The sequence below is a fragment of the Kosakonia sp. LAM2021 genome, from assembly GCF_016620385.1.
Classification (GTDB): Bacteria; Pseudomonadota; Gammaproteobacteria; order Enterobacterales; family Enterobacteriaceae; genus Kosakonia; species Kosakonia sacchari.
The window spans coordinates 1-230,686 of sequence record NZ_JAENHT010000006.1; the positions used below are offsets into that span (position 1 = coordinate 1).

Genomic DNA, 230,686 nt, shown 5'->3' on the forward strand with positions numbered 1-230,686 from the left:
AACTGCCATGATAATGCGGTTGCAGAAAGTTTTTTCCAGTTGTTGAAACGTGAACGGATAAAGAAAAAGATCTACGGAACGCGGGAAGAAGCCCGCAGTGATATTTTTGATTACATCGAGATGTTTTATAACAGTAAGCGTCGGCATGGTTCTAGCGAACAGATGTCACCGACAGAATATGAAAACCAGTATTATCAACGGCTCGGAAGTGTCTAGATTATCCGTGGCGATTCAAATCTGCATATTTTTCTGACGCGTAACCATTGTGCAGCTCCCCTCTGCCAGAGTCATACTGACATACAGAGGCGCATTGCTGGTATAGAGTTCAGAAAGCCCGGAGATGGAAGCACTGTCATCTGCAAGCACCTTGTCATAAAACTTCGTCTGCGGTGGCAGATAAAAATGGATATCGCCGTAAACCGCATCGGTGCGGCCATTTTTCGAAATATCCAGCTCTCCTGTTTTTCTGCCCGTCAGCTTGCTGATGTTGTTGTCATCACAGAAAATCTGGAAATGGAAAGCATTTACTCCATCCACCATACCCGGAAGGCCTACAGGATCCTTACGGTAAACTTTCTCACCGGTTTTAACGGTTTCAGCGAGCGACTTCAGGTGCATGTAAAGGGAGTAGAAAACCACTTTTGCTTCATCACCGCTGCCGATCTCGGTTTCATGCTTTATCAGTACATAACCATCATCGCTGCCTTTGGCATCGGATTTACCGGCGTTGATGTTCAGCGGTGCCAGGTCGCGTCTGTCGGAGCTGTTGCGCAGTGAAACGACGGTACCATCCGCGATCGCCCGCACGCTTTCAGCAGGTCTTCCTTCGTCAGTCTGACGGATGTGGATCCCGCCATGCCACGATCCATAGCCGTTCACCGGGAAATCACGATGTTCAACCACGGCCATGACTCTTTCAATCCAGGCAGCATCAGTTTCATGGGCTTTTTTCGCTTTCAGAAGCGGTGGACTGATAATCATAAACTGACTCCTTGTCAGGAAAAGCTGAATTTACTGGAAGGTTCTGTGGTTTCAGGCGCCACATTCGGGAATTCCTCTGGCTTGCTGGCCTTTTCTTTTCGTCCGTAGTGTCCGGCTTTAGTCCGGTACTCACCCTGGGTGGCAGATTCAATGCCATTGGCATCAAGGGTGATATAGCTTCCCCCGCCGTTAATCGTGACCTGTTTTCTGGCAAGGATTTCAATACGATCTTCGGTGCTGACGACGCTGATTTCTCCACGAGCGATCAGCTCCATCAAATCATTCTGTGCCTGGATCCTCACCGGCCCCTGGTTCGCGATGAGCTTCATCCCCAGCTTACGGACGAACACGTTCAGGGCACTGCCAACGCCGATGAACAGATTTTTCACCACGCTGATGTCTGCATTTTTACCAGCCGTGGCAATCAGGTTCTGGCTGGCCGACACCTGCAAGTGCTGTCCACTGGTCAAAGCAATACCATCCGGCGCACTGAGCAGCAGCACCGATTTTTTGAGATCCGTCAGTTGCTGTTCCAGCAGTTTGATTTGCGCCTGGAGATCGGCCGGATTCGCTGTCGCCTTCTGCGCGTCATCGGAGATGGATGTCATTTGCTCCCGGGCATCGCCCAGATTGCTGACCGCCGACTGCATCTCCAGTTGCTGGCCCTGTGCTTTTGTCTGGCCATCAGCGCTGATAAACATCCCTTTCTGTGCGCGGATGGCTCCCCAGCTGTCGGTTCTGAGTTCAAAACCCTCTCCGCGTTTCTGTTTCTCGCTATCAACAAGGTGACCGAGATTCAGTTGACTCTTACCGCCGAACTCCGTGCTGACCTTGATGTGCTCTTTCCCGCGCTCATCATCAAGGCGAATTTTGTTATTTGCCGGTGTGCGCAGGACATTGCGTTTGTAATTGCGGATAGTGACGTGGTCCGGATGTGCGGAGTCGTGCAGCGCACCTGCAATGTACGGTCTGTCCGGGTTACCGCCCTCAAAACCAATTGCGACTTCGGTGCCAGCCAGTAGGGGCAGGTGTAGACCATAGTTATCCCCGGCATACGGACGGGCCTGACGTACCCATAAGCTCTCGAACCCAGTTTCCCAGTTGTCACGGTCAAACAGCATGTTGACACGGTAGCGACCATCTTTATCGATATGGCTGTAAGTATCATTTTCAGTGGTACTGGTAATGCGTGCCGGCAACGTGCCGGCCATTAACGGACGATCACCGGGCTCAGGGCGGAAGCCAAAATCGGTGTTAGCCGGGATGCCGCTGAAGTGGATACAAAAATCTTTATCACGACGGGCATGGCTGTGCATTGCCGTCACGACCACGCCCAGGCTGAATACCTCTGCCACTTCATAGCCCCCGGTGACTTTCAGCACCTGCCCCGGAGAAAGCGTCGGACAACTGGTGATAGCATGGGTCTGTGTCTGGCCATTCAGGTAGCGCTCATGGCGCAGATGGGCATAGAAGGTGCCGGACTCCGGTGCCGGGTTGCGGTCATAATTATCGCCGGGCGTCAGATAGTTATCGGCATAATGGTAAGCATCGCCGTAGGTAGTGGAATCCCCGCGGGTCGCATCGACTTGTGTGTTCATCTCCTGCGTAGCCTGACGGTAGTTGTAGTCATGGGTACTGACCTGCTTTTGCACTACGTTGTGATGACTCTCCATCCCCCAGATCGAGTCCACGCCTTTCGAATGCTGCCCTGACGGCGGAACCGATGGCAGAGACAGGCCTTTTTCATACCCCTGCTGGCTGTCGTAAAACTCCACCACATCAATATTTAGGCGGGTGTCGGTGGTGAAACGAAACCAGATGCCAACCTCGCCCAGCAGGCGGCTGATAAAATGCAGATCATCCTCACCGTACTGCATCACCTGCTCACGACGTGGGTACTCCTGGCTCAGTGAGAACAGAAAATCCTGCCCACGCATGTTGTGGCGCTCTCGCAGAATTCTCTCGACGATTTGCGGAACGGACATGTCCTGATAGATGGCATTCTGGTGTGAGCGATCAAGCAGCGCCAGGCGCGGCCGGAGTGTCACGGCATAGTGGGTTTCATCTTTAGAGGAGCTGAGGCGTTCAAAGCCACTGATCACCCCCTGAATCACCCGCACCGGCTGCTGCATTTTAATACCATAGCCCTGGTCAACCGGCGCCTGCAGCGTCAAAGAACTGGCTTTCATCAGCATTGTCTCTTTGCTGATGGCGTGGTCAGTGCAGGTGAACTCAATGCGGTAACTGAACGGTTTGCTCAAGGCTTCGTCGCCCTCAAAAGCCAGTACGTCGAGCTCAGATTCACATCCTTTCACCACCAACAGGTGGTGGTTATGACTGAATCTTAACGGGAAGTTAGCACTCATACGTTCACTCCTTGTGGTCGGTCAAATTCCAGTCCAACCCCCTCTTCTTCACTCCAGCTAAGGCGTAACGACTGCGGCTTCTGCTTCGCGGCTATATGAATAAGTAACTGTTGACTCAGCACCGGCAGAATTTGTTGGTTGAGTAAGCTGTCGACGTTTCGTGCGCCGGTATCCGGCAACAAGCAGGCGGAGGTCAGAGCGTCATAAAGGCTCTCGTCGATATGTGTGGTCAGGCCGTAATGGCGGTGCAGGCGTTTGCTCACCTGGATGAGTTTCATTTCGACAATGGTGCGCATCGCGGCTGGCGCCAGAGGACGGTAAATCACCGTCTGGAAGCGAGCGAGCAGCGCAGGCTGGAAATGGTCGCGTAGGGTCGGGCGCAACAACTCATGCAGATCGCCTTCGCTGGCCTCCGGCTGTTCATCAAGCCGTTGCATCAGGTTGTCGCTGCCGAGGTTCGAGGTCATCAGAATGACGGTGTTGCGAAAGTCGATTTCGCGACCTTCGCCGTCGCGCATAAACCCGCGGTCGAAAACCTGATAGAACAGGTTCATCACGTCTCGGTGAGCTTTCTCCACTTCATCCAGCAGCACCACGCTATATGGGCGCTTACGCACCGCTTCGGTCAGAATGCCGCCCTGACCGTAACCGACGTAGCCCGGAGGCGAGCCTTTCAGTTGGGAGACCGTGTGTGGCTCCTGATATTCGGACAGGTTAATGGTAATCAGCGATTTTTCGCCGCCGTAAAGTACATCGGCGAGCGCCAGCGCCGTTTCAGTTTTCCCCACGCCGCTCGGACCAACCAGCAGGAACACGCCCTGCGGACCGTTTTCGGAAGTGAGACCTGTTTTCGCCGCGCGCAGGCGTTGCGCGATGGCGGTAAGCGCGACATCCTGCCCGACCACTCTTTTGCCGATTTCATCTTCCAGGTTCAGCAGTTCGGTCTGCTCGTCTTTCATCAGCGAAGAGAGCGGCACACCTGTCCAGTCGGCAATCACGTTAGCGACGGTGCGCACATCCACATCAACCGAGAGCAGCGGGTTGCTGTACTGCATGCAGTTCAGTTCCTGTTGCAGCATGTGAGTTTCACACTGGCGGGCGATGTCCTTGCGGCTCGCCAGCAGTTGTTCGGTGAGTTTCAGCGCCTTACCGTACCGGGCTTCCAGTTCGTCGAGTTCAGCAGTCAGATGTACGTCTTCCTGCTCAATCGCCGTCAGGCGCTCACCGAGGTTCTGATTCCCGATGGCAATGTCTTCCAGCAGCGCCTGCTTCTCCATTTCCAGCGCTGTAATTTGCGAGCGGAGGTGAGTCAGTTGTTCCGGCACAGTGTCGAGGCTCATGCGTACGCGGGCGCTAGCGGTATCGAGCAGATCAACGGCTTTGTCCGGCAGTTGACGGCCCGTCAAATAGCGACGCGACAGCGTGACGGCGGCACGCACGGCATCGTCAGTGATATGCACGTTATGGTGTTCGGCGTAGCGGGATTTCAGGCCGCGCAACATCAGACAGGCGGTATCGTCGTCCGGTTCGTCCACTTTCACCATCTGGAAACGGCGTTCCAGCGCGGCATCGCGCTCGAAGTATTGTTTGTATTCAGACCAGGTAGTGGCGGCGATGGTACGCAATTCGCCACGCGCCAGTGCCGGTTTCAACAGATTTGCCGCATCCGCGCCACCCGCCTGGTTGCCTGCGCCAATGATGGTGTGTGCTTCGTCGATAAACAGCAGAATCGGCACCGTCGACTGCTGCACGGCGTCGATAACATTTTTCAGGCGCTGTTCAAATTCACCCTTCACGCCTGCGCCCGCCTGCAACAATCCAAGATCGAGGGTACGCAGAACAACAGGTCTGAGCGATTCAGGCACGTTGCCTTCGGCAATGCGCAGCGCAAGGCCTTCGACCAGTGCGGTTTTTCCGACACCCGGCTCACCGACCAGAATCGGGTTGTTTTTACGGCGACGGGAGAGAATGTCCACCATCTGGCGGATTTCAGTATCGCGACCAAACACCGGGTCGATTTTGCCCGCTTTCGCTTTGGCGGTGACGTCGAGGGTGAATTTATCCAGCGCGTTCTGCAACGTCGCGCTCAGTTCACCCTCTTTTGCCTCTGCGCCGACAGGACGCCCGACAAACTCCACATCGCCGCCATGGCGCTGGGCCAGCGCTGCTTCCTGCTGTACTTCCGGGCGCTCGTCAGACTGCGCATCCAGCAGCGGGCGAAGGCGATGCAGTTGGCTCTGACCCAGCGTTAGCATCGGCCACAGGCTATCGCAATGAATCAGCGTCGGGCTTTCAACCAACGCAATCAGCAGGTGCAAGCTGCGGATTTTTTCTTCGCCCTGCAACGACGCTATCAACCATGCCTGTTTCAGCAACGCGTTGAGAGAGTTCGCCAGTTGCGGCCGGCTGCGTATCGAGCGCGGAAGCCTGTCCAGCCAGCCCAACAGCGCCTGCCACATGCTGTCCATATCCCACTCGTAGCGACGCGCCAGTACTGTGAGATCACCTTCGCCCTGCTCCAGCAGTTTCAGCAACCAGTGTTCCGGCAAAATTTCCGCATGGGCACGGGTCTGACACAGGGAGGCAGCCCCTTCCAGCGCACGGGCGCAGTAAGGATTAAGGCGACGTAACAGGGCGGCTGAGTTTTCCATTTTTTCTCTCTTAGGTTGTGCCGGGTACGCTACCGCCCATCGCTTTCCCTTTTGACAAGGAACCCAAAGCGCATCAGGTCAGGCAGGCAAATTGTGTGATTCTTTGATGAAAGCCCGAGGCGGCAGACATTCAGCAAAAAAGAAAAAGCGGACAGGGGGGAACTGTCCGCTTGCGACTTACGCGGTGGCGCGTTCGTTCCAGGAATCGGAATGAATGATGTTGCCGTCTTTGTAGGTCCAGGTGATTTTTTCGTAGCGCAGTTCGATCTGCTCGAGGTGGTTGTGCTTCTCGTAAGAAGGGTCTTTGATGTCGTGCATTACCGGATTCACTTTCACCACTTTCACGTTTTCCAGTTTGGTGTTGAAGTACTCCACTTCCTGGCCCGCGTCGTTGATTTTGTACCACTTGAATTCCGCAGACTTCAGGGTCTGGCCGGTCGTCACCGCCTTGTACAGGTACGGGCTGGAAGAATCGATTTCCTTAGTGAACAGAAATGGGGTGTGGATACGGGTACCGGTCAGCTTGCCGGTGTTGTTGTCAGTCGGGATGTACAGGTTGTGCTGCTGTGCAACGACTTCGATGCTGCCTTCGCGATCCTGAACGTCCACAGACCCTTTGATGTCCGCACCGCCGTCGTCTTTCAGCCAAAGATAAACAGGAATTGCCATGGAATTACTCTCCATTGTGTTGTGATGCGCCATCATCCTGTGATGACGCTGAGGGTTTGCCCGGTAACTGGCAGGCATCGACCTGCGGTACCAGACTGATTTCGACACGGCGGTTGAGCGCGCGGCCTTCCGGGGTGTCGTTGGTTGCGATCGGGCGACTTGCGCCATAACCCTGCACCGCAAAACAGCTTTCCGGTACGTCACCGGTGTCACGCATCCAGTCACGTACTGCTTCGGCACGTTTCATCGAGAGCGTTTGGTTAAGCCCAGAATCGCCGGTGTTATCGGTATGCCCTGCCACGACAATCAGCCAGCCCGGTTTGGCCTTGATTCCGACCAGGGAGTTGACCAGCAGTTTGGTAGAGCCAGGCTTGAGGTCAGACTGACCCGAGTCGAATAGCGACATGCTGTCGAGGCGGATAATTTTCGGTACCGGTTCTGCTTTCGGTTGAGATTCAGGGGGTGATGGCGGCGGGACATACGAACGAATTGCTTCCAGCACCGTAATGCGCAGTCGCTCTCCCTGATACAAACCAAGGCTCATTCGGGCTGGTACGCCATTACGCGCCCAGCCATCCAGTTGGGCCGCGTCGTCACGCAGGACCGCAACGGCATCCGCTTTCGGGCCGTAATCAACCATGGAGAGTTGGTTGTAATGGGCTATATCGAAGCTCACACGGTGGAGCAACTGGCAATTATTCCAGCCGCTGCTGAGCAGGGCGGCAATAGCCGCAAGAGTGAAAAGGTTCAGCGCGCACCGCAAGGCCTTATCCCGCGGGGTTAATCCCTTCCCTTCCGGCAACAGCGGCAGAACGAAATCCGGCAATGGCGATGCCACCGTACTGTCAGCATCCACCGGCTGCCAGCCAGTCACTTGCTGCATGGCGGTGTGACGAGATAACCACACGGTCCAGGCTGAAGAGGCCAGGTTCCCGGTAAGAATGGGCCCCATGCCCCATAAAACAGCAGTGGGCGAAATGGGCGAGACATCAGGGTTCTCATCCATAAATACTGCAGTAACGTGCTGATGAAACCAGCTCATCAGGCTGTTCACCAGCACCTGCTGCTGCATTGCAGGCGCGCCGCAGGTGCTGACCCATGCGGCAATCGAACGGGGCCCGGAGGACTCGTGCCAGACTCTCACCTCTTCCCCCGCAATCGCCATCTGCCACAGCGTGTCACTCATCATCGCGCTACCAATCTGACCATTCAGCACCAGCGGCACGGAATGCCCGGTCTCCTTACGCAATTGGCTGATTTGCAAGCGTAAGGCAAGCAGACGACTGGTCAGCGCTTCGCTGTCAGCGTGTTTCTGCGGGCAGACACAGACCATCACCGACAGTTGACGCCCCCAGGTCGGGCGCAGCAATAGTACCTGGCGGGCCATCTGTCCCAGTTCCTGATCATCCTCCACGCGGATCCAGCAGCCCTGCGTTACGGTTAGTACCTGTGACTGCTGTGGCCAGGCCAGCGGTAGATCGCCACAAACCAGTACCACAGGCTGGCGGTATGTAACGTCCGGCAGGTTATCCAGATACGAGGTGACGTCATATTCAGCACGACGACTGGCGACGCACCAGAACGCCGCGATACCCCCCAGAATCGCCAGCAGAGCGAGTACAGCAACCATCCTGGACATCGGTAAAAAAACCAGGCAGACCACGGCGCTTAGCAGGGCGGCCCACAGTACGAGCCCGCACCGTTGAGCAGGACTCATTTATCGCCCCCCGGCAACAGGGAGATCAGCAGTTGATCGAGCCAGTGGTTCAGCCCCCACCACATGGCCACGACCACAATCACACTCAGGCAAATGTACACAGGCCACGAAGCCAGCCAGCCGCCCCTCCTCCAGCCAGCAAAACTTTCCGCCAATACAGGATGGGTTTGTGGATTGCTGAAGGGCGTGACAAGTTTGCTGAGTGCGCTGACGAGCTTCTGACGCTCCGGATCGTTTAGTGAGCGAAAACTGCCGAGGAATCCCAGCATCATTACCCGCTGGAAGCAGGTTACGACGGCACTGTTGGGTGTCTGTTCACGCAGCACATCGCGCATCCGGTCACACAGCGTGTCGCCAGCGTCCATGGTGCCGAGAAAATACCCCTGCAGAGGAATGTCATACCACTGCACGCAAGCGTCATCGTCCACACCGCGGCTTTTGACTGCCTCATCAAGCAGCGCACATTGCGCGGTGAGAATATGCAGACAGTTGGCCTCATCGAGTTCGCTCGCTTTAAGCTGACGCTGTACGCGCTCCACATCAGCGATACAGCGCTCCCACAGCATCCGGCCTTCGCCTTCCTGAAACTGCGGGCCGTGACGCAGGCTAATGACTTGCAGCCAGGTGTCCTGAAATAAGGCGTCAATATCAATGGACGCGGCGCTACCGCGTTTACGCTCATTCATGTTCTCAGTACCGCAAAGAGTTCAAGTTCAGGTTCGCCAAGCATTCCCGGGACGTAAAACATGCAGCAGCCACTCTGGAGCATTTCCACAGCCAGAGGATGAGAGATATCAAGGCTGAAATATTGATTTTCCAGGCGCAACGGAATGGCAGCAGGAACATGACGCAAAGGTGTCAGAGGAACCCCTATCCGGGATGAATTAACGATACCCCGGACATGATCCGGGCTGCCCACTTTGCACTGGCGCGGGAACTGCTCCTGCAATTGCGCCACCGGCATCGGTGAACGCACAGAGAGGTAGTAATCAGCACCTTCGCGCAGACGTGGATCATGCAGACGAGCCTGCCAGACGCGCAGACGCGCGTCATACTCAAGCTTAAGAGAGACCACCCGCGAGGGCAGACTGGCTTCCAGCAGATCACTTAGTAAGTCAAACAGCGGCGGGAAAACAGCATTCAATTGCTCGTGCTGCCAGACAGGAATAGCACTCGCCTGATGCTCCAGGGAGAACGTCAACAGGCTTCCGGCTAGGCGGGCAAGCTCCGGATACAGACGCTCAGGTGGGCTTTGCGGGTTGCTCTGAAACTGTCCCAGCACGGGCTCGGCACTGTTCAGTGCATTGAGTAACCAGAATAGAGATACGTCGGCCACCGCGAAATCAGCCATCCGTTCATTACTTTCACGACGCATGGCCATCAGACGGCTCAGACGAGCACGCAACTGGGTTATCAACTGTTCCAGTTGTTTCACCAGCCAGCGGCTGCCCTGAATGGTCAGGAGTGGAGGGAGAAAGGTTTCGTCCAGTACCCAGACGCCCTGTGAATCCAGCCGAAGACGCGCAACCGGGCAGGTTAGGTAATCGCTATTGTTCTGATGGTCAAAACGCAGCGTCAGTTCTGGTTGCATCACCGCAATCTGACGCGTGTCGTCCCCGAAGGTATTGCGGACATCTCGCCAACGCTGGCGATAGCGCACCGGGCGCTCTGCCACACCATCAGGTTTCAGGCAATTGCCGCCATTGGCCCGCAACAACGGGAGTGCCAGCACCACCACCACCTCATGTGGTTCGCCCTCAAGCGACAGCGCAGGTGGCAGAGCGTCAGCATTGTCTGTATCAATCAGCGTACCGTCCTGAAAGCGGACATGCAGGTGGCGGCTCTGCAGCCGACCCAGCTTTAGTGCTTCCAGTTCAAAAGTGGCATCAATCACCCCCCAGGGGTGAGCGAGGCCGAGTTGGGCGATACATTCCGCAGCCCAGGCCGTATACGCGGCCTGTTGCTGGAAGTGCTGGGGCGAAACCATAATGCCCCTGCCCCATAACGGTTGTTCCGTTTTCATCAGCTTCCTGGCTTACCTTATGATTTCGCTTTCGGCATCTGGGAAACCAGTGACAGGTTGACGTCCATGCCTTCGACCTGGAAATGAGGGATGGCATAGAGTTTGACGCGGAAGAATCCCGGGTTGTCGTCAATATCTTCCACCACGACTTTGGCATCACGCAGCGGGTGGGAAGCCTGTAACTCGTCGCCCGGATCGGTCATTTCGGTGACCAGGCTACGCACCCAGGTGTTCAACTCAAGTTCGAGTAATCGGCGATCTTTAGTGGTGCCGATGTTTTCGCGCTGAATAAGCTTCAGGTAATGCGCAATACGCGAGAGCAGGAAGATATACGGCAGGCGCGCATTGATACGGCTATTGGCGGTTGCGTCAGCGGTATCGTACAGCGCCGGTTTCTGCGTGGAGTTTGCGGAGAAGAAACAGGCGTAATCGCGGTTTTTGTAATACGACAGCGGAATAAAGCCGAGATTTGCGAACTCAAATTCACGCGTTTCCGGGATCATCACTTCAGAGGGGATTTTTACCTGGTTGCCCGTGCCGAGATCATAAAGGTGAATAGGCAGATCCTGAACCGCACCGCCCGCCTGCGGACCGCGAATTTGTACGCACCAACCGTTATTGATAAAGCTGCGTACCATATTGGCGGCAAAAGCAAACGAGGCGTTGGTCCACAGGTATTTATCGTGATCCGGCCCTTTCACTTCTTCCACATAGTTGAAGCTTCGTACCGGCACGGTGTCCGGGCCATATGGCAGGCGCCCAAGTACGCGTGGCATCACCAGACCGATATAGCGGGCGTCGTCCGTCTCGCGAAAGGATTTCCACTTGATATATTCCGCGCGGTCAAAGTAGTTGCCAATATCTTTAATCGCCGCCACGTCCTCCATCGCATCCTTGAGGAAAAACTTCGGACCCGCAGAGCCGATAAACGGCATATGGGCTGCGGCAGACACTTTCGAAATGTTGCGCAGCAAAGCAACATCCTGCGCCGAAGCATCAAACTCGTAAGCGGAAATCAGCGCGGCGATGGGCTCACCACCCGGCGTGTCATATTCATCGATATAAGTATGTTTGTATAAACCGCTCTGGATAATTTCGGGGCTGTCTTCAAAATCCTGGCGCAGATGGTCTTTGGAGAGATCGAGCAGTTCGATTTTGACGTTCTGGCGAAAATCGGTTTTATCCACCAGTGATTTCAGCCCACACCACAGACTTTCTACTGCCTGAAACGCCTCATGATGCATCACCGCATCCAGTTGACGGCTAATCTGGTAATCCAGCTCCGCGATATGGTGGTCAATCAAATTGCGGTCAAGTTTTTCGACTTTCGAACCGGACTTTGTCAAACACTCCAGGAATACCTGCATCCCTGCGGTCAGGCGCTCATCGGCAGTTGCATCGGACATCGCCTGCGCATCCTGCCAGATATCAAGCGCGCTTAACGCCGTTACCGGGTTCAAATTGATTTTTTCAAATAAAGAGGCATAAACACCTCCCGTTTGCGTGCCTTGTAAAACCACGCTTTCGCCTGTGGCGACACTTTCATTTTGTACAGACATCAACATTCCTTATTTATCTGTTAAAACTTCGCCAGCATTTATGGCTGTTTGGGCGCAAGGGAGGAGAGCTCATCACGCAGTTCTGCGCTGAGAGAGGGGTTAAGAAGAATTTTTTCTAATTCCTTCCGGAAAGTCTGATTATCGAGTAAGTTCGCCTTCAGATCGCGAAGCAAATTGCGCATTGCCAGCATGGCTTTGAGCTGTGGAATTTGGCGGGCGACCTCTTCTGGCGTGAAATCTTTCATATCGCGGAACGTCAAGCTGATATTCTCTTCGCTACCATTACCCACAAGTGTATTTTCGACCACAAGGTTAACTTTTGGGGAATAATCAGAAAGAACACTATTAAAGTTATTCTTATTAATATTGACCTTAACGCGTTCGCTTAAAGATGCAGTTTCCTTCCCGTTACTGAAATCACCCGTAACCAGTAATTTCAAAGGTAATTCTGTTTTTTTCTGTGCTCCGCCCGTATGCAGGTCGAGTTTCAGGTTGATACGCGCTTTCGGTATCTCCCGCTGGAAGCTATCGCTCATCGTTCCCTCTCTGTTTATTGCTCTGTGATATTTGCGCGTAATTTTCCCTGCGCATAACACGGAAACAATAAACCAAAACGTTTCACTTTTTACATCAAATATTAAAGATTAGGAATAAATAAAGGATTTTGATTAATCATTAATACGCAAAGTTATTAATTGATGAGCTAATTAGCGCATAACACTTTCCAGATAATATTATTACCGATAATAAAGACGCGTAATATTTTCAGAAAGCATTCCTGAATGTATTTTAATTTATCGCTAAAGTTTCTTTAACGCCGTTCAAGTTGATAGTACGGTACCCGCCGCGCTGTGCCCGTCAGGCTATCGAATGCATCCGTTTCTGCGGTGCTGATCCTCATCCCTTTCTTTCTGAGTCTCGCCACATCGGCGGCCAGCCGCTGAATGCCAAACCAGAATAACGCATCAAGCGCCGTGACCTGGAGACCCGTCTCCAGCGCCAGCTTCAGGCGTTCGCGCGGGGCTTTAACCTCTTTGGCAATTTGCTGGTACGGCGCAGCCGTAACGTTGGTGGGATCAAGGCGACGAATACGATTGGAAAAGCGGTAGCTAAAGGCATCCGGGATAGCGCTTAAATCGCTTTTCAGACTGTAAGTACATCCCCAGCGGCTGCCGCTGATAACGGCGGGTTTGCGGCTGATTTGCAGCTCGTCGCGCAGGCTGTCGATTAGCTGCGGCGCGCGAACCAGCAATAAACGAAAGGGCAACTCCAGGCTGGTAACGTAATCCACATTCAACAATGCAATGCGTAAACGCTCCTGCGCCCCGGCCTGAGTCTGGCGGCACTCTTCCATGACATCGGCCCACTGGCGCGCCAGACGCGGCGTTTCATCAACCGCGGTGAAACTATATTTTTCAATGTGATAGTCGATGCGCCCACTCATCTTCGTCTGCCTCTGTTCCCTCGCCTTTACCCGCGAATCACTTTACCAGCGAGCCAATATAACCGGAAGCAGGAGGCAGCCCCGATCTGTGCTTTTATACACACAAAAAAAACCACCTCATCAGAGGTGGTTCAGGTGTGTTATGAGAAACGGACTCGGCTAAGGCTGACTCATCACGGTCGTAATATGACTGGCAAGCGCGCCCACATGGGGTATGGTCAGCATAGTCATATGATTTCCCGGGCTCAGCAGGGTGGTGAATTGTGTCGCGTATTCACGCCAAACTGCTTCGCGCTGTTCCCGCTCTTCGCCATTAGCCTCTTGTGCATTAATGCTATGCAACACGCCCAGGTAACGCTCACGGGGAATATAGGAGGTATTGAGGTTTGCGTACAACACATGGAAAACCCCGGCCAGCAACGAAAGCGGCGTGTTACGGGTGTAAACCCCCGCCTCAATCAAAAGTTGGTGCAAACAGATAAGCCGCTGGTGTGGCTCCATTCCCAATAGCGCGTCCTCCGTAATGGGCAGTTCCCGGTTCAGCATCAAATTATAAATGCTGATTAATTTCATCACTGCCTCGAGATGGCTGACCGGCGGTTTAACCCCGGGTGAGCGGCTATCAATGATAATCAGCCTGGCAACCGTCTCCCCTTGCGCCTGTAATTGCAGCGCAATTTCAAAGGCTACCCAGCCGCCAAAGGAGTGCCCAATCAGATGATAGGGCCCAAAAGGCTGACGTTCACGCATTGCGCAGATGTAATCACGGGCCGTTTCTTCAATTGTCAGATGCGGCATTGTTTTCACATCGGTGAGCCCGCGTGCCTGTAGTGCATAAACAGGAAGTTTCGCAGGTAAAAGCCCCACAAGTTCGAGAAAACTGAATGCGGATGCACCAGCGCCAGGGATGCAAAAGAGTGGCGTTTCGCAATCTGCCCCCTCCTGCATAACAACCACCGGGTGATAAGAAGATCGAGGAAGCAGATCTGCCGTCATTTGCCTCCCCAGTTGCGCCAGGAACGGCGGTTGCATAATCGATAAATGCGTCCCACCAATAACATGCAGCGACGAATCACTGCTTACAGTGCCGTGCCAGCCGCGCCAGATGTCGTCGCTTTCATCCGGCTTTGCCGTATAAAGATTAATGGTGAGATCAGCAGGTGTCGGCTGATACCGAAGCCCCAGCGGCCTGATATACAACACCGTTTCCAGACGTAGCAACAGATCCTCATAGCCAATATCCTTCGGCAACCAGTTATGTTCGCGACAAAGATCAAAAACGGCTTGTATATCAATGGGGCTTTGCAGTTGTGCCAGCATCTTTCTTTCGCTCTCCGGCACATGCAGGGATAAGAAATTTACGATCATTTCGTCACGCAGTGCCCGTTCGCTGCTCGCGCTGAAATCACGCTTTTGATGCGCAGCCGGATGATAACTATCAATCATGCCGATAAAGGCGATCTCTTCCCCGCTTTGTTGCAACTGCAACGCAATTTCGTAACTGATAACGCCACCCAAAGACCAGCCAGCAAGATGGTAAGGCCCATGCGGCTGTACGCGACGGATGGCTTCAACATGACGGGCGGCCAGCTCTTCCAGCGATGTCGGCGGATTGCCGGTGGTATGCAGACCAAGTGCTGAAAGTGCATAGACGGGGCGATCAACCCGCAACATCGTAGCCAGAGGCGAATAAACCAGCGGATCGCCGGAAGGCTCGTGCACCAGAAAGAGTGGCGGCTGCTCACCTTCGCCCCGCAGCACAACGGGATTATCGGCAAAAGGTGAAGCGAGTGATTTTTCCCTGTCCTGAATGACGCCAGCAAGCTGCGCCAGGGATGGATTAGCAAAGAGTGTCGCCAGCGAGATAGCGAATCCTGTTTTTGCCATGCGGTTTAACAGCTGAACCGCCAGTAAGGAGTGGCCGCCGAGCTCAAAAAAGTTGTCATGCCGCCCGACCTGCGACAGCCCCAGCAGCTCACACCAGATAGCAGCAAGCGTTTTTTCCACCTCACCAGCCGGGGCGTCATCCCCACGGGTGACCAGCGCAGCGCGACCCGGTGCAGGCAGCGCCCGCCTGTCCAGCTTGCCGTTCGGCGTAAGCGGAAAGCTTTCCAGCGTGACGAAGGCGGCGGGCAGCATGTACTCCGCCATTGACTGCGCCAGTTGCTGGCGTAGCCGTGCAGGCTCCGGCGTGTGACCGGCTTCTGCCAGCAGGTAGGCAACCAGCCGTTTGTCGCCCGGCGTCTCTTCCCGCGCAATCACCACCGCGTCGCGCACACCAGTGCACGCCGTCAGGCAGGCCTCGATTTCCCCGAGTTCGATGCGGAAGCCGCGCAGTTTGACCTGAAAATCATTGCGCCCGAGGAACTCAATGTTGCCGTCCGGCAGCCAGCGGCCGAGGTCACCGGTTCTGTACATCCGTTGGCCGGGCGTGAAAGGATCCGGCAGAAAACGCTCTGCCGTCAGTTCCGGGCGGTTCAGGTAACCGCGCGCTACGCCGTTGCCAGCGATATAAAGCTCGCCGCAGATCCCCAGCGGTACTGGCTGACCATGATTATCCAGCAGATAAATCTGCGTGTTGGCGATCGGTTTGCCAATGCCCGGCATCGCCAGCGTTTTATCAATCACGCACATACTGGCATCTACGGTACACTCCGTCGGCCCATAGGCATTAACAAAACGTATCTGCTCAATGTTTTGCATGGTCGACCATGCCGATAAAGGGATCGCATCGCCACCGATAATGACAGTACAGGGATACCCCTCATACGCTTTCTGTAACCCTGCGGCAATCAGCCCCTGCAACTGAAGGGGCGTGCAGTCAATCACATCAACGCGTTGACGGCGTAAGAATGCTAACAGCGCTCCCCCCTCTTTACGGACCTCTTCCGGGACGATGACCAGCGTATGCCCCAGCAGTAAGTGCGCCCAGCTCTGCACCGACGCATCGAACACGATGCTGGCATTCATGCTCACGCGCGAGGGCTGTTGTATATCTAGCTTCGCCTGTATGGCTCTCTGCATGTTGACAACATTGCGGTGCTCAACCATCACCCCCTTGGGTTTCCCGGTGGAGCCCGAGGTGTAAATCAAATACGCCAGATGCTGCGGCGTCAGCCCCTGCGGCTCCGGGTTGTGCTCTGCCGCACCGGCCTCCGGCTCCGCATCCGTCAGCACCACCGGCAGTGTGGCATTCAGCGTCTGCGCCAGCGCACGCTGCGTCACCAGCGCCACCGGGGCGGCATCCCCCAGCATATAGCTCAGCCGTTCCGCCGGGTACGCCGGGTCCAGCGGCATATACGCGCCACCCGCTTTCAGAATACCCAGTATCGCCACTATTGCATCGACGCTGCGCGCCAGGCACACCGCCACCCGGTCGTCCGGGCGCACGCCCAGCGCCATCAGCCGGTGCGCCAGCCGGTTGGCCCGGCGGTTCAGCGCATCGTAGCTCAGCGTGCTATCCCCGCAGACCACCGCCTCCGCCTCCGGGGTGCGCGCCACCTGCGCCTCAAACAGGCGGTGTATCAGCCCCTCAGCCGGGACGTCCGCCCGCGTGGCGTTAAACGCCACCAGCAGCTGGTGCCGCTCCCCTTCAGGCAGCACGGGGAGGCTCAGCACCGGGCGCTGCGGCTCATGCGCCAGCGCCGTGCCCAGTGCCGCCAGCGTGGTCTGCAGGTAACCGAGCTGGCGCTGCGGGTCGATGCCCGCCGCCGTCTGCGCCGTCAGGATGAACCCCTCCCCGGTGTCATCCACCGAGAACGCTATCGGGTAGTTGGTCCGCTCTTCCGCGTCCAGCAGCCGGATACCTTCACGCACAAGATTGCTGCGCGCCGGGCTGTGGCGGTAATTCAGCAGCGTGCTGAACAGCGGCTGCGGCTGCGGCACCCCGCTGCAGCGCAGCGCCAGCGCCAGCGGCGCCTGTTCATGCTCAATGCGACAGGCTGACCAGCGGCAGCATGCCGGGCGTGATGGCCTGACAGTGCGCCGGGATACGCGGCGGCGGAACCGGCGTATCCCCACCTGCATCGCGGACGGTAATACGCTGCGCCATTTCAGCCAGCACCGGGGCGGAGAACGCCCCGCGGATATCCAGCGTCATCCCCTGCCCGCGCAGCCGCTCCAGCAGGCTGACCACCATCAGCGAATGGCCGCCAAGCTCGAAAAAGTTGTCCTGCCGCCCGACCTGCGACAGCCCCAGCAGCTCACACCAGATGGCGGCCAGCGCGGTTTCCACTTCACCGGCCGGGGGCTCATCCCCGCGGGTGACCGCTGCCGCGCGATCCGGGGCGGGCAGCGCCTGCCTGTCCAGCTTGCCGTTCGGCGTGAGCGGAAAGCTCTCCAGCGTGACGAACGCGGCGGGCAGCATGTACTCCGCCAGCGACTGCGACAGTTGCTGACGCAGCCGGGCAGGCTCCGGCGTGTGACCGGGCTGCGCCAGCAGGTAAGCGACAAGCCGTTTGTCGCCCGGCGAGTCTTCCCGCGCCATCACCACCGCGTCGCGCACACCGTCGCACTCTGTCAGGCAGGCCGCTATTTCCCCCAGCTCAATGCGGAAGCCGCGCAGTTTGACCTGGAAATCGTTGCGCCCGAGGAACGCAATGTTGCCGTCCGGCAGCCAGCGACCGAGATCACCTGTTCGGTACATCCGCTGGCCGGGCGTGAAGGGATCCGGCAGAAAACGCTCTGCCGTCAGTTCCGGGCGGTTCAGGTAACCGCGCGCCACGCCATTGCCAGCGACATAGAGTTCTCCGGTCACGCCAAACGGTACCAACTGGCGGTTACTGTCCAGAATGTAGATCCGCAGATCGGAGAGCGGACCGCCAATTAAACTGGCGCCATGTGAGGTGATATCTGAAGGCGCTATTTCATACCAGCTGGCATGCACGGTGATTTCCGTGATGCCATACATATTGATAAGACGCGTATTACGGTTTGAGGCGTTGTTAATCCACGGCACCAGAGAGCGCATTTCAAGCGCTTCGCCGCCAAAGATAATGCAACGCAGGGTGTGTGGAGTTGAGTTCTGGGCAGCAATTAACTGGCGGAATGCGCTGGGGGTTTGATTGAGTACCGTAACCTGCTCACGACATAGCAGCGCATAAAGCGTCTGGGGTGAGCGAGCGCATGCGGTTGATACCACAATCAACCGCCCGCCTGAGCATAACGCGCCGAATAACTCCCAGACGGAAAAATCAAAAGAGAAAGAGTGGCATAGCGACCAGGTATCTTTACTACTAAAGCTAAAAACAGGCTGGCAGACGGTTAAAAGGCGGGTGATATTGCGGTGTTCAACCATCACGCCTTTCGGCTGACCAGTGGAACCGGACGTATAAATAACGTAGGCCAGATGGTGCGCCGCCAGGCCGAGTGATAATGGCACAGGGTTGTTCTCATCATCTCCGTCCGCGACGGCTGGTAACGACGCATCCATTAACACGGCAGGAGTAGCGCTATTCAGCGTCTGCGCAAGAGCAGAATAGGTTACCAGTGCGGTGGGGGCGGAATCTTCCAGCATGTAATTCAGTCGTTCGCCCGGATAGACCGGATCCAGAGGAACATAGGCTCCGCCCGCCTTCAGAATTCCGAGGATGCCGATCACCATGTCGAGGCCGCGTTCCAGGCAAATAGCCACGCGATCATTCGGATGAACATCCATTCTGATGAGCTGATGAGCCAGCGTGTTTGCCCTGCGGTTCAGCGCGTCATAGGTTAATGAACTCCCCTCGAAAACGGCAGCGACAGCCTGTGGCGAGCGACGGACCTGGGCTTCAAACATTTCGTGGATTAATAGGTTAGAAACGTCACTTTCTGTAGCGTAAACAGGCTGGAGCAGTTGCTGGCATTCATGTGGCGATAAAATCGGTAACTGAGACACTGGGGTATCAATATTCTGCAACGCACCTTCCAGTAACACAGCAAGGCGAGATTGCATAACCTGAATACCTTCAGGAGTGAAATAGTCGAGGGAATAATTAAATTCAACGCAGACCGATTGGCTCTGTTTATTATTGCTGGTGATGGCGTACTGATTAATCGTTATCGCTAAAGGATATTGCGCCCGGTGATGAGGTTCGATGGTATGAATTGCCGCCCCTTCCAGATGAATGTTAACGTCGTAAGGTTCATAGGATAGCGACATATCAAATAAATTGGCTCTGTTGGTATTTTGCTGTTTTTTTATTCTCCGGTTGATTTCCGTAATGGGTAACCGCTGGTGTTTGTAGCAAATACGTAATTCATCGGCGGCTTTTTGCATCACATCAGAAAAGGAATCTTCATCCGTTAATATAATGCGAACCGGGATAACCGAAGCATACATTCCCACCGCCGCTTTTTGTTGTGCATTTCTTCGATTATGGAGTGGTATACCGAAACAAATATCATCAACGTTTTTTATTCTTTTAAAATAAGAGGCGAAAAGGGCATACATAAAATGCAATACAGACAACCCATATAAAGAAGCCGTCTGTTCAATACGCTGAAAAAGGGTTTCCGCAAGCATCCAGGTAACAGGCTCAGGTAGAGATGATGCTGGCGCAGAGGTTGTCACCAAAGGAAGAAATAATTGCGGCGGTAATGTCGTATATCGCGCAAGCCAAAAAGCCTGATCTTTGGTGCACTGCTTCGCACTCAGATAAGCCGCATCACTGGCAACAAAATCGGCATAGGATAGCGATGCGCCTGCAGATAAATTCTCTCCGCGGATAAGATGACTGTAATTTTCGCTCAACTCAGCATTAAGCAGGCTCAGACTCGTTCCGTCGGCGATAATATGATGGCAGCACAGTTGCCAATACCAGCGATGATTACCTGCATAGATTAACGCGCTGCGCCATAACCTTTCAGCCAAATTAAATGGCTGTGTAAAGTTTAACTTCACATACTGTTCAGCTTCATTTATTGGATTATCCGTGGCTGAAAAATCCTTAAATTCCATTAATGGCAACGTGGAAGGTTCAAAATATTGTGCTGGCGACGTACCAGCAACCATTCGCAAACGAAATGCATCATGCCGCTTAATGACGAAATCAAACGCTTTAACCATGATATCGGGAACGATATCCCCATCAATGATCATAACGCTTCCAATATTGTAGTTTGTTAATTCCGGATTGAGCGTCTGAGCGAACCAAATCGCCTGCTGATCTGAACTCAATGGAAACCGGGACGTTGAAAGCGTTGTATATTCTTTCGTCACTAATGCACTGTCTAAAAATCGATTATTGGGAGATATGTCCATATATTCCAACCTAATTAATGAAAACCAAATCGTTGTAATTAATTGAGTGCACGCTTATTTCCAGAAAGCATGGCACCATCAAATAATATTCTTGATGAATGTTTTTATCCTTTAAATGAACGACTAATTATCCTCTACACTTTCTGGATGCTTTGTTGTCAACCATATGAGGTAAAACTGAACATGTATTAACGATAAATCTATCAATTAGCGCAACCGACCTCTCTCTACACTGGATATATCCATTTTAAAAAAACACGTAATAATACCGGGAGAAATCATTACGTAAGTTTCACATCATATAAAGCACAGCGCAAATCAGTTCATCTGGTCACTCATGGAGTTATTCAATGAAAATTAAACGGTCTGTAGTAAGTAATAACCCTTACAAGTTAACAATAATAAATACTTTTTGCGTCTTTATAGCAAGAAAATATATTACCCCGACAACATTTCAGTGATATATGAAGCACCATGCGCTTGATAATAAAGATGTTATTATTTTTAATTTGACAAAAAAAGATCCTTACATTTATCGCTGCAACGAAAAACTCCGATAGGCGTTTATTTTATTATTCTGCGAAATTATTCATGCAATGGATAGATATACGACAACATAAAAGAAAAACTTCGCATTGATGGATGACAACAGCGTGATTTCCACAAGATGATTCACCACCGCACTCGGATTGAGAAAGAAATGCGTGATGACGACACCGCCTGCGGTACACTGATTGCATTTGCTGATTTCACGTTTACCGATGCATTTACCCATTAACTTGATGATAGATAAACATGTTTACGTCACAACTAAGCCATTCCTCCTCTGACTTCGTGGTGCGGTCGGAAACGGGATTCATCACGCCATTCCCTGCAATAGCCTATTGCCAGCTCGCATTCAACACAGCCTCTTACCGGGATGCACTTTTTAGCGAATATGCCATCCCTTTTCCCTCCGCACTCGATAAAGCAGTAGTAAAACGGCGTGCGGAGTACCTGGCGGCTCGCTATGCCGCCAGACAATTATTACAAAACGCGGGGTGCGATGGTCACGTGGGTACGTCTCCCGGCCGGGAACCCGTCTGGCCTGCGGGCTGGTGCGGCAGCCTTTCTCATACCAGTGGACACGCTATTGCGATTATTGCGCCGTGTAACGCAAGGTTAACGCCAGGCATTGATATTGAAATGTTCGACGCCAGTGCCATGAGAGAGACAGCGGAGATGTTCACCAGCCCTGAGGAGCGGCGATTACTTGCCGCCTGCGGCTTAGCGTATGAAACGGCGTTATTGATAGTATTTTCCGCCAAAGAGAGTCTGTTCAAAGCGCTCTATCCCGAGGTGAAATGTTTTTTCGGTTTTGAAGCGGCGCGGATTTGTAGCATCGATACTTCGGCACATAGCATTACTCTTGAGCTAACGCAGTTACTGACGCCTGAGCGCAAACAAGGATGCCAGTTCACTGGTCTGTATCTTATCGGGGAAAATCGTGTGATTACGCTGATCGCGTAAGGCAGTGGGCGGGTATCAAATCAGGAAAGGCAGCAGCGATTGCCGCTGCCTTTTATTGCGATTTACAGACCTACAATGGTGCCGGTATTTGTGATCGCATTTGATTCAAGGTCAAGGCCGTAAAAACCGCCCAAAACCGCGTCCTTGCCGCTATTTGTGACTTTATTCGCGGTTACTTTTGCGGTGCCATAACTCAGCATATTGAGGTAGTTATACACGTTACCGTCTGTTTTCACGGTTAATGCATAATCGCTGACAATATTGCCTCGGTTATTAATATCGTTTACCGCATTAATTCCAATGCTTTGCCCAAGCATATTACTGTTGCTGTTGTTGGTAACGTGCCGTTGGGTAGTAAGGGTAAGGCTGGTTCCCGCCAGGATATCTTTAAAGTTCTCGATACCGTTCAGGGCATTAATCGCCAGCGCGTTATTAGCGGCGATGGTGTTGCGGTTATACAGCACACCTTTTAACACGCTGAAATTCACATCGCCCTTACCGCTGATCCAGCCGTAGTTGGTGGTGCTGTTATCTACAGTCAGGTTCAGGTTCTTATCCGAAGCGATAACGCCTGTTGCTGTTCCATCTTCCAGCTTACCGTTGCTGTAGTTCTCAAGGTAAGCAGAAGTGATGTCGAGGTTACCTGCGCTATATGTCATCGCATAGTTATTATAGAAAACACCGGCCGCTTTAATAATGGCGTTGGCACCGCTCATCAGCATGCTGCGGGTGTTATCGAATACGCCCCGAGACAGCACGTTAAGTGGGCCGTTTTCTGCCAGAATACGGCTGTTTGTGCTGTAGATATTCTGTGCGGAAAGCGAGACGCCCGCTTTACCCACCATACCACCGACATCGCCTTCGACACCAAAATACTCGCCATTGTAATAACTGAAGTTATTACCGTCTCTGTTCTCAATATTGCCGACAGCATTTACGGTAAGTGTTTTATTCGCGGCAATCAGCGCCGTGTTGTTATAGACACCTGATTTGGAATCAATAGAGATGTTTTCACCTGCGATTAACCCGTTGTTATTGTCCACCGAGTTAGCGACCAGCTTAATATCGCCCATTTGAGAGGTCACAGAACCTTTGTAACTGTCGAAGTTGCCCGCCATGATAAGGTCAATATCTGTACCGCCAGCAATCTGTCCATAATCATTACGTAACCAGTTTCCGCTAATTCCGATATCGCCAGCAGAGGTGATCTTACCGTTATAGTTATCAACCGTTCCCTTTGCCGCCACATTTACATCGCCCGTCAGGGAGCGCAGCGTGCCACGGTTATTACCGACATTGCCAGTAGAGGTAATTGTCAGATCACCACCTGCCTCAATAAGTGAATTATTGTTGGTGACGTTGTTTGCGGTAATAGCGACATCCCCAGCGCCCAGCATATAGAGGTAGTTATACAGATTACCTTTGGTCACAACACTCATATCGCCATCACTGACAAGATTGCCGCGGTTATTAATGTCGTTTACCGCGTTAATAGTAATCCCGTTACCGACCATATTGCTGTTGCCGTTGTTAGTCACATGACGTTGCGTATCCAGCGTCAGGCTGCCGCCTGCAGAGATATCTTTAAAGTTCTCGATACCGTTCAGGGCATTGATCGCAAGCGCCTTATCAGCTGCGATGGTATTACGGTTATAAAACGCCCCTTTCGCAACATTCAGCGCTACAGCGCCTTTACCACTGATCCAGCCGTAGTTCGTGAAATTGTTGTCCACATTCAGCGTTATATCTTTCTCTGAGTTGATGAAACCTGTGGCGTTATTGTCGATAAGCGTGCCGCTGCTGTAGTTTTGCAGGGAAACGGTATCGAGCGTGAGGTTGCCTCCGCTGGAAATCGTTGCGTAGTTATTGTAGAAAGCCCCGCCAGTTTTGATTGCGGTATCGGCCCCGCTGACCATCAGCGCACGCGTGTTATCAATGTTCCCTTTCGCTTGCAGGCTCATTGGCCCATTTTCTGCAATGATGCGGCTGTTGTTGTTGTAAATATTCTGCCCGGAAATCTCAACGCCACCTTTACCGATCAAGCCACCGGTCTGTTGCGGCATGCCGAAATAGAGGCCAAAGTCATTGCCAAAGCGGTTACCATCACGGTTATCAACATTTCCGCCTGCATGGATAGTCAGCTTTTCACTGGCTAATACCAGTGACCTGCTGGTATTTACTCCATCTTTCGCGTCTATGGTAATATTTTGCCCTATCATAAAACCGCCGTGAGTATCTACCGCATTCGCACTCAGTGAGATATCACCTTCTTCCGCACTCACAACGCCAATATAGTTGCTCAGGTTGCCGTTAACCGACACCTCTACGCCCTTCTTGCCGCCGATGCCGCCGGAGTCATTACGATAGGAGTCGCCCTTCACAATCACTTTGCTATTGGAAAGAAGATTGCCGGAATTGTTATTGACCAGGCCCTTACTGTTTAGCGACACATCGCCGTTCGATGCGATCTGACCACCGCTGTTATTGATGCTGTTTGCGTTGATTACTACACCGGTATCGGCTGCGATGCCTAAGGAGTCGGAACTGACGGTATCCGCTGTTTTGGTACTACCGTTGTTGATAGTCCCCCCGGAAAGAATGTCGATATGGCCGCTGGCAGATCGGATCAGGCCTTTGTTATTGTCGACATTGCCAAGGCTGACAATGTCCATGTCGCCTGACGTTTCCAGAATACCGCTGTTATTGTTAATCGCGCCGGATTCAAGCCCCAGATAGCCGCCGTGGATCTGGCCGTTACTATTATTTAGCGTACCGGTTTTTAAGGTGACAATACCCGCTTCGATACCGACATTGTTTCCTTTACCGGTGTTGGTAAAGGTATTGTTATTGGTATCGACGGCCAGCATACCGCTGGCGGCAATTTTGCCGTTGGTGTTATCAAATGCGCCGCTATTAACGTAGATATCTGCCGTCGTCGAAATCGTACCTGAACGGGCATTAACAATAGCGTTCTTATTGGTATCGAGATAAATAGCACCAGCAGAAGTAATAACGCCCGTAGTGTTATCCAACTTGCCATTGGTATTAATCTTTGTCGAACCGATCGATTGAATCTGTGCATTACTGTTCAGTAGCTGGCCATTGGCATCAATACTGATCCCGCCTGTACCACCGGCAATTACGCCCTGGTTACGCACGCCCACGCCGCTTTCGGTACTGATAAGATTAATTTTATTCGCGTACATGCCGCCAACTTGCGCAACGTCAACGCTATAGCTGTTACGCGAGCCTGACGCCGTGACAGTTCCGGTCACCTGGCCGTCTGTATTAACGTAGTTATTGCCCGCAACAATATTTAGTTCGTCAGCGGTAACTTTCCCGCTGAGCACTATATTGCGTGACAGAATTTCAGTTGGGCTGGCGTTATCCAGTTTGCTGATAGTAATTGTGCCGCCATTTACGGAATAACCAGCGAGTGTGTCGTTCTGAATATCCGGTGTGCCGGTGGTCAGAGTGAGTTTATCGGTATTAATCGTACCGCCACCATTTACCGTAATGCCGTTTGGGTTGGCGATAATCAACGCGGCTTTATCACCCGCAACTTCCATCATGCCGTTGATCGTCGACGCATTTTTAGAGGTAACTTCGTTGAGAATAACTTTTGCCGACCCGGATGTCAGATTGCTGTTACCCTGGATGGTGCCGCCCAATACCGTATCGGATGCTGAGCCGCTGTTATTAAAAATAACACCGTTTTTATCGACGTTCAGGTTGTCCCAGACGTTATGTGACAAGCCATTGCTGTTAGGTTTATTAATATCCACGACCGGCACGCCATTCGCATTATATAGCGTGCCATTTTTCATACTTAAACCAGCGGAATGCGCAACAGCAGGTAATGCGAATATCATTGCTACCGTCAACGGAGCCAGCTGAGTTCTCACAAGGCGTTGGACTTTCTTTTCCGAATTAATCACGCTTTTGCTTCCCTTTAATTAACCTTCAGAACCAATTTGAAATAAAACGTTCTCAGTCTTGTTTCCTGAGCCTGGAATCAATTTTGTTTATTCGCATGAATTTATCGGTAAACTTCACCAGGCATACCGGATCAGAATAAAAAATGAAACCTGGCACCTCGCGAGACGGCTGATTTTTTTACAAAGCCTGTGAAGAATTAACATCAGGATTGAATATCGCAGTATCCCGCGAGCGGGGAATAAATCAAGACCGGGCTAAAAAGTAACAGGGGTTCAGGAATAGAACAATATGCCATACTTCAAAATCAGATGATTCATTTGGCCTGGCGAGTGAAAAACAGGCAATTAAAGTGCATCATTTAAAATATAACTTAGAAGTATTAAGAAAATAAAAATATCGTTGCAGAATGATATTTCAAAGCAATATAACAAGCCTCAATGTTATTAATCTGGTAAATATGATTATTCACCACTCAACGTAATAAAATAAAAATACGTTGCGTAGGAAATTAGCTTTGGGCTAATAACAAAAAACCCGGTAGCGCACCGGGTTTATTTTTTAGAAAATAAGCGAGATTAGAACAGCGGCTTACCAGAAGCGTCCTGTACGTTGGCTTTCCATGCAGCGCGAACCTGAGCGGTAACGGAATCCGGCAGCGGCGCGTAATCCAGATCGCTGGCGATGGTGCTGCCATTTTTGTAAGACCAGTCGAAGAACTTAAGCACTTCGGCGCCTTTCGCCGCGTCATCCTGTTTTTTATACACCAGGATAAAGGTAGTGGACGAAATCGGCCATGCATCTTTGCCTTTCTGGAAAGTGAGATCCTGAGCGAAAGATTTGCTCCAGTCAGCCCCTTTAGCGCTGTTGCTGAAGCTCTGCTGTGACGGCTCAACCACTTTGCCATCGGCGTCAAACAGTTTTGTCCAGGTCAGGTTGTTCTGTTTAGCGTAGGCGTATTCAACATAGCCGATGGAGCCCGGCAGACGCTGTACAAACGCGGCAACGCCATCGTTGCCTTTACCGCCTAAGCCAACCGGCCAGTTCACCGTTGAGCCTTTACCCACTTTGCTTGCCCAGTCAGCATTCACTTTGGATAAGTAGCTGGTGAAAACAAAAGAGGTGCCGGAGCCATCTGCGCGACGCACCACGTTGATATTCGTGTCCGGAAGTTTGACTTTCGGGTTCAGTTTGGTGATTTCCGGATCGTTCCACTTTTTAACCGTGCCCAGATAGATATCACCCAGCGTTTTACCGTCCAGCGTCAGTTCGCCGGATTTTACGCCAGGGATATTAACCGCCAGCACCACACCGCCAATGACGGTAGGGAACTGAAACAGGCCGTTTTTCGCCAAATCATCATCACTCATCGGGGCATCGGATGCGCCGAAATCCACGGTTTTCGCAATAATCTGTTTGATGCCGCCAGAAGAACCAATTCCCTGGTAGTTCACCTGAGATCCCGTCTGTTTCTGGTATTCGGCCGCCCATTTTGCATACACAGGCGCCGGAAAAGTACCACCAGCACCCGTCACATTCGTTGCCGCGAAAACAGTAGTCGTCGAAAGTGCAAGAGCAGCAGCCATCAGGCGAACTGACGCATTAAGCATTGCCATAGTCTCTCCGAATCGAAATAGTGATTAAATTTTTGAATAATATTAAGAGCGAGGGCAGCATAGAGCGAATTTATGACAATTTTGTGTCAGTCGCGAAAAATAAAAACAAGGTGGCACGACAAGCAAAAAAAGACCTCCGGATCGCAATCGGGAGGTCTAAACAAGTCTTAAAAAAGATGAATTAACCTAACGGTTAAAATTTGCAACTCTGCACGCTTTGAAGGCGCGCACTGAGTTACAGTAGCCGCAGCTATTAAACACGAAAACCGCAGCCCTCACATGACAGATATGCAACATTATGTAAGTTATTTTTTCCGCCCACTAAAATCACCCGCACAAAGAATATTCCACTGATGCAACATGATATTGATTCATCAATGAATGCCCTTAAAAATAGCGGAACCCTTTTTTTAAAGATATCATCTAAATATATAGCGAGCGATTAATCCTATTTCGGCATATAACTTTTACTTAATCCGGTGGTTGATATCACTGCACCGTCTACCGTTGCATCAGACCAAAGCGTGTCGTAACGATAACCTGTCAAATCTTCGACAACTTTACGCGCTTCAGGCGTCACACTTTGTTTATTTCCGTTGGCTTTCAGACGGTCAAGTTCATCGACAAAAATACGGTGCGTGCGCTTATTGAGATGGAAAGTCAGCGCTTGCCACATTGCCACCAGCAAAAGCCCGGCGGTGCCGATAAATAGCAGCATCACAATGGTCGTGATCGCTTCCTGAGGCTGTTGCAGGCTGCCTTTTACAAAACCACCGCTCTGCAATAGCAAACCCACTGCAAAGGTCGCAATGGCTACCGTGGTCTTACGTGAAAATGTCATTACGGCGGCAAACAGCCCTTCGCGGCGCTGGCGCGTAACCATTTCGTCAATGTCCGGAATAAACGGAAACACGTTCCACGGCGTGAATTCCAGAACGCAGCGCCCAACCTGATAAAACCCGGCGAGGATCACCAGCAGCACCACTTTGTTTTCCGTGGGGAACTGGTACACCAGAAAGAAACCGCCCAGGCACAGCAGCATCATACTGTAGGCAAAAACATAAAGCCGGGACGGGCCATACTTGATAATGGCGAAGCCCGCAACAAGCGTTACCGGCAGCCCGACGATGCTCATCGACAGCAAAGTTCCTGCCAGCGAAGACGAGACATGCAAGCAATAAACACAGAAAAAGACAAACACCGTGTTATAAATATCTTTGGCCGTGAAAGAGAAAAGATAAATAGCCAGATGCTTGCGAAATGCACGAATTTTCAGCGTCGAGGCATAATCTTTAAATAACTTAATCACCCCGGTAAGTGTTTGCGCTGCATTGCCAGTTTGACGTTTTTTCTCCATCTCCTGCATCATTTCTGGTGTAATTTCACGCTCCCAGCTTACTTTCCAGGAAATAAATACACAGACCATAAACAACACGGCAAAAACAACGCCGTTAATCAAATAAGCATCGGCGTTTTTTTCACCCAGCCAGCCAATTAGCACACCGGGGATAAAGGTCGCTAGAAACGTACCGGAAGCAGAAAGAAACATGCGGCACGTGGAAAGCTTGGTGCGGTCGTTAAAATCTTTGGTCATTTCCGATGGCAATGTTTCCCACGGGATTAAGACCATGGCAGCAATAATTTCAAACGCCAGGTAAACGGCAAGGTAAAACCAAAAATTCATGCCATTCAGCCATAACAGAATATAAACCAGCATCAGCGGCGCGCCGATAAGTAAAAAGAAACGACGCCGACCAAATTTCTTGCCTAAAAAATTCTTATAAAAGTGATCGGTAAAACTGCCCATAAACAGGCTCACGATAGCATCAACAATCCTTGCGATCGCGACAATGGACGCGGCCTGAATCGGCGATAAACCGACAAACGTGGTGTAATAAAACAGTAGCCAGGCGCCAATTACCGTAAAAGCACCACCGCCCATTATGTCTGTCATGCCGTAACCAATGCTAACAGGAATCGTCACTTTTCGGTTTTTACGGGTCATAGCCAGCCCCCACAATTGTTCAGCTTCACAAATCGCTCAAGCTGTAACTGTTCTTTATTTATCATGGACATAAAAACTCCATAAGAGAATTATTTGTGCCAGAACGGCGCCGTTAATAACGAACGCCTGTTGCCACCGGAAAACATCACAGTCTTCACGTTATCTCCCTTCGGGATTTTATGTCTACTACCATACAAGTTAAGTTGTCGAAAATGTGACCTCAGGCATAAGCCAGAAAAAATCGCCTTCGTAAATTCAAAAAAAGTGAGAAATGGGATCGAAAGAACAGTTAAAAGGCGGCAGTTGTGAAGTAACGAAAACCCTGCGTAGCACAAACAAAAAAACCGCCTGATATCAGACGGGTTTTACTTTTCAGCGCACAGTTCATTCCAGTAGCTATAGCGCATCACCAGGTGAAAGCGCTCATTTTTCATCGTAAATCCATACAGAAGGATGATAATCAAGACCATAAAGCAGGCCGAACGGGATCAGCAGCGCAACATGGCGCCCCGAATCATATTCCCCCGCGTCCGTCTGTAATGGCAGCGTCGGGGTAAGGCGATTAAGCCACTGTTGCAGCAATGTCTTCATCAGCACGTTCTCCAGCAAAGGTTGACGCGCTCAGTTAAACGCAAAGCGCGCTATAACCAAAACGATCATTTTTGCACTGGTTTGCCGAAATAAGCATATGGCTTGCGCTGCCTATTATCATGTAATATTTTAAGTTACATGAATGACACCCATCCCGGAGATAACGTGGCACAGAATACGAACGATATTTTTAACAGCGAATTCTCCCGCCAGTACGATGCTTACAACGAACGGCTGGGCGAAATTGCCAATAATCTGCACCTGCTTATCTCTCTGTTGCTGAAAAAAATGCCGCAACAGGCGCGAATTCTCTGTGTTGGCGTCGGCACCGGCAGCGAAATCATTCGCCTTGCGCAGCACCATCTGCAATGGCATTTTACCGGCGTTGATCCCTCGCCAGATATGCTGGCAGTTTGCCAGCAAAAGCTCGACCAGGTGAGCATTGCCAACCGCTGCACATTGCATGAAGGCTATCTTAGTGAGCTTCCCGCCAGCGGCGATTTTGATGCGGTGCTCTGCCTGCTGGTAACTCACTTCATTCAGCATCCGCAGCGCGATGGCATCTATTCACAAATGGCGAGCCAGTTAAAATGCGGCGGACGTGTGATCACGGCGGAGATCGCCGGGGACATGCACAGCCCGGCGTTTGATGAACAGCTCGAAGTGTGGACAACCATGCATGAAACCGCCAGCCAGGCACCGCGCGATATGGCGGAAATCAAAGCGCAACTGTCGCAGCGCCTGCTGCTGTTGCCCGCAGAAACCACGGAAGAACTGATTGAACAGGCTGGTTTTACCCCGCCGCAGCGCTTTTTCCAGTCACTGCTGATTCACGGCTGGACAGCACGCAAAATCTGAGGTGTTACGCCTTGCGTGAACAGCAGGCAATGTAGTTTAACTGGCGGCGATTTGCGCGGAAAAAGCGGAACATGCCGAGAAAACGCGTCCGCTTATCACGGGTGCGCAAGCCATTAAAAACAATGCGCAGCGCACGCGCGAAACCTTCATCACGGATCAGCCCAACGGGCGACATCAGCGACATTGCCCCGTGGCGCGTTTCTACTTCGGCAAAGCCATTGTCGATAAACAATGTTCTCCACGCTGCTTCTGTCATCGGGCTGACATTTGATCTCACCACCTGCTCCAGTTTTGACTGGTTATCTGTCGCCAGCCCGCTGCGCATAAACATAATGTCGTGCGTCAGTAAACGACCGCCGGGTTTCAGCACGCGGTAATATTCGCTGATAAGCTTCGCTTTCGCTTTGTCCACATACATGGTCAGCATCGCTTCGTTAATCACCACATCAAAAGTGTTATCGTCGAACGGCAGCTTATTCGCATTGGCTTCGCTAAGATGAATGTGGCTGTCGAGACCGACAGAAATCACATTCTGTCGCGCCTGCGCGAGCGCATTTTTATCCATGTCGATGGCATCCACCGTACAGCCAAAACGCTGCACCAGTTCAATCGAGGTGGTGCCCATATTGCAGGCGACTTCCAGCACCCGGCTCTGCTCATTTAGCGGTACCTGGCTAAATAACCATTCGGTCGCTTCCACCCCGCCGGGGCGCAAACGCGTTTTCCCGAGGCTCGCCAAAAAGGTATGCCCTGCTTTATCACTGTCAGCCATCGGACTCTCCTTTCCATAACATGCATTCTATATGCAACTTAACACAACAGTGTGGAGATGAGAATGGCTTTCATCAACAAAAAAGCCCCTGCGTTTTCGCAAGGGCAAGGCTGTGTCCGAGCCATATAAATTAGTTAAAGACCATCCCACCATCGATCAGCAATGATTGGCCGGTCATATAGTCGGAATCCGGCCCTGCGAGGTAAGAGACGCAGGCAGCAACGTCTTCTGGTTCCGAAAGACGCCCGAGCGTAATGCGTTTAGCAAACTGCTCCGTGCCATACCCCAGCGGTTTACCGGCCGCTTCCGAGACCTGGCGGTCTATTTCTGCCCACATTGGTGTTTTCACAATCCCCGGGCAGTAGCCATTAACGGTAATGCCAAGCGGTGCGAGATCCCGCGCGGCTGTTTGCGTTAATCCCCGCACAGCGAACTTGCTGGAACTATACACGGCCAGTTCCGGGTTACCGACATGTCCGGCTTGTGAACAGGCGTTGATAATTTTTCCGCCGTGTTTTTCCGCTTTGAAGGCTTTTACCGCCGCCTGGATACCCCAAATAACGCCTTTTACGTTAATGTTATAAACCTTATCCACCACTTCCGGCGTGATGGACTCAATCGGCGTCGAAGGTGCAACACCGGCGTTATTCACAATCACGTCGAAACCGTTCAGTTTGGTTCTGGCCTCCTCTACCGCGGCAAACACCTTGTCGCGGTCAGAAACATCCACCGTCACCGCAATCGCGCTGCCATTGTTGTTATTAATTTCGTCAGCCACTGCTTTTGCCGTTGCGGCGTTGTAATCGGCAACAGCGACGGCAAAGCCATCTTTCGCCAGACGCAACGCAATGGCTTTACCAATGCCCTGACCCGCACCGGTCACGAATGCAACTTTTTTCATCATATCTCCTTGCTTTTCAAAGAATCTGGTTAAGGTTGAGCTGGCCCATCAGCAAAGGGTTATCGCTGTAATCGACCGGAATGGCGACTACCGCCGGACCGTCCGTGTCCATTGCTGCACGCAGCGTGGGCTCCAGTTCTGCCGTACTTTCAACAGCGAAACCTTTAGCCCCAAATGCCTCGGCATAAGCTTTAAAATCGACCGGGCCAAAATTGACGCCGGAAAGACGCTGGTATTTTTTCTCTTCCTGAATGGCCACCATGTTGTAGGCGTTGTCCACCCAGATGATATGCAACACATTTGCCCCGAGGCGCACGGCGGTTTCCAGTTCCATGCTCGATTGTAAAAAACCGCCATCGCCGGAAACCGACACTACTTTGCGGCCAGGGTTGACCAGCCAGGCACCAATCGCCCACGGCAACGCAACGCCCATGGTTTGCTGACCGTTGGAAATCATCACCTGGCGGGCGCGGAAGCTATAGAGATAGCGGGCAATCCAGATATGGAAACTGCCCATATCAACCGTCAGCGTGACATCGTTATTCACGATATCCTGCATCGCCCGCACGATGCGCAGCGGGTGAATGGCGAACTGACTGAGTTGCGCCCCTTTACGGCTGAGCAGTTCCCGCTGGTTGCGGCGTTCAATCAGGATCTCTGAGGCGCGCGGCGTGAGGATCAGTGGTTTTTCGATTTTCGCGGCCAGTTTGTCGAGCGTGCTGGCAATGTCGCCAACCAGTTCGCAATCCGGCACGTAATTGCGTTCTTCATAAGCGGGAAGCACGTCGATATGGACCAGTTTCGCGTCACCGGTGTTCCACATCGATGGTTCATATTCCACCGGGCTGTAACCAATACAGATAATCAAATCTGCCAGGTGCAACAGCCGATCCCCGGCCTGGTTATTAAATAACCCCACACGCCCGGCAAAGCGGGTGAAATGCTGCTGATTAACCGCGCCCGCCGCCTGATACGTGCTGGTGACCGGAATATGGCTTTTTTCCAGCAACTGATGCAGCGCCGAAATATTCTCCTCACGGCTTGCCATCAGCCCGAGTAAAAACACCGGGTTTTGCGCCTGCGCGATAAGTTTCGCCACCTCGTCAATCGCCGCATCCGGTGCGGCACCTAACTGCGGAACACCGCTGGCGGGCAAGATATTGCCGCTCGCGGGTTGATCGGCAATATCCTGCGGCAGGCTGACAAACGCGCTGCCCGGCCGACCCTGCTCGGCGGCGCGAAAAGCATTGGATACCACCTCGGCAATCGCGTCGGATGAGGTTATCTCTACTGCGTATTTCGTGACCGGGTTGAACATCGCCACCGTGTCCATGCTCTGGTGCACCAGCTTGGCTTTATCCGCCCGTTTCACCGCGCCGCCCAGCGCCACCACCGGGTCACCTTCGCTGTTGGCGGTCGCCATACCGGTAATCAAATTGGAACAGCCGGGACCGGACGTGACCAGCGCGACGCCAGCTTTACCGGTGATACGCCCGACTGCCGCCGCCATAAATGCCGCGTTCGCTTCGTGGCGCACCGGAATAGTTTGAATGGTTGAATCAATAAGCGAATCAAACACTTTGTCGATTTTGGCACCGGGAATGCCAAACACATGTTTCACGCCCTGCGCTTCCAGTTGTGCAACCACCATGTCGGCGCCATGCGCCCACTGGTGTGTACGGCTCTCTTTACTCATCATTTACTCCTTTAAATGTTTATCAGTTCTCGACGGAACGAATGGCGGCGTCCAGGTTGTCCGGGTGTAAATCGGCGTTGAGAAACGCCGCATCCGCAGGCAGGTCAATCAGCAAATGGTGGATTTCGCCAAACGTCAGCGTGCCGCTTTCAAGCTGGTAATCCAGCAAATGTCCGCCGCCATGACGGTCATCCGTAATAAAGTGCTCGTGGTAGCCCGCCACGTTAATCCCCTGCATATGCTGGGGTGTGCGGAACCCAACGAGCACGCCATCACGCCCGTTGAAACGAAACACGGGTTGATCGTCAAGCACGTCAGTCATGGCGCGATAAGGTGGCGTCTGGCGAGGTACGGTGCGGGTGTGTGCATGGCGAAAATGACCATCAATACGCAAGGCGCAAAAGACATTATCAGAGGGGATCGTCTTATCGATAATGTCGTGCAGTTGCTGGCGACTGGCCGGTTTATCCAGGTAAAATTCATGCTCTGGTTTAAACCAGGTCATTACCGCGAAAGGTGTTTTTTGCTGTCGGCTGGCTTCCCGTGCGCTACCGTCAGCACGCAACTGGTAAACCTCACTGTTGAACGCAATTAATTCGCCATCCAGTTCGTTAAATGTGCCGAGCCCAAAGTCGCCGTGATTGAGTAAATCCTCAATCGTGGTATTTCCTTCGTAAACACCGCTTAATAGCGCACTCATTAGCGATGTTTGATATATCACACATTCTGGACGCGTTTGTGAAAAAGCACGAAATGTTTCCCGTAGACTTTCCTCGCAAGAACAACCGGTTACATGACTCATTATCCTTTACCTCGCTGAGCAGTCGTTTAGAAAAGCTGATAAATTATTGACTCGTTTCAGCGAGAGATTCCAATATACAAAGCATCAGGGTTTGAGATGTTTTTAATATGGAACTCCGTTATCTACGCTATTTTGTCGCCGTTGCGCAGACGCAACATTTCACCCGTGCCGCAGAAATGCTGGGCATGTCGCAACCGCCGTTAAGCCAGCAAATTCGCCGTCTTGAGCAAGAAGTGGGTACGCCGCTTTTTTACCGGCAAACTCGCGGTGTTGAGCTCACCGAAGCGGGTGAAGCGTTTTATGAAGATGCGTGCCAAATCATCGCGTTGAGCGATGCGGCAATGGAAAAAGCGAAAGGGATTGCGCGAGGGATTAATGGAAAATTGTACCTTGGCGTGACCAGTTCCAATGCGTTTCACACGCAAATTTTTTCAGCGCTTCGCCAGTTTCAGCAAAGCTATCCGCAGGTGGCGCTGTATCAAAAAGAGGACAATATGGCGACACTGATGCAGGAACTGGAAGAGGGGCTGATTGACGTGGCCTTTGTGCGCCTGCCGTGTGAAAACAGCAAAATGTTCAACCTGAAATTGATCGACGAAGAGCCGATGGTACTGGCGTTACACCGCTCACATCCCCTTTCCGCGAAAACGGATATCTCGCTTAACGAATTGCAACAAACACCGCTGATTATCTTCCCTCAGCAGGTCGCGCCGGGGCTGTATGAACTGGTTTACAACGCTTGCCTGCGCGCGGGTATTGATATGGAAAACCAGCAACAAGCGTCGCAGTTTTCCTCTTCGCTGAGTATGGTGGCCGCCGGTTTCGGCTTCGCCATCGTTCCGCAATCCATGGCCTGTTTCAGCCACCCGCAAGTGACATTTCACCGGATGCCGGAACAGACATTAAAAACGGATGTAGCGCTGGCGTGGCGCAAGTTCGAGCGTTCGCCCGCCGTAAAACGGTTTATTGAGAACTTTTAAAAACGCCCGCTGCGAAGCGGGCGTGAAGTGTTTAGCTACGGTGGGTATTCACAACCTGACCAATTCCCTTCCCTTCCAGCGCTTCATTGGGGTCGGCAAAGAAATCGATATTGAAGTAGGTGTCATCGGTTAACAGTTCAATATGGTGCCAGTATTGCGGCGGGCTAATGCCAAAATGCCCGGCTTCAATCACCACTTCCACTTCCGGCGTGGTGTCGTGCTCACTGGCAAAACCAATGTATTTCACCGCCCCCTGCATCACCGACAAACGGCCATAGACACCTTTTTTGGTGTTGTGATGGGTGAGCAGCGCCTGTGGAACCGTCTCTTTCGTCCAGAAAGGCGTTGAGCGGGTATGACGGAAATGAACGGGAATTTGATGCGCCATAAAACCTCCTCCGACCGCTTCGATTACCAGCCGCACACGTTAGTTTCTTCGTCCGATTCATAGCCCCGGACGATATTAATCAACTCTTTCACCGCGTCTGCGGCATTAAGCGGATCTTTCAGTTCATTAAGAGTGGAAAACTCTTTATCCACGGAAACACCGTTATTATTGTTGGTCACCGTCAGGATAAACTCACTGGAATTATCTTTCGCGCCCGCAAGGCCAGCAATCAGTTCCGAAACCGCTTGTACGGCAACATCAGGGACATATAACGACATTGGCTTGAGATAGACCTTTTCCTGCGTTTCATTGTTCGCACGGTTAGAAACTGCTAAAGAATAACCTTTGTTTTCAGTTGTCATCAGAATTACCTCAGCCTTCAATCAAAATTTTCGGGTCAACATAGAAATCGACGCTAAATATCGTATCGTTGCTTAATGCCTCAATGTTGTGCCATTTTTCCGGCGGAAAAACGCCAAATTCACCGGCATTAATCGTTAAAGTCTCTACCGGTTGCGGGCTAGTTTCATCGGCGTAACCGTAATAGCGGATTGCCCCTTGCAGCACACTCAAACGGGGGTAAACACCCTGCCGTGTCCCGGCGTCAAGATGGCGCTTCCAGATGGACGCGGGGGCAGTTTCTTTGGTCCAGAACGGCGTTGAGCGGGTGTGGACATAGTTCGCGGGTATCGCAATACGTTGCATGTTTCATCCTCTTTGTGTCTCAGCAAAGCGGGTCTGCCGGGAGGGGGAAAAGCATTTGTTGCATATGATATACCTGTTTTATAATTTGTGGACTACTTTTTTTAGTGAATATTTCCCGGCGGTTTTTATTACTCAAAAAGAGTTATTGTAAAACGCATATCGAAGGGGGAAAAATGGGTAATAAATTACTTATAACTTAGGGTTAATGCGCAATGAAAAACAAATCCAAACTCAATTCTTTTTATTATGGCTTTCCTGTTTTTTTAGTCACCACGCAAGATAAAGACGGTAACACAAATATTTCAGCGGCATCCTCCTCTATTTCTCTGGGTGAGAAACTGATTATTGGCATCAGTAAAGGCGGTAAAACCTACAATAATTTATTGGCTGGTTCAGACGCCGTGATCAATATTCCCGATCACACGCTTTGGGAAAAAGTGGAGCAAATAGGCAAACTTACCGGCGGCAATAGCTTGTCGGAAAACCAGACCAAATGGGGCGTAGAAATCTGCCACGATAAATTCGCCAAAGCCGGGTTACACACTGAAGCCTCTGTCGATGTTGCACCGCCGCGTGTTGCAGAGTGCCCAATCCAGGCGGAATGCCGTTTAGTCTCTACCAGCGATAAAGGCCGTTTTATGCTGGCTGAGCTGGATATCGTGAACTTATGGGTTGAAAACGCGCTGTTAAATGAAAATGGCATTGTTGATTCAGGCAAATGGAAACCGCTGATTTTCAATTTCCGTGAATACACGACCGTTGGCGATACGCTCGGATTTAACGTGAAATACGGTAACTAATCCTCATAAATTGCCCCCGCTCACGGGGGCATAATCCTTTACTCCAGCAACGCTTTATCCCAGCCGCTGAAAATCGCCGCCGGATTGTATTGCGCGGCGTCCGCCTTGCTTAATTGATATTTTGCACCGCCTTGCCCTGCGCCCGGCCCACGGTTATCAAACTCATAAAAACGGCTGTCTTCCGGATAAAACCAGATTTTCTCCCCGGCTTTATCTTTGCCGGACATTTTATCCCAGCCGTAAATATGGTCGTCGATTTCACAATTAATAAACGCCGCAAGACCAATGGCGTTTGGATCGGCATAGCGCCCGTCGCTGAACTGTGTTGTCGGATGCCACGGGCGACCCAGCGCGAAACTTTTCGCCGGAACGCCCGCTTCTTTGCTGAGCTTGCTGTTGATGATCAACAAGCCAAACTTCTCATCCGCCTGCGTCGCCGGTGCGGTGATGTAGCCATACGGCGGGGCAATATCATTGCGGTTACGGGCGATAATCTCGCAGCGATCAAACACCGCAATGCCGGGGCCAAAAATAAAATCAACGTGCCCGCTCACTTCACAATCGGTGAAATAGCTGCGGCTCCCGCTCTTGCTGTAAAAGGTGTCCTGGTAACCTTCGAGCCGGACATGGCGGAAACGCGCTTTATCGACGTTTTCCGACACCATCAGCGCCACCGCCTGCGTGTCTTTCAGTTTCTTCGCATCGCCATCCGGTAGCGCGGCATTGGCCGGAAAGTCAAAGCTATTGCGAATGGTCAGATTCTCAATGGTCACGCCCGATGCGCGCACTTCCACCGTGCTGGTGCGCCCGGTGCCGAGCTTCTGTCCGTCGCTGCCTAATGCACCGGCAGGCGTATTTGCCTCAATCTGCGTTTGCTCTTTGGATTGCCCCACCAGCATGACCGGTTTTTCAATCACCAGCCGTTCGTTCCAGCGCCCCTCTTTGACCAGGATCCGCCACGGCGTGCCGCTGTCAGGAGCGGCGGCCAGCGCCTGGCTGATGGTGGCGAACTCACCGGCTTGCGGTGCGGTGGAGACAACGGCATTCCACTCGCTCGCCTGAGCGGAAACGCTGATACAAGCCAGCAACAGCGCGGAATAGCGCAGTGAATAGTGCAGTGTTTTCATCGGTCTCTCCTTAAGGTTTTAATGTGTCGGCAAGCGAGCTCAATTCAGGGGTGGTTCGGATGAGATCAGCCACCATCGATGCCACAGCTTCTGCACCTTGTTGCTGAAAATGGGTGGTATCAGGATTGCTGCGAATGCCGGAAGTTTGCGTTTTATACCAAGGGTAGCGCGGGTCGTTCACATCCACAGCCAGCCAGTAATCCATCCAGTCACTGGCGTGCGCATTAGCGAAATCAATAGTCGCTTTTTCCAGATCAATAAGCGGCACGTGGTTGCGTTGGGCGGTCTGTTTGATGGTGTCAATGTAATTCCCGGCAAAGCGGTAACCGGGCTTTTTCACCGTGTAATGACTGCTGACCACCACATCGTCGGCACCCTGCTGGAAGGCCGTTTTCCCGGCGCGGTTTTTTACCCGCGTGGTTGGTGTAAACAGCACCGGCGTCGCGCCCGCTGCACGCGCCAGCGTGATATAGCGCTCCAGCGAGTGCTGGAACGACAACAATGGTTCCCCTGGCGGAAACTGCGGATTGCCGCTGGCATCATTGGGATAGGTGCAGAGGTTTTTCACGTCAGCCGCGCCGCGCACTGCTTTATCGCTATCGCAGTTTTGATCGTTATGACCGTGGGCGATAAAGACATAGTCGCCGGGGCGCAAATCGCGCGCCATTTGCTGGTACCAGCCTTCGTTGTAGAAATCGCGGCTGGAGCGCCCGGAACGCGCACCGTTAAGCACCACAACGCCGCTGTCGGCGCGAAACGCGTGCTGGAAAACTTGCCCCCAGCCCATGCGCGGTAAACGGGCGACTTCATACGTGGCGGCGGTGGAGTCACTGACCAGCAAAATACGCGTTTTCGCGCTACTGATAGCCTGCCGGTCGCGTAGCGCACGCGGCAAATCTAACGGTTCCCACGGCCCGTTGTTCTGTAAACCGACAATCGGGCGAAAGGCGCTGTCGGTCAGCACTGCACCTCCCGCCTCGCCGCTGTTGTTGTCATAGTTGCGATTGTGGTTAATCACCGACAAAATCCGCGCCATACCGTTGCCGGTGCGAATCGGCGTCTGCACCGGATCGGCGGTTTGCGCATTCAGGCCAGATAAACGCAACGCGTCGGCCATACCTTGACGAAAGTTAGCCAGTGGTTCGGTCAGCAAACCGGCATTCAGCTTGCTGTTATCACCGCGCTCAACCCATTGCTGTGGGCCGATAAAGCCCAGCGCACCGGCCACTTCGGAAACCAGTCTGTCGGTAAAGGGCGTGATATTAGCGGTATTGCGGCGCTCTTTTTGCAGCGTAATCAGCAGCGAGGCCATACAGCGCGCACGCGGCTCATCGCTTCGCAAACACGACTGTGCGGTTCCCGTGCTTTGAATGGTGGAAAGGGTTAACGGCGGCGTGAGCGCATCAACGATTAGCGAATAGCGTCCGTCGCTGCGCGTTTTGGTGGTAAGGCGCTTGCCTGAACTGTCGGTCACCGTCACCGATGCCCCCGCCAGCGGCGCGTCGGCAAAAACCGCGCCTTCAAGTATCGTTGCCGCATTCGCCATCACTGGCAGGCAACAAAACAACACACTAAGTCCCAGAGGGTATTGCATGAGTCATTCTCCTGAAACAGGTTCTCCCGGCAGGCTGCACCGGTGTAATCGCGAGTTTCTGTTTCTGGAAAATGTGGCCAAGAGTGAATGCCAGCAGGCATTATGGGTAACAAAGGCTTTTATTTTTATGGTGATACAAAACGAAACGAAGTTTTACACATGTAAAAACATTGTTTTGAGATCGGACTCAAGAATATGACAATTGATAAACCGGCCCGGCGTTAACCGGGCATTGTATTCAGTGGGGAAATACGCGGGCGCTTCCGTTAACCTGCAGATTCACTTTCATGCCGGGTCGCCAGTCCGGGCGGGTGATGGCTTGTAATGTCAGGCGTTCGCCGGTTTGCGAAAACAGCAGCGTCAATGACGAAAGGTATCCGGCAAAATCCATATCGATAATGTGTGCCTGCGGGTAGGTTTGATGCTCATCGCACGGCACCACGCTCACCTGCTCCGGGCGCAACATAATGCGATGAGCGCCAGAAAGCGCCGGGTTATCCGCCGCCACATCGCCAAGCAGGCAGTGCGCACGCCCTTGCGCCACATCGGCAGATAAAATCAGCGCATCGCCCAAAAACAGCGCCGTCTCCTCATCAACCGGTTGCGAATAGACCGCGAACGGCGATCCCACCTGCGCAAAGCGACCGTGGCGGATCACCACAATCTGGCTGGCGAAGGAGAGCGCCTCTTTCTGATCGTGAGTAACCAGAATGGAGGCGACGCCCGCGTCGGTCAGCAAATCCGCCGTGGCTTTACGCGTGGCGGCGCGCAAGCCGGTGTCCAGCGCCGAAAACGGTTCGTCGAGTAACATCAGCGCCGGTTTCTGCGCCAACGCTCTGGCCAGCGCCACACGCTGTTGCTGCCCACCGGAGATCTCATGCGGCCAGCGCGCCGCCAGTTTGCTGTCCAGCGACACCATCGCCATTAACTCGGCAACACGGCGTTGCTTCTCATGGCGCGAACCTTTAAGCCCCCAGGCAATGTTTTCTCCCACGCGAAGATGCGGAAACAACGCGCCCTCTTGCGGCACAAAGCCAATGTTGCGTTGGTGAGCCGGGACAAACTGACCATCGCCAAACAAGGTTTTTCCCTGCAACTCAATGCGCCCGCTGTCCGGCATTTCAAACCCGGCGATCAAACGCAGCAACGTGGTTTTCCCCGACCCGGACGGGCCGACAATCGCCGTGCGGCTACCGGCAGGGATCACCAGATTCACATCATCCAGCACGCGCGCGGCGGCAAAGCTTTTCGAAATTGTTGCCAGTTCTAACATCTTAAAGACCCGAAAGTTTTTGTGATTGCTTATACAGCAGGCCGGTCAACGGCAAGGAAATCAAAATCATCAGCAACGCATAAGGCGCAGCCGCCACATAATCGATCTCGCTGGTCAGCGCCCAGAACCCCGTCGCCAGCGTGCGCGTGCCGAGCGGGGAAAGCAGCAGCGTGGCGGTCAGTTCGGTGCTCACGCCCAGAAAGACTAATGCCGCAGCGGTAGAGGCGCCCGGTGCAGCCAGCCGCAGCGTGACGCTCACCAGCGCTCTGCCAGGCGATGTGCCAAGGCTTTGCGCCACCTGCTCAAGCTCGACCGGCGCTTGCGCAATCCCGGCGCGTAAGTTGATTAACGCTCTGGGCATAAACATCAGCAACCAGGCGAGAAACAGCGTCACTTCAGTCTGGTAAATCGGGCGCGCGTAATGAATGGTCACGGTAACCAACGCCAGCGCCACCACAATACCCGGCAATGCGCTGGTGATGTAATTACAGCCTTCAAGCAAGCGGAATACGCGGCGCGGATGGCGCACCGAGAGCCACGCCGTCGGAATGGCGAACGCGGTGGTGATCAGCGCCCCGCAAACCGCCAGAAAAAGAGTCTGGCGCAGTGAAAGCCAGAGATCGGCGCGGTGCCAGTTATCGAACCCGCCAAGCCACAACCAGCGGCCAAGCACCGCAATCGGCGTACCGAATGACAGCGCCACCGTGCACGCCGCCAGCAATAACCCCAACCCGCAGCTCCAGCGACCAAGCGCGCGGCGCTGTTGCTTGCGCGCTGTACCTGAGCCCACTCGCGCATAGCGCGCTTTGCCGCGCGCCGCCGTCTCCAGCAGCAGCAACGCCAGGCAGCAGAGCGCCAGCACACCGGCGAGCATATTGGCGGCCGGGCCGCTGAACGTTGACTGAAACTGATCGTAAATCGCGGTGGTGAAGGTATCGAAGCGGATCATTACAAACAGGCCATATTCCGCCAGTAAGTGCAGCGCGACCAGCAGCGCACCGCCGCAAAGCGCCAGCCGAAGCTGGGGTAAGATCACGCGAAAGAAGATCCGCCACGGCGGAGTGCCAAGCGATGCCGCAACATCCTCAAGGCTGGGGTCGAGGCGGCGCAACACCGCAGCGACCGGCATATAAATAAACGGAAAATAGGCCAGCACAGCGATAAACACCGCTGCAGGTAATCCGTTAAACGCGGGCAAAACGCTCACCCAGGCATAGCTTTGCACAAATGCCGGGATCGCCAGCGGCGCAACCGCCAGCACGGCCCATATGCGCCGGCCGGGCAGCGACGTCCGTTCAGTGAGCCACGCCAGCGACGTGCCAAGCGCGACGCTTGCGGGTACAGCAAGTGCAATGAGCCAGAAGGTGTTGACGAGCAACTCACTCACACGCGGGCGAAAAATGAGCGCCTGCACCGTCGCCCAGCCGGTATCAATACCGACACCGATGACAAAACCAACGGGCAGTAAGGCCAGTGCCGCGACAAAAAGGGCAAATACCACCAGCACCCGCGAAGGGCGGTGCCGGGCGGCCTGGCTGGCCGCATTGCTAGCCGCCGGGAGACTTAAACTGGACATCAGGCACTCTTTCCTGCGTGATTACAAAAGACCGGCTTCGGTCATTAACTCGCTGACTTTTTTGCTGTTAAGCGCAGAGGGTTCCACTTTCGGTGCGTCTAATTGCGCCAGCGGAACCAGTTTTTCATTGGAAGCCGCGCCTTCTCCTACTGCGTATTCAAATGCGGTGTTGGTGCGCAGCATCTCCTGACCCTGCTTGCCGGTTACCCATTTGATAAACGCCTGCGCCTGTTTCTGGTGTTTGCTGGACGCTAAAACGCCGCCGCCAGAGATGCTGACGAACGCACCCGGATCCTGATGTTTAAAGTAGTGAAGCTGGGTATTTTTGCTGTTCTCGCCGGTTTTCGCCTGATCCACAAAGTAGTAGTAGTGATAAATCACGCCACCGTCGATTTGCCCGGCATTGACCGCTTTCATCACCGTGCTGTTGCCTTTGTAAGGCACAAAGTTAGTTTTCATCGCTTTCAGCCAGTCCAGCGTGGCTTTTTCGCCTTTCAGTGTCAGCATCGCGCTGACAATCGCCTGGAAATCAGCGCCTGAAGGCGACGCCGCCCAGCGGCCTTTCCATTCCGGTTTGGCTAAATCCATGATCGATGCAGGTAACTGCGAAGCAGAAATTTTCGTCGGGTTATAGACAAAAACGGTGCTGCGCGCGGCAATGCCAACCCAGCGGCCATGCGCCGGGCGGAACTGAGCCGGGACCTGTTTCAGCGTATCCGCATTGAGCGGCGCAAAAAGTCCGGCGTTATCAACCAGCGTCATTGCCGGGGAGTTTTCCGTCAGAAACACATCCGCTGGCGAAACGTTGCCTTCCTGCACCAGTTGGTTACCCAGCTCCGTGTCGCCGCCGTTACGCAGCGTGACTTTGATGCCGGTTTCTTTGGTGAATTCGTCGACCCAGGATTTTGTCAGGTTTTCGTGCTGCGCGTTATAGACGACGATACCGTCGTTGTTGTCGGCGGCGAACGCCACGGGAGCGGCAAAAACTGAAGAGATGACCAGTGCAAGTGAACAGAGCGGCAAAAAGCGATTATTCATCATCATTCCTTTTAAATTATGTGTAATAGTCAGCACATACGAGCCGGGCTGGATTTTAATCGTAGTGGAAATGAAATGAGAATCAAAATTATTATCAAAAGATTGAGTTTGAAATTAAATATCATCAAAAATTAAAAAATAAATTAATTCACCAGTCCACAATGGCGAGATACCCTAAAGATTAAGACAACCTTAACATGAGGTTAAATGTTTCATATATTATCAATCCAGCGAATCAGACAACCGTGGCTATCTTTTCCGTGAATAACAAATTAACATCAGATTGAGTGGGTTTAATACCAAACATCGCAAAACAACCTACACAGGTAAGACAAATAATTATGAAAAATAAAAAGATAGATACAATGGCAAAAGTGGCTATGCGCAGCAGGGGATTGTCTGTAAAAGAAAAGCGCGTGCGTTACCAGGGTAAAATATTTACCTTTAAATATGTTTCTGGCCACTATGAAGTCTTTTTCGAAGGCGAAAAAGTGGATGCTATCGAAACAGATAACATCAATCAGGCGATTGTGGATTTTAAAGAAAAACATAACAAAACGAAGCGCTAAACCACGCTAAAATACCTTTTCACTTACCGCTCACGCATCAACCAATAAATACCAGCAACCTTATTATACCGGGCGGTATTATTATCGAACCCGGTGCCCTCCCCGACCTTTGTCTGCCCCAGTACACACTCAAAAGCCCTAAAAACCTTATGGAAATCACACGCTTATTTCCACATTTTTTTACACAAAACGTTTACATGGTAACGATAATTCATATCATCTTGAGAATCGCTATCAACAAATGGCGATATCGCTTGCGGCTCGGGAGGATCAGCGCCGCCATACTTCTGTTAAATCAGGATCACCATAACAATGAAATCTCGTTATCTTTGGGCATTAAATCCTTGTTTATTGATGATGTTTTCCACTCACGCTTCGGCGGAAGGTCAAAAAGAAGAGACGCTGGTGGTGGCCGCCAGCCGCGCAAACCACAGCGTTACGGATATGGCGCAAACCACCTGGGTCATTGAACAGGCTGAAATTGAGCAGCAGGTTCAGGGCGGAAAAGAGTTAAAAGAGGTGCTGGCGCAGTTAATTCCCGGCATGGACGTCAGCAGCCAGGGACGCACTAATTACGGCATGAATTTGCGCGGTCGCTCAATGATGGTGATGGTGGACGGTGTACGTCTGAACTCGTCCCGCAGCGACAGCCGCCAGCTCGATGCTATCGATCCGTTTAACATTGAACGTATCGAAGTGATTTCCGGCGCAACATCGCTGTACGGCGGCGGCAGCACCGGCGGTTTAATCAATATCGTCACCAAAAAAGGCCATCCGGAAACCCAGGTTGAGTTCCAGACCGGCACGAAAAGCGGTTTTAACAGCCATAACGATCACGACGAGAACATCGCGGCTGCCGTCAGCGGCGGTAACGATAACGCTTCAGGGCGTCTTTCCGTGGCGTACCAGCGCTATGGCGGCTGGTATGACGGCAAAGGCAATGAAGTGAATATCGATAACACGCAAACCGGTTTGCAGTACTCAGACCGCCTGGATGTCATGGGCACCGGCACGCTGAATATCGACGATCATCAACAGTTGCAGCTCACTACGCAGTATTACAAAAGCCAGTCTGATGGTAAGCACGGCCTCTTCCTTGGCGAAAACTTCTCGGCGGTGCGCGGCGTCGGCAACGCTTACAACAAAAGCAATCTTGATTCCGATCGCATCCCCGGCACCGAACGCCACTTAATTAACCTGCAATACGCCAACAGCGATTTCTGGGGCCAGGATTTACTGGCGCAGATTTACTACCGTGACGAAAGCCTGACGTATTATCCCTTCCCGACGCTTTCCGGCGGCTCGGTGACCAGCATTGGCGCATCGCAGCAAAAAACTGATTTCTACGGCGGCAAACTCACCCTTAATAGCAAGCCGCTGGAAGATCTGACATTAACCTGGGGCGTGGACGCCGAACATGAAACGTTCGATGCCAACCAGCAGTTTTTCAATCTCAGCAAAGCTGCCGCCAGCGGCGGCATGAAACTGGATAACGCTTATAACGTCGGGCGCTATCCCGGCTACAGCATCACGAACCTCGCGCCGTTCCTGCAAAGCAGCTATGACATTGCGGCCATCACCCTGAGCGGCGGCGTGCGCTACCAGTACACGGAAAACAGAGTCGATGACTTTGTCGGCTACGCGCAGCAGCAAGCCATCGCCACCGGCAAAGCAACCTCGGCGGACGCCGTGCCAGGCGGCAAAACGGATTACAACAATCTGCTGTTCAACGCCGGCATCCTTGGTCACCTGAGCGAACGCCAGCAGTTGTGGTTTAACTTCTCTCAAGGCTTCGAAATCCCGGATCTAGCGAAATATTACGGTTCCGGCACCTACAAGCTGGAAAACGGTCACTACCGTCTGGTTAACAGCGTCAACGTGAACGATTCGAAACTGGACGGCATTAAAGTGAATGCCTACGAGCTGGGCTGGCGCTTCACCGGCGATAGCCTGCGTACGCAGATCGCCGCGTACTACTCGCTTTCGGATAAAACCATCAACATCAACAAAAGCGACATGACCATCAATATTGAAGATGACCAGCGTCGTATTTACGGTGTGGAAGGCCAGGTCGATTACTTCTTTAGCGACAGCGAATGGAGCACCGGCGCGAACTTTAACGCCATCAAGTCGCAAACCCGCGTTGATGGCAAATGGCAGAAACTGACCGTGGATAGCGCCAGCCCGTCGAAAATGAGCGCGTGGGTCAACTGGGCGCCAGGCGACTGGACATTACGCCTGCAAAGCACGCAGGCCTTTGATCTTTCTGACGCCGATGGGAAGCATATTGACGGGTACAACACTGTTGATCTGCTCGGCAGTTACCTTCTGCCTGTCGGTAAGCTGAGTTTCAGCGTTGAAAACCTGCTGGACGAAGATTACACCACCGCGTGGGGACAACGCGCGCCGGGTTTATACAGCCCAACTTATGGCGCAGCGGGTTTATATACCTATAAAGGCCGTGGTCGTACTTTTGGCCTGAATTATTCCGTTCTGTTCTGATGAGATCTGCCGCCTGTATTTCAGGCGGCATATTCCGTTTTATTCACGCCCAATAAAAACGCAGAAAAGCCGATATCCTCAGCCATTATTTTGCTGAAAATATATTGTGTTATTTTCGCCTTAAGCCAAATAGATGACTGTGGCGACTCTATTTCCCGGTCAGCGAATGCGTAATATAAGATATATTGAAACAACAACCGCTAAATATAAGATCCAGTTAGAGATACCGGATTAATACAGCTAACGTTAATAACCCTGAAATAAGACAGGATTTACTTAAGATCGTTATTGCATATCCGTCGGCTCAGATTCGCCCGCCGTTACCTGCTCTTGCTGCACGACCACTTTTGCGTCCAGTTTGTGTTGCTCAGCCACACGTTTCTCTTTCTGTAGCTGCGCCGTGGCTAACTCTTGTTGCGTCACTTTTTTACCGGAAAATGCATCAACCATTTCCGTTCTGCCGTCCGGATATTTAACGATGGTCACCAGCCGTCCGCCGAATTGCGGAATCCCGGTCATCGCCAGTGAATAATCAATTTCATGATTTTCCACCTTTTTCTTTTCCTGAACCTGCTGCCCGGCTTTTATCTCATTGCTGTGTTTGTGCTTTTCCGCGCGGCTGGAGAGCGTCACTTTGGTGCTCTCATCATGCGAAGCGCTATTTGCCGCGCCATTGTCCGTATGAGCCGCCGATTTAGGATTTGTGTTTTCTTTTGTTGTGGCAAGGTGCGGGCTTGCCTGAATCGCCTGAATCTCCTGCATCATTATCTCCGCTATCAATGACCAGATATTCCGCCAAATGACTCTGCCTGAGCCGAAAAAAAGATCCTCATAACGATTATCGACAGGCAAAAGAAACAGATTAATAACAAATAGCGCTGAATCAGGATGCTTTACATACAGAAATTAAATAAGCACGCGATATTTAATAAAACAATAATTTTACTTAAATCAGCTGGATATTAAAAAATATACGTTAAGTCAGGGCATATAATTAAAAGCAGAAGTGCCACCCATTTTTATCACTAAATTTTAACAAACGAATTTCCATGCCAGCGCGCAACGTTTTTACACCCGCATCGGCAAAATAACGCAACCGCTTTACTGCTTAACCGCATCGGCGGCAAAGCGCCTTTTCCCTGCCTGCGGCATGCTGCTACTCTTTGAAACGCGAAAAAATATTAAATATCAGGAGTGAAAATGAGCCAACAACCGCTACATGCCGCCCCGCTCAGTTGGGGTCACGGCCCACGTACGTTCGAGGTATTTATCGAACCTACTTGCCCTTTTTCTGTACGCGCGTTTAACAAACTGGACGCGCTGCTAAAACAGGTCGGCGAGGATAACGTTACGGTGAAAATCCGTCTGCAATCACAGCCGTGGCATCTGTTTTCCGGTGTGATTATCCGCTGCATCCTCGCGGCCTCGACGCTGGCAGACGGCAAAAACGCCGCGCATAAAGTACTGCAAGCGGTTGCCGATCATCGAGAAGAGTTTGAATTTACCGACCATTGCAGCGGCCCGAATATGCATGCCACGCCGCAGCAAATCATTGAACGCATCGAACAGTACAGTGGGGTGCAACTGGCAGAAGCTTTTGCCCACCCGGCGCTGCAAACCGAGATCAAATGGCACAGCAAATACGCACGACAGAATGGCATCCATGTTTCGCCAACCTTTATGGTTAACGGGCTGGTGCAGGCCGATCTCGGTAGCGGCGACGACATCGAGGTCTGGGCGCAACGTATTCTTGCCTGAGACGACTGCTACACTGCTTTGCAGATGCTTAACTTCTTTAACACATCAACGAAAAGGCAGGCCAAAATGTCAGACAACTATCAGCCCCCCAAAGTCTGGACGTGGGATAAATCCGGCGGCGGCGCGTTTGCCAATATCAACCGCCCGGTTTCCGGCCCAACGCATGACAAAGCATTGCCGGTCGGCAAACACCCGCTACAGCTCTATTCGCTCGGTACGCCGAACGGCCAGAAAGTCACCATTATGCTGGAAGAGTTACTGGCGAAAGGCGTTAGCGCCGCAGAGTACGACGCGTGGTTGATTCGCATCGGCGAAGGCGATCAGTTCTCCAGCGGTTTTGTCGACGTTAACCCGAACTCCAAAATCCCGGCGCTGCGCGACCACAGCACCACACCGCCGACGCGGGTGTTCGAATCCGGTGCGATCCTGCTCTATCTGGCGGAAAAATTCGGTCATTTCTTGCCAAAAGACCCGGCTAAACGTACCGAAACGCTGAACTGGCTGTTCTGGCTGCAAGGTTCCGCGCCTTTCCTCGGCGGCGGTTTTGGTCACTTCTATAACTATGCACCGGTGAAGATCGAGTACGCGATCAACCGCTTTACCATGGAAGCCAAACGTCAACTGGACGTGCTGGATAAGCAACTGGCGCAGCACACGTTTGTTGCCGGGGATGAGTACACCATTGCCGATATGGCGATCTGGCCGTGGTACGGCAATGTGGTGCTGGGCAATGTCTATAACGCGGCGGAATTCCTCGACGCGAGCAGTTACCAACATGTCCAGCGCTGGGCGAAAGCCATTGCAGAGCGCCCGGCGGTGAAACGTGGGCGCATGGTTAACCGCACGTTCGGCGAGCCGAGTGAGCAACTGCACGAGCGCCACAACGCCAGCGACTTCGACACGCAAACCGAAGATAAACGCAACGCCTGATCTTGCCCACCGGGCGGCATTCCGCCCGGTTTTTCCCGCCATTCTCCACACCTTCAGCTCTTTTTTTCACACCATATTTACATAACTGAAATAACTCGTAAGAATGCCTTTTATTTACCCGTAGCCCGCCAAATGTCTGAAACCGCGTTAAAACAACAGATCCAGAATCTGAAGAAGCACAACGCCAGGCTGGTGCGGATTGCGCGCGATGCACGCAATAAACTCAGCGCCGCGCTCGACGGCACCGGGCTGTGTTTGTGGCAACTGGATGTGCCAAGCGGCAAGCTCATTATCTTTAACCGCCGCTGGGGTTCGATGCTTGGCTATCAACCCAAAGCGCTGAGCGCCCACTTTGATGTCTGGCGCGAACACCTGCATGAAGATGACCGCCAACAGGTACTGGATGCGTTTTATGATCATTTGCATGGCAAAACGCCGTTTTACGAAGCGTTGCACCGCATGCGGCATAAAAACGGCACCGTGACTTGGGTGCTCGATCGCGGTCGCGTCACCGACCGGGACGCCAGCGGCGCGCCGTTGAAGGTGACCGGCACGCACATTGATATGACCAAAGAGAAGCAGTACGAAGAGCAACTGGCTCTGCTTGCCAACCACGATCCGCTGACCGGGCTCGCGAACCGTCATGCGCTACTGCAACACTTTGCTGAACTCAATCTCGCCGGGCCGCTGTGTGTGGCATTTATTGATCTGGATGATTTCAAAGCGGTAAACGATACGTTTGGCCACCGCAGCGGCGATGAATTGCTGATCCAGCTCAGCCAGCGCCTGCGCGCTGCCTGCCCGGAGGGAACCGTCATCGGGCGGCTTGGCGGCGATGAGTTTGTTCTGTTATTACCCTTTGCGCTCAGCAGTCTGCTGATTAATAGCACCGCACATAGCTGTTTACGCGCCATCCTCAGCCCCTTCGAGCTGGATAATGGCGAGGCGTCGGTGGGCGCATCGATAGGCATTGATGAAGTGCAAGCCGGGGATGATTTCGTTAATGCGCTGATGCGCGCCGATCGCGCGATGTATCACATTAAGCACACCGGGAAAAACGGCGCGGCTATCGGCAAGATCCTGATTTCGCTCTCGCCGCGGCATGAGGAAACGCCATGAAGCACGCGCGCCAGCAAGCGATTCTGCAGCTTCTCACCAGCCAGCACAGCATCACAACCCAGGCGCTGGCGGCGCAGTTGAAGGTCAGTATTGAAACCATTCGCCGCGATCTGAACGCGCTGCAAACGGCGGGGAAAATTATGCGTCGCCACGGTCTGGCGCGCACGCTGCATGATGGCGGGGAACCATTTCGCACTCGCCTGAAAAGCCATTACGCGGATAAAGCCGACATCGCCCGCCACGCACTGAACTGGATAGAAGCCGGGATGACGCTGGCGCTGGATGCCAGCTCTACCTGTTTTCATCTGGCGCGGCAGTTACCGGATATCCCATTGACGGTGCTGACTAACAGTTTGCCGGTGTGCCAGGAGATGGCGCGGCGCGAACAGATTGAGCTTATCTGCTCGGGCGGCCGACTGGCGCGCACGGAGCGTTGCTACGTGAACCCGGCTCTCGCCAGTCTTCTGAAATCGCTGGAGATTGATCTGTTTATCTTCTCCTGCGAAGGCGTGGATGCGTGCGGCGATATGTGGGATTCCACCCGCCACAACGCGGCGTTCAAAGCCCAGCTGTTACGCCGGGCGCAGCAATCATTGCTGTTAATTGATAAGAGCAAATTCTATCGCGCCAGCGAAGCGAAAATCGGCAATTTGTCGCAGGTCACGCAGATGGTGACCGACGCCAACATCGACGCACCTCAGCGCTGAGGGGCAAACGCTTCGATCTCCATGTTGCGCAGCGCTTCCAGCGTCGCCAGCGCTTCGTGTTCATCAATCACGCTCATGGCGAAACCGACATGCACCAGCACCCATTGTCCCAGCAATTCACGCGGTGAATCCTCGCACACCAGCGCGATATTGACGTCGCGGCGCACGCCGCACACATCCACCTGCGCCAGTTGATGAAAATCATCGCCAACGACCACCACCTGACCCGGTACGCCTATACACATCGTTGCTTTACTCCACTTCGATACTTTTGATCTGCACGCCGTCGCTGCGCTCAATATGCAGCGTCGGGCAGTGGCAGAGCGGGCACTCATCATGCCGTTCGGTTTCCACCGTCTGGCTACAGTTCCAGCACCAGGCTTGCGCCGGCTTATGCAGGATATGCAGTGTGCAACCCTGCGCCAGCGTCTCGCGGCAGGCGATATCAAAACCAAACCGCAACGCGCTCTCTTCCACACAAGCCAGCGCGCCCACTTCCAGCCATACGCCCGTCACGCGCCGCGCGCCATTTTGCCGCGCCTGCTGTTCAATGATCTCCACCGCGTTCTGGCACAGGGATAACTCATGCATGCGCTTTGTCCCGCAGTCCTTGCAGCAACGCGCGACGGCTTAGCGCGGCATCGGTGACCGGCAACGAGAGCGCCATTTTCAGGCAGTTATCCGCAAGCGCAATGCCAGCATCAACAGACAATCCCCGATCAAGCGGCGACATCAGCGAGCAGCTCAGGTATTGTCCCAAGGCGGGTAATTCGCCGACGGTAAAAGTCATTTCGCCATAAGGCAATCGCAGCCCCAGCCGCTGGCTCACCAGGCGGCGAGGCCAACACTGCTGCGGGCCGGGGTAGATTTGCACGCTCAGCATCCACGGCGTCAGCACACAGCCCAGCCACTGTTCTTCAAAGCGGGTGAATGGCGTGACATACACCGGCATCGTTGCATGGACAAACGGCAGACCGTGCATCTCCTGCTCTGCAATCGCCATAAAGGCCGCCTGCACTTCGCAGTGCGGCGAAACGTAGAACCCCATCACCTCATCCTGCATGTTCGGTCTCCCGTAAAACAGGCTCCACGCCGGATTCACGCAGCGCCGCCAGCACCGCCTGTAGCGCGGTGTCCAGGCTCGCCGCCACCAGCGGCGTCATGCCGATATGCGGCTCCAGCGAGGACGGAATAATACCAATCAGCGTCAGTTTTTTCGGAAACTCCCCGGTAAAGCGCAACGCCGACAACACATCCGATAGCCCCAACTGGTGCGGCGAAATTTTATTGCTGAACAGCGTTGGCACGTCGTCATCACGCAGGCAGATAACGGCACCCGGCTCGCTTTTGCGGCTGACCACCGCATCGGCGATGATCAGATGATCGCGGTTAGCCATCGCCTCAAGCAGCTCCATGCCCGCCGTGCCGCCGTCCAGCACCTCGACATGTGCAGGCAGGCGGTAACGTTGCTCAAGCGCTTCCACCACCCGCACGCCTATCGCTTCATCGGTGAGCAAAATGTTGCCTACGCCTAACACTAAAATCGACATCACAGCACCTTCACCGCAACAACATCGTTGCCGTCGGCATCCACCACGTGTACCGCGCACGACATACAGGGGTCGAACGAGTGAACGGTGCGCACCACTTCCAGCGGTTTTTGCGGATCGGCAATTGGTGTACCCACCAGTGACAGCTCGTACGGCCCGGCGGCGTCGTTGAAGTTACGCGGCCCGGCGTTCCAGGTTGACGGCACTACGGCCTGGTAGTTATCGATTTTGCCGTCTTTGATAACGATCCAGTGGGAGAGCATGCCGCGCGGCGCTTCAAGGAAGCTAACGCCTTTAAATTCACCGCTGGCGGGGATCTCCGTATGGGCAATGGTTTGCACATCGCCTTTGCCAATATTGTCTATCAGTGCCTGATACTGTTGTTGCAAGACCTGGTGTAACTCGCAGGCATGAACCGTGCGGCCGATAATGCGCCCCAGCGTAGAGTGCAGTTGCTCCACCGCCACCGTTTTGCCGGTGAGTTTCTGGTAAATGGCGGTGATGTCATGCAATTTTTCCGTCGTTGCCGGGTGTTTTGCCGCCAGCTTGCAGAGCATATTGGCGAGCGGCCCCACTTCGACCGTTTTGCCGTAAAAAGTGGGCGATTTAACCCAGGAATATTTGCCCTCTTCCTGCCAGCCGGTGTACTGCGGCAGCGTGGTGCCCTGCCACGGCTCCTGCGGCGCTTCATCTTTATACCAGGCGTGTTTCGCGCTCTCCTGAATGCCTTTGATCAGGAAAGGATCGGTGTGGGTGTTGATTTCACGGTAGGTCGCAAGATCGGCATTTTCGATGTAGCCACCAGAAAAGAGGAAACTGCCGTTGTTGGCGTCGGTGGGAAATTCCGGCGCGCTCAGGTAGTTCACCGCGCCTTTACCGAGCGTGAGCCATTCCGGGTAAAACGCCGCAATCACCGCCGTGTCGACTTTATAAACCTGCTCGATAAATCCTTCGAGCTTGTCGATAAACGACTTGAGATACATCAGGCGTTCAAGGTTCAGCACTTCAATGCCATCAAGGTTGATCGGGTTGGCAACCCCGCCCACCGCCAGGTTCTGAATGTGCGGCGATTTACCGCCAAGCAGCGCGACAATGCGGTTAGCGTCGCGCTGACACTCCAGCGCTTGCAGGTAGTGCGCCACGGCAATCAGGTTTACTTCCGGCGGCAACTTCATTGCCGGGTGGCCCCAGTAGCCGTTGGCAAAAATGCCCAGTTGGCCGCTGGCGACCAGCGCTTTGATCTTCTCCTGCACCGCTTTGAAGTCGTTTTCGCTGTTAAGCGGCCAGTCGGAAAGCCCCTGTAACAGCGCAGCGGCTTTCGCCGGATCGGCATTCAACGCGCTGGTGATATCGACCCAATCGAGCGCCGAAAGCTGATAGAAATGGACGATATGATCGTGAATCGAGTGGGCGGCCAGAATGATGTTGCGGATGTACTGGGCGTTACGCGGCACCTTCACCTCCAGCGCGCTCTCTACCGCCCGCACCGAGGCAATGGCGTGGATTGTTGTACAAACGCCGCAAATGCGCTGCATGATTATCCATGCGTCGCGCGGGTCGCGGTTTTTGACAATCTCTTCCATCCCGCGCCACATGGTTCCTGACGACCAGGCCTTTGATACAACGCCGTTTTCAATTTCGCAATCAATGCGTAAATGACCCTCAATACGGGTGACCGGATCAATGGTGATACGTTGACTCATGCTTTGCTCGCCTCATGTCGCGCAGATGTTTTTAACGGAGGAATAATCGGCAACAGACGTATCAGTAAGATGTACGCACAGACTTCAATTGCCACAAAACCGATGGAAATCAATAACTCTTCCGCTGTCGGGAAGTAGTGGTAGCCGTTGCCGGGATTAAAGGCCAACAGCGAATAAGAGAGCCGCCACAGCGCACAGCCGAGCAGCATGCTCAACGCGCCAAGGAACAAAAAGCGAGAATCACGGCGCAGACTCGGCGCGCGCAAGATCAGCAATGGCAAGGCCAACAGCGCTATTTCCAGCCAGAACATCAGGCTGTAAAAATCACCGGCGAAGGCGTAATGCCATTTGTCACGCCACGTGATCTCTCCCAAACGCAGCACCAGGAACAGCGCTAACAGTACGCTCAGGATGTTGATGAGTTTACTAAACAGACGTTTTTCATCCGGCCCGTTGCCGCGCAGGCTGGCCTGCATTAATGAGCCTTCGAAAATGACAATCGAGAAACCCATAATAAACGCGGTCAGCAGCGAGAAAACCGGCAGCATTTCATAGCTCTGCCACAGCGGGTAAACCTTATACCCGGCGGCAATCATCAACGAGCCCATCGACGACTGGTGCATGGTCGGCAGTAGTGCGCCAAGCGCGATAATGAAAAACATCACTTTATTGAGACGGCGCAGCGAAACCTTCCAGCCGAGCCTTTCCAGCAGCGCCGGTGCGAACTCAAGCGCCATCACGCCGATGTAAATCGTCATACAGACCGCGGTTTCAAACAGTACTGAATTGACGTTGAAATGGCCGGGAATATAGAAATAAGGCAGGTTCCAGTAACGACCAACGTCGATGGTGATGGACAAGCCGCCCAGCGAATAACCGAACAGGCTGCACAGCAGCGCCGGGCGCACCAGCGGGTGATAGTCGCCCCGATTAAAGACATACACTGCCCACGCCAGCGCCCAACCACCACAGGCAAAACCGGTGCCGATCAGCAAATCAAACGCGATCCAGATCCCCCACGGATAACCGCCGTTCAGATCCGAGACCGATCCGAGCCCGAAGATCAAACGCTTGAGGATAAAGATCGCGCACAGCACGATCAGCGGGGCGAACAGCAGCACCGGTTTACTCAGCAGTTTGCCGCCCATCGCTTGTGGATCATGACTCATGATCGCCTCCGTCATGGTTGTCGCGCGTATTGCGGCGTACCAGTGCGGTCAGCCCAACCAGCACGGCAAGCGGTAACATCATGCCTTTGTAGACCGTATGTTGAACATGCTCAGAGCGTGCGCCGGTTGCCAGGTCGTCCAGCTCCGGCAACCCCAGTTCCTGATAAGGAACCCCGGTCAGCACCAGCACCTGCGTGCCGCCGCCCTCTTTCTCGCCGTACAGATGCGGATAGTAGCTGGGCACGTTATGCAGATAGGTATCGTTGGTGTTCAATGTCTGGCGCGGATAGCGGTATTCAGAGCCAGGTTTCATCGCGAGACGTTTTTTGGCTTCGGCGAGCAGTTCTTCGCGCGTGCCGAAAATCACTGCGCCCGCCGGGCACACTTCCACACAACCGGGCAGCTCGCCGTTATCCAGGCGCGCCACGTCTTTCTGGTTGCAGAGCTCGCACTTATGCAGCGCGCCGAAGGGGTTGTTGTAATCATACTTCGGCACATCGAACGGACAGGCAACCATGCAGTAGCGGCAGCCGGTACAGACGCTGGCGTCGTAGTGAACAATGCCGGTTTTGGCGTCTTTTTTCAGTGCCTGCACCGGGCAGACGGAAACACAGTTGGCATCCACGCAGTGCATACACTGCTTTTTGATATAGGCGTAGCCGTCGCGCAGCTGGTCTTTGTTTTCCCCGCTGCCACTGTGCCAGACCTGAATAATGTTGTTGGTATAGGGCGAAAGTTTGTCGTTATTCGACCAGGTTTGCTCGCCCTGTGGGTTGCGCTGCGGCGTGTTAATTTGCTGGCAACGCGTCACACAGGCCTGACAACCGACACAGAGCGTGGAGTCGTACAACATCCCCAGCGCACCGGGGATCGGCGGGCGGTTTTGCGCGGCGGCAAAACTCGCGGACGATCCCCCCACCAGCAGCGCCCCGCCGGACGCCACCTTGAGAAAATCACGTCTGTTCACGGCTAGTCTCCCTGTGAATCCGTGTCGTTTTTCTTCTGCTGGCGACCCAGTTCACGCACGGTCATCACGCCGACACCCGCCACCAGGCCTACAACGCCACCCAGCAAACCGACAGCGCTTGCCGACACGGTGCCGCCCTCTTTCAGGTTGACGTCTGGTTTCTCGGCGCGCGGCGTAGGGTTATCCACATGTGCAAGCTGGGAGATGCCTTTGTGAAAGCCAACACCTTCTTCGTTGCAGCCGTAGCACGGGTGACCAATGGCAACGGGCCAGACACCGCCCACATCGCAAAACTGCAACGTTGAGCAGTTGCCCCAGGTTTCCGGGCCTTTGCACCCTAAGTGATACAAGCACCAGCCTTCGCGATGCCCCTGATCGCCATACGCTTTCGCAAAACGTCCGGCATCAAAATGCGGCCGACGTTCGCAGTGCTCGTGAATTAAGCGCCCGTAGGCAAAGCGGGGACGGTTTTTGGCGTCAAGCGCCGGAGGTTTGCCGAAGGTGATGATATGCGCCACCGTGGCAAGGAAGTTTTGTGGGTTCGGCGGGCAGCCGGGAATGTTGATCACCGTTTTGCCAGGCAGCACCTCTTGCAGGCTGACTGCGCCAGTCGGGTTAACGCCCGCCGCCGCCACGCCGCCCCAGGCAGCGCAGGAGCCAATGGCGATAATCGCCGCCGCGTTTTCCGCCGCTTTACGAATATGGTCGACAATCGGTTCGCCGGCCACCATGCAGTAAACCCCGCCGTCTTTCATCGGAATCGAGCCATCGACCACCAACACGTACTGGCCTTTATACTGTTCCAGCGCCCGGTGTTTATTCTCTTCAACCTGGTGACCAAACGCGGCAGAAAGCACTTCGTGGTATTCCAGCGAAATGGTTTCCAGCACAAGGTTTTCTACGGTGGGGTGCGTCGCGCGAAGCAGTGATTCAGTACAGCCTGTGCACTCCTGCGCGCCAATCCAGATAACGGGTGGACGCTGAGGGTGACTGACAGCTTCGGCCATTTCGGCAGCGGCTTTACCGCTTAACCCCATGGTCGCCGCCAATGCAGCACACAGTTTCATAAAATCACGACGGCTCACGCCATGAGACGCAAATTGTTGGTTCTCTCCTGCCATTTATTGTTATCCCTTAGCCTGGACTAGGATTATTCTCCACCTGATTGGCAGATGAATGCTGCGATCGCCCCGACAAATAATCACATAAAAAACAAGGGTATTATGCAAAAAGCCGGAGAGTGTTGCAGTAGTCACAGAAAAATGAGGGGCTTAGGGGCACAAAACGGCAAAAAAAATGAAAGTCACCCTCGACAAAAGTGACCTTCACAAAAGAGAACGACATATTGAGCAAAGCTTATTTTTAGATTTCGAGACGGTAACCCGCCATAAAAAATCGGATCACAGTGCTGGAGTGGCTCTCGCGAAAGAAATCCATCACCATGTCCTTATCCAGCCCGTAGCGACGCGTAAGAATGCCTGCTTCCCACGCGCTGAGTTGACGATCGCCCGTTTTTTCAAACATCCGATGCGAAAACCCGAGTACAAAACCACGCTTATAGTCCGGGCAGAAATGCGCCACGTTACTGGCGCTGTCCGCCTGCGCCGCATTCAGCCCGGCCATCAAGCCCTTACCAAAATGGTTGTCCATCGTTATCACCCCCACAATCGTTATATAGAAAATTATATAACGATCTTTCGTGGCGGCGATAGCGCTGATTAAAACGCGACCCACTCATCCGAAGACGTTGCTGCTTTACGCGGTGCGCCGCGTGATAAATCCGGTTTTACCAGCGCGGTGGCCGCAGGTTTCTGCTGCTCGTCACTGGAAAGGCGGAACTGCTGCACGGAACGCTGCAACTCTTCGGTCTGGCGCTCCAGCGCGGCTGCGGCGGCGGAAATCTCTTCCACCAGCGCGGCGTTCTGCTGCGTTACGCTGTCCATCTGGGTAATTGCCACGCCCACCTGAGAGATGCCTTTGCTCTGTTCATCCGTCGCAGAAGCAATCTCTTTCATAATGGTGGTCACTTCTCTCACCGCACGCAGAATGCTTTCCATGGTGGTGCCAGTGTCATTAACCAGTTTCGCGCCTTTCTCCACGCGGGAAACGGAATCCGCGATCAGCGTTTCGATCTCTTTCGCCGCGCCGGCACTGCGGCTGGCGAGGTTACGCACTTCACCCGCGACCACCGCGAAACCACGACCTTGCTCACCCGCACGCGCGGCTTCCACGGCGGCGTTCAGCGCAAGGATGTTGGTCTGGAAGGCGATGCTGTTAATCACGTTGGTGATTTCGGCGATTTTCTTCGAGCTGTCAGAGATGCCATCCATCGTGCTGATGACTTCTTTTACCAGCGCGCCGCCTTTGCTGGCGGTGGTCGACGCCACTTGTGCCAGTTCGCTAGCCTGGTTGGCGTTATCCGCGTTCAGTTTTACCGTTGAGGTCAGCTCTTCCATGCTGGCAGCGGTTTGTTCCAGCGCCGCAGCCTGCTCTTCCGTACGGGAAGAGAGATCGTTATTGCCGGTAGAGATTTCGGACGCGCCGCGCCAGATATTCTCGCTGCCGTGGCGAATGCTGCTCACCGCTTCACGCAGGCTATCCTGCATTGCTAACAGCAGCGGGATCACCTGACCCACGCAGTTACGTCCCATATCTTCCAGCGGCTGGCTGAGATCGCCCTGCGCCATCAAACGGAAGTGCGCGCGAATACGATTCAGCGGTTTCACCAGCATGGCGACCAGATAGCGGTCGGTGAACAGCAGAATTAACAAGCCAATCACCATCGCCGTAATAATCGCGACACGCGTGGTGCTGGTGCGCGCATCAACCATCACACGCGTTTCATCCAGGCTGTTGCTGGCCGCTTTATTAAAGCTTTCCGTCGCCGTACCGAAGTTGCGGCTCAAACCCGGCGTAACATTATTGGCCTGCTGGCGGTACGCGTCTGGAGTACCTTGCTGCGCCAGCTGCATCTGCGGAGTTACCCCTTGATCCAGCAGCGCCTGCCAGGCGGCAATCACTTGTTCGGATACTTTAGGATCCATCGGGCCTGGCGATACGGCTTTAAACTCCACCAATTTACGCGACATGGTATCCAGCGCCTGTTGCACCGGTGCCATATCTGGCGTGCCACCCGCAGCTTTGGCTTCCATCACACGGCTAAGACGGGTAACGAATCGGAAGTACTGATCATTACCCTGGCTAAGAAGGGTCATTTGCGTCACAAGCTGGCGATCAACTTCATTGCCATCAGCGACTTTTGACAGAGAAAAAACACTATACAAGCCGACGCCAGACCACAGCACGCCGAAGATCCCGAGGATCACCAGCATCACGGCTCGTATAGTAAAGTTACGAAGCATATTCATAATATTGTCCTTGCGGTAATGGTGCTTTCTCGCCTGCGGGCGAGAGTTATCTCCATTTATCGGCAAGGTGCGGAAAATATTAAATGTCTGGCTAAAAAATTTTGTATGAAAACAGCGTTGACCTTTTGTCTTTCTTCTGCCACTTGAGTCGCCGCTAAAACGATTATTCTGCTAACTTTATTTCACCGTAAAAGCGGTTAACGTCAACGCAATCCGCCAACAAACAACAACATAACATGCTAATAATAAAAGATATTTTAATTTAATACTTTATTATAAAAACGACCATAAATATGGCAAAAGGAAAGAACGCCCATTATTAAAACGTTGTACTATAAAATTAAAACCATAATTAACAAATAAACATAGCATCATGTAACGATATAAAAAGCACGCTTTAACATAGCGATAATGGTTATTATCGCCATTTGAAAAACACCGATAAACATCACTAATCATTCGCTAAAAAATTTAAAAAAAATAACAGTTAAGCAAGCTTTAAATGCTTGTGAAGTCATGTTAAAAAAGATGTTTTTTTATGCAACACAACCCGATAGTGAGGCAGACAATGATACCGGGTATCATGTTAAAACCCAATCATATCGCGGTCTGTAGAGGTGCTGCGGCTCGCGCACGTTGCCAGGTCATGCAATGAGCGCGGAGACAAAACCTCTACAAACGATTATTTTTGTATACATTGATAAATATTATGAATAGCCCTCGACGATTTAGGCCGCGCCGTTTTTTTAGCCGCTTTCCCAGGAATTTTCGCAGAAAGAACGGGTGCCTAAAGTAAATTAAAGACGCTTTTTTGCCTGCCAGGAAAAGCCAGAAAATCAAAGTTATTACGTTAATTATCTATTCCTCTGCATTTCTGACTTAAAAAGCTGGCAATCATTGCTTATGTCGTTAATTTACGTCGATAAATAAAGAAAATTCGAGATATTAAACTTTTTTATATTTTCGGCATCCCTGCCAACATTACAGCCACTAGGCGAGATACTTTTTGAACCACTCCAGGGTGCGTTGCCAGGCCAATTCGGCCGCCGCCTTATCGTATCGCGGCGTTGAATCGTTGTGAAAACCGTGGTTAACGCCGGGATAAACCCACGCTTCAAAAACTTTTTGATGGGCCTTTAACGCCTGTTCATAAGCAGGCCAGCCTTCATTGATGTTTTTGTCCAGCGCAGCGTAATGCAGCAACAGCGGCGCGTTGATTTTCGCAACATCCGCCACCGGAGGTTGCCGACCATAAAAAGGCACCGCGCACGCCAGCTCAGGGTAAGCCACCGCTGCGGCATTTGACACGCCGCCGCCATAGCAAAAACCGGTGATCCCCACTTTGCCGCTCGCCTGCGGATGCTTTTGCATAAACTCGATGGCGGCAAAAAAATCATTCATCAGCTTTGTCGGGTCAACTTTCTGCTGCAATGCGCGGCCTTCATCATCGTTACCCGGGTAACCGCCCACGGAGCTTAAACCATCCGGTGCCAGCGCAATGTAACCTGCTTTGGCGACGCGGCGAGCCACATCTTCTATATACGGGTTTAACCCACGGTTTTCATGTACCACCACCACTGCCGACACTTTGCCCTGCGCTTTTGTCGGTTTGACCAGGTAACCACGCACATCGCCATGCCCGTTCGGCGACGGATAAGTGATGTATTCGGGATGAATGTCCGGATCGGTGAATTCCACCTGCGTTGCCAGCGCGTAGTTCGGTTTCAATAAGTTGAACAGCGTCAGCGCCGTCATGCCGCCCACCGCATATTTGCCCGCCAGCTGTAAAAACTCTCGCTTATTGATCTTGCCGTGTGCGTAGTAGTCGTAGTAATCGAGCAACTCCTGCGGGAAATCTTTCGCCGTTAACCGCGTCATCGTTTATCTCCGTCGTTGTACGCCTCTCTAAGCAAAGCATAGCGCTCCGCTTTTCGCTCAAAAAACATCCAGAAACAACCTCATCTTTTGATGTGCAGAAAACAGACGTAAGATAGAAACGTTGTTTCGAATTTTCATCGATAAGATTAAAAAGATAGGAGACATCATGCCTGGCTTCGCCAACCCGAATCGCTACGAACAGATGCAGTACCGTTACTGCGGCAAGAGCGGCTTGCAACTGCCCGCACTTTCGCTCGGTCTGTGGCACAGTTTTGGTCACGGGCACGCCCTGGACTCACAGCGCGCCTTGCTGCGCAAAGCATTTTCCCTCGGCATTACCCACTTTGATTTAGCCAATAACTACGGGCCGCCAGCGGGCAGCGCGGAAGAGAACTTTGGCCGCTTGCTGCGTGAGGATTTTGCCGCATACCGCGACGAGATCATTATCTCCACCAAAGCCGGTTACGATATGTGGCCAGGTCCGTACGGTTCTGGCGGTTCACGCAAATACCTGCTCGCCAGCCTCGATCAAAGCCTGAAGCGGATGGGCGTCGAATACGTGGATATCTTTTACTCACACCGGGTTGATGAAAAAACGCCAATGGAAGAGACGGCATCCGCGCTGGCGCAGGCGGTGCAGAGCGGTAAAGCGCTGTATGTCGGCATCTCTTCCTATTCCACCGAGCGCACGCAGCAAATGGCGGCGCTGTTGCGTGAGTGGAAAATACCGCTGCTTATCCACCAGCCCTCTTACAACCTGCTCAATCGCTGGGTAGATAAAACCGGCCTGCTGGATACGCTGGAAGATAACGGCGTGGGTTGCATCGCCTTTACTCCGCTGGCGCAAGGGCTACTAACCGGCAAATACCTGAACGGTATTCCGGAAGGCTCGCGCATGCAGCGTGAAGGCAAAAAAGTGCGCGGTCTGACGGAGAAAATGCTGACAGAGAGCAACCTCAACAGCTTGCGCTTGCTCAATGACATGGCACAGCGCCGCGGTCAGTCGATGGCGCAAATGGCGCTGAGCTGGCTGTTAAAAGATGCGCGAGTCACGTCGGTGCTGATTGGCGCGAGCCGTCCGGAACAGCTTGAAGAGAACGTTCAGGCGTTGAACAACCTCAGTTTTAGTAGCGAGGAACTGGCGCAGATCGACAAGCACGTTGCCGATGGCGAGCTGAATTTGTGGCAGGCTTCTTCAGATAAGTAAAACGATAATGCCGGGCGGCAGGATGCGGCCCGGCAATGAACTCAGTGTTGGTGGCGGGTTAATCGGTCCAGGTAGCCCATCACAAAAGCAGAAAGCACAAACGTCAGATGGATAATCACATACCACATCAGTTTGTTATCCGGGACGTTTTTGGCATCCATAAACACGCGCAGCAGATGAATCGACGAAATGGCGACAATCGACGCCGCCACTTTGTTTTTCAGCGATGTGGCGTCCATTTTGCCAAGCCAGTTCAACTTCTCTTTATGCTCGGCGATATCGAGCTGTGAGACGAAATTTTCATAGCCGGAAAACATCACCATCACCAGCAAACCACCCACCAGCGTCATATCCACCAGCGACAACAGCGTCAGGATTAGATCCGCTTCCGCCAGGTTGAAGATATTGGGCAGGACGTGAAAAATCTCCTGGAAGAATTTTACCGTCAGCGCAAGCAGGGCAAGGGAGAGGCCGAAGTAAACCGGGGCGAGCAACCAGCGCGAAGCGTACATTGCGTTTTCCAGAAAGCGTTCCATGTTGCGTAAAGTCTCTTCAGATTGCTAAACCGGCGCTCAGTATATCCCAGCCAGGCAAACAATTTGCAACACTAAAGCAACACGGCACTACACCTCTTCGGGGTTGACCCACGGTCGTTGGTTCTCTGGCCATACCAGCACGACCAGCGCCGGATATGCTTCCATACTGAATTCACGAAAACACTGACGCAGGTTGAGCACATCCAGATCCGAATGCGGTACTTTTTCACCATTTACGCAGCGCTTCTTTATATTGTCGTAATACTTATACACCGCAGAATTCAGATCGCTACAGCGACGCTGCGCTTCAAATAACCCAGGCGTACTATTTAATTCCGCCATATTCATGCGCTTAATTGTCGCATGAAGAAAATCTATATATTCATGATTAACACGCCAGTACCACACTGGCGTAATCGCATTCATTAACGCGGAGAAATGATCTTCCCCCTCCTCTTTTGATAACGGTTGCGGTGGTAAAGGCGGATTATCAATTTCACTAAGGGGAGCTTTTTTATTGTACTCACGCATCAATAAAAGAACGCCGCCCGTCAGCAGCAATAAAGCAATAACAGAATAAAAAATACTGTTCATGAGCAGGCTCCTTTTTTTTGATTTTAAAAGTGCGCCATGATATTGTCAACGAACCTCACGCCTGAACACCCTCTTCCCTGTTGATATTAAAGGACATTGGAAATGCTTCCCGAGAATCTTGTCCCGGCACGATTTCACATTTCTGCCGTTGAAACCAAGCCTGGAGAAGAAGGAAAAGAGCCTAATTTAACTCAGGGTAAAAGAACACTCGCTGAACATGCTAACGATATATTAGCGAATGCCAGCCGTACCGGGCAGTCGAGAAATATGCTACTGGAAGAACGCGACCGCCATATAAAAGAGCGGCTATTGTGTGTGGTAAAAATCGAGACTTTCGCGCGTTTACTTAATGATTTACAAGCAGAAGGCGAGATAGATGCCCAAACATTAAGCCAAATAATTGCGGATAAAACTCAGCAAATAAATGAAGCAGGTAATGAGATTTGGCTTAACCTCATTACCCGAGAAAAAGATACGCCAATGTTTTATAAGTTCGGGGATGAATAACGTGAAAGAGGCCGATAATAATAACGTTTATTTAGCTTTAGAAGAGAAAAAAAGTGATGAATTTATCTTAAAGCAAAATAAAGAAGCCCTGATATTAAGCAAAAACGAAACTATTCAGCGAATCGCGCGTGAACTGATTTCTATTCCTGCGGCACTGGTGCGCCTGAAATGGCAGAACCGTCGCGAAATCTATCCCCTGCAGGTGAAAGAAGAGATTTATGGCGCTGTCATCGACGCCATCATCGCGCAAAAACCAGAGTTGCGGGACAAAATCATGGGGCGCCTGGAAGCGAACTATCAGTACATTCTGAGCCGCGAAACCGCGACGTTACGCCTGAGCCGCAAACTAAGCGATGGCGAATATCGCACCTCAAATGTAACGACCGTGGCACTGGAAGAAGAAGCGGCGGCGAAGCGAGCCGCAAACACTAAATAGCCCTTTACCTCTCCCACGCTTGTACTCCTTCGCCTCAAGATAATCCTGAATTAGTCTGCATTTTCAGCTCAGGCTTCTACCCTTAAGTACTCAACAACCGATATGGAGGGTACGTAATGGCGAATAACCAGACGAAAATGCAGGATCCCACCACGCAGTATTACACTGGCGAATACCCGAAACAGCGGCAACCAACGCCAGGCGTACAGTCGAAGATGGATCCCGTTCCCGACTGCGGCGAGAACAGCTACGTCGGTAGCGGGCGGCTAAAAGATCGCAAAGCGCTGGTGACTGGCGGCGATTCAGGCATTGGCCGCGCGGCGGCTATTGCCTATGCGCGAGAAGGCGCAGATGTCGCCATCAACTATTTGCCTGCGGAAGAGGAAGACGCGCAGCAGGTGAAGGCGCAAATCGAAGCCGCCGGGCGCAAAGCGGTGTTAATTCCCGGTGACCTGACCGATGAGTCTTTTGCCCGCTCTTTGCCGCACAAGGCAAAAGAGCAGCTTGGCGGGCTGGATATTCTGGCGCTGGTGGCGGGTAAACAGACTGCGGTGGAAGAGATTGCCAACCTGACGACAGAGCAATTTACCCAAACCTACACCGTTAACGTTTTTGCGCTGTTCTGGATAACCCAGGAAGCCGTGCCGTTGCTGCCACCGGGCGGGAGCATCATCACCACCTCGTCTATTCAGGCGTATCAACCGAGTACTCATCTGCTGGACTACGCCTCAACCAAGGCGGCAATCCTCAATTACAGCCGGGGACTGGCGAAGCAGGTCGCGGAAAAAGGGATTCGGGTTAACATCGTAGCCCCGGGACCAATCTGGACAGCGCTGCAAATTGCCGGGGGTCAGCCGCAGGAGAAACTGCCGCAGTTTGGCCAGCAAACGCCAATGAAGCGTGCCGGGCAGCCTGCAGAACTGGCACCGATTTATGTTTATCTGGCGAGCCAGGAATCAAGCTACGTTACCGCCGAAGTGCATGGCGTGACGGGCGGCGAGCACCTTGGATAACAGGCATAAAAAAGCTGGCATTCGCCAGCTTTTTAATTGATTCAGTATTACTTCGCTTTCGCGACTTCTTCGCCCACCAGACCGATCTTCAGATATCCCGCCTGATGCAGCGTATCCATCACCTTCATCATCGTTTCGTAATCAACGGTTTTATCCGCGCGAAAGAAGATAGTCGTGTCTTTTTTACCTTCGGTTAGCGTATTCAGCGCGTTAACCATCGTTTCATCGGTAACCTGATCGTTACCAATAAACATGGTGTTATCGGCTTTTACCGACAGGTAAACCGGTTTTTCCGGGCGCGGCTGCGGCTGGCTGGTCGATGCCGGCAGGTTAACTTTCACATCAACCGTGGCAAGCGGCGCGGCCACCATAAAGATAATCAGCAGCACTAACATCACGTCGATAAACGGCGTGACGTTGATTTCATGCATTTCGCCGTTATCGTCCAGGTTTTCATTAAGACGCATTGCCATGACGAATCAACCTACTCGTAATTTTTGCGCGGTGCGAACCGGCTGAGCGTTGCTGGCAGCCAGATCCAGATCGCGGCTTTGCAGCAGCAGAACTTGCGCGGCAACATCGCCGAGGGTCGCTTTATAGCTGCCGATCATACGGGCGAAGATGTTGTAAATCACCACCGCCGGGATAGCAGCAACCAGGCCGATAGCCGTTGCCAGCAGCGCTTCCGCGATGCCCGGCGCGACAACCGCGAGGTTGGTGGTTTGCGTCTGCGCAATACCGATGAAGCTGTTCATGATGCCCCAAACGGTACCAAACAGACCAATAAACGGCGAGATTGCGCCAATCGTTGCCAGATAGCCATTCCCACGCCCCATATGGCGACCGGTGGCAGCAACGCGGCGTTCGAGACGAAAACCGGTGCGCTCTTTAATGCCTTCGTTATCTTCGCTGCCTGCGGATAACGCCAGTTCGTTCTGGGCTTCGTTGATCAACATTGTGCTCAGGCTGCGCGCGTGGAAAGCGGAAGCAATTTCACTCGCCTGATCCAGAGAGCGGGCTTCAGCTAACTGCTGCTGCTCACGCTTGAGGCGGCGCTTGTGTGAAATCATCTCAACGCTTTTGCTGAAGAAAAGCGCCCACGTGACGATAGACGCCAGAATCAGGCCGATCATCACCACCTTCACAACGATGTCGGCATGCTGGTACATGCCCCACACGGATAGATCCGTCTGCATCAAATTATTACCCACAGTGTATCTCCGAGACGCAAATCACAAAATCTGTGCGCCATGATATCAAAAAGTCGTCGAATTGATAGTAGTTCTCATTAGTATTTGCAGAGTGCCTGAATTAAAAGTCATTTTCTTTGCGCTTACGCAGTAAACAGACTCCATTGAACATTTTCTGGAAAAAATTCACTCACCGGCACAACACTGCGAGGCATCCGTCAACAATCATGGTAGTCTGGACATCCAGACGTATAAAAACAGGTTGAGCGAGAATGACGGCAAAGCATCTTGATACCGCTCTGGTTAACGCAGGGCGCAGCAAAAAATACACGCAAGGGTCAGTGAACAGCGTTATCCAACGCGCCTCTTCACTGGTATTCGACACTGTTGAAGCCAAAAAACACGCGACACGTAACCGCGCCAACGGCGAACTGTTTTACGGTCGTCGCGGCACGCTCACGCACTTTTCGCTGCAAGACGCGATGTGTGAACTGGAAGGCGGTGCGGGCTGTGCGCTCTTCCCCTGCGGCGCTGCGGCGGTGGCAAATACCATTCTGGCGTTTGTTGAACAAGGCGATCATGTGTTGATGACCAACACCGCCTATGAACCCAGCCAGGATTTCAGCACCAAAATTCTCGCCAAACTCGGCGTCACCACCAGTTGGTTCGACCCGATGATAGGTTCCAGCATCGTGCGGCTGATTCAGCCAAACACCAAAGTAGTGTTCCTGGAGTCTCCCGGCTCAATCACCATGGAAGTCCACGATGTTCCGGCGATTGTGCAGGCGGTGCGAAGCGTTGCGCCAGACGCCATTATCATGATCGATAACACCTGGGCGGCGGGCGTTCTGTTTAAGGCGCTGGAATTCGATATTGATATCTCGATTCAGGCGGCAACCAAATACCTGATTGGCCACTCCGACGGCATGATCGGTACGGCGGTATCCAACGCCCGCTGTTGGGAACAACTGCGTGAAAACGCTTATTTGATGGGGCAAATGGTGGATGCCGACACGGCGTATATGACCAGCCGTGGTCTGCGTACGCTGGGCGTTCGTCTGCGTCAGCACCACGAAAGCAGCCTGAAAATTGCCGAATGGCTGGCGGCACATCCGCAGGTGGCGCGCGTTAATCACCCGGCGCTTCCCGGCAGTAAAGGCCACGAGTTCTGGCAGCGGGATTTTAGCGGTAGCAGCGGCTTGTTCTCGTTTGTGCTGAATAAGCGCTTAAGTAATGAAGAATTAGCCAACTACCTCGACCATTTCTCGCTGTTCAGCATGGCGTATTCGTGGGGCGGTTACGAGTCGTTGATACTCGCCAACCAGCCAGAACAGCTGGCGGCGATTCGCCCGGACGGTGACGTGGATTTCACCGGCACATTAATCCGAGTGCACATTGGTTTAGAGAATGTTGACGATCTGATTGAGGATTTAGTGGCGGGCTTTCAGCGCATTGTGTAAACCAGGCTTACGGGCGTAAGTATTCAGAAAATTCTCTGTTTCTTGCGCCCCCGATCAAGGTGTTTCAGGCGAACTGGAGTACAATAGCCTCCTCTACGCGGTTCCACGGGAAAGTCCATGGCTGTTATTCAAGATATTATTGCTGCGCTCTGGCATCACGACTTTGCTGCGCTGGCAAATCCACATGTTGTGGGTGTTGTTTATTTAGTAATGTTTGCCACCCTCTTTTTAGAAAACGGCCTGCTTCCTGCTTCGTTTTTACCCGGTGACAGTTTGCTGCTGCTTGCTGGTGCGTTGATTGCGCGCGGCTGCATGGATTTCGTCGCGACGTTAGCCATCCTAACTTCCGCCGCCAGTCTCGGTTGCTGGCTGAGCTATATCCAGGGCAAGTGGCTTGGGAATACGCGCGTGGTGAAAAGCTGGCTCTCGCAGTTGCCGGTTAAATATCACGAGCGGGCGACCTATATGTTTGACCGTCACGGTCTGCTGGCACTGCTGGCGGGGCGTTTCCTGGCCTTTATCCGCACCCTGCTGCCGACGATGGCGGGCATTTCCGGCCTCTCTAACCGCCGTTTCCAGTTATTTAACTGGCTGAGCGGGCTGCTGTGGGTCGGCGCGGTGACCTCGCTGGGCTACGCCATCAGCATGATCCCATTTGTGAAACGCCATGAAGATCAGGTAATGACCTTCCTGATGCTGCTGCCGGTGTTCCTGCTGGTTGTCGGCCTGGTTGGCGCTGTCACTGTGGTGCTGAAGAAAAAATACTGCAACGCGTAACGCGTTTCCCCTCTTCGCCATGAAGAGGGGAAGTCTTACATTCCCTGCATCATGCGAATTCTCGCCACATCTTCTCCCGGCGTCAGGCCAAAATAGCGCTTAAACTCACGGCTAAATTGCGACGGGCTTTCATAGCCAACGCGCATGGCCGCCGCCCCGGCTTTCATACCATCGTGCACCATCAACATGCGCGCTTTGTGCAGACGGTAAGTTTTCAGGTATTGCAGCGGCGAGGTGCTGGTCACCGATTTAAAGTTATGGTGAAACGCCGAGACGCTCATATTGGCTTCCGCCGCCAGTTGGTCAACGCTGAGGTTTTCCGTGTACTGGCTTTCAATGCGTTTTAGCACGCGGCTTATCAGGCTGAAGTGGGTCTGGCGGCTAACTAACGCCAGCAGCGCCCCGCCGCGCGGCCCGGTTAGCACGTGGTAAAGCATTTCGCGGATAATCTGTTTGCCGAGAATACGCGCATCCAGCGGACGTTCCATCACATCCAGCAAACGCTCAGCGGCACAGAGGATCTCCTCCGATAACACCGCTGAGTTAATGCCGCTTGCCGCCACATCCGGGCGAAAATGTTCGTCTTCGCCGATATCCATTAGCAGCTCCTGCAATTGCAGAATATCGACATTCAAACGGATCCCCGCCAGCGGTACTTCCGGCGTGGCGAAGGTTTCACACTCAAACGGTAGCGGTACGGTCAGCAGTAAATATTCATTGGTGTCATAACGAAAAACTCTTTCATTGATATAACCAATTTTGTGACCGGAAAAGAGAAAAACGATGCCCGGCTGATACATCACCGGCGTACGGGTTCCCGGCTGAGTACCGTACAGCAAGCGAATATCCGGCAGCAGTGCATTGAGCCTATTTTCATTCACTTTCAATCGCTTAATCTTTTCAGTGAGCTGCAGGCAAATCTCTTCACGCTTCATTTCTCGCCACTCCGGCAGGCTATTTCGACCCGTACAGTGTGCAAACTTTTGTGCTTTTTCTCCAGTCACAAGGAGAAACAGGCAAGACATCGGCAGGAATGTGCATTGAGAGCGCGCCAGCCCGCGCCCACAATAATCGCCATTGGGCAAATCACCGCCACACTCTTTTTTCACCTCAATAAGAAGGGAACGAGCAATGAACAATTTTAATCTGCATACCCCGACCCGCATCCTGTTCGGCAAAGGTGCCATTGCCAATCTGCGTGAGCAAATCCCGACTGGCGCACGCGTACTGATCACCTACGGTGGCGGCAGCGTGAAGAAAAACGGCGTGCTCGACCAGGTTTACAGCGCGCTGCAAGGGCTGGATGTGCGTGAATTCAGCGGCATCGAACCGAACCCGACCTACGAAACGCTGATGAAAGCGGTACAGGTTGTTAAAGATGAAAACATCACCTTCCTGCTGGCAGTCGGCGGCGGTTCCGTGCTGGACGGCACCAAATTTATCGCCGCGGCGGCTCACTATGCTGATGGCATTGATCCGTGGCACATCCTGCAAACGCGCGGCGGCGAAATTAAAAGCGCGATCCCGATGGGTTCTGTGCTGACGCTGCCGGCGACCGGTTCCGAGTCCAACGCAGGCGCAGTGGTATCGCGTAAAGCGACCGGCGACAAACAGGCGTTCCACTCCCCGTTCGTTCAGCCGGTCTTCGCGGTGCTGGATCCGGTCTACACCTATACCCTGCCGCCACGCCAGGTGGCGAACGGCGTGGTTGACGCCTTTGTTCACACCGTTGAGCAGTACGTCACTTATCCGGTTGATGGCAAAATCCAGGATCGCTTTGCCGAAGGCATTCTGCTGACGCTAATTGAAGAAGGCCCGAAAGCCTTGCAGGAGCCGGAAAACTACGACGTGCGCGCCAACGTGATGTGGGCGGCGACACAAGCGCTGAACGGCCTGATTGGCGCGGGCGTGCCGCAGGATTGGGCCACGCACATGCTGGGCCACGAACTGACAGCGATGCATGGACTTGACCATGCCCAGACGCTGGCGGTGGTTCTGCCTGCACTGTGGAATGAGAAACGCGACACCAAACGCGAAAAACTGCTGCAATACGCAGAGCGCGTCTGGAACATCAAAGACGGTTCTGAGAACGAGCGTATCGACGCGGCGATTGAAGCCACGCGCAACTTCTTCGAGCAGATGGGCGTTCCGACCCGCCTTTCCGGTTATGGCCTGGACGGCAGTTCCATTCCGGCGCTGCTGGCGAAACTGGAAGAACACGGCATGACAAAACTGGGCGAACGCCAGGATATCACGCTGGATGTGAGCCGTCGTATTTACGAAGCGGCACGTTAAGGTCTCATTGCCCCGCCTTCCGTTTTTGGTTTTTTCGACCACACTTAATGCACATCACCTTACCGGGCTCGTCCCGGTAAGCTTATTCAAAGGAGAAATGCATGACACATCCAACCGTGATTAAGCTTTCTGACGGCAACCTGATGCCGCAACTGGGTCTTGGCGTGTGGAAAGCGAGCAACGAGGAAGTGATAACCGCCATCCAAAAGGCGCTGGAGGTGGGATATCGCTCCATTGATACCGCCGCCGCCTATAAGAACGAAGAGGGCGTTGGCAAAGCGTTAGCCAGCGCAGGGGTGCCGCGTGAGGAGTTATTTATCACCACCAAGCTGTGGAATGACGATCAAAAACATCCCGCCGAAGCGCTGAAAACCAGCCTGAAAAAGCTGCAACTGGATTACGTCGATCTCTATCTGATGCACTGGCCTGTTCCGGCTATCGATCATTACGTTGAGGCCTGGCAAGGCATGATCGAGCTGCAAAAACAGGGGCTGGTAAAAAGTATCGGCGTGTGTAATTTCGAGATCCACCACCTGCAAAAAATCATTGATGAAACCAGCGTGATCCCGGTTATTAACCAGATCGAATTGCACCCGTTGATGCAACAGCGGCAACTGCATGCCTGGAACGCGACGCATAAAATCCAGACCGAGTCCTGGAGCCCGCTGGCACAGGGCGGCGAAGGGGTGTTTGATCAAAAAATTATCCGCGATCTGGCGGATAAATACGGCAAAACCCCTGCTCAGGTGGTGATCCGCTGGCATCTTGATAGCGGCCTGGTAGTGATCCCGAAATCGGTCACGCCGACGCGTATTGCCGAGAACTTTAACGTCTGGGATTTCCGCCTGGATAAAGACGAGCTGGCGGAGATCGCCAAACTGGATGCCGGTAAACGGCTGGGCCCGGACCCGGATCAGTTCGGGGGTTAAGTTTTTCCAGCAGGCCACAACGCTGTCATTGTGGCTTTTTGTCTACAGAAAATAAAAATCCCGGCATCTCGCCGGGATTTTTATGTGCTTAACGCACGCGTGAGGCTTTTTTCTTCGCTGGCGCTGCGGCGGTGTTTTTGCCGTTGCTGCGCTGATGCACAATCGGCGTGTGCTTGGTTAGTGCCGGGCGCGACTGGCGATTCTGGCGTCGCGCTTCACGCATTTCATCAAGCGTCGGCGCTGGCACCAGGCATTCACGGCGTGAACCAATCAGGTGCTTTTTACCCATCGCTTCCAGCGCCTGGCGCAGCAGCGGCCAGTTAGCCGGATCGTGATAACGCAGCAGCGCTTTATGCAGGCGGCGCTGTTTATCCCCTTTCGGCACTACCACTTCTTCGCTCTTGTAATCGATCTTCGACAGCGGGTTTTTCCCGGTGTAATACATGGTCGTCGAGTTAGCCAGCGGTGACGGATAGAAGTTCTGCACCTGATCTAAGCGGAAACGGTGACGCTTGAGCCACAGCGCCAGGTTCACCATATCTTCATCGCGCGTGCCGGGGTGCGCAGAGATAAAGTACGGGATCAGATACTGCTCTTTACCCGCCTCTTTAGAATAGGTGTCGAACAGCTGTTTAAAGCGGTCGTAGCTGCCCATTCCCGGTTTCATCATCTTCGACAGCGGTCCCTCTTCGGTATGCTCCGGGGCAATCTTCAGATAACCGCCGACGTGGTGCGTCGCCAGCTCTTTCACATAGCGCGGATCCTCCACCGCCAGATCGTAACGCACGCCGGAAGCGATCAGGATCTTCTTGATACCTTTCAGATCGCGGGCGCGGCGATAGAGATCGATCGTCGGCTGATGGTTAGTGTCCATGTGCGGACAGATGTCCGGGTAAACGCAGGAGAGACGGCGACATGTCTGTTCAGCGCGCGGCGATTTACAGCGCAGCATATACATGTTGGCGGTTGGACCGCCAAGATCGGAGATTACGCCGGTAAAACCGGGCACCGTGTCACGAATCGCTTCGATCTCATTGATGATCGAATCTTCGGAGCGGCTCTGAATAATGCGTCCTTCGTGCTCGGTGATCGAGCAGAAAGAACAGCCCCCAAAGCAGCCGCGCATGATGTTAATCGAGAAGCGAATCATCTCGTAGGCCGGAATACGGCTGTTACCGTATGCCGGGTGCGGCACGCGCTTGTAAGGCAGCGCAAAAACGCTGTCCATCTCTTCAGTCGACAGCGGGATCGCCGGAGGGTTGATCCAGATATAACGATCGCCATGCTTTTGCAGCAGCGCACGGGCGCAGCCGGGGTTCGTTTCGTGGTGCAGAATGCGCGACGCGTGCGCGTAGAGCACTTTGTCAGCTTTCACCTTCTCAAAGGAAGGCAGCAGCACGTAGGTTTTCTCCCACGGTTTCGGGCGCGGCGGCTGGACGGTAACGCGTTTTGCTTCCTGCGCTTTCGGCTCAACCGGTTTGTTATCAGCGCACGGCAGATCGTCGCCGTAAGGATGCGGAATTGGATCGATTTTTCCCGGCGTATCAAGGCGCGTGGAATCAACGCCGCTCCAGCCCGGCAACGCTTCTTTGACGATGATCGCGGTATTACGCACATCACGAATTTCACCGATTGGCTCACCGGCCGCCAGGCGGTGCGCCACTTCCACCAGCGGGCGCTCGCCGTTGCCGAACATCAGCATGTCGGCTTTGGCATCAATTAGCACCGATCGGCGCACCGTATCAGACCAGTAATCATAATGCGCGGTACGGCGCAGGCTGGCTTCGATACCGCCGAGGATCACCGGCACATCTTTCCACGCCTCTTTACAGCGCTGGGTATAAACCAGCGTCGCGCGATCCGGGCGTTTACCGGCGACGTTATCCGGCGTGTAAGCATCGTCATGGCGCAGCTTACGATCGGCGGTGTAGCGGTTGATCATTGAGTCCATGTTACCGGCGGTCACGCCGAAGAACAGGTTTGGTTTACCGAGACGCATAAAGTCGTCTTTGCTGTTCCAGTCCGGCTGGGCGATGATGCCAACGCGAAAGCCCTGCGCTTCGAGCATACGGCCGCAAATGGCCATGCCGAAACTCGGGTGGTCGACATAGGCATCACCCGTCACCAGAATGATGTCGCAGCTATCCCAGCCAAGTTGATCCATCTCTTCGCGCGACATCGGCAAAAACGGCGCGGGGCCGAAGCAGGCCGCCCAGTACTGGGGCCATGAGAAAAGGTCACGATCCGGTTGGATCAGGGATATTGCGCTCATCTTGCTTCCAAAAGTGGTAAAAAAATCATCAAAGGGCGGCGATTATACGCCGTAAACTTGCACGAAATGAAGGAGGATTTTGTCAAGGCCTGATAAGCGTGCAGCCACCAGGCCAGGTCAGTTATGGCGCGGGGTTCACCAGCAGTTGCCCCACGGAACCACGATCGGCCATTTCCAGCGTCTGGCTTTGATACAGGAACGGGAAGTGCGGCCATGAAGGCTGACCAAACCACACCAGCAGCTCCACTTGACCGTCAATCCAGACCGTATCTTTCCAGCCCCGGTCTTCCGGGAAAGGCATCGCGCCATTCACATTGCGCACCTGGAACATCACGCCTTCCATATGGAACGATTGCGGCATCTCCGCACGCACCGTCCAGCGCTCCCAGGTGCCCTGCTGGGCGGTAATATCGATACGCTGCGTATCCCACAGCTGGCTGTTAATGCCCGGATCGCTACCCAGGGTAATGTCGCGGTTGCGGGTTGGCGTACCGGCCTGAATATCGGTCGGCAACAGGCGCATCGGCAGCGTGTCGGTGACCAGCGGCAGCAGGCCGGTTGGTCGCAGCGTCAACACCAGCGTGGAGATCAAAATACTCGACGGTTCAAAGAAGCCGCGCAGGCGATCCATAATGCTCGCCGCTTCACCGCAGGTGATCGACACTTCATCACCGTTGGTCATATCCACCAGCACTTCGCGCCGCTCGCCCGGTGCCAGAGAAAGCTGCTTAACCGAGACTGGCGCTGGCAAAAAACCCTGATCGCCGGCAATGACATGCAGTGCGCGACCATCGCTCATTTGCAATTGATAACGGCGGGAGTTTGAAGCATTTAACAGACGCAGACGCACCCAGCCGCGAGAGACTTCGACATAAGGACTTTGCGCACCGTTGACCATCAGCGTATCACCGACAAATCCCCCGCTGCCCGGCTCGCTGTATTCCGGCGTGCCGAAATTATCCAGCCGTTTATCCTGAATAATGACCGGGAAATCATCTACGCCGTAGTGCTTAGGGATCGGCAGCGTTTTGCTGATCTCATCCTCGACCAACCACATCCCGGCGAGGCCGTTATACACCTGCTGCGCGGTACGGTTCGGCGTATTGGCGTGATACCACAACGTCCCCGCGCTCTGGCGGATCGGCAGTACCGGTGCCCAGTCGTTATTGGCGGTCATCATGCGCGCCGCGCCGCCGATAAGCGGGCCAGGCACCTGCAAACCGCTCACGGTCATCGCCACGTTTTCCGCCAGCCGATTGCTGTAAATCAGCTTAACGTCATCGCCATTCCAGACGCGGATTGTCGGCCCAAGATAACGCCCGTTAATGCCGGAAACCTGCGCCCGAGTGCCGGTGGCAAACGACCAGTGCGCGCGTTGTAAGGTCATAAACAGCGGCTGACCGCGCCGGGATTCCAGCAGCGGAGGAATGGGCAGCGGCGGTTGCGGCCCGGCAGCATTTGCCCTCAGCGGCACCGCGCCTGCACAAAGCGCAACCCCGGATGCCTGAAGAAACTGACGCCGACTGAGTGACATATTTGCTCCGTGTAAAACTGACTCAATGCGCCGGAGGTTTTCTCTCCTGCGGTGTTGCGAAATAAAACAGATTAAACCCGGCCGGTTGCTTCGCGTTCTGCAACTTCTTTATCGAGCTCTGCAATTTTGGCCGCCATCAGTTCACGACAGTGCGTCGCCAGCTGGCGTACCTGATCTTTACCAAATTGCGAAACATCCACCGGCGGCAGCATCTCGACAATCACCAGCCCGTTGCGCAGACGGTTGAGGTTAACTTTGTTCGCGTTGTTGGAAACACAAACAGGAATGATCGGAACACCAGCGGCAATCGCCGCATGAAACGCGCCGGTTTTGAACGGCAGCAAACCGCGACCGCGGCTGCGGGTGCCTTCCGGGAACATCCAGATAGAAATATTGCGTTTCTGGATCTGTTTCACCACTTCGGCAATGGTGCCGTGCGCTTTTGCACGATTGTTGCGATCGATAAGCAGATTACCGGTCAGCCAGTAAAGCTGGCCGAAGAACGGCACCCATAGCAGGCTTTTCTTACCGACGGTGACCGTTGGCGGCAGCACAATGCTGGAGGCGGTCACCATATCGTAGTTGCTCTGGTGGTTCGCAATATAGATAGCGTTACCGAACTTTTCCGCGCCTGGAGGCAGACGGGTTTCGACTTTCAAACCAAAGACCGGCGCAAGGCGACCGAACATATGGCCGAAGGTGGCAACGTGTTTAGGATTACGCGGACTGAGTAAACAATAGAGAGAGCCGAATACGCACACCAGAATGGAGTAGATGACGACAATAATGACGCGAAAAATGAATAGCATAACAAACCTCTGAAGCCCATACCTTTGAGCATTATATACACGCCAGCGCCATCACGCTGAAACTGGCTGTGTCGCCGTCGACCCGCAGCGGGCCTGGGCTATTTTTTTAAAGGCCGCAGTAGGGTGTGCGGCCTTTAAAAAAACGTATTGTTAATCGCAATGCACGAATTAACAACGCTTTTACGGGAAATTTTCTCAGAAAGATCTCCCCACCGGGAAGGTGGGGAGCCTGGCGGCGAAGATTACTCTTCGCTGTCGCCCGCACCTGGGCGGGAAGGCGCGTCAATCTCGACACGGTCAATTTTTTGCAGGCCGCGCATCAGCGTACCGCGACGCCCGCGCTCGCCCTGCACTTTTTGCAGCTCTTCCGGGCGCAGTTTGATTTTGCGTTTGCCAACATGAATGGTCAGCGTGCTTTGTGGCGGCAGCAAATAGAGATGCGCAAGGCTATCTGCGCCTGACGCCGCATCAGCGGAAGGGATACCGATAATCTTGTTGCCTTTACCTTTCGACAATTGCGGCAGCTCGCTGACCGGGAACATCAACATACGGCCTGCGGCGGTGATCGCCAGCAGCATGTCGCTGTCGTTCTCGATCTCCAGCGGCGGCATCACTTTGGCGTTTTCTGGCAGGCTGATCAGCGTCTTACCAGCCCGGTTACGCGCCACTAAGTCATTGAAGGTACAAACGAAGCCATAACCCGCATCGGACGCCATCAGCAGTTTTTGATCCTCGTTGCTCATCATCATATGCTCAACGGTCGCCCCCGGCGGCAGCGTCAGCTTACCGGTTAACGGCTCGCCCTGACCGCGTGCGGAAGGCAGCGTAATCGGATCGATGGCGTAGCTACGACCGGTGGTATCAATAAACACCACCGGCTGGTTGCTCTTGCCTTTTACGGAAGACTTCCAGCTATCGCCCGCTTTGTAGCTCAGCCCCTGCGCGTCGATGTCGTGGCCTTTGGCGCTGCGCACCCAGCCCATTTGTGACAACACAATGGTCACCGGCTCAGAAGGCTGCATATCGTGCTCGTTCATCGCTTTCGCTTCTTCACGCTCGTGCAGCGGTGAACGGCGATCGTCGCCAAACGCGGCGGCATCAGCTTGCAGCTCTTTCTTCAGCAGGTTGTTCATCTTGCGCTCAGAGGCCAGGATCGCCTGCAGCTGATCGCGCTCTTTTGCAAGATCGTCCTGCTCGCCGCGGATCTTCATCTCTTCCAGTTTGGCGAGATGGCGCAGTTTTAACTCAAGGATCGCTTCCGCCTGCGTTTCGCTGATACCGAAGCGCGACATCAACGCCGGTTTCGGCTCATCTTCCGTCCGGATAATTTCGATCACTTCGTCGATATTAAGAAACGCCACCAGCAAACCTTCAAGGATATGCAGGCGTTTGAGCACTTTATCCAGCCGGTGGTTCAGGCGACGACGCACGGTATCGCGACGAAACGCCAGCCACTCGGTGAGGATCTCCAGCAGGTTTTTCACCGCCGGGCGGCCATCCAGGCCGATCATGTTCAGGTTGATACGGTAGCTTTTTTCCAGATCGGTAGTGGCGAACAGGTGGTTCATCACCTGCTCCATATCCACGCGGTTGGAGCGCGGCACGATCACCAGACGCGTCGGGTTTTCATGATCCGACTCGTCACGCAAATCATCGACCATCGGCAGCTTTTTATTGCGCATCTGGCTGGCGATTTGCTCCAGCACGCGCGCGCCGGAAACCTGGTGCGGCAGCGCGGTAATGACGACTGCGCCATCCTCTTTTTTCCACACCGCGCGCATACGCACCGAACCGCGTCCGTTCTGGTAGATTTTGCGGATTTCAGCGCGGGAGGTGATGATTTCCGCTTCGGTTGGGTAGTCTGGCCCCTGCACGATATCCAGCAGTTCATCGAGCGTGGTTTTCGGTTGTTCGATCAGGGTGATCGCCGCGTTAGCCACTTCGCGCAGGTTATGCGGCGGAATATCTGTCGCCATCCCCACGGCAATACCGGTCGTACCGTTGAGCAGGATATTCGGCAGGCGCGCAGGCAGCATTTTCGGCTCCTGCATCGTGCCGTCGAAGTTCGGCACCCAGTCAACGGTGCCTTGGCCCAGTTCGCTCAGCAGCAGTTCGGCGTATTTGGACAGACGGGATTCGGTGTAACGCATCGCCGCGAAGGACTTCGGATCGTCCGGCGCCCCCCAGTTGCCCTGGCCATCGACCAGCGGGTAACGGTAGGAGAACGGCTGCGCCATCAGCACCATCGCTTCATAGCAGGCGCTGTCGCCGTGCGGATGGTATTTACCCAGCACGTCGCCCACGGTACGGGCGGATTTTTTGAACTTCGCGCTGGCGTTCAGCCCCAGTTCTGACATTGCGTAAACGATGCGACGCTGAACGGGTTTCAGGCCATCACCGATAAACGGCAACGCACGATCCATGATGACGTACATGGAGTAGTTCAGGTATGCGTTTTCCGTAAATTCATGCAGCGCAAGGCGCTCTGCCATATCGCTCATTAATCGTGATTCCTCAACGTATGCGCCCGCCTGTGCGGCGGCAATATTGCCGCAGATACTACCTTATCTGCGGCGAGGAGTCATAGCGATGAGCGATTTTTTCACGCGCGTTTAGCGCTTACTGAGTGACTTTGCGGATCTCTTTGACGTCGATTTCAACTGAATTCCAGTCCTTATCGACTTCGCCCTGGATCTCCACCGTATCTTGTGGCCCAACGGTCACGCCGTTCCAGCGCTTGTGGTTGATATCGACATTGATGGTGCCGGTCGAATCTTTGAACAGGTAGGTATCATCAGAGATGCGCTCGACAATATTACCGCGCAGCGTCACCCAGGCGTCGTCGCGCAGTGATTTCGCGCTTTCAACGGTGGCTTTGCTGCCGTTCGGCCCGGTAAAACCGCCGCTCTGCGAGGTTGCACCCGGTCCGGTAAAGCCGCCAGGATTCGCCGCGAAAACGGGTGCGGAACAGAGTGTGAGAACAGCGACAAGTGCAGCAATCTTTTTCATGTTTTATCTCCCTTACGATGGTTAACGTCCATTTAACCCGTCACTCCTTAACGACTTCTTAACGGGAAAAAAGATTTATTTCCGCTGTACATTGTCGACCAGCAGCGGTTTTACTGCCAATAAAACGGAGTAAAAGGAGGCAAAATGCGCATTTTACTGGTGGAAGATGACACGCTCATCGGCGACGGTTTAAAAGCCGGGCTCGGCAAAAAAGGCTTCAGCGTCGATTGGTTTACCGATGGCAAACAAGGCAAGGCAGCCCTGTTTAGCGCGCCGTATGATGCGGTGATCCTCGACTTAACGCTGCCCGGCATCGACGGGCTGGATATTCTGCGCGACTGGCGCGAACAAAAGCGCGCGGAACCGGTATTGATCCTCACCGCGCGCGATGCCATCGACCAGCGCGTTGAGGGGTTGCGGCTGGGCGCAGATGATTATCTGTGCAAACCGTTCGCTCTGGTTGAAGTGGCGGCAAGGCTCGAAGTGCTTATTCGCCGCCGCCACGGGCAGACACAAAGCGTGCTGCGCCACGGCAACGTCACGCTCGATCCCGGTAATCTGGTCGCCACGCTTGACGGCGAAACGCTGGCGCTAAAACCGAAAGAGTTCGCTCTGCTGGAGCTGCTGCTGCGCAATGCCGGGCGCGTTCTGCCGCGTAAATTAATCGAAGAGAAACTTTATACCTGGGATGACGAGGTCACCAGCAACGCGGTGGAAGTGCATGTACACCATTTACGCCGCAAGCTCGGTACGGCGTTTATCCGCACCGTTCATGGCATCGGTTATACCCTGGGAGACGCATGAAACTGACCCGTCCGCTGAGTTTACGCCTGCGCCTGACGATGCTGTTTTTGCTGCTGTCGATGGTCGCCTGGCTCAGCGCCAGTCTCGTTGCCTGGCAGCAAACCCGCGATAAACTCGACAAACTGTTTGATACCCAGCAAATGCTGTTCGCCAAACGGCTCAGCGTGATGGAGTTTGAGCCGCTGAAAAACGCCGCGCCGGCGCTCGGTAAAAAGAAGATCAAACACGGCCACCTGGATGATGATGCGCTGGCTTTCGCTATCTACTCAACCGACGGCAACATGCTGCTGAACGACGGCGAAAACGGCAAAGCGATCCCCTACAACTACCGGCGGGAAGGGTTTGATAACGGGCAGCTACGTGATGATGACGATCAATGGCGTTTTCTGTGGCTCACTGCGCCGAACGGGAAATTCCGTGTGGTAGTCGGCCAGGAGTGGGATTATCGCCACGAGATGGCGCTGGAGATTATCACCTCGCAGCTCACTCCGTGGCTTATCGCCCTGCCGCTGATGCTGGCGCTATTGATCGTATTGCTGAGCCTTGAATTGCGACCGCTGAAAAAACTGGCGCAGGCGCTGCGCTCACGGGCGCCGGATCGTGCCGATCCACTCAGTAGCGAAGGCGTTCCCAATGAAGTGCGCCCGTTAGTAGACGCGCTGAACCAACTCTTTGATCGTACGCAGAGCATGATGCAGCGTGAACGGCGCTTTACTTCCGATGCCGCCCATGAGTTACGCAGCCCGCTGGCGGCGCTGAAAGTGCAAACCGAGGTCGCGCAGCTTTCCGATGACGATCCCGCCGCACAGCAAAAAGCCCTTGCCCAGTTGCACGTGGGTATCGATCGCGCCACGCGTCTGGTGGATCAATTACTGACGCTCTCCCGGCTCGACTCCCTGAGCAACCTTGCTGACGTCGAAGAGGTTTCGCTGGCTTCCCTGCTGCAATCGGCGGTAATGGAGATTTACCCCACGGCGCAGCAAGCAGGTATCGATATACGCCTGCATCTCAATGCTCCTGCGGCCAGCCGCCAGGCGCAACCGCTTTTGCTGAGTTTGCTGGTGCGTAACCTGCTGGATAATGCCATTCGCTACAGCCCGCCAGGCAGCGTGGTCGATGTGACGCTGGACGCTACTGAGTTTAGCGTTCGCGATAATGGCCCCGGTATTGACGATGACGCGCTGGCGCGCATTGGCGAGCGTTTTTACCGCCCGCCGGGACAAACGCAAACCGGCAGTGGGCTGGGGTTATCGATTGTGCAACGCATTGCCGGCCTGCATCACATGCGCGTCGCGTTTGGCAATCATCCGCAAGGCGGGTTTATCGCGCAGGTGAGCTGGTAGCGGCGTTTATTGCGGCTCAAGCAAAAGTCTTTGCACGTTTTGCCAATTTTTCCGCACCGTTGATGCGGTTAAAATCGCCGTCAAACGCATTTAACCAAGGATTTCTCATGAGCAATATCTTAATTATCAATGGTGCGAAAAAATTCGCGCACTCTAACGGCCAACTGAATGACACCCTGACCGAGGTCGCGGAAAGCTTTCTGCGCGACGCCGGGCATGATGTTAAAACCGTACGTACCGACGGCGATTACGACATCAAAGCGGAAGTAGAGAACTTCTTGTGGGCTGACACCATTATCTGGCAGATGCCAGGCTGGTGGATGGGCGCACCGTGGACCGTTAAAAAATATATGGACGACGTGTTCACCGAAGGCCACGGTTCGCTGTACGCCAGCGACGGTCGCACGCGTTCTGACGCTTCGAAAAAATACGGTTCTGGCGGCCTGATTCAGGGTAAAACCTATATGCTGTCGCTGACCTGGAACGCGCCGATGGACGCGTTTACGGATAAAGAACAGTTCTTCCACGGCGTGGGCGTTGACGGGGTTTACCTGCCATTCCACAAAGCGAACCAGTTCCTGGGTATGGACGCACTGCCAACCTTTATCGTGAATGACGTGATTAAAATGCCGGACGTGCCACGCTATATCGCAGAATATCGCAAGCATCTGAGTGAGATTTTTGCTTAACTGTGAAGCTGGACTTATAGGGAGTAGGTTAATCATGTTGACAGTAATTGCAGAAATCCGTACCCGTCCAGGACAGCATCACCGCCAGGCGGTACTTGATGAATTCGCCAAGATTGTACCGGTCGTGTTGCAGGAAGCGGGTTGCCACGGCTACGCGCCGCTGGTCGATCATGCGGCTAACGTAAGTTTTCAGGCGACCGCGCCGGACTCCATCATGATGGTGGAACTGTGGGAAAGCGTCGCGCACCTTGAAGCGCACCTGCAGACACCGCATATGAAAGCGTGGAGCGAAGCGGTAAAAGGCGACGTGCTTGAGACGCATATCCGCATCCTGGAAGCGGGTCTCTAAGCGTTTGTCCCTCTCCGTTTACAGAGAGGGACACTGCTTTTACCAGTAGAGTTTCCAGCTCTGCGAAAAGCGCATCAGCGCTTCCACATAGAAGTAATCCCCCCAGCTACTACACTCATCAACGCCCTTATTGCTCGCCAGGTGATACACGGAATGTTTCAGCAACCCGGTGGTCGCTTCGTTTTTTCCCGCCAGATAGTGCTTATTAAGCGATGACATAATACGCATTGCCCACTGCTGGTAGCGTTCTCTGTCCGGATCGGTAACGGGCAGATGCTTAACCAGCTCCAGTAACCCACATACGGCAATCGCCGCCGATGACGAATCGCGCAGCGCATCGGTGCCGACCAGCGCCAGATCCCAGTGGCACACCGCATCTTCCGGCAAGCGGTTGAGAAAGTAGTTCGCCAGCCGTTTCGACAGCATCACCATCTCTTGATCGCCGGTGTAGATAAAGCTCAGCAGAAAACCGTAAATCCCCCACGCCTGCCCGCGCGACCAGCAGGAATCATCCGCGTAGCCCTGCTGCGTATTGCCGTAACGCGGCGCACCGGTGTTGATATCCATATAGTACGTGTGAAACGTGGAGGCATCTTCGCGAATCAGGTATTTCGCCGCCTGCCGCACATGGGCTTGCGCCGCATCGGCAAAGCGCCGGTCCCCGGTCTGTTCTGTCGCCCAGTAGAGCAGCGGCAGGTTCATATTGCAGTCGATGATCATCCGCCCGGCTTGTTCAGGATCGCGCAGATCGCCCCACGCCTGGATAATCTGCGCCTTGTGGTGGAAGCGCTCCAGCAGCGCTTCTGCCGCCAGCAGGGCGAAACCGCGCGCATCGCGATTGCCGGTCAGCCGCCAGCTTGCCACGCACGAAAGCGTATATAAGAAGCCGAGATCGTGGGTATTGGTGTCGCTGCGCCTGGCAATGCGCAGGCCGAATGAGCGCACATGGCGCTCTGCCAGCGCGCGGAACTGCTCATCACAGCTCATTTCCCACGCCAGCCAAAGCTGCCCGGTCCAGAAACTGGTGGTCCACTCAACATTGTCGGTTAACGGGTAATAACCCTGCACACAGGTTTCGGCAGGAAAGTGTTCTCCGAATTCCGTTAAATGACGGCGAATCAGTTCAAGGGTATGGCTACGCGCAGAATCAAGTTCATCTTTAAATACCTGCGCATCCACAGGTGCGCCGGGATAATCGCGTAACGTTTCCTCAACGATTTTACTTAACATATTTCGGTTCCTTGTTGGTGCGTAATTTAAAATAGCCGTTAACGCGCTAGTTATTTCCCGCGATATCCAGTGCGCTATGCTGACGCCATTTACTTTGGCAGGCCGATAACGTAAACAGGGAAATTAATGTGAAGGTCAGTGCCACGCAGCCCATAATAATATAGGTATTTTCAAAACCGATACGGTCATACAAAATACCAGCCGGGGAAGAGACCACGACGTTACCGACATATAACATTGCCTGGTAGCCCAATAAATACATGGTGGCATTCACGCGTTTATCGAAATGTTCAGCAATGTATTTAAATACCGATACCAGCAGCAGACAAATCTCAAGACCGTATAATGGTTTTAATACTGAAATAAGCAGATGCGATTCGCACAGTCCGGAAATAATCAACCGCGCGCCCACCACCAGCCCGACAATCAATAACCCGCGTTTCGCGCCGATGAAATTCACAAATAGCGGGATCACCATATACATGACGAATTCCATACCGGATTGCACCGTGCCCAGGTAACCAAACACGGCATTACCCTGATGAACGTCATCAAAGAAGGTGACGAAATAACGAGAGAACTGTTGCTCGGCGATAAACATCATCCACGCCACACCGGCAACGTACAGACAAAATGCCCAGAATTTGCGGTTACGCAGCAGGGCGTAGACATCCGCCGGAGCGATTTTCTCCTTGGTCAGCACCTCGCTGGCGTTGGCGGCGTTAACGTTGACTTTCAGGCTCAGCAGCACCGCCAGCATGATAAGCGACGCGACCGATCCCATGATGAAGTTATACGCCGGTGAGAGGTTAAACAGCAGGCCGGAGAACGAGGACGCCACCGCCCAACCGAGCGAGCCCCACATCCTGATTTGGCCAAACTCCATGCCGTTTAAACGGCTGTAGCGGTCGGTATAAGATTCACAGGCGGCGACGCCCGCATACCAGGCAAAACTTAAATAGATAGCGCCAACAATAATGCCCAGCAAGGTATTTGAAATTAATAACGGTTGATAAACGTAGATAAAAAACGGTGCCATTAGCGCTGACATCAGCACCACAAAATAGAGCAAGTATTTGCTCATGCCGATTTTATCCAGAATATAACCGTAGATCGGTTTCAAAATAACGGAAAAGATCCCGTTAATAGCGAATACTGTGCCAATAACCGTACCGCTAAGATTGGCTTTTTGTCCTAACCAGATAGCCAGCAGGCCGATACTTGCAGACCAGGTAAAAAAATAGAGAAAGATAAAGCTACTGATTTTGTAATATTCGGCTTTATTATTTATCGCGATCTTTTCCATACTATCCTCGATGAAAGCATGTAGGGTTCAGAGTTCATAGCCCGGCCGTAGCCGGGAATTAAAAGGCAATAACAATATTATTTTTCTGCCCCGGTTTTTTAATCACCAGCGCCTGTTCTTCGATGTGCAACTGCGGTAAGACGAAATCAAAAGCCTGCTCCGTAATAGCCGCCTGAACGGCACAGGCCAGCCACTGCCTGCCCGGCGCAATGTCTCCACGCAGCACCGGAATTGAGGCGCAAGGGGAAAACATAATGCTGCTGTTAGGCGGTGTGACCACGCTGTCTGCTTCCCGCGGCGCGGTGGCAAGTAATTCAAAGATGCCGCTGACGCCATTTTCCGCGCTCACCAGGCTACCGCCCTGCACGTTGCGGTGCGGCGCTTTCAGCACGGCGAACCCACCCTCCACGCTTTGCAAATGACGCGAGGAATCAAGACGATGCACGCGCAGATGCCAGTCGCCGCACGGAATAAGCCAGCTTGCGATATGCACGTCTGACCATGGCGACCAGCGCGAGAAAATCGCCTGTTCTGTCACAATCACCTCGTCGCACTCCCGGCGGCCGCGAAAGTAATTATCCCCTTCGCTGAGCAAGAGCATCGAGTCGCAAGCGGCATGTTTAATTCCATAACGCCCGCGTTCAATGGTGAAACCAAAACGGCTTGAGTAAGCAAACTTTGTGTATTTCGCCTCGGTATTGACGTAATTGTTCAGTTCCAGTTGTCCGGCGGTGAGCATCCAGACATGCCGCGAGCGATCGCTATGGACAATAATCTGCCCGGCAGGCGCAATCGTACGCTGCGTGTTTAGCGCAGGCAGCGGCAGCTCTGGCGCTTGCCAGAAATCGTCTGATTGCGGCAGCGCCAGAATCAGGAAAACTTTCAGCGCCCAGTATGGTGAGCCCGGCGAGTTGTAGTCTTCACACATCGCAAGGTTCGGGTAGGCGAAACCAAGCGTTAAAATGCCGTCGCGATCGAAAATCGGCTGCTGTAACCACCAGCGCAAATGGCGCAGAACAACCCCTTTCACCACGCCAGGAGAAAACACCGTCAGCCCGGAAAAGGCAACTGCACTCCAGAATGCCACCATCGCAAAGCGGTAAGTCAGACTGCGGCCAAACGGAACAGATTCGCCCTCCGCCGCTGACATATAGATAAAATCTTCGGCAAAAAGCGTTGCCCGCTCACGGAGAATCGCCGCGCGCGCTGCATCGTCTTCCCCATTCAGCGTGGCGTAAATCAGCCCGTAAAAATGAAATGCCATTGAGATGTAGTAATCTTTTGGCCGGCCAGGACCATCGGAATACCAGCCGTCGCCAAGATAATAGGCATCCATCATGCGAAAGCGTCGTTCAATGGCTGCGGCATCCCAGGGTAATCCGGCGCGTTTAAAACCGAGCTGCACCATGATGGCGAAAAAATTCCAGTTGCTGTCAGGCATCTGCGCCTCGGTGATCTGGTTCAGCCACTGGTGCAGATTGCGAACATCAGCTTCGCCCAGCAAAGCGGTAAATTTATCGCCCAACAGCGCCAGCCCCAGACCGTAAGCCGCCATCTCCACCAGCCGTTGATCGTAGGGTTCCGTTTCGCCCCAGTAGCCCGCGCTTTGCGGATCGACACCGCGTTTGATCGCAGCCAGATACTTGTGACTGAAGGGTTCGGCGTCGCCGCCTGCCATTAATGGAAACAACCCCCACAACGCGCGGGACAGCCCTTCCATTTCGGCAATCGTATCGCTGTAATGCGCGCTGGTGGCTCCCAGCGGAAAATGCGACGCCCCTTCCGGAAACTGTTTATCCAGCGCCGCCAGCATCTGCTTCAACGCGCCGACCACATCGTCACGGGATGACAATGGATTTGATGTTTTCACTTCCGCCGCCTGCATAGCGTTCTCTCCTTCATGGTGTGGCTGAAGGATAGTTAATGAACAACCACCGGAAATGTTAGCTTTGTCACATCGGCACGCTTTGCCTGAACCCTCTGTTGAGAAAATTTAAAACCGTGGTTTATAAATGTATCTTGCGGGGTAAAAATTGAGATGGGTTGCACTATGACGACGCCATTACAGAACGAACGACTTGAGTTGATCACCTTAAACGATGCGGTGGTGTCGTTTAGCCGACTTTTCGCCAACACCGTGCGTTATCACCACTGGCACCAGTGTCTGGAGGTGCTGTACGTTGAAGAGGGTTTTGGCGTGGTGATGGTTGATAACCGCCAGTACACCATGCGGCCTGGGCGACTCTTTTTCTTTCCGCCTTTCACCATCCATAAAGTGATGGTTGATGAGCAAGCGCAGGCCATTTATCGACGCACCATTATTCATGTTGATCACCACGCCGTGCTGCAAAACCTGCGCGCGTTCCCGCACAATCACCAGCGTTTGCAGCATCTCGCGTTACGCGGTGGCGCGGCGGTGGTGATGGATGTCGCAGCGATTCACTCGCATATCGACCACCTGTTTAGCAGCTACGCGAGACTTGCAGAGAACCACAGTCTGAATGGCGAACAGGTTGCCTGTTTGTTGCTCAATCTGTTGAGTATGTTGCCAGAAGATAAGCAGAAATTGCCGGATGAACATAATGGCATTGCCACACCGGTAATGTTCTGGCTGGAGGAGAATTACCGGCAGAAATTCAGTCTTGCGCGGCTGGCGCAGGAGTTGGGAAAATCCCGCAGCTATGTCTCGCGCCGTTTCCATTTTGAGACCGGCGAACCTATTCACCAGTATCTGAACACTTTGCGCTTGCGCAAAGCGTGCGACTTGCTATTGCATAGCGCGCTGGCCATTCATCATATCGCCAGCGAAGTGGGCTTTTCAGATGTGACTTACTTTATCAGTGCGTTTAAGAAAGGCATTGGCGAAACGCCGCTGCAATACCGGAAAAATCGCGCTACTTCTGTTGAGGCATAGGTGCCCATGCTTAGTGCCCACCTGCATTTTCCATCGGCGACATGAAGCTATTAATCAATTTCCTGGCCGCTTTTTTCCCCTGCTGAAAACGGTTTGCAGAAACCGGTTCGTCATACCACGCATCGATTTGCTGCAGGCATTTATCATCGGTGATTTTTACTGCCCCCCACGCCTTCTCATAGTGGTAATGCATACCCCATAACAACTCTTCGAGCTTTTTCAGTTTATTATCCAGCGTGACATGGGAAAGATAGTGCCGCAGTAAGTGGCCATCAAAAAGATCGAGCGCGGCCTGAATATTGCCCACGACATCCTCTTTATTGTTATGTGGCAGGATTTTCGCCGGGTTTCCACAGCCATACATTGAAGCAGTAAACGTATTTAGCTGAGGCAAAAATTTATTTATAAATATCGACAATTCAAGATCGATATTTATTTTATCAGGCGAAATATCAGCATGTGTAAGCTGAGAAAAATCATCGCCACAGGATATTTTCAGCTGCGAAAAGAGGGTAATAATTCCCGGAAGAGAGGGAACAAAATCTTCACAGAAAAAATACCCCCAGCATTTAAAATCGGGCGATACTGCATTAATTTTTTCAAGTACAGCGGCATATTTTTGCTCAATAGCTTTAACCTTAGGATCATCAATAATATGAGCGCCGTTGAGAATTGATAATAAATCAGATTTCCTTTGCGCTTCGCTTATTTTGCATCGTTGTAATTCAGTATCGATAGCCGTTCTTACGGTATACAACGCGCGGAAGAACTCATGGTTTGCCAAAAGATAGGCATAATAATTCACATAAACGGATAAGGCGCTTTTTACTCTGGTGTGCGGATCGACATTATCCTGTGACTCAATCTTTGGCTGTTCAGAAGTTGAAAATGCCTCACGCGCTTTATCATCTTTATTGATTTCATAGAACTGAGAAATAACGTTTTTTATCTCATCAATCTTCTCTTGTGCGCGAGTTATAAAGCGCGTATCGGCAAACCCCACTTCGGTTTCATAAGGGTACTTATCACATAATTGCTTAAAAAACTGCTGCTTGCCAATGCCGGGAGTTTTCCGTTGGCTCTCAAAAGCAAATGTCGCGAGGATACCAGCGCAACTTTTAAGAGTTAACGCGGTTTTTGCTTCACTCAGCGTTGCCAGACCATCTTGCTTGCCGACAACCGCCACAGCCCATTTCAACGCCTGGCGGAAAGAGGTCTTTTTGTCATCGTAATAAACAGAAATATAACCGCTCTGTTTTTCTATTTGACACGAGATACGATTGCAGAACAGCAGATTATCCTTACGAATTAACTCCAGCGGACGCAGCTTTTGCAATATGTCTGCGAGTGCTTGCTCATCAAAAACCGTAAAGCCTTTTGTCAGGTGGTGCACGGAAAAATAGTTTTCCAGCAGTAACTCGGCACTTAATTTATTTCTGAACGCTTCGGATAAAATATCTAATGACAGGATGAGACTCCTATCCTGTTTCATCATCCTGACATAACGCGGAATATCCGTATGCGCGGCTTTTCCTGCAAGGACAAAATAGATTTGTTGCGCCTTATACGGATGATGCTCAGTCAAATATAAATTGATCGCATTCCATAAATCCGTCTTTGCGGGAATGGAACTTTGCACAACCATTTTTTCCAGGTAATCAATACCCTCAACCTGGCTTTTATATTTTTGCAGCGCCGCGTGGTAATAGATGCCGGTTTCGAAGATTTTCGTAATTCTGTCCTGAATGTCGATTACCACGTCATAAGCCTCCGTAAAAGTTGCGCCGGGATCGGTCAGCCAATCACCGCGCCTATAACACACTTAAAAATAAATAACAATACTGAAAAAATAATTTCCTGTGGCATACCAACCCCTTTTTCAGCGGGCTACATTGGCGGCGCTGACTGATTGTACCGTCAGCGCAATCAATCATATACATGAAAAGGGGGGACTTATGTCCGATAAAGCAAAAAGCAATCTGCCGCAGGTGGCAGCGCAGGAAGGCGAGTGGCTGTCAGGCTCGCAAAGCGCTGGAGGTGGCGGTGGAGGTTCGTATCTGGACGGGTTTAAAGACGGTTTAGCCGTTGGGGTTCAGAGCGGATTTAACGAAGCGGTGAATCAGTTCAACGACATCTTGCCGCAACTTATTCAGCAAGAGTTGATGAAACTGCCACATTTGAAAAGCGCCCTGTCAGACGGGTTGCGCCACGGCAGCCCGAACTGCGGCCGCGCACTGGTCAATATCTATCGCTACGAGAAGAGCAACTATCCCAAACTGAACTGATGGTGAAAGCGGCTCCGTTGCGCACTTTGCTTACTTACCCGGCCCGCGCATTCGCTAGCCGGGTAAGCCTTTCAGACGGGATCAGGCTTCAATATCCGCCATATCGCCTTTTTCTTGTAGCCAGTTGCGGCGATCTTCTGAACGCTTCTTCGCCAGCAACATATCCATCATTGCGTTGGTCTGCTGTTCGTCTTCGTCGCTGATCACCAGTTGCACAAGGCGACGGGTATTCGGATCAAGCGTGGTTTCACGCAACTGCATCGGATTCATTTCGCCCAGCCCTTTAAAGCGCTGCACGTTCGGTTTGCCCTTTTTGCGTTTTAACTGCTCCAGCACACCGGTTTTTTCTTCTTCCGTGAGCGCGTAATAAACCTCTTTACCGAGGTCGATACGGTACAGCGGCGGCAGCGCCACATGAACGTGGCCGTTTTTCACCAGCGCGCGGAAGTGCTTTACAAACAATGCGCACAGCAAAGTTGCAATGTGCAAGCCATCGGAATCCGCATCCGCAAGAATACAGATCTTGCCGTAACGCAACTGGCTCAGATCGTCACTGTCTGGATCGATCCCGATCGCCACCGAAATGTCGTGTACTTCTTGCGAGGCCAGCACTTCATCGGAAGAGACTTCCCAGGTGTTCAGGATCTTGCCTTTTAGCGGCATGATCGCCTGGTATTCACGATCGCGCGCCTGTTTCGCGGAGCCGCCCGCCGAGTCACCTTCCACGAGGAACAGTTCGGTGCGGCTCAGATCCTGCGCGGTACAATCCGCCAGTTTGCCAGGCAGCGCCGGGCCGCTGGTCAACTTTTTGCGCACCACTTTTTTGGCGGCCCGCATACGGCGCTGGGCGCTGGAGATGGCCATCTCCGCCAGCAGTTCCGCCGTTTGAATATTCTGGTTCAGCCACAGGCTGAATGCGTCTTTCACCACGCCAGAAACAAACGCGGCGCACTGACGAGAAGATAATCGCTCTTTGGTCTGCCCGGCGAACTGCGGATCCTGCATCTTCACCGACAGCACATAAGCGCAGCGATCCCAGATATCTTCCGCTGACAGCTTCACGCCGCGCGGCAAGATATTGCGGTATTCGCAGAATTCGCGCATCGCGTCCAGCAACCCCTGACGCAGGCCGTTAACGTGCGTGCCGCCCTGCATGGTGGGGATCAGGTTGACATAGCTTTCCGTCAGCAGCTCGCCGCCTTCCGGCAGCCACAGCAGGGCCCAATCCACCGCTTCCGTCTCAGCAGAGAAATTGCCGATAAACGGTTTCTCCGGTAGCGTCGGCAGGCCATTAACCGCTTCGCACAAATAATCGTTCAGGCCATCCTGGTAGCACCAGCGCTGCTCGGCGTTGTTCACCTCATCTTTAAAGGTGATCTCAACCCCCGGGCAAAGAACGGCTTTGGCTTTCAGCAGATGCGTCAAACGGGAAACGGAAAAACGCGGGCTATCAAAGAAGGATTCATCCGGCCAGAAATGCACGCTGGTGCCGGTATTGCGTTTACCACAGGTGCCGATCACTTGCAGATCCTGCACTTTTTCACCGTTTTCAAACGCGATGCTATAGACCTGGCCGTCACGTTTGACAGTCACTTCCACGCGGCGGGACAAGGCGTTAACCACCGAGATGCCAACGCCATGCAAACCACCAGAGAACTGGTAGTTTTTATTGGAGAATTTACCGCCGGCGTGCAGACGACAGAGGATCAGCTCAACGGCCGGAACGCCCTCTTCCGGGTGGATATCCACCGGCATACCGCGCCCGTCATCGATAACTTCCAGCGACTGATCGGCGTGCAGGATCACGTCCACGCGCTTAGCGTGGCCCGCCAGCGCTTCATCGACGCTGTTATCAATAACTTCCTGGCCCAGGTGGTTAGGGCGCGTGGTATCGGTGTACATCCCCGGACGGCGGCGAACCGGCTCAAGCCCGGTGAGTACCTCTATGGCATCAGCGTTATAGGATTGCGTCATGGTTTGTTCGTAGATAGTGACCGCATCGTTTCCCTGATAGCTCAATGCAGCCCAAGGAAATCGATAATCTGTGTGAAATGATTCTCAAAGCCCACAAAGGCATGGTTTCCGCCCTCTTCCACTGTCTGACGGCAGGCATCGTAATATGCCACCGCCTGGCGGTAATCCAGCACTTCGTCCCCGGTTTGTTGTAGCAACCAGATTAAATCCGGCGCTTCGAGCGGGTCAACTTGCATCACTTTGAGCTCGTAAATATGGCGAGACTCTAGCACATATTGCTGCCCTGTGTAGGGGTTCTCGTTATTGCCAAGATAATCTGCCAGCAATTCAAATGGCCGTACCGCAGGATTCACCACCACCGCAGGTAACATGAAACATTGCGAAAGCCAGGTGGCGTAATAACCCCCGAGCGAAGAGCCGACGATACCAAGCTGTTTTCCGCCCTGCGCCAGCACCAGTGACTCCAGCAATTCTGCCGCCGCAGCAGGGTAAGGCGGCAGTTGCGGCACAATCACGTTGATCTCCGGGTGATGCTGCGCCAGCCATTGCGAAAGCAGCGTCGCCTTAGCGGAACGCGGCGAACTATTAAACCCGTGCAGATAAAGAAGCGTGGACATCAGTAACCTTCTGAAGCGGTATCCGGCCTGAACCGGGTGCTTTCCAGACGGCAAACTTCTGTGTGCAACGTTCCGTCCGGGTAGAGATCCAGCCAGCGCCAGCCGGGCGCGATGGTATCAAGCGTGAAGTTAGCGCAGTGCGGTTTAAACTGAACACAGGTCGATGGCGTCGCCAGCAGACGGCGGCCGTTCCAGTCGAGATCCAGCTCCTGGTGAATATGCCCGCACAACAGATACCGCACCTGCGGAAAACGCTGTAACACGTTATCCAGCTCACCCGCGTTACGCAGGCTGTGTTGATCGAGCCAACTGCAGCCGGAAGGGAGTGGATGGTGATGGAGCAGCAATAAGGTGTGGCGCTGCGGGCTGTCGGTGAGTTTCTTCTCCAGCCAGTCGAGTTGGAACTCACTCAATTCACCGTGCGGTACGCCAAAGACCTGGCTGTCCAGCAGCAGAATTTGCCAGTGATCGCCGATAAAAACGCGTTTCGCCGGCGAGATCCCCGCATCCTGCAACGCGCTGTACATGGCGGGCTGGAAATCGTGGTTACCGGGCAGCCAAACGCAGGGCGCGTCAAAGCTTGCGATACCATCAGCGAAAAGCTGATAAGCCGCAGCGGTATGGTCCTGTGCCAGGTCGCCGGTGGCGACAATAAGATCGCATTCACGCTGCTGAGAGCGGATAGCCTCCAGTACCGCCTGATAGCTTTCCCAGGTATTCACCCCTAACAACGTTTCATGCTTTTCGGCAAACAGGTGAGAATCAGTTATTTGTAATACCCTCACTCTGGGCTCACCCGCCAGAGAGAGGTTTAACAGGCTTTCCAAATGGTGTCCTTAGGTTTCACGACGCTAACAAACCGGAATCGCCATTGCTCCATGTGCTAAACAGTAACGCAGCCAATCGGCCAGAAACTGGTTAATTTGATGCTTTTCGTCGCGTTGATGCAACTTTTTATTCGGATAATCATAACGCGCTTTGAAACGGAAGATCTGCTGGCTCGAACACACTTCAGCCACCATCGCATCGTGATAAAGGCGCACCGTCATTGACGGCAAGCTCCAGTAACTAATCGATGGTGCGGTCTGCTCAATTTCCACAAGCGTAGTGTAGCGGGTGGACTCGACTATCGTTAACCGGTACTGCGCGTTGGTCACCTGATAGCTCACCGTTTCGCCCGCTACGTCATTACGCGGCAGCAAGCGGCGCAACTGGGCGAAATTGGTTTCGCACAGGCGCATCATTTCTGGGAAGTCAGGTGTATAACGCTTCATTTTTTCCACTCGTTTCGTAAGCTCTCATGATGCAGTTGCAGCCATTGCAGGGCAATGACAGACGCTGCGTTGTCGATTTTCCCCTCTTCTACCCACTGGTAAGCCTGTTCCCGGCTCACCACATGAACACGAATATCTTCGTTTTCATCCACCAGACCATGTATACCCGAGGCCTGCGTGGCATCCACTTCGCCCACCAACACGGCGGAACGCTCGCTGGTGCCGCCGGGGCTGGCCAAATAACTCAACATTCTTTTCACACGACCAACGTGCAGACCGGCCTCTTCGATGGCTTCGCGACGCACAACATCTTCATCGCTTTCGCCCTCTTCAATCATGCCGGCCACCATTTCGAGTAACCATGGGGTTTCGCTGGTATCAAACGCCGCAATGCGGATCTGTTCGATCAGCACAACTTCGTCGCGCACTGGGTCAAAGGGTAGCAAGACTGCGGCATGACCGCGTTCAAAAATTTCACGGCGAACTTCACCGCTCATTTCGCCATTGAATAATCGGTGGCGAAAGCGGTATAGATCGAGCGAAAAAAAACCGCTATAGAGTGTTTCCCGTGCAATAATTTCTACATCGTTTTTTGTGAAAGTCACTGCGGATGTTACTGGCTTACTCATGGGCGGCATCTCTTTTGAAATAATGACAAAACAGTAGATTTCAAGCCTGTATAGCTATCGTTTCAAGTGCTATGTGATAGATTGATGCATATTTACGCCGATGGCACGTTACGCCAAGCTTAAGCGGTGCCACTATCTGGTAGAATCGGCGATTATTTTTTCTAATTTAGACCAGCGCTAATACTGCTTCACAACAAGGAATGCAAATGAAGAAATTGCTCCCCCTCCTTATCGGCCTGAGCCTGACCGGCTTCAGCGCCATGAGCCAGGCAGAAAACCTGTTACAGGTTTATCAGCAGGCGCGTTTGAGCAACCCGGATCTGCGTAAATCCGCCGCTGACCGCGATGCTGCTTTTGAAAAGATTAACGAAGCGCGTAGCCCGTTACTGCCTCAGCTCGGTTTGGGTGCAGATTATGACTATTCCAATGGCTACCGTGACAGCAAAGGCGTCAATTCGAATGTCACCAGTGCGTCCTTGCAGTTAACGCAAACCATTTTTGATATGTCGAAATGGCGCGCCCTGACGTTGCAGGAAAAAACCGCAGGTATTCAGGACGTCACCTGGCAAACCGACCAGCAAACGTTGATTTTGAATACGGCTACCGCCTATTTCAACGTACTGAGCGCCATTGATACGCTTTCCTACATCGAAGCACAGAAACAGTCGATCTACCGCCAGTTGGATCAAACGACCCAACGCTTTAACGTTGGCCTGGTCGCCATCACCGATGTGCAAAACGCCCGCTCGCAGTACGACACCGTACTGGCGAACGAAGTGACCGCGCGCAACAACCTCGACAACATGGTAGAAGCGCTGCGTCAGGTCACCGGTAATTACTACCCGCAACTTGCCTCGCTGAACGTCGACAACTTCAAGACTGATAAACCGCAAGCCGTTAATGCGCTGCTGAAGGAAGCGGAAAACCGAAACCTGACGCTGCTGCAGGCGCGTCTGAGCCAGGATCTGGCGCGCGAGCAAATTCGCCAGGCGCAAGATGGTCATTTGCCAACGCTGAATTTAACCGCCTCAACAGGTGTCTCTAACACCTCTTACAGCGGTTCAAAAAGCGCGCAAAACCCGGATGTTGACGCCGGCCAGAATAAAGTGGGTCTGAGCTTCTCCCTGCCACTGTATCAGGGTGGCCAGGTAAGTTCGCAGGTGAAACAGGCGCAGTACAACTTTGTTGGCGCGAGCGAGCAACTGGAAAGCGCGCACCGCAACGTGGTGCAGACCGTGCGTTCCTCCTTTAACAACGTGAACGCCTCTATCAGCAGCATCAACGCCTACAAACAGGCGGTGGTTTCTGCCCAGAGTTCTCTGGATGCGATGGAAGCGGGTTACTCTGTGGGTACGCGTACTATCGTCGATGTGCTGGACGCGACCACCACGCTGTATAACGCCAAGCAGCAGCTCTCCAGCGCGCGTTACAATTACCTGATCAACCAGTTGAATATCAAATCCGCGCTGGGTTCGTTGAACGAGCAGGATCTGCTGGCGCTGAACAGTACGCTGGGTAAACCGGTTGATACCGCGCCGGAAAGCGTCGCGCCTGAAAATGCACAGCAAGCAGCAAGTGTTGATAACTTCAACGGCAACGCACAACCTGCCGCAGTACGCACCAGCGTGAAACGTTAAGCAGTACTTTTCGACAACGGGGGCATCAAGCCCCCGTTTTTACGTAAGGCAACGTAAAGGCCTCCCCTCCTTGCTTTAACTTCCCCCCCGCATCCTCTATCCTGACCGTTTACTTATACCTTTGGGGCCCAGGAATATTACAATGAAACGGACAAAAAACATCCAACACGCGACGTTCCGTAAAAGCTGGAGCGCGCGCCATCTGACGCCTGTCGCGCTGGCGGTTACCGCCGTTTTTATGCTGGCGGGTTGTGAAAAAAGTGACGAGACAGTTTCCCTGTATCAAAACGCGGATGATTGCTCATCGGCAAACCCGGGGAAAAGCGCGGAATGTACCACCGCGTATAACAACGCGCTGAAAGAAGCCGAGCGTACCGCACCGAAATATGCCACGCGTGAAGATTGCGTCGCCGAGTTCGGTGAAGGTCAGTGCCAGGCAGCACCGGTGCAGGCGGGCGTAGCGCCGGAAAACCAGGCTCAGGCGCAGTCCAGCGGCAGCTTCTGGATGCCGCTAATGGCCGGTTACATGATGGGTCGTATGATGGGCGGCGGCGCGGGCTTTGCGCAGCAGCCACTGTTCAGCTCGCGTAACCCGGCAAGTCCGGCTTATGGTCAGTACACCGATGCTTCCGGTAAAGGTTACGGCGCAGCGCAGCCTGGCCGTACCATGAACGTACCGAAAACAGCGATGGCGCCGAAACCGGCGACCACCACCACGGTAACGCGCGGCGGCTTTGGTGAGTCTGTGGCGAAGCAAAGCACCATGCAGCGTAGCGCCAGCGGTACAACCACCCGTTCAATGGGCGGCTAAGCGCCATGGAAAGAATCAGTATTACCGAGCGTCCGGACTGGCGCGAAAAAGCCACCGAGTACGGCTTCAATTTTCACACCATGTACGGCGAGCCCTACTGGTGTGAGGATGCCTATTACAAGCTGACGCTCGCGCAGGTCGAGAAGCTCGAAGACGTGACCGCAGAATTGCATCAGATGTGCCTGAAGGTGGTGGAGAAAGTTGTTGCCAGCGATGAGCTGATGGCGAAGTTTCGCATTCCTAAGCACACCTGGAGTTTTGTGCGCCAGTCATGGGCCACGCATCAGCCCTCTTTGTATTCGCGCCTCGATCTCGCCTGGGATGGCGTGGGCGAACCTAAGCTGCTGGAAAATAATGCTGATACGCCGACTTCGCTGTATGAAGCAGCGTTCTTCCAGTGGATTTGGCTGGAAGATCAGCTCAATGCCGGCAACCTGCCGCAAGGCAGCGATCAGTTTAATAGCCTGCAAGAGAAGCTGATTGAGCGTTTTGCCGAGTTGCGTGAGCAGCACGGTTTTCAGTTGCTGCATTTCACCTGCTGCCGCGATACGGTCGAAGATCGCGGTACGGTGCAGTATTTGCAGGATTGTGCGGCAGAAGCAGAGCTGGCGTCAGAATTCCTTTATATCGAAGATATCGGTCTCGGGGAAAAAGGCCAGTTCACGGATTTGCAAGACCAGGTGATTGGTAACCTGTTTAAGCTCTATCCGTGGGAATATATGCTGCGCGAAATGTTCTCTACCAAGCTGGAAGACGCAGGCGTACGCTGGCTGGAACCCGCCTGGAAAAGCATTATTTCCAACAAAGCACTGTTGCCGATGTTGTGGGAAATGTTCCCGGACCATCCGAACCTGCTGCCGGCTTATTTTGCCGAAGACGCGTACCCGGAGATGGAAAAATATGTTGTTAAACCCATTTTCTCCCGTGAAGGCGCCAATGTGTCGATTATTGAAAACGGCAAAACGGTCGAAGCGGTTGAAGGGCCGTACGGCGAAGAAGGCATGATCGTGCAGCAATTCTGCCCGCTACCCAAATTCGGCGACAGCTATACGCTGATTGGCAGCTGGCTTATCAACGATCAACCCGCCGGGATCGGCATTCGCGAAGATCGCGCATTGATAACGCAGGATCTCTCCCGTTTCTATCCGCACGTCTTTGTGGAATAAGAGAAAACCCGGCCCGTTGCGCCGGGTTTTTTATTGTTTACAACACGCCAAACAGTTTCGGCAGGAACAGCGAGATCGCCGGAATATAGGTCACCAATATCAACACTAAAAACAATACGGCATAAAAGGGCAGCATCGCTTTTACCACCTGTTCGATCTTCTGCTTACTGACCGCACTGGCGACAAACAGCACCGATCCGACAGGCGGGGTGATCAATCCAATTCCCAGGTTCACCAGCATGATCATGCCGAAATGTACCGGATCGATCCCAAGCGCATTGGTCACCGGCAGCAGCACCGGCGTCAGGATCAAAATCAGCGGCGCCATATCCATCAGCGTGCCGAGCAACAGCAGCATGATGTTAATACACATCAAAATAACGTATTTGTTATCCGAGATTTGGGTGAAGGCTTCCGTAATGCGGGCGGGCAATTGCATATAGGTCATTACCGCCCCGAACGCGGCGGCAAAGCCAATCAGGATCATCACAATCGTCACCGTTTTCACCGTGCGGTACATCAGCTTCGGCAGTTCCGACCATTTGTAATCGCGGTAAATAAACATGGTGACGAAAAAGGCCCACAAGCAGGCGATTGCCGCCGATTCCGTCGCAGTGAAGATCCCGGACAGGATGCCGCCCATGATGATCACCACGGTCATCAACCCCCACAGCGTATCCACAAAGATCTTCAACGCCTGGCGAAACGGCACGCGCTCCCCTTTTGGATAACCGCGTTTATGGGCGAATGCCACGCACATTACCATCAGTGTAAAACTGAGCAACAAACCCGGCAGGATCCCCGCAATAAACAGTGCGGCAATAGAAACTGTACCGCCCGTCGCCAGCGAGTAGATCACCGAGTTGTGACTTGGCGGCGTTAAGATCGCCTGCACCGATCCGCTGGCGGTGACCGCAGCAGCAAAATCACGCGGGTACCCTTTTTTGTCCATTTCCGGGATCATCACCGAACCGATCGAGGCGGTATCTGCCACGGACGATCCAGAAATCGCACCGAAAAACGTGGAAGCGACAATATTTACTAACGACAGTCCGCCGCGAATAAAGCCGACAAAGATATAGGCGAAATTCACTAACCGCCGGGCAATTCCCCCTTCCGCCATGATCGCGCCTGCGAGAATAAAAAACGGGATTGCCAGCAGCGAGAACTTATTCACGCCGTTCGTCAGCTGGATCATCACCGCTTCCAGCGGAATATCGATATACCACGCACCCAGCACGGCGCTAATGCCCACAGCGTAAGCCACCGGTACACCCACCGCCAGCATAATGGCCAGCGTAAAGATCAGAATAAATGCATCCATAAACGTTCCTTACGGGATGTGATCGGAGGATTAGCTCGACGAACCCAGCATCACCACCGGGCGGTGATATTGCGCGCCAAAAAGCATTTTTTCGATAATGAACAAAATGGTAATGGCAGAACCGACAGGCAGCGGTAGATAGCTTTCGCCTGCGGTAAAGAGCGGGAATTCGGCGACCGGCTGTTCCCACAACTCCGCGCACAGCGCAGTGCTATACCAGAGAATAAAAACGCTGATCGCCAGCAGCATTAAGTCCGCGAATACAAAGCAGACTTTGCGCAGCGGTTCGCTTAAACGATCGGTAACCATACTGACCGCAATATGCGACCCCGCGCGGTAACTCACGGCGGCGCCAATAAAGGTAAAGGTCATCATGCAAATAATGGCGACCGGCTCCGGCCACGATAACGCGCTGTTCATGACATAGCGGGCGAAAATGCCCACCGGAATAATCGCCACCATAATTAACAGCGCCAGACCTGCAATCCACATCGATATCCGGTAAAGAATATCCATCAACAACGAATAGCGTTCAGCCATAGCAGTTTTCCCGGTGAAAGTTGCAAATGGGCAGGGAGCAGAACGCGCCTGCCCGGCAGAGGTTATTGCACTTGCTGAATACGGGTAATCAGTTCCTGATGCTCTTTACCGTATTTATCGCGAACCGGTTGTGTGGCTTCATAAAACGCTTTGGTATCGATGTCGTGAAATTGCACACCGCCCGTTTTCATCGCTTCCAGCGATTTTTCGTTATAGGTTTTCCACAATTCTCGCTGTTCGGCTTGTGCCTCTTTAGCCAGTTTCAGAATTAATTCCTGATCCTCTTTTTTCAGCTTGTCCCATTTGGCTTTTGAGAACAAAAACAGCTCGGGAATAATAAAGTGCTTACTCCAGGTATAATTTTTGACGACCGGTAAATAGTTGTGCGCGACAAAAGTTGGCGGGTTATTTTCCGTGCCATCAATCACCCCGGTTTGCATTCCGCTGAATACTTCGCTGACCCCCATCGCCACCGAGTTAGCGCCCATCGCTTTCAGGGTATCGAGTGCAATTGGGCTGCCCTGCACGCGGATCTTCATGCCCTTAAGATCTTCCGGCTTAGTGACAGGCGCTTTGGTGATCAGATTACGCGTACCGGCGTCCATCCAGCCCAGGAAGATCAGGCGCGATTTGCTGCTTTCTGACAGGCGGTTACCAATTTCCTGGCCAATCATGCCATCAAGCACTTTATGCATATGGTCTTCATCGCGGAAAATATAAGGCAGTGTAAAAACGTTTATCTCCGGTAATATCGCCGCCACTGGTGTCATAGAGACACGAATAATATCAATAGCGCCAATTTGCGCCTGCTCAATAACTTGTTTCTCGTCACCTAATACGCCGCCTGGAAAGGTCTTTATATCCAGTCGACCGTCAGTTGCCTTACTGAGCTTTTCCCCCATATGTTTTACTGCCACCACGTTCGGGTAGTCGGCAGGGTGAACATCGGCAGCGCGAAAGGTTTGGGCGACAGAGGCGTGGGAGATAAACAGCAGAGCGGAACTAATACAGACTTTCAGTAAGGTTTTCGCTGAGTTCATATTTCCGTGTCTCCAGAGGGTTTAATTTTTAGGCACAAAAGACCGGCCGCGAACAGAATGTTCGTGGCATTACACCGGATTGTTTTTATGGGTATGTCTAAAAAGTAGACACTCTGAAGCGTAGACACTCAGGTGGGTTATTGCGACGATGGTGTTCACAAAAAGAGCAAAAATTCAGCACAGCGTTTCATTTTTGTAGCGAAGCTCTTTTTATTTTCAAAAAAACCCTATTTCAGATGCGTTTTTTTGCGACTCTGCTCGAAATTTTCCATTTTCAGGTAAAAAAAATGGCGCATACGCGCCATTCATTTAGCCAACCTGGACCGAGAGCATACTGAGCGATCCCATCTCGATACCATCAACCGGTATCGACACAGGTTCCTTGCCATCCCATGCGCCAAGCACATACAGCAGAGGCAGGAAGTGATCCGGCGTCGGGTTAGAGAGCGAACCACCTTCATGGTCAAGATAATTGACCAACGGATGCTGCTCGCCGGGCCCCTGCCAGGTCAGGTTCTCTTTCACATAATCATTGAACGCAATGGCCCACGGATACGGCGTATTTTCGCCGTGCCAGCGCGCAGTACGCAGGTTATGCACCACATTACCGCTGGCCACCAGCATGATGCCTTCATCGCGAAGCGACACCAGCTTACGGCCCATTTCGAAGTGCCATGCCGCCGGTTTGGTGCTGTCGATACTGAGCTGCACCATCGGAATATCCGCGTTCGGGTACATTTTGATCAACACGCCCCATGAACCGTGATCAAACCCCCAGGCTTCTTTATCCAGCGTTACCGGCACAGGTGAGAGCAATTCAACTAAGCGTTGCGCCAGTTCCGGCGAGCCAGGAGCCGGATAATGCGTATCGTATAACGCCTGCGGGAAACCACCGAAATCATGGATAGTTTTCGGCGCTTCCATGGCGGTGACGCCGGTTCCGCGAGTAAACCAGTGCGCGGATACCACCACAATCGCTTTCGGGCGTGGCAGCGTCTCGCCCAGAGCGCTCCAGGCGCGAGTATAAACGTTATCTTCCAGCACATTCATTGGGCTGCCATGGCCCAAAAACAGTGCAGGCATGCGAGGTGCTGACATGGTGATATCCTTACTGAGTGTGTCTATTTGTTAAACGTAGATTACGCTTTTTCGGCGGGTGAAGAACTCAGATAACCATGATGAAGATCATCAGTAATTTTGAATGTAAGGAATGCGTAAAGATAGCCAACCCGTCTCGCTTTTCCTGCAACAAAAACTTAGATTAATGAGAATGATTATCATAAAGGAGTAAGCTATGTCAGTACCTTTGATTCTGACCATCCTGGCAGGCGCGGCGACATTTATTGGCGCGCTTCTTGGTGTTATCGGCCAGAAGCCCTCAAACCGCGTACTGGCGTTTTCGCTCGGTTTTGCCGCCGGGATCATGCTGCTTATCTCGCTGATGGAGATGTTGCCCGCCGCGCTGGCAACGGAAAATATGTCGCCCATGCTCGGCTACGGCATGTTTGTGGTCGGCTTGCTGGGCTATTTCGCGCTGGATCGCATGCTACCTCACGCGCATCCGCAAGATTTAATGCAGGGTACACAGCAAACTTTTCCGCGCGGCATTCGCCGTACCGCTATTTTGCTGACGCTCGGTATCAGCCTGCATAACTTCCCGGAAGGGATCGCCACTTACGTTACCGCCAGTAACGACCTGGAACTCGGCTTTGGCATCGCTTTTGCGGTCGCGTTACACAATATTCCTGAAGGACTGGCGGTTGCAGGGCCGGTCTATGCGGCGACCGGGTCAAAACGCAGTGCGGTATTCTGGGCGGGTATTTCAGGTATGGCAGAAATCCTTGGCGGCGTGCTGGCGTGGCTGATTCTGGGAAGCCTGGTCTCGCCGGTAGTGATGGCAGCGATTATGGCGGCGGTCGCCGGGATCATGGTGGCGCTGTCGGTCGATGAGCTGATGCCGCTGGCAAAAGAGATCGATCCCAATAACAACCCCAGCTACGGCGTGCTGTGCGGCATGTCGGTGATGGGATTAAGCCTGGTAGCGTTACAGGCGATGGGGTTTGGCGGGTAAGTCAGAGTGATGACGGGCAGCGGTGTATTAATCGCCCTGCCCAACGCGCCGGTGTTTTTTCAACTCCTCCACCACGCGTAAATAACCTTTATATATCGCTTCCCGATCATGGCGGCAGGCTTTGCAATTACGTTTAAGCACGTGGATATAACCAAGGACAATCAAAACAACAGCCACAATCCAATACCAGGAAATGAACACATTGCCTCCGTCATATATTCGGCAAAAATTGCTTCACAAATTAATTACAAAGCCACTTAAATTGAACGAGTTAGAAAAATCTCAAATCCCTTTTAATACTCGCCGCAGCGCTTACCACTTTATAAGTAGAGCACTTGATTTTCAATGCGTGACGATGAGAAGCGCGCCAAACTTTGATGCAGAACAGGCAAAAAAAATCCGCAGCTAAAAGCTGCGGATTTTTATGGGTAAAGCTAATTCTTAGCTGGCTTTACGCTCATGCTCCTGGCGATAAGCCACCAGGTCTTCAATGGTCACTACCGCCATATTGTGCTGTTTCGCAAACGCGATGCATTCCGGGGCGCGCGCCATTGAGCCATCGTCATTGGTTAATTCACATAGCACACCCGCTGGTTTGAAGCCCGCCAGCGTCACTAAATCGATAGTCGCTTCTGTGTGACCACCACGGGTCAGCACGCCACCCGGCTGCGCGCGCAGCGGGAACACGTGGCCAGGGCGGTTCAGATCGGACGGTTTCGCGCCATCGGCAATTGCCGCACGAACGGTGGTAAGACGATCAGCCGCCGAAACGCCGGTGGTTACGCCGTGCGCCGCTTCAATGGTCACAGTAAAACCGGTGCCAAATGCGCTGGTGTTGTTCTCTACCATCATTGGCAGATCGAGTTGTTTACGACGTTCGTCGGTCAGGCACAGGCAAACAATACCGCTACCGTGGCGAATGGTCAGCGCCATCTGCTCAACGGTCATGGTTTCGGCGGCGAAAATCATGTCGCCTTCGTTTTCGCGGTTCTCGTCATCGAGCACCATCACACCACGGCCTTCGCGCAGCGCGGCAAGAGCGTGTTCAATACGTTGGAAAGGCGTGCCAAAAGAAGAAAGCAGCGTCTGATTCATGGTAAAAGACCTCAATAAAGTTATGGTTACCAGAATCAGGGCAGTCTTAGGAGTGTCGCAATGCGGCAAAAAAATAACGCGAGCGGGCGTCATTGCCCGACAGATTCGTTACTCTCTCCCATCCGGACTTTAACCGTCGGCCCCGGAATTACACCGGATCTGCTGACCTTCAGACGTTAACCTGAAGCGCTCGCGGGCTTTCAGCATGCGCTGATTTACCGCCGGTGGGGAATTTCGCCCCGCCCTGAGAATAAGCGCGATAACTATAACGCCATTGATAATCTTCGGCAATGCATAAGCTTCAAACAATTCTGGTTTATCACCTGGGGTTATCACACTACAATAACTGAATGAGCCTACCGAACAGGGACCCCAACATGATTGATCCGAAGAAAATTGAACAGATTGCGCGACAGGTTCACGAATCCATGCCAAAAGGGATCCGTGAGTTTGGGGAAGACGTTGAAAAGAAAATCCGCCAGACGCTGCAATCGCAGTTAACCCGCCTCGATCTGGTCAGCCGCGAAGAATTTGACGTGCAGACGCAGGTTCTGCTGCGCACCCGCGAAAAACTGGCGTTGCTGGAACAGCGCCTCAGCGAGCTGGAAAGCCGCAGCAGCGGCAACGTCACCGAAGTGAAACCGGCCCCCGCCATTCCACCGGTTGATGAACAATAGTAAAAAGCCCTCATAAAAGAGGGCTTTTTCTTTTTCACTATTCACCAGCAGCGCCGTTATTGGCTGTCTTTCTGGATCTTTTTGATGATGTTGGTGGTGGAGCAACCGTCTTCAAAGTTGAGCACCAGCACTTCGCCGCCGTTGGCCCACACCTCTTCGCTGCCCGCGATCTGTTCGGGTTTGTAATCCCCGCCTTTCACCAGCAGATCCGGCAGGATCCCGGCAATCAGGCGCTGCGGCGTATCCTCTTCAAACGACACTACCCAGTCCACCGCTTCCAGCGCACTCAGCACAATCATGCGCTGCTCAAGCGGGTTCACCGGACGAGTTTCCCCTTTCAAGCGTTTGGTGGACGCGTCGCTGTTAACCGCAACAATCAGGCGATCGCCCAGTTTGCGCGCATTCGCCAGATAAGAGACATGCCCGGCATGCAGAATGTCGAACACGCCGTTGGTCATCACCACTTTCTCGCCGCGCTTACGCGCCGCCGCGACAGCGACTTTCAGTTCATCTTCCGTCATCACACCGAAGCCGGTTTCCGCACGGCCACGCACCGCGTTTTCAAGCTCGATTGGCGACACGGTTGAGGTACCGAGTTTACCGACCACTACGCCCGCAGCCGCGTTGGCAAAATAGCACGCCTCTTCCAGCGAATTCCCGGCCGCCAGCGTCGCCGCCAGCACGCCAATCACCGTATCGCCCGCACCGGTGACGTCATACACTTCCTGCGCCTGAGTCGGCATATGCAGCGGCGCTTTGCCCGGCTGCAGCAGCGTCATCCCCTGCTCGGAACGGGTAACCAGCAGCGCAGAGAGTTCGTAATCGGCAATCACTTTCATGCCGCGTTCAACGATCTCGTCTTCGCTTTTGCACTTCCCGGCCACCGCTTCAAATTCAGACAGATTCGGGGTCAACAATGTGGCACCGCGATAGCGTTCAAAATCCGTGCCTTTCGGATCGATAAGCACCGGCACACCGGCTTTGCGCGCCAGTGCGATCATCTGCTGAACACTTGCCAGCGCCCCTTTGGCGTAATCCGACAGCACCAGCGCGCCAATATTGCCAAGCGCCTGGCTGATGCGTTCATACATTGGTTGCGGATCGACTCCTTCAAAGCCTTCTTCGAAGTCCAGGCGAATCAGTTGCTGGTTACGCGACAGCACGCGCAGCTTAGTGATGGTGGGATGCGTCGGAACAGAAACGAAGTCACATTTAACGTTAACATCGGCCAGCGCTTTGCTCAGCGCGCGCGCCGCATCGTCAATGCCAGTCAGGCCAACCAGACGCGCCGTTGCGCCCAGTGAGGCGATATTCATCGCCACGTTTGCCGCGCCGCCAGGACGCTCTTCAATGGTATCGACTTTAACAACCGGGACTGGCGCTTCCGGAGAGATACGGCTGGTTGGGCCATACCAGTAACGATCCAGCATCACATCACCCACCACCATTACACCGGCTTGCTTAAATTCTGGCAGCGTCACTTTCATTCCTGTCTCCTGAGAGATACAAAATTTGCGCGCGATGATACCACACTTACGCCGGGGCGCACGGTTCCACCAGCCACTTGTCCCAGCTGGTTTTGATAAGCGCACGCTCGGCGACAAAACAGGAGAGCGCCACATGTCCCGGCAACTCTTGCAGCGCCAGGTGGTGCAGCTCATCACGCAATGTGGTGTACGCCAACGTCAATGCCTGCGCTTCCTGCTCCTCCATGATGCCGTTTTGCGCCAGCCCTTCGAGAATGCGCACATTATCCGACCAGCGCGTCAGTTTCGGTTTGTCATGGGCAAAGCGCAGCACCAGATATTGGGCGATAAACTCGATGTCGGTGATACCGCCTTCATCGGCTTTCAGATCGAAGCGGTCTTTATGCTTGTTGCCAAGATGGGCGCGCATCTTCTCGCGCATTTCGCGCACGTCGGTTTGCAGCGTTGCGCCGTCGCGAGGCGTCATCAGAATATCGCGGCGAATGGCATCAAATTCGGCGGTCAGTTGCGGATCGCCGTACACCACGCGCGCGCGCGCCAGCGCCTGATGTTCCCACGTCCAGGCTTCGTTTTGCTGGTAATCGGCGAACGATTCCGCAGTGGTAACCAGCATTCCCGCTGCGCCAGATGGACGCAGACGCGCATCAACTTCATAAAGGATGCCGGACGACGTGCGCGTGCTAAACAGGTGCATCACGCGCTGCGCGAGACGCAAATAGAACTGGCGACCATCGATTTCACGCTCGCCATCGGTCATCACATCCATCGGGCAGTCGTGCAGGAATACCAGATCCAGATCGGAGCTGTAACCCAGCTCCCAGCCGCCCAGCTTGCCATAACCGACTACCGCAAAACCGCGCCCTTCGCGATCGTGCAGATGCGTTGGCTGGCCGTAACGCGCCACCATCTGCCCCCAGGCTTGCTGCACCACCGCATCAATAATCGCTTCCGCCAGCCAGGTTAAGTGATCGCTCACTTTCATTACTGGCAACGTACCGGCAATATCCGCCGCCGCCACGCGCAGCAACTGCGCCTGCTTAAACTGCCGCAGCGCCTCAAGCTGTTGCTCTTCATCATCTTCTGGCACGCGCAGCAGGTATTGTCGCAGCTCATCGCGATAGGCGTTCATCGCCGTCGGTTGATAGAGCGTGTTCGGATCGAGCAGTTCATCGAGCAGGAGCGGGTAGCGCGCCAGCTGGCTGGCAACCATCGGCGACGCGGCGCACAGGGAAATGAGGTGTTTCAGTGCGCCGGGGAATTCACTCAGCAGCTCAAGGTAAGTGGTGCGGGTAATAATCCCGGTAAGCAGCGGCGTCAGGCGCGACAGCGGCACTGGCGCATCGTCGCGCGAGCATACATCGCTGAGCAGATGCGGCATTAAGTGATCGAGCACTTGCCGCCCGCGCGGGCCAATGGTGCGTTTATCCAGCTCTTTGCGAAAATCGGCAATCAGCGCCACCACGCGGCGGCGATCGTCCTCTGAGAGATGCCCCAGCACGGGCGTGGAATCCTCCTCCTGCAACGCATCCTGCCACAGTTCGCGCCAGCTCTCAGAAAGGGCATCTTCCGGCGAATCCGTTTCATCATCGCCAATCAGATCGTTAAATATCTGACGCACCGCCGACATATGCGCATCCAGCGTTTCGCAGAGCGCTTGCCAGCTCTCTTTGCCCATTCCCCAGGCGAGACGCGCGCGATTCAGTTCATCGCCCGGCAGCGTCTGTGTCTGTTCGTCATTGATGCTTTGCAGCAGGTTCTCCAGCCGTCGCAGCCACAAATACGCCTCGCGCAGCCGTGTCGCGTCGCCATCCGGCAGCAGATGCAGTTGATCTATGGCAGCAAGCGTCGGCAACAGCGAACGCGATTGCAGCGCAGGCTCGCGACCGCCGCGAATCAGCTGGAAAACCTGGACGATAAATTCAATTTCGCGGATCCCGCCCGCGCCGAGCTTAATGTTGTCCTTCAGGCCACGGCGACGCACTTCGCGAGCAATCATGCCTTTCATGTTACGCAGGGACTGGATCACGCTGAAGTCGATATAACGGCGGAAAACAAACGGGCGCAGCATTGCGCGCAACTCCCGCGCATGGTCGCCGTCGTTATCGCCCATAATGCGCGCTTTCACCATCGCGTAGCGTTCCCAGTCGCGCCCCTGCTCCTGGTAGTAATCTTCCAGCGCGGCAAAACTCAGCACCAGCGGGCCGCTGTCGCCAAACGGGCGCAAGCGCATATCGACGCGGTAGACAAAGCCATCCTGCGTTGGCTGGTCGAGGACTTTAATCAGCCGTTGACCAAGGCGAGTGAAAAATTGCGCGTTATCCAGTTCACGGCGTCCGCCGCGCGTTGCGCCATTTTCCGGCCAGGCGAAAATCAAATCGATATCGGATGAGAAATTGAGTTCGCCGCCCCCCAGTTTGCCCATGCCGAGTACCAGCATCGGCTGCGCCACGCCTTGTGGATTGCTCGGCGTTCCCCACTCACGGCAGCAGGCGTCATAAAGCCAGTCGCGCGCGGCGACGATCAGCGTTTCCGCCAGCACGCTAAGCTGTTGCAGGATATCCTCTTCCGCCACCAACTGGAGCGCCTGGCTCCAGGCGATGCGCACCATGATGCGACGGCGAAACAGCCGCAGCGCGCGCATCAGCGAGGCTTCATCGGTGACGCCATCCAGCGCCGCTTGCAGCCATTGCGCATAGTGTTGCCATTCGTTCGCCGGCGGTGGCGCGCTTTCAAGCTCTGCCAGCCACTCAGGATGCGCGATGATGCTGTCCTGAACAAAATCACTAAAAGTGAGCACTGACTGCGCCTGCGCGCTTAATGGCTGCGCGGTGAGCGCTTCCGGCAGACGAGAAAATACTGTTTGCCAGTGCTGCGACAATCCTGCGTGGTGCGGCATGCGAAATATCCTTTCGTTAACGTTTTCCGCTGTGCAACCAGAACGGCTCCTGGGTAATCGCGGTATTACGGAAATGTTCGATTTCGACTCTCTGGCGCGTTTCAATGGCGTGCTGAAGCCCCTGCCAGTTTTCCAGCCACTCTACGGCGCGTGCGCGATCGTAATGCCCGGCCAGCAGTAACACGCTGTCGATATCACGCGCCAGGCGCGGCAACTGGTCGCGATAGCTGTCGCCCAGCGGCTGGGCAAAGGCTTTTTTCAGCTCGGCGGCGCAGCGTGACAGATGGACGTCAGCAAAGCGTTTAAAGGAGTCGGCGAATTTGGCCTGCGCTTTTTCATCAAGGAAGGTTCGCCAGCCCTGCGTCACTAACCACTCGGTGAGCACCAGTTTTGCCAGGGCCGATTGCGCGCTCCACACCGCCGTATTTGCTGAAACGGCAGACGTAATGGTCGCTTCAGACTGTGTTAGCAGATCACGTAAGTGAGCGCTCGCTTTACGCGGGACAATACCGCCAAACAGCGCCAGTGTGTGGCGCAGCAAGGCAATGGCGCTCAGAACATCGGCTTTCGCTTTCTCATTCCCACGCACCCACAGCTCTTCATGGTATTGCCATTGCGACAACGCCAGTTCCAGCGCGGCGGCAAAAGCCTGTTCAATGCTGGCCTTGGCGGGGGTTTGCAAAATCGCCGTTGGGCGGCGTTCGCGCACAGCATTGCCCTGTGCCAGGTGATAACCGCGCGCCGCTTTGCTCAGGCTGCCCTGACGCAACCCGGAGACATTTACCAGTTGGCGCGCCAGCTTGAGGATATCCGCCGGAGAACCGCTCAGCAGTTCCAGCTCCAGTTCACAAATCGGTTCGGCAAACTCACCCGCTTTGACTTCGCCTAAATCAAGGCCAATTTCAATGCGGCTCTCGCCAACGTTAACCAGCCATTTTTCACGGTAGAAATCCGTGCTAAACAGCGGCTGCACTCGCGCTTGTAAATCTGCAGGTAGCACGCCATCAGGCCACACTTCCGCCGGGAAGCGCGCCAGATCAAGTTCCGGCTGGGTAAGCGGAATATTGTATTCAGGCCGCTGATGCAAACCGCCAATTACCCGCCCGGCGATTTTCATCGTCATTTCGTACTGGCCGTCAAAACCTCGGATACGCAGCCCCATATCGTGGCTGCGCAGCCAGTTATCCGGCGTCTCGTAATAGATGTTGAGTAACTGGCTGGACGCGATATGTTCTTCGGTCAGCGTATGCAGATGTTGACGAAGCGTTTCCACGCTGTCGCTCTTCACGATAAACTTTAATTCGATTTCCTGAGCCATGGCCTTGCACTTATGGTTATGTCACATCAGTGAAAATTTCGGCGAACTAACGCGCCCGATGTTTGTCAGTAGATAGTATTTTGCGTCAAATTGCCATGCAATGCGCAATCTGACGGGTGCAAAAGTTCGCGTAAGTGCGCAGTTTGACCTGGAAGATTCCGATTGATGCCAGCAGCCAGGTATCGTCAGACTGTTGCCACTGTTTATCACTCACGTTTAATGAAAATAATGACTGCCTGATGCCAAAATTACGCCTGATTGGATTGACCCTTTTTGCACTTAGCGTGTCCGTTGGTACCCACGCCGAAGAAAAACGTTACGTTTCCGATGAACTGAATACCTGGGTTCGTAGCGGCCCGGGCGATAATTATCGCCTTGTCGGCACGGTGAATGCCGGTGAGGAAGTCACGCTGTTGCAGGAAAACAGTGATTACGGCCAGGTGCGCGACAGCACCGGACGTACCGCGTGGATCCCCCTGAAAGAGCTGAACAGCCAGCCAAGCCTGCGCACCCGCGTGCCAGAACTGGAAAACCAGGTGAAAACGCTGACCGATAAACTGAACAATATCGACAATACCTGGAACCAGAAAACCGCCGAAATGCAGCAGAAAGTCGCCCAGAGCGATAGCGTGATTAGCGGTCTGAAAGATGAAAATCAAAAGCTCAAAAATGAGTTAATCGTGGCGCAGAAGAAGGTGAGCGCCGCGAACCTGCAACTGGATGACAAACAGCGCACCATCATTATGCAGTGGTTTATGTATGGCGGCGGCGTGCTGGGCGCGGGCCTGATCCTCGGTCTGCTGTTACCGCATATGATCCCTACCCGTAAACGCAAAGATCGCTGGATGAACTAAGCAGATTCGCCATCTTCTCTACACTTACGTATTATCTGTCGGCAAATGTGTAGAGGAGAGTGGCGGCGTGAAGAGTTATCTGGTCGGTGGTGCAGTACGTGATACGTTGTTGGGCCTGCCGGTCAAAGACAAAGATTGGGTTGTTGTCGGCGCGACGCCGCAAGAGATGCTCGACGCGGGTTACCAGCAGGTAGGCCGCGACTTTCCTGTGTTCCTCCACCCGCAAAGCCATGAAGAGTATGCGCTGGCGCGTACCGAGCGCAAATCTGGCTCCGGCTATACCGGTTTCACCTGTTACGCCGCGCCAGATGTAACGCTGGAGCAGGATCTGCTGCGCCGCGATTTAACCGTGAATGCGCTGGCGCAAGATAGCCAGGGCGAGATTATCGATCCCTATGGCGGCCAGCAGGATTTGCGTAACCGCATTTTGCGCCACGTCTCCCCGGCTTTTGGCGAAGATCCGCTACGCGTGTTACGCGTTGCGCGCTTTGCCGCCCGTTACGCACACCTTAGCTTCCGTATCGCCGATGAAACGCTGGCTCTGATGCGCGCGATGACCGATGCGGGCGAACTTGAGCACCTGACACCCGAACGGGTGTGGAAAGAGACCGAGAGCGCGCTGCAAACCCGTAATCCCCAGGTTTATTTCCAGGTGCTACGCGATTGCGGTGCGCTGAAAGTGCTGTTCCCGGAGATCGACGCGCTGTTTGGCGTACCGGCACCGGCGAAATGGCATCCGGAAATCGATACAGGTGTGCACACGTTAATGACGCTCTCGATGGCGGCGATGCTCAGCCCGCAGGTGGATGTGCGTTTCGCCACGTTGTGCCACGATTTAGGCAAAGCGCTAACGCCAAAAGCGCTCTGGCCGCGCCACCACGGGCACGGCCCGGCGGGCGTCAAACTGGTCGAGGGCTTGTGCCAGCGGCTACGCGTACCAAACGAGCTCCGCGATTTAGCCAAACTGGTGGCGGAGTTCCACGACCTGATCCACACCTTCCCTATTTTGCAGCCGAAAACCATCGTCAAATTGTTCGATTCCATCGACGCCTGGCGTAAACCGCAGCGTGTTGAGCAAATCGCGCTAACCAGCGAAGCGGACGTGCGTGGGCGTACCGGTTTTGAAGCCTGCGACTATTCGCAGGGGCGTTTACTGCGTGAAGCCTGGGAAGTGGCGCGCGCCGTGCCGACGAAAGCCGTCATAGAGGCTGGGTTTAAGGGAGCGGAAGTGCGTGAAGAGCTGACGCGTCGACGGATTGCAGCTCTGGCGGTCTGGAAGGAACACCGTTGCCCTCAGCCAAAAGACTGAGGGCGCAAGTCTTAGAAGAAGACCAGATAAACCGCTGCCGCGACCACAAAACGGTAAATCGCGAACGGAATAAAGGAGATGTGTTTAATCAGCTCCAGGAAGGTTTTGATGGCAATCAGCGCAACGATAAATGCGGTGATAAAACCGACGGCGAACATTGGGATATCACCCACGGTTAGAAAGCCCATGCTCTTGTAGAGATCCAGTACCGTCGCACCCATCATCATCGGCACCGCCAGCAGGAAAGAGAACTCGGACGCCGCATAGCGGCTAACACCCATCAGCATACCGCCGGAGATCGTCGCCCCGGAACGGGAAAAACCCGGCCACAGCGCCAGGCACTGGAAGCAACCAATCATAAACGCCTGGCGATATGTCATATCATCCACGCCCTGTGCGCGCGGGACTTTCGGCTTCAGCACTTCAGCGGCAATCAGCAAGAAACCACCGACTACCAGCGCATAGGTCACGTTTAACGGGTTAAACAGCGATTTGATGGTATCGTGGAATACCAACCCCAGCACTACCGCCGGGATCATACCTAACAGGATATGAATCAGCGTCAGGCGGCCGGTGCCAGTGCCTTCATGCGGCTGCTTGCCGAAATGAATGCCGATCAGGCCAAACAAACGCCGCCAGAACATCACCACCACCGCGAGGATCGAACCTAACTGGATCACCACTTCGAACGTTTTTGCCGTATCACCTTCAAAGCCTAATAAATGCCCCACGATGATCATGTGACCGGTACTGGATACGGGCAGAAATTCTGTGAGACCTTCAACGACACCCAGAATGGCTGCTACCACCAATGAATGCATATCGCCCATCAAATAAACCCCTAAAAAGATATAAAAAACGGCTTATCCCGCGGAGAAGCCGTGAAAGACCGAGATCTATGACCTGAATACTAGCGCTTGGTTTAACTATTATGAATTTAAATACTTTCTTTCGGATTTAAGCCACGCTCAATGATTACGCCCACATTCAGCGCCCGCGCAACCGCACCTGGTTTGCTCAATTTGATACGCACCCAGGGCGAGTTAAAGCGCGCCAGCAACAGCTCAGCCACCTCCTCCGCAACGCGTTCAACCAGCGCAAAACGCCCGCCTTCGACATGGCCGATAATCACATCCGCGATATCCGCATAGCTCAGACAATCGTTCACATTGTCGCTTTTCGCCGCAACGCGGTTATCCCAGGCCATTTCGATATCGAACACCAGCTTCTGCTCAATGGTCTGTTCCCAGTCGTAAACACCAATAGTGGTGATAACCGAAAGCTGCTCTATAAATACAATATCCATTTCACCTCGCCTGCTATTTGCCCCGCCATTGCCACTGTCAGGCCGCATCTTTATTGGCTGCCTGTCAGATTTTGCGCAAAACCTGGATACCACTTTCCATCATTTATGCGTATTATCCATGGATGCAGAGAATAAAACGACATTTTCACAACGGAACAGCGTTATGAGTGCAATCGCGCCTGGGATGATTCTCCTTGCATACCTTTGTGGCTCTATTTCCAGCGCCATTCTGGTCTGCCGCATCGCCGGTCTGCCCGATCCGCGCGAGAGTGGCTCCGGCAACCCCGGAGCGACCAACGTATTACGCATTGGCGGCAAAGGTGCAGCGCTAACGGTACTGATTTTTGACGTCTTAAAAGGCATGCTGCCGGTGTGGGGCGCGTACGCACTTGGCGTCACGCCGTTCTGGCTCGGCCTTATTGCGATTGCCGCCTGTCTTGGCCATATCTGGCCGGTTTTCTTTAAGTTTCAAGGCGGTAAAGGTGTGGCGACGGCATTTGGCGCTATCGCACCTATCGGCTGGGATTTAACGGGCGTGATGGCGGGAACCTGGCTGTTAACAGTACTGCTGAGCGGCTATTCATCGTTGGGGGCGATTGTCAGCGCGTTGATCGCGCCATTTTACGTCTGGTGGTTCAAACCGCAGTTCACTTTCCCGGTGGCGATGCTGTCCTGCCTGATCCTGCTACGCCATCACGACAATATTCAGCGCCTGTGGCGACACCAGGAAGGCAAAATCTGGTCGAAGCTGAAGAAGAAAAAAGAAGAGAAAAAAAAAGCGTCATAGTATTGCCCGGCGCACAATGTGCTACCGGGCCATCACAGTTTACGCCGCAGGCAACTCCGCCAGTGGCCAGCGCGGACGCACCGTCACACCCAGCCCTGCATCATTACCCGCTTTCAGACGCACCATTCCCGCATAGGCGATCATCGCGCCGTTATCGGTGCAAAACTCCGGGCGCGCATAGAACACTTCGCCACGACGTTTGTGCATCATTTCCGCCAGTTTCGCGCGCAGCGTACGGTTGGCGCTCACACCGCCCGCCATCACCAGACGCGTAAAACCGGTTTGATCCAGCGCACGCTTGCATTTGATCATCAGCGTATCGACAACAGCGTCTTCAAACGCACGCGCAATATCGGCGCGGGTTTGATCGTCAGAACCGTTGTTACGAATGGTATTCGCCGCGAAAGTTTTCAGACCGGAGAAGCTAAAATCCAGCCCCGGACGATCGGTCATCGGACGCGGGAAAACAAAACGGCCTTCGGTGCCCTGAGCCGCCAGTTTTGACAGCATCGGCCCGCCAGGATAATCCAACCCCAGCAGCTTAGCCGTTTTATCAAAAGCTTCCCCGGCGGCATCATCAATCGACTCACCAAGCAGCTCATAATGTCCGATGCCGGTTACGCTGATAAGCTGCGTGTGGCCGCCGGAAACCAGCAGCGCAACGAATGGAAACGCCGGTGGATTTTCTTCCAGCATTGGCGCCAGCAAGTGCCCTTCCATATGGTGAACCGGAATAGCGGGAACGTCCCAGGCGAAAGCGAGCGAACGGCCAACCGTCGCGCCAACCAGCAGCGCGCCGACGAGGCCAGGCCCTGCGGTGTAAGCCACTGCATTGATATCTTTCGCAGTTAATCCGGACTCTTTCAACGCGGCCTGAATCAGCGGCACGGTTTTACGCACGTGATCACGCGAAGCCAGCTCTGGCACGACACCGCCGTAATCGGCGTGAAGTTTTACCTGACTATACAGTTGGTTGGCTAACAGCCCTTGTTGATCGTCATAAATTGCGATGCCGGTTTCATCGCAGGATGTTTCAATGCCCAGTATGCGCATGACTCTGTTTACCTCTTTGCAATAGCGCGCAGTGTAGGGCGAATGCGGGTCGAAGTAAAACTTTGCTCACTCATGCAGCGGAGTTCGTGTATACTCCTCACCCTTACAAAAGTCCCCTTTCAAAAAGGGCGGCGGTGCTTTACAAAGCAGCAGCACTTGCAGTAAAATTCCGCACCATTTTGAAATAAGCTGGCGTGAACGTCAGCGGCAAACCGAATTAATCAAAGGTGAGAGGCACATGCCGGTAATTAAAGTACGTGAAAACGAGCCGTTCGACGTAGCTCTGCGTCGCTTCAAACGTTCCTGTGAGAAAGCAGGTGTTCTGGCGGAAGTTCGTCGTCGTGAGTTCTATGAAAAACCGACTACCGAACGTAAACGCGCTAAAGCATCCGCAGTGAAACGTCACGCGAAGAAACTGGCTCGCGAAAACGCACGCCGTACTCGTCTGTACTAATCTGTCAGGGCAAGCGCCCTTTCGTTTAGACCGAGTTGTAGTTGTAAGGCCGTGCTTCCGAAAGGAATGCGCGGCTTATTTTCGTTTATAACCTGATATAACCTGCGGATTTCGGTCGCATTATGTTGGCCCGGAAAACAACGGCTATAAAAGATCAAAACGGGGCTTATGGCTGGACGAATCCCACGTGTCTTCATTAATGACCTGCTGGCGCGCACCGACATCGTCGATCTCATCGACGCACGTGTAAAGCTGAAAAAGCAGGGCAAGAATTATCACGCGTGTTGTCCTTTCCATAACGAAAAAACGCCCTCTTTCACCGTGAACGGTGAAAAACAGTTTTACCACTGCTTTGGCTGTGGCGCGCATGGCAACGCCCTCGACTTCCTGATGAACTACGACAAGCTCGAGTTTGTCGAAAGCGTCGAAGAACTGGCGGCAATGCACAACCTTGAAGTGCCGTTTGAAGCAGGCAGTGGACCCAGCCTGATAGAGCGCCATCAACGGCAAACGCTCTATCAATTAATGGATGGGCTAAACGCGTTTTATCAGCAATCGTTGACACAATCTGCCGCAGAGCCTGCACGCCAGTATCTGTCCAGACGCGGTTTGAGCAGCGAAATCATTGAGCGGTTCGCTATTGGTTACGCGCCTCCCGGCTGGGACAACGTATTAAAGCGTTTTGGCGGCAACAGCGAAAACCGTAAATCACTGATTGATGCAGGTATGCTGGTCACAAACGATCAGGGACGCAGTTACGATCGTTTCCGCGAACGGGTCATGTTTCCCATTCGTGACAAACGTGGACGGGTGATTGGTTTTGGTGGGCGCGTTCTGGGTAACGATACGCCTAAGTACCTGAACTCCCCGGAAACGGATATTTTCCATAAGGGCCGCCAGCTGTATGGCCTTTATGAAGCGCAGCAGGATAATGACGAGCCCCAGCGACTGTTGGTCGTTGAAGGTTATATGGACGTGGTGGCGCTGGCGCAATACGGCATCAACTACGCGGTGGCTTCGCTCGGAACGTCAACGACGGCGGATCATATTCAGTTACTTTTTCGCGTAACTAAAAATGTTATCTGTTGTTACGACGGCGACCGTGCTGGCCGTGATGCCGCATGGCGAGCGCTGGAAACCGCGCTGCCTTATATGAGCGATGGCCGCCAGTTGCGTTTTATGTTTTTACCGGATGGCGAAGATCCGGACACGCTGGTGCGTAAAGAGGGCAAAGAGGCGTTTGAAGCGCGGATGGAGCAGGCACTGCCGCTCTCCACGTTTCTGTTTAACAGCCTGTTGCCACAGGCGGATTTAACCACGCCGGATGGTACAACGCAGCTTGCCGCATTAGCGCTGCCGTTAATCAACCAGGTGCCGGGTGAAACGCTACGCATCCAGCTGCGCCAGCTGTTGGGGAATAAAATTGGCATATTCGATGATGCGCAACTTGATCGATTAATGCCAAAACAGGTGGAAAGCGCAACGACGCGCCCCGCTCCCCAGCTAAAACGCACAACCATGCGTATACTGATAGGGTTATTGATCCAGAACCCGGAACTGGCTCCAAAGGTTCCGCCGTTAGAGGGTTTGGATCAATCAAGGCTTGCCGGGCTTGGCTTATTTACAGAACTGGTCAACACTTGTTTGTCACAGCCAGGCCTGACTACTGGCCAGTTGCTTGAGCACTATCGCGGCACAAAAGAAGCCGCAACCCTTGAAAAACTGTCGATGTGGGACGATATAGCAGATAAAGACATCGCTGAAAAAACGTTCACCGACGCGCTCAATCATATGTTTGATTCGATGCTTGAACGGCGGCAAGAAGAGCTAATAGCTCGTGACCGCACCCATGGTTTAAGCAGCGAAGAACGCCGGGAACTCTGGCAATTGAACCAGGAACTGGCAAAAAAGTGAATTCAACGGCTTAAGTGCCGATAACCGATCGGGAAGATCCCGACAGCCGCGATGAGGGCCAGCGGCAAAAATATAAATATACCCTCGCGTTAAATGTTGGCGGTTTATTTCGCCGACCGACACCAACCCTCATGAATTAAGTGTGGATACCGTCTTATGGAGCAAAACCCGCAGTCACAGCTGAAGCTTCTTGTCACCCGTGGTAAGGAGCAAGGCTATCTGACCTATGCCGAGGTCAATGACCATCTGCCGGAAGATATCGTCGACTCCGATCAGATCGAAGACATCATCCAAATGATCAACGACATGGGCATCCAGGTGATGGAAGAAGCACCGGACGCCGATGATCTGTTGCTGGCCGAAAACTCCAACAACACTGACGAAGATGCGGAAGAAGCCGCCGCACAAGTGCTTTCCAGCGTTGAATCTGAAATCGGGCGAACCACTGACCCGGTGCGCATGTACATGCGCGAAATGGGCACCGTTGAGCTGCTGACCCGCGAAGGCGAAATCGACATCGCTAAACGCATCGAAGACGGCATTAACCAGGTTCAGTGCTCCGTTGCCGAATACCCGGAAGCGATCACCTATCTGCTGGAGCAGTATGATCGCGTTGAAGCTGAGCAGGCTCGCCTCTCTGATTTGATCACCGGCTTTGTCGATCCAAACGCTGAAGAAGACATGGCGCCAACCGCGACCCACGTCGGTTCTGAACTCTCCAGCGAAGAGATGGATGATGATGAAGACGAAGAAGATGAAGAAGACGACGACAGCGATGATGACAACAGCATCGATCCTGAACTGGCGCGTGAAAAATTCGCTGAGCTACGTACCCAGTACGAACTGACTCGCGACACCATCAAAGCCAAAGGACGCAGCCACGTTGCCGCGCAGGAAGAGATCCTGAAGCTGTCTGAAGTGTTCAAACAGTTCCGTCTGGTGCCAAAACAGTTCGATTACCTGGTTAACAGCATGCGAGTCATGATGGATCGTGTACGTACCCAGGAACGCATCATCATGAAACTGTGCGTTGAACAGTGCAAAATGCCGAAGAAAAACTTCATCACGCTGTTCACCGGCAACGAAACCAACGAAACCTGGTTCAACGCTGCGCTGGCCATGAACAAACCCTGGTCGGAAAAACTGCATGAAGTGGCAGAAGAAGTTCAGCGCGGCCTGATGAAGCTGCAACAGATTGAAGAAGAAACCGGCCTGACCATTGAGCAGGTAAAAGACATCAACCGTCGTATGTCTATCGGCGAAGCGAAAGCGCGTCGTGCGAAGAAAGAGATGGTGGAAGCGAACTTGCGTCTGGTTATTTCAATCGCCAAGAAATACACCAACCGCGGTCTGCAGTTCCTCGATCTGATTCAGGAAGGCAACATCGGTCTGATGAAAGCGGTTGATAAGTTCGAATACCGCCGTGGTTACAAATTCTCCACCTACGCAACCTGGTGGATCCGTCAGGCGATCACCCGTTCCATCGCGGATCAGGCGCGCACCATCCGTATTCCGGTGCATATGATTGAGACGATCAACAAGCTCAACCGTATCTCCCGCCAGATGCTGCAGGAAATGGGCCGTGAACCTACGCCGGAAGAACTGGCTGAGCGTATGCTGATGCCGGAAGATAAGATCCGTAAGGTGCTGAAAATCGCGAAAGAGCCTATCTCCATGGAAACACCAATCGGTGATGATGAAGATTCGCATCTGGGTGATTTTATCGAGGATACCACCCTCGAATTGCCGCTGGACTCTGCAACCACTGAAAGTCTGCGCGCCGCAACGCACGACGTTCTGGCTGGCCTGACCGCACGCGAAGCGAAAGTCCTGCGTATGCGTTTCGGTATCGATATGAATACAGATCACACGCTGGAAGAAGTGGGTAAACAGTTTGATGTGACCCGCGAACGTATCCGTCAGATCGAAGCGAAGGCGCTGCGTAAACTGCGCCATCCGAGCCGTTCTGAAGTGCTGCGTAGCTTCCTCGACGATTAATTCGTCAGGCGATAAAAAAGCTCCCATACGGGAGCTTTTTTTTGCCCGCTGGTTGCCGTTACAGGCCGCGTGTTACCAGTGCCTCGTCCAGTTCACGATACGCTTCCACCAGTTTATCCAGCGTTGCGCGATTAAGCCCGCTGGGGTTTGGCAGCACCCAGACCTGCGTCACGCCGATCGTCATATTTTGCTTACCCCAGTTCACACCGCGTACGCTAAACGCCTGCTCAAAGGCTTGCTTCCCTAAAACCGCCAGCGCAGCAGGCTGATAATCCTCAATTTTCTTGACCAGTTCCCTGCCCCCGCTACGCAGCTCATGTAACCCGACTTCCGTGGCCTGCACCGTTGGGCGCTCAACCAGCATGGTGATACCACAGCGGGTATCCAGTAGATGCCGCTCATCTTCCGGGCGCAGTTGCTGGTCGGTAAAACCGGCCTGATGGATAACTTTCCAGAAACGATTACCCGGATGCGCAAAGTGGAAACCGGTATGGGCAGATGACTTGCCCGGATTGATGCCACAAAACACCACCCGCAGCCCCGGTGCCAGAATATCGTGGATCATGCTTAACTCCCGATCAAAAGCGATAAACTCCAGTATAAGAGATTGAAAATGCGTTGTTTATAAAAACATCAGCCAGGTGATTCATGCTGGATTGCAGGGGTAAGTTACTTTATAATTCCCCGCCACGGCCCCTTAGCTCAGTGGTTAGAGCAGGCGACTCATAATCGCTTGGTCGTTGGTTCAAACCCAACAGGGGCCACCAAATTTTAGCTTTAGAATCATATAATTAAGCCACTTCCTTGAAGTGGCTTTTTTGTTTCTGCCTACTTGCGAGTCGCAAAAATGGCGGCTGATTTTAAATAGATGCCAAAAAAGCATAGGGTAATCATACCGATGGGTTCTCTCATGCGGCTGTTTATTCTGCGGAGTGCGTTACAGGGTTTTCTCGCCGAATTTTATCCTTTGGTAAAAAGTGACTGCACCTCATTTTGTCAGCAAACGCATGATTCGTGTTCATCAGGCACCACACACGGAAAACAGCGGGGATAATTATTATGTTGTGGAGTAAACGTGCTCTTTTCACTTTCGCTATGTTGTCGTTCGCCACAATTGCGCAGGCAGACAATATACAGTGTCCGCAATTCCCGTCCCCGACGATGAAGCAGCATGCCCTTACGGATGCCAGCGTGTTTGTCGGTTCGCCAAAAGAGCGGGTTGAACTGATGCCAGATACGGATAAAGACACGGTCTGGACACTGGCAGATTATCAGGACGAAGCCAGGGAGCATAAAACATCGCTCTACCTTGTATGCCGGTATAAAAATACGCTGCAAACTGCCGAATTGATGGTTCCAGCAACGGCGCAGAAATGCTCAGTTTCGTATAACCAGCACAATAATCTGATCGCCCATTGCCAGTAATCCCGCCACAGTAACGGGGGAGTGAAATAGTGACGATCAGAATGAGCTAATGGATTATTGCTTAATAAGGATTGGCTCACGTTGTTGGCGGCCCCGGACGATGAAAATGGTGCTGAGTTCTATCGCAATCAATGTCAGCATCGCCAATGCACAGGCTGAGAGAACGTTTACTATTGGCAGAGCCAATGACCCGATGCTTACCCTGCTCATCCGGGAGATGGCGGAAGCCGGCACGAGACTCTCCAGCGTGATTATTTCTTTAAATGATTGTTCCCGCGCACCACAGCATATCGACGTGACTTATTGCCCCGAATAACCTCATCAACAAGTTCTTTATCTCTTCGGCATGCTGCTTCTGGGTTTCAAGAAAGTTAATCCTTAAGCCGTTTCTGAACCAGTTGAAATACGCAGAATTTACCGTGCCGATGCAAAAAGAAAAAAGAAGTAAAAAGCCTGTCAAATTATCAACCTGCCGATTTGATATTTATTCACCCACCTCCTAATCTTCCTTCATCAGACCAATGAGCAATGCATTGGGCCATGCTACCGCAGAGGCGAAAACCGCTGCACAGAGTGGGAGAATTTGCCGTGAGTTTCCAGCCCAGATATGCCAGTAGTGAATCTCCTGACCCGGTCGAAGCAGTTGCCCAGTTTGCCGCCCAAATTGGTCATGACGATGTTGAAACCATCCTTTTCTTTTGCTCTCCGGATTACGATCTGGAAGTGTTAGGCCGCGAATTAAAAAACACCTTCTCCTGCCCCTGCATCGGCTGTACCTCTTCCGGCCATATTGGCACTGAAGGTTTTCAGCATTCGGGGCTGCTGGGTCTTGGGCTCAGCAGTGGTTTTCACGCCCGCGCGTTTATCATTCATCCTCTTCTTGAATACACCTCGGTCATTACGGATATCGCGGAAACCATTCGCCGCGACACTGAAGAGAGACCAAACCTGCATCGTTTTGGTCTGCTGCTGGTGGATGGTCTGTCGATGGCCGAAGAGCGACTAGTGGCCAATCTTTACCAACAGATTGGTAATGTGCCCCTCATTGGCGGTTCTGCCGGTGACGATCTGCGTTTCGAAAAAAGCTTTATTTATGATGGCGATGGTCATTTTATCTCTGACGCCGCCGTTTTCGCGGTGATCGAAACCAGTTCACCGGTCGCCACGTTTAAGATCCAGCATTTTGTACCCAGCGATGTCGAGCTGGTTATCACCGAGGCGGACGCGGAAAAACGGCTCATTATGGAGATCAACGGTGAACCTGCCGCTCAGATCTATGCCGAATCCCTTGGTCTTACCGTCGACGAATTGACGCCAACTGTCTTTTCCCGCAACCCGCTGGTGCTCTCTTTCGGGGATGAGCCCTACGTCCGTTCCATCCAGAAAATGAACGACGATCTCTCTCTTACCTGCTATTGCGCTATCGAAGAGGGGCTGATCGTTTCGATCGGCAAAGCGGAAGATCCGATCCAGACGTTTAGCCAGGCATTTGAAAAAGTGCACGAGACAATCCCAAACCCTGCGGTCATCATCGGCTGCGATTGTATCCTGCGCCGTCTCCAGTTCGAAAAAGAGGGGCTGGAGCAGCAGATCGGTGAAATCATGGTGCAGAACCGGGTAGTGGGTTTTTCAACCTACGGTGAGCAGTACAACGGGTTGCATGTCAACCAGACATTTACCGGCGTCGCCATTGGAGGGTAAATATCATGTCGCTCTATTCCGAAGCCTCTACCCCACCCCTTTCCCCTGCTGACTACGAGCGCAAACTCGCTGCCCGGGATAAAACCATTGATGTGCTGAAGCGTCGAATCGCCCAGGAAGCCAGGCACAGTCACGCCACACCGTTTGCCATTCTCGAACAAAATGTCGGGCTGGAGAAAGTGGTCGCACGTAAAACAAGAGAATTAGAAAACGAACGGCATGAGCTGGAAAAAGCGCTGGCCGAACTGCGTCTGGCGCAGACTCAACTACTTCAGGCGCAAAAAATGGAGTCTATCGGTCAACTCGCCGCCGGTATCGCCCACGAAATCAACACCCCGACACAATATGTTGCCGATAATGTCGGCTTTATAAAAGGCGCCACGGACTCGCTGCTAAAACTGCTGAATGCCGCCCTCGCGCTCGCTGACGTTGCACGCGAAAGAATGGCCGATGATCCGGTAATGGCAGAGTTCGATACGACGCTAAAACGCACAAAAATTGATTTTTTGCGTCGGCAAATTCCAGGCGCGCTGGACGAGTCTCTGGAAGGGCTTGAGCATATTGCGCGGATTGTCGCCGCCATGAAGGAATTTTCCCACCCTTCGAAGAATGTGAAAGAGCGGATAGATGTGCGCGATGTAATTAATACCACGGTCACGGTGGCCCGCAACGAATGGAAATATGTGGCGGAACTCGAAACTAACATCGCCGACAACTTACCGCAGCTTCCTTGCCTGCGAGACATGGTCGGCCAGGCCATTCTCAACCTGGTGGTCAATGCTGCCCACGCCATTGCGGATACTCTGCAGGCAGGAGTGAAAGAGAAAGGCCGCATCGTTATCTCCGCATTACAGAACGGCGACTATTTAGAAATCCGCGTCGAGGATGATGGCAGTGGCATACCTGCCGCCATTCGCGAGCGCATTTTCGATCCTTTCTTCACCACCAAAGCGGTGGGTAAAGGGACAGGACAAGGCTTAGCGATCGTCTATTCCACCGTGGTGGACAAACATAATGGAAAGATTCGCTGCGAGTCAGCAGAAGGCGTAGGCTCCACGTTTATCCTGCAATTCCCGCTCAACTGCCGAAACGAGGATGAGCCTGCATGCAAGTGATGTTCGTTGATGATGAAAGCCGGGTGCTTTCAGGCATTGAGCGCGCCATCATGATGCAAGACACCGAATGGGAGTGCCGCTTCGCCACCAGCGGTCCTGAAGCGCTGACCATGCTGGAAGAGACGCAGGCGGATGTCGTAGTCTCCGATATGCGCATGCCCTTTATGGATGGCGCAGAGTTACTGGCGCAGGTGCGCAACCGCTGGCCAGGTACGATACGTATCATTTTATCCGGCTACTCGGAGCCAGGCGCCACCCAGCGTATGCTGGAGGTTGCGCATCGATTTGTCTCTAAACCCTGCGACAGCGCGACGTTAATAGCGATAATTGAAAGCGCGCTTTCTCTGCGCACGATGTTCAACGATCCAGCGGTGCTTGACGTGGTCGGTCGGATCAACCAATTACCCGCCGCACCGAAGGTGTTCACTGCAGTTCAGCACCTTCTCAATAACCCCGATAGCGATACCCGACAGATTGCCGAATTGCTGGGCAGCGACCCGGCGCTGAGCGCCAAAATTATGCAACTTGCGAATTCCGCCTGGTTCAACAGAGGTTCGTCGATCCACGATATCGGTAGCGCTATTACGCTTCTCGGCATGGATCAGGTGAAATTGCTGGTGCTGGCGTCACACTGTTTTACCGATGCGAAAAGGGACCCTTTGGTCAGCGAGTTACGTCGGGTCTCTCTTCTTGCCTCCTCACTCGCCGCCCGGATTACAGGCCATCAGGGGCTGGAGCCCTCCGCCGCACTGCTCGCGAATATTGCGAAGCTGATCCCCGAAATGAGCGAGATCGGTAGCGAAACAACCACATGTAATGCTATTCCCATGCATTCAGCAGTGGGCGCTTACCTGCTGGCGGTATGGGGATTACCGCTGGATATCGTCGAAATAGTGGCGGGGCAGGCTCAGCCCTCACGTTTCGCACATGATGCATTCGGTGCGCTTGGTGTGGTGCATGTCGCTGTGGCGCTGGCCAACAACAGCACCCCCGATCGCGATTACCTTGAAAAAGCAGGCGTGCTTGACCAGCTCCCCTTATGGCAACAGATGCTCGCTAACCTACAGGACACTCTTCATGACTGATACCGCCTTACCCAGGGTGCTGTGCGTAGATGATGAACCTAACGTACTCGCTGCGATGGAACGAAACCTGTTTGGTGAATTTGATGTGGTGGTAGCTCCGGGTGGAGAAGCCGCTCTGGACGCGGTTCGTTGGGGAGAACGCTTTGCGGTGATCATGTCCGATATGCGCATGCCCGGCATGGATGGTGCCACTTTTCTGGCGAAAGCGCGGGAGCTCTCACCCGATAGCGTGCGGATCCTGCTTACCGGCCAGGCTGATGTGGAGTCCTCTATCGCCGCCATCAATAAAGGCGCCATTTTCCGCTATCTCTGCAAACCGTGTCCGAAAGAAGAACTGGTCGCGGCGCTTAACGACGCCGTGCGGCAGTATCGTCTTGTCTGCGCTGAAAAAGAGCTGCTGGCAACCACCCTTACCGCCTCGGTCAAAACGCTGACGGAAGTGCTTGCCATGGTCGCACCGTGGGCCTTTCAGCGTGCGGCGTTCGCCCAATCTTGCGTCCGCCACGCACTGCCGAAGCTGGAGTGGCCAGATGAATGGATCTACACCATTGCCGCGTCATTAAGCCAAATTGGATGTGTTGGTATCCCCGCCGATATCGTTCAGGCCGATGCCGCTCAGCGCAAACTCTCAGAGGAAGAGAAAAAGCTGCTGCTGGGGCATCCCGACGTCGCGGGAAAGCTGGTGGAAAATATTCCCCGTCTTGAACTGGTCGCCGGGATCATTCGCCACCAGGCAAAAGAACCGGCGCCGAATGTGCCGCTTGAAGTTTTACGCGGTGCGCATCTGCTGCGCGCAGCCCTTGAGCTTGAGCGACATGCGGCGCGGGGATGGAGCCTGGAGCGGCCATGGGAAATTCTGCGGGCGGCTCACCCACCGTTACCCGAATACATCATTAAATCTCTGTCGGATTTCCGCTCAAATGTCGCCGGCGTGCGCTCTGCGCGTATTCGCGAACTGATGCCGGGTTGGGTAGTAGACGAAGATATTCGCACCACCAATGGCTTGATGGTGCTGACCAAAGGACACGAGTTGACCGATACCGCGATCTCGGCGTTACAACGTTTGCTCGCCGCCAACGCCATTGAGGAGCCCATCCGGGTTCGCGGGCTGCCAGACAGCACCGCATCGGCATAATCGTTACGTGATCGGGTGGGTAATCGCGTCGCTATGCTGCAAATAGATAAACCGTTGCAGGCGGGGCAAACACCCCGCCATAAAGCAACTTTTCGCTCGTTTCGCGGCAAAAAGACGCCATAAACGCAATTTTCACAGAAAGACTAACGCATTGAAATATGTCCCATGTAATATGGCTCCGGGCTATTGCGAGATTTGCAACCATGGTCCAGATTTGATGAATTAACAACTCCCTTTAACACACTCAACGCGCTTTGACGAAACGCCATGAACAAACCTATAAAACGGCTTGAAATCATCAAATACGCCATTGAACTGGAGGATGACGGCATCATCCTCAGCCAGCTTCCTTTACTTAAAAATGAAGTTACGGACCCGGAGTTAGCGTTTATCGTTCACGCGCTTGAAGAGAAAAATTACAGCGAAGCGATGCGCGCCATCACCGTCTGGCTGCAAAACCAGCGCTCAGTGGTCAACTGGCAGGATCCGCAAGTGGCCGCCAGCAAACTGGAGCTGAAAGCGCTGGAAGAGCAGATGCGCGAGCTCATTGATAAACGCAATGCGCGTATCCAGTTGCTCGATGAATTCAACGATCTCTACTTAACCCGCCTTGGGCCGCTGATGTCGCAGATCCTGCGGCTGCGTAAAACGCTGGCCGAAGCCGCGGTGCGCCGCCAGGAGGCGGAAGCGCGCCGTCGCGAGGCGGATTATCTGCGCTGCCAGAAATATCTGTCGCAAGCTGTTGAAGTCTTAGTAACCTTGACGCAACGCTGGCAAAGCATGCCACCGCACTCATTACAGGCGGCGGAAGCACGCAAGCATCTGCAACAACAAAGCGAGCTGATTGCCTCGCTGCTCGCCGAAGCGCAGGAACTGGAGCGCGGCCTCACGCGGGAAGAAGAGCCCACGCGCCAGGCGCGTGACGAAGCGCGTCAGGAGTATGAAAGCTACCAGGAACAGCAACACGACGCGGAAAAACGCTTTAGCTTCGAGCAGAAGATGAGCGAAGACGAGCGTCATGAGCTGAAACGTCTGTGGCGCCAGGCCAGCAAGCTCTGTCATCCGGACCTGGTGGATAACGAACTGAAAAACGACGCTCACAGCATGATGGTTCAGCTTAACCAGGCGCGCCAGCGCGGCGATCTTAGCGCCATTCGCTCGATTTTGACCCGCCTGCAAAAAGGGCTGGAGCCATTAATGGCAAGCGATCGGCTCAACGATCTGCAGCGCCTGCGTCAGCGCATTGTTGAGGTCAAACAGCATATCGCCAGCCTGATTGAAGAGCTGGCGACGCTGGAAAAAGAGGAGTCCTGGCAGTTGGTCTCGACGCTTGGCGACAGGGAAACCTACTTCCGCCAGCAGGAGAAAGCGCTGGCGGAGATCCGCCAGACGCTGGAACAGCAGGTCAGCGAAGCCGAGTACGACGAAGTGGCCTGAACGCAACGAGCCCGGTAATCGCACCGGGCTTACCGCTTATTTCTTGTGCCAGTAGGCTTGCGCGCGCACCAGTTGTTGATCGATGTCGGCAGATTCAAAGCGATTCATTAGCGATTTCACTACCTCCCCTTCCCCGGTCAGCCAGATAAAATAGTCGTTTTCCGGCACGCTTATCGCCGCCAGTTTGTCGGCAACTGCCTGCGAGTTATGCCCCTGCACCCACTGAATATCAAAGCCGTTTATATCCGCGAAATAATCTTTATAAGCAACATCCGCAATGCTCACCACCGCTGTGACCTGCGGGCGTACAGCAAGCTGGCTGAGGGCTTCAAGGCGGCGGCGCAGCGCCGGCATACCGGATTCATCGCACACATATAACTGCCAGGCGTAATCTTCCGGCACCACCAGCGAACCGCGCGGCCCGCCGATAGTCAATTTATCGCCCACCTGCGCCTGCATCGCCCAGCTACTCGCTACGCCGCCGTCGTGAATGTAGAAATCCAGCGTCAGCTCGTGGCGGCTGGCATCGTACAGCGGCGTATAGTCGCGGGAAGCCGGGCGCGGGCCATCGCCCCAGACGATACCTTCATCAGTCACCACCGGCGGTACAAAGTGCGTACCCGGCTGCGGGAAGAACACTTTGCTGTGATCGTCAAAGCCACGGGAGGTGAAGCCATCCAGTTGCTCGCCGCCGAGCACAATGCGCTGGAAGCCCGAACCTGCGCGTTCGACGCGCAAAACAGTTAACTCGCGAAAGCGCAGCTCATTGCGCACGCGCTGGGGATAGCGTTGAGGGTTGGTTGTCATAATCGGCCTTCGAGAACGTGAATACGATATATCTAAAAGTTGTGCAAATGATAATGATTGTTGATTAGGCAGAAGGCAAGATCTTTTTAAGATATAGTCTGTAGAAAACGCACTGGTTGCCAAAGATGAAATCTAAGTTCTTTGAAATCATATTATTAACACAAAAAAGACCGTCACCATTGTTAAACCAATCTATTTTAGATATAAATTAGATATATCAAATTACATGAGAAAGCAGATATGGGTCATCATCACGGCAATGCCGACAGCGAGCACCACCACGGGCATGGCGGCGGTCGACGTCAGCGCTTTTTCGGTCACGGCGAATTACGTCTGGTGATCCTGCATTTACTCAGCCAAAACGCCAGCCACGGTTATGAGCTGATCAAAGCCATTGAAGCTCTGACGCAGGGCAACTACATACCCAGCCCTGGCGTGATTTACCCGACGCTGGATTTCCTGCAAGCGCAGCAGTTAATTACGGTTGGCAATGAAGAAAACGGGCGCAGAATGATCGCCATCACGCAGCAGGGCACGCAGTGGCTGGCGGAAAATACGCAATCGCTGACACAGATTGAAGAGCGGATTAAAGCGCGCAATGTTGGCTATCAATTGCGTAAACACCCGCAGATGAAACGGGCGCTGGAGAACTTTAAAGCCGTGCTGGATTTACGGGTGAACCAGGGGGAAGTCAGCGCCACGCAGCTTAAACAGATAATCGGCATTATCGACCGCGCAGCGCTGGAGATTTCACAACTCGATTAAACTGCCTGTCGCGCGTCGCGCAGGCGGAACACCTGCACCAACTCACGCAGATGCAACGCCTGGTCATTCAGCGCTGCTGCCGCCGCCACAGACTCTTCCACCAGGCTGGAGTTCTGCTGGGTGGTGGAGTCAATCAGGCCAATCGCGCTGTTAATCTGCGAAATACCATCGGTCTGCTCGCGGCTCGCCTGGCCAATTTCGCGCAGGATAACATCCATCTCTTCAACGTTACTGACCATACCGTTAATCAGCGCGCTGGCTTCTTCGACCAGCGCCATGCCTTCACGAGTCTGGCTGGTAGAGCTTTCAATCAGATGGCGGATATCGTTGGCAGAGGAAGCGCTCTTTTGCGCCAGTTGACGTACTTCACCGGCCACGACGGCAAAACCACGGCCGTGTTCACCAGCGCGAGCCGCTTCGACCGCCGCGTTCAGCGCCAGAATATTAGTCTGGAAGGCAATTGCGTCAATCAGGTTGATGATGTCCGACATACGATTAGACGTGTCGTTAATCACGCGCATCTTCTCGGTGACCTGCTTCATCATCTCGCCATTATTCTTCACGACTGTCGCCGCATCGGCAGAAAGATGCGTGGCTTCGGAGGTGTGATCTGCAGTGTTTTTCACCGTCGCGGTGATCTGCTCCATAGACGCCGCCGTCTGCTCGACGGAGCTGGCCTGCTCTTCGGTACGCGCCGCCAGATCCTGGTTACCGGCCACAATCTGCGCCGCCGCGCTGGAGATACTCTCAGATCCGTTTTGCACCTGATGAACAATCTCGACAAGACGGTTTTTCATCTCCATCAGCGCACGCAGCAGCACGCCGGTTTCATCGCGGTGGCGGGAATCGATGGTACGCGTCAAATCGCCGTCGGCAATCGCTTCGGCAAAGGCAACCGCTTCTCTCAGCGGGCGAGTGATCATCCGCACGATATACCAGCCAATCAGGCTACCCAAACCGATACTCACAATAGCAAGCACAATCAGCATCAGGCGGTTAGAACTGAAATCGTTCTGCACCTGGTCGCCCGCCGTGCGCATTTGTCCATCCTGAATGGCGATCAGCGCCAATACGCGCTCTTTGTAAGCATTCTGAATGTTAATGGTTTTGGTCATCATCTCCTGAATCGCACCCGCGCGGTCGTTATTTTTAACGGCATCAAGGATGCGGAAACGTGAGTCGAGGTACTGCTGGCGCACGGTGCGGATATCTGCAAGGATTTTCTGTGATTTATCATCACGCAGGTTTTTAGATAAATCTTCCAGCAGAGCGGTAATGTGGGAGCTTATCTCACTAAGCTGCTTTTGCGACTCACCGGTCCATTTGCCGTCGCTATCCAGCAGCATCAGTTGCTGAGTGCTGACAAAGGTCTGGAAATTATCAATAAGTTGATTGGCTTTCACCGTGGTTGGGTAATCTTCGTGTACGATCTCTTGCATTCCGTTATTCGCGCGGTTCAGGCTGAAGAGTGACAGACAGGAACTCACTACCATTAACGCAATAAAAAAGCCGAACGCCACAAATAATTTCGTGCCGATTTTTACATCATGTAAAAACATATATTCTCCATGGGTTTGATTATTTTATTGACGAAAGCTCCGCGCCGTCACCCAAATGGCACGCTTAAGTCCCTGGCGCAAATTAAAAAGAGTGCAGCCACTAGCCGTTATCGGTAACGTTAGCGCTAACTTTATGAGTTTGATCGTTTTTTTAATTACTTAATGAATCTTCTGATAGCCAACAACGATTAATTGGCTATTTATCGATCGTTATATGCGTTCAGCTATATATATTCACAAACTATATTAATGTCACTTCATTAAAGTTAATTAAAAATTAAATAACCGAGATGAGAATATATTAATACTTCACAATGCAAACTGTATTTAATAATTAATTAACAAAATAGAAATAACATCATTACATGAAAAGGGAAATACAGTGAAATAAGAGATAAAAAAACCGCCAGTAATGTTACGGGCGGTTTTTAATCCTGCTATAAGCGATCAGTGCAATACGGCAACCGCATCCTGCAGGCGGTCTGCGCGATGCTTCACCATTGCCGAAACCGCAGCGCTCTCCTCGACCAGACCGGCGTTTTTCTGCGTGATGGCATCCAGTTCCGCCACCGCACGCGTCAGTTCGGAAAGCCCCGTCGCTTGCTCAGATGTCGACTGGCTAATCTGGCCTATCAGTGCAGTGACGTTTTGCACCTGATTAACAATGTCTTCCATCGTCCGGCCTGCGGCATGCACCTGGTCGTAACCAGACTGCACTTTACTGGCACTGGCGTCGATCAGCTTACGAATATCATTCGCCGCGCTGGCGCTACGGCTCGCCAGGTGACGAACTTCACCCGCCACCACCGCAAACCCTTTGCCCTGCTCGCCGGCTCTGGCCGCTTCAACCGCGGCGTTCAGCGCCAGAATATTGGTCTGAAAAGCGATGTCATTAATCAGCTTGGTGATAGAGCCAATGCGCCCGGTGCTGTCGGCAATCTCATCCATGGTTTTCACCACCGTCTCCATCGCCTTGCCGCCGTGTGTGGCAGCGCTACTGGCGGAGCTGGAGAGCTCGTCTGCCGCCGATGCCGTTTGCGAGTTGTTTTGTACCGATGCCGCCATCTGGCTCATAGTGGCAACCGTCTGCTGCACATTCACTACCGTCTGGCGCGTGCGTTCATTAAGATCTTCATTACCTTTCGCCAGCGTTTCACTGCCGCTACGCACACTGTGAACCTGGGTTGAAACATCATTGATCAACCAACGGCACATCAGCCCCAGTTGCCCGATCGCCCGCAATGTCAGCCCCAGCTCATCGCTGCGGTTCAATGGTTGCACGCTATTGCGCTCCCCGGTGGCCACACTCAGCGCCTGACGCGCCACGTTTTCCGCCGGGCGAACAATTTGCCACTCAAATGCCAGGCAGCCCAGCAGCATCGCCAGAGTGCTCACTGCCAGCGCCAGGGCGCCTGCGCCGGTAAACCACAACCCGAGAAATTGCGCAGCCCACAACAACGTCATGACGCTACGCGCACGCCAGCGGAGCGGCATGCCTGCCAGTTTTCCCCACCAGTGCTTGCTAATGACCAGGCCTTTATAGACGCGTTTGTTGCAGTGCCCTTCGTTTAACGCTTTGTACAGCGGTTCAACGGCGGCGATCTCTTCATCTTTCGCCTCGGTGCGAATCGACATGTAGCCGGTAACTTTGCCATTGCGCACCATGGGAACAGCATTGGCTCGCACCCAGTAATGGTCGCCATTTTTACGCCGGTTTTTGACGATGCCGCTCCACGGCTCGCCCTGTTTCAGGGTGAACCACATATCGGCAAAGGCCGCTTTGGGCATATCCGGGTGGCGGACGAGGTTGTGGGGCTGGCCAAGCAGCTCATTCTGGGTATAACCACTGGCATGGATAAATGCGTCGTTGGCGTGGGTGATGTAACTTTGCTGGTCAGTGGTCGACATCAGCGTGGTGTCATCCTCCAGCATAAAGCGCTGTTGGCTGACATAAGGAGGAGAAGACATGGTTGCGTCCTATGCAGGTTATATTGCTGTTAAAAATTACTGCGAATGTTATTTCGGCGATAATGGGTTTATCTTTAGTTGTTAAATTTGATTTAGATCGCAATTTGCAATAAAACCCTGTTTTTCGTGGGTTCGTTAACTCAATGATTTTAATAATTTCGCTATGTTATCACTGGGTTTCCGTAACACAAACGCCCTATAATCGTGCATTTATTGCACCATATGGGCGCAATGCGCTCAGCACCTCTCCTGAAGAGAACAATTTTTAATCACAAAAGATACAAATTATTAACGTAACGGCATGATTAAATTTTGCGCACTTTCATTTTTCCCTGGCATTTATCCCGATTTATGCTCCCTGCACCGAAGTGGCGTAATCCCTGCAATACTTAAATCGGTATCATGTGATACGCGAGCCCCCGGAGCCCATTTTGAACAGGTTACCTTCCAGCGCATCGGCATTAGCGTGCAGCGCTCACGCACTGAATCTCATTGAAAAGCGAACGCTCGACCATGAGGAGATGAAAGCATTAAACCGAGAGGTGGTGGATTACTTTAAAGAGCATGTGAATCCGGGGTTTCTAGAGTATCGAAAATCTGTTACCGCCGGCGGGGATTACGGAGCCGTAGAGTGGCAAGCTGGCAGTTTGAACACGCTTGTCGACACCCAGGGGCAGGAGTTTTTAGATTGCCTGGGTGGATTTGGAATTTTCAATGTGGGGCACCGTAATCCAGTTGTGGTTTCCGCCGTACAGAATCAACTCGCAAAACAACCTCTGCATAGCCAGGAACTGCTCGATCCATTACGCGCAATGCTGGCCAAAACGCTGGCGGCATTGACGCCCGGCAAACTGAAATACAGCTTCTTTAGCAACAGCGGAACTGAATCCGTCGAGGCAGCGCTAAAACTGGCGAAAGCCTACCAGTCACCGCGCGGTAAATTCACCTTTGTCGCCACCAGCGGTGCGTTCCACGGTAAATCGCTGGGCGCGTTGTCGGCAACGGCAAAATCGACTTTCCGCAAACCCTTTATGCCCCTGCTGCCAGGCTTTCGTCATGTGCCGTTTGGCGATATAGACGCGATGCGTACGCTGCTTAGCGAATGCCAGAAAACCGGTGATGATGTCGCCGCCGTGATCCTGGAGCCGATCCAGGGTGAAGGTGGCGTGATCTTACCGCCGGCCGGTTATCTGCCAGCGGTACGCAAGCTGTGCGATGAGTTTGGCGCGCTGCTGATTTTTGACGAAGTGCAAACCGGCATGGGTCGTACGGGGAAAATGTTCGCCTGCGAACATGAAAACGTGCAGCCAGACATCTTGTGCCTGGCGAAAGCGCTGGGCGGCGGCGTGATGCCGATTGGCGCGACTGTCGCCACCGAAGAAGTGTTCTCGGTGCTGTTTGATAACCCATTCCTGCATACCACCACCTTTGGCGGTAACCCGCTGGCCTGTGCGGCAGCGCTGGCGACCATCAATGTGCTGCTGGAAGAGAACCTGCCCGCTCAGGCGGAACAGAAAGGCGACATGTTGCTGGACGGTTTCCGCGCGCTGGTGCGTCAATATCCGGATCTGGTGCAGGACGCGCGTGGTCGCGGGATGCTGATGGCGATTGAGTTTGTCGATAACGAAACGGGCTACAACTTTGCTAGTGAGATGTTCCGCCAGCGGGTGCTGGTTGCCGGAACGCTGAATAATGCGAAAACCATTCGTATCGAACCGCCGCTGACGCTGACAATTGAGCAGTGTGAGGAAGTACTGAAAGCGGCAGCCAACGCGCTGGCAGCACTGCGGGTTACCGAAGAACTGGCGTAAATGTCTGCATAAAACCCTCTCCCCGCGGGAGAGGGTTTTTTATTGCTTATGGAAAATTAGTGGTCATCAGCCGTTCAGGTTTTCTGCCCTATTACCCTGAGATTTCAATCTCACGCAGAAACGGCTTTTACAGGTGCGGTACGCGCTTTCAGGCGCAAACAATGCACCATGAAAGCGGATGTTTACTTCGGCAGTAAACCAATAAAGCTGCGTTTTTTGCGCGGCTCCGACATCAGTTCTTCCAGTTTCTCCACGCACGCCAGGTAGTGCGGTGTCTCCTTATGCGCCTGGACAGCGGCGTCATCCTGATATGCTTCATAAATAAAAAAGCGGGTTTTCACTTTCGGATCCTGTAATACATCAAAACGCAGATTCCCCGGCTCGCGGATAGCGCCTTCGTGATTGGCGCGAAAGACCTGTAAAAACTCATCTACTCTGTCCGGTTTGATATTGATTTCCACCAGCGTCACATTCATGGTTGCTCTCCTTGTTTTTCCTCCAGCCAGAACTGGTACGCCTCACGGGCGTGCATGTGCTCGTGTACCACTTTTTTCACCGCCTTGAGCATGGCGAGCGGCGCGCTGGACTGGAAAATGTTGCGCCCCATATCCACACCTGACGCGCCCTGATCAATGGCGCGGAAACACATCTCCAGCGCCTCCTGCTCGGGTAACTTTTTCCCGCCTGCAATCACGATCGGCACCGGGCAACTGGCGGTGACTTTTTCGAACCCTTCTTCAACAAAGTAGGTTTTCACAAACTGCGCGCCCATTTCGGCGGCGATACGGCTGGCCAGCGAAAAGTAACGCGCGTCGCGCGTCATCTCTTTACCCACACCGGTTACCGCCATCGTTGGCACACCGTAGCGGTTGCCCGCGTCCACCAGCTTAATGATGTTGTTAATCGACTGGTGCTCATATTCACTGCCGATGTAGATTTGCGCCGCCACCGCGCAGACGTTGAGCCGCAGCGCATCTTCCATCGCCACTGCCACGCATTCGTTAGAGAGTTCGGCAAGGATTGAATTGCCGCCAGAGGCACGCAGCACCACCGGTTTATTAGTGGCGGGCGGCACCACACTGCGCAAAATGCCGCGCGTACACATCAGCACATCGGTTTGCGCGAACAGCGGCGCAATCGATAGATCAATACGCTCAAGCCCGGTCGTCGGCCCCTGGAAATAGCCGTGATCGAAGGCCAGCATCACTGTACGGTTACTCTGGGGGTTAAAGATCCTTGCCAGCCGCGATTGCATACCCCAGTCCAGCGCACCGCAGCCCTTCAGGGTGAAAGGCACATTTTGCTGCGCGGTGCCCAGTCCAAAGTCTTTGCCATCTTTGATGTCATCGAGATCTGCCATCCTGCCTCCCGCAAAAAGCTGTGATAGAACAAGTGATTTTGTGACTGAAGAATGTTCAAAAGCGTAGGCGCTGAACTATATTTACGACCGTACGAGGATCACAGTTTTATCTATGATGCTTGCGAGGGGGCAAAACCCATGAGTTACCTTTTAGCGTTAGATGCAGGAACTGGCAGCATTCGGGCAGTGATCTTCGACTTGAGCGGGCGACAAATTGCCGTCGGCCAGGCCGAGTGGAAACACCTGAGCGTGGAAAACGTCCCCGGCTCTATGGAGTTCGACCTCAACACCAACTGGCAACTTGCCTGCCAGTGCATCCGCCAGGCGCTGAAAAACGCCGGTCTGAGCGGCGCGGATATCCAGTCAGTCGCCTGCTGCTCTATGCGCGAAGGTATTGTGCTGTATAACAACAATGGCGACGCCATCTGGGCATGCGCCAACGTGGATTCCCGCGCCAGCCATGAAGTTGCCGAATTAAAAGAGATCCATGACTGGCAGTTTGAAGCTGAAGTCTACAGCGTTTCCGGGCAGACCCTGGCGCTCAGCGCCATGCCGCGTCTGTTGTGGCTGGCGCACCACCGCCCTGATATTTACCGCGATACCGCCACTATCACCATGATCAGCGACTGGCTGGCCTCGCGCCTCTCCGGCTGGTTAGCGGTGGATCCTTCCAATGCCGGCACCACCGGTATGCTCGATCTCTTTACCCGCGACTGGCGCCCCGACTTGCTGGATATGGCCGGGTTACGCCCGGATCTGTTATCACCGGTGAAAGAGACCGGCAGCCTGTTGGGCGAAGTGACTCACCAGGCAGCACAAGAGTGCGGACTGCGGGAAGGCACGCCGGTGGTGATGGGCGGCGGTGATGTGCAGCTCGGCAGCCTTGGGCTTGGCGTGGTTCGCGCCGGGCAAACCGCCGTGCTCGGCGGCACGTTCTGGCAGCAAGTGGTGAACTTGCCGCAAGTGCGCACCGACCCGGAAATGAATATCCGCGTCAATCCGCATGTCATTCCAGGCATGGTACAAGCGGAGTCGATTAGCTTTTTCACCGGCCTGACCATGCGCTGGTTCCGCGACGCGTTTTGCGCCGAAGAAAAATTGATTGCCGAGCGGATGGGCATTGACGCCTACACCTTACTGGAAGAGATGGCGGGTCGGGTTCCAGCCGGTTCATGGGGCGTGATGCCCATTTTCTCCGATGCCATGCACTTCAAGCAGTGGTATCACGCCGCACCGTCGTTTATTAACCTCTCCATCGACCCGGAAAAATGCAACAAAGCCACGCTGTTCCGCGCGCTGGAAGAGAATGCGGCCATCGTTTCCGCCTGCAATCTGGCGCAGATTTCACGCTTTTCCGGTGTACAATTCGACAGCCTGGTCTTCGCCGGTGGCGGTGCGAAAGGCGCTCTGTGGAGCCAGATTTTAAGCGATGTGACGGGCCTGCCGGTACGCGTGCCGGAAGTGAAAGAGGCCACCGCGCTGGGCTGCGCTATCGCCGCAGGTGTGGGTGCCGGGTTGTATGACGATATGGCAACCACCGGCGAACGGCTGGTGCGCTGGAGCCGGGAATTTACGCCAAACCCGGAACATCGCGAGCTGTACGACACCATGATGCTGAAGTGGCAGAAAATCTACGCCGAGCAGCTCGGCCTCGTCGACAGCGGTTTAACCACATCCCTGTGGCAGGCCCCCGGCCTGACAACCGGAGCCTGAAGCACTTTTCCCTCTCCTGTGCGGGAGAGGGATATTTGAATCCCATCACAATCATTCGCTCCGCCTTTTCCCTTTTCTGCCGCGACGGCTAAAGTAGAACTCATCCGACCACATAACAATAATTTTACACTGGAAGAGAGCATGAGCCACTACCCGTCGCTGTTCGCCCCGCTCGATCTGGGCTTTACCACGCTAAAAAACCGTGTGTTGATGGGTTCAATGCACACCGGGCTGGAGGAGCGCCCGGACGGCGCAGAGCGGCTGGCGGCATTTTATGCCGAACGCGCCCGTCACGGTGTCGGGCTGATTGTCACTGGCGGCGTTGCGCCTGCGCTTTCCGGCGTCACCATGGAAGGCGGCGCGGTGCTGCACGATGCCAGCCAGCTTCCCCATCACCAGCAAATCACCGAAGCGGTGCATCAGGAAGGCGGCAAGATCGCCCTGCAAATCCTGCACACCGGGCGCTACAGCTATCAACCGCAGCTGGTCGCGCCATCGGCGTTACAGGCGCCGATCAACCGCTTTACGCCGCATGCATTGAGCCATGATGAAATTCTCACGCTAGTTGATGATTTCGCTCGCTGCGCTGCGCTGGCGCAGCAGGCCGGTTATGACGGCGTTGAAGTGATGGGTTCTGAGGGCTATCTGATTAACGAATTTCTCGCCGCACGTACCAATCACCGTGAAGATGAATGGGGCGGCGATTATGCCCGGCGCATGCGCTTTGCTCTGGAAGTGGTGCGTGCCGTGCGCGAGCGTGTGGGAAGCAACTTTATTATTATCTATCGCCTGTCGATGCTGGATCTCGTCGAAGGCGGCGGCACGCTGGAGGAAACTATCGCGCTGGCGCAGGCGGTAGAAACCGCAGGCGCGACGCTGATTAACACCGGTATTGGCTGGCACGAAGCGCGTATCCCGACCATAGCCACGCCGGTGCCGCGCGGCGCATTCAGTTGGGTGACGCGCAAGCTGAAAGGCAAAGTGAAGGTGCCGCTTATCACCACCAACCGCATTAACGATCCGCAGATCGCGGATGAGATCCTCGCGCGTGGTGATGCCGATATGGTATCGATGGCGCGCCCGTTTCTGGCCGATGCCGAGTTTGTATCGAAAGCACAAAGTGGCCGCGCGGATGAGATCAATACCTGCATCGGTTGTAACCAGGCCTGCCTGGATCAGATCTTCGCCGGTAAGGTCACCTCCTGCCTTGTTAACCCCCGCGCCTGCCATGAAACGCTGATGCCGGTGCTTCCGGCTGTGCAAAAGAAAAACCTGGCGGTGGTCGGCGCAGGTCCCGCCGGGCTGGCGTTCGCCATTAATGCCGCCGCACGCGGGCACAACGTGACGCTGTTCGACGCCCAGGCGGAGATCGGCGGGCAGTTTAATGTCGCCAAACAGATCCCCGGTAAAGAGGAGTTCTACGAAACGCTGCGATACTACCGCCGGATGATCGATCTGACCGGTGTAACGTTATGCCTGAATCAACGCGTCGATCCGGCCAGGCTGCTGGAGTTTGACGAGGTAATCCTTGCCAGCGGCATTGAACCGCGAATGCCGCCGATCGACGGGATCGACCATCCAAAAGTGCTGAACTATCTCGATGTACTGCGCGATAAAGCGCCGGTGGGCGAAAGTGTGGCCATTATTGGCTGCGGCGGGATCGGCTTTGATGCCGCGATGTATTTAAGCCAGCCGGGCGAGCCAACCAGCCAGAATATCGCCGAGTTTTGTGTGGAATGGGGAATTGATACCAGCCTGAATGAAGTGGGCGGTCTGCGCCCGGAAGGACCACAGTTGCCGAAAAGCCCGCGCCGCATTGTGATGTTGCAGCGTAAAGCCAGCAAACCTGGTGAAGGTCTGGGGAAAACCACCGGCTGGATCCACCGCGCCACGTTATTGTCGCGCGGGGTAAAAATGATCCCGTCGGTAAGTTATCAAAAGATCGACGATGCCGGTTTGCACCTGTTGATCGACGGCGAACCTCAACTCTTAGCGGTTGATCATGTGGTGATCTGCGCAGGCCAGGAGCCGAAACGCGAGCTGGCGGAACCGCTGCGCGAAGCGGGTAAAACAGTGCATTTAATCGGTGGCTGCGATGTGGCGCTGGAGCTGGATGCCCGCCGGGCAATTGCGCAAGGGACAAAACTGGCGCTGACGATTTAAACAAAGTGGCCCGCCGAGCGGGCCACATTTCCGTTAACGTTTTTTACGCACTTTCACTGCTTTCAGCACCACGAACTTGTTGTTAGTGGCAAGGGTTTCGCAGTTGCCAAATACGCGTTTCAGCTTGCGGAAATAGTCGAGGTGGCGGTTGCCAACAATGCGCAGCTCACCGCCATATTTCAGGCAGAAACGCGCATCGTTAAACATCTGCCAGGCAATATGATCGGTGATCGCGCTCTGCTGATGGAACGGCGGGTTGCAGACTATTGCGTCAAACCTGTCCGGCTCCACGCCGGACAGCGAGTTGTTGATCATATACTCGCTGCGTTCAATCGCTTCCGGCAGGTTCGCTTCCACATTCAGCCGCGCGGAAGCCACCGCCATCGCCGACTCATCGGCGAACAGCACACGGCTGTTCGGGTTTTGCGCCAGCAGTTTTAAACCAATCACGCCGTTGCCACAGCCCAGATCAACCATCTCTCCTTCGACGTTTTCCGGCAGATGTTGCAGGAAAAATCGCGCGCCAATATCCAGCCCGCTGCGGGAAAAGACATTGGCATGGTTATGGATAGTCCAGTTCGTGCCGTCCAGCTTCCAGCTGGCGAGCATCGAATTCTCCTCAAGCGCAGGTGCGCTAAACGTGCAGTTGATGAGCCGCGCTTTTTTCCATGCCAGCGTGGTAGTTGTCGGCCCGAGGATTTTTTCAAACAGCGCTATCGTCGAGTTGTGGACATCGCGCGCTTTCGCCCCGGCGATAATCCGCGTTTGCGGCGTCACCACGTTGCGCAGCGCGCGCAGTTGCTGCTCCAGCAGCGCCAGTTGTTTTGGCACTTTGATAAGCACTAACGCCGGGTTTGCGGGCAGCGGGCTCAGGCTGTCTTGCAGCGTGACGGCGGTTTCGTCCAGATCGTTAATGCGCAAGTTATGCTGCGTCGCCAGCTCTGCTATATAGGAGTCGTTGACGGAAACCGGGCGATGCGACACCAGCGCACATGCCAGCGCGCCGAAGCTGTCGTTAAAAATAAGAACCGGGCCATCGACCTCATTCACCTGTTGCAGCAGATACTCGTCCGCCGCGTCCCACGCCTGTAGCGACGCCTCTTCCACGCCGACAGGGAATCTGTCTAAAGTGAATGATTGTCCGTTTAACTCAACCTGGCTCATCGCCCCTCCGCAATGCTAAAATTCGCGCGTTTTATCGCTTAATTATCCGGAGATGTAAACACATTTCGCCATGCACAAGCTGACCTACCTTCAGGGCTACCCTGAAACCCTGCTCACGCAGGTTACCGCCCTGATTGAACAGAACCGGCTGGGCGAGGTGCTGAAAAAGCGCTACCCGGAAAGCCACGACATCACCACCGACAAAGCGCTTTATCACTATACGCAAGAGCTGAAAAACCGGTATCTGCGTAACGCCGCGCCAGTGAATAAGGTGATGTATGACAGCAAAATCCATGTGTTAAACAACGCACTCGGTTTGCATACGGCGGTCTCGCGTGTGCAGGGTGGCAAGTTAAAAGCCAAAGCGGAAATCCGCGTCGCCACGGTGTTTCGCGATGCGCCAGAAGCCTTCTTGCGGATGATCGTGGTTCACGAGCTTGCGCATCTGAAAGAGAAAGATCACAACAAAGCGTTCTACCAGTTGTGCTGCTATATGGAGCCGCAGTACCACCAGCTCGAGTTTGATACACGGTTGTGGCTGACGCATCTCACGCTGGATCGTAACAGGTGAGGTTTTCGCCATCACCTTTTGTGCTTGTGCGGGGCAGTGCACTGGTTTTGTCATCTCGTCGTGCTAGAGTGATCAAAGACCCCCTTACGGAGAATTAGCGCCTGTATGATACGTTTCGCTGTCATAGGTACGAACTGGATCACCCGCCAGTTTGTCGATGCCGCCCATGAAACGGGCAAATATAAACTCACCGCCGTTTTTTCCCGCAGCCTTGAACAGGCGCAAACGTTCGCCAACGACTACCCGGTCGAGCATCTGTTTACCTCGCTTGAAGATATGGCGCAAAGCGATGCGATAGACGCGGTTTATATTGCCAGCCCGAACTCCCTGCACTTCCCGCAGACGCAGCTTTTCCTGCGTCACAAAAAGCATGTGATCTGCGAAAAACCGCTGGCCTCCAACCTGCGTGAAGTGGAAGCGGCCATCGCCTGCGCCCGGGAAAATCAGGTGGTGCTGTTTGAAGCGTTCAAAACCGCCAGCCTGCCGAATTTTATCTTGCTGAAACAAACGCTGGCCAAAGCGGGCAAGCTACGTAAAGCCTTTATCAACTACTGCCAGTATTCGTCGCGCTACCAGCGCTACCTGGACGGAGAAAACCCGAATACCTTTAATCCGGCGTTTTCTAACGGTTCGATTATGGACATTGGCTTCTACTGCCTGGCGTCCGCCGTGGCGCTGTGGGGCGAGCCGCACAGCGTTCAGGCCACCGCCAGCCTGCTGGAAAGCGGCGTGGATGCCCACGGCGTAGTGGTGATGGATTACGGTGATTTCAGCGTCACGCTGCAACACTCGAAAGTGAGTGATTCCGTGCTGCCGAGCGAAATTCAGGGCGAGGCGGGATCGCTGGTGATCGAGAAAATCTCCGAATGCCAGAAAATCTCGTTCGTGCCGCGCGGCGGCAAAGCGCAAGAACTGACCCAGCCGCAGCACATCAATACCATGCTGTATGAAGCGGAAACTTTTGCCCGCCTGGTGGAAGAGAACGAAGTCAATCACCCGGGGCTGGATGTCAGCCGGGTTACGGCCAAACTGCAAACGGAAATTCGCCGCCAGATTGGCGTCGTTTTCCCGGCGGATGACATCGGCGAACAGCTTCCGGCGTAAAAGTTCGTAAAGCATACCTGGCTTCACATTGACGGAATCAATGTGCTGACATATTTTGTTACCTGCAAAGGGGAGTAACTTCATTGTCGGTGGATCGTCATTACGATGCGTATATGCATCCGGTCGCCGGGCGTCTTCACAGACGTAAGTGAGACCTTGCCGGAAGGCGAGGATCCATTGCACCTAAAGCAAACGGCTAACCTCTTCCGACGTTAGCCGTTTTTGTTTTCAGGTAAGGATTCACGCAATGAATACTGTCGGCACACCGATGTTATGGGGCGGCTTCGCGATTGTGGTCGTGATTATGCTGGCCATCGACCTTCTGCTTCAGGGGCGTCGCGGCGTCCATACGATGACCATGAAGCAGGCGGCCGCCTGGTCTGTGGTTTGGGTCAGTCTCTCCCTGCTGTTCAACGCCGCCTTCTGGTGGTATCTCACGCAAACCGAAGGACGCGCCGTTGCCGACACTCAGGCGCTGGCGTTCCTCACCGGTTATCTGATTGAAAAAGCGCTGGCGGTTGATAACGTCTTCGTCTGGCTGATGCTGTTTAGCTACTTCTCCGTACCTGCCGCGTTGCAGCGCCGGGTGCTGGTTTACGGCGTGCTCGGCGCGATTGTGCTGCGCACGATTATGATTTTCGCTGGCAGCTGGCTCATCACCCAGTTCTCGTGGCTGCTGTATGTTTTTGGCGCGTTCCTGCTGTTTACCGGCGTGAAAATGGCGCTGGCAAAAGAAGACGAAACGGGAATTGGCGATAAACCGCTGGTGCGCTGGCTGCGCAGCCATCTACGCATGACCGACACCATCGAAAATGAGCACTTTTTCGTGCGCAAAAATGGTCTGCTGTTCGCCACACCGTTGCTGCTGGTGCTGATTCTGGTTGAGCTGAGCGATGTGATTTTCGCGGTCGATAGCATCCCGGCGATTTTTGCCGTGACCACCGATCCGTTTATCGTGCTGACTTCAAACCTGTTTGCGATTCTGGGCCTGCGTGCGATGTATTTCCTGCTGGCGGGCGTGGCGGAACGCTTCTCGATGTTGAAATATGGCTTGTCGGTCATTCTGGTGTTTATCGGCATTAAAATGCTGATTGTCGACTTCTTCCATATTCCCATCGCCATCTCGCTTGGCGTGGTGGGCGGGATCTTCGTGCTGACCATGCTGCTCAACGCGTGGGTTAACCACCAGAACGACAGGAAAAATAGGGCGTAAGCCGTAAACGGCCGCTCTGCCAGTGCGCGGAGCGGTCATTTCATCAGCCTTGTCGCCTTTATCACAAAACGTTAACACAAAAAATCAAAAAGCCGCGCCTGGCTGGAAAAGTTCTTCTTCTCCCCTTTCTTGTTGCCGCAGAGTCCATATACTGCTTTCTGCAAACAAAAGTTACATCCTGACAAATGTCACCCAAAAAGGCATGCGGGATGCAACTCCACAACACGAAAGGAACATGGCATGACAACGCACCGCTCCACCGGCTTACTGCAACGCTTGATTGATGGCAGCCTGGTGAAACAGATTCTTATTGGTTTAATTCTGGGTATTTTACTGGCGTGGATTTCGACGCCCGCCGCTATTGCGACCGGCATTCTGGGCACGCTTTTCGTTAGCGCGTTAAAAGCGGTAGCACCGGTACTGGTGCTGATGCTGGTGATGGCCTCTATCGCTGGTCATCAACAAGGACAAAAGACGCGTTTGCGCCCGGTGCTGGTGTTGTACCTGTTAGGTACGTTCACTGCCGCGCTGACCGCCGTGCTGGCCAGCTTTCTCTTCCCTTCCATGCTGCAGCTTGTGCCAGGAGCGAATGATGTCACACCACCATCCGGCATTGTGGAAGTGCTACGCGGTTTACTGACCAGCATGATCGCCAACCCGGTGACGGCGATCATGAACGCTAACTATATCGGCATTCTGGTGTGGGCTGTTGGACTGGGCTTTGCGCTGCGCCACAGTAATGAGAGCACTAAAAATCTGGTGCAGGATATGGCAAGCGCCGTCACCTTTATGGTGCGGATCGTTATCCGCTTCGCGCCGATTGGCATTTTTGGCCTCGTCTCTTCTACCCTTGCGACATCCGGTTTTGGCGCACTGTTAGGCTACGCGCAACTACTGGTGGTGCTGGTAGGCTGTATGGCGTTTGTCGCGCTGGTGGTTAACCCGCTGCTGGTGTACTGGAAGATCCGCCGCAACCCTTTCCCGCTGGTCTTTACCTGCCTGCGTGAAAGCGGCGTCACCGCCTTTTTCACCCGCAGTTCAGCGGCGAATATTCCCGTGAACATGGCGCTGTGCGAGAAGCTGAATCTCGATCGCGATACCTATTCGGTTTCTATCCCGCTGGGTGCCACTATTAACATGGCGGGCGCGGCAATCACCATTACCGTGCTGGCGCTGGCTGCAGTACATACGCTGGGCATTACGGTTGATGTGCCAACGGCGCTGCTGCTGAGCGTCGTGGCGTCGCTCTGTGCCTGTGGCGCGTCCGGCGTGGCGGGCGGTTCTCTGCTGCTGATCCCGCTGGCCTGTAACATGTTTGGTATTTCCAACGATGTGGCGATGCAGGTGGTAGCGGTCGGCTTTATTATCGGCGTATTGCAGGATTCCTGCGAAACCGCGCTCAACTCCTCCACCGATGTGCTGTTTACCGCAGCGGTGTGCCAGGCGGAAGATACGCGCCTGGTGAATAACGCCCTGCGTAACTAATCTTTTTGGCTGCCTTCACTGGGCAGCCGGTTTCTCTTGCTGCGCGGTTTCGACTTTAAACGGGTCGATGCCGCGTTTTTGCATCCGCCAGAAGCGAATAATGTTCAGGCCATTCATCACCAGAAAGCTGCCTTCGATCAGCGAACCGCCAATCGATCCGAGCCAGATATTGTGGATCACCCAGCAGCCGGTTGAGCACCAAATTACGCAGCGCATCGGCAAGCCTTTAAAACGAAACAGCGCCCAGGTGCTGACGATCGTCCCGGCAACCGGCAGCAACTCCATCGGATGGTGAAATTTCGCCAGCCCCAACCCACCGGTAAGCACAATAAACAGCGCCATGACCCACAGGCTACGGGTACGCAGAGTAATCAGGGTGCGGATGGCGTTAAGCATGGCGCTGGAGCCTGCAGGAAATGCGCCCATCAGAAAGAAGTGCACGCCGATAATGGCGCTGTAGACCGAGAGTTGTTTTTTGAAACGCCGTTCATCACGGTTGATAAAGGTTGTAATACCAATCAGAAAGGCAATCACACCAACGCCCTGGGCAAGCCAATACGTGGTCATGGAAATTCCTTGTAGGATTTGGGATAAAGCGACACATCACTTAATGCCTGCCAGGAGGCATTTACCAAAAGATTTCGCGCCAGGGCAAGGCGGCAAGCTCACGAAGCCCCGGAAGCTTACACAAGTAAGTGATCGGGGTGAATGAGCGTAGCCAACACAGACATGGCGCGAAAGATAAAGGTAAATTAAAGCGTTACACCGCTTTTGAAGATAGCCAGTTCGCGGAAATCGTTTTTCTCGTTGCAGGTCTTTTTGCCGTTAGCGATATCGACGATCACATCCACGAATTCGCTCAGCAGTTGCGGCATCGCTTTGCCGTGAATCAGCTGACCGGCATCATAGTCGATCCAGTGTTTCTTCTTCGCCGCCAGTTCGCTGTTGGTGGCGATTTTCACCGTCGGCACAAAACCACCGTAAGGCGTACCGCGACCGGTACTGAACAGCACCATATGGCAGCCCGCCCCGGCCAGCGCGCTGGTGGCAACCGCATCGTTACCCGGTGCGCTCAGCAGGTTCAGACCGTGAGTTTTGAGGCGCTCACCGTAACGCAGCACGTCCACCACCTGGCTGGCACCCGCTTTTTGCGTGCAGCCCAGTGATTTCTCTTCCAGCGTGGTGATCCCGCCCGCTTTGTTACCCGGCGATGGGTTTTCGTAAATCGGCTGATTATGCGCGATAAAGTACTGTTTGAAGTCGTTGACCATGGTCACGGTCTTTTCAAAGGTACTTTCGTCGCGGCAGTGGCTCATCAGGATACGTTCCGCGCCGAACATCTCCGGTACTTCGGTCAGCACGGTGGTGCCACCGTTGCCGATTACGTAGTCCGAGAAACGGCCCAGCATCGGGTTGGCGGTAATACCGGAAAGACCATCAGAGCCGCCGCACTCGAGGCCGAATTTCAGCTCGCTCAGTTTGCCCGGTTCACGCTTGTCGTTGCGCATCGCCTGATACAGCTCATGCAAATGCTCAAGACCGGCTTCCACCTCGTCATCCTGGTGTTGGCAGACCATAAAGTGGACGCGTTCCGGATCGAATTCACCGAGCGTCTGACGGAAGGCGTCGACCTGGTTGTTTTCACAGCCCAGACCAATCACCAGCACCGCGCCTGCGTTCGGGTGACGCACCATGTTTTGCAGCATGGTGCGGGTGTTAATGTGGTCGTCACCCAGTTGGGAACAACCGTAGGTGTGGCTGAACAGGTAAACGCCGTCGATATCTTCGGCGTCTTGCGTCTCTTTCAGGAAACGGCTCTGGATCTGACGGGCAATGCCGTTCACACAGCCGACCGTCGGCAGGATCCACAACTCGTTGCGGATCCCCACTTCGCCATTCGCGCGGCGGTAGATCTGAATGTCACGATCCGCCGCCTGTGCGCCTTCCGCCTGAAAATCAGGTTGATAGCTATACTCGTCCACATCGCTCAGATTGGTACGGGCATTATGGGAATGGATGTACTCGCCCGACGCGATATCTGCTGTCGCATGACCAATAGGCAGACCATACTTGACAACATTTTCACCTTTGGCGATGGGTTGCAGAGCAAACTTGTGCCCGCGAACCACCGCCTGGCGCAGCCGAACGGTCTGGTTGTCGATAACGACTTCCGCGCCTTCAGCGAGATCCGCCAGTGCTACCGCAACGTTATCCAGCGAATGGATCTTGATGTATTGCATATCAACCTCAAACGGCCTTAGTTCAGTTCAATCGCGAAGTAATCACGCGCATTGTTAAAGCAGATGTTTTTCACCATTTCACCCAGCAGCTGAATATCCGCCGGGGCTTCGCCCGCTTCGACCCAGCGGCCAATCATCTGGCACAGGATGCGACGGAAATATTCATGGCGGGTGTAAGACAGGAAGCTGCGGCTGTCGGTCAGCATGCCAACAAAGCGGCTCAGCAGACCCAGTTGCGCCAGCTGCGTCATCTGACGTTCCATGCCATCTTTCTGGTCGTTAAACCACCAGCCGGAACCGAACTGCATTTTGCCTGGCATACCTTCGCCCTGGAAGTTGCCGACCATGGTGCCCAGCACTTCGTTATCACGCGGGTTCAGGCAGTACAGAATGGTTTTCGGCAGCAGGTTCTCTTCATTCTGCTTGCTCAGCAGTTTGGAGAGCTCTTCCGCCAGCGGACGGTCGTTGATGGAGTCGAAACCAACGTCTGGCCCCAGCAGTTTGAACTGACGCAGGTTGTTGTTACGCAGCGCGCCGATGTGGTACTGCTGCACCCAACCGCGACGGGCGTATTCCGCACCCAGCCATACCAGTACCGCTGTTTTAAACTGCGCCACGTCTTTCTCACCGAGCGTTTCACCCGCCAGGCGACGCGCCAGGATGCTATCCAGTTCGGCTTCGCTGGCTTCAGCGAACAGCACCACGTCCAGCGCATGGTCAGAAACTTTACAGCCGTGCGCTGCGAAGTGATCCAGGCGTTTGCTCAACGCCGTTTGCAGATCGGCAAAACGACGGATGTCGGTATCAGAAACTTCGCCCAGCTTCGCCATGTAATCGTTGAAGGTGGCTTGTTCAATGTTAAACGCTTTATCCGGGCGCCAGCTCGGCAGCACTTTGATGTGGAAGGTGCCATCTTTGGCGATCGAGGCGTGGTGTTCCAGCGAGTCAATCGGATCGTCGGTGGTGCCGACCATTTTCACGTTCATCTGTTGCATGATGCCGCGCGCGGAGAATTTATCCTGCGCCAGCAGTTCATTGCCCCGGTTCCAGATTTCGTCGGCGGTAGACGGCGACAGCACCTTACCTGTAATACCAAATGGACGACGCAGTTCCAGATGCGTCCAGTGGTATAACGGGTTACCAATGGTGTGCGGCACGGTCGCCGCCCAGGCGTCAAACTTCTCACGATCGGAAGCGTCACCGGTACACAGGCGCTCAGGAACGCCGTTGGTGCGCATGGCGCGCCATTTGTAGTGATCACCTTTTAACCAGATGTCATACAAGTTTTTAAAGCGGTAGTTATCAGCGATCTGTTGCGGCGGCAAGTGGCAATGGTAGTCAAAAATCGGCTGGTCTTTTGCGTAGTCGTGGTACAGACGGCGAGCAAATTCGGTATCTAACAGAAAATCTTCGGTCATAAACGGGGTCATTATCGTCTTCCTCTAAACGAGTGCGTCTGATGCTTACCTTTAATGCTGACAAAGTTATCACACCAATTTCCATAGACCGAAGATATTTTCGTGAGTTGGATCAATAAAAGCAGACAAAAACTGACAATCTAAACGCCTGAATATCCCGCTAACCCGCGCCGTTTCTGGCTTATCCCGGCAAAATTAAAGACCACACAAAGAAAAACGCTTTTGTGATGGCACTCACCTTTTCAAGTTGTATGACAAGTTATCTTTCCTGCCGTCGAACACATAAGCCGACGGAATGCATTCCCGATAAAAAGTTAATCGGATTTTTTGGGTACGGATACCGACTTAAACACGCTTACTTATGGCAAGGTTTGGGCCGTACCGGGAGTTCTCCCGGGTACGTCCTCCCCGTTTCATCCTCCGAACGCGATCGAAGGATGGCCGCGCAGGCGGTAATAACATAACGATGAGGTTTACATGCGTAAAATCAAAGGATTACGTTGGTACATGATAGCACTGGTGACGGTCGGCACCGTGCTGGGCTACCTGACACGTAACACCGTAGCGGCTGCCGCTCCAACCTTGATGGAAGAGCTGCACATTTCTACTCAGCAATACTCTTACATCATTGCGGCTTATTCCGCGGCTTATACTGTTATGCAGCCTGTTGCAGGCTACGTACTGGACGTTCTGGGCACTAAAATTGGTTATGCCTTCTTTGCGATTACCTGGGCGGTATTCTGCGGCGCGACTGCGCTGGCAGGCAGCTGGGGTGGTCTGGCACTGGCGCGTGGCGCGGTGGGTGCTGCTGAAGCAGCGATGATCCCGGCGGGTCTGAAAGCGGCGTCCGAATGGTTCCCGGCGAAAGAACGTTCTATCGCGGTGGGCTACTTCAACGTCGGTTCTTCTATTGGTGCGATGATTGCGCCGCCGCTGGTGGTGTGGGCAATTGTTATGCACAGCTGGGAAATGGCGTTCATTATTTCTGGTGTGCTGAGCTTTGCCTGGGCGATGGCCTGGCTGATTTTCTACAAACACCCGCGCGATCAGAAAAAACTGAGCGAAGAAGAACGCGAGTACATCATTGGCGGTCAGGAAGCACAGCACCAGACCAACAACGGTAAGAAAATGTCCGTCTGGCAGATTCTGGGCACCCGTCAGTTCTGGGGTATCGCGCTGCCGCGTTTCCTGGCAGAACCAGCCTGGGGTACATTTAACGCCTGGATCCCGCTGTTCATGTTCAAGGTTTACGGTTTTAACCTGAAAGAAATCGCCATGTTCGCCTGGATGCCGATGCTGTTCGCCGACCTGGGTTGTATCGTGGGTGGTTACCTGCCGCCGCTGTTCCAGCGTATCTTCGGTGTAAACCTGATTGTTTCCCGCAAAATGGTTGTGACCATGGGCGCGGTACTGATGATTGGCCCTGGCATGATTGGCCTGTTCACCAGCCCGTATGTGGCAATCGGCCTGCTGTGTATCGGTGGTTTTGCTCACCAGTCTCTGTCCGGTGCGCTGATTACGCTCTCTTCTGACGTATTTGGTCGTAACGAAGTGGCAACGGCGAACGGCCTGACCGGTATGGCAGCGTGGACAGCAAGTACCATGTTTGCCCTGGTGGTTGGTGCGCTGGCAGATACCATCGGCTTTAGCCCGCTGTTTGCTGTGCTGGCGCTGTTTGACCTGCTGGGTGCTGTGGTTATCTGGACCGTGCTGAAAAACAAATCAGCCGAAGAGGTCGTGAAAGAACATTCGCTTGGTGGCCCTGCCGCACAAAGTTAAGTCTCGATTTTGATAGTTAAAAAAGCCGCCTGGTGCGGCTTTTTTACTATCTGCGATGGTGAGAAAGCACTAAAAGTGGTATAACAAATCTACTATTACCCTTCTTTTTCCTGGAGCTCACATATGGAAATCTCCGAGTCACGACGTTTGTACCAGCAGCTTGCCGCGGAGCTTAAAAGCCGTATTGAGCAAGGCGTCTATCTGGTGGGAGACAAACTACCCGCCGAGCGCTTCATCGCCGATGAAAAAAGCGTAAGCCGGACCGTGGTTCGTGAAGCCATTATTATGCTCGAAGTGGAAGGGTATGTTGAAGTTCGCAAAGGCTCCGGCATCCATGTTATTTCCAACGTAGCACGCCACACCCAGGCGCCGGATGAAAACCTTGAGTTCGCCAATTACGGCCCGTTTGAATTGCTGCAGGCACGTCAGCTTATCGAAAGTAATATTGCTGAATTCGCCGCCACTCAGGTGACGAAACAGGACATCATGAAGCTGATGGAAATTCAGGATAATGCGCGCAAAGAGAAGTGCTTCCGCGATTCTGAGTGGGATTTGCAGTTCCACGTACAGGTCGCGCTGGCGACACAAAACACGGCGCTTGCGGCCATCGTCGAGAAAATGTGGACACAGCGTGTTCACAACCCGTACTGGAAAAAACTGCACGATCACATCGATTTACGCACCGTGGATAACTGGTGTGATGATCATGACCAGATCCTGCGCGCGCTGATTCGCAAAGACCCGCACGCGGCGAAACTGGCGATGTGGCAACATCTGGAAAACACCAAACAGATGCTGTTTAACGAAACCAGCGATGATTTCGAGTTCAACGCCGATCGCTATTTGTTTGCGGAAAACCCGGTGGTGCATCTCGATACCGCCGCAACCGGCAGCAAATAAAAAATGTCCTACAAGGCGCACACTTACGCTGCGCCTGCCCTGGTTTAAGGTAAGTAAACCGTCTAGAGTGTCAGCCTTTGTAAATAGCCTCGCCTCCCCCTGCCGCGACAAGCAAAATCATCACCGAAACTCATTTTTCTGACTGACTCATAACGTCGGCATTTGTTACAATTGGATGCATTTGTCATCATGTAAGTTAGTGCTTGCTCACAACGTCCGTTATCAGAATATGCCGTATCGAGTGTGCCACGAGCGACCATAATGTATTAAAGATAATCGCCGTGCTGTGCTGGGCGTGACGTAAACCGATGTACCAGGAACACTGAATGGAACTTTTAAGCCAATTACTCCATGCCCTCTGGAGCCAGGATTTCGCGACACTCTCGCAGCCCGGTATGATCGGCATGCTTTATTTTGTTTTATTTGTCATTTTATTTCTTGAAAACGGCCTGCTTCCGGCAGCTTTTCTTCCGGGCGATAGCCTGCTGGTACTGATTGGCGTGCTGATTGCAAAAGGCGCGCTGGGATATCCGCAAACCATTTTATTGCTGACAGTGGCGGCAAGCCTGGGGTGCTGGCTCAGTTACATTCAGGGGCGCTGGCTGGGTAATACGCGCATCGTGCAAAACTGGTTATCACATCTGCCTGCGCATTATCATCAGCGCGCGCACCATCTTTTCCACAAACATGGCCTTTCCGCCCTGCTGATTGGTCGTTTTATTGCATTTGTTCGCACCCTGTTACCAACTATTGCCGGACTTTCTGGTCTGAGTAATGCCCGCTTCCAGTTCTTTAATTGGATGAGCGGTCTGCTGTGGGTGCTGATACTCACCACGCTGGGTTATCTGCTGGGCAAGACGCCGGTGTTTCGTAAATACGAAGATGCCCTGATGTCCTGCCTGATGTTGCTTCCGGTGGTATTACTGGTGATTGGCCTTGCTGGCTCACTGGTGGTGCTGTGGAAGAAAAAATATCGCAACCGGGGTTAAGACCATGGAATTGCAACGTCCCTTTTTACGCTGGTTACTGATGGGTGTCGCGGCGATGACCGTTTTCAGCGTGATGTTTTTCGCCTGGACGACGCTGCAAAACCGTGAATCAACGCTGGCGATTCGCCCGATCACGCAAAACGTCAGCGTGCCGGATGGTTTCTCTGTCTGGCATCATCTGGATGCCAACGGCATTCACTTTAAAAGTATTACGCCGCAGGACGACACGCTGTTAATCAAATTTGAATCCAGTGAGCAGAGCGCGGCGGCGAAAATCGTGCTCGATCGCACCTTACCTCATGGTTACATCATCGCCGCCCAGGACGATGATAACAGCCAAACTTCCGCGTGGCTGACCCGCCTGCGCAACAGCACACATCGATTCGGTTAACCTTTCCAGGATTCTGAATCTTTTCACTCACTTTGGTGTTTGTCCGTTTACTTACTATGCTTGAGTACACGGAACCAGAGTTCGCTTTATGTCACTGGATGCTGGCGTAACCATCGTTTCGCTGGCCAACAATGGAAGGTTCTCGATTATGAAAAACCGCATCGCACTGGCGTTGGCCCTTTTTTCGCTGAGCGCATTTTCCCAGGCGGCTTCGCCCTGCCAGGAAAAGGAGCATGAGATCCAGCGTGAAATCAGCTATGCCGAAAAGCATAACAATCAGAGCCGAATTGACGGTCTGAACAAGGCGCTGCGAGAAGTGCGCGCCAATTGCTCTGACAGCAAGCTGCGCGCCGCCCATCAGAAAAAAATCGCTGAGATGAAAGAAGAGGTTGCCGAGCGCCGCCACGATCTGAATGAGGCAAAGCAAAAAGGCAATGCGGAGAAAATAAGCAAACGCGAGCACAAGCTGAAAGAGGCGCAGGCGGAACTGAAAGCCCTGGAAGCGCGTGACTACTGATTTAATGGAAATAACCACTCACTCACCTGGAGAGAATTATGTCGAAAGATAATGCTGACCATTTGCGCGCTGAGTTGAAATCCCTGGCGGATACGCTGGAAGAAGTGCTGAGCAATTCCAGTGATAAGTCGAAAGAAGAGCTGAGTAAATTACGCACTAAAGCGGAACAGGCGCTGCGCGACAGCCGTCACCGTTTGGGCGAAACTGGCGATGCGCTCGCCCGCCAAACCCGTGAAGCGGCGGCGCGTACCGATGAGTATGTGCGTGACAACCCGTGGGCCAGCGTAGGTATCGGTGCCGCCGTCGGTGTGGTGCTGGGTGTATTGCTGTCGCGTCGCTAAGATGACGGATCTGCGAAACGCGCAAGGGCCGGGCAAAAGCGTACTGGGGATCGGTCAACGCATTGTGACCATTCTTGTTGAAATGGTTGAGACCCGCCTGCGGCTGGCGGTTGTCGAGCTGGAAGAAGAGAAAGCGAACTTATTCCAGCTGCTGCTTATGGTAGGGCTGACCATGCTTTTCGCCGCATTTGGCCTGATGAGCCTGATGGTGCTGATTATCTGGGCCATCGATCCGCAATATCGCCTGAACGCGATGATTGCAACCACCGTCGTGTTGCTGGTGCTGGCGTTGATAGGCGGCATCTGGACATTGCGTAAAGCGCGGGCCTCGACGCTGCTGCGTCATACTCGCCAGGAGCTGGCAAACGACCGTGCCTTGCTGGAGGAGGATAAGTGAGCAGCAAAGCGGAACGTCTGAAGCGCAAAGCACGTTTGCTCAGTGAAATCCAACAACAACGCCTGGATCTCACCGCCAGTCGCCGTGAGTGGCTGGAAGCAACCGGAGCCTACGATCGCGGCTGGAATACGCTGCTCAGCTTGCGCTCATGGGCGCTGGTGGGCAGCAGCGCGATGGCGATATGGTCCGTTCGCCACCCCAATATGCTTGTGCGCTGGGCCAAACGCGGTTTAGGCGCATGGAGCTTATGGCGGCTGGTCAAATCAACGCTCAACGCAACGCACTGAAACACAATCACAGCACGGCTTACGCGGGCGATGGTTATCCATCGCCCGTTTGCTTTGGTGCTTGCTCAGTTTTTTTGAAAAAATTCGACAGTTTTCCTTGCTAACAATCTTTTCCCGTCACGATTACTATCCTCTCCATCGACAGCAAGCACGCGGCACACGCCCGTAATTGCAGACCTTTTACTGAAAGCCGCTATTGTGATTCCCTGGAGAGAAAGATGAAAAAATTAGAAGATGTTGGTTTCCTGGTTGCTCGTATCCTGATGCCGATTTTGTTTATTACCGCAGGCTGGGGCAAAATCACCGGTTATGCAGGCACTCAGCAATATATGGAAGCGATGGGCGTGCCGGGGTTCTTCCTGCCGCTGACCATTCTTCTTGAGTTTGGCGGCGGTCTGGCGATCCTGTTCGGCTTCCTGACCCGTACCACAGCGCTGTTCACCGCAGGTTTTACGCTGCTGACCGCGTTCATCTTCCACAGCAACTTTGCAGAAGGCGTGAACTCGCTGATGTTCATGAAAAACCTGACCATCGCTGGCGGTTACCTGCTGCTGGGCATCACTGGTCCGGGCGCCATCAGTATCGACCGCGTCCTGAATAAAAAATGGTAAGCGCTCTATACTGAGTGAAGAGATCAAAGCGAGGAGACCACTCCTCGCTTTTGCTATTCAGAAGGAGGAGACAAAATGGGACAACTGATTGACGGCGTCTGGCACGACAACTGGTATGACACCAAATCCACCGGCGGACGTTTCCAGCGCTCGGTATCCGCATTTCGCAACTGGCTTACCGCAGATGGCGCACCAGGTCCTTCTGGCGAAGGTGGCTTTGCCGCCGAGAAAGACCGCTACCACTTATATGTTTCACTCGCCTGCCCGTGGGCGCATCGCACGCTGATCCTGCGTAAACTCAAAGGCCTTGAGCCGTTTATCTCTGTTTCCGTGGTCAACCCGTTGATGCTGGAGAACGGCTGGACTTTTGACGATGACTTTCCGGCGGCAACTGGCGATACGCTGTATCAACACGAATTCCTCTATCAGCTCTACCTGCATGCCGATCCGCAGTACACTGGCCGCGTCACGGTGCCTGTGCTGTGGGATAAAAAGAACCACACCATTGTCAGCAATGAATCGGCGGAAATCATCCGCATGTTCAATACCGCTTTTGACGGTCTGGGCGCGAAAGCGGGCGATTACTACCCGCCAGAATTACGCGACCAGATCGATGAACTGAACGGCTGGATCTACGACAACGTGAACAACGGTGTCTATAAAACCGGTTTCGCCACCAGTCAGCAAGCGTATGACGAAGCGGTAGTGAATGTTTTCAATTCGCTGGAGCGCCTTGAGCAGATCCTGGGGCAGCATCGTTATCTGACCGGCGACCGGCTAACGGAAGCGGATATCCGCCTGTGGACAACGCTGGTGCGTTTTGATCCGGTCTATGTTACTCACTTCAAGTGTGACAAGCACCGCATCAGCGACTATCTGAACCTACACGGCTTCCTGCGCGATATTTATCAGATGCCGGGCATTGCGGAAACGGTCGATTTCGCCCATATCCGCAACCACTATTACCGCAGCCACAAAACCATTAACCCGACCGGAATTATCTCTATCGGGCCGTGGCAGGATCTGGATGAGCCACACGGACGCGACCTGCGTTTCTCCTGATCTTCCGGGCGCGTTTCACCGCGCCCAAATTATTTCTCGCCGGGTTTTCGCTTTGTATTTTTGCCGTCTATTCTTACAGGGATCGTTGAGAAAACAACGGATTGACCGTTGATCGAGGTGGGAAATGGACTGGTATTTTAGGGTACTGAGCAACTACGCGACATTTCACGGACGCGCGCACCGCCGCGAATTCTGGATGTTCACACTGGTCAATACCATTCTCTTTGGCGTGCTGTATGTGGTCGACAGGATCATCGGCTGGCACCTGTTAAGCCAGATTTACGCCCTGCTGGTGCTGGTGCCAAACCTGGCGGTTCAGGTACGCCGCCTGCATGATACCAACCGGAGCTGGCGCTGGCTGTTGCTGCTGCTGTTTCCGGTAATTGGCTGGTTGATGCTGCTGGCGTTTTACAGCCAGCGCGGCACGCCGGTAGAAAACCCCTTTGGCCCCGTACCGAAAGCGTTCCCCTGAATGGCATTGCTCCACCAACGTGGAGCAATGACTTATTTACCGGCAAACAGCTTGGGAATTTCCCGCAGACACCAGGCTTTCGCTTCGCCCATACTGTCGCGACGCCAGGCCATAATAATATCTACCTGGCTGGTATATTCCGGGCTCACGACACGTAAGCGACCTTCGGCGATATCCTGCTCCACCAGTGGATAAGGCATCGTCGCCACGCCCAGGCCGGACAGCAGCGCCTGGCGTTTATCCTCGATGGTACTCACCGTCAGCCTTGGCTGCTTATCCAAAAGCTGTACCGTCAGCACCGGACGCTCGCGGGCGGTATCGGCAACGGCCACGCCGCGGTATTTCACGCGCGTTACTTCCGAGAGCGGTTCCGCTTCCTGGTGGATCGGATGATCCGGCGCAGCAACATAGACGTTCATTACCGAGTAAAGCTTGCGTGAGTTGATTTCCGACGAAGAGCGAAAATGCATATCCGGGGCGACAACGATATCGGCACGTCCCTGCTCCAGCCGCTCCCACGCCCCGGCCAGCACTTCAGTAATGATCGATAACTGCGTATTGGCTTTTGCGGCCAGCCGATCGACCAGCGGAAACAGATCCCCCGTTGGCACCAGCGCTTCAGTGACCAGCGTTAAGTGTGTTTCCCAACCGCGCGCCAGCGCTTCTGCATCGGTCGTCAGTTTATCGGCGGCTTCCAGCAGGATGCGACCCCGCTCCAGCAGCATTCGCCCTACATTGGTGAATTTCGTTCGGTGCCCGGAGCGGTCAAACAGCACGACATCCAGCTCTTCTTCAAGTTTTTGCATGGTATAGCTGAGCGCAGAAGGCACACGCCCCAACTCATCCGCCGCCGCGGCAAAGCTTCCGCGTCGGTCAATCGCATCCATCACACGTAACGCTTCCAGCGTCAGCGCCCTTTCTTTGGCCATGAGTGTTCTCATTCAGGAAATTTGAACATACCGGGCAGAATATCTGGCTAACAATGCAGCGTCCATACCTTTAACATTGTTTTAAGTAAAGAGAGGTCAACAATTATGATTACTACACGTACTGCAAAACAATGCGGACAAGCTGACTTCGGCTGGCTTCAGGCCCGCTACACCTTTTCATTTGGACATTACTTCGACCCGAAATTGCTGGGCTATGCCTCCCTGCGTGTGTTGAACCAGGAAGTGCTCGCCCCGGGCGCATCGTTCCAGCCACGCACCTACCCGAAAGTGGATATTTTAAACCTGATTCTGGAAGGTGAAGCGGAATACCGCGATAGCGAGGGAAATCATGTTCAGGCGAAAGCTGGTGAAGCGTTGTTAATTGCCACCCAGCCCGGCATCAGTTATAGCGAGCATAACCTGAGCAAAGACAAATCATTAACGCGCATGCAGTTATGGCTGGACGCCTGTCCCGAGCGTGAAAACCCGCCGGTTCAAAAAATGACCGTTGCCGATGTGGCGCAGCAACTGCTGGCTTCCCCTGACGGCAGCCAGGGAAGTTTGCAGCTCCGCCAGCAAGTGTGGCTGCACCATATTGAGCTTGCCAAAGGCGAAGCGTTGCAGATTCAACTGCATGGCCCGCGCGCCTATTTGCAATCGATTCACGGTACGGTACACGCCGTAACGCATTGCGAAGCAAAAGAAGCACTGACCTGCGGTGACGGTGCGTTTATTCGTGACGAGGCTAACATAACCCTAGTTGCGGATACGCCGTTGCGCGCTTTGCTGATAGATTTACCGGTGTGATAGTTGCGTTACGTAAGTGAGTAAATGAAATGAGCAGCACAATGAATTTTATGACAGACCCTACACAGCAAAACCCACTCCCCGCCATGGCTGGATTCGGTTATGAAGAGATGCTGACAGAGCTGGAAGCCATTGTCGCAGAAGCCGTTGTCCGACTGGCGGAAGAAGAAGCCACCGCCTGACCCAAAAACCCCGGCACTTATGACCGGGGCGAATCCTGCACAGCATATCAGCGCTTTTCGGCACTTCGTTATATACAAAAAGATATAGCGATGGTGAAATAGCCCCCGCTTAAAAGGACTAACAAGGAGAAGCGCGATGTTTTTATATCTGTTTTATCTTGGCGGCAACGCAGGTAAATCTAATATCGAAGTCCATGATGTTCAGTTTGTGGCAGCCCGCGAACCGCAAGACGCCTGGCCCGCATTAAGGGAAGCCTGGTACGGTGATAAAGACAAAGTACATATTGACGGTTACGCTCGCATCAACTGGGCCGATGGCTACCGCATCACGTTGTCGTCAGAAAAACCTTCATCTACAGCGCAGCACCTCTTTTTCGTCAATGCAGGCGCCTACCATCCTGACACGCTTGCAGAGTTGCACGCTTTTGATCTGTTCGTGGCAAAAGACGCGGCCCAAGCAAAGAGCAAAGCACTCTCCAGCCTGCTAACCGGCGCATTGCAGCAGCATAAAGACAACCTGAAAGAGGTCGATGATTGCTTACTTCTGCAAAAAATCGGCGATCTCTACATCCACCTGACGCCGGATGAAAACGGCACACATTTCAAACCCGAGTGGCAAGGTTATCAGCCGATTGGCGCGTAACTCGTAACTCCCTTGCGCTCTCCACCGGAGAGAGCTTAGCGCAGCTGTTGTCGCGCCTGAAACTGCCCCGGCGTGCTGCCAAAGCGCAGTTTAAATGCGGCGATAAAAGCACTGACGTTATCGTACCCGCAACGTTCTGCCGTCTCACTCACCGACGCCCCACGCAGCAGATGCGCCATTGATGCCAGTACTTTTGCCTGCTGCCGCCACTGACTAAAACTCAGCCCGGTTTGTTCGCTGAACAAGCGGCTTAATGTTCTGACACTTAAGCCATAGCAACACGCCAGCTGCGCCTGATTTGCAGGATTTTGAGGCTCCGACAGCAGCAGTTCAGCCACCCGCTTCGCCCGACGATCCTGCGGCAGGGTTAACTGCAACGGCGCGTCTGGCGCCACGCGAATCTCCTCCATCATCAACGCCAGAAGCGATGCCTCGCGAGCCGGACCGCACTGCGTTATGCGTTCCATTAACAGCATCATAAACGGATCGGCAGGCCACACTCCCGCGAAAGCGGGTGCATCATCATGGTTGAGTTGCAGGCTATGTCCTTCCACGTCGCCCACGCTCCAGGCGCAGTGGCGCATCTGCGCAGGAAACCAGCCGACAGTCGCGGGCGTTAGCGCCCATTGCGCCTGTTCCGTTTTCACAACCATCATCCCCCGCTGAATGCAAAACAGCTGCCCGGTAGCGTGCTGGTGCCACTCGGTGGCGTGCTTGTTTTGATGCGTGAGCCGCTGATTTTGTACGATCAACATGGCTGATAAACCGTATTTGATGTCCTGATGCGGTTAATGTACCAACGCGGTGGGGCGATATCCTCTTTATAAACACAAATGAGGACAACAATGATGGATATCACCCAACGTATCGCCCTGGCTTTGCAAAGCGTCGTTTGCCACCCGGAACATAACGAAGCGAAAATCCGCGAATTCTTCTCGCCGGATTATCAACAAGTTGTCGACGGGCAGTCGCTGGATTTCACGGGATTTGTTGAGCATATGGCAAAGCTCAAACATCTGACGCACGCCATTAACCTAACGGTGGTCGCCATTGCCGGGCAAAACAATGACGTATTGACGCACCATTTTGTAGCAGTGAGTAAGAAAGATGGCGCTCAGGCACACATTGACGTGTTTGCGCATTTCACGCTGGAGAACGGGCTAATCACCCGCTGCGAGGAGTTAACCCGGCTGGTGCAGGGTACGGCGCAAGACCGTTCACTGGGCAGCATTCGGTAACAGCGTGTTGTTGCGCTCGGTCACGTCCTGCACGAAACGCCGCAGGATCTCCGCCGCTCCCGGCGCGGGCAGCACACCGGCGACTAAGCTGTCGGCATCAGTACCCTCTTTTTCGATATGCGCGCGGTTCAAACGCAGCAGATCGGTCGCGATTTCCGGCGTCATTTCCGGGTGAAACTGCACCGAAATGGCCCGCGGCCCGTAGCGAACGATCTGATGATTATCATGCGCGGAAGAGGCCAGTACCGATGCGCCTTCAGGCAGTCGCGTCACGGTTTGTCGGTGCGTCAGGTGAGCAGGGAAACTTTCAGAAAGGTGGCTGAGTAACGGATCGTTTAGCGCCGAGGCGTGCAAATAAACGGTTTTCGTCCCCGCCTCGCGCCCCTGCGGATGGTATTCAACATTCCCGCCTAAGGCCCAGGACATCAGTTGATGGCCATAGCACACGCCAAACAGCGGCATCTCAACCGCAATGGCTTCACGGATCCATTCTGCGGTTTTCTCGCTCCACGGCAACCTGTCGGAAACCATCGCCCATGAACCGGTAATGATCGCCGCCCGGCGCGCATCCGGGGCTGGCAGCGTTTCGCCTTCAAAGACGCGAACCACATCCACCTCTTCAGGAGCACAACCAAGAGCCCGGCAAAACCAATGCGGAACATCCCCGTGGGCGTCACGTAAAGGCTTCGGGGCATCCCCCATCTGAATAATGATCAATGATTTTTGTTCCATGACGCCAGCGACTCCCGCGATGTTAGTTTCAAAACCGTTTAAGAACATGTTAGCGCTTTTCACCAGACTTCCGACGGGATATTTATTTATAAGGTTAGCAGTACCGGTGCTTAACGGTACGACGCGCGCAACAGCAAAATGCCTGCAAGTTGCCAACTTCCGCACGCAAAAACCCCGCAAGATTGCTCCTGCGGGGGTCTTTAAGAGTCGAAACTGACCGATAAGCCGCGTTCTTTCATAGAAAGTGGAGTGGACAGTCATTCATCTTGCCTGTATCAGAAAGCAAAACCCCCGCAAGATTGCTCCTGCGGGGGTCTTTAAGAGTCGAAACTGACCGATAAGCCGCATTCTTTCATCGAAAGCGGAGTGGACAGTCATTTATCGTCCAGCACCAAAAGCAAAACCCCCGCAAGATTGCTCCTGCGGGGGTCTTTAAGAGTCGAAACTGACCGATAAGCCGGGTTCTGTCGTGGACAGTCATTCATCTAGGCCAGCAATCGCTCACTGGCTCAAGCAGCCTACCCGGGTTCAGTACGGGCCGTACCTTGTGAACCCCTATTTGGCCTTGCTCCGGGTGGAGTTTACCGTGCCGCGAACTGTTGCCAGACGCGCGGTGCGCTCTTACCGCACCCTTTCACCCTTACCTGATCCCACTTGCGTGGGCCATCGGCGGTTTGCTCTCTGTTGCACTGGTCGTAGGCTTGCGCCTCCCAGGCGTTACCTGGCACCCTGCCCTATGGAGCCCGGACTTTCCTCCCCTCCGCCCGTCTCCCCCGAAGAGGACGACGACGAAGCGGCGACTGTCTGGTCAGCTTCGGCGCGCAGTATAGAGGGTTTGCTTGCGCCTGTCACCCTTCCGTCAACATTCCCACCTGCAAGGTGGCGGCAATATTGCGCGATGCGCGATAAATATTGTCAAACGCGCCACGAAACGCCTCTTCCAGCGTGCCGATGCTGGTCAGTACGCTAAATACCGCGTCAATGCCGTACTGGTGAACCACGCCCACATCGCTGGTCAAACTCCCGGCGATACCGATCACCGGCTTGTGGTATTTTTTGGCGACATGCGCCACGCCCACCGGCACTTTGCCGTGAATACTCTGGCTGTCGATGCGCCCTTCGCCCGTCACGACCAGTGTGCAATCGTGAATATGCTCTTCAAGATTGAGTGCCTGCGTCACGATCTCAATGCCGCTGCGCAATTCCGCGCCGAGAAAAGCCATCAGCGCCGCGCCCATGCCGCCCGCTGCGCCGGAGCCAGGCACGTTTTTCACATCAACGCGCAATGATTTTTTAATGACATCCGCAAAATGACTCAGGTTACGATCCAGCTCGACAATCAACGCCTCCGTCGCCCCTTTTTGCGGACCAAAAATGCGTGATGCGCCCTGTTCGCCGATCAGCGGGTTAGTAACATCGCAGGCGACACGCAGTGTGCAGTGCTGCAAACGCGGATCGAGCCCGGAAATATCAATGGCGTTCAGGCTTATCAGACTACCGCCGCCGTAGCCGATTTCCGTCCCGTTGGCATCGGTTAGTTTCGCCCCCAGCGCCTGCACCATACCCGCGCCGCCATCGTTAGTCGCGCTACCGCCAATGCCGATAATAATTGTGGTCGCCCCCTGTTCCAGCGCGTGCAAAATAAGTTCCCCGGTGCCGCGCGAAGTGGTAATCAAAGGGTTACGTAATTCAGGTGGAACAAGCGCCAGCCCGCTCGCCGCTGCCATTTCAATAAACGCGGTTTTTCCGTCGCCAGACATCCCCCAGCAGGCTTCAACATGTTTACCCAGTGGTCCAGTGACGCGCGCGGTGTGCACCGTGCCATTTGTGGCGGCAATCATGGCTTCAACCGTACCTTCGCCACCATCCGCAACCGGAACAGAAACGTATTGAGCATCCGGGAAAATTTCCCGAAATCCTTTTTCTATCGCCTGCGCTACTTCAGTAGCTGAAAGGCTTTCTTTGTAAGAGTCTGGGGCGATTACGATTTTCATAGTTGTGAGCCTGATAGTGCCGCGCACTTCACCCTTCAGGCCAATAGCGGCCTGAAGAAGTGGATAAATAAGGAGTCAAGGGCGCAGCGCCGCGCCCTTCTTATTAACGAGTAACTTCGATCTTCGCCAGTTTCTCGTAGTAGCATGCCAGCGCGCTATGGTCGGCATTGCCCAGACCGTCAGCACGCAGCGCCTGCATCATCTCCATCACCGCAGCAGTCAGCGGCAGCTGCGCGCCCACGCCGTGCGAGGTATCCAGCGCATTGGAGAGATCTTTAATGTGCAGATCAATACGGAAACCCGGTTTGAAGTTGCGATCCATCACCATCGGCGCTTTCGCGTCCAGCACGGTGCTGCCCGCCAGACCACCACGAATTGCCTGGTAGACCAGGTCCGGGTTAACGCCCGCTTTGGTTGCCAGCGTCAGCGCTTCGGACATCGCGGCAATGTTCAGCGCCACGATCACCTGGTTTGCCAGTTTGGTGACGTTGCCCGCGCCGATATCACCGGTATGCACCACAGAACCCGCCATCGCTTTCAGCAGATCGTAATATTTGTCGAAAATCGCTTTGTCACCGCCCACCATCACGGAAAGCGTGCCGTCGATGGCTTTCGGTTCGCCGCCGCTGACCGGCGCGTCCAGCATGTCAACGCCTTTCGCTTTCAGCGCTTCGCTGATTTCACGGCTGGCCAGCGGTGCAATGGAGCTCATGTCGATAAGCACAGTACCAGGCTTCGCGCCTTCGATGATGCCGCCTTCGCCCAGCGCCACTTCTTTCACATGCGGGGAGTTCGGCAGCATGGTGATAATCACATCGCACTGCTCTGCAACGGCTTTCGCGCTGGTTACGGCTTCGGCGCCTGCGGCAATCACTTCAGCAACGGCGTCCTGGTTACGGTCCACGACCACCAGTGAGTAACCGGCTTTAATGAGGTTTTTACTCATTGGTTTACCCATGATACCCAGGCCAATGAAACCAACTTTCATCGTCATAATTGCGTCTCTCTCTTTAATGGTGGTTTGATTATTTCTTAAAGGTGTCGGCCAGCTTCTGCGTGGCTGAGCGGAACACGCCAAGGTCGCTACCAACGGCCACCACGGTCGCGCCCCATTCAAGGTAGCGGCGTGCGTCGGCTTCAACCGGCGCCAGAATGCCGCTCGGTTTGTTGTGCGCTTTGGCGCGCGCAAAAATGTGTTGAATGGTGCGCTGCACTTCCGGGTGCGCGGCGTTGCCGATGTAACCCAGCGTGGCCGCCAGATCGCTCGGGCCAACAAACACCCCGTCTACGCCGTCGGTCGCAAGGATTGCGTCGAGGTTATCCACACCCGCCTGGCTTTCGATCTGCACCAGAATCGTGATGTTGGCGTTGGACTGGCGGAAATAATCCGGCACGGTGCCGAACATGTTGGCGCGGTGCGAAACAGAGACGCCGCGAATGCCTTCCGGCGGATAACGGGTCGCCGCCACGGCGTTCACCGCTTCTTCTTCGGTTTCGACAAACGGGACCAGGAAGTTATAGAAACCGATGTCCAGCAAGCGCTTGATAACCACCGGATCGTTAGTCGGAACCCGCACCACCGGCGCGCTAACGCTGCCCTTTAATGCCATTAATTGCGGTACAAAAGTGAGCACGTCGTTTGGGGCGTGTTCGCCGTCCAGCAGCAGCCAGTCAAAGCCCGCCAGGCCCAGAACTTCAGTGCTGATATGACTACCCAGCGCAGACCAACAACCGATTTGAATCTGTTGGGCCGCCAGCGCGGCCTTGAATTTGTTTGGGAAGATATCGTTATTCATCTTTTGTACCTTAATGAGTTGTTGCTTATTTCTTCAGTTCCATACGTTTGATGTCGCCAACCACGAACAGATAGCAGACCATCATCATCAGCGCTGAACAGCCTACGAACACCAACGCACCGTTGAAAGAATGCAACTCTTTAACCATGTATCCGATAACCAGCGGCGTCACGATAGAAGCCACGTTACCGAACACGTTGAATACGCCACCGCACAGACCGACAATCTCTTTCGGCGCGACATCGGAAATAACCGGCCAGCCCAGCGCGCCAAAACCTTTACCAAAGAACGCCAGCGCCATCAGGGCGATAACCAGTACGGTGTTATCGGTGTAGTTACACAGAATGATGCTTGAAGCCAGTAACATCCCAACCACGATAGGGAATTTACGTGCCACGGTCAGCGAGGAACCGCGCTTAATCAGGTAATCCGAGAAAAATCCGCCCAGCACGCCACCAGCAAAACCGCACAGCGCCGGAATGGAGGCAACAAACCCGACCTTGAGGATCGACATGCCTTTTTCCTGTACCAGATAAATCGGGAACCAGGTCAGGAAAAACCAGGTAATGGTGTTCAGGAAGTACTGGCCAAAAAACACGCCAAGCATCATACGGTTGCACAGCAGTTGCTTGATGTAATCCATTTTAGGACCGGCGTTTTTACTGTCGTCCGTTTTTTTATGGTCCATATCCACGACCGCGCCATTTTGCTCGATGTACTCCAGCTCTTCGCGGGACATCCGAGGATGGTCAGTTGGGTTGTGGACAAATTTCACCCAAGCGAAGGTCAGCACAAAACCGATCACGCCCATCACGGTAAACACATGTTCCCAGCCCCAGGCGAAAGTCAGCCAGCCCAGCAGCGGCGAGAACAGCGCCAGAGAGAAGTACTGCGCGGAGTTAAAAATCGCAGAGGCCGTACCACGCTCTTTCGCCGGGAACCAGGCCGCAACAATGCGGGCGTTCGCAGGGAACGAAGGCGCTTCTGAGAAGCCGAGCATAAACCGCATGAAAAACATCGAAATCCCGGCCCATGCGATCGGGAAAACATCAACAAAACCCTGCAAGAAGGTGAAGAGTGACCAGAAAAACAGACTGTAGGTATAAACCTTTTTCGAGCCGAAGCGGTCAAGCAACCAGCCGCCTGGGATTTGCATCAGCAGGTAAGCCCAGCCGAATGCAGAAAAGATGTAGCCCATCGAGACAGAATCAAGTTGCAGCTCTTTCGCAACCTCTGTCCCGGCAATGGACAGCGTAGCGCGGTCTGCATAGTTCACAGCAGTAACAATAAATATAATCAGCAAAATTAAATAACGGGTGGGTAAGCCCCGTTTTGTTTCAACGGCATGTTCAACAGTCATTTTAATTTCCTCGGGCACCGCTAACTTTAAAATATAATTATTGTGATGTTTCTTATCTGATTTTATTTAAGCACTCGAAACTATTATCAGATAATTGGCACTTCGATTTTATTAGCCCTCAGTATAATCAGCGCCATGATGTCACACATTGGAGGGTTGCTCAATTTTAACCTTTTACGAAAAGAATAATTTGAGCATATGCACATACGCCTGGGCGCTAATGCACAGATCTTGCATTAGACAGCCCCGCCAGACGGGAGATCACAATAATAAGTGATGCAGATCACATTTTATTATTTAAACTCCTGACATTCTTATTTCAGCAAATGAGATTTTTATTTCTGATATTAATTACAGAATAAAGAATGGTTCCTCTTTTTATTGAGTAATGCATCGTACAGTTAGCTGGAGATTACTTAACAATGTCCGACATTGAAATTAGACAGCAACCGCCAGGGGCGTTTTATATTAAGGTACACGACACGGATAATGTCGCGATCATCGTTAATGACAATGGCTTAAAAGCGGGAACACGTTTTCCGGATGGACTTGAGCTTATTGAACATATCCCGCAAGGCCATAAAGTGGCGCTGGTCGATATTCCCCATCACGGTGAAATCGTACGTTACGGCGAAGTGATTGGTTACGCTGTACGCGACATTGCACGCGGTAGCTGGATTGATGAATCTACCGTTGAGCTGCCAAAAGCGCCGCCGCTGAACACGCTGCCGCTGGCGACCAAAGTCCCTGAACCGCTGCCGCCGCTGGAAGGTTACACCTTCGAAGGCTACCGCAATGCGGACGGCAGCGTCGGCACCAAAAACCTGCTGGGCATCACCACCAGCGTGCATTGCGTGGCGGGCGTTGTCGATTATGTCGTGAAGATTATCGAACGCGATCTGCTGCCAAAATACCCGAATGTGGACGGCGTCGTCGGTCTGAACCATCTCTATGGCTGCGGCGTGGCGATTAACGCGCCGGCTGCGGTGATCCCGATTCGTACTATCCACAACCTTGCGCTGAACCCGAACTTTGGCGGTGAAGTCATGGTGATTGGTCTCGGTTGTGAAAAATTACAGCCGGAACGTCTGCTGCAAGGCACCGAAGATGTGCAGGCCATTCCGGTCGACAGCGCCAGCATTGTGCGTTTGCAGGATGAACACCATGTAGGTTTTCGCTCAATGGTGGACGACATTCTGCAAGTGGCTGAACGCCACCTGGTGAAGCTCAATCAGCGCAAACGTGAAACCTGCCCGGCCTCCGAACTGGTTGTCGGCATGCAGTGCGGCGGCAGCGATGCGTTCTCCGGCGTTACTGCTAACCCGGCGGTTGGTTTTGCATCGGACCTGATTATTCGCTGCGGCGGCACGGTGATGTTCTCGGAAGTGACCGAAGTGCGCGATGCGATCCACTTACTGACGCCGCGCGCCATTAACGAAGAAGTGGGCAAACGCCTGCTGGAAGAGATGGCCTGGTACGATAACTATCTTGATATGGGCAAAACCGACCGCAGCGCCAACCCCTCTCCGGGGAACAAAAAAGGCGGTCTGGCGAACGTGGTCGAGAAAGCGCTGGGGTCCATCGCGAAATCCGGTAAAAGCGCCATTTCTGAAGTGCTCTCTCCCGGCCAGCGCCCGACCAAACGCGGCCTGATTTACGCGGCAACGCCGGCGAGTGACTTCGTGTGTGGTACTCAACAGGTCTCTTCCGGGATTACGTTGCAGGTCTTCACCACTGGTCGCGGTACGCCTTACGGCCTGGTTGCGGTACCGGTGATTAAGATGGCAACGCGTACCGAACTGGCGAACCGCTGGTATGACTTAATGGATATCAACGCCGGGACGATCGCCACGGGCGAAGAGACGATTGAGGATGTGGGCTGGAAACTGTTCCACTTCATCCTGGATGTCGCCAGCGGACGTAAGAAAACCTTCTCGGATCAGTGGGGCCTGCACAACCAACTGGCAGTGTTTAACCCGGCTCCGGTGACCTGATTTTTATAAGAAAAGTAAACCTCACTTTTTAAGCATGGCTGCGGCCATGCTTTTTTTTCGTTCAGTTTGGCGCTCAGCCGTTCTGCTGTTCCAGCGCGTATTTATACAACGCGTTTTTCTTCACGCCGTGGATTTCCGCCGCCAGCGCGGCCGCTTTTTTCAGCGGCAGCTCGGTTTGCAGTAACGCCAGCGTGCGTAACGCATCGGCGGGTAACTCATCTTCCTGCGCCTTGTGCCCTTCGACGATCAGTACCATCTCGCCTTTACGGCGGTTTTCATCCTCTTTAACCCATGCCAGCAGCTCGCCCACCGGCGCACCCTGGATGGTTTCCCAGGTTTTGGTCAGCTCGCGGGCCAGTACCACGTAACGGGATCCGCCCCACACGGCGACCATATCTTCCAGGCTTTCCAGCAAGCGGTGCGTGGATTCATAGAAAATCAGCGTACGGCTTTCGGTTTCCAGCGCTTTGAGCGTATCGCGACGTCCTTTCGATTTGGCGGGCAGAAAACCTTCATAACAGAAACGATCCGATGGCAGCCCGGCGGCGCTTAACGCAGCAATGGCCGCGCAAGGCCCCGGCAGCGGCACCACGCGGATACCCGCCTCGCGGCAGGTACGCACCAGATGGTAGCCTGGATCGTTAATCAATGGCGTTCCGGCGTCGGAGACCAGCGCAATGTTCTGCCCTTCTTTTAACTTCGCCACCAGCGTTTCGGCTTTTTGCTGTTCATTATGGTCATGCAGCGCAAACAAACGGGCATTAATGGCGAAGTGCTGGAGCAATAAACCCGTGTGGCGGGTGTCTTCAGCGGCAATTAAATCAACGGCTTGTAACACGTTAAGCGCGCGCTGCGTAATATCAGCCAAATTCCCGATAGGAGTAGGTACAATATAGAGCTGACCTTGAGAATTCTCCGCCGATTCGTGTTGTTTCATTGTTTCATCCGTATTGCCGATTTAATATTGAGCATTGCGTAAAAATTATCACTGGATACAGTATGCTACCGTCAAGATTTCTACGTTCGAAAGCCACGCGCTGCCTGCCTGTGGTGCTCGCCGCCCTGCTGTTTGCAGGCTGCGGCACGCAATCGACAGACCAGAGCGCCTCGCATATGCAGGGCGAAGCCCAGGCCGATTCTGGCTATTACCTGCAGCAGATGCAGCAAAGCACAGATGATAGCAAGACCAACTGGCAATTACTCGCCATTCGTGCACTGCTGAAAGAGGGAAAAACCCAGCAGGCCAGCGAACTGTTTGCCAAGTTGCCGCAGGATCTGAGCGATAACCAGCGCAAAGAACGCACATTGCTCGCTGCCGAAATGAAACTGGCGCAGAAGGATTTTGCCGGTGCGAAGGCGCAACTCAACGAACTCGATCCCACCGATCTTGAGCAAAACCAGCAAGCGCGTTACTGGCAAATTGGCATTTCCGCCTCGCAAGGCAAACCTTCTCTGACGCTGCTGCGCGCGCTCATTGCCCAGCAACCGCTGTTGAGTAAACAAGAAGAGAAGCAGAAAAACATCGACGCCACCTGGCAAGCTCTGGCCTCCATGACGCAAGATCAAGCCAGAGCGCTGGTGATTAACGCCGATGAAGTGACGCTGCAAGGCTGGCTCGACCTGCAACGCATGTGGTTCGACAACCGCAACGACCCCAATATGTTAAAAGCGGGCATTACCGACTGGCAAACGCGCTACCCGCAAAACCCGGCGGCGAAAATGCTGCCTACGCAGTTGTCGAACCTGCAAAACTTTAAACCGGCAGCAACCAACAAAATCGCGCTGCTGTTACCGCTAAATGGTCAGGCATCGGTATTTAGCCGCGCTATCCAGCAAGGTTTTGAAGCGGCGAAAAACGGCATCGCCCCGGTTTCCGGCCCGGCGGTTCCGCAGCAAGTTGCGCAGGCCGCCAGCGCAGCCGTTGTCAGCCCATCAGACGCTAACGTGAATGATCTGACTAACGCCCCGGCGCAGCAAAATGCGGCTGCACCGGATGCACAACAAGCGCAAGCGCCGGATAGCGCAGCGCAAAGTGATGCAGCAACAAATTCTGCCGCCGCTGCCCAGCCGGATCCAGCAGCCACAACGCCTACTCAGCCGACCGACGCCAATGCGACGCAACCGGTCGCCGCACCTGCGGTGGCAGGCACGCCAGCGAACCCCGGTGCTGAGCTGAAAGTTTACGATACCAGCGCGCAGCCGATGGATCAGATCCTCAACCAGGTTCAGCAAGACGGCGCCAGTATCGTGGTTGGCCCGCTTCTCAAAAACAACGTTGAAGAGCTGATGCGCAGCAACACGTCGCTGAACGTTCTGGCGCTCAACCAGCCGGAACATGTCGAAAACCGTGCCAACATTTGTTACTTCGCCCTCTCGCCAGAGGATGAAGCTCACGATGCCGCGCGCCATATCTTTGAGCAGGGCCGTCATGCGCCGCTGCTGTTGGTGCCACGCAGCGCGTTGGGTGAACGCGTTAGTACTGCGTTTGCCGATGAGTGGAAAAAACTGGGCGGCGGCGTGGTGCTGGCGCAGAAATTTGGATCCACCGCTGAATTGCGTATGGGGCTGAACGGTCGCTCTGGTATCGCCCTGACCGGTAGCCCGGTTGCCTCCAGCCTGCCACAGCAGCCAGGCGTGACGGTTGGCGGTCTGAATATTCCGGCTCCGCCGACGGATGCGCAAATTAGCGGTAGCGGCAGCGTTGACGCGGTATATATCGTCGCCACACAGGATGAAATCGCGCTGATTAAACCGATGATCACCCTGCGTACCGGCAGCCAGAGCGGCGTGATGCTGTACGCCAGTTCACGCAGCGCGCAGGGCGGCGCAGGTCCGGATTTCCGCCTTGAAATGGAAGGCTTGCAATTCAACGAAATTCCGATGCTTGCCGGGGCAAACCCGTCGCTGATGCAGCAAGCGCTGAAGAGCGTGAATAACGACTACTCGCTGGCGCGTCTGTACGCAATGGGCGCGGATGCCTGGTCGCTGGCGAATAACTTCTCGCAAATGCGTCAGGTGCCGGGTTTCGAGCTGAATGGCAATACCGGCGATTTAACGGCTACACAGGATTGCGTGATCAACAGGAAGTTGTCATGGCTCAAATACCAACAGGGGCAAATCGTCCCGGCGAATTAAGCCGTAAGCAGACCGGCGACGTGTGGGAAGGGAAAGCGCGTCACCTGCTGGAAAGCAAAGGACTGCACTTTATCGCCGCCAATGTGCGCGAGCGCGGCGGCGAAATCGATCTGATAATGCGACACGGCAAGACGACCGTGTTTATTGAAGTGCGCTATCGAAAGTCGGCGCGTTTTGGCGGTGCGGCAAGCAGCGTCACTCGTGCCAAGCAAGCCAAACTGCTACATACCGCGCGTTTATGGCTGGCCCGGCACAATGGGAGTTTTGACACTGTGGATTGCCGGTTTGATGTGGTAGCCTTCACCGAAAATGATGTTGAGTGGATACCCAACGCCTTTAACGACCACTCATGATTGCTCAATGATAGGGATTACCGTGCTCGAACGAATTAAAGTCTGCTTTACGGAAAGCATTCAAACCCAAATTGCGGCGGCGGAAGCGCTACCTGATGCCATTTCCCGAGCAGCCATGACGATGGTTCACTCCCTGCTGAATGGCAACAAAATCCTCTGTTGTGGCAACGGTACATCTGCCGCCAACGCACAGCATTTTGCTGCCAGCATGATCAACCGTTTTGAAACAGAACGACCTAGTTTACCTGCCATTGCACTTAATACCGATAATGTGGTCTTAACCGCGATAGCAAATGACCGTCTGCATGATGAAATTTATGCCAAGCAGGTTCGGGCGCTCGGCCATACCGGCGATATTTTGTTGGCCATCTCAACGCGTGGTAACAGTCGCGATATCGTTAAAGCCGTCGAAGCGGCGGTGACGCGCGATATGTCGATCATTGCGTTGACGGGCTACGATGGTGGCGAGCTGGCGGGTCTGCTGGGGCCGCAGGATGTGGAAATTCGTATTCCTTCCCACCGCAGCGCGCGCATCCAGGAAATGCATATGCTGACGGTAAATTGCTTATGCGATCTAATTGATAATACGCTTTTTCCTCACCAGGATGATTAAGGAGTACACATGAAGGCATTTACGCCCCTCGCAGTCCTTATTTCCGCGCTGCTATTACAGGGTTGTGTTGGCGCAGTGGTGGTAGGTTCCGCAGCCGTGGGCACAAAAGCCGCGACGGATCCGCGAACCGTTGGCACCCAGGTGGATGACAGCACGCTGGAGCTGCGCGTGAATAGCGCGCTGTCGAAAGACGAACAAATTAAGAAAGAAGCGCGTGTTAACGTCACCGCCTACCAGGGGAAAGTGCTGCTGACCGGCCAGGCGCCGAATACCGATCTCTCTTCGCGGGCAAAACAGATTGCCGTTGGTGTGGAAGGGACAACCGAAGTCTTTAACGAGATCCGCCAGGGTCAGCCGATTGGTCTGGGTACGGCCTCTTCCGATACCTGGATCACCACCAAAGTGCGCTCGCAGTTGCTGAGCAGCGACCAGGTGAAATCGTCAAACGTGAAAGTGACGACGGAAAATGGTGAAGTGTTCCTGATGGGGCTGGTCACCGAGCGTGAAGGCCGTGCCGCCGCGGATATCGCCAGTCGCGTGAGCGGGGTGAAACACGTAACAACCGCCTTTACCCTGCTTAAATAAACCCGCAGTCATGAAAAAGCCCGGTAAAACCGGGCTTTTTTTTCGCGCATAAACTGGCTTACAGCAGCGCAATAATACCGGTAATCACTCCGCACAACGCCACGAGGCCGCCGGTCAGCCACAGGGCTTTCGCCGGGAAAGATTTACGCAGCATAACGAGCGATGGCAGGCTAACCGCCGGCAGCGTAATCAGCAGCGCCAGGGCAGGCGCCATGCCCATCCCCGCCAGCATCATGGTTTGCACAATGGGAATTTCTGCCGCCGTTGGGATAACAAACAAGCAACCGACAATCGCCATCGCAATCACCCACAGCAATGTGTTATCCACCGCGCCATCCGCATGCGGGAACAGCCAGACGCGCGCCGCACCGAGAACCAGCACCGCGAGGATATAGACCGGAATGGTGCTCCAGAACAGTTGCCATAACGCCTTGCCCCAGCGCGCCATAAAGCTGCCCTGCGGCTCCGGTAAGGTGATTTCCACCGGCTCTGACTGTTGCGGGCTATCTTTCACCAGCATCTGTACCAGTGTTGCCACGCCGAGCACAGTGACCAGACCGGCAACCAGGCGGATTGCCGCGAAATGCCAGCCAAGCACAAACCCCATAAACACCAGCGTCGCCGGGTTCAGCAGCGGGTTGCCCATCCAGAACGCCAGCGCACCGCCCATGGATACGCGCTGACGCCGCATGCCTGCCGCCACCGGGGCCGCACAGCAAGAACACATCATGCCAGGCAGAGAAAATAACGTACCAAACAAGGTGCCGCTAAAGCGCTTTTGCCCCAGCGTGCGCAGCAACCAGTCGCGCGGGATAAGCACCTGAATCAGCGAACCGAGCAGCACGCCGAGTACGGCAGCTTTCCAGACTGCGAGAAAATAGACCATGGCATAATCAAGCGCCGCCTGAAACGGGCTGGAGTCGGCCTGGGAAAGAATGGATTTACCGATGCTGTGCGTCTCGGCGGCGGTGAATGCTTTGCCGTAATAAGGCTGCCATTTCACATACCAAAGACCAACGATAACAACAAGAAAGAACAGAGCGGGTTTCCACCATTGAACAGGTGTCGCCGCTTGAGGTGAAGACTGACCAGTCATAACATTCCCCGGGGATATATTTATAAGCCCGAGAATAGTACGCCGTGATAACTATTTTGCCAATGAGCTATCCGCTGCGATCGCCCGTAGCTGCGCGGATTTCACCACACGCGTGGGCTGGTTTGAAGGCAAAAATGCCAGCGCCAGCATTGCGCGGGCAACATCGTAGGCGGAAATCGACTTCCAGTTGCCCGGCAACAGACGAAAAAGCGGTGCCAGCAACGATTCATTGACCCGTTTTTTCTCCCGATCCCCCAGCAGCATTGACGGTCGGACGATGGTCAGCGACGGCCACTGTTGTGCCATCAACGCGTTTTCCATCTCACCTTTCACGTGATTGTAGAAAAACGGCGAGCGCGCGTTTGCCCCCATTGAACTGACCACCAGCATTTGCGTCGCGCCAAGGCGCAGTCCAGCGATCGCCGTGTCCACCACCAGCGTGTAATCGGCAAGCACAAATGCCTCTTTGCTGCCCGCCTCACGCCGCGTTGTGCCGAGGCAACAAAAAACCGTATCGACCGGTTCCGTCACCAGTGCCAGCGCATCACTGAGCTGGGGATCGTGCGGGTTCGCAACAACAGAGATGCCCTGTAGCGGGCGGCGAGTCGGCGCCGTGATCGCGTCAATGCGCGGGTCGCTGTTCATCAACCGCAACAGATGTCCGCCAACCAGACCGGTGGCACCGGTGATTAATACACGTTGCATCGTTCCCCCCTTTGCAGATGAATCTGTGTTGCAATGTCAGCCTGCTGAACCAGGCTTAATGTTCTGGTGAGTTATCAGTATGCATAACTCCCTTTCTGAAGCCAAAACAACGGAGGAAGTATGAGCAAGAAAATCGCTGTCTTGATCACCGACGAGTTTGAAGATTCAGAATTCACCTCTCCGGCGCATGAATTTCGCAAGGCCGGTCATGAAGTTATTACGATTGAGAAACAGGCCGGGAAAACCATTCACGGCAAAAAGGGCGAAGCGGAAGTGGTAATTGATAAAGCCATTGATGAAGTGCGCCCGGCAGACTTTGATGCGCTGCTGCTGCCGGGAGGACATTCGCCTGACTATCTGCGCGGCGACGATCGTTTTGTGACCTTCACGCGGGATTTCATCAGCGCCGGGAAACCGGTCTTCGCCATTTGCCACGGTCCACAATTGCTGATCAGCGCCGATGCGATACGCGGGCGTAAGCTCACGGCGGTGAAACCGATTGTGGTGGATGTGAAAAACGCCGGGGGTGAGTTCTACGACCAGGAAGTGGTGGTCGATAAAGATCAGCTGGTTACCAGCCGTACTCCCGATGATTTGCCCGCGTTTAACCGCGAAGCACTGCGTTTATTGGGTGCCTGAGTCGCGGATCCAGTGCAGTTTTTTACCAAAGCCCAGCGTGTTATCGGTGAACTTTAGTTCATGAAGGCGAATCTCCCACATCGGGGCAGATAACATGCGGGCGACCGGAAAGCGACGATTGTACTTCGCACGCAATGTCGCACTCTCCTCGCCGTCAAGGCGGCGGATCTCACCGGTGAACTGCACGCCGCGAATCAGCGCCACGGTTTTTGGCTGGCCGTTTACCGTGCCTGCCACCTGCGCGTTCAAACCCGTCATCTGTGCATGGCGGGTTTGATCTTCACTGAGAATATAAAACGCGACCGCTTGCGGATCGTAAAAATAGAACGCGTTCGCACACCACAACTCTCCCCGATTCGCCACACACCAGGTAACAACATGCTGCTTCGCCAGCCAGCGATTAATGGCTGCAAGAGTCTCCATTTTTTCCCTTCCCCATGTTATTTTTCTTTCACATTAACATACTGAACATCGTCATGACGCCCTGGTTTCTTTATCTTATTCGCACCGCTGACAACATGCTCTACACCGGCATTACCACCGATGTCGCACGGCGTTTTACCCAACATCAATCCGGGAAAGGCGCAAAAGCGCTGCGGGGAAAAGGCGCGCTGGCGTTGGCTTTTTCGGCCGAGGTGGGGGAAAGGTCGCTGGCGCTGCGGCTGGAGTACCGCATTAAGCAGTTAACCAAGCGCCAGAAAGAGCGCCTCGTCGCCGGGGATGGCTCGTTCGAGGCGCTGCGGGAAAGCCTGTTAACTGTGACCGTTAAAAACGATTGAAATGATCGCTGTATTCGACCAGACCACTGACGCCATTGAACGCGTCATCCGCCAGACGATGAACTAAAAACGCGTCATGGCTTTCTGACCAGCGGCAGTGCAAATTATACTGCGCCGCCTTCTCAAACCCGAGACGGCTATAAAACGCAGGATCACCTAAAGTTACCACCGCCGCATAACCAAACTCGTTGAGTGAATCCAGCCCTTCATACACTAACTGACGCGCAATACCCTGCCCTCGGTACTGCTCATCAACGGCCAGCGGCGCAAGCCCGACCCATTGCAGCTCTTCACCGGCAACCGAAACCGGGCTAAACGCCACGTAGCCAATGACCTGGCCTTCGTCATCGGTCGCAACAAATCCCAGCGTAATCAGCCCGTCTTCGCGTAGATCGTGCACCAGCGTCGCTTCCGCTTCGCCGCCAAAACTACGGCGCAGCAGCGCGTCGATACCGGGAGCATCAATGGGAATTTCAACTCTAATCAGCATGGCTCACCTACAGAAGGTTGTGTCGTTGCAGGCGGCGCTTGCAGGCCAGCCTCAACAAATTCCGCCAGCTGCAGCAGCATCACCCGCAAGGGTTTTGGCATCTGCTCCAGCTCAATGGCGTCCATCAGGTTTTTCACGTACAGCCCAAGTTCCGTATCGCCTTCAATCACCAGACGGCGCTGGAAAAACAACGTATCGGGATCCTGCTTACGCGCAGCAATCATCAGCAAATCGCTGGCGTCCGCGCTGAAGCTGACATCCGCATCGGCAGATTCACGCACAATCATCTGCCCATCTGCAACAGAGGTATACCACGTCAGGCCAATATCCCGAACCTGGATACTTAACCAGCGGCCTTCAAGAAACTCAAGTTCTCCGTCCACCAGCGCCTGTTGGAATTGCCAACGCAGCACCTGCTCCAGCACCTGACGTTTGATGGCGAAAGGCGTCAGTTTAACCGGCACGCTCAATAACGACGGGCCAACGTGAACAAGACGTGAGCGCAATTTATCCAACACGAGCTTTACTCCCTGAAATGATAATGACTGTTATTTTGCCACAATCGACAAATGGCATAGCGGCACAAATCAACAATTACGAATAAACAGCCGGGGATTATTGGCGCCATCAATACGCATTTAACTGCCTCAAATCAAAAATTGTCGCTGACAGGTTAACTAAAATCCCAGTTCATTAACAACTTAGCGACCCCACGGGGTACATCCGGGCCATAGCGCCCCTGATTGCAGGATACACTATGGAGTTGCTCTGCCCTGCCGGAAACCTTCCGGCGCTGAAGGCGGCCATCGAAAACGGTGCCGATGCTGTGTATATCGGCCTGAAAGATGACACCAACGCCCGCCATTTCGCCGGCCTCAATTTTACCGAGAAGAAACTGCAGGAAGCGGTCAGCTTTGTTCACCAGCACCGCCGTAAGCTGCATATCGCCATTAACACCTTTGCGCATCCTGATGGCTATCAACGCTGGGAGCGCGCCGTTGATATGGCGGCGCAGATTGGCGCTGACGCGCTGATCCTGGCGGATTTAGCGATGCTGGAATATGCAGCGGAGCGATATCCGCATATTGAGCGCCACGTCTCCGTCCAGGCTTCTGCGACCAACGAAGAGGCAATTCGTTTTTACCATCGTCACTTTGACGTGGCGCGCGTAGTGCTGCCGCGCGTGTTATCGATTCACCAGGTCAAACAGCTGGCGCGCGTCACGCCGGTGCCGCTGGAAGTGTTCGCTTTTGGCAGTCTGTGCATTATGGCGGAAGGCCGCTGCTACCTATCCTCTTACCTGACTGGTGAATCGCCCAATACCGTGGGCGCCTGTTCTCCGGCGCGTTTTGTGCGCTGGCAGCAAACGCCGCAGGGGCTGGAGTCCCGACTTAACGAAGTGCTGATTGATCGCTATCAGGATGGCGAAAACGCCGGTTACCCGACCTTATGCAAAGGCCGCTATCTGGTGGATGGCGAGCGCTATCACGCGCTGGAAGAACCCACCAGCCTCAACACGCTGGAACTGCTGCCGGAACTGCTGGCCGCCAATATTGCCTCGGTAAAAATCGAGGGGCGTCAGCGCAGCCCGGCCTATGTCAGCCAGGTGGCAAAAGTATGGCGTCAGGCAATCGACCGTTGTATGGCATCGCCGCAAGACTTTGTGCCGCAATCGGCCTGGATGGAAACGCTGGGTTCGATGTCGGAAGGCACCCAAACCACCCTCGGCGCGTATCACCGCAAATGGCAGTAGGAAAACCATGAAATATTCATTAGGGCCGGTGCTTTACTACTGGCCAAAAGAGACGCTGGAAGATTTTTACCGCCAGGCCGCCACCAGCCACGCCGATGTGATTTACCTTGGCGAAGCCGTTTGCAGCAAGCGCCGCGCCACCAAAGTGGGCGACTGGCTGGATATGGCCAAACAACTGGCGGGCAGCGGCAAGCAGGTTGTGCTTTCCACGCTGGCGCTGGTGCAGGCCTCTTCCGAATTAAACGAACTAAAACGTTACGTTGATAACGGTGAGTTTCTGCTCGAAGCCAGCGATCTGGGCGTGGTGAATATGTGCGCCGAGCGCAAGCTGCCGTTTGTCGCCGGGCATGCGCTTAACTGCTACAACGCGGTGACGCTGCGTTTACTGCTCAAGCAAGGCATGGTGCGCTGGTGCATGCCGGTTGAGCTTTCACGCGACTGGCTGAAAAACTTGCTCGATCAGTGTGATTCCCTGGGTATTCGCCAACAATTTGAAGTGGAAGTGCTGAGCTACGGTCATCTGCCGCTGGCTTACTCCGCGCGCTGCTTTACTGCCCGCTCCGAAGACAGGCCCAAAGATGAGTGCGAAACCTGCTGCATTAAATACCCGAACGGGCGCAGCATTCTTTCGCAAGAGAACCAGCAAGTCTTTGTGCTGAACGGCATCCAGACAATGAGCGGCTATGTTTACAATCTGGGTAATGAGCTGACTTCGATGAAGGGGCTTGTGGATATGGTGCGCCTGTCGCCGATGGGTAACGAGACATTTGCTATGCTCGACGCATTTCAGGCTAATGAAACGGGTAATGCGCCGCTGCCGCTGGCGTCTAATAGCGATTGCAACGGCTACTGGCGCAAGCTGCCGGGGCTGGTTCTTCAACAGTAAAAAGCTCACTTTGTTAACAAGAATTGTCGCAAGTTAATGCAGTATGAAAATCGCAGCTTTTCTGGCCGGGCGCGGCACATTGCGCCAGGCTGGAAGAAGACCTTCAATCTGATGACAATGCTGTAGCAAAGTGAGTGTGTATGTCTGATAAAACGATCCCTTTTTCGGTGCTTGATCTTGCGCCGATCCCTCAAAACGCCAGCGCCCGCGAGGCGTTCACTCATTCGCTGGATCTGGCGAAACTGGCCGAACGGCGCGGTTATCATCGCTACTGGCTGGCAGAACACCACAATATGACCGGTATCGCCAGCGCAGCGACTTCCGTTTTGATTGGCTATCTTGCGGCGAATACGCAAACTCTGCATTTGGGTTCCGGTGGTGTGATGCTGCCAAATCACTCGCCGCTGGTGATTGCCGAGCAGTTCGGCACATTGAATACGCTCTATCCCGGGCGCATCGATCTTGGGCTTGGCCGCGCGCCAGGTAGCGATCAGCGCACCATGATGGCGCTGCGCCGCCATATGAGCGGTGATATCGACAATTTCCCGCGTGATGTCGCCGAACTGGTGGACTGGTTTGATGCCCGCGATCCCAACCCGCATGTGCGACCGGTGCCAGGCTACGGTGAAAAAATCCCCGTCTGGCTGCTGGGCTCAAGCCTGTATAGCGCGCAACTGGCCGCACAGCTGGGCTTGCCGTTTGCCTTTGCTTCGCACTTCGCGCCGGATATGTTGTTCCAGGCGTTGCATCTTTATCGCGCCAACTTTACGCCTTCTGCGCGGCTGGAAAAACCGTACGCCATGGTGTGCATTAACATTGTCGCTGCCGACAGCAATCGCGATGCGGAATTCCTGTTTACGTCGATGCAGCAGGCGTTTGTGAAATTGCGCCGTGGTGAAAGCGCGCAGTTGCCGCCACCGATCCCCAATATGGATCAGTTCTGGTCTCCGTCGGAACAATACGGCGTGCAGCAGGCGCTGAGCATGTCGCTGGTGGGTGATAAAGCGAAAGTGCGCCACGGCCTGGAGTCAATTCTGCGGGAAACGGATGCCGACGAAATTATGGTCAACGGGCAAATTTTTGATCACCAGGCGCGGCTTTATTCGTTTGATCTGGCAATGCAGGTGAAAGAGGAACTGCTCGGTTAACGCAGAGATCCTCCTCTCCCGCAAGGGAGGGGAGAGAAAATGATTACTGATAGACAGGTAGCAAATTAAAGCTGGAAAGCAGATGCACCACTGCGTTGCCAATGCCAAACAGCAGGATCAACACGATCATCGGCTTGCCACCCCACACGCGAAATGCCGGGCTGCCAAAGCGCTTACGCGACGCATTTGCCAGCAGCGCGGGAACAATCGCCGCCCATACCGTTGCCGCTAAACCCGCATAACCAATCGCATACAAAAAGCCGTTCGGCCACAGTAAGCCACCAACAATCGGCGGCAAAAAGGTCAGCAGTGCGGTTTTAAAACGTCCCAGCGGGGAATCATCAAATTTGAACAAGTCTGCCAGGTAGTCAAACAGCCCCAGCGTCACGCCGAGGAAGGAACTGGCGACGGCAAAGTTTGAGAAAACAACCAGCAACAGATCCAGGCTGCGGCTATTCAGCACGCCGCTCAGCGCCTGCACAAGCACATCGATATTCCCGCCTTTTGCTGCGATCTCAATGAATGCGGGACGCGCGATGTTGCCCATCGTGACCAGCAACCAAATAACATACAGCCCCAGCGCCAGCAGCGTGCCGTAGACCAGGCAACGAATAATGGTACGCGGATCTTTGCCGTAATATTTCATCAGGCTTGGCACATTGCCGTGGTAGCCAAACGAGGCCAGACAGAATGGCAACGTCATCAACAGATAAGGCGTGTACGAAGCATCGCTCTGAGCAACATTAAATAAGGTTGCTGGCTCGACATGCCCCAACAGGCTGCCAAAGGTGAGAAAGAAAGTTATGACCTTCGCACCCAGCACAATGGCTGTCATTCGGCTGACAGCGTGCGTCGAGAGCCAGACGATAAACGCCACCAGCAGCGCAAAAGTAAGCCCGGCCAGACGCGGCGGGACATTCAGCGACATTTCGGCAAAAGTGTGGTGCAAAATAGAGCCGCTCGCCGAAATGTAGGCGTAGGTCAGGATATAGAGCACGAAAGCAATCGAGATACCGTTAACCAGATTCCAGCCTTTCCCCAGCAGATCTTTGGTGATGGTATCGAAACTCGCGCCGCTACGGTAATTCAGGTTGGCTTCAAGGATCATCAGCCCGGAGTGCAACATGCAAAACCAGGTAAAAACGAGTGCCAGCAATGACCAGAAAAACCACGCGCCAGACATCACCACCGGCAGTGAAAACATGCCTGCGCCAATGATCGTGCCGCCAATAATCACCACCCCGCCGAACAGCGAAGGGGAAGCTTGTGTGGTTGTCAGTGTCGACATCTGAATGATTCTCCTGTGATGATCAATGCCAGTAGTTCAGGCTGCTGCATTGTACCAGTACAGGAGTACATTGCGGATAAAAAAAGCCCCAATCTTTTTGATCGGGGCTGTATCTATTTCTTTACAGACTGTAACGCAGATTATGCGTCGTTACGGCGACGCGGAGCGCTGTCATCACGATCGCGGCGCGGTGCGCGACGTTCGCCACCGAAACTACGACCTTCCTGACGCTCACCGCTGAAACGACGGCCTTCACCACGACCACCTTCACGGCGTTCACCACCGAAACCGCCACGACGTTCACCGCCACCGCGACGTTCGCTGCGCTCACGCGGCTGTGCATCGCCCAGCAGCTGCATATTCATCGGCTTGTTCAGAATACGTGTGCGAGTGAAGTGCTGCAGAACTTCGCCCGGCATGCCTTTCGGCAGCTCAATGGTAGAGTGAGTACCAAACAGTTTGATGTTACCAATGTAACGGCTGCTGATATCACCTTCGTTCGCGATAGCGCCAACGATATGGCGTACTTCAACACCATCATCGCGGCCCACTTCGATACGATACAGTTCCATTTCGCCTACATCACGACGTTCACGACGCGGACGATCTTCACCACCACGTTCAGAACGTTCGCCACGCGGACCACGATCGTTACGATCGCCACGGCGTTCGAAACGGTCATCGCGCTCGCGGAATTCACGCTTAGGACGCATCGGCGCATCCGGCGGCAGGATCAGCGGACGTTCACCCTGCGCCATTTTCAGCAGTGCAGCGGCCAGCGTTTCAATATCCATCTCTTCTTCAGCAGAAGGCTGGATTTTTGCCAGCAGCGCGCGGTACTGATCCAGATCGCTGCTTTCCAGCTGCTGCTGAACTTTCGCGGCGAATTTTTCCAGACGGCGTTTGCCCAGCAGCTCTGCGTTCGGCAGTTCCACTTCCGGAATGGTCAGTTTCATCGTACGTTCGATGTTGCGCAGCAGACGACGCTCGCGGTTCTCAACGAACAGCAGCGCACGGCCCGCACGACCCGCACGACCGGTACGACCGATACGGTGAACGTAGGATTCAGAATCCATCGGGATGTCGTAGTTAACCACCAGGCTGATACGCTCAACGTCCAGACCACGTGCCGCAACATCAGTTGCGATCAGGATATCCAGACGACCGTCTTTCAGACGCTCCAGTGTCTGCTCACGCAGTGCCTGGTTCATGTCGCCGTTCAGCGCGGCGCTGTTATAGCCACTGCGTTCCAGCGCTTCCGCCACTTCCAGCGTTGCATTTTTGGTACGAACGAAGATGATCGCCGCATCAAAATCTTCTGCTTCCAGGAAGCGAACCAGTGCTTCGTTTTTACGCATACCGTATGCAGTCCAGTAGCTCTGACTGATATCCGGACGAGTCGTCACGCTGGATTGAATGCGCACTTCCTGCGGCTCTTTCATAAAGCGGCGAGTAATGCGACGAATTGCTTCCGGCATGGTTGCAGAGAACAGAGCGGTCTGATGACCTTCCGGGATCTGCGCCATGATGGTTTCTACGTCTTCGATAAAGCCCATGCGCAGCATTTCGTCGGCTTCATCCAGCACCAGACCACTCAGTTTAGAGAGATCCAGCGTGCCGCGTTTCAGGTGATCCAGCAGACGACCCGGCGTACCGACGACGATCTGTGGCCCCTGGCGCAGAGCGCGCAACTGCACGTCATAACGTTGGCCGCCGTACAGGGCTACCACGTTTACACCGCGCATATGTTTAGAAAAATCGGTCATTGCTTCAGCTACCTGAACCGCCAGTTCGCGGGTCGGAGCGAGCACAAGGATCTGCGGCGCACGCAGGTCCGGATCGATGTTGTTCAGCAGCGGCAGAGAAAACGCTGCGGTTTTACCGCTACCAGTCTGGGCCATGCCCAGCACGTCACGACCGTTCAGCAGGTGCGGAATGCACTCAGCCTGGATCGGAGATGGTTTTTCGTAACCGAGATCGTTAAGGGCTTCAAGGATGGGAGCCTTCAGGCCCAGATCTGCAAAAGTGGTTTCGAATTCAGCCATGTAGTACAAGTGCCTCTATGTCATTGGCGGCCAGTCTACATAACTCATCGTGAAAAAAATTAGCAATTTTCATTGAAAAGTGTGAACCGGCTCAAAGTAGGTTAATTAACGAACAATGAAGCCCTCACCCGCGAAGGTGATGGCAATCAAAAAAAGATTACGGGCTGATATGTTCGTCAGCTATTGCTGGTCCGATTCTGCCAGGTCGTCATGCTCCTGGCCCAAGAGCGCTAATTCCAACAATGCGTAACGGTGCTCAACAAAATTATGGACGTTGTTAGCAACCGCTAGTTTGAACAGTGCCGAAGCGCTGTCCTTATCCCCCAGACTTAGGTAGTACTTACCTAAATAGAAGTTGGTTTCACTGAGATGCTCAGCGAGCGAGGTGTTATCCGTTGCGTCTGCCTTCAGGCGATCCATTAGCGTTGCTTCGCTAATGTCGCCGAGGTAGAACTCGACAATGTTCCATCCCCACTGTTCCTTGTCCGATTTTTCGAAGCGTTGTTTCAGTGCTTCTTTAGCCTGCTTCTCATTAAGCTTACGCTCAACGATGTAAAGCCACAGACTCCGGAAAGGATCATTAGGATCGTCTTGATAAAACGCCAGCAGATCATCTTGCGCTAACTTGTCGCGACCGCCGTAATGCAGTGCGATCCCGCGATTCAAGTGCGCGTAGTTGTAAGTTGGATCAAGCTCAAGTACAGAATCAAACGCTTCATAGGCAGCATCAAAATTGCCTGCCTGCGTTAAATAAATGCCTAAGTAATTGAATACTTCAGGCATATCGGGTCGGATTGCCAGCGCTTGCGAGAAATCATTTCGCGCTAAGGCTCTCAAACCGAGGCTATCATACAACACTCCGCGCTCATATAAAAGCTGTGCGCGTTCGTCATCGGTCAAAGCCCGACTGGCAAGAATTTGTTCCATGCGTGCCAGAATCACTTCTTGCTGCAAAGTCGGTTGCAATGGCACCGCGAGGACTTCGCTCTTACGCCAGGCAGAGTTGCTGCATCCTGCCAGCGTTAAAGCTGTCGCAACGAAACACCAGCGCAAAAAAGGCTTCATTTCCCACTCCCGAAGACAACAATTGGATGAACGTCCTGTCCCCCGGCTGCAAACATGGCGTCCTGCCTGCTAATAAGCCCTCCGCTTTCGCGGAGGGCAAAGGCAACCTTACTCGCCCTGCTCTGCTTGCGGCGCTTCCGACGCTTCAGCAGGCTGAGTCTGCTCAGTTGCTTCTTTAATGCTCAGACGAATACGGCCCTGACGGTCAACTTCCAGAACTTTAACCGGCACTTCCTGGCCCATCTGCAGATAATCGGTCACTTTCTCAACGCGTTTGTCTGCGATCTGAGAAATATGTACCAGACCTTCTTTACCACCGCCGATGGCAACAAACGCGCCAAAGTCAACGATGCGGGTCACTTTACCGCTATAGACACGGCCCACTTCGATCTCAGCCGTGATCTCTTCAATGCGGCGAATAGCATGTTTCGCTTTGTCGCCATCAGTTGCTGCGATTTTCACGGTGCCATCATCTTCGATTTCGATGGTGGTGCCGGTTTCTTCGGTCAGCGCACGAATGACGGAACCGCCTTTACCGATCACGTCTTTGATCTTATCTGGATTAATTTTGATGGTATGGATACGCGGCGCAAATTCAGAGATATCACCACGCGGCGCGTTAATCGCCTGCTCCATTACACCCAGAATATGCAGACGAGCACCTTTCGCCTGGTTCAGCGCAACCTGCATGATCTCTTTGGTGATACCTTCAATTTTGATATCCATCTGCAGCGCAGAGATACCGTCGCGGGAGCCCGCAACTTTGAAGTCCATATCGCCCAGGTGGTCTTCGTCGCCCAGGATGTCAGACAGAACAACAAAGTTGTCGCCTTCTTTCACCAGACCCATTGCGATACCCGCAACGGCGGCTTTCACCGGTACGCCTGCGTCCATCAGCGCCAGAGATGCGCCGCAAACGGAAGCCATAGAAGAAGAACCGTTCGATTCGGTGATTTCAGAAACCACACGCACGGTGTACGGGAATTTATCAGCATCCGGCATTACTGCCAGCACGCCGCGTTTAGCCAGACGGCCGTGACCAATTTCACGACGTTTCGGCGAACCAACCATCCCAGTTTCCCCTACGGAGTACGGAGGGAAGTTGTAATGGAACAGGAAAGAGTCAGTGCGCTCGCCCATCAGTTCGTCGATGATCTGCGCGTCACGTGCGGTACCCAGCGTGGCAGTAACCAGCGCCTGAGTTTCGCCACGAGTGAACAGTGCGGAACCGTGGGTACGCGGCAGAACACCGGTACGAACGTCCAGACCACGGATCATATCTTTTTCGCGGCCATCAATACGCGGTTCGCCTGCCAGTACGCGACTACGAACAACGTTTTTCTCGATAGCGTGCAGGATTTCGCCCAGTTCGTTAGCATCCAGGGTTTCATCTTCTGCAACCAGCGCGGCGATGGTTTCGGATTTGATCACGTCAACCTGAGCATAACGCTCTTGTTTGTCAGTGATGCGGTACGCATCGCTCAAACGTGATTCTGCCAGCGCAGCAACGCGCGCGTTCAGCGCTTCGTTCACCGCTTCCGGCTGCCAGTCCCAACGCGGTTTGCCTGCTTCTTTTACCAAATCGTTGATGTTCTGGATAACAATCTGCTGCTGGTCGTGGCCGAATACCACAGCGCCCAGCATTTGATCTTCGCTCAGCAGTTCCGCTTCGGATTCCACCATCAGAACGGCGGCTTCAGTACCGGCAACGACCAGGTCCAGCTTACTTGCTTTCAGCTCTTCCTGAGTCGGGTTCAGAACGTACTGGTCATTGATATAACCAACACGCGCGGCGCCAATCGGGCCATTGAACGGAATACCAGACAGTGAAAGCGCAGCGGAAGCACCGATCATGGCCACGATGTCCGGGTTAACCTGCGGGTTAACGGAAACCACGGTAGCAATAACCTGCACTTCGTTCACGAAACCTTCCGGGAACAGCGGGCGAACCGGGCGGTCAATCAGACGCGCGATCAGCGTTTCGCCTTCGCTCGGACGGCCTTCACGACGGAAGAAACCGCCAGGAATTTTACCTGCAGCGTAAGTACGTTCTTGATAGTTTACGGTCAGCGGGAAGAAATCCTGACCTGGTTTTGCTTTTTTCTGGCCAACTACAGTCACGAATACTGCGGTGTCATCCATGCTTACCATAACGGCAGCAGTCGCCTGACGCGCCATCATGCCGGTTTCCAGCGTGACGGTATGTTGACCATACTGGAATTTACGAACGATCGGATTCAGCAAAGTTCTGTCCTTTCTTAATGAAAGTCAGCACACCTTTGGCGTGCCGACAATTTAACCGAATCTTCATGCATCCTCGCGACTAATGACAACCCTAACCCGCCCATTGCGGATAAAGCCTCTCATTAGCCGCGCGAACCTCTGCAGTGAAGATCATACCTGGCAACAATACATTAGTTTACTGCCAATTGCTGCCGCCTGGTTGAAAAAAGGGGCCTTGTAGGCCCCTTCTTGAAACTCGCCAGACTTAGCGACGCAGACCCAGACGCTCGATCAGCGCGGTGTAGCGTGCAACGTCTTTACGTTTCAGATAGTCGAGCAATTTACGACGCTGAGAAACCATACGCAGCAGACCACGACGGCTGTGGTGATCTTTTTTGTGTTCTGCAAAGTGACCCTGCAGGTGGTTGATCTGAGCAGTCAGCAGTGCAACCTGAACTTCGGTAGAACCGCTGTCGTTAGAACCACGACCAAACTCGGAAACGATTTTTGCTTTAGCTTCAACGCTTAGAGACATTTTGAACTCCAGTGATAAAAAAATGAAAAGGCGCCGATCTCTAATTCAGCGGCCTCAGGATTAACGCCGGGTGATGTTAAATACATAGCCCGGCGTTAAGCGGCAATATTCTACTCGTAGTCACGGTTTCCCGCAAGGTAAGCCCGTCATTGTGCAGGATACTCGACCACCAGACGACGCGGCGCAACACGGCCTTCGTCATCCATTTCGCCCATACCAATAAATTTCGCGTCATCACCTTCAGTGACACGTACCAGCCCCGCTTTTGGCGCTGCGGATGCCCGAACCGGCTGACCGTTTTTGAAGTATGCCGCGACCACTGACGGAATGTTAACCGCCGGGAAATCCGCCGCCGGACTGTCCATGGGCATCAAAAGCGGATCCAGTAGTTGTGCCGCCGGGATACCCTGCTGCTCGGCCTGCTCAACACGTTCACGCAACTGTTCGAGCGTCACCATACGTTCTACCGGGTACTTACTCACCGCCAGGCGACGCAGATAGATAACATGTGCGCCGCAGCCCAGTTTCTCACCCAAATCATCAATGATGGTGCGGATGTAAGTCCCTTTCGAACAATGAATTTCCAGCTCAAGTTCATTGCCTTCATGGCGGATAAATAACAGTTCGTAAACCGTAATTGGGCGTGCTTCACGCGGAACCTCAATGCCCTGGCGTGCATACTCGTAGAGCTTCTTTCCCTGATATTTCAGGGCAGAGTACATCGACGGGACTTGCTGCGTATTACCGCGAAAACTGTCCAGCGCATCAGCCAGTTGTTCGGCACTGAAAGTCAACGGACGCTCTTCGACGATTTGCCCATCCGCATCGGACGTATCGGTACGCTGCCCAAGGCGGGCAATCACCCGATAACGTTTGTCCGAATCCAGCAGATATTGGGAAAACTTTGTCGCTTCTCCCAGGCAAATCGGCAGCATGCCTGTCGCCAGAGGATCAAGCGCTCCGGTGTGCCCGGCGCGATTGGCGTTGTAAAGACGCTTTACTTTTTGCAGCACATCATTGCTGGAAGCGCCCTGCTGTTTATCAAGCAGCAGAACGCCATGCACGTCGCGACCGCGACGACGAGGACGACTCATCACTCCTCCTTGCTGTCGTCCGGGTTCACACGACGTTCGTCATCGTGTTTCACCACGCTGGTCACCAGGTTGGACATGCGCATCCCTTCGACCAACGAGTTGTCGTAGAAGAACGTTAGTTCCGGCACGATACGCAAACGCATCGCTTTACCCAACAGGGAACGAATAAAGCCAGAGGCATCCTGCAACGCTTTGATACCCGCTTTCACGGATGCTTCGTCTTTATCGTTGAGGAAGGTGACAAACACTTTGGCATAGGCCAGATCGCGGGAAACTTCAACACCAGAAACGGTAGTCATCATACCCAGGCGCGGATCTTTAATTTCGCGCTGCAGGATAATCGCAATCTCTTTTTGCAGTTCCTGAGCCACGCGCTGCGGGCGACCAAATTCTTTCGCCATAATAATTCTCCAGACTAAAAAGGGGCCGTAGCCCCTTTTAATATTTCTTGCCGGGAGGCGCTTCGCTTACCCGGCCAGCAATGTTCATCCACTGTCGATTTCGGCTGGCAACCAGCCGAAAAGCGAAGCGAATTACTCAATAGTACGTTGGATCTCAATGATCTCGAACACTTCGATCATGTCGCCGGTACGTACGTCATTGTAGTTCTTAACGCCGATACCACATTCCATACCGTTACGGACTTCGTTGACGTCATCTTTGAAGCGACGCAGGGATTCCAGTTCGCCTTCATAGATAACCACGTTGTCGCGCAGAACGCGGATCGGGTTGTGACGTTTAACCACACCTTCGGTAACCATACAGCCCGCGATCGCACCGAATTTCGGCGATTTGAATACATCGCGAACTTCCGCCAGACCGATGATCTGCTGTTTAAGTTCCGGAGAGAGCATACCGCTCATTGCCGCTTTCACTTCGTCGATCAGGTTATAGATGACAGAGTAGTAACGCAGATCCAGACCTTCCGCTTCGATCACGCGACGCGCAGATGCATCGGCACGAACGTTGAAGCCAACCAGAATCGCGTTGGAGGCAGCAGCCAGCGTTGCGTCGGTTTCGGTGATACCACCTACGCCGGAACCCACGATCTTCACTTTCACTTCGTCGGTAGACAGTTTCAGCAGAGAATCGGAGATGGCTTCGACAGAACCCTGAACGTCGGCCTTCAGAACGATGTTCACTTCGTGAACTTCGCCTTCGGTCATGTTGGCAAACATGTTTTCCAGTTTGGATTTCTGCTGACGCGCCAGTTTAACTTCGCGGAATTTGCCCTGACGGTACAGTGCCACTTCACGCGCTTTCTTCTCGTCACGCACAACAGTCGCTTCATCACCCGCAGCCGGAACACCGGACAGACCGAGGATTTCCACCGGAATGGACGGACCCGCTTCTGTGACTTCGCGACCCAGTTCATCGCGCATCGCACGCACGCGGCCATATTCGAAGCCACACAGCACGATATCGCCTTTATGCAGCGTGCCTTCACGCACCAGCACGGAAGCAACCGGACCACGACCTTTATCCAGGAAGGATTCGATAACCACGCCGCTGGCCATACCTTTACGTACAGCATTCAGTTCCAGAACTTCGGCTTGCAGCAGGATCGCATCCAGCAGCTCGTCGATACCGGTACCGGCTTTCGCGGAAACGTGAACGAACTGGCTTTCGCCGCCCCACTCTTCCGGAATGATGCCGTACTGAGAGAGTTCGTTTTTAACGCGATCCGGATCGGCTTCTGGCTTATCGATCTTGTTCACGGCAACGACTACCGGCACCTGCGCCGCTTTCGCGTGCTGGATAGCTTCGATAGTTTGCGGCATCACGCCGTCATCCGCCGCAACAACCAGAACCACGATATCCGTCGCCTGAGCACCACGGGCACGCATGGCGGTAAACGCGGCGTGGCCTGGGGTATCCAGGAAGGTGATCATGCCGTTGTCGGTTTCAACATGGTAAGCACCAATGTGCTGAGTAATACCGCCCGCTTCGCCAGAGGCGACTTTCGTTGAACGAATGTAATCCAGCAGAGAGGTTTTACCGTGGTCAACGTGACCCATAATGGTCACAACCGGTGCGCGCGGTTCTGCCGCAGCACCTGTGTCACGGTCGCTCATTACCGCTTCTTCCAGCTCGTTTTCACGACGCAGGATAACTTTATGGCCCATCTCTTCAGCAACCAGCTGCGCAGTTTCCTGGTCAATAACCTGGTTGATGGTTGCCATCGCGCCCAGCTTCATCATCGCTTTGATGACCTGAGAGCCTTTAACCGCCATCTTGTTAGCCAGTTCGCCAACTGTCAGGGTTTCGCCGATCACGACGTCACGGTTAACCGCTTGCGCTGGCTTCTGGAAGCCCTGCTGCAGAGCAGAACCTTTACGCTGACGGCCGCCTTTACCACCACGAACCGCAGCACGCGCTTCTTCGCGGTCAGCTTTGCTTTCAGCGTGTTTGTTGCCTTTCTTCGGACGAGCAGCTTTCGCTGTACGGCTGCGACCACGACCACCTTCAACTTCACGGTCGTTATCATCTTCCGCCTGGCGGGCATGCTGGGAAGTGGTTACATGGTAATCACCAGTAGTCTCTTCTTCTTCGCTTGCCGGAGCCGTCCAGTTCGCTTCATTTTGTTCAGCCATACGACGAGCTTCTTCCGCTACGCGACGCGCATTTTCTTCCAGTTTACGACGAGCCTCTTCTTCCGCTTTGCGCTTGAGTTCTTGCGCTTCGGATTCACGGCGGGCTTTTTCCGCCTGGGCTGTCCTGGTCATTTCGTCAGATTGTTGGTTGCTCACTTTGCTATTTTCCGCAGCTTCGCGTTTTGCATTTTCAGCATTTTCGCGTTTAGCCTTTTCATCAGCTTCACGTTTCGCACGGGCTTCGGCATCACGTTTGGCTTTGTCCTCGGCTTCGCGCTCAGCGGCTTCCTCTGCTTCACGACGGGCCTTCTCTTCCGCTTCACGCATCGCCTCTTCTTCCGCAGCGAGACGTTCAGCCTCTTGTGGATCGCGTTTTACAAAGGTGCGTTTTTTACGGACTTCGATCTGCACCGATTTACTTTTCCCACCGGTGCCCTGAATACTTAATGTACTGCGCGTCTTGCGCTGCAGAGTCAGCTTGTCAGGCGTAGAACCATGTTCACGGTTCAAATGCGCTAACAGCGTCTGCTTTTCTTGTGCCGTCACTGAGTCTTCAGCGGACTTGCGGATCCCTGCGTCAGCAAATTGCTGTACCAGGCGGTCCACAGAGGTTTGAATCTCAGCGGCCAGCGTTTTTACGGTTACATCTGTCATGCTGTTCCTTCCTGCTACAGTTTATTACGCTTCGTCGCCAAACCAGCAAATATTACGTGCGGCCATGATGAGCTCACCTGCTTTCTCATCGGTTAACCCTTCGATATCGCTCAGGTCATCCACACCTTGTTCAGCGAGGTCTTCCAGCGTACAAACACCACGAGCAGCCAGTTTGAAAGCCAGTGCGCGATCCAGACCTTCCAGGTTAAGCAGGTCTTCAGCCGGTTCTTTATTACCGAGGCTTTCTTCCTGCGCCAGTGCCAGAGTGGTCAGCGCGTTTTTCGCACGATCACGCAGGGCTTCGACGGTGTCTTCATCCAGACCATCGATTTCCAGCAGCTCTTTGATTGGCACATAGGCCAGTTCTTCCAGCGTAGAGAAACCTTCTTCGACCAGAACGGTGGCGAAATCTTCGTCAATATCCAGGTAACGGGTGAAAGTATCAATCGCTGCATGAGCCTCAGCCTGATGCTTGGACTGCAGATCCTCAACGGTCATGACGTTGAGTTCCCAGCCGCTCAGCTGAGACGCGAGGCGCACGTTCTGACCATTACGGCCGATAGCCTGCGCCAGGTTGCCCGCCTCAACGGCGATATCCATGGTGTGTTTATCTTCATCCACCACGATAGAAGCAACGTCAGCCGGTGCCATTGCGTTGATAACGAACTGTGCCGGGTTATCGTCCCACAGTACGATATCAATACGCTCACCGCCGAGTTCCGTCGAAACAGCTTGCACACGCGCACCGCGCATACCCACGCAGGCGCCGACCGGATCGATACGCTTGTCGTTCGTCTTCACGGCGATTTTGGCGCGAGAACCCGGATCGCGGGCTGCGGCTTTAATCTCGATAACTTCTTCACCGATTTCCGGCACTTCAATGCGGAACAGTTCAACCAGCATTTCCGGTTTGGAACGGGTAACGAACAGCTGCGCACCGCGCGCTTCAGGGCGTACAGCGTACAGCACACCGCGGATGCGGTCGCCCGGACGGAAGTTTTCACGCGGCAGCATATCTTCGCGCAGGATAACGGCTTCAGCGTTGTTGCCGAGATCCAGCGTGATGTTGTCGCGGTTCACTTTCTTCACCACGCCGGTGATGATTTCGCCTTCGTGCTCGCGGAACTGATCGACCACCATGGCGCGCTCAGCTTCACGTACTTTCTGTACAATGACCTGTTTTGCGGTCTGGGTGGTGATGCGGTCAAACGTGACGGATTCAATCTGATCTTCAACATAGTCGTCGAGGTTCAGGCTCTCATCTTCGTAACGCGCTGCTTCGAGGGTGATCTCACGTGTCGGCTGCGTCACTTCTTCCACGATCAACCAGCGACGGAACGTGTCGAAATCACCGCTTTTACGATCAATGCTTACGCGAACATCGATCTCTTGTTCATATTTTTTCTTGGTTGCTGTAGCCAGAGCACTTTCCAGCGCTTCAAAGATTTTTTCACGCGGAAGCGACTTTTCGTTAGAAACAGCTTCAACAACAGCCAAAATTTCTTTGTTCATCGGGGGCCTTTCACCTCAAATCCAGACTGTTAAAAGTGGGGGACCAGGTTCGCTTTTTGAATATTGCTCAATGCGAACACTTCATCTTTACCTTCGACCGTAACGGTGATCATCTCGCCATCGACATCTTTAATGATGCCCTGCCATTTACGCCGGTTTTGAACCGCCATACGCAGAACCAGCGAGACTTCGTCGCCCTTAAAGCGCGCATAGTGCTCAGCCGTAAACAAAGGACGCTCAAGACCTGGTGAGGAAACCTCCAGGTTGTAAGCCACGGTAATCGGATCTTCAACATCCAGTACCGCACTGACCTGGTGGCTGACATCAGCGCAATCATCAACATTGATGCCATCTTCACTATCAATATAGATGCGCAGTGTAGATGTGCGCCCGCGCACAAACTCGATACCGACCAGTTCATAGCCCAGTGCTTCAACCGGCGCCGTAATCATCTCTGTTAATTTTTGCTCTAATGTGGACAAGTCCACCCCCAAGACATAAAAAAAGGGCATATAGCCCAGTTATTTCGTACTCAGATAACAAAAAACCCCGATAAATCGGGGCTTTAAATAACTGAACCCTATAGCCGCAACTGCGGCCTGGAGAACCTTCCATAAGTATTTTTTTCAAATCCAGCTGCGAAGGCGTTAAGTCTTCATAGTATATTTAAAAAAGTACACTTAGGGAAAGTGGTTGCGGGGGCCGGATTTGAACCGACGACCTTCGGGTTATGAGCCCGACGAGCTACCAGGCTGCTCCACCCCGCGCCTGAAACGTGGCAAATTCTACTCGCTTGAGTGCAAATTTGCAAATAATGCTGGGATTTGGTACCGAAGACGGGACGTAAAACCGGCCTGTAGTATATTGATAAACATGCCGTTCTGTCAACCATAGCGCGTTAGCATACTGTGCCCCTGACGTATGCAATTTTGTTGCGTATTATCTTTAAGCATGTAAACAGCACAGTTCACCACTATCGCAATGAAAATTGCACTCTTCTCTTTCGGTCATCGTCAAAAGATGATTAAATGAAAACTCACTTATTTTGCATAACCATTCACTAATTATTCTGGTTGGATGGCACAAAGAGTATGGCGTGGCTGTTAAGTCTCTCACCATCGGTCTATCAAGCAGGGATTTTTTTATGACGACGATTCTCAAGCATCTTCCCGCAGGTCAACGTATCGGCATCGCTTTCTCCGGCGGACTGGACACCAGTGCAGCGCTGCTGTGGATGCGCCAAAAAGGCGCGGTTCCTTATGCATACACAGCGAACCTGGGTCAACCGGACGAGGATGACTATGACGCAATTCCCCGTCGCGCAAAGGAGTACGGTGCGGAAAATGCTCGCCTTATCGACTGCCGTAAACAGCTGGTCGCCGAAGGCATTGCCGCCATCCAGTGCGGCGCTTTTCATAATACGACGGGTGGTCTGACTTATTTTAACACCACGCCGCTGGGTCGCGCGGTGACCGGTACGATGCTGGTTGCGGCAATGAAAGAAGACGGTGTGAATATTTGGGGCGACGGCAGCACCTATAAAGGCAACGATATTGAGCGCTTCTATCGCTATGGCCTGCTGACTAACGCTGAGTTGCAAATCTATAAGCCGTGGCTGGATACCGACTTTATTGATGAGTTGGGCGGCCGGCAGGAAATGTCCGAATTCATGGTAGCCTCGGGTTTCGACTACAAAATGTCGGCAGAAAAAGCCTACTCGACTGACTCCAATATGCTGGGCGCAACACACGAAGCAAAAGATTTAGAGTTTCTCAATTCCAGCGTGAAGATTGTTAACCCAATCATGGGGGTTAAATTCTGGGACGAGAATGTAAAAATCCAGGCCGAAGAAGTTACCGTACGTTTTGAGCGCGGTCATCCGGTCGCGCTGAACGGCAAAACCTTCACTGAGGATGTTGAACTGATGCTGGAGGCCAATCGCATCGGTGGTCGTCACGGTCTGGGAATGAGCGATCAGATTGAGAACCGTATTATCGAAGCGAAAAGCCGCGGTATTTACGAAGCCCCAGGGATGGCGCTGCTGCATATCGCTTACGAACGTCTGCTGACCGGCATTCACAACGAAGACACTATTGAGCAATATCACGCGCATGGTCGCCAGCTTGGTCGCCTGCTTTACCAGGGTCGCTGGTTCGATCCGCAGGCACTAATGCTACGTGATTCACTGCAACGCTGGGTGGCTAGCGCCATCACCGGTGAAGTGACGCTGGAACTGCGTCGCGGCAATGATTACTCGATTCTGAACACTGTTTCCGACAATCTGACCTACAAAGCAGAGCGTTTGACGATGGAAAAAGGCGAGTCGGTGTTCTCGCCGGACGACCGTATCGGACAGCTGACAATGCGTAATCTGGATATCTCTGATACCCGTGAGAAGCTGTTCAACTATGTGCAAACCGGCCTGCTTTCTACCTCTGCCGGCAACGGTCTGCCGCAGGTCGAGAACCTGGAAAACGGCGAGAAAAAATAGTCGTTGTTCGCATTCGTGCCTGCAATGCAGGCACGATTTCCTTCACCACCGCCGTATACACGCTATATATCTCTCGACCGGAAAGTGACTTACGCCCCAGAGCTCAACCGACATTAAGACAGATTACTTCTCTACTGTGCTCGCAATCTGGCAGCGGACAGCACTGATAAACTGCACTTTTTTATTCTTATCCAGCCCGGAAGGGAGCACGCATTGTAGTGAGGGTAAACCGTTTTCCTCCTGGACAGTCAGCAAACGATTAGCTACGCCAGTGTCCAGCGTCAGTACACCTTCCGCATTTACGATGCTTCCGCCAACATCACTTCTGACGTAACGGTTTTTAACCGCCTTACCCTGCTCATCTTGCAACATGCCAACAAGCGTAAACGTCTTCACCGTTTTGACATTAACGTACTGCACGCTACCACGGCTCATCTGGACACTTTGGCGTTCCGGGAATACCTGCACACTGTCACTGCCACGCGCGCTAAACTGGATGTCGCTTTTTTTCCACAGTTCAGCGGGCAAAATATTCCTGCCAGGTTTAAGGCTGGTCTCGCTCATGCTGCCGGATGCCAGAATGCGGGTCTCATTATCATCGGCGTCCACATCAACAATCACAGCAGACTCCATACCGCTATTGTTACCGTTGACGGAAGCGACCTTACCGCCGCCGATAACCAGCGCCTGGCTCAGGTTAGCACCGGCAGTATTGATTTTGCTCTGCAGGCCACGTTGCGCATAGAAATTGCCACTTACCCATGGCGTATCTATCGCCCCGTTACCGTTAAGCATGGTTTCTGCCGCATTCCAGGAAACTCCGCCACCTAAACTACGGATGGTCTCTTTCTCCGTTGGCTCCCACTGATACTGCAAGCTTGAATAGCTTTTCGCTTGTTCCATACCTGTGCTCAAGGAAACAGAGTGATCACTGGAAGGGGACAGCGCAATCGACACGCTGAATGACACGCCGCGATCGCGACGTTTGTCGTTGAATCCCGGCCGGTCATAGACACCCAATCGAAAACTCGTACTACGGTCATAAAAGCGAGTTTGCGTTGATAACGCGGCATCTGCGGCTACGCCTTTACGCCATTCCGTATCCATATATTGCGTATTCAGGATCAACGATGAGGACCACGGCAATCTTGATGATAAAGACGCCCCCCATGTATCTCCCTTCTGACGCGAACGAACCCGGTGACCATAAACATCGATGAGGGTTGAGCGCCAGAAAAAGCTGACTGTTCCGCCAGCATACAAATTACGGTAATAACGAATGTCTGTATCCTGGTTAGCCTGGTGCTCCGAGTTACCGACAGTATATTGCGCAAGCAATCGGTCATTTTGCGAAAGCGTAATATTGGCTCGCGTTCGCACGTGGCGATCCTTTGCTGTGGCTGCGCCAGTAAATGCTACGGTTGCCTGGGGGTGAACCAATAACTCCAGACCACCGCCCGCCGCGAAAGGCTTACCGTCCAGTGTATTCATATCGCCCGTCGCCAGGGTACGGCGCTGCCCGCTCCACAGATTCATGCGCCAGCGCTGGTTTGGATTATTCCACCCCTGCGACTTAAAGATTTGCGCTTCCTGTGTGTCGACAACCTGGCCGTTCTCAATGATTTTGATGGTGATATCGTAGATACCAATAGGCAACGGACGCGTATCCAGCGCCTGCACTCCCGGCTGAAGTTGCTGGGTACGGATCATTTGTCCGTTTCGCCAGACTTCCGCAATTGACTGGTTGCGCCCTGTAACATAAACAGGCCAGGCGCTGACGGTATCGGAAGTCACTAGCAACGCATCAGAAGTTCCCCACATACCGCCGACAACCGTGTCGTAGCCAAATCCGGAAGCCTGCACGTTCCCGGTATCGCTGTCCGGCGTAAATAGCCCCAAGCGGATAAAACTGCCCTGCAGCTCTTTCTGCGTAAAGAGTTGATAAACACTGGAGCTGTTGTATTGGTAGCGGCCACTGGTACCTGATGACTGAAATGCAGCCAGTTGGCTCCATCCGCCAAGTGATGCGGTAAGTGAGGAGTTGATACCCCAACTACGCATTGCTGCCGCCTCAGAAAACGAGACATCGTTATTGATGATTAGCCCAGCAGGTGTATCTTCAGGCACGGCAAGATAATTACCCGCAACCTGGCTGGTTTCGTAGTTGGTGGTATAAAGTTTTAGCGCCGAGTTATCCAGCGAGTATTCTACCTGCATCAGCCCTGATGGGCAGGATACGGTACATTTCCCCACCGAAACGCCTTTACTGAGCAAATCCGACCAAAGAGTATTGGTCTCGGGATCGCTGTTCTGTTGTTCATCAATGATGCGGAGAAGCTTGATGTCACCATTCTCTTTAAGAGACACGCTGGCATCGAAAATGTAGTTGTCGTTCAGATATACCTGAACGACAACTTCAGAATTATAAAAATACCGCTTAAAATCTTCTGGCAATCCTTTCATGTTCGCAGCCAGTTGCAAATCATTTGCCGAAACAATGAATGGAACAGTAGCAAGAAAGATTAATGATATTTTCATAATATTTAGTGACAGGCTTTTAAATGATTTTGCGAAAAGAATTAAGGATTAGTAACAAGCTCTTCTTCAAAAATCATGGCAACCTGTCCGGTGAAATCACCCTGTACAGAGAGAGGCTGAGTATCTTTCTGGCTAATACGCAGCATCGTACGTCCACCTGCTTTTGCCGCAGTCGCATTAACTACAGTCTGCGCGGTATCACTTAACTCAACGCCGTTGAATTCCACTTTAAGCGGAATAATGTCTGAGCCGTTAGATAAAATGGTCTCACCGTTGGCATCCGTATTTGTCAAGGTCGCACGAATACCACCTGAAATGTTTTTATACTGAAATTGCTTCTCAAAATTTTTCAATTTAGAGGTAGTAAGATCATATTCAATTTCCTGCGCTTGATGGATCCATCCACTTTCTACAGGTTCAATTTGAAAGTCATCACTTGGAATATGAGCGTAGACATCAATAGTATAGCTTTGCTGATTAACAGCCATTGCTGCTGTGCTACCGAATACGGATAAAGACAGAGCACCAGTGATTAAACAAACTTTCGCGATTTTATGAGATAACATGGCAAGTCCCTTAATTTGATATATAAAAAGCATGCTGCTTGTTTACAACTTACTGCGTAATACTAGAAACGTAGTTTCTTTTGGTTTTCCCCTTCGATAAGGGTGAAATAGGTAGTACGCCCTTTACTTTTTTCTACCGCTTTGCTTTTACCCGGCAGTAGAAAAAGACGCGTAGCGCTGCTGCACTCTGTACCAACTGAAGTGCAACTGCGGATATCTTCGAGAACAATCGTGGCGTTGCCTCTGTTTGTTACGCGAATAACTTCAGGGAGTGACGATTCAACCTGAGTATTAAAAATAGGTTTCGACGGCTGCACAATAACCAGCGTGCCGTAGCCCGCCATTACATTCAGCCCGGCTGTTAATGCCTTCTTACGGTAATCATCAGCTTCTTTACCGCTTAACCCGAAACCATCATCCTTTTGCGGAAGAACTGGGATAAATCGTACACGGTAATACTTTTCGACATTTCGGTCGCCCGGCCACATAAATCTAGCCGGCTGAAAACCGGATGGCGGAATAATCATACGCAGTGGTGTAACAATGAGTCTTTCTTTTTGCAAAGAATTACCAGAAACTTCTTTAACTGGCGACTCAACTACTTTCCCGCTTTTATGAATATTAACTTCCAACATATCCACCCGGACAAATGCCGTTGATGTCCCGGCATTATAAATACGCTTATTAATAGACTGAGATTCAGGTGACATAATGTCATACATGCTTCCTATTCCAATTTCAGGAAGCGCAAGAGCTGCCGACATTTTCAACCCCAAAAAAAGAGCCAGAGAAAATGGAGCAATCCTTTTTAATAAAGTGGCGCAATACATATTCGGTATCCAGACAACGCTAAAAACGAGGAAAAGATAATCACGCCTCGAAATTAAAGCAACCGAAGAGATGCGGATTAATAAATAATTAAAAACCGAATCTTGATCAATTTTACTCCTCAGACCAGTAAATAAATTTTTGATAATGATATATGTCAATGATTTTAAAGATTAATATGAAATTAATGCGCTTTTATCTTGCCTTTGAAATAGGGTCTGGCTAACTCAAGCAAGTTAGCGCCTGGCGCGGGACGATTTTCTTGTATTAATCGTAGAATTAATAAACTTGAAAGCAATTACCTGTTGAATACATAGAAGAGGTTTGAGGTTTGGGGTTTGAAGGTTGAAGGTTGAAGGTTGAAGGTTGAAGGTTGAAGGTTGAAGGTTGAAGGTTGAAGGTTGAAGGTTGAAGGTTGAAGGTTGAAGGTTGAAGGTTTGGCAATGTCATAAATGACAGGCAAAAAAAGACATCTTGCGATGTCTTTTTTTCGGAATATTGGTACCGAGGACGGGACTTGAACCCGTAAGCCCAATCGGGCACTACCACCTCAAGGTAGCGTGTCTACCAATTCCACCACCTCGGCACGACTTACTTCTTAATGCGGGATATCGCTGGTCGGCTGCGCCGGAGTTGCAGGCTGAGTTTGTTCACTCTTTGCCGGTGCGCTCAGATTATCCCACTCGCTTCCTTTATTGGTTTTATTGCTGTTAATGTTGCCCAGCACAAGGCTAATAATAAAGAACAGTGTTGCCAACACAGCAGTCGTACGGGTCATGAAGTTACCAGAACCACTTGAACCGAACAGCGTACCGGACGCGCCAGCGCCAAAGGAGGCTCCCATGTCAGCGCCTTTACCTTGCTGCAGCATAATCAGGCCAACAAGAGCCAGCGCTACAATAAGGAAAATAACTAAAAGAGCTTCGTACATAATCAACCTGTTCCTTGCGGGGTTGCCGCAGCCAATGCTTCAAACCAATAAAAGTGGGATGTTTATTGCTTTCCCACTGAAGCGGGTGTGAATACTAACCAAAGCGAATGACCTTCGCAAGGGCAATTTAAGCGCATTTTATCAAGTGCGGAAAAAAACAGCAAAATTGCGATCTCAGGCTATTAAAAAGGCGGCAACAGCCGCCTTTTTAAGCACTTATCGCGCTATTTTACAGCCTTAACTGCGTCAGCAATGCGATTCGCCAGCGATGTCACTTGCGCCTCGTCTTCACCTTCTACCATGACGCGAATTAACGGCTCAGTACCGGATTTACGCAATAGCACACGACCGCGGCCAGCCAGCGTCGCTTCCACTTCTGCCGTCACCGTTTTGACCGTCTCGTCTTCCAGCGGATCGCCAATGCCTGCGGTAAAACGCACATTCACCAGCACTTGCGGGAACATCTTCATACCGCTGCACAAATCATGCAGGGACATATGGTTACGCACCATTGCGGCAACCACCTGCAAACCGGCCACGATACCGTCTCCGGTCGTCGTTTTATCCAGCAAAATCACATGACCGGAGTTTTCAGCGCCGATGCGCCAGCCCTTCTCCTGCATTTTTTCCAGCACATAACGGTCGCCCACTTTCGCCCGCGCAAAGGGAATGCCCAGTTGCTTAAGCGCCAGTTCAAGCCCCATATTGCTCATCAGTGTGCCTACTGCCCCACCGCGCAACTGCCCCTGGCGCAACCCCTCGCGGGCAATGATATACATGATTTGATCACCATCGACCTTGTTACCTTCATGATCGACCATAATGACACGGTCACCGTCACCATCAAAGGCAATGCCTAAATCGGCTTTCTCAACCAGAACGCGCTGCTGCAGCGCTGCCACATCCGTCGCGCCACATTTTTCGTTGATGTTCACGCCATCCGGTTCACACCCAATGGCAATAACTTTCGCACCCAGTTCGCGAAAAACACTCGGTGCGATGTGGTAAGTCGCACCATTAGCGCAATCAACCACGATTTTTAACCCGTTAAGGCTCAGTTCATTCGGAAACGTCGCTTTGCAAAACTCAATGTAACGTCCTGCGGCATCAACAATGCGGCTGGCTTTCCCCAGCTCAGCGGAGTCCACACAGGTCAACTCCTTTTCCATCTCGGCTTCAATCGCCTCTTCTACGGCATCCGGCAGTTTTGTGCCGTCAATAGAGAAGAATTTGATGCCATTGTCATAGAAAGGGTTATGTGAAGCCGAAATCACGATTCCCGCTTCTGCTCGGAATGTGCGCGTGAGGTAGGCTACCGCCGGCGTTGGCATTGGTCCGGTAAAGGATGCGGAAAGACCAGCCGCCGCAAGACCGGCCTCCAGCGCGGATTCCAGCATATAACCCGAAATACGGGTGTCTTTACCAATGATGATCTTACGCGATCCATGGCGCGCCAGTACTTTCCCGGCGGCCCAACCCAGCTTAAGCACAAAATCAGGGGTGATCGGTGCGTCGCCAACGCGGCCGCGAATACCATCGGTGCCAAAATATTTACGATTACTCATAGCGTTTGTTTTCCTTCGCTGACAGCGTGGCTTCCACCACCCGCATCGCTTCTACTGTTTCTTTTACATCGTGAACACGAATAATGTGCGCGCCTTGCATTGCCGCGATCACTGCGCAAGCCAGACTACCGCTTAAACGCTCGGAGGGGCCAACATTAAGTAGCTGGCCTACCATCGACTTACGCGACATTCCGACCAGCAGAGGTAAGCCAAAATGATGAAACTCAGCCAGGCGGGCAAGCAATGCATAATTGTGGGAGAGATTTTTACCGAAACCGAATCCCGGGTCGAGCAACAATTTCTCTTTTGCGATCCCAGCATGTTCGCATCGCGCTATATGCCCGATAAAAAAGCGATTCACGTCAGCAAACACATCATCATATTTCGGCGCTTCCTGCATGGTTTTTGGCTGGCCTTGCATATGCATCAGGCAAACCGGCAATCCGGTTTGTGCGGCGGCTTCCAGCGCACCGGGCTCTGTTAATGAGCGAATATCGTTAATGATATGTGCACCTACGCGCGCCGATTCGCGAATGACTTCAGGTTTAGACGTGTCGACGGAAATCCATACCTCAAAACGCTGTGCGATGGCTTCAACAACCGGGATTACGCGTTCAAGCTCCTCTTCCACACTAACATCGGCCGCTCCAGGACGCGTTGATTCCCCGCCGATATCCACAATTGTCGCCCCCGCATTGATCATCAGGTTCGCGTGCTTCACCGCCTCGATCAATGTGTTATGTGCACCGCCATCAGAAAAAGAATCCGGCGTTACATTGAGGATGCCCATTACATGGGGATGTGACAAATCCAGTGTTGAGCCCTGAGCATGGAGTTTCATGACTAAAAATCCCTGAGGTTATGGCAGTTAGAAATTAAAAGAAAAACCCCGGAGCAAGCCCCGGGGTTTTCATTAAAAGCAGATCATCAGCGCAAATACTTATTTGTCGCCCAGCTGTTCTGACATGGTATTGCCCGGGTTTGGCGTACGCGGTTCATCGACCGGACGCGGCGCTCGCGGCGTACCATTATTGTCAGAGTTGTTCGTACCCGGTTCTTCCCAACCTGCTGGCGGACGAACATCACGACGTGACATCAGGTCATCAATCTGCGGTGCATCGATGGTCTCATATTTCATCAGAGCATCTTTCATCGCATGCAGAATATCCATATTCTCATTGAGCAGCTGACGTGCGCGATTGTAGTTACGTTCAATAAGCGATTTCACTTCCTGGTCGATGATTCGTGCAGTTTCATCGGACATATGTTTCGCTTTTGCAACGCTACGGCCCAGGAATACTTCGCCCTCCTCTTCCGCGTAAAGCAGCGGACCGAGTTTATCGGAGAAGCCCCACTGGGTGACCATATTACGTGCCAGGTTGGTCGCGACTTTAATATCGTTCGACGCACCGGTAGAAACATGTTCAACACCGTAGATGATCTCTTCTGCCAGACGACCGCCGTATAGCGTTGAAATCTGGCTTTCCAGTTTCTGACGGCTGGCGCTAATTGCATCACCTTCTGGCAAGAAGAACGTCACACCCAGCGCACGGCCGCGCGGAATAATCGTCACTTTATGCACCGGATCATGTTCCGGCACCAGACGGCCAATAATCGCATGACCTGCTTCGTGATATGCCGTGGACTCTTTCTGCGCTTCAGTCATCACCATGGAGCGGCGTTCCGCACCCATCATGATTTTGTCTTTCGCTTTTTCAAATTCGACCATCGACACGACGCGTTTGTTACCACGAGCGGCAAACAGCGCTGCTTCGTTGACCAGGTTAGCCAGATCGGCACCGGAGAAGCCTGGCGTTCCGCGTGCGATGATTGCAGCATCGATATCCGGCGACAGCGGTACACGGCGCATATGGACTTTCAGGATCTGTTCACGACCGCGAACATCCGGCAGACCGACAACAACCTGGCGGTCAAAACGGCCCGGGCGCAACAAAGCAGGGTCGAGTACGTCCGGACGGTTAGTCGCGGCAATAACGATAATACCTTCGTTGCCTTCGAAACCATCCATCTCAACCAGCATCTGGTTCAGCGTCTGTTCACGCTCATCGTGACCACCGCCGAGACCCGCGCCACGCTGGCGGCCTACGGCGTCGATTTCATCGATGAAGATAATGCACGGTGCGGCTTTCTTAGCTTGCTCGAACATGTCGCGCACACGAGATGCACCGACACCAACGAACATTTCTACAAAGTCAGAACCGGAAATAGTGAAGAATGGCACCTTCGCTTCACCGGCGATCGCTTTCGCCAGCAGCGTTTTACCCGTACCCGGAGGACCGACCATCAGGACGCCTTTCGGGATTTTACCGCCCAGTTTCTGGAAACGGCTCGGCTCACGCAGATATTCAACCAGCTCGCCAACTTCTTCTTTTGCTTCGTCGCAACCGGCAACGTCAGCGAAAGTCGTTTTGATCTGATCTTCCGTAAGCATACGCGCCTTGCTCTTGCCGAACGACATGGCACCTTTGCCACCGCCGCCCTGCATCTGACGCATAAAGAAAATCCAGACCCCAATCAGCAGCAGCATCGGGAACCAGGAGATGAAGATAGTCGTCAGAACGCTCTGCTCTTCCGGCGGTTCACCTACAACCTTGACGTTTTTCGTCACCAGGTTGTCGAGCAGTTTCGGATCCTGGACCGGGATATAGGTCGTGTAACGGTTACTATCTTTCTTGGTAACGTTGATCTCACGTCCGTTGATACGCGCTTCGCGAACCTGGTCCTGGTTGACCTCTTGCAGGAAGGTAGAATAGTCCACCTTACGGCTATTCGACTCGCTGGGCCCAAAGCTCTGGAATACTGACATCAGCACGACGGCAATGACCAGCCAGAGTATTAGGTTTTTCGCCATGTCACTCAAGGGATTAACCTCATATTACAACTGTGTTAAAAACAGCGTCAGGATACAACATAACCCATCTCTTTCAAACCAAAGGCCGAAATCAACGGGGTATCATTTTCGCCCGGTCGCTACAATATACACTTCACGTGAACGCGCACGTGAAGAGTCCGGTTTACGCACTTTAACCTTCGTAAACAGGGAGCGAATTTCGGTGAGATACTCATCGAAACCTTCGCCCTGGAACACCTTCACTAAAAAACTTCCGCCTGGCGCCAACACATCACGGCACATCTCCAGCGCCAGCTCCACCAGATACATGGAACGGGGGATATCAACAGCAGGTGTACCGCTCATATTCGGCGCCATATCTGACATGACAACCTGAACTTTACTGTCACCAACGCGATCCAGTAACGCTTTCAGAACTAATTCATCACGAAAATCGCCCTGAAGGAAGTCCACACCAACGATTGGATCCATCGGTAAAAGATCGCAAGCGATGATACGACCATTACCACCAATCTGTGTGACCGCATATTGTGACCATCCACCAGGGGCAGCGCCCAAGTCGACAACCGTCATACCCGGCTTAAAAAGTTTGTCACTTTGCTGTATTTCATCAAGTTTAAACCAGGCACGGGAACGCAACCCTTTTTTCTGCGCCTGTTGAACATATTTATCGCTAAAGTGTTCCTGAAGCCAGCGGCTCGAACTGGCAGAACGCTTTTTACCTGTCATTTAACTTTCCATCTGGGTTCATCGTCGACATCGAGAAATTTCGACGCGCAATTTGGCGATACAGTGGAGATGGCGGTAGAATGACCCGTTTTCAATCCCAACGTAAGCAAAATATACGATGAATCTGAGTACTAAACAAAAACAGCACCTGAAAGGTCTGGCACATCCGCTCAAGCCGGTAGTTATGCTTGGCAATAATGGTTTGACCGAAGGGGTACTGGCCGAGATTGAACAAGCGCTAGAGCACCATGAGCTCATCAAGGTGAAGATCGCCTCTGAAGACAGAGAAACTAAGACCTTGATCGTGGAAGCTATCGTTCGCGAAACCGGCGCCTGCAACGTACAGGTCATCGGTAAAACGCTGGTGCTTTATCGCCCAACCGCGGAGCGTAAAATTTCGCTGCCACGCTAAGGATATCCTGAATTGAACACAAAATCTGTGTAAAACGAGGGGTTTCCGCCAGCAGAGGTGCAAAATGCCACGCTCCCGGAATTCATAAAAGGCCGCAGTGCGGCCTTTTTCTTTTCTTTACAATCCGTCAACAATCGACGCGAAGACAGCGATCAAAGATATTCCACTTTGATAATTTCGTATTCCACTTCGCCACCCGGCGTACGAATCACCACCACATCGTCCTGTTCTTTACCGACCAGGCCGCGGGCAATGGGGGAATTGACTGAAATCAGGTTCTGTTTAAAGTCGGCTTCATCATCGCCAACAATGCGATAAGTCTGCTCTTCGTCATTATCGAGGTTCAATACCGTAACGGTGGAACCAAAAATAACACGACCGCTTTTCGGCATTTTAGAAATGTCGATCACCTGCGCATTGGACAATTTTGCTTCGATATCTTTAATTCGCCCTTCGCAGAAACCCTGCTGCTCGCGCGCTGCGTGATATTCCGCATTCTCTTTCAGATCGCCATGTTCGCGGGCTTCCGCGATGGCGGCAATGATTTCAGGGCGACGAACGGATTTCAGAAACTCCAGTTCTTCGCGCAATTTTTCGGCACCACGTAAGGTCATCGGAATAGCTTGCATTGTTATACCTCTTGAACATTCCTGTAGGGAGCGGTAACCCACCCCATCTGATCTACCTCCCCCGTACACCGGCATATACCGTCGGGCAGGAGCAAAAGAAAACTGACCCGGAGACAAAGCCCCAGGTCAGCGCAATTTTTCATTTTGATACGTATTTTACCCGGAAGTTCACTATGGGTCATCGTTTACTTTCCGGGTCGTTGCGCCGTAGTATGACGGCTTGTTTACTGCTTCCTAGCGCGAGATTATGCGATTTTCCAGCTTTATCATCGGATTGACCACAAGTATAGCCCTGAACGTTCAGGCCGCGAATGTAGACGAATACATAAACCAACTGCCGGATGGTGCAAACCTGGCGCTGATGGTGCAAAAAGTCGGAGCTCAGGCGCCAGAAATTGATTACCACGGCAAACAAATGGCGCTGCCAGCCAGTACTCAGAAGGTCATCACCGCGCTGGCGGCACTATTGCAGCTTGGGCCGGACTTTCGCTTTACAACCACGCTGGAAAGCAAAGGTTCTGTCGAGAACGGTACATTAAAAGGTGACTTAATTGCACGATTTGGCGGCGATCCGACGCTAAAGCGTCAGGATATTCGCAATATGGTCGCGGCGCTGAAAAAGTCGGGCGTGCAGAAAATCGAAGGTAATGTGCTAATCGATACCTCTATTTTTGCCAGTCATGATAAAGCGCCAGGCTGGCCGTGGAACGACATGACGCAATGCTTTAGCGCACCACCTGCTGCGGCGATTATCGATCGCAACTGCTTCTCGATTTCGCTCTATAGCGCGCAAAAACCGGGCGATTTGGCCTATATCCGCATCGCGAATTATTATCCGGTGAATATGTTCAGCCAGGTGCGCACACTCGCACGCGGCTCCGCAGAGGCGCAGTATTGCGAACTGGATGTCATTCCAGGCGATTTAAATCGCTTTACGCTAACGGGATGCCTGCCGCAGCGTGCCGATCCGCTCCCGCTCGCTTTCGCCATTCAGGACGGAGCAAGCTACGCCGGTGCAATTTTGAAAGCAGAATTGAACGACGCAGGCATCACCTATAGCGGCACCTTGTTGCGCCAGACGCAAGAGAACCAGGCCGGTACAGTCATTGCAAGCAAGCAGTCGGTACCGCTTCACGATCTGTTAAAGCAGATGCTGAAAAAATCAGACAATATGATCGCTGATACGGTGTTTCGTATGATTGGTCACGCGCGCTTTGGCGTACCGGGTACCTGGCGAGCAGGATCGGATGCAGTGCGGCAGATCCTGCGCCAGCAGGCCGGCGTCGATCTCGGTAATACGATCATCGCTGATGGCTCCGGCCTGTCACGACATAACCTTCTGGCACCCGCCACGATGATGCAAGTTCTGCAATATATTGCGCAGCATGACACCGAGCTCAATTTCATCTCAATGCTGCCGCTGGCAGGCTATGATGGCTCTCTGCAGTATCGCGCAGGCCTGCATGAAGCAGGTGTAGACGGGAAAGTCTCGGCCAAAACAGGCTCCTTGCAAGGCGTGTATAACCTGGCCGGGTTTATCACCACTGCGAGCGGTCAGCGGATGGCTTTCGTGCAGTATCTCTCTGGTTATGCTGTCGAACCGGCGGATCAGCGTAATCGCCGCATTCCACTGGTGCGTTTTGAAAGCCGTCTGTACAAAGATATTTACCAGAATAACTAACAAAAAAGCCGGGTTAGCACACACTACCCGGCATTTTTGTTGGCGAAATTCCCCCGCTCAGCCGGGGAAATCGTAGCGATTAACGTTTGTAGATGAACTCGACGCCTTCTTCGTCGTCTTCGTCCCAGTCGTCATCCCACTCTTCGTCTTCTTCAACCACTTCAGCTTCTTCAAGCTGCTGGCGATGATAATCATCCCACATAAACTCGACTTTCTCAGGCTGCTGCTCTTCCTGCGCTTGGGTGAACGGGTTTTCGAGGATAAAGGTCATCACGTCCCAGCACAGGTCTTTCACGCCCTGCTGGCTGGCCGCTGAGATAAGGTAGAATTTATCTTCCCAACCCAGCGCCTCAGCGATAGCTTTTGCTTTAGCTTCTGCTTCCGCTTTATCCATCAGATCGATTTTGTTGAATACCAACCAACGCGGTTTGGCCGCCAGCTTCTCGCTATATTTTTCCAGTTCACCGATGATGACACGAGCATTTTCCGCCGGATCGGAACCATCGATCGGATCGATATCGATCAGGTGCAGCAGGACGCGGCAACGCTCCAGATGCTTCAGGAAACGGATCCCGAGGCCTGCGCCATCAGCCGCCCCTTCGATCAACCCCGGAATATCGGCAACCACAAAACTCTTTTCGTTATCCATACGGACAACGCCAAGGCTCGGCACCAGCGTGGTAAAAGGATAATCCGCCACTTTTGGTTTTGCGGCAGATACTGCGCGAATAAAGGTCGATTTACCCGCGTTTGGCATACCAAGCATACCCACGTCGGCCAGCAACATCAGTTCCAGTTGCAGGTCGCGCTTATCGCCCGGCGTGCCCATCGTTTTCTGACGAGGCGTACGGTTAACTGAGGATTTAAACCGCGTGTTGCCCAGACCATGCCAGCCACCTTTCGCGACCATCAGACGTTGACCATGTTTCGTCATATCGCCCATTGTTTCGCCGGTACCCTGATCGATAACACGCGTACCGACCGGTACTTTTACCGTAATATCTTTTCCGCGTTTCCCTGTACAGTCGCGGCTCTGGCCATTCTGTCCGCGTTCAGCGCGGAAGGATTTTTCAAAACGGTAGTCAATCAGGGTATTGAGGTTTTCGTCCGCTTCCAGCCAGACATCACCGCCGTCGCCACCGTCGCCACCATCAGGGCCGCCTTTCGGGATATATTTTTCGCGGCGGAAGCTCACACAACCGTTACCGCCATCACCTGCCACGACAAGGATCGTAGCTTCATCAACAAACTTCATTTTACTCTCCGTAACTCATTCGCCCGAGCGGGGCACAGTGGCGACCACTTCGCGACTGCGCCAGCGTCCCAAAAGACGATGGCCAATAGCGGAAAACATCGCGCCCGCAACCACGACAAACGCACCGAGATAACCGATAAGGTTTAACATCGGTCTGGCGAAAACATCGGGCCAGGCCATTGATAATAAATCTGAAAAAAACAGCGTAAAGAGCGGTGTCAGCGTGATTAATGCGCTCACCTGCGCCGCCTGCCAGCGAGCCATCGCTTCCGCCAGCGCACCATAACCCACCAGCGTATTCAGGCCACAAAACACCAGACAAGCCAGCTGCCAGTCATTCAACTGAAGCAGCACGGCGGGTTTTGCCAGCGTCAATAACGCAACTGTACACAAAGTGTACAGCAAAAAGAGGATCTGCTGGGAAGCCAGGCGCCGCAATAACACTTTTTGTGCGACGCCGTAACTCACCCACACCGTGGCTGCTCCGACGCCAAAAATCACGCCCCAGGTGTAATCTGTCAGGCGGGTAAAAATCTCCACCAGGCTGGTATTAAAAAACATCACCAGACCACAGATAAGCATCAGCGCGCCGATAACTTGAGTGCCGCGCATTTTCTCTTTGAGAATAACAACGCTGGCAATCATCATGCCCACCGGCGAAAGTTGACCGATTACCTGCGAAGCCGTCGGACTAACATATTGCAGGGAAGAGCTGAAGAGGATGAAATTCCCGAACAGCCCACCTGTAGCAATTGCCAACAAAACCAACCAGCGCGGCTTGCGAAAAAGATGCAGCGGGGGCAGTTTTTTTTTCCAGCCGAGAATCAAACCAAGGCCGATTCCCGCCATTAAAAAGCGATAAAACACCACCGTTGGCGGTTCCATCACTTCCAGCACCTGCTTCATGGCGATAGGTAACGCGCCCCAGCACATCGCGGTTGTGAGCGCCAGCGCAATACCGATGCCTGCCTGCTGTTTCATGGCCGTATTCCCTGCCAGAATTTACCGGACTTCTAATGTAAAAAGCCCCGCAACGTGTTGCGGGGCTTTCTTCCGTTACCGGGACGCGAAAAACTTATTCAGCAACGATGCTGATGAATTTACGGTTTTTCGGGCCTTTAACTTCGAACTTAACTTTACCGTCAGTCAAAGCGAACAGAGTGTGGTCACGGCCGCAACCTACGTTAGAACCAGCGTGGAATTTGGTACCACGTTGACGAACGATGATGCTACCTGCCAGAACTGCTTCACCGCCGAAGCGTTTTACGCCCAGACGTTTAGCTTCTGAATCGCGACCGTTACGAGTTGAGCCGCCAGCCTTTTTATGTGCCATTTAAATCTACTCCTCAGGTCTTAGGCGCTGATGCCAGTAATTTTCACATCAGTAAACCACTGACGGTGGCCCTGCTGCTTACGGTAGTGTTTACGACGACGAAACTTAACGATTTTAACTTTCTCGCCACGACCGTGAGCAACAACTTCAGCTTTGATTACGCCGCCATCAACGAAAGGAACGCCGATTTTGACTTCTTCACCGTTTGCGATCATCAGAACTTCAGCGAATTCAACAGATTCGCCAGTTGCGATGTCCAGCTTTTCCAGGCGAACGGTCTGACCTTCGCTTACTCGGTGTTGTTTACCACCACTTTGGAAAACCGCGTACATATAAAACTCCGCTTCCGCGCACATATTCTGATCAATTCAGAGTGCGCTATAAATATTCACAATAGGGCGCGAATATTACGCAACTTGCTAGCCTTTGACAAGAGTGATCGTCACTCCATGCAGAAAAAAAACACAACACGTAAGGTAACGTTTATCTGGCGCATTTTTTCAGTACAATCAACAATACTATTCTAACCCGTAACCCTTTGTTATCCCATTTTGCTATGTGGTAAACAGGACTGAAAGCCCGGCTTTTGCGATGAATTTAGAAAAAATCAATGAGTTAACCGCGCACGATATGGCGGGTGTAAACGCGACGATTCTGCAACAACTCAACTCGGATGTTCAGTTAATCAACCAGTTGGGTTATTACATCGTAAGCGGCGGCGGCAAACGCATCCGTCCGATGATTGCCGTGCTGGCGGCGCGAGCCGTTGGCTATGAGGGCAATTTGCATGTCACTATTGCCGCATTAATCGAATTTATTCACACCGCGACCCTTCTCCATGACGATGTTGTGGACGAGTCCGACATGCGCCGCGGCAAAGCCACCGCTAACGCGGCCTTTGGCAACGCAGCGAGCGTGTTAGTTGGTGATTTTATCTACACCCGTGCTTTCCAGATGATGACTAGCCTCGGCTCGCTGAAAGTGCTGGAAGTGATGTCCGAAGCCGTAAACGTGATTGCTGAAGGTGAAGTCCTGCAGTTGATGAACGTCAACGACCCCAATATCACCGAAGAAAACTATATGCGCGTCATTTACAGCAAGACCGCACGTCTGTTTGAAGCGGCGGCTCAGTGCTCCGGCTTGCTGGCGGGTTGTACAGAAGCGCAGGAAAAAGGGCTGCAGGATTACGGCCGCTATCTGGGAACGGCTTTCCAGCTCATCGACGATTTGCTTGATTACAGCGCAGACGGTGAAACGCTCGGTAAAAACACTGGCGATGACCTGAATGAAGGCAAACCGACGTTACCGTTGTTACATGCCATGCATAACGGCACACCAGAACAAGCACAGATGATCCGCGAAGCTATCGAGCAAGGAAACGGCCGACACCTTCTGGAACCTGTTCTGGAAGCAATGGCGGCCTGCGGCTCACTGGAATGGACGCGTCGTCGTGCGGAAGAAGAAGCGGATAAAGCAATTGCTGCTCTACAGGTTCTGCCGGATTCACCGTGGCGCGAAGCGTTGGTCGGTCTTGCCCACATCGCCGTTCAGCGCGATCGTTAATCTTTCCAGCTTCCCGCGCATTGTCGCGGGAAAGTTCCAGTAAGTTTTATTAAATCACGTAAAAACCAAAAATAACCAGCAATATCAAGCCTTGTCATAATCCTAAAACGCAAAATATTACATGAGCTTTTCAGAACAATTGCTCCCACATGCGTATAGTAAATAGCGTTGTTGGCGTAAATAATTGACACCTATTTTCTATCAGGGAGATGTTATGGAAACAAAATTAATGGACTGGCACCAGGCTGATATCATTGCCGGACTGCGTAAAAAAGGAACATCACTGGCTGCGGAATCCCGTAAAAACGGGTTAAGCTCTTCGACCCTCGCTAACGCTCTGACCCGCTCATGGCCAAAAGGGGAATTGATTATTGCTCGTGCGCTGGACACCGATCCCTGGGTTATCTGGCCATCACGTTATCATGATCCTGTCACCCATGAATTTATTGATAAGACGAAGCTGATCAGGAAAAAAAGGGAGGAAAAATAAGCGGTCATGCAAGTAGCACCTCCCCTTGCTTGCCAGAACAAGCGATAGAAAAAAAGGGAGCCGAGGCTCCCTTCTTACTGTACCGCAGACAGGATTATTCGCCTTTGACGCGCTCAATATTCGCGCCAAGCGCACTGAGTTTATCTTCGATACGCTCATAGCCACGATCGATATGATAGATACGATCAACGATGGTGGTTCCTTCCGCAATACAACCCGCCAGCACAAGGCTTGCAGAAGCACGTAAATCGGTTGCCATGACCTGCGCACCGGAGAGCTTTTCTACGCCGTGGCAAATCGCTGTATTGCTTTCGATTTCCGCGTGAGCACCCATACGGATCAGCTCAGGGATATGCATGAAACGGTTTTCGAAGATAGTCTCGGTGATAACGCCAGTGCCTTCAGCCACCAGGTTCAGTAGCGTAAATTGCGCCTGCATATCGGTCGGGAACCCCGGATGCGGAGCCGTGCGCACATTCACTGCTTTCGGTCGCTTGCCATGCATATCAAGGCTAATCCAGTCTTCGCCAACTTCAATATCCGCACCAGCATCGCGAAGCTTAGCCAGCACCGCGTCCAGCGTATCCGGCTGAGCGTTACGGCAGACAATTTTACCGCCAGAAATCGCCGCCGCGACCAGGAAAGTCCCGGTTTCGATACGATCAGGCAGGACGCGATAAACACCGCCGCCCAGACGTTTCACCCCTTCGATGGTGATGCGATCGGTTCCCATACCGGTGATTTTTGCACCGAGGGTATTGAGGAAGTTCGCCGTATCAACAATTTCCGGCTCACGGGCGGCATTCTCGATAATGGTCGTGCCTTCCGCCAGCGTCGCAGCAGACATAATCGTTACAGTCGCGCCAACGCTTACTTTATCCATCACGATATGCGCGCCTTTCAGACGCCCGTTAACGGAAGCTTTGACGTAGCCCTCTTCCAGCTTGATCTCCGCGCCCAATTGTTCCAGGCCGGTAATGTGCAGATCCACCGGACGCGCGCCAATGGCACAACCGCCAGGCAAAGAGACTTGCCCCTGACCGAAACGCGCCACCAACGGCCCCAGCGCCCAAATAGATGCGCGCATGGTTTTCACCAGCTCGTAAGGTGCGCAGAAAACATTGACGTCGCCCGCATCGATCCACACGGATCCATTACGTTCCACCTTGGTACCCAACTGACTGAGCAGTTTCATGGTGGTATCGATATCTTTCAGTTTCGGAACGTTACGGATTTCAACCGGCTCTTCTGCCAGCAACGCGGCAAAAAGAATCGGCAGCGCGGCGTTTTTCGCGCCTGAAATTGTCACTTCGCCCTGGAGACGCGTCGGCCCCTGTACACGAAACTTATCCATTCATCTGATCTCTGTTAAGAATTCACACGCGCAGTGGGTTTATCCCCTGCGCTCAAAAGCCGTTAAGTTTGCGATCCCGCGCCCACTCTGCCGGAGTGTAGGCTTTGATCGACAGGGCATGGATACGGTTGTCTGCGATGTATTCCATCAGCGGGCCATAAATGGTCTGTTGTTTCTTGACCCGGCTCATGCCGTCAAAAATCTCACCCACAGCAACAACCTGAAAGTGACTGCCATCGCCAGTGACGTGGGCTTCCTGGAGAGAGAGTGCGTTCATCAGCACCGTCTGAATTTCATGATTTTCCATGGGTGTAAATATCATCTAATAGTGAAAACAGTCACACATCTTAGAGGAAAGTGGCGTCGGCTTAAACAAGCAAAAAGCCCCATCAATATAAAGGATGGGGCTTTAAGTAGTAACGCATTGAAAAAATTAGTGAGGCAATACATCCTGCGGCAAATTATAGAGCGCGGCGAGGGTGGAAACATTCTCACTCACCCCAGCAAGCACAACATTATTTCCCTGCTTTTTGCCCTGTGCCACCAGATGTACCAGCAGCGCGACGCCTGCGGTATCAACGCGTGATACGCCGTGTAAGTCGATGCAGGTCACCCCGTTCATCGCCTCCACGCGCGCATCCCACAGCGGGTTTAAGAGATCCTGATCCAGTTCGCCCAACAGTTTCAGGCAGTCTCCATCGCGCGACCAGCGTAGACTGGCTGTCATTGCTTTTTCTCGTCCAGGGTAATTTTCTGGCGGGAAATAGATTGCAACTCAGCGGTTAAACCGTCGATACCTTTGGTACGCAGCAGATCGCTCCATTCGTTCTGTTTGGTCGTGATCATGCTCACCCCTTCGGCAATCATGTCGTAAGCCTGCCAGTTGCCGCTCTGCGTGTTTTTACGCCACTGGAAATCCAGGCGCACCGGCGGACGGCCATTTGGATCGATGATAGTCACGCGGATCGGCACAATCGTCGCATCGCCCAGCGGCTGCTCCGGCGCAATCTGATAGGTCTGCCCGTGATACATTGCCAGCGCCTGGCCGTAAGCCTGTTTCAGGTATTCGCGAAATGCAGCGAAATAGGCTTCACGCTGCGCGGGGGTCGCTTCTTTGTAATAACGGCCCAGTACCAACGCACCGGCGTATTTCACCTGCACATAGGGCAGTAGTTCCTGATCAACAACGTCGCGCAGGTAGTCCGGGTTCGCACGGATTTTCGGCTGCTCATTTTTGAGGCGATCAAAGGTTTTCTGTGCCGCGTCTTTCATTGCGGCGTAAGGGTTAGCTTGATCGGCCGCCATCGCGGCACCCAGCGGCGCAATTATCAGCAGGGCAACCATTAATAGACGTTTAAACATGCGTCAATTCTCCTCGTTAATTCGTCTGACCAGCAGACGGTGCGGCTTGAGTATTCCCTGCATCATGGGCTGCCGCATCGCCTGAATTCTTATTGTCACCGCCTTTACTGTTGTAAAGGAATTGTCCGATAAGATCCTCAAGCACGATGGCGGACTTGGTGTCCTGAATGGTGCTTCCTTCTTTAAGCATAGAAGTCCCCATTTCAGGATCATCAAAGCCAACGTTCAGCGCCAGATACTGCTCACCTAACAACCCGGAAGTGCGGATCGCCAGCGAGCTGGTATCCGGGATCTGGTTGTAACGTTCTTCAATATCCAGCGCGACACGCGGCAGATAGGTTTTGGGATCGAGAGAGATATCCGCAACGCGCCCGATCACCACACCGCCAATTCTTACCGGCGAATGTGCTTTCAGACCGCCAATGTTGTCAAAGGTGGCATAGACACGGTAAGTCGGCTCGGTGCGCATAGAGGCGACATCCGCCGCTTTTAAACAGATGAAGAGTCCAGCCAGCAGCGCCAGCACAAGGAAAACACCGACCCAAATTTCACTTTTTTTCGTTTGCATGAACTCAATTCCCAAACATCAGTGCGGTGAGCACAAAATCAAGGCCAAGCACGGCCAACGAGGAGTGCACAACGGTGCGTGTTGTCGCCCGGCTAATGCCGGCGGAAGTCGGGATCGCATCATAACCATTAAATAACGCAATCCAGGTCACCGTGATGGCAAACACAACGCTTTTAATCAGACAGTTAACCAGATCCATTCGCCATTCGACGGCGTTTTGCATCGCGGTCCAGAAAAAGCCCGTATCAATACCTTTCCAGTTAACGCCAACCAGCGAACCGCCCCAAATACCGACGGCGACAAAGATAATGGTTAACAGCGGTAGCGAGATGACTCCCGCCCAAAATCGCGGCGAAATCACGCGTCGCAGCGGATCGACCGCCATCATTTCAAGGCTGGACAGCTGCTCTGTCGCGCGCATCAAGCCAATCTCAGCCGTTAAGGCAGAACCAGCCCGGCCTGCGAACAGCAACGCAGCGACAACCGGCCCCAACTCGCGCAGTAGCGACAGCGCCACCAGCATACCAAGACTGGTTTCGGCGCTGTAGGTGGTCAACACCAGGTAACCCTGCAGACCGAGCACCATACCGATAAACACGCCGGAAACAATAATAATGAGCATCGACAGTACGCCGACATTATAAAGCTGGCGAACCAGCAGCGGCGCGTGTTTGCGGAATTCGGGTTTTCCCACCACCGCATTAAAGAGCATCAAACCGGCGCGCCCGAACGTCGCGATCGTTTTGATCCCGCGGTGCCCAAGCGATGCCAGTGCATTTAGCAGCATGAGCGTCTTAACTCCCTGTTTCTAATAAATCGGTCTGATAATCACCCGCAGGGTAGCGGAACGGAACCGGGCCATCGGCAATGCCATCCAGGAACTGACGCACGCGCGGATCGCTGTTCTCTTGCAACCCTTGCGCACTACCGTGGGCGACAATTTTCCTGTCAGCCACAATATAGGCGTAATCAGCAATACTCAGCACTTCAGGAACATCGTGGGAAACCACAATACAGGTGACACCCAGCGCGCTATTCAGCTCGGAGATCAGCTTCACCAGCACGCCCATCGTGATAGGGTCCTGACCTACAAAGGGTTCATCGAACATGATCAGGTCCGGTTCCAGCGCGATCGCTCGCGCCAGCGCGGCGCGTCGTGCCATACCGCCTGAGAGTTCAGATGGCATTAAGTCCGCTGCACCGCGCAGCCCTACTGCTTCTAGCTTCATCATCACCGTGCTTCGCAGCAACGGCTCGGGCAACAGAGTGTGCTCACGCAAAGGATAGGCAACATTGTCAAAAACGTTCATATCCGTAAACAACGCGCCAGACTGAAACAGCATGCTCATTCTTTTGCGCACGGTGAACAGACGCGAACGGGTCATCTCTGGCACGTTTTCGCCATCGAATAAAATCTCACCGCTATCAGGCGGGATTTGTCCACCGATCAGACGCAGGAGCGTCGTTTTGCCGATCCCTGAAGGTCCCATAATGGCGGTAATCTTACCGCGTGGTACCGTCAGTGAAATATTGTCAAAGATTGGGCGGCTGCCGCGGGAGAAGCTGACGCCACGAACATCGACCAAATTCGCCACAGTCTGGCTCATTTCCTCTTCCTTATAAGCCTCGTCGGCCACAAGCATGACGCTTGATAACATCACGAACCCAACATTTTTACAGAATATTACCTGCTGGGGTTAGCGAAAGCTGGCATTTGTTTTACTTTTGAGCCGCATAAAGTCAAAATTAGGAATCATTACGCTACGCGGAACTCCCGGTTTTACCCGGCATGGCAGCCTGCGAGCCGGCGGATTATACCTGAAGAAAGGACGTTAGATGCTTTTAGCGACGGCGCTATTGATAATTGGTTTACTCTTAGTGGTCTACAGTGCCGATCGTCTGGTGTTCGCTGCTTCGATCCTTTGCCGCACATTCGGTGTGCCGCCTTTAATCATCGGCATGACCGTTGTAAGCATCGGTACCTCACTACCTGAGATAATCACTTCCGTCGCCGCATCGCTGCATGGGCAGTTGGATCTGGCTATCGGCACGGCGATCGGCTCTAACATCACGAATATCTTGTTGATCCTCGGCGTCGCCGCGCTTTTACACCCTTTTACCGTACATTCCGATATTCTGCGCCGCGAATTACCGTTAACCTTGGTAGCCAGTCTGCTGGCAGGCGTGGTGTTGTACAATGGGCACCTCAGCCGCTTTGACGGCATTATTTTACTGTTATTAGCCGTGCTATGGCTGGTGTTCATTGTTAAAATTGCCCGCCTGGCCGAACGCCAGGGCAACGACAGTCTCACCCGAGAGCAGGTGGCGGAGTTACCGCGAGACGGCAGCCTCTCAGTCGCGTTCCTCTGGCTGGGCGTAGCGTTAATCATTATGCCAATGGCAACACGTATGGTGGTGGATAACGCGACAGTGGTTGCGAACTACTTTGCTATCAGCGAGTTGACCATTGGCCTGACGGTTATTGCTATCGGTACTGGCCTGCCTGAACTGGCGACAGCGATTGCCGGTGCGCGCAAAGGCGAAGACGATATCGCCATTGGCAATATTATTGGTTCAAACATCTTTAACATTGCTCTCGTACTGGGTTTGCCCGCGCTGATTGCGCCGGGCGACTTTAACCCGATAGCCTTTACGCGTGATTATGGCGTGATGTTGCTGGTCAGCGCCCTTTTTGCCCTGATTTGCTGGCGACGTAAGCAAATCAGCAGAGGTGTCGGCGCACTGTTGTTCGGTGGGTTTATCGTGTGGCTGGCGCTGCTCTACTGGCTGTCGCCGCTTTTGACTGGATAATCGGATACGCATTATGTCGCAAATAGATTTGCAGCCGGGTTTTGACTTTCAACAAGCAGGTAAAGACGTCCTGGAAATTGAACGTGAAGGCCTCGCAGAGCTGGATCAGTACATCAACGCCGACTTCACGCAGGCGTGCGAAAAAATGTTCTATTGCGCCGGGAAAGTGGTGGTGATGGGAATGGGCAAATCCGGCCATATCGGTAGAAAAATGGCGGCCACATTTGCCAGCACCGGAACCCCCTCTTTCTTTGTGCACCCGGGCGAAGCGGCCCACGGTGATCTTGGGATGGTCAGCCCGCAAGATGTGGTCATTGCACTGTCAAATTCAGGGGAGTCGAACGAGATCCTCGCGCTGATCCCGGTGTTGAAGAGATTAAAAGTTTCGTTGATTTGCATGACCAGCCGACCAGAAAGCAGCATGGCGCGCGCCGCCGATATTCATTTATGCGTTAAGGTTCCGAAAGAAGCCTGTCCGCTGGGTCTGGCCCCCACCTCCAGCACCACGGCGGCGCTGGTAATGGGCGATGCGCTGGCAGTCGCGTTGCTGAAAGCGCGCGGTTTTACGGCGGAAGATTTCGCCTTATCGCATCCCGGCGGCGCACTGGGCCGCAAACTGTTGCTGCGCGTCAATGACATCATGCATACCGGTGACGAAATCCCCCATGTCAGCAAAAACGCCAGCCTGCGTGATGCACTGCTTGAAATCACGCGTAAGAACCTGGGCATGACGGTTATCTGCGATGATTTGATGAAAATTGAAGGCATCTTTACCGACGGTGACTTACGCCGCGTGTTCGATATGGGCGGCGATGTCCGCAGCATGGGTATTGCCGATGTCATGACGCCCGGCGGTGTTCGGGTACGTCCCAACACACTGGCAGTGGATGCGCTGAATCTGATGCAATCCCGGCACATTACCTCCGTGTTGGTGGCCGATGGCGACCAGTTGCTGGGTGTGTTACATATGCACGATTTACTGCGCGCTGGCGTAGTGTAAAGAAGGACATAAGAATGAGTAATGCTGGCGCGTCGCTTGCGACCTGTTATGGGCCGGTAAGCACGCAAGTTATGGCGAAAGCGGAAAAAATACGCCTGTTGATTCTGGACGTGGACGGCGTGTTATCCGATGGGCTCATCTATATGGGCAATAACGGAGAAGAGCTGAAAGCATTTAATGTGCGCGATGGTTACGGGATCCGCTGTGCGCTCACTTCCGACATTGAGGTTGCCATAATTACCGGGCGAAAAGCTAAACTAGTGGAAGATCGCTGCGAAACGCTAAAGATTAAGCACTTGTATCAAGGTCAGTCGGATAAACAGCTCGCTTACCGCGAGCTGCTGGCAAAACTGGCGCTCACCCCCGAGCAGGTTGCTTATGTGGGTGATGATCTGATCGACTGGCCAGTGATGGCGGAAATTGGCTTGAGCGTTGCCGTTGCCGATGCCCATCCGCTGCTGCTTTCGCGCGTGGATTACGTTACGCGCATTAATGGCGGCCGGGGCGCTGTTCGTGAAGTCTGTGATTTGTTGTTGCTGGCGCAGGGCAAGCTGGATGAGGCCAAAGGGCAATCGATATGAGTAAAACCAGACGTTGGGTCATCATTCTGCTGGCGCTGGCCGCACTGATCCTGATAGGGATCAACTTGACGGCTCAGGATGATCCGAATCCGGTCGCCACCAACAATGCCGACCCGACTTACAAAAGCCAACATACGGATACGGTGGTTTATAGCCCGGAAGGGGCACTTAACTACCGGCTTATCGCGCAGAACGTGGAATACTTTTCTGCTGAAGGTGTGAGTTGGTTCGCGCAGCCCGTCCTGACAACATTCGACGAGAATAAGGTTCCAACCTGGTCGATAAAGTCAGACAAAGCGAAGCTGACCGATGACAAAATGCTTTATCTTTATGGACATGTTGAAGTCAATGCGCTGACGGCGGACGCCCAGCTGCGAAAAATCACCACGGATAACGCCCAGATTAACCTGGTAACGCAGGATGTTACCTCGAATGATCAGGTCACGTTGTACGGTACAACATTTAATTCCACCGGCCTGAAAATGCGCGGCAATTTACGCAGCAAAAACGCCGAGCTGATTGAAAAGGTTAGAAGCTCCTATGAAATTCAAAACAAACAAACGCAGCCTTAATCTTGTATTGGCCACCACGCTTTTGGCCGCCGCGCTTCCGGCGCTCGCCGTGACCGGGGATACCGATCAACCTATCCATATCGACTCCGATCAGCAGTCGCTGGATATGCAGGGCAATGTCGTGACCTTCACCGGTAACGTCGTGGTAACCCAGGGGACGATTAAAATTAATGCCGACAAAGTCGTCGTTACCCGTCCGGGTGGTCAGCAAGGTAAAGAGATCATTGACGGCTACGGCAACCCGGCGACCTTTTACCAAATGCAGGACAATGGCAAACCCGTTAAGGGCCACTCCTCGCAGATGCATTACGAACTGGAAAAAGATTTCGTTGTGCTGACCGGTAACGCCTATCTGGAACAGCTGGATAGCAATATCACCGGTGACAAAATCACTTATCTGGTGAAAGAGCAGAAAATGCAGGCGTTCAGCGACAAAGGCAAACGCGTGACCACCGTTCTGGTTCCGTCGCAGTTGCAGGATAAGAGCAACAAACAAACCCCGGCTCCGGCGCAAAAAAAGAGTAACTAATTCGTTATGGCAACATTAACTGCAAAGAATCTCGCCAAGGCTTATAAAGGCCGCCGCGTAGTTGAGGATGTCAGTCTGACCGTCAACTCTGGCGAAATCGTCGGGCTGCTTGGCCCTAACGGCGCAGGGAAAACCACCACCTTTTATATGGTGGTAGGTATTGTGTCGCGTGACGCGGGCAACATCATTATTGATGATGAAGACATCAGCTTGCTGCCGCTGCATGCACGTGCGCGCCGCGGTATTGGTTATCTTCCGCAGGAAGCCTCGATTTTTCGCCGCCTGAGCGTCTACGATAACCTGATGGCCGTCCTACAAATCCGCGATGACCTGACCTCAGAGCAACGCGAAGATCGCGCCAATGAGCTGATGGAAGAGTTTCACATTGAACATCTGCGCGACAACATGGGGCAATCGCTCTCCGGTGGCGAGCGTCGTCGTGTGGAAATTGCCCGCGCGCTGGCGGCGAATCCGAAATTTATCCTGCTGGATGAACCCTTTGCCGGCGTTGACCCGATCTCCGTTATCGATATCAAACGTATCATTGAACACCTGCGTGACAGCGGCCTGGGCGTGCTGATTACTGACCATAACGTTCGTGAAACGCTGGCAGTATGTGAGCGTGCTTATATCGTCAGCCAGGGGCATCTCATTGCGCACGGAACACCGCAGCAAATCCTTGAAGACGAACACGTTAAGCGCGTGTATCTTGGGGAAGACTTCAGACTCTGATAGGGTAGGGTTTATTGACGTTTTTTGTCGGAGAGTGCTGCTCTGAATATGAAGCAAGGTTTGCAACTAAGGCTCAGCCAACAGCTAGCCATGACGCCACAACTGCAACAGGCCATCCGCCTGCTGCAGTTGTCCACGTTGGAACTTCAGCAGGAACTTCAGCAAGCGCTGGAGAGTAATCCATTGCTGGAACAAACTGATCTTCATGAGGAAGTCGATAGCCAGCAGGTTCAGGAAAATGACGGTCTGGATACCGTCGACGCTCTCGAACAAAAAGAGATGCCGGATGAGTTGCCGCTGGATGCCAGCTGGGATGAAATTTACACCGCAGGTACTCCTTCCGGCAGCAGCCACGACTACATTGACGACGAATTGCCTATCTATCAGGGCGAAACCACGCAGTCATTGCAGGATTACCTGATGTGGCAGGTAGGGCTGACGCCCTTCTCTGACACCGATCGTGCTATCGCAACGTCCATTGTCGATGCCGTTGACGAAACAGGCTATCTCACCGTTTCGCTGGAAGAAGTGCTGGAGAGCATGGGCAATGATGACGTGGGGCTTGATGAGGTTGAGGCCGTACTTAAACGCATTCAGCGCTTTGATCCCGTTGGCGTTGCCGCGCGGGATCTGCGCGATTGCCTGCTGATCCAGCTCTCGCAGTTCGCCAAAGAGACACCGTGGTGTGAAGAAGCCCGACTTATCATTAGCGATCATTTGGATCTGCTCGCTAATCACGATTTCCGCACCCTGATGCGCGTGACGCGTCTGAAAGAAGAGGTGCTGAAAGAGGCAGTAAATCTGATCCAGTCTCTGGATCCGCGCCCGGGCCAGTCGATCCAAACCAGCGAACCGGAATATGTGATTCCGGATGTTCTGGTACGCAAACATAATGGTCGCTGGACGGTGGAACTGAACTCCGACAGCATTCCACGTCTGCAAATCAACCAGCATTATGCCTCGATGGGCGGCGGCGCACGTAACGATGCCGACAACCAGTTCATCCGCAGTAACTTGCAGGAAGCGAAGTGGTTGATCAAAAGTCTGGAGAGCCGTAACGACACGCTGTTGCGCGTTAGCCGCTGCATTGTTGAGCAGCAGCAAGCCTTCTTTGAACAAGGCGAAGAATTTATGAAACCGATGGTGCTGGCCGATATCGCCCAGGCCGTCGAGATGCACGAGTCGACGATTTCTCGTGTAACGACCCAGAAGTACCTGCACAGTCCTCGCGGCATTTTCGAGCTGAAGTATTTCTTTTCCAGCCATGTCAATACCGAAGGTGGTGGCGAAGCCTCCTCTACCGCTATTCGCGCACTGGTGAAGAAATTGATCGCCGCAGAAAACCCTGCAAAACCGCTGAGCGACAGTAAGCTGACGACCCTGCTTTCCGATCAAGGAATTATGGTGGCGCGGCGTACCGTTGCGAAGTATCGAGAATCTTTATCCATTCCGCCGTCGAATCAGCGTAAACAGCTGGTTTGACCCAACCGATAAGGAAGACACTATGCAGCTTAACATCACAGGACAAAACGTCGAGATCACTGATGCTCTGCGTGAATTTGTGACCACGAAATTCGCCAAGCTTGAACAGTATTTCGAAAGGATCAATCAGGTCTATATTGTGTTGAAAGTGGAGAAAGTGACTCACACCTCGGATGCGACGCTCCATGTCAATGGTGGCGAGTTGCATGCTAGTGCGGAAGGGCAGGATATGTACGCTGCTATTGACGGTTTGATTGATAAACTGGCGCGGCAGCTCACGAAGCATAAAGATAAACTGAAACAACACTAATTGTCCGAGCGTCCGTCTGGCGCGTTGCACCCTACCGTAACCCGGTAGGGTGGCTGGCTCTGGCGTCGCTCAGGTGAAATTATGATGAATAACGATTCAGCTCTTCAATTGAGCAATGTCCTTAACCAGGAATGTACCCGTAGCGGCGTTCACTGCCAGAGTAAAAAACGTGCTCTGGAAATCATCAGTGAACTGGCGGCAAAACAGTTAGGCTTACCGCCACAAGTCGTCTTTGAAGCGATTCTTACGCGCGAGAAAATGGGCAGCACCGGCATTGGAAACGGTATCGCTATTCCTCACGGTAAGCTTGAAGAAGACACGCTTCGCGCCGTTGGCGTTTTTGTGCAACTCGAAACGCCCATTGCCTTCGACGCTATCGATAATCAGCCTGTCGATCTGCTGTTTGCCCTGTTGGTGCCAGCGGATCAAACCAAAACGCATCTGCATACGCTCTCGCTGGTCGCCAAAAGACTGGCGGATAAAACCATCTGCCGGCGCCTGCGCAGCGCGCAAAGTGATGAAGAGCTGTATCAAATCATCACGCAGACGGAAGGTGAAAGCGACGATGCGTAACGGGAAGGAAACCTTTTTATCAGTCGTACTGAGGAGAAATGGTTCATGGTCCTGATGATCGTCAGTGGTCGTTCGGGTTCAGGGAAATCCGTCGCTCTGCGCGCCCTGGAAGATATGGGTTTTTATTGCGTCGACAACCTGCCGGTCGTGCTGCTGCCGGAGCTGGCGCAGACGCTTGCCGAGCGCCAGACTTCCGCAGCCGTCAGTATTGATGTGCGAAATATGCCGGAGTCGCCGGAAATTTTTGAACAGGCGATGAGCAATCTGCCGGACGCCTTTTCACCGCAGTTATTGTTTCTTGATGCCGATCGAAACACGCTGATCCGCCGTTACAGCGATACGCGCCGCCTGCATCCGCTTTCCAGTAAAAATCTGTCGCTTGAAAGCGCGATTGACGAAGAGAGTAACTTGCTGGAACCGCTGCGTTCCCGTGCGGATCTGATTGTCGATACCTCGGAAATGTCGGTGCATGAGCTGGCCGAAATGCTGCGTACGCGCCTGTTAGGTAAGCGCGAACGTGAACTGACCATGGTTTTCGAATCCTTCGGTTTCAAGCACGGCATTCCTATCGATGCAGATTACGTCTTTGACGTTCGTTTCCTGCCGAACCCGCACTGGGATCCTAAATTGCGCCCGATGACCGGCCTCGATAAACCCGTCGCGGCGTTCCTCGACAGACATACGGAAGTGCACAATTTTATCTATCAGACGCGTAGTTATCTCGAGTTGTGGCTACCGATGCTGGAGACCAACAACCGTAGTTATCTGACCGTAGCCATCGGTTGTACCGGTGGTAAACACCGCTCCGTCTATGTCGCCGAACAACTGGCGGATTATTTCCGCTCGCGCGGTAAGAACGTTCAATCCCGTCACCGTACGCTGGAAAAACGCAAAACATGACCGTAAAACAAACCGTTGAGATCACCAATAAGCTGGGAATGCATGCGCGCCCGGCCATGAAACTGTTTGAACTGGTACAGGGCTTCGATGCGGAAGTGCTGCTGCGCAACGATGAAGGCACCGAAGCCGAAGCCAGCAGCGTGATTGCGCTGCTGATGCTCGATTCGGCAAAAGGTCGGCAAATTGAAGTGGAGGCCAGCGGCCCGCAGGAAGAAGAAGCGCTGGCGGCAGTGATTGCGCTGTTTAACGCCGGGTTTGATGAAGATTAATTCAGTACAGCTTGTTGCGCTCCAGGAAATCTTCCCCGCCTAGCTGCCGCATCTGGCGCAGGATCCATGCCTGACGGCTGCGTACATAGCCAGATGGCGCGGCGGCCTGAAAACGGATCGGGTTTGGCAATACGGCGGCCAGTAGCGCCGCTTCCGACATGGTTAAGCGGCTCGCCGGTTTATGGAAATAGCGCTGCGATGCTTCCTCAACGCCGAACACTCCATCGCCAAATTCCGCAATATTAAGATAAACGGTCAGGATCCGCCGCTTGGTCCACACCGTTTCCATCCCAAGCGTCAGCCCTGCTTCCAGCCCTTTGCGCACCCAGCTTTTTCCATCCCACAGCAACAGGTTTTTCACCGTCTGCTGTGAAATCGTCGATGCACCGCGAATACGGTTCTCATGGCGCTCGTTATGCGAGAGCGCTTTCTCAATGGCGCTAAAATCCAGCCCCCAGTGATCGGGAAAACGCTGATCTTCAGCGGCCACCACCGCCAGTGCCATCCACGGCGAAATATCATCCATACCAACCCAGTCGGAGTGCGCGACATAGCCAAAGTCACCGCTAAACCACGCGCTCAGTTGGCGTTCAACCATCACGGCGGAAAAAGGCACCGGCAGGAAGCTGAACAGCACAATGCCGCCTCCCCAGAAGAGCGCCAGAACGCACAGAATCCGCAGAGCAATGCGCTTTAAGTTGGATTTCAGCGGGCCACGAAACCATTTCCTCATTCGGTCAGCACCAGTACGCGCGCCACCAGCTTTTCGATACCGGAGGCGGCCTGCGCGATGTTCTCCGCCAGCATATACGCCGGCGTCGTCACCACTTTGTGCTCCTCATCGACAACAATATCGTCGACCGGACAAGGCACATGCTCAGCGCCCATCTCTTCCAGCACTTCGGCGGTATCAATATCCGTGCCGATTGTCAGGCGTAGGGGAAAATCGAAAATTTTCGGCAACATCGCCGGTGCGATGCACATAAAACCGAGCGGTTTACCTGCTTTGTGCATTTCCAGCGCCAGCGTTTTCAGGCTGCTGTCAACGGTGCATTCACTGCCGAGGCTGGCAAAATCACTGAGGTTTTTCGCCGCGCCAAAACCACCCGGAACAATCAGCGCATCCAGATCGTTTGCAGATGCCAGCGATAA

General features: G+C 53.4%; 218 protein-coding genes, 3 tRNA genes, 1 other RNA gene, 1 pseudogene and 1 riboswitch (1 of these 224 cut by a window edge). Of the genes and pseudogenes, 93 read left to right on the forward strand and 130 right to left on the reverse strand.

Features of this window, described 5'->3' with window-relative positions; genetic code table 11:
- Positions 1–216, forward strand: a 216-nt coding sequence (locus JKP81_RS13950; RefSeq protein ID WP_162721445.1) for an IS3 family transposase, incomplete at its 5' end; no start/stop codon positions are given.
- Between the two features lie 21 nt (positions 217–237).
- Here the strand turns inward: JKP81_RS13950 and JKP81_RS13955 are convergent.
- From JKP81_RS13955 to JKP81_RS14010, 12 genes and pseudogenes are all read right to left on the reverse strand, one after another.
- A pseudogene (locus JKP81_RS13955) lies at positions 238–981 on the reverse strand (M23 family metallopeptidase); the annotation flags it as partial.
- A gap of 14 nt (positions 982–995) precedes the next feature.
- A complete protein-coding gene (locus JKP81_RS13960; RefSeq protein ID WP_200552217.1) occupies positions 996–3,347 on the reverse strand; it encodes a type VI secretion system Vgr family protein in 2,352 nt (783 codons plus the stop codon).
- Entirely contained in the window at positions 3,344–5,998 is a 2,655-nt protein-coding gene (gene tssH / locus JKP81_RS13965; protein ID WP_200552218.1) for a type VI secretion system ATPase TssH, read from the reverse strand. Before tssH ends, JKP81_RS13960 begins: the two co-directional genes overlap by 4 nt.
- Positions 5,999–6,175: 177 nt before the next feature.
- Positions 6,176–6,667, reverse strand: a complete 492-nt coding sequence (gene hcp / locus JKP81_RS13970) for a type VI secretion system effector Hcp (protein WP_017457535.1) — start codon at positions 6,665–6,667, stop codon at positions 6,176–6,178.
- 4 nt (positions 6,668–6,671) lie between these two features.
- Positions 6,672–8,384, reverse strand: a complete 1,713-nt coding sequence (locus tag JKP81_RS13975; RefSeq protein WP_200552219.1) for an OmpA family protein — start codon at positions 8,382–8,384, stop codon at positions 6,672–6,674.
- Positions 8,381–9,070, reverse strand: a complete 690-nt coding sequence (tssL, locus tag JKP81_RS13980; protein ID WP_200552220.1) for a type VI secretion system protein TssL, short form — start codon at positions 9,068–9,070, stop codon at positions 8,381–8,383. The genes JKP81_RS13975 and tssL overlap by 4 nt, the downstream gene beginning before the upstream one ends.
- Positions 9,067–10,410 (reverse strand): type VI secretion system baseplate subunit TssK, encoded by a 1,344-nt coding sequence (gene tssK / locus JKP81_RS13985; RefSeq protein ID WP_200552389.1) that lies wholly within the window; start codon positions 10,408–10,410, stop codon positions 9,067–9,069. Before tssK ends, tssL begins: the two co-directional genes overlap by 4 nt.
- A gap of 14 nt (positions 10,411–10,424) precedes the next feature.
- Complete coding sequence (tssC, locus tag JKP81_RS13990; RefSeq protein ID WP_200552221.1) at positions 10,425–11,972, reverse strand: type VI secretion system contractile sheath large subunit; 1,548 nt, start codon at positions 11,970–11,972, stop codon at positions 10,425–10,427.
- A 32-nt stretch (positions 11,973–12,004) separates the two neighbouring features.
- Positions 12,005–12,502 carry a type VI secretion system contractile sheath small subunit gene (gene tssB, locus JKP81_RS13995; RefSeq protein WP_200552222.1) on the reverse strand — a complete coding sequence of 166 codons (498 nt, stop codon included), beginning with the start codon at positions 12,500–12,502 and terminating at the stop codon, positions 12,005–12,007.
- A gap of 275 nt (positions 12,503–12,777) precedes the next feature.
- Complete coding sequence (locus JKP81_RS14000; protein WP_200552223.1) at positions 12,778–13,410, reverse strand: helix-turn-helix domain-containing protein; 633 nt, start codon at positions 13,408–13,410, stop codon at positions 12,778–12,780.
- A gap of 159 nt (positions 13,411–13,569) precedes the next feature.
- The gene (locus JKP81_RS14005) at positions 13,570–17,430 is read right to left on the reverse strand and encodes an amino acid adenylation domain-containing protein (protein WP_200552224.1); all 3,861 of its coding nucleotides are present in this window, start codon (positions 17,428–17,430) and stop codon (positions 13,570–13,572) included.
- Positions 17,339–20,650, reverse strand: a complete 3,312-nt coding sequence (locus JKP81_RS14010; protein ID WP_234455657.1) for a non-ribosomal peptide synthetase — start codon at positions 20,648–20,650, stop codon at positions 17,339–17,341. Before JKP81_RS14010 ends, JKP81_RS14005 begins: the two co-directional genes overlap by 92 nt.
- A 795-nt stretch (positions 20,651–21,445) precedes the next feature.
- On the opposite strand from JKP81_RS14010, the gene JKP81_RS14015 reads away from it, so the two are divergent.
- A complete protein-coding gene (locus tag JKP81_RS14015; RefSeq protein WP_200552226.1) occupies positions 21,446–22,159 on the forward strand; it encodes a 4'-phosphopantetheinyl transferase in 714 nt (237 codons plus the stop codon).
- Between the two features lie 62 nt (positions 22,160–22,221).
- Here JKP81_RS14015 and JKP81_RS14020 read toward each other — a convergent pair whose 3' ends face one another.
- The 4 genes from JKP81_RS14020 to JKP81_RS14035 form a co-directional block, all read right to left on the reverse strand.
- Positions 22,222–25,986, reverse strand: a complete 3,765-nt coding sequence (locus JKP81_RS14020; RefSeq protein ID WP_200552227.1) for a filamentous hemagglutinin N-terminal domain-containing protein — start codon at positions 25,984–25,986, stop codon at positions 22,222–22,224.
- A gap of 687 nt (positions 25,987–26,673) precedes the next feature.
- The gene (pstS, locus tag JKP81_RS14025) at positions 26,674–27,705 is read right to left on the reverse strand and encodes a phosphate ABC transporter substrate-binding protein PstS (RefSeq protein WP_370568886.1); all 1,032 of its coding nucleotides are present in this window, start codon (positions 27,703–27,705) and stop codon (positions 26,674–26,676) included.
- A gap of 454 nt (positions 27,706–28,159) precedes the next feature.
- Entirely contained in the window at positions 28,160–29,716 is a 1,557-nt protein-coding gene (locus JKP81_RS14030; protein WP_200552228.1) for an MFS transporter, read from the reverse strand.
- A 423-nt stretch (positions 29,717–30,139) separates the two neighbouring features.
- Positions 30,140–30,307 (reverse strand): hypothetical protein, encoded by a 168-nt coding sequence (locus JKP81_RS14035; RefSeq protein WP_017457522.1) that lies wholly within the window; start codon positions 30,305–30,307, stop codon positions 30,140–30,142.
- Between the two features lie 165 nt (positions 30,308–30,472).
- Between JKP81_RS14035 and JKP81_RS14040 the strand changes: the two genes are divergently transcribed.
- On the forward strand, positions 30,473–31,165 hold the full coding sequence (locus JKP81_RS14040) for a class I SAM-dependent methyltransferase (protein WP_200552229.1): 693 nt from the start codon (positions 30,473–30,475) through the stop codon (positions 31,163–31,165).
- Positions 31,166–31,169: 4 nt separating this feature from the next.
- On the opposite strand, the gene JKP81_RS14045 is transcribed toward JKP81_RS14040, so the two are convergent.
- The 4 genes from JKP81_RS14045 to budA form a co-directional block, all read right to left on the reverse strand.
- The gene (locus JKP81_RS14045) at positions 31,170–31,937 is read right to left on the reverse strand and encodes a class I SAM-dependent methyltransferase (protein WP_200552230.1); all 768 of its coding nucleotides are present in this window, start codon (positions 31,935–31,937) and stop codon (positions 31,170–31,172) included.
- Between the two features lie 130 nt (positions 31,938–32,067).
- Positions 32,068–32,838: a (S)-acetoin forming diacetyl reductase gene (locus JKP81_RS14050; RefSeq protein ID WP_200552231.1), complete on the reverse strand. Its 771-nt coding sequence runs from the start codon at positions 32,836–32,838 to the stop codon at positions 32,068–32,070.
- A gap of 16 nt (positions 32,839–32,854) precedes the next feature.
- Entirely contained in the window at positions 32,855–34,534 is a 1,680-nt protein-coding gene (gene alsS / locus JKP81_RS14055) for an acetolactate synthase AlsS (protein WP_200552390.1), read from the reverse strand.
- A gap of 22 nt (positions 34,535–34,556) precedes the next feature.
- Positions 34,557–35,336 (reverse strand): acetolactate decarboxylase, encoded by a 780-nt coding sequence (gene budA, locus JKP81_RS14060; RefSeq protein ID WP_200552232.1) that lies wholly within the window; start codon positions 35,334–35,336, stop codon positions 34,557–34,559.
- Between the two features lie 107 nt (positions 35,337–35,443).
- On the opposite strand from budA, the gene JKP81_RS14065 reads away from it, so the two are divergent.
- Entirely contained in the window at positions 35,444–36,316 is an 873-nt protein-coding gene (locus tag JKP81_RS14065; protein ID WP_200552233.1) for a LysR family transcriptional regulator, read from the forward strand.
- A gap of 31 nt (positions 36,317–36,347) precedes the next feature.
- On the opposite strand, the gene JKP81_RS14070 is transcribed toward JKP81_RS14065, so the two are convergent.
- Genes JKP81_RS14070 through JKP81_RS14080 form a run of 3 tightly spaced genes read right to left on the reverse strand, consistent with a single transcriptional unit; the run spans position 36,348 to position 37,409 of the window.
- On the reverse strand, positions 36,348–36,704 hold the full coding sequence (locus tag JKP81_RS14070; protein WP_200552234.1) for a DUF1971 domain-containing protein: 357 nt from the start codon (positions 36,702–36,704) through the stop codon (positions 36,348–36,350).
- Positions 36,705–36,727: 23 nt separating this feature from the next.
- Entirely contained in the window at positions 36,728–37,066 is a 339-nt protein-coding gene (locus JKP81_RS14075) for a DUF1869 domain-containing protein (RefSeq protein WP_200552235.1), read from the reverse strand.
- A 10-nt stretch (positions 37,067–37,076) separates the two neighbouring features.
- A complete protein-coding gene (locus JKP81_RS14080; protein WP_200552236.1) occupies positions 37,077–37,409 on the reverse strand; it encodes a DUF1971 domain-containing protein in 333 nt (110 codons plus the stop codon).
- Between the two features lie 212 nt (positions 37,410–37,621).
- Here JKP81_RS14080 and JKP81_RS14085 point away from each other — a divergent pair, with 212 nt between their 5' ends.
- Positions 37,622–38,209 (forward strand): flavin reductase family protein, encoded by a 588-nt coding sequence (locus tag JKP81_RS14085; RefSeq protein WP_200552237.1) that lies wholly within the window; start codon positions 37,622–37,624, stop codon positions 38,207–38,209.
- A 38-nt stretch (positions 38,210–38,247) separates the two neighbouring features.
- Here the strand turns inward: JKP81_RS14085 and JKP81_RS14090 are convergent, their stop codons facing one another.
- The 5 genes from JKP81_RS14090 to JKP81_RS14110 all read right to left on the reverse strand — a co-directional run bounded on the left by JKP81_RS14090 (position 38,248) and on the right by JKP81_RS14110 (position 44,817).
- On the reverse strand, positions 38,248–39,336 hold the full coding sequence (locus JKP81_RS14090; protein ID WP_200552238.1) for a pectinesterase family protein: 1,089 nt from the start codon (positions 39,334–39,336) through the stop codon (positions 38,248–38,250).
- A gap of 10 nt (positions 39,337–39,346) precedes the next feature.
- The gene (locus JKP81_RS14095; RefSeq protein WP_200552239.1) at positions 39,347–40,930 is read right to left on the reverse strand and encodes a GDSL-type esterase/lipase family protein; all 1,584 of its coding nucleotides are present in this window, start codon (positions 40,928–40,930) and stop codon (positions 39,347–39,349) included.
- Positions 40,931–41,168: 238 nt separating this feature from the next.
- Positions 41,169–42,203, reverse strand: a complete 1,035-nt coding sequence (locus JKP81_RS14100) for an ABC transporter ATP-binding protein (protein ID WP_200552240.1) — start codon at positions 42,201–42,203, stop codon at positions 41,169–41,171.
- Between the two features lies 1 nt (position 42,204).
- Positions 42,205–43,779 (reverse strand): iron ABC transporter permease, encoded by a 1,575-nt coding sequence (locus tag JKP81_RS14105; RefSeq protein ID WP_200552241.1) that lies wholly within the window; start codon positions 43,777–43,779, stop codon positions 42,205–42,207.
- Between the two features lie 21 nt (positions 43,780–43,800).
- A complete protein-coding gene (locus JKP81_RS14110) occupies positions 43,801–44,817 on the reverse strand; it encodes an iron ABC transporter substrate-binding protein (RefSeq protein WP_200552242.1) in 1,017 nt (338 codons plus the stop codon).
- Positions 44,818–45,158: 341 nt separating this feature from the next.
- Here JKP81_RS14110 and JKP81_RS14115 point away from each other — a divergent pair, with 341 nt between their 5' ends.
- Both JKP81_RS14115 and JKP81_RS14120 read left to right on the forward strand, forming a co-directional pair.
- The gene (locus tag JKP81_RS14115) at positions 45,159–45,386 is read left to right on the forward strand and encodes a hypothetical protein (RefSeq protein WP_200552243.1); all 228 of its coding nucleotides are present in this window, start codon (positions 45,159–45,161) and stop codon (positions 45,384–45,386) included.
- Positions 45,387–45,698: 312 nt separating this feature from the next.
- A complete protein-coding gene (locus tag JKP81_RS14120) occupies positions 45,699–47,888 on the forward strand; it encodes a TonB-dependent siderophore receptor (protein WP_200552244.1) in 2,190 nt (729 codons plus the stop codon).
- Between the two features lie 285 nt (positions 47,889–48,173).
- Here the strand turns inward: JKP81_RS14120 and JKP81_RS14125 are convergent, their stop codons facing one another.
- Positions 48,174–48,653, reverse strand: coding sequence for a hypothetical protein (locus JKP81_RS14125; RefSeq protein WP_234455659.1), 480 nt, complete (start codon positions 48,651–48,653; stop codon positions 48,174–48,176).
- A gap of 435 nt (positions 48,654–49,088) precedes the next feature.
- Here JKP81_RS14125 and JKP81_RS14130 point away from each other — a divergent pair, with 435 nt between their 5' ends.
- From JKP81_RS14130 to fucR, 4 genes are all read left to right on the forward strand, one after another.
- Positions 49,089–49,646, forward strand: a complete 558-nt coding sequence (locus JKP81_RS14130) for a thioredoxin domain-containing protein (RefSeq protein ID WP_200552245.1) — start codon at positions 49,089–49,091, stop codon at positions 49,644–49,646.
- Between the two features lie 66 nt (positions 49,647–49,712).
- Positions 49,713–50,576 (forward strand): glutathione-dependent disulfide-bond oxidoreductase, encoded by an 864-nt coding sequence (gene yghU, locus JKP81_RS14135; protein WP_200552246.1) that lies wholly within the window; start codon positions 49,713–49,715, stop codon positions 50,574–50,576.
- 132 nt (positions 50,577–50,708) lie between these two features.
- A complete protein-coding gene (locus tag JKP81_RS14140; protein WP_200552247.1) occupies positions 50,709–51,695 on the forward strand; it encodes a sensor domain-containing diguanylate cyclase in 987 nt (328 codons plus the stop codon).
- The gene (fucR, locus tag JKP81_RS14145; protein ID WP_200552248.1) at positions 51,692–52,402 is read left to right on the forward strand and encodes an L-fucose operon activator; all 711 of its coding nucleotides are present in this window, start codon (positions 51,692–51,694) and stop codon (positions 52,400–52,402) included. The genes JKP81_RS14140 and fucR overlap by 4 nt, the downstream gene beginning before the upstream one ends.
- Here fucR and hybG read toward each other — a convergent pair.
- From hybG to yghX, 11 genes are all read right to left on the reverse strand, one after another.
- Positions 52,393–52,647, reverse strand: coding sequence for a hydrogenase maturation factor HybG (gene hybG, locus JKP81_RS14150; protein WP_200552249.1), 255 nt, complete (start codon positions 52,645–52,647; stop codon positions 52,393–52,395). The two genes, fucR and hybG, sit on opposite strands and share 10 nt — an antisense overlap.
- Before the next feature lie 7 nt (positions 52,648–52,654).
- Positions 52,655–52,993 (reverse strand): hydrogenase maturation nickel metallochaperone HypA, encoded by a 339-nt coding sequence (gene hypA / locus JKP81_RS14155; RefSeq protein WP_200552250.1) that lies wholly within the window; start codon positions 52,991–52,993, stop codon positions 52,655–52,657.
- Positions 52,986–53,465, reverse strand: a complete 480-nt coding sequence (gene hybE, locus JKP81_RS14160; RefSeq protein WP_200552251.1) for a hydrogenase-2 assembly chaperone — start codon at positions 53,463–53,465, stop codon at positions 52,986–52,988. The genes hypA and hybE overlap by 8 nt, the downstream gene beginning before the upstream one ends.
- Entirely contained in the window at positions 53,455–53,952 is a 498-nt protein-coding gene (locus JKP81_RS14165; protein WP_200552252.1) for a HyaD/HybD family hydrogenase maturation endopeptidase, read from the reverse strand. Before JKP81_RS14165 ends, hybE begins: the two co-directional genes overlap by 11 nt.
- On the reverse strand, positions 53,952–55,655 hold the full coding sequence (gene hybC / locus JKP81_RS14170; RefSeq protein ID WP_200552253.1) for a hydrogenase 2 large subunit: 1,704 nt from the start codon (positions 55,653–55,655) through the stop codon (positions 53,952–53,954). Before hybC ends, JKP81_RS14165 begins: the two co-directional genes overlap by 1 nt.
- Entirely contained in the window at positions 55,652–56,824 is a 1,173-nt protein-coding gene (gene hybB, locus JKP81_RS14175; protein WP_200552254.1) for a Ni/Fe-hydrogenase cytochrome b subunit, read from the reverse strand. The genes hybC and hybB overlap by 4 nt, the downstream gene beginning before the upstream one ends.
- Positions 56,814–57,791 carry a hydrogenase 2 operon protein HybA gene (gene hybA / locus JKP81_RS14180; RefSeq protein ID WP_200552255.1) on the reverse strand — a complete coding sequence of 326 codons (978 nt, stop codon included), beginning with the start codon at positions 57,789–57,791 and terminating at the stop codon, positions 56,814–56,816. The genes hybB and hybA overlap by 11 nt, the downstream gene beginning before the upstream one ends.
- A 2-nt stretch (positions 57,792–57,793) precedes the next feature.
- Positions 57,794–58,912 (reverse strand): hydrogenase 2 small subunit, encoded by a 1,119-nt coding sequence (hybO, locus tag JKP81_RS14185; RefSeq protein ID WP_086873409.1) that lies wholly within the window; start codon positions 58,910–58,912, stop codon positions 57,794–57,796.
- A gap of 241 nt (positions 58,913–59,153) precedes the next feature.
- Positions 59,154–59,441 carry a DUF2623 family protein gene (locus tag JKP81_RS14190; protein ID WP_025263833.1) on the reverse strand — a complete coding sequence of 96 codons (288 nt, stop codon included), beginning with the start codon at positions 59,439–59,441 and terminating at the stop codon, positions 59,154–59,156.
- 68 nt (positions 59,442–59,509) lie between these two features.
- Positions 59,510–61,159, reverse strand: a complete 1,650-nt coding sequence (locus tag JKP81_RS14195) for a methyl-accepting chemotaxis protein (protein WP_200552256.1) — start codon at positions 61,157–61,159, stop codon at positions 59,510–59,512.
- A 990-nt stretch (positions 61,160–62,149) separates the two neighbouring features.
- A complete protein-coding gene (gene yghX, locus JKP81_RS14200) occupies positions 62,150–63,037 on the reverse strand; it encodes a YghX family hydrolase (RefSeq protein ID WP_200552257.1) in 888 nt (295 codons plus the stop codon).
- Between the two features lie 166 nt (positions 63,038–63,203).
- On the opposite strand from yghX, the gene JKP81_RS14205 reads away from it, so the two are divergent.
- On the forward strand, positions 63,204–64,244 hold the full coding sequence (locus JKP81_RS14205; RefSeq protein WP_200552258.1) for an aldo/keto reductase: 1,041 nt from the start codon (positions 63,204–63,206) through the stop codon (positions 64,242–64,244).
- Positions 64,245–64,285: 41 nt separating this feature from the next.
- Here JKP81_RS14205 and JKP81_RS14210 read toward each other — a convergent pair whose 3' ends face one another.
- Together JKP81_RS14210 and JKP81_RS14215 are read right to left on the reverse strand one after the other, a co-directional pair.
- Positions 64,286–64,780, reverse strand: coding sequence for a TIGR00645 family protein (locus JKP81_RS14210; RefSeq protein ID WP_017457486.1), 495 nt, complete (start codon positions 64,778–64,780; stop codon positions 64,286–64,288).
- Positions 64,781–64,867: 87 nt separating this feature from the next.
- On the reverse strand, positions 64,868–65,374 hold the full coding sequence (locus JKP81_RS14215) for an ESA_00282 family adhesion-associated protein (protein WP_017457485.1): 507 nt from the start codon (positions 65,372–65,374) through the stop codon (positions 64,868–64,870).
- A 102-nt stretch (positions 65,375–65,476) separates the two neighbouring features.
- On the opposite strand from JKP81_RS14215, the gene JKP81_RS14220 reads away from it, so the two are divergent.
- From JKP81_RS14220 to JKP81_RS14230, 3 genes are all read left to right on the forward strand, one after another.
- Positions 65,477–65,881 carry a hypothetical protein gene (locus JKP81_RS14220; protein ID WP_200552259.1) on the forward strand — a complete coding sequence of 135 codons (405 nt, stop codon included), beginning with the start codon at positions 65,477–65,479 and terminating at the stop codon, positions 65,879–65,881.
- Positions 65,874–66,317: a cytoplasmic protein gene (locus JKP81_RS14225; RefSeq protein ID WP_200552392.1), complete on the forward strand. Its 444-nt coding sequence runs from the start codon at positions 65,874–65,876 to the stop codon at positions 66,315–66,317. Before JKP81_RS14220 ends, JKP81_RS14225 begins: the two co-directional genes overlap by 8 nt.
- Before the next feature lie 116 nt (positions 66,318–66,433).
- Positions 66,434–67,330 (forward strand): SDR family oxidoreductase, encoded by an 897-nt coding sequence (locus tag JKP81_RS14230; RefSeq protein ID WP_020455261.1) that lies wholly within the window; start codon positions 66,434–66,436, stop codon positions 67,328–67,330.
- Between the two features lie 47 nt (positions 67,331–67,377).
- Here the strand turns inward: JKP81_RS14230 and exbD are convergent, their stop codons facing one another.
- A complete protein-coding gene (exbD, locus tag JKP81_RS14235) occupies positions 67,378–67,803 on the reverse strand; it encodes a TonB system transport protein ExbD (RefSeq protein WP_017457481.1) in 426 nt (141 codons plus the stop codon).
- Positions 67,804–67,809: 6 nt separating this feature from the next.
- Positions 67,810–68,541: a tol-pal system-associated acyl-CoA thioesterase gene (gene exbB, locus JKP81_RS14240; protein WP_200552260.1), complete on the reverse strand. Its 732-nt coding sequence runs from the start codon at positions 68,539–68,541 to the stop codon at positions 67,810–67,812.
- Positions 68,542–68,792: 251 nt separating this feature from the next.
- On the opposite strand from exbB, the gene metC reads away from it, so the two are divergent.
- Both metC and JKP81_RS14250 read left to right on the forward strand, forming a co-directional pair.
- Positions 68,793–69,980 (forward strand): cystathionine beta-lyase, encoded by a 1,188-nt coding sequence (gene metC, locus JKP81_RS14245; protein WP_200552261.1) that lies wholly within the window; start codon positions 68,793–68,795, stop codon positions 69,978–69,980.
- Between the two features lie 117 nt (positions 69,981–70,097).
- On the forward strand, positions 70,098–70,757 hold the full coding sequence (locus JKP81_RS14250; protein WP_020455265.1) for a DedA family protein: 660 nt from the start codon (positions 70,098–70,100) through the stop codon (positions 70,755–70,757).
- Positions 70,758–70,792: 35 nt separating this feature from the next.
- Here the strand turns inward: JKP81_RS14250 and JKP81_RS14255 are convergent, their stop codons facing one another.
- Positions 70,793–71,692 (reverse strand): AraC family transcriptional regulator, encoded by a 900-nt coding sequence (locus JKP81_RS14255; protein ID WP_017457477.1) that lies wholly within the window; start codon positions 71,690–71,692, stop codon positions 70,793–70,795.
- A 196-nt stretch (positions 71,693–71,888) separates the two neighbouring features.
- Between JKP81_RS14255 and yqhD the strand changes: the two genes are divergently transcribed.
- Both yqhD and dkgA read left to right on the forward strand, forming a co-directional pair.
- The gene (gene yqhD / locus JKP81_RS14260) at positions 71,889–73,052 is read left to right on the forward strand and encodes an alcohol dehydrogenase (RefSeq protein ID WP_200552262.1); all 1,164 of its coding nucleotides are present in this window, start codon (positions 71,889–71,891) and stop codon (positions 73,050–73,052) included.
- A 101-nt stretch (positions 73,053–73,153) separates the two neighbouring features.
- Entirely contained in the window at positions 73,154–73,981 is an 828-nt protein-coding gene (gene dkgA / locus JKP81_RS14265) for a 2,5-didehydrogluconate reductase DkgA (protein ID WP_200552263.1), read from the forward strand.
- 88 nt (positions 73,982–74,069) lie between these two features.
- Here dkgA and JKP81_RS14270 read toward each other — a convergent pair whose 3' ends face one another.
- The 5 genes from JKP81_RS14270 to JKP81_RS14290 form a co-directional block, all read right to left on the reverse strand.
- Positions 74,070–76,253 carry a YgiQ family radical SAM protein gene (locus tag JKP81_RS14270; protein WP_200552264.1) on the reverse strand — a complete coding sequence of 728 codons (2,184 nt, stop codon included), beginning with the start codon at positions 76,251–76,253 and terminating at the stop codon, positions 74,070–74,072.
- 121 nt (positions 76,254–76,374) lie between these two features.
- Entirely contained in the window at positions 76,375–77,787 is a 1,413-nt protein-coding gene (gene ftsP / locus JKP81_RS14275; protein WP_200552265.1) for a cell division protein FtsP, read from the reverse strand.
- Positions 77,788–77,858: 71 nt separating this feature from the next.
- Complete coding sequence (gene plsC, locus JKP81_RS14280) at positions 77,859–78,596, reverse strand: 1-acylglycerol-3-phosphate O-acyltransferase (protein WP_200552266.1); 738 nt, start codon at positions 78,594–78,596, stop codon at positions 77,859–77,861.
- Between the two features lie 242 nt (positions 78,597–78,838).
- A complete protein-coding gene (parC, locus tag JKP81_RS14285) occupies positions 78,839–81,097 on the reverse strand; it encodes a DNA topoisomerase IV subunit A (RefSeq protein WP_200552267.1) in 2,259 nt (752 codons plus the stop codon).
- 118 nt (positions 81,098–81,215) lie between these two features.
- Positions 81,216–81,605 (reverse strand): YgiW/YdeI family stress tolerance OB fold protein, encoded by a 390-nt coding sequence (locus tag JKP81_RS14290; RefSeq protein WP_200552268.1) that lies wholly within the window; start codon positions 81,603–81,605, stop codon positions 81,216–81,218.
- Between the two features lie 144 nt (positions 81,606–81,749).
- Here JKP81_RS14290 and qseB point away from each other — a divergent pair, with 144 nt between their 5' ends.
- The 4 genes from qseB to JKP81_RS14310 all read left to right on the forward strand — a co-directional run bounded on the left by qseB (position 81,750) and on the right by JKP81_RS14310 (position 84,790).
- Positions 81,750–82,409, forward strand: coding sequence for a quorum sensing response regulator transcription factor QseB (gene qseB / locus JKP81_RS14295; RefSeq protein ID WP_200552269.1), 660 nt, complete (start codon positions 81,750–81,752; stop codon positions 82,407–82,409).
- Positions 82,406–83,752 carry a quorum sensing histidine kinase QseC gene (qseC, locus tag JKP81_RS14300; RefSeq protein WP_200552270.1) on the forward strand — a complete coding sequence of 449 codons (1,347 nt, stop codon included), beginning with the start codon at positions 82,406–82,408 and terminating at the stop codon, positions 83,750–83,752. Before qseB ends, qseC begins: the two co-directional genes overlap by 4 nt.
- 107 nt (positions 83,753–83,859) lie before the next feature.
- Positions 83,860–84,441 carry an NAD(P)H-dependent oxidoreductase gene (locus tag JKP81_RS14305; protein WP_200552271.1) on the forward strand — a complete coding sequence of 194 codons (582 nt, stop codon included), beginning with the start codon at positions 83,860–83,862 and terminating at the stop codon, positions 84,439–84,441.
- 34 nt (positions 84,442–84,475) lie between these two features.
- Positions 84,476–84,790: a putative quinol monooxygenase gene (locus tag JKP81_RS14310; RefSeq protein ID WP_200552272.1), complete on the forward strand. Its 315-nt coding sequence runs from the start codon at positions 84,476–84,478 to the stop codon at positions 84,788–84,790.
- Between the two features lie 39 nt (positions 84,791–84,829).
- Here the strand turns inward: JKP81_RS14310 and JKP81_RS14315 are convergent, their stop codons facing one another.
- Genes JKP81_RS14315 through JKP81_RS14325 form a run of 3 tightly spaced genes read right to left on the reverse strand, consistent with a single transcriptional unit; the run spans position 84,830 to position 89,211 of the window.
- Complete coding sequence (locus JKP81_RS14315) at positions 84,830–86,020, reverse strand: glycoside hydrolase family 88 protein (protein ID WP_200552273.1); 1,191 nt, start codon at positions 86,018–86,020, stop codon at positions 84,830–84,832.
- Positions 86,021–86,066: 46 nt separating this feature from the next.
- A complete protein-coding gene (locus JKP81_RS14320) occupies positions 86,067–87,326 on the reverse strand; it encodes an oligosaccharide MFS transporter (protein WP_200552274.1) in 1,260 nt (419 codons plus the stop codon).
- A gap of 58 nt (positions 87,327–87,384) precedes the next feature.
- Positions 87,385–89,211 carry a DUF2264 domain-containing protein gene (locus tag JKP81_RS14325; protein WP_200552275.1) on the reverse strand — a complete coding sequence of 609 codons (1,827 nt, stop codon included), beginning with the start codon at positions 89,209–89,211 and terminating at the stop codon, positions 87,385–87,387.
- Between the two features lie 165 nt (positions 89,212–89,376).
- Here JKP81_RS14325 and JKP81_RS14330 point away from each other — a divergent pair, with 165 nt between their 5' ends.
- Positions 89,377–90,240: an AraC family transcriptional regulator gene (locus JKP81_RS14330; RefSeq protein ID WP_200552276.1), complete on the forward strand. Its 864-nt coding sequence runs from the start codon at positions 89,377–89,379 to the stop codon at positions 90,238–90,240.
- 10 nt (positions 90,241–90,250) lie between these two features.
- Here the strand turns inward: JKP81_RS14330 and JKP81_RS14335 are convergent, their stop codons facing one another.
- Positions 90,251–91,999 carry a hypothetical protein gene (locus JKP81_RS14335; protein WP_200552277.1) on the reverse strand — a complete coding sequence of 583 codons (1,749 nt, stop codon included), beginning with the start codon at positions 91,997–91,999 and terminating at the stop codon, positions 90,251–90,253.
- 196 nt (positions 92,000–92,195) lie between these two features.
- Here JKP81_RS14335 and JKP81_RS14340 point away from each other — a divergent pair, with 196 nt between their 5' ends.
- Positions 92,196–92,525, forward strand: a complete 330-nt coding sequence (locus tag JKP81_RS14340; protein WP_200552278.1) for a hypothetical protein — start codon at positions 92,196–92,198, stop codon at positions 92,523–92,525.
- Positions 92,526–92,606: 81 nt separating this feature from the next.
- Here JKP81_RS14340 and parE read toward each other — a convergent pair whose 3' ends face one another.
- Genes parE through nudF form a run of 5 tightly spaced genes read right to left on the reverse strand, consistent with a single transcriptional unit; the run spans position 92,607 to position 97,019 of the window.
- Positions 92,607–94,499 (reverse strand): DNA topoisomerase IV subunit B, encoded by a 1,893-nt coding sequence (parE, locus tag JKP81_RS14345; RefSeq protein ID WP_017457459.1) that lies wholly within the window; start codon positions 94,497–94,499, stop codon positions 92,607–92,609.
- 41 nt (positions 94,500–94,540) lie between these two features.
- Positions 94,541–95,116, reverse strand: a complete 576-nt coding sequence (yqiA, locus tag JKP81_RS14350) for an esterase YqiA (protein ID WP_020455283.1) — start codon at positions 95,114–95,116, stop codon at positions 94,541–94,543.
- On the reverse strand, positions 95,116–95,943 hold the full coding sequence (gene cpdA / locus JKP81_RS14355) for a 3',5'-cyclic-AMP phosphodiesterase (RefSeq protein WP_200552279.1): 828 nt from the start codon (positions 95,941–95,943) through the stop codon (positions 95,116–95,118). The genes yqiA and cpdA overlap by 1 nt, the downstream gene beginning before the upstream one ends.
- A 24-nt stretch (positions 95,944–95,967) precedes the next feature.
- On the reverse strand, positions 95,968–96,390 hold the full coding sequence (locus JKP81_RS14360) for a DUF1249 family protein (protein ID WP_017457456.1): 423 nt from the start codon (positions 96,388–96,390) through the stop codon (positions 95,968–95,970).
- Positions 96,387–97,019 carry an ADP-ribose diphosphatase gene (gene nudF / locus JKP81_RS14365; RefSeq protein ID WP_020455286.1) on the reverse strand — a complete coding sequence of 211 codons (633 nt, stop codon included), beginning with the start codon at positions 97,017–97,019 and terminating at the stop codon, positions 96,387–96,389. Before nudF ends, JKP81_RS14360 begins: the two co-directional genes overlap by 4 nt.
- A 206-nt stretch (positions 97,020–97,225) precedes the next feature.
- Between nudF and tolC the strand changes: the two genes are divergently transcribed.
- From tolC to JKP81_RS14380, 3 genes are all read left to right on the forward strand, one after another.
- Positions 97,226–98,656 carry an outer membrane channel protein TolC gene (gene tolC, locus JKP81_RS14370; RefSeq protein ID WP_200552280.1) on the forward strand — a complete coding sequence of 477 codons (1,431 nt, stop codon included), beginning with the start codon at positions 97,226–97,228 and terminating at the stop codon, positions 98,654–98,656.
- A gap of 142 nt (positions 98,657–98,798) precedes the next feature.
- Complete coding sequence (locus JKP81_RS14375; RefSeq protein WP_200552281.1) at positions 98,799–99,467, forward strand: DUF1190 family protein; 669 nt, start codon at positions 98,799–98,801, stop codon at positions 99,465–99,467.
- 5 nt (positions 99,468–99,472) lie between these two features.
- Positions 99,473–100,633 carry a glutathionylspermidine synthase family protein gene (locus JKP81_RS14380; protein ID WP_200552282.1) on the forward strand — a complete coding sequence of 387 codons (1,161 nt, stop codon included), beginning with the start codon at positions 99,473–99,475 and terminating at the stop codon, positions 100,631–100,633.
- 37 nt (positions 100,634–100,670) lie between these two features.
- Here the strand turns inward: JKP81_RS14380 and JKP81_RS14385 are convergent, their stop codons facing one another.
- The 4 genes from JKP81_RS14385 to ygiD all read right to left on the reverse strand — a co-directional run bounded on the left by JKP81_RS14385 (position 100,671) and on the right by ygiD (position 104,635).
- The gene (locus JKP81_RS14385) at positions 100,671–101,957 is read right to left on the reverse strand and encodes a TRAP transporter large permease (protein ID WP_200552283.1); all 1,287 of its coding nucleotides are present in this window, start codon (positions 101,955–101,957) and stop codon (positions 100,671–100,673) included.
- Between the two features lie 30 nt (positions 101,958–101,987).
- Positions 101,988–102,497, reverse strand: a complete 510-nt coding sequence (locus JKP81_RS14390; protein ID WP_200552284.1) for a TRAP transporter small permease — start codon at positions 102,495–102,497, stop codon at positions 101,988–101,990.
- Positions 102,498–102,559: 62 nt separating this feature from the next.
- Positions 102,560–103,537, reverse strand: a complete 978-nt coding sequence (locus JKP81_RS14395) for a TRAP transporter substrate-binding protein (RefSeq protein ID WP_017457449.1) — start codon at positions 103,535–103,537, stop codon at positions 102,560–102,562.
- A gap of 309 nt (positions 103,538–103,846) precedes the next feature.
- Positions 103,847–104,635, reverse strand: a complete 789-nt coding sequence (gene ygiD / locus JKP81_RS14400; RefSeq protein WP_200552285.1) for a 4,5-DOPA dioxygenase extradiol — start codon at positions 104,633–104,635, stop codon at positions 103,847–103,849.
- A gap of 196 nt (positions 104,636–104,831) precedes the next feature.
- Here ygiD and zupT point away from each other — a divergent pair, with 196 nt between their 5' ends.
- Positions 104,832–105,608, forward strand: coding sequence for a zinc transporter ZupT (gene zupT, locus JKP81_RS14405; protein ID WP_017457446.1), 777 nt, complete (start codon positions 104,832–104,834; stop codon positions 105,606–105,608).
- Positions 105,609–105,635: 27 nt separating this feature from the next.
- Here the strand turns inward: zupT and JKP81_RS14410 are convergent, their stop codons facing one another.
- A complete protein-coding gene (locus JKP81_RS14410) occupies positions 105,636–105,785 on the reverse strand; it encodes a hypothetical protein (protein WP_200552286.1) in 150 nt (49 codons plus the stop codon).
- Positions 105,786–106,049: 264 nt separating this feature from the next.
- Positions 106,050–106,703 carry a 3,4-dihydroxy-2-butanone-4-phosphate synthase gene (gene ribB / locus JKP81_RS14415; protein ID WP_017457444.1) on the reverse strand — a complete coding sequence of 218 codons (654 nt, stop codon included), beginning with the start codon at positions 106,701–106,703 and terminating at the stop codon, positions 106,050–106,052.
- A gap of 106 nt (positions 106,704–106,809) precedes the next feature.
- A riboswitch (FMN riboswitch) is annotated at positions 106,810–106,959 on the reverse strand.
- Positions 106,960–107,080: 121 nt separating this feature from the next.
- Between ribB and ubiK the strand changes: the two genes are divergently transcribed.
- Positions 107,081–107,380 (forward strand): ubiquinone biosynthesis accessory factor UbiK, encoded by a 300-nt coding sequence (gene ubiK / locus JKP81_RS14420; protein WP_020455298.1) that lies wholly within the window; start codon positions 107,081–107,083, stop codon positions 107,378–107,380.
- Positions 107,381–107,436: 56 nt separating this feature from the next.
- On the opposite strand, the gene hldE is transcribed toward ubiK, so the two are convergent.
- The 3 genes from hldE to JKP81_RS14435 are packed head-to-tail and all read right to left on the reverse strand — an operon-like array spanning position 107,437 to position 113,081.
- Complete coding sequence (hldE, locus tag JKP81_RS14425) at positions 107,437–108,867, reverse strand: bifunctional D-glycero-beta-D-manno-heptose-7-phosphate kinase/D-glycero-beta-D-manno-heptose 1-phosphate adenylyltransferase HldE (protein WP_200552287.1); 1,431 nt, start codon at positions 108,865–108,867, stop codon at positions 107,437–107,439.
- Positions 108,868–108,913: 46 nt separating this feature from the next.
- Positions 108,914–111,763, reverse strand: a complete 2,850-nt coding sequence (gene glnE / locus JKP81_RS14430; RefSeq protein ID WP_200552288.1) for a bifunctional [glutamate--ammonia ligase]-adenylyl-L-tyrosine phosphorylase/[glutamate--ammonia-ligase] adenylyltransferase — start codon at positions 111,761–111,763, stop codon at positions 108,914–108,916.
- A 16-nt stretch (positions 111,764–111,779) separates the two neighbouring features.
- Positions 111,780–113,081, reverse strand: a complete 1,302-nt coding sequence (locus JKP81_RS14435) for an inorganic triphosphatase (RefSeq protein ID WP_200552289.1) — start codon at positions 113,079–113,081, stop codon at positions 111,780–111,782.
- Between the two features lie 239 nt (positions 113,082–113,320).
- Between JKP81_RS14435 and JKP81_RS14440 the strand changes: the two genes are divergently transcribed.
- Entirely contained in the window at positions 113,321–113,935 is a 615-nt protein-coding gene (locus JKP81_RS14440; protein ID WP_065370030.1) for a TIGR04211 family SH3 domain-containing protein, read from the forward strand.
- Positions 113,936–114,002: 67 nt separating this feature from the next.
- Complete coding sequence (locus tag JKP81_RS14445; RefSeq protein ID WP_200552290.1) at positions 114,003–115,244, forward strand: multifunctional CCA addition/repair protein; 1,242 nt, start codon at positions 114,003–114,005, stop codon at positions 115,242–115,244.
- Positions 115,245–115,255: 11 nt separating this feature from the next.
- Here the strand turns inward: JKP81_RS14445 and bacA are convergent, their stop codons facing one another.
- Complete coding sequence (gene bacA, locus JKP81_RS14450; protein WP_200552291.1) at positions 115,256–116,074, reverse strand: undecaprenyl-diphosphate phosphatase; 819 nt, start codon at positions 116,072–116,074, stop codon at positions 115,256–115,258.
- A gap of 107 nt (positions 116,075–116,181) precedes the next feature.
- Positions 116,182–116,550, reverse strand: a complete 369-nt coding sequence (gene folB / locus JKP81_RS14455) for a bifunctional dihydroneopterin aldolase/7,8-dihydroneopterin epimerase (protein ID WP_065370028.1) — start codon at positions 116,548–116,550, stop codon at positions 116,182–116,184.
- Positions 116,551–116,713: 163 nt separating this feature from the next.
- Between folB and plsY the strand changes: the two genes are divergently transcribed.
- The gene (gene plsY / locus JKP81_RS14460) at positions 116,714–117,337 is read left to right on the forward strand and encodes a glycerol-3-phosphate 1-O-acyltransferase PlsY (protein WP_200552292.1); all 624 of its coding nucleotides are present in this window, start codon (positions 116,714–116,716) and stop codon (positions 117,335–117,337) included.
- A gap of 39 nt (positions 117,338–117,376) precedes the next feature.
- On the opposite strand, the gene tsaD is transcribed toward plsY, so the two are convergent.
- Positions 117,377–118,390 (reverse strand): tRNA (adenosine(37)-N6)-threonylcarbamoyltransferase complex transferase subunit TsaD, encoded by a 1,014-nt coding sequence (gene tsaD / locus JKP81_RS14465; RefSeq protein ID WP_200552293.1) that lies wholly within the window; start codon positions 118,388–118,390, stop codon positions 117,377–117,379.
- A 238-nt stretch (positions 118,391–118,628) separates the two neighbouring features.
- Here tsaD and rpsU point away from each other — a divergent pair, with 238 nt between their 5' ends.
- From rpsU to rpoD, 3 genes are all read left to right on the forward strand, one after another.
- Entirely contained in the window at positions 118,629–118,844 is a 216-nt protein-coding gene (rpsU, locus tag JKP81_RS14470) for a 30S ribosomal protein S21 (RefSeq protein ID WP_001144069.1), read from the forward strand.
- A 168-nt stretch (positions 118,845–119,012) separates the two neighbouring features.
- Positions 119,013–120,758, forward strand: a complete 1,746-nt coding sequence (gene dnaG / locus JKP81_RS14475; RefSeq protein ID WP_200552294.1) for a DNA primase — start codon at positions 119,013–119,015, stop codon at positions 120,756–120,758.
- A 156-nt stretch (positions 120,759–120,914) separates the two neighbouring features.
- Positions 120,915–122,756 (forward strand): RNA polymerase sigma factor RpoD, encoded by a 1,842-nt coding sequence (gene rpoD, locus JKP81_RS14480; RefSeq protein ID WP_017457431.1) that lies wholly within the window; start codon positions 120,915–120,917, stop codon positions 122,754–122,756.
- A 58-nt stretch (positions 122,757–122,814) separates the two neighbouring features.
- Here the strand turns inward: rpoD and mug are convergent, their stop codons facing one another.
- Complete coding sequence (gene mug / locus JKP81_RS14485; RefSeq protein ID WP_200552295.1) at positions 122,815–123,321, reverse strand: G/U mismatch-specific DNA glycosylase; 507 nt, start codon at positions 123,319–123,321, stop codon at positions 122,815–122,817.
- 126 nt (positions 123,322–123,447) lie between these two features.
- Between mug and JKP81_RS14490 the strand changes: the two genes are divergently transcribed.
- The 8 genes from JKP81_RS14490 to JKP81_RS14525 all read left to right on the forward strand — a co-directional run bounded on the left by JKP81_RS14490 (position 123,448) and on the right by JKP81_RS14525 (position 130,654).
- Positions 123,448–123,523 (forward strand) — tRNA-Ile (locus JKP81_RS14490).
- A gap of 292 nt (positions 123,524–123,815) precedes the next feature.
- Entirely contained in the window at positions 123,816–124,181 is a 366-nt protein-coding gene (locus JKP81_RS14495; protein WP_200552296.1) for an STY0301 family protein, read from the forward strand.
- A gap of 100 nt (positions 124,182–124,281) precedes the next feature.
- Entirely contained in the window at positions 124,282–124,497 is a 216-nt protein-coding gene (locus tag JKP81_RS14500) for a hypothetical protein (protein WP_200552297.1), read from the forward strand.
- A 272-nt stretch (positions 124,498–124,769) separates the two neighbouring features.
- On the forward strand, positions 124,770–125,882 hold the full coding sequence (locus JKP81_RS14505) for an FIST N-terminal domain-containing protein (RefSeq protein WP_200552298.1): 1,113 nt from the start codon (positions 124,770–124,772) through the stop codon (positions 125,880–125,882).
- Positions 125,883–125,887: 5 nt separating this feature from the next.
- Positions 125,888–126,997, forward strand: a complete 1,110-nt coding sequence (locus JKP81_RS14510) for a sensor histidine kinase (protein WP_200552299.1) — start codon at positions 125,888–125,890, stop codon at positions 126,995–126,997.
- Positions 126,988–128,082 carry an HDOD domain-containing protein gene (locus JKP81_RS14515; protein WP_200552300.1) on the forward strand — a complete coding sequence of 365 codons (1,095 nt, stop codon included), beginning with the start codon at positions 126,988–126,990 and terminating at the stop codon, positions 128,080–128,082. Before JKP81_RS14510 ends, JKP81_RS14515 begins: the two co-directional genes overlap by 10 nt.
- Positions 128,075–129,217 carry a response regulator gene (locus JKP81_RS14520; protein ID WP_200552301.1) on the forward strand — a complete coding sequence of 381 codons (1,143 nt, stop codon included), beginning with the start codon at positions 128,075–128,077 and terminating at the stop codon, positions 129,215–129,217. The genes JKP81_RS14515 and JKP81_RS14520 overlap by 8 nt, the downstream gene beginning before the upstream one ends.
- 267 nt (positions 129,218–129,484) lie before the next feature.
- Positions 129,485–130,654 (forward strand): DNA repair protein, encoded by a 1,170-nt coding sequence (locus JKP81_RS14525; protein ID WP_200552302.1) that lies wholly within the window; start codon positions 129,485–129,487, stop codon positions 130,652–130,654.
- 36 nt (positions 130,655–130,690) lie between these two features.
- Here the strand turns inward: JKP81_RS14525 and JKP81_RS14530 are convergent, their stop codons facing one another.
- Positions 130,691–131,464, reverse strand: a complete 774-nt coding sequence (locus JKP81_RS14530; protein WP_200552393.1) for a siderophore-interacting protein — start codon at positions 131,462–131,464, stop codon at positions 130,691–130,693.
- Between the two features lie 237 nt (positions 131,465–131,701).
- Between JKP81_RS14530 and JKP81_RS14535 the strand changes: the two genes are divergently transcribed.
- On the forward strand, positions 131,702–132,226 hold the full coding sequence (locus JKP81_RS14535) for a PadR family transcriptional regulator (protein ID WP_200552303.1): 525 nt from the start codon (positions 131,702–131,704) through the stop codon (positions 132,224–132,226).
- Here the strand turns inward: JKP81_RS14535 and JKP81_RS14540 are convergent.
- Together JKP81_RS14540 and JKP81_RS14545 are read right to left on the reverse strand one after the other, a co-directional pair.
- On the reverse strand, positions 132,223–133,785 hold the full coding sequence (locus JKP81_RS14540) for a methyl-accepting chemotaxis protein (protein WP_200552304.1): 1,563 nt from the start codon (positions 133,783–133,785) through the stop codon (positions 132,223–132,225). The genes JKP81_RS14535 and JKP81_RS14540 overlap by 4 nt on opposite strands.
- Positions 133,786–134,232: 447 nt before the next feature.
- A complete protein-coding gene (locus JKP81_RS14545) occupies positions 134,233–135,753 on the reverse strand; it encodes a PAS domain-containing methyl-accepting chemotaxis protein (protein WP_200552305.1) in 1,521 nt (506 codons plus the stop codon).
- A 431-nt stretch (positions 135,754–136,184) separates the two neighbouring features.
- On the opposite strand from JKP81_RS14545, the gene ygjG reads away from it, so the two are divergent.
- Positions 136,185–137,564, forward strand: a complete 1,380-nt coding sequence (gene ygjG / locus JKP81_RS14550; protein ID WP_200552306.1) for a putrescine aminotransferase — start codon at positions 136,185–136,187, stop codon at positions 137,562–137,564.
- Between the two features lie 182 nt (positions 137,565–137,746).
- Here the strand turns inward: ygjG and lsrG are convergent, their stop codons facing one another.
- On the reverse strand, positions 137,747–138,040 hold the full coding sequence (gene lsrG, locus JKP81_RS14555) for a (4S)-4-hydroxy-5-phosphonooxypentane-2,3-dione isomerase (protein ID WP_020455365.1): 294 nt from the start codon (positions 138,038–138,040) through the stop codon (positions 137,747–137,749).
- Positions 138,037–138,924 carry a 3-hydroxy-5-phosphonooxypentane-2,4-dione thiolase gene (lsrF, locus tag JKP81_RS14560; protein ID WP_131407662.1) on the reverse strand — a complete coding sequence of 296 codons (888 nt, stop codon included), beginning with the start codon at positions 138,922–138,924 and terminating at the stop codon, positions 138,037–138,039. The genes lsrG and lsrF overlap by 4 nt, the downstream gene beginning before the upstream one ends.
- A gap of 138 nt (positions 138,925–139,062) precedes the next feature.
- Here lsrF and lsrK point away from each other — a divergent pair, with 138 nt between their 5' ends.
- Both lsrK and JKP81_RS14570 read left to right on the forward strand, forming a co-directional pair.
- Positions 139,063–140,637, forward strand: coding sequence for an autoinducer-2 kinase (gene lsrK, locus JKP81_RS14565; protein ID WP_200552307.1), 1,575 nt, complete (start codon positions 139,063–139,065; stop codon positions 140,635–140,637).
- 141 nt (positions 140,638–140,778) lie between these two features.
- Positions 140,779–142,800, forward strand: a complete 2,022-nt coding sequence (locus tag JKP81_RS14570; RefSeq protein WP_200552308.1) for an FAD-dependent oxidoreductase — start codon at positions 140,779–140,781, stop codon at positions 142,798–142,800.
- 33 nt (positions 142,801–142,833) lie between these two features.
- On the opposite strand, the gene rlmG is transcribed toward JKP81_RS14570, so the two are convergent.
- A complete protein-coding gene (gene rlmG, locus JKP81_RS14575; protein WP_200552309.1) occupies positions 142,834–143,964 on the reverse strand; it encodes a 23S rRNA (guanine(1835)-N(2))-methyltransferase RlmG in 1,131 nt (376 codons plus the stop codon).
- Positions 143,965–144,034: 70 nt separating this feature from the next.
- On the opposite strand from rlmG, the gene JKP81_RS14580 reads away from it, so the two are divergent.
- The 4 genes from JKP81_RS14580 (at position 144,035) to sstT (ending at position 148,337) form a co-directional block, all read left to right on the forward strand.
- On the forward strand, positions 144,035–144,535 hold the full coding sequence (locus JKP81_RS14580; protein ID WP_200552310.1) for a M48 family metallopeptidase: 501 nt from the start codon (positions 144,035–144,037) through the stop codon (positions 144,533–144,535).
- Positions 144,536–144,640: 105 nt separating this feature from the next.
- On the forward strand, positions 144,641–145,639 hold the full coding sequence (locus JKP81_RS14585; protein WP_065369432.1) for a Gfo/Idh/MocA family protein: 999 nt from the start codon (positions 144,641–144,643) through the stop codon (positions 145,637–145,639).
- Positions 145,640–145,886: 247 nt separating this feature from the next.
- The gene (locus JKP81_RS14590; protein WP_200552311.1) at positions 145,887–146,852 is read left to right on the forward strand and encodes a TerC family protein; all 966 of its coding nucleotides are present in this window, start codon (positions 145,887–145,889) and stop codon (positions 146,850–146,852) included.
- Between the two features lie 240 nt (positions 146,853–147,092).
- Positions 147,093–148,337: a serine/threonine transporter SstT gene (gene sstT, locus JKP81_RS14595; RefSeq protein ID WP_200552312.1), complete on the forward strand. Its 1,245-nt coding sequence runs from the start codon at positions 147,093–147,095 to the stop codon at positions 148,335–148,337.
- 15 nt (positions 148,338–148,352) lie between these two features.
- Here sstT and JKP81_RS14600 read toward each other — a convergent pair whose 3' ends face one another.
- The 3 genes from JKP81_RS14600 to uxaC all read right to left on the reverse strand — a co-directional run bounded on the left by JKP81_RS14600 (position 148,353) and on the right by uxaC (position 152,007).
- Positions 148,353–148,904 (reverse strand): YgjV family protein, encoded by a 552-nt coding sequence (locus JKP81_RS14600; RefSeq protein WP_200552313.1) that lies wholly within the window; start codon positions 148,902–148,904, stop codon positions 148,353–148,355.
- A gap of 185 nt (positions 148,905–149,089) precedes the next feature.
- Positions 149,090–150,577, reverse strand: coding sequence for a UxaA family hydrolase (locus JKP81_RS14605; protein WP_200552314.1), 1,488 nt, complete (start codon positions 150,575–150,577; stop codon positions 149,090–149,092).
- A gap of 17 nt (positions 150,578–150,594) precedes the next feature.
- Positions 150,595–152,007 carry a glucuronate isomerase gene (gene uxaC, locus JKP81_RS14610; RefSeq protein WP_200552315.1) on the reverse strand — a complete coding sequence of 471 codons (1,413 nt, stop codon included), beginning with the start codon at positions 152,005–152,007 and terminating at the stop codon, positions 150,595–150,597.
- 465 nt (positions 152,008–152,472) lie between these two features.
- Here uxaC and JKP81_RS14615 point away from each other — a divergent pair, with 465 nt between their 5' ends.
- From JKP81_RS14615 to JKP81_RS14665, 11 genes are all read left to right on the forward strand, one after another.
- Positions 152,473–153,774 carry an MFS transporter gene (locus JKP81_RS14615; RefSeq protein WP_200552316.1) on the forward strand — a complete coding sequence of 434 codons (1,302 nt, stop codon included), beginning with the start codon at positions 152,473–152,475 and terminating at the stop codon, positions 153,772–153,774.
- Between the two features lie 123 nt (positions 153,775–153,897).
- The gene (gene exuR, locus JKP81_RS14620; RefSeq protein WP_020455378.1) at positions 153,898–154,674 is read left to right on the forward strand and encodes a transcriptional regulator ExuR; all 777 of its coding nucleotides are present in this window, start codon (positions 153,898–153,900) and stop codon (positions 154,672–154,674) included.
- Between the two features lie 326 nt (positions 154,675–155,000).
- Positions 155,001–155,663: a DedA family general envelope maintenance protein YqjA gene (gene yqjA / locus JKP81_RS14625; protein WP_017457404.1), complete on the forward strand. Its 663-nt coding sequence runs from the start codon at positions 155,001–155,003 to the stop codon at positions 155,661–155,663.
- Positions 155,664–155,667: 4 nt separating this feature from the next.
- Positions 155,668–156,054, forward strand: coding sequence for an EnvZ/OmpR regulon moderator MzrA (gene mzrA, locus JKP81_RS14630; protein ID WP_200552317.1), 387 nt, complete (start codon positions 155,668–155,670; stop codon positions 156,052–156,054).
- A 148-nt stretch (positions 156,055–156,202) separates the two neighbouring features.
- The gene (locus JKP81_RS14635) at positions 156,203–156,571 is read left to right on the forward strand and encodes a DUF1090 domain-containing protein (protein WP_025263828.1); all 369 of its coding nucleotides are present in this window, start codon (positions 156,203–156,205) and stop codon (positions 156,569–156,571) included.
- A 38-nt stretch (positions 156,572–156,609) separates the two neighbouring features.
- Complete coding sequence (locus JKP81_RS14640) at positions 156,610–156,912, forward strand: YqjD family protein (protein ID WP_017457401.1); 303 nt, start codon at positions 156,610–156,612, stop codon at positions 156,910–156,912.
- A gap of 1 nt (position 156,913) precedes the next feature.
- A complete protein-coding gene (locus JKP81_RS14645; RefSeq protein ID WP_017457400.1) occupies positions 156,914–157,309 on the forward strand; it encodes a phage holin family protein in 396 nt (131 codons plus the stop codon).
- Positions 157,306–157,596 (forward strand): YqjK-like family protein, encoded by a 291-nt coding sequence (locus JKP81_RS14650; RefSeq protein WP_200552318.1) that lies wholly within the window; start codon positions 157,306–157,308, stop codon positions 157,594–157,596. Before JKP81_RS14645 ends, JKP81_RS14650 begins: the two co-directional genes overlap by 4 nt.
- Before the next feature lie 218 nt (positions 157,597–157,814).
- Positions 157,815–158,207 (forward strand): DoxX family protein, encoded by a 393-nt coding sequence (locus tag JKP81_RS14655; protein WP_020455382.1) that lies wholly within the window; start codon positions 157,815–157,817, stop codon positions 158,205–158,207.
- Positions 158,208–158,282: 75 nt separating this feature from the next.
- Positions 158,283–159,269 carry a glutathione S-transferase family protein gene (locus JKP81_RS14660; protein WP_200552319.1) on the forward strand — a complete coding sequence of 329 codons (987 nt, stop codon included), beginning with the start codon at positions 158,283–158,285 and terminating at the stop codon, positions 159,267–159,269.
- A 124-nt stretch (positions 159,270–159,393) separates the two neighbouring features.
- Positions 159,394–159,741: a DUF805 domain-containing protein gene (locus JKP81_RS14665; protein WP_200552320.1), complete on the forward strand. Its 348-nt coding sequence runs from the start codon at positions 159,394–159,396 to the stop codon at positions 159,739–159,741.
- A gap of 32 nt (positions 159,742–159,773) precedes the next feature.
- Here the strand turns inward: JKP81_RS14665 and JKP81_RS14670 are convergent, their stop codons facing one another.
- The gene (locus tag JKP81_RS14670) at positions 159,774–160,670 is read right to left on the reverse strand and encodes a LysR family transcriptional regulator (protein WP_200552321.1); all 897 of its coding nucleotides are present in this window, start codon (positions 160,668–160,670) and stop codon (positions 159,774–159,776) included.
- A 105-nt stretch (positions 160,671–160,775) separates the two neighbouring features.
- Here JKP81_RS14670 and JKP81_RS14675 point away from each other — a divergent pair, with 105 nt between their 5' ends.
- From JKP81_RS14675 to JKP81_RS14680, 3 genes are all read left to right on the forward strand, one after another.
- Positions 160,776–161,477: a pirin family protein gene (locus JKP81_RS14675; protein ID WP_065369439.1), complete on the forward strand. Its 702-nt coding sequence runs from the start codon at positions 160,776–160,778 to the stop codon at positions 161,475–161,477.
- A gap of 50 nt (positions 161,478–161,527) precedes the next feature.
- Positions 161,528–161,659: a hypothetical protein gene (locus tag JKP81_RS23730; RefSeq protein ID WP_370568884.1), complete on the forward strand. Its 132-nt coding sequence runs from the start codon at positions 161,528–161,530 to the stop codon at positions 161,657–161,659.
- 136 nt (positions 161,660–161,795) lie between these two features.
- Positions 161,796–162,302 (forward strand): DUF1543 domain-containing protein, encoded by a 507-nt coding sequence (locus tag JKP81_RS14680; protein ID WP_200552322.1) that lies wholly within the window; start codon positions 161,796–161,798, stop codon positions 162,300–162,302.
- 35 nt (positions 162,303–162,337) lie between these two features.
- Here the strand turns inward: JKP81_RS14680 and JKP81_RS14685 are convergent, their stop codons facing one another.
- Positions 162,338–163,057, reverse strand: a complete 720-nt coding sequence (locus tag JKP81_RS14685; protein WP_200552323.1) for an AraC family transcriptional regulator — start codon at positions 163,055–163,057, stop codon at positions 162,338–162,340.
- Positions 163,058–163,147: 90 nt separating this feature from the next.
- Between JKP81_RS14685 and JKP81_RS14690 the strand changes: the two genes are divergently transcribed.
- Positions 163,148–163,540, forward strand: coding sequence for a nuclear transport factor 2 family protein (locus JKP81_RS14690; RefSeq protein ID WP_200552324.1), 393 nt, complete (start codon positions 163,148–163,150; stop codon positions 163,538–163,540).
- Here JKP81_RS14690 and JKP81_RS14695 read toward each other — a convergent pair.
- The 6 genes from JKP81_RS14695 to JKP81_RS14720 form a co-directional block, all read right to left on the reverse strand.
- The gene (locus JKP81_RS14695) at positions 163,520–164,272 is read right to left on the reverse strand and encodes a glutamine amidotransferase (RefSeq protein ID WP_200552325.1); all 753 of its coding nucleotides are present in this window, start codon (positions 164,270–164,272) and stop codon (positions 163,520–163,522) included. The two genes, JKP81_RS14690 and JKP81_RS14695, sit on opposite strands and share 21 nt — an antisense overlap.
- A gap of 437 nt (positions 164,273–164,709) precedes the next feature.
- An RNA gene (rnpB, locus tag JKP81_RS14700) (RNase P RNA component class A) lies at positions 164,710–165,088 on the reverse strand.
- A 32-nt stretch (positions 165,089–165,120) separates the two neighbouring features.
- Positions 165,121–166,266 carry a glycerate 2-kinase gene (garK, locus tag JKP81_RS14705; protein ID WP_200552326.1) on the reverse strand — a complete coding sequence of 382 codons (1,146 nt, stop codon included), beginning with the start codon at positions 166,264–166,266 and terminating at the stop codon, positions 165,121–165,123.
- A 103-nt stretch (positions 166,267–166,369) separates the two neighbouring features.
- Positions 166,370–167,260 (reverse strand): 2-hydroxy-3-oxopropionate reductase, encoded by an 891-nt coding sequence (gene garR, locus JKP81_RS14710; protein ID WP_200552327.1) that lies wholly within the window; start codon positions 167,258–167,260, stop codon positions 166,370–166,372.
- Positions 167,261–167,291: 31 nt separating this feature from the next.
- Positions 167,292–168,062: a 2-dehydro-3-deoxyglucarate aldolase gene (gene garL, locus JKP81_RS14715; protein WP_200552328.1), complete on the reverse strand. Its 771-nt coding sequence runs from the start codon at positions 168,060–168,062 to the stop codon at positions 167,292–167,294.
- Positions 168,063–168,087: 25 nt separating this feature from the next.
- Positions 168,088–169,422, reverse strand: coding sequence for an MFS transporter (locus JKP81_RS14720; protein WP_200552329.1), 1,335 nt, complete (start codon positions 169,420–169,422; stop codon positions 168,088–168,090).
- 422 nt (positions 169,423–169,844) lie between these two features.
- Here JKP81_RS14720 and garD point away from each other — a divergent pair, with 422 nt between their 5' ends.
- Positions 169,845–171,416: a galactarate dehydratase gene (gene garD, locus JKP81_RS14725; RefSeq protein WP_200552330.1), complete on the forward strand. Its 1,572-nt coding sequence runs from the start codon at positions 169,845–169,847 to the stop codon at positions 171,414–171,416.
- Positions 171,417–171,489: 73 nt separating this feature from the next.
- Here garD and rsmI read toward each other — a convergent pair whose 3' ends face one another.
- The gene (rsmI, locus tag JKP81_RS14730; RefSeq protein WP_200552331.1) at positions 171,490–172,353 is read right to left on the reverse strand and encodes a 16S rRNA (cytidine(1402)-2'-O)-methyltransferase; all 864 of its coding nucleotides are present in this window, start codon (positions 172,351–172,353) and stop codon (positions 171,490–171,492) included.
- 62 nt (positions 172,354–172,415) lie between these two features.
- Here rsmI and JKP81_RS14735 point away from each other — a divergent pair, with 62 nt between their 5' ends.
- Genes JKP81_RS14735 through dolP form a run of 4 tightly spaced genes read left to right on the forward strand, consistent with a single transcriptional unit; the run spans position 172,416 to position 176,102 of the window.
- A complete protein-coding gene (locus JKP81_RS14735; protein ID WP_200552332.1) occupies positions 172,416–174,551 on the forward strand; it encodes a penicillin-binding protein activator in 2,136 nt (711 codons plus the stop codon).
- Complete coding sequence (locus tag JKP81_RS14740) at positions 174,509–174,904, forward strand: YraN family protein (RefSeq protein WP_200552333.1); 396 nt, start codon at positions 174,509–174,511, stop codon at positions 174,902–174,904. Before JKP81_RS14735 ends, JKP81_RS14740 begins: the two co-directional genes overlap by 43 nt.
- 22 nt (positions 174,905–174,926) lie before the next feature.
- Positions 174,927–175,517, forward strand: a complete 591-nt coding sequence (gene diaA, locus JKP81_RS14745) for a DnaA initiator-associating protein DiaA (RefSeq protein ID WP_040016590.1) — start codon at positions 174,927–174,929, stop codon at positions 175,515–175,517.
- Between the two features lie 9 nt (positions 175,518–175,526).
- Positions 175,527–176,102, forward strand: a complete 576-nt coding sequence (dolP, locus tag JKP81_RS14750; RefSeq protein WP_017457372.1) for a division/outer membrane stress-associated lipid-binding lipoprotein — start codon at positions 175,527–175,529, stop codon at positions 176,100–176,102.
- A 58-nt stretch (positions 176,103–176,160) separates the two neighbouring features.
- Here dolP and JKP81_RS14755 read toward each other — a convergent pair whose 3' ends face one another.
- Positions 176,161–177,198 (reverse strand): permease, encoded by a 1,038-nt coding sequence (locus tag JKP81_RS14755; protein ID WP_017457371.1) that lies wholly within the window; start codon positions 177,196–177,198, stop codon positions 176,161–176,163.
- A 51-nt stretch (positions 177,199–177,249) separates the two neighbouring features.
- Positions 177,250–177,903: an NAD(P)H-binding protein gene (locus JKP81_RS14760; protein ID WP_200552334.1), complete on the reverse strand. Its 654-nt coding sequence runs from the start codon at positions 177,901–177,903 to the stop codon at positions 177,250–177,252.
- Between the two features lie 120 nt (positions 177,904–178,023).
- Between JKP81_RS14760 and JKP81_RS14765 the strand changes: the two genes are divergently transcribed.
- A complete protein-coding gene (locus JKP81_RS14765; RefSeq protein WP_200552335.1) occupies positions 178,024–178,542 on the forward strand; it encodes a type 1 glutamine amidotransferase in 519 nt (172 codons plus the stop codon).
- Here the strand turns inward: JKP81_RS14765 and JKP81_RS14770 are convergent.
- Entirely contained in the window at positions 178,528–178,965 is a 438-nt protein-coding gene (locus tag JKP81_RS14770) for a YhbP family protein (RefSeq protein WP_200552336.1), read from the reverse strand. The genes JKP81_RS14765 and JKP81_RS14770 overlap by 15 nt on opposite strands.
- A gap of 14 nt (positions 178,966–178,979) precedes the next feature.
- On the opposite strand from JKP81_RS14770, the gene JKP81_RS14775 reads away from it, so the two are divergent.
- Entirely contained in the window at positions 178,980–179,321 is a 342-nt protein-coding gene (locus tag JKP81_RS14775) for a GIY-YIG nuclease family protein (protein WP_370568885.1), read from the forward strand.
- On the opposite strand, the gene JKP81_RS14780 is transcribed toward JKP81_RS14775, so the two are convergent.
- On the reverse strand, positions 179,308–179,811 hold the full coding sequence (locus JKP81_RS14780; protein WP_200552338.1) for a GNAT family N-acetyltransferase: 504 nt from the start codon (positions 179,809–179,811) through the stop codon (positions 179,308–179,310). The genes JKP81_RS14775 and JKP81_RS14780 overlap by 14 nt on opposite strands.
- Entirely contained in the window at positions 179,805–180,329 is a 525-nt protein-coding gene (locus JKP81_RS14785) for an SCP2 domain-containing protein (protein ID WP_200552339.1), read from the reverse strand. The genes JKP81_RS14780 and JKP81_RS14785 overlap by 7 nt, the downstream gene beginning before the upstream one ends.
- Positions 180,330–180,568: 239 nt before the next feature.
- On the opposite strand from JKP81_RS14785, the gene JKP81_RS14790 reads away from it, so the two are divergent.
- The 3 genes from JKP81_RS14790 to JKP81_RS14800 all read left to right on the forward strand — a co-directional run bounded on the left by JKP81_RS14790 (position 180,569) and on the right by JKP81_RS14800 (position 183,598).
- On the forward strand, positions 180,569–181,564 hold the full coding sequence (locus JKP81_RS14790) for a peptidase U32 family protein (RefSeq protein ID WP_020455407.1): 996 nt from the start codon (positions 180,569–180,571) through the stop codon (positions 181,562–181,564).
- Positions 181,565–181,571: 7 nt separating this feature from the next.
- A complete protein-coding gene (locus JKP81_RS14795) occupies positions 181,572–182,450 on the forward strand; it encodes a U32 family peptidase (protein WP_200552340.1) in 879 nt (292 codons plus the stop codon).
- A gap of 140 nt (positions 182,451–182,590) precedes the next feature.
- Positions 182,591–183,598 (forward strand): luciferase-like monooxygenase, encoded by a 1,008-nt coding sequence (locus JKP81_RS14800; RefSeq protein ID WP_200552341.1) that lies wholly within the window; start codon positions 182,591–182,593, stop codon positions 183,596–183,598.
- Positions 183,599–183,641: 43 nt separating this feature from the next.
- On the opposite strand, the gene mtr is transcribed toward JKP81_RS14800, so the two are convergent.
- The 12 genes from mtr to JKP81_RS14860 form a co-directional block, all read right to left on the reverse strand.
- Positions 183,642–184,886: a tryptophan permease gene (gene mtr, locus JKP81_RS14805; RefSeq protein WP_200552342.1), complete on the reverse strand. Its 1,245-nt coding sequence runs from the start codon at positions 184,884–184,886 to the stop codon at positions 183,642–183,644.
- 140 nt (positions 184,887–185,026) lie between these two features.
- Positions 185,027–186,931 (reverse strand): DEAD/DEAH family ATP-dependent RNA helicase, encoded by a 1,905-nt coding sequence (locus JKP81_RS14810; RefSeq protein WP_200552343.1) that lies wholly within the window; start codon positions 186,929–186,931, stop codon positions 185,027–185,029.
- Entirely contained in the window at positions 186,924–187,004 is an 81-nt protein-coding gene (gene yrbN, locus JKP81_RS23770) for a protein YrbN (RefSeq protein ID WP_097400725.1), read from the reverse strand. Before yrbN ends, JKP81_RS14810 begins: the two co-directional genes overlap by 8 nt.
- Before the next feature lie 107 nt (positions 187,005–187,111).
- Positions 187,112–187,996 (reverse strand): lipoprotein NlpI, encoded by an 885-nt coding sequence (gene nlpI / locus JKP81_RS14820; RefSeq protein WP_200552344.1) that lies wholly within the window; start codon positions 187,994–187,996, stop codon positions 187,112–187,114.
- A 108-nt stretch (positions 187,997–188,104) separates the two neighbouring features.
- A complete protein-coding gene (pnp, locus tag JKP81_RS14825) occupies positions 188,105–190,240 on the reverse strand; it encodes a polyribonucleotide nucleotidyltransferase (protein WP_065369453.1) in 2,136 nt (711 codons plus the stop codon).
- Between the two features lie 244 nt (positions 190,241–190,484).
- Positions 190,485–190,754 (reverse strand): 30S ribosomal protein S15, encoded by a 270-nt coding sequence (gene rpsO, locus JKP81_RS14830; RefSeq protein WP_017457357.1) that lies wholly within the window; start codon positions 190,752–190,754, stop codon positions 190,485–190,487.
- Between the two features lie 146 nt (positions 190,755–190,900).
- Positions 190,901–191,848: a tRNA pseudouridine(55) synthase TruB gene (gene truB / locus JKP81_RS14835; RefSeq protein ID WP_200552345.1), complete on the reverse strand. Its 948-nt coding sequence runs from the start codon at positions 191,846–191,848 to the stop codon at positions 190,901–190,903.
- Positions 191,848–192,249, reverse strand: a complete 402-nt coding sequence (gene rbfA / locus JKP81_RS14840; protein ID WP_200552346.1) for a 30S ribosome-binding factor RbfA — start codon at positions 192,247–192,249, stop codon at positions 191,848–191,850. The genes truB and rbfA overlap by 1 nt, the downstream gene beginning before the upstream one ends.
- Before the next feature lie 132 nt (positions 192,250–192,381).
- On the reverse strand, positions 192,382–195,096 hold the full coding sequence (gene infB, locus JKP81_RS14845; RefSeq protein WP_200552347.1) for a translation initiation factor IF-2: 2,715 nt from the start codon (positions 195,094–195,096) through the stop codon (positions 192,382–192,384).
- Positions 195,097–195,120: 24 nt separating this feature from the next.
- On the reverse strand, positions 195,121–196,608 hold the full coding sequence (nusA, locus tag JKP81_RS14850; protein ID WP_017457353.1) for a transcription termination factor NusA: 1,488 nt from the start codon (positions 196,606–196,608) through the stop codon (positions 195,121–195,123).
- A 29-nt stretch (positions 196,609–196,637) separates the two neighbouring features.
- Positions 196,638–197,090 carry a ribosome maturation factor RimP gene (gene rimP, locus JKP81_RS14855; RefSeq protein WP_017457352.1) on the reverse strand — a complete coding sequence of 151 codons (453 nt, stop codon included), beginning with the start codon at positions 197,088–197,090 and terminating at the stop codon, positions 196,638–196,640.
- A 208-nt stretch (positions 197,091–197,298) separates the two neighbouring features.
- Positions 197,299–197,375: transfer RNA gene (locus JKP81_RS14860), tRNA-Met, on the reverse strand.
- A 377-nt stretch (positions 197,376–197,752) separates the two neighbouring features.
- On the opposite strand from JKP81_RS14860, the gene argG reads away from it, so the two are divergent.
- Entirely contained in the window at positions 197,753–199,099 is a 1,347-nt protein-coding gene (argG, locus tag JKP81_RS14865) for an argininosuccinate synthase (RefSeq protein ID WP_200552348.1), read from the forward strand.
- A 123-nt stretch (positions 199,100–199,222) separates the two neighbouring features.
- Here the strand turns inward: argG and JKP81_RS14870 are convergent, their stop codons facing one another.
- From JKP81_RS14870 to rlmE, 9 genes are all read right to left on the reverse strand, one after another.
- A complete protein-coding gene (locus tag JKP81_RS14870) occupies positions 199,223–201,562 on the reverse strand; it encodes a TcfC E-set like domain-containing protein (RefSeq protein ID WP_234455664.1) in 2,340 nt (779 codons plus the stop codon).
- Between the two features lie 116 nt (positions 201,563–201,678).
- Positions 201,679–202,203, reverse strand: a complete 525-nt coding sequence (locus tag JKP81_RS14875) for a CS1 type fimbrial major subunit (RefSeq protein ID WP_200552350.1) — start codon at positions 202,201–202,203, stop codon at positions 201,679–201,681.
- Between the two features lie 62 nt (positions 202,204–202,265).
- On the reverse strand, positions 202,266–203,192 hold the full coding sequence (locus JKP81_RS14880; RefSeq protein ID WP_234455665.1) for a hypothetical protein: 927 nt from the start codon (positions 203,190–203,192) through the stop codon (positions 202,266–202,268).
- A 338-nt stretch (positions 203,193–203,530) separates the two neighbouring features.
- Positions 203,531–203,617: transfer RNA gene (locus JKP81_RS14885), tRNA-Leu, on the reverse strand.
- A 12-nt stretch (positions 203,618–203,629) separates the two neighbouring features.
- Positions 203,630–203,962 carry a preprotein translocase subunit SecG gene (secG, locus tag JKP81_RS14890; protein WP_200552351.1) on the reverse strand — a complete coding sequence of 111 codons (333 nt, stop codon included), beginning with the start codon at positions 203,960–203,962 and terminating at the stop codon, positions 203,630–203,632.
- Between the two features lie 224 nt (positions 203,963–204,186).
- Complete coding sequence (gene glmM, locus JKP81_RS14895; RefSeq protein ID WP_017457346.1) at positions 204,187–205,527, reverse strand: phosphoglucosamine mutase; 1,341 nt, start codon at positions 205,525–205,527, stop codon at positions 204,187–204,189.
- Positions 205,520–206,368, reverse strand: coding sequence for a dihydropteroate synthase (folP, locus tag JKP81_RS14900; RefSeq protein ID WP_200552352.1), 849 nt, complete (start codon positions 206,366–206,368; stop codon positions 205,520–205,522). Before folP ends, glmM begins: the two co-directional genes overlap by 8 nt.
- Before the next feature lie 99 nt (positions 206,369–206,467).
- Entirely contained in the window at positions 206,468–208,399 is a 1,932-nt protein-coding gene (gene ftsH, locus JKP81_RS14905) for an ATP-dependent zinc metalloprotease FtsH (RefSeq protein ID WP_017457344.1), read from the reverse strand.
- A gap of 102 nt (positions 208,400–208,501) precedes the next feature.
- Positions 208,502–209,128 (reverse strand): 23S rRNA (uridine(2552)-2'-O)-methyltransferase RlmE, encoded by a 627-nt coding sequence (gene rlmE / locus JKP81_RS14910; RefSeq protein WP_020455430.1) that lies wholly within the window; start codon positions 209,126–209,128, stop codon positions 208,502–208,504.
- Positions 209,129–209,246: 118 nt separating this feature from the next.
- Between rlmE and yhbY the strand changes: the two genes are divergently transcribed.
- Positions 209,247–209,540: a ribosome assembly RNA-binding protein YhbY gene (gene yhbY, locus JKP81_RS14915; RefSeq protein WP_007369919.1), complete on the forward strand. Its 294-nt coding sequence runs from the start codon at positions 209,247–209,249 to the stop codon at positions 209,538–209,540.
- A 152-nt stretch (positions 209,541–209,692) separates the two neighbouring features.
- Here the strand turns inward: yhbY and greA are convergent, their stop codons facing one another.
- Entirely contained in the window at positions 209,693–210,169 is a 477-nt protein-coding gene (gene greA, locus JKP81_RS14920) for a transcription elongation factor GreA (protein WP_017457342.1), read from the reverse strand.
- A 247-nt stretch (positions 210,170–210,416) separates the two neighbouring features.
- Here greA and dacB point away from each other — a divergent pair, with 247 nt between their 5' ends.
- A complete protein-coding gene (gene dacB, locus JKP81_RS14925) occupies positions 210,417–211,850 on the forward strand; it encodes a serine-type D-Ala-D-Ala carboxypeptidase (protein WP_200552353.1) in 1,434 nt (477 codons plus the stop codon).
- Between the two features lie 79 nt (positions 211,851–211,929).
- Here dacB and cgtA read toward each other — a convergent pair whose 3' ends face one another.
- The 4 genes from cgtA to rplU all read right to left on the reverse strand — a co-directional run bounded on the left by cgtA (position 211,930) and on the right by rplU (position 214,770).
- Positions 211,930–213,105, reverse strand: coding sequence for an Obg family GTPase CgtA (cgtA, locus tag JKP81_RS14930; RefSeq protein WP_200552354.1), 1,176 nt, complete (start codon positions 213,103–213,105; stop codon positions 211,930–211,932).
- Between the two features lie 15 nt (positions 213,106–213,120).
- The gene (locus tag JKP81_RS14935; RefSeq protein ID WP_200552355.1) at positions 213,121–214,086 is read right to left on the reverse strand and encodes a DMT family transporter; all 966 of its coding nucleotides are present in this window, start codon (positions 214,084–214,086) and stop codon (positions 213,121–213,123) included.
- A gap of 94 nt (positions 214,087–214,180) precedes the next feature.
- Positions 214,181–214,438: a 50S ribosomal protein L27 gene (rpmA, locus tag JKP81_RS14940; protein WP_017457338.1), complete on the reverse strand. Its 258-nt coding sequence runs from the start codon at positions 214,436–214,438 to the stop codon at positions 214,181–214,183.
- 20 nt (positions 214,439–214,458) lie between these two features.
- Complete coding sequence (rplU, locus tag JKP81_RS14945; protein WP_003025032.1) at positions 214,459–214,770, reverse strand: 50S ribosomal protein L21; 312 nt, start codon at positions 214,768–214,770, stop codon at positions 214,459–214,461.
- Between the two features lie 259 nt (positions 214,771–215,029).
- Between rplU and ispB the strand changes: the two genes are divergently transcribed.
- Positions 215,030–216,001 carry an octaprenyl diphosphate synthase gene (gene ispB, locus JKP81_RS14950; protein ID WP_045512659.1) on the forward strand — a complete coding sequence of 324 codons (972 nt, stop codon included), beginning with the start codon at positions 215,030–215,032 and terminating at the stop codon, positions 215,999–216,001.
- A gap of 214 nt (positions 216,002–216,215) precedes the next feature.
- Positions 216,216–216,491, forward strand: a complete 276-nt coding sequence (gene sfsB, locus JKP81_RS14955) for a DNA-binding transcriptional regulator SfsB (protein ID WP_017457335.1) — start codon at positions 216,216–216,218, stop codon at positions 216,489–216,491.
- Positions 216,492–216,585: 94 nt separating this feature from the next.
- Here the strand turns inward: sfsB and murA are convergent, their stop codons facing one another.
- From murA to mlaF, 7 genes are all read right to left on the reverse strand, one after another.
- Positions 216,586–217,845 carry a UDP-N-acetylglucosamine 1-carboxyvinyltransferase gene (murA, locus tag JKP81_RS14960; RefSeq protein ID WP_017457334.1) on the reverse strand — a complete coding sequence of 420 codons (1,260 nt, stop codon included), beginning with the start codon at positions 217,843–217,845 and terminating at the stop codon, positions 216,586–216,588.
- Between the two features lie 52 nt (positions 217,846–217,897).
- The gene (ibaG, locus tag JKP81_RS14965) at positions 217,898–218,152 is read right to left on the reverse strand and encodes a BolA family iron metabolism protein IbaG (protein ID WP_017457333.1); all 255 of its coding nucleotides are present in this window, start codon (positions 218,150–218,152) and stop codon (positions 217,898–217,900) included.
- A gap of 126 nt (positions 218,153–218,278) precedes the next feature.
- A complete protein-coding gene (gene mlaB / locus JKP81_RS14970) occupies positions 218,279–218,572 on the reverse strand; it encodes a lipid asymmetry maintenance protein MlaB (RefSeq protein WP_017457332.1) in 294 nt (97 codons plus the stop codon).
- On the reverse strand, positions 218,569–219,207 hold the full coding sequence (gene mlaC, locus JKP81_RS14975; RefSeq protein ID WP_200552356.1) for a phospholipid-binding protein MlaC: 639 nt from the start codon (positions 219,205–219,207) through the stop codon (positions 218,569–218,571). The genes mlaB and mlaC overlap by 4 nt, the downstream gene beginning before the upstream one ends.
- A gap of 16 nt (positions 219,208–219,223) precedes the next feature.
- Positions 219,224–219,775 carry an outer membrane lipid asymmetry maintenance protein MlaD gene (gene mlaD / locus JKP81_RS14980; protein WP_017457330.1) on the reverse strand — a complete coding sequence of 184 codons (552 nt, stop codon included), beginning with the start codon at positions 219,773–219,775 and terminating at the stop codon, positions 219,224–219,226.
- A 4-nt stretch (positions 219,776–219,779) separates the two neighbouring features.
- A complete protein-coding gene (gene mlaE / locus JKP81_RS14985; RefSeq protein WP_017457329.1) occupies positions 219,780–220,562 on the reverse strand; it encodes a lipid asymmetry maintenance ABC transporter permease subunit MlaE in 783 nt (260 codons plus the stop codon).
- 7 nt (positions 220,563–220,569) lie between these two features.
- On the reverse strand, positions 220,570–221,382 hold the full coding sequence (gene mlaF / locus JKP81_RS14990) for a phospholipid ABC transporter ATP-binding protein MlaF (RefSeq protein WP_017457328.1): 813 nt from the start codon (positions 221,380–221,382) through the stop codon (positions 220,570–220,572).
- A gap of 229 nt (positions 221,383–221,611) precedes the next feature.
- Here mlaF and JKP81_RS14995 point away from each other — a divergent pair, with 229 nt between their 5' ends.
- The 11 genes from JKP81_RS14995 to npr all read left to right on the forward strand — a co-directional run bounded on the left by JKP81_RS14995 (position 221,612) and on the right by npr (position 229,534).
- On the forward strand, positions 221,612–222,586 hold the full coding sequence (locus tag JKP81_RS14995; RefSeq protein WP_200552357.1) for a calcium/sodium antiporter: 975 nt from the start codon (positions 221,612–221,614) through the stop codon (positions 222,584–222,586).
- 13 nt (positions 222,587–222,599) lie between these two features.
- Positions 222,600–223,586 (forward strand): arabinose-5-phosphate isomerase KdsD, encoded by a 987-nt coding sequence (gene kdsD, locus JKP81_RS15000; RefSeq protein ID WP_017457326.1) that lies wholly within the window; start codon positions 222,600–222,602, stop codon positions 223,584–223,586.
- A gap of 14 nt (positions 223,587–223,600) precedes the next feature.
- Positions 223,601–224,167: a 3-deoxy-manno-octulosonate-8-phosphatase KdsC gene (kdsC, locus tag JKP81_RS15005; protein ID WP_200552358.1), complete on the forward strand. Its 567-nt coding sequence runs from the start codon at positions 223,601–223,603 to the stop codon at positions 224,165–224,167.
- On the forward strand, positions 224,164–224,739 hold the full coding sequence (gene lptC, locus JKP81_RS15010) for an LPS export ABC transporter periplasmic protein LptC (RefSeq protein ID WP_200552359.1): 576 nt from the start codon (positions 224,164–224,166) through the stop codon (positions 224,737–224,739). Before kdsC ends, lptC begins: the two co-directional genes overlap by 4 nt.
- Positions 224,708–225,268, forward strand: a complete 561-nt coding sequence (lptA, locus tag JKP81_RS15015) for a lipopolysaccharide ABC transporter substrate-binding protein LptA (protein ID WP_017457323.1) — start codon at positions 224,708–224,710, stop codon at positions 225,266–225,268. The genes lptC and lptA overlap by 32 nt, the downstream gene beginning before the upstream one ends.
- 6 nt (positions 225,269–225,274) lie before the next feature.
- Positions 225,275–226,000, forward strand: a complete 726-nt coding sequence (gene lptB / locus JKP81_RS15020) for an LPS export ABC transporter ATP-binding protein (protein WP_017457322.1) — start codon at positions 225,275–225,277, stop codon at positions 225,998–226,000.
- 48 nt (positions 226,001–226,048) lie between these two features.
- Positions 226,049–227,482 carry an RNA polymerase factor sigma-54 gene (rpoN, locus tag JKP81_RS15025; protein WP_017457321.1) on the forward strand — a complete coding sequence of 478 codons (1,434 nt, stop codon included), beginning with the start codon at positions 226,049–226,051 and terminating at the stop codon, positions 227,480–227,482.
- A gap of 22 nt (positions 227,483–227,504) precedes the next feature.
- Positions 227,505–227,792 (forward strand): ribosome hibernation promoting factor, encoded by a 288-nt coding sequence (gene hpf / locus JKP81_RS15030; RefSeq protein ID WP_017457320.1) that lies wholly within the window; start codon positions 227,505–227,507, stop codon positions 227,790–227,792.
- 81 nt (positions 227,793–227,873) lie between these two features.
- Positions 227,874–228,365: a PTS IIA-like nitrogen regulatory protein PtsN gene (gene ptsN / locus JKP81_RS15035; protein ID WP_017457319.1), complete on the forward strand. Its 492-nt coding sequence runs from the start codon at positions 227,874–227,876 to the stop codon at positions 228,363–228,365.
- Between the two features lie 45 nt (positions 228,366–228,410).
- A complete protein-coding gene (rapZ, locus tag JKP81_RS15040; RefSeq protein WP_017457318.1) occupies positions 228,411–229,265 on the forward strand; it encodes an RNase adapter RapZ in 855 nt (284 codons plus the stop codon).
- Positions 229,262–229,534, forward strand: coding sequence for a PTS phosphocarrier protein NPr (npr, locus tag JKP81_RS15045; protein ID WP_007369893.1), 273 nt, complete (start codon positions 229,262–229,264; stop codon positions 229,532–229,534). Before rapZ ends, npr begins: the two co-directional genes overlap by 4 nt.
- A gap of 1 nt (position 229,535) precedes the next feature.
- Here npr and mtgA read toward each other — a convergent pair whose 3' ends face one another.
- Together mtgA and elbB are read right to left on the reverse strand one after the other, a co-directional pair.
- Positions 229,536–230,267: a monofunctional biosynthetic peptidoglycan transglycosylase gene (mtgA, locus tag JKP81_RS15050; RefSeq protein WP_200552360.1), complete on the reverse strand. Its 732-nt coding sequence runs from the start codon at positions 230,265–230,267 to the stop codon at positions 229,536–229,538.
- Positions 230,264–230,686: the 3' portion of an isoprenoid biosynthesis glyoxalase ElbB gene (elbB, locus tag JKP81_RS15055; protein ID WP_200552361.1), read on the reverse strand. The gene runs 231 nt beyond the window's last position; the window shows 423 of its 654 coding nt (coding positions 232–654); its start codon lies beyond the right edge, outside the window; the stop codon is at positions 230,264–230,266. The genes mtgA and elbB overlap by 4 nt, the downstream gene beginning before the upstream one ends.

Coding starts and splice junctions, on each gene's coding strand:
- JKP81_RS13960 (WP_200552217.1), bottom strand. CDS start 3,347: ATGAGTGCTAACTTCCCGTTAAGATTCAGTCATAACCACCACCTGTTG.
- tssH (WP_200552218.1), bottom strand. CDS start 5,998: ATGGAAAACTCAGCCGCCCTGTTACGTCGCCTTAATCCTTACTGCGCC.
- hcp (WP_017457535.1), bottom strand. CDS start 6,667: ATGGCAATTCCTGTTTATCTTTGGCTGAAAGACGACGGCGGTGCGGAC.
- JKP81_RS13975 (WP_200552219.1), bottom strand. CDS start 8,384: ATGAGTCCTGCTCAACGGTGCGGGCTCGTACTGTGGGCCGCCCTGCTA.
- tssL (WP_200552220.1), bottom strand. CDS start 9,070: ATGAATGAGCGTAAACGCGGTAGCGCCGCGTCCATTGATATTGACGCC.
- tssC (WP_200552221.1), bottom strand. CDS start 11,972: ATGTTGATGTCTGTACAAAATGAAAGTGTCGCCACAGGCGAAAGCGTG.
- tssB (WP_200552222.1), bottom strand. CDS start 12,502: ATGAGCGATAGCTTCCAGCGGGAGATACCGAAAGCGCGTATCAACCTG.
- JKP81_RS14000 (WP_200552223.1), bottom strand. CDS start 13,410: ATGAGTGGGCGCATCGACTATCACATTGAAAAATATAGTTTCACCGCG.
- JKP81_RS14010 (WP_234455657.1), bottom strand. CDS start 20,650: ATGGACATATCTCCCAATAATCGATTTTTAGACAGTGCATTAGTGACG.
- JKP81_RS14015 (WP_200552226.1), top strand. CDS start 21,446: ATGTTTACGTCACAACTAAGCCATTCCTCCTCTGACTTCGTGGTGCGG.
- JKP81_RS14020 (WP_200552227.1), bottom strand. CDS start 25,986: ATGAAAAATGGCACGCTATATAATGCGAATGGCGTGCCGGTCGTGGAT.
- pstS (WP_370568886.1), bottom strand. CDS start 27,705: ATGCTTAATGCGTCAGTTCGCCTGATGGCTGCTGCTCTTGCACTTTCG.
- JKP81_RS14030 (WP_200552228.1), bottom strand. CDS start 29,716: ATGACCCGTAAAAACCGAAAAGTGACGATTCCTGTTAGCATTGGTTAC.
- JKP81_RS14035 (WP_017457522.1), bottom strand. CDS start 30,307: ATGAAGACATTGCTGCAACAGTGGCTTAATCGCCTTACCCCGACGCTG.
- JKP81_RS14045 (WP_200552230.1), bottom strand. CDS start 31,937: ATGGCTGACAGTGATAAAGCAGGGCATACCTTTTTGGCGAGCCTCGGG.
- JKP81_RS14050 (WP_200552231.1), bottom strand. CDS start 32,838: ATGAAAAAAGTTGCATTCGTGACCGGTGCGGGTCAGGGCATTGGTAAA.
- alsS (WP_200552390.1), bottom strand. CDS start 34,534: ATGAGTAAAGAGAGCCGTACACACCAGTGGGCGCATGGCGCCGACATG.
- budA (WP_200552232.1), bottom strand. CDS start 35,336: ATGAGTCATGTAACCGGTTGTTCTTGCGAGGAAAGTCTACGGGAAACA.
- JKP81_RS14065 (WP_200552233.1), top strand. CDS start 35,444: ATGGAACTCCGTTATCTACGCTATTTTGTCGCCGTTGCGCAGACGCAA.
- JKP81_RS14070 (WP_200552234.1), bottom strand. CDS start 36,704: ATGGCGCATCAAATTCCCGTTCATTTCCGTCATACCCGCTCAACGCCT.
- JKP81_RS14075 (WP_200552235.1), bottom strand. CDS start 37,066: ATGACAACTGAAAACAAAGGTTATTCTTTAGCAGTTTCTAACCGTGCG.
- JKP81_RS14080 (WP_200552236.1), bottom strand. CDS start 37,409: ATGCAACGTATTGCGATACCCGCGAACTATGTCCACACCCGCTCAACG.
- JKP81_RS14085 (WP_200552237.1), top strand. CDS start 37,622: ATGAAAAACAAATCCAAACTCAATTCTTTTTATTATGGCTTTCCTGTT.
- JKP81_RS14090 (WP_200552238.1), bottom strand. CDS start 39,336: ATGAAAACACTGCACTATTCACTGCGCTATTCCGCGCTGTTGCTGGCT.
- JKP81_RS14095 (WP_200552239.1), bottom strand. CDS start 40,930: ATGCAATACCCTCTGGGACTTAGTGTGTTGTTTTGTTGCCTGCCAGTG.
- JKP81_RS14100 (WP_200552240.1), bottom strand. CDS start 42,203: ATGTTAGAACTGGCAACAATTTCGAAAAGCTTTGCCGCCGCGCGCGTG.
- JKP81_RS14105 (WP_200552241.1), bottom strand. CDS start 43,779: ATGTCCAGTTTAAGTCTCCCGGCGGCTAGCAATGCGGCCAGCCAGGCC.
- JKP81_RS14110 (WP_200552242.1), bottom strand. CDS start 44,817: ATGAATAATCGCTTTTTGCCGCTCTGTTCACTTGCACTGGTCATCTCT.
- JKP81_RS14115 (WP_200552243.1), top strand. CDS start 45,159: ATGAAAAATAAAAAGATAGATACAATGGCAAAAGTGGCTATGCGCAGC.
- JKP81_RS14120 (WP_200552244.1), top strand. CDS start 45,699: ATGAAATCTCGTTATCTTTGGGCATTAAATCCTTGTTTATTGATGATG.
- JKP81_RS14125 (WP_234455659.1), bottom strand. CDS start 48,653: ATGATGCAGGAGATTCAGGCGATTCAGGCAAGCCCGCACCTTGCCACA.
- JKP81_RS14130 (WP_200552245.1), top strand. CDS start 49,089: ATGAGCCAACAACCGCTACATGCCGCCCCGCTCAGTTGGGGTCACGGC.
- yghU (WP_200552246.1), top strand. CDS start 49,713: ATGTCAGACAACTATCAGCCCCCCAAAGTCTGGACGTGGGATAAATCC.
- JKP81_RS14140 (WP_200552247.1), top strand. CDS start 50,709: ATGTCTGAAACCGCGTTAAAACAACAGATCCAGAATCTGAAGAAGCAC.
- fucR (WP_200552248.1), top strand. CDS start 51,692: ATGAAGCACGCGCGCCAGCAAGCGATTCTGCAGCTTCTCACCAGCCAG.
- hybG (WP_200552249.1), bottom strand. CDS start 52,647: ATGTGTATAGGCGTACCGGGTCAGGTGGTGGTCGTTGGCGATGATTTT.
- hypA (WP_200552250.1), bottom strand. CDS start 52,993: ATGCATGAGTTATCCCTGTGCCAGAACGCGGTGGAGATCATTGAACAG.
- hybE (WP_200552251.1), bottom strand. CDS start 53,465: ATGCAGGATGAGGTGATGGGGTTCTACGTTTCGCCGCACTGCGAAGTG.
- JKP81_RS14165 (WP_200552252.1), bottom strand. CDS start 53,952: ATGTCGATTTTAGTGTTAGGCGTAGGCAACATTTTGCTCACCGATGAA.
- hybC (WP_200552253.1), bottom strand. CDS start 55,655: ATGAGTCAACGTATCACCATTGATCCGGTCACCCGTATTGAGGGTCAT.
- hybB (WP_200552254.1), bottom strand. CDS start 56,824: ATGAGTCATGATCCACAAGCGATGGGCGGCAAACTGCTGAGTAAACCG.
- hybO (WP_086873409.1), bottom strand. CDS start 58,912: ATGGCAGGAGAGAACCAACAATTTGCGTCTCATGGCGTGAGCCGTCGT.
- JKP81_RS14190 (WP_025263833.1), bottom strand. CDS start 59,441: ATGGACAACCATTTTGGTAAGGGCTTGATGGCCGGGCTGAATGCGGCG.
- JKP81_RS14195 (WP_200552256.1), bottom strand. CDS start 61,159: ATGAATATGCTTCGTAACTTTACTATACGAGCCGTGATGCTGGTGATC.
- yghX (WP_200552257.1), bottom strand. CDS start 63,037: ATGACGCGGTTAACGGCGAAAGATTTCCCGCAGGAGTTGCTCGATTAC.
- JKP81_RS14205 (WP_200552258.1), top strand. CDS start 63,204: ATGCCTGGCTTCGCCAACCCGAATCGCTACGAACAGATGCAGTACCGT.
- JKP81_RS14210 (WP_017457486.1), bottom strand. CDS start 64,780: ATGGAACGCTTTCTGGAAAACGCAATGTACGCTTCGCGCTGGTTGCTC.
- JKP81_RS14215 (WP_017457485.1), bottom strand. CDS start 65,374: ATGAACAGTATTTTTTATTCTGTTATTGCTTTATTGCTGCTGACGGGC.
- JKP81_RS14220 (WP_200552259.1), top strand. CDS start 65,477: ATGCTTCCCGAGAATCTTGTCCCGGCACGATTTCACATTTCTGCCGTT.
- JKP81_RS14225 (WP_200552392.1), top strand. CDS start 65,874: ATGAATAACGTGAAAGAGGCCGATAATAATAACGTTTATTTAGCTTTA.
- JKP81_RS14230 (WP_020455261.1), top strand. CDS start 66,434: ATGGCGAATAACCAGACGAAAATGCAGGATCCCACCACGCAGTATTAC.
- exbD (WP_017457481.1), bottom strand. CDS start 67,803: ATGGCAATGCGTCTTAATGAAAACCTGGACGATAACGGCGAAATGCAT.
- metC (WP_200552261.1), top strand. CDS start 68,793: ATGACGGCAAAGCATCTTGATACCGCTCTGGTTAACGCAGGGCGCAGC.
- JKP81_RS14250 (WP_020455265.1), top strand. CDS start 70,098: ATGGCTGTTATTCAAGATATTATTGCTGCGCTCTGGCATCACGACTTT.
- JKP81_RS14255 (WP_017457477.1), bottom strand. CDS start 71,692: ATGAAGCGTGAAGAGATTTGCCTGCAGCTCACTGAAAAGATTAAGCGA.
- yqhD (WP_200552262.1), top strand. CDS start 71,889: ATGAACAATTTTAATCTGCATACCCCGACCCGCATCCTGTTCGGCAAA.
- dkgA (WP_200552263.1), top strand. CDS start 73,154: ATGACACATCCAACCGTGATTAAGCTTTCTGACGGCAACCTGATGCCG.
- JKP81_RS14270 (WP_200552264.1), bottom strand. CDS start 76,253: ATGAGCGCAATATCCCTGATCCAACCGGATCGTGACCTTTTCTCATGG.
- ftsP (WP_200552265.1), bottom strand. CDS start 77,787: ATGTCACTCAGTCGGCGTCAGTTTCTTCAGGCATCCGGGGTTGCGCTT.
- plsC (WP_200552266.1), bottom strand. CDS start 78,596: ATGCTATTCATTTTTCGCGTCATTATTGTCGTCATCTACTCCATTCTG.
- parC (WP_200552267.1), bottom strand. CDS start 81,097: ATGAGCGATATGGCAGAGCGCCTTGCGCTGCATGAATTTACGGAAAAC.
- JKP81_RS14290 (WP_200552268.1), bottom strand. CDS start 81,605: ATGAAAAAGATTGCTGCACTTGTCGCTGTTCTCACACTCTGTTCCGCA.
- qseB (WP_200552269.1), top strand. CDS start 81,750: ATGCGCATTTTACTGGTGGAAGATGACACGCTCATCGGCGACGGTTTA.
- qseC (WP_200552270.1), top strand. CDS start 82,406: ATGAAACTGACCCGTCCGCTGAGTTTACGCCTGCGCCTGACGATGCTG.
- JKP81_RS14305 (WP_200552271.1), top strand. CDS start 83,860: ATGAGCAATATCTTAATTATCAATGGTGCGAAAAAATTCGCGCACTCT.
- JKP81_RS14310 (WP_200552272.1), top strand. CDS start 84,476: ATGTTGACAGTAATTGCAGAAATCCGTACCCGTCCAGGACAGCATCAC.
- JKP81_RS14315 (WP_200552273.1), bottom strand. CDS start 86,020: ATGTTAAGTAAAATCGTTGAGGAAACGTTACGCGATTATCCCGGCGCA.
- JKP81_RS14320 (WP_200552274.1), bottom strand. CDS start 87,326: ATGGAAAAGATCGCGATAAATAATAAAGCCGAATATTACAAAATCAGT.
- JKP81_RS14325 (WP_200552275.1), bottom strand. CDS start 89,211: ATGCAGGCGGCGGAAGTGAAAACATCAAATCCATTGTCATCCCGTGAC.
- JKP81_RS14330 (WP_200552276.1), top strand. CDS start 89,377: ATGACGACGCCATTACAGAACGAACGACTTGAGTTGATCACCTTAAAC.
- JKP81_RS14340 (WP_200552278.1), top strand. CDS start 92,196: ATGTCCGATAAAGCAAAAAGCAATCTGCCGCAGGTGGCAGCGCAGGAA.
- parE (WP_017457459.1), bottom strand. CDS start 94,499: ATGACGCAATCCTATAACGCTGATGCCATAGAGGTACTCACCGGGCTT.
- yqiA (WP_020455283.1), bottom strand. CDS start 95,116: ATGTCCACGCTTCTTTATCTGCACGGGTTTAATAGTTCGCCGCGTTCC.
- JKP81_RS14360 (WP_017457456.1), bottom strand. CDS start 96,390: ATGAAGCGTTATACACCTGACTTCCCAGAAATGATGCGCCTGTGCGAA.
- nudF (WP_020455286.1), bottom strand. CDS start 97,019: ATGAGTAAGCCAGTAACATCCGCAGTGACTTTCACAAAAAACGATGTA.
- tolC (WP_200552280.1), top strand. CDS start 97,226: ATGAAGAAATTGCTCCCCCTCCTTATCGGCCTGAGCCTGACCGGCTTC.
- JKP81_RS14375 (WP_200552281.1), top strand. CDS start 98,799: ATGAAACGGACAAAAAACATCCAACACGCGACGTTCCGTAAAAGCTGG.
- JKP81_RS14380 (WP_200552282.1), top strand. CDS start 99,473: ATGGAAAGAATCAGTATTACCGAGCGTCCGGACTGGCGCGAAAAAGCC.
- JKP81_RS14385 (WP_200552283.1), bottom strand. CDS start 101,957: ATGGATGCATTTATTCTGATCTTTACGCTGGCCATTATGCTGGCGGTG.
- JKP81_RS14390 (WP_200552284.1), bottom strand. CDS start 102,497: ATGGCTGAACGCTATTCGTTGTTGATGGATATTCTTTACCGGATATCG.
- JKP81_RS14395 (WP_017457449.1), bottom strand. CDS start 103,537: ATGAACTCAGCGAAAACCTTACTGAAAGTCTGTATTAGTTCCGCTCTG.
- ygiD (WP_200552285.1), bottom strand. CDS start 104,635: ATGTCAGCACCTCGCATGCCTGCACTGTTTTTGGGCCATGGCAGCCCA.
- zupT (WP_017457446.1), top strand. CDS start 104,832: ATGTCAGTACCTTTGATTCTGACCATCCTGGCAGGCGCGGCGACATTT.
- ribB (WP_017457444.1), bottom strand. CDS start 106,703: ATGAATCAGACGCTGCTTTCTTCTTTTGGCACGCCTTTCCAACGTATT.
- ubiK (WP_020455298.1), top strand. CDS start 107,081: ATGATTGATCCGAAGAAAATTGAACAGATTGCGCGACAGGTTCACGAA.
- hldE (WP_200552287.1), bottom strand. CDS start 108,867: ATGAAAGTGACGCTGCCAGAATTTAAGCAAGCCGGTGTAATGGTGGTG.
- glnE (WP_200552288.1), bottom strand. CDS start 111,763: ATGCCGCACCACGCAGGATTGTCGCAGCACTGGCAAACAGTATTTTCT.
- JKP81_RS14435 (WP_200552289.1), bottom strand. CDS start 113,081: ATGGCTCAGGAAATCGAATTAAAGTTTATCGTGAAGAGCGACAGCGTG.
- JKP81_RS14440 (WP_065370030.1), top strand. CDS start 113,321: ATGCCAAAATTACGCCTGATTGGATTGACCCTTTTTGCACTTAGCGTG.
- bacA (WP_200552291.1), bottom strand. CDS start 116,074: ATGGGCGATATGCATTCATTGGTGGTAGCAGCCATTCTGGGTGTCGTT.
- folB (WP_065370028.1), bottom strand. CDS start 116,550: ATGGATATTGTATTTATAGAGCAGCTTTCGGTTATCACCACTATTGGT.
- plsY (WP_200552292.1), top strand. CDS start 116,714: ATGAGTGCAATCGCGCCTGGGATGATTCTCCTTGCATACCTTTGTGGC.
- tsaD (WP_200552293.1), bottom strand. CDS start 118,390: ATGCGCATACTGGGCATTGAAACATCCTGCGATGAAACCGGCATCGCA.
- rpsU (WP_001144069.1), top strand. CDS start 118,629: ATGCCGGTAATTAAAGTACGTGAAAACGAGCCGTTCGACGTAGCTCTG.
- dnaG (WP_200552294.1), top strand. CDS start 119,013: ATGGCTGGACGAATCCCACGTGTCTTCATTAATGACCTGCTGGCGCGC.
- rpoD (WP_017457431.1), top strand. CDS start 120,915: ATGGAGCAAAACCCGCAGTCACAGCTGAAGCTTCTTGTCACCCGTGGT.
- mug (WP_200552295.1), bottom strand. CDS start 123,321: ATGATCCACGATATTCTGGCACCGGGGCTGCGGGTGGTGTTTTGTGGC.
- JKP81_RS14495 (WP_200552296.1), top strand. CDS start 123,816: ATGTTGTGGAGTAAACGTGCTCTTTTCACTTTCGCTATGTTGTCGTTC.
- JKP81_RS14500 (WP_200552297.1), top strand. CDS start 124,282: ATGAAAATGGTGCTGAGTTCTATCGCAATCAATGTCAGCATCGCCAAT.
- JKP81_RS14510 (WP_200552299.1), top strand. CDS start 125,888: ATGTCGCTCTATTCCGAAGCCTCTACCCCACCCCTTTCCCCTGCTGAC.
- JKP81_RS14515 (WP_200552300.1), top strand. CDS start 126,988: ATGCAAGTGATGTTCGTTGATGATGAAAGCCGGGTGCTTTCAGGCATT.
- JKP81_RS14520 (WP_200552301.1), top strand. CDS start 128,075: ATGACTGATACCGCCTTACCCAGGGTGCTGTGCGTAGATGATGAACCT.
- JKP81_RS14525 (WP_200552302.1), top strand. CDS start 129,485: ATGAACAAACCTATAAAACGGCTTGAAATCATCAAATACGCCATTGAA.
- JKP81_RS14535 (WP_200552303.1), top strand. CDS start 131,702: ATGGGTCATCATCACGGCAATGCCGACAGCGAGCACCACCACGGGCAT.
- JKP81_RS14540 (WP_200552304.1), bottom strand. CDS start 133,785: ATGTTTTTACATGATGTAAAAATCGGCACGAAATTATTTGTGGCGTTC.
- JKP81_RS14545 (WP_200552305.1), bottom strand. CDS start 135,753: ATGTCTTCTCCTCCTTATGTCAGCCAACAGCGCTTTATGCTGGAGGAT.
- lsrG (WP_020455365.1), bottom strand. CDS start 138,040: ATGAATGTGACGCTGGTGGAAATCAATATCAAACCGGACAGAGTAGAT.
- lsrF (WP_131407662.1), bottom strand. CDS start 138,924: ATGGCAGATCTCGATGACATCAAAGATGGCAAAGACTTTGGACTGGGC.
- lsrK (WP_200552307.1), top strand. CDS start 139,063: ATGAGTTACCTTTTAGCGTTAGATGCAGGAACTGGCAGCATTCGGGCA.
- JKP81_RS14570 (WP_200552308.1), top strand. CDS start 140,779: ATGAGCCACTACCCGTCGCTGTTCGCCCCGCTCGATCTGGGCTTTACC.
- rlmG (WP_200552309.1), bottom strand. CDS start 143,964: ATGAGCCAGGTTGAGTTAAACGGACAATCATTCACTTTAGACAGATTC.
- JKP81_RS14580 (WP_200552310.1), top strand. CDS start 144,035: ATGCACAAGCTGACCTACCTTCAGGGCTACCCTGAAACCCTGCTCACG.
- JKP81_RS14585 (WP_065369432.1), top strand. CDS start 144,641: ATGATACGTTTCGCTGTCATAGGTACGAACTGGATCACCCGCCAGTTT.
- JKP81_RS14590 (WP_200552311.1), top strand. CDS start 145,887: ATGAATACTGTCGGCACACCGATGTTATGGGGCGGCTTCGCGATTGTG.
- sstT (WP_200552312.1), top strand. CDS start 147,093: ATGACAACGCACCGCTCCACCGGCTTACTGCAACGCTTGATTGATGGC.
- JKP81_RS14600 (WP_200552313.1), bottom strand. CDS start 148,904: ATGACCACGTATTGGCTTGCCCAGGGCGTTGGTGTGATTGCCTTTCTG.
- JKP81_RS14605 (WP_200552314.1), bottom strand. CDS start 150,577: ATGCAATACATCAAGATCCATTCGCTGGATAACGTTGCGGTAGCACTG.
- uxaC (WP_200552315.1), bottom strand. CDS start 152,007: ATGACCCCGTTTATGACCGAAGATTTTCTGTTAGATACCGAATTTGCT.
- JKP81_RS14615 (WP_200552316.1), top strand. CDS start 152,473: ATGCGTAAAATCAAAGGATTACGTTGGTACATGATAGCACTGGTGACG.
- exuR (WP_020455378.1), top strand. CDS start 153,898: ATGGAAATCTCCGAGTCACGACGTTTGTACCAGCAGCTTGCCGCGGAG.
- yqjA (WP_017457404.1), top strand. CDS start 155,001: ATGGAACTTTTAAGCCAATTACTCCATGCCCTCTGGAGCCAGGATTTC.
- mzrA (WP_200552317.1), top strand. CDS start 155,668: ATGGAATTGCAACGTCCCTTTTTACGCTGGTTACTGATGGGTGTCGCG.
- JKP81_RS14635 (WP_025263828.1), top strand. CDS start 156,203: ATGAAAAACCGCATCGCACTGGCGTTGGCCCTTTTTTCGCTGAGCGCA.
- JKP81_RS14640 (WP_017457401.1), top strand. CDS start 156,610: ATGTCGAAAGATAATGCTGACCATTTGCGCGCTGAGTTGAAATCCCTG.
- JKP81_RS14645 (WP_017457400.1), top strand. CDS start 156,914: ATGACGGATCTGCGAAACGCGCAAGGGCCGGGCAAAAGCGTACTGGGG.
- JKP81_RS14655 (WP_020455382.1), top strand. CDS start 157,815: ATGAAAAAATTAGAAGATGTTGGTTTCCTGGTTGCTCGTATCCTGATG.
- JKP81_RS14660 (WP_200552319.1), top strand. CDS start 158,283: ATGGGACAACTGATTGACGGCGTCTGGCACGACAACTGGTATGACACC.
- JKP81_RS14665 (WP_200552320.1), top strand. CDS start 159,394: ATGGACTGGTATTTTAGGGTACTGAGCAACTACGCGACATTTCACGGA.
- JKP81_RS14670 (WP_200552321.1), bottom strand. CDS start 160,670: ATGGCCAAAGAAAGGGCGCTGACGCTGGAAGCGTTACGTGTGATGGAT.
- JKP81_RS14675 (WP_065369439.1), top strand. CDS start 160,776: ATGATTACTACACGTACTGCAAAACAATGCGGACAAGCTGACTTCGGC.
- JKP81_RS23730 (WP_370568884.1), top strand. CDS start 161,528: ATGACAGACCCTACACAGCAAAACCCACTCCCCGCCATGGCTGGATTC.
- JKP81_RS14680 (WP_200552322.1), top strand. CDS start 161,796: ATGTTTTTATATCTGTTTTATCTTGGCGGCAACGCAGGTAAATCTAAT.
- JKP81_RS14685 (WP_200552323.1), bottom strand. CDS start 163,057: ATGTTGATCGTACAAAATCAGCGGCTCACGCATCAAAACAAGCACGCC.
- JKP81_RS14690 (WP_200552324.1), top strand. CDS start 163,148: ATGATGGATATCACCCAACGTATCGCCCTGGCTTTGCAAAGCGTCGTT.
- JKP81_RS14695 (WP_200552325.1), bottom strand. CDS start 164,272: ATGGAACAAAAATCATTGATCATTATTCAGATGGGGGATGCCCCGAAG.
- garK (WP_200552326.1), bottom strand. CDS start 166,266: ATGAAAATCGTAATCGCCCCAGACTCTTACAAAGAAAGCCTTTCAGCT.
- garR (WP_200552327.1), bottom strand. CDS start 167,260: ATGACGATGAAAGTTGGTTTCATTGGCCTGGGTATCATGGGTAAACCA.
- garL (WP_200552328.1), bottom strand. CDS start 168,062: ATGAATAACGATATCTTCCCAAACAAATTCAAGGCCGCGCTGGCGGCC.
- JKP81_RS14720 (WP_200552329.1), bottom strand. CDS start 169,422: ATGACTGTTGAACATGCCGTTGAAACAAAACGGGGCTTACCCACCCGT.
- garD (WP_200552330.1), top strand. CDS start 169,845: ATGTCCGACATTGAAATTAGACAGCAACCGCCAGGGGCGTTTTATATT.
- rsmI (WP_200552331.1), bottom strand. CDS start 172,353: ATGAAACAACACGAATCGGCGGAGAATTCTCAAGGTCAGCTCTATATT.
- JKP81_RS14735 (WP_200552332.1), top strand. CDS start 172,416: ATGCTACCGTCAAGATTTCTACGTTCGAAAGCCACGCGCTGCCTGCCT.
- JKP81_RS14740 (WP_200552333.1), top strand. CDS start 174,509: ATGGCTCAAATACCAACAGGGGCAAATCGTCCCGGCGAATTAAGCCGT.
- dolP (WP_017457372.1), top strand. CDS start 175,527: ATGAAGGCATTTACGCCCCTCGCAGTCCTTATTTCCGCGCTGCTATTA.
- JKP81_RS14755 (WP_017457371.1), bottom strand. CDS start 177,198: ATGACTGGTCAGTCTTCACCTCAAGCGGCGACACCTGTTCAATGGTGG.
- JKP81_RS14760 (WP_200552334.1), bottom strand. CDS start 177,903: ATGCAACGTGTATTAATCACCGGTGCCACCGGTCTGGTTGGCGGACAT.
- JKP81_RS14765 (WP_200552335.1), top strand. CDS start 178,024: ATGAGCAAGAAAATCGCTGTCTTGATCACCGACGAGTTTGAAGATTCA.
- JKP81_RS14770 (WP_200552336.1), bottom strand. CDS start 178,965: ATGGAGACTCTTGCAGCCATTAATCGCTGGCTGGCGAAGCAGCATGTT.
- JKP81_RS14775 (WP_370568885.1), top strand. CDS start 178,980: ATGTTATTTTTCTTTCACATTAACATACTGAACATCGTCATGACGCCC.
- JKP81_RS14780 (WP_200552338.1), bottom strand. CDS start 179,811: ATGCTGATTAGAGTTGAAATTCCCATTGATGCTCCCGGTATCGACGCG.
- JKP81_RS14790 (WP_020455407.1), top strand. CDS start 180,569: ATGGAGTTGCTCTGCCCTGCCGGAAACCTTCCGGCGCTGAAGGCGGCC.
- JKP81_RS14795 (WP_200552340.1), top strand. CDS start 181,572: ATGAAATATTCATTAGGGCCGGTGCTTTACTACTGGCCAAAAGAGACG.
- JKP81_RS14800 (WP_200552341.1), top strand. CDS start 182,591: ATGTCTGATAAAACGATCCCTTTTTCGGTGCTTGATCTTGCGCCGATC.
- mtr (WP_200552342.1), bottom strand. CDS start 184,886: ATGTCGACACTGACAACCACACAAGCTTCCCCTTCGCTGTTCGGCGGG.
- JKP81_RS14810 (WP_200552343.1), bottom strand. CDS start 186,931: ATGGCTGAATTCGAAACCACTTTTGCAGATCTGGGCCTGAAGGCTCCC.
- yrbN (WP_097400725.1), bottom strand. CDS start 187,004: ATGAAAATTGCTAATTTTTTTCACGATGAGTTATGTAGACTGGCCGCC.
- nlpI (WP_200552344.1), bottom strand. CDS start 187,996: ATGAAGCCTTTTTTGCGCTGGTGTTTCGTTGCGACAGCTTTAACGCTG.
- rpsO (WP_017457357.1), bottom strand. CDS start 190,754: ATGTCTCTAAGCGTTGAAGCTAAAGCAAAAATCGTTTCCGAGTTTGGT.
- truB (WP_200552345.1), bottom strand. CDS start 191,848: ATGAGTCGTCCTCGTCGTCGCGGTCGCGACGTGCATGGCGTTCTGCTG.
- rbfA (WP_200552346.1), bottom strand. CDS start 192,249: ATGGCGAAAGAATTTGGTCGCCCGCAGCGCGTGGCTCAGGAACTGCAA.
- infB (WP_200552347.1), bottom strand. CDS start 195,096: ATGACAGATGTAACCGTAAAAACGCTGGCCGCTGAGATTCAAACCTCT.
- nusA (WP_017457353.1), bottom strand. CDS start 196,608: ATGAACAAAGAAATTTTGGCTGTTGTTGAAGCTGTTTCTAACGAAAAG.
- argG (WP_200552348.1), top strand. CDS start 197,753: ATGACGACGATTCTCAAGCATCTTCCCGCAGGTCAACGTATCGGCATC.
- JKP81_RS14870 (WP_234455664.1), bottom strand. CDS start 201,562: ATGAAAGGATTGCCAGAAGATTTTAAGCGGTATTTTTATAATTCTGAA.
- JKP81_RS14875 (WP_200552350.1), bottom strand. CDS start 202,203: ATGTTATCTCATAAAATCGCGAAAGTTTGTTTAATCACTGGTGCTCTG.
- secG (WP_200552351.1), bottom strand. CDS start 203,962: ATGTACGAAGCTCTTTTAGTTATTTTCCTTATTGTAGCGCTGGCTCTT.
- glmM (WP_017457346.1), bottom strand. CDS start 205,527: ATGAGTAATCGTAAATATTTTGGCACCGATGGTATTCGCGGCCGCGTT.
- folP (WP_200552352.1), bottom strand. CDS start 206,368: ATGAAACTCCATGCTCAGGGCTCAACACTGGATTTGTCACATCCCCAT.
- ftsH (WP_017457344.1), bottom strand. CDS start 208,399: ATGGCGAAAAACCTAATACTCTGGCTGGTCATTGCCGTCGTGCTGATG.
- rlmE (WP_020455430.1), bottom strand. CDS start 209,128: ATGACAGGTAAAAAGCGTTCTGCCAGTTCGAGCCGCTGGCTTCAGGAA.
- yhbY (WP_007369919.1), top strand. CDS start 209,247: ATGAATCTGAGTACTAAACAAAAACAGCACCTGAAAGGTCTGGCACAT.
- greA (WP_017457342.1), bottom strand. CDS start 210,169: ATGCAAGCTATTCCGATGACCTTACGTGGTGCCGAAAAATTGCGCGAA.
- dacB (WP_200552353.1), top strand. CDS start 210,417: ATGCGATTTTCCAGCTTTATCATCGGATTGACCACAAGTATAGCCCTG.
- cgtA (WP_200552354.1), bottom strand. CDS start 213,105: ATGAAGTTTGTTGATGAAGCTACGATCCTTGTCGTGGCAGGTGATGGC.
- JKP81_RS14935 (WP_200552355.1), bottom strand. CDS start 214,086: ATGAAACAGCAGGCAGGCATCGGTATTGCGCTGGCGCTCACAACCGCG.
- rpmA (WP_017457338.1), bottom strand. CDS start 214,438: ATGGCACATAAAAAGGCTGGCGGCTCAACTCGTAACGGTCGCGATTCA.
- rplU (WP_003025032.1), bottom strand. CDS start 214,770: ATGTACGCGGTTTTCCAAAGTGGTGGTAAACAACACCGAGTAAGCGAA.
- ispB (WP_045512659.1), top strand. CDS start 215,030: ATGAATTTAGAAAAAATCAATGAGTTAACCGCGCACGATATGGCGGGT.
- sfsB (WP_017457335.1), top strand. CDS start 216,216: ATGGAAACAAAATTAATGGACTGGCACCAGGCTGATATCATTGCCGGA.
- murA (WP_017457334.1), bottom strand. CDS start 217,845: ATGGATAAGTTTCGTGTACAGGGGCCGACGCGTCTCCAGGGCGAAGTG.
- ibaG (WP_017457333.1), bottom strand. CDS start 218,152: ATGGAAAATCATGAAATTCAGACGGTGCTGATGAACGCACTCTCTCTC.
- mlaB (WP_017457332.1), bottom strand. CDS start 218,572: ATGACAGCCAGTCTACGCTGGTCGCGCGATGGAGACTGCCTGAAACTG.
- mlaC (WP_200552356.1), bottom strand. CDS start 219,207: ATGTTTAAACGTCTATTAATGGTTGCCCTGCTGATAATTGCGCCGCTG.
- mlaD (WP_017457330.1), bottom strand. CDS start 219,775: ATGCAAACGAAAAAAAGTGAAATTTGGGTCGGTGTTTTCCTTGTGCTG.
- mlaE (WP_017457329.1), bottom strand. CDS start 220,562: ATGCTGCTAAATGCACTGGCATCGCTTGGGCACCGCGGGATCAAAACG.
- mlaF (WP_017457328.1), bottom strand. CDS start 221,382: ATGAGCCAGACTGTGGCGAATTTGGTCGATGTTCGTGGCGTCAGCTTC.
- JKP81_RS14995 (WP_200552357.1), top strand. CDS start 221,612: ATGCTTTTAGCGACGGCGCTATTGATAATTGGTTTACTCTTAGTGGTC.
- kdsD (WP_017457326.1), top strand. CDS start 222,600: ATGTCGCAAATAGATTTGCAGCCGGGTTTTGACTTTCAACAAGCAGGT.
- kdsC (WP_200552358.1), top strand. CDS start 223,601: ATGAGTAATGCTGGCGCGTCGCTTGCGACCTGTTATGGGCCGGTAAGC.
- lptC (WP_200552359.1), top strand. CDS start 224,164: ATGAGTAAAACCAGACGTTGGGTCATCATTCTGCTGGCGCTGGCCGCA.
- lptA (WP_017457323.1), top strand. CDS start 224,708: ATGAAATTCAAAACAAACAAACGCAGCCTTAATCTTGTATTGGCCACC.
- lptB (WP_017457322.1), top strand. CDS start 225,275: ATGGCAACATTAACTGCAAAGAATCTCGCCAAGGCTTATAAAGGCCGC.
- rpoN (WP_017457321.1), top strand. CDS start 226,049: ATGAAGCAAGGTTTGCAACTAAGGCTCAGCCAACAGCTAGCCATGACG.
- hpf (WP_017457320.1), top strand. CDS start 227,505: ATGCAGCTTAACATCACAGGACAAAACGTCGAGATCACTGATGCTCTG.
- ptsN (WP_017457319.1), top strand. CDS start 227,874: ATGATGAATAACGATTCAGCTCTTCAATTGAGCAATGTCCTTAACCAG.
- rapZ (WP_017457318.1), top strand. CDS start 228,411: ATGGTCCTGATGATCGTCAGTGGTCGTTCGGGTTCAGGGAAATCCGTC.
- npr (WP_007369893.1), top strand. CDS start 229,262: ATGACCGTAAAACAAACCGTTGAGATCACCAATAAGCTGGGAATGCAT.
- mtgA (WP_200552360.1), bottom strand. CDS start 230,267: ATGAGGAAATGGTTTCGTGGCCCGCTGAAATCCAACTTAAAGCGCATT.